This is a genomic window from Streptomyces sp. MMG1121 (assembly GCF_001280015.1).
Classification (GTDB): Bacteria; Actinomycetota; Actinomycetes; order Streptomycetales; family Streptomycetaceae; genus Streptomyces.
Genome location: NZ_LGDV01000201.1, coordinates 170,791 through 385,349, shown reverse-complemented (window position 1 = coordinate 385,349; position 214,559 = coordinate 170,791). Strand labels below are relative to the sequence as shown.

The 214,559-nt window shown below is 71.7% G+C and carries 185 protein-coding genes and 4 pseudogenes (1 of these 189 running past the window's edge); 107 read left to right on the top strand and 82 right to left on the bottom strand.

The window, feature by feature from the left end; all coding sequences use genetic code 11:
* Positions 1-2 precede the first annotated feature (2 nt).
* From ADK64_RS26785 to ADK64_RS26765, 5 genes and pseudogenes are all read right to left on the bottom strand, one after another.
* Positions 3-599 (bottom strand): hypothetical protein, encoded by a 597-nt coding sequence (locus ADK64_RS26785; protein ID WP_063789951.1) that lies wholly within the window; start codon positions 597-599, stop codon positions 3-5.
* Positions 600-1,842: 1,243 nt separating this feature from the next.
* On the bottom strand, positions 1,843-5,697 hold the full coding sequence (locus tag ADK64_RS26775; protein WP_053662778.1) for an AAA family ATPase: 3,855 nt from the start codon (positions 5,695-5,697) through the stop codon (positions 1,843-1,845).
* Positions 5,694-6,113 (bottom strand): hypothetical protein, encoded by a 420-nt coding sequence (locus ADK64_RS46130; protein ID WP_053662775.1) that lies wholly within the window; start codon positions 6,111-6,113, stop codon positions 5,694-5,696. Before ADK64_RS46130 ends, ADK64_RS26775 begins: the two co-directional genes overlap by 4 nt.
* 215 nt (positions 6,114-6,328) lie before the next feature.
* Positions 6,329-6,567, bottom strand: a pseudogene (locus ADK64_RS47540) (GntR family transcriptional regulator); the annotation flags it as partial.
* A 120-nt stretch (positions 6,568-6,687) separates the two neighbouring features.
* The gene (locus tag ADK64_RS26765) at positions 6,688-7,713 is read right to left on the bottom strand and encodes a L,D-transpeptidase (protein ID WP_234384709.1); all 1,026 of its coding nucleotides are present in this window, start codon (positions 7,711-7,713) and stop codon (positions 6,688-6,690) included.
* 529 nt (positions 7,714-8,242) lie between these two features.
* Here ADK64_RS26765 and ADK64_RS26760 point away from each other — a divergent pair.
* On the top strand, positions 8,243-9,502 hold the full coding sequence (locus tag ADK64_RS26760) for a protein kinase domain-containing protein (RefSeq protein ID WP_107093087.1): 1,260 nt from the start codon (positions 8,243-8,245) through the stop codon (positions 9,500-9,502).
* A 164-nt stretch (positions 9,503-9,666) separates the two neighbouring features.
* On the opposite strand, the gene ADK64_RS26755 is transcribed toward ADK64_RS26760, so the two are convergent.
* Complete coding sequence (locus ADK64_RS26755) at positions 9,667-10,722, bottom strand: ScbA/BarX family gamma-butyrolactone biosynthesis protein (protein WP_078992845.1); 1,056 nt, start codon at positions 10,720-10,722, stop codon at positions 9,667-9,669.
* Between the two features lie 92 nt (positions 10,723-10,814).
* Here ADK64_RS26755 and ADK64_RS26750 point away from each other — a divergent pair, with 92 nt between their 5' ends.
* From ADK64_RS26750 to ADK64_RS26735, 4 genes are all read left to right on the top strand, one after another.
* On the top strand, positions 10,815-11,444 hold the full coding sequence (locus ADK64_RS26750; RefSeq protein WP_053662770.1) for a ScbR family autoregulator-binding transcription factor: 630 nt from the start codon (positions 10,815-10,817) through the stop codon (positions 11,442-11,444).
* Entirely contained in the window at positions 11,441-12,304 is an 864-nt protein-coding gene (locus tag ADK64_RS26745) for an NAD(P)H-binding protein (RefSeq protein WP_053662768.1), read from the top strand. Before ADK64_RS26750 ends, ADK64_RS26745 begins: the two co-directional genes overlap by 4 nt.
* Positions 12,305-12,463: 159 nt before the next feature.
* Entirely contained in the window at positions 12,464-13,231 is a 768-nt protein-coding gene (locus tag ADK64_RS26740; RefSeq protein WP_053662766.1) for an SDR family NAD(P)-dependent oxidoreductase, read from the top strand.
* A 178-nt stretch (positions 13,232-13,409) separates the two neighbouring features.
* Positions 13,410-13,988, top strand: a complete 579-nt coding sequence (locus ADK64_RS26735; RefSeq protein ID WP_078992843.1) for a TetR/AcrR family transcriptional regulator — start codon at positions 13,410-13,412, stop codon at positions 13,986-13,988.
* A 77-nt stretch (positions 13,989-14,065) separates the two neighbouring features.
* Here the strand turns inward: ADK64_RS26735 and ADK64_RS26730 are convergent, their stop codons facing one another.
* Entirely contained in the window at positions 14,066-15,190 is a 1,125-nt protein-coding gene (locus ADK64_RS26730; protein ID WP_053662764.1) for a transposase, read from the bottom strand.
* 937 nt (positions 15,191-16,127) lie between these two features.
* On the opposite strand from ADK64_RS26730, the gene ADK64_RS26725 reads away from it, so the two are divergent.
* Positions 16,128-16,655 (top strand): MarR family winged helix-turn-helix transcriptional regulator, encoded by a 528-nt coding sequence (locus ADK64_RS26725; RefSeq protein WP_053662762.1) that lies wholly within the window; start codon positions 16,128-16,130, stop codon positions 16,653-16,655.
* 66 nt (positions 16,656-16,721) lie between these two features.
* On the opposite strand, the gene ADK64_RS26720 is transcribed toward ADK64_RS26725, so the two are convergent.
* From ADK64_RS26720 to ADK64_RS26700, 5 genes are all read right to left on the bottom strand, one after another.
* A complete protein-coding gene (locus tag ADK64_RS26720; protein ID WP_063789950.1) occupies positions 16,722-18,254 on the bottom strand; it encodes an FAD-dependent monooxygenase in 1,533 nt (510 codons plus the stop codon).
* A complete protein-coding gene (locus tag ADK64_RS26715) occupies positions 18,251-19,819 on the bottom strand; it encodes an FAD-binding oxidoreductase (protein WP_053662759.1) in 1,569 nt (522 codons plus the stop codon). Before ADK64_RS26715 ends, ADK64_RS26720 begins: the two co-directional genes overlap by 4 nt.
* Before the next feature lie 37 nt (positions 19,820-19,856).
* Complete coding sequence (locus tag ADK64_RS26710) at positions 19,857-20,042, bottom strand: tautomerase family protein (RefSeq protein WP_053662757.1); 186 nt, start codon at positions 20,040-20,042, stop codon at positions 19,857-19,859.
* A 46-nt stretch (positions 20,043-20,088) separates the two neighbouring features.
* Complete coding sequence (locus tag ADK64_RS26705; protein WP_053662755.1) at positions 20,089-21,297, bottom strand: Cmx/CmrA family chloramphenicol efflux MFS transporter; 1,209 nt, start codon at positions 21,295-21,297, stop codon at positions 20,089-20,091.
* 118 nt (positions 21,298-21,415) lie between these two features.
* Entirely contained in the window at positions 21,416-21,838 is a 423-nt protein-coding gene (locus ADK64_RS26700; protein ID WP_053662753.1) for a GlcG/HbpS family heme-binding protein, read from the bottom strand.
* A gap of 235 nt (positions 21,839-22,073) precedes the next feature.
* Here ADK64_RS26700 and ADK64_RS26695 point away from each other — a divergent pair, with 235 nt between their 5' ends.
* The 7 genes from ADK64_RS26695 to ADK64_RS26665 all read left to right on the top strand — a co-directional run bounded on the left by ADK64_RS26695 (position 22,074) and on the right by ADK64_RS26665 (position 29,602).
* Positions 22,074-22,658 (top strand): TetR/AcrR family transcriptional regulator, encoded by a 585-nt coding sequence (locus ADK64_RS26695; RefSeq protein WP_063789949.1) that lies wholly within the window; start codon positions 22,074-22,076, stop codon positions 22,656-22,658.
* Positions 22,659-22,909: 251 nt separating this feature from the next.
* Complete coding sequence (locus ADK64_RS26690; RefSeq protein WP_053662749.1) at positions 22,910-23,701, top strand: cupin domain-containing protein; 792 nt, start codon at positions 22,910-22,912, stop codon at positions 23,699-23,701.
* 14 nt (positions 23,702-23,715) lie between these two features.
* Entirely contained in the window at positions 23,716-25,530 is a 1,815-nt protein-coding gene (asnB, locus tag ADK64_RS26685) for an asparagine synthase (glutamine-hydrolyzing) (RefSeq protein ID WP_053662748.1), read from the top strand.
* Positions 25,527-26,576 (top strand): PrpF domain-containing protein, encoded by a 1,050-nt coding sequence (locus ADK64_RS26680; RefSeq protein ID WP_199829714.1) that lies wholly within the window; start codon positions 25,527-25,529, stop codon positions 26,574-26,576. Before asnB ends, ADK64_RS26680 begins: the two co-directional genes overlap by 4 nt.
* The gene (locus tag ADK64_RS26675; protein WP_053662746.1) at positions 26,563-27,687 is read left to right on the top strand and encodes an acyl-CoA dehydrogenase family protein; all 1,125 of its coding nucleotides are present in this window, start codon (positions 26,563-26,565) and stop codon (positions 27,685-27,687) included. The genes ADK64_RS26680 and ADK64_RS26675 overlap by 14 nt, the downstream gene beginning before the upstream one ends.
* Positions 27,675-29,090, top strand: coding sequence for a dihydroorotase (locus ADK64_RS26670; RefSeq protein WP_053662745.1), 1,416 nt, complete (start codon positions 27,675-27,677; stop codon positions 29,088-29,090). The genes ADK64_RS26675 and ADK64_RS26670 overlap by 13 nt, the downstream gene beginning before the upstream one ends.
* On the top strand, positions 29,087-29,602 hold the full coding sequence (locus ADK64_RS26665) for a flavin reductase family protein (protein WP_053662743.1): 516 nt from the start codon (positions 29,087-29,089) through the stop codon (positions 29,600-29,602). The genes ADK64_RS26670 and ADK64_RS26665 overlap by 4 nt, the downstream gene beginning before the upstream one ends.
* Here ADK64_RS26665 and ADK64_RS26660 read toward each other — a convergent pair.
* Positions 29,586-30,068, bottom strand: a complete 483-nt coding sequence (locus ADK64_RS26660) for a MarR family winged helix-turn-helix transcriptional regulator (RefSeq protein WP_053662741.1) — start codon at positions 30,066-30,068, stop codon at positions 29,586-29,588. The two genes, ADK64_RS26665 and ADK64_RS26660, sit on opposite strands and share 17 nt — an antisense overlap.
* Positions 30,069-30,120: 52 nt before the next feature.
* On the opposite strand from ADK64_RS26660, the gene ADK64_RS26655 reads away from it, so the two are divergent.
* The 5 genes from ADK64_RS26655 to ADK64_RS46120 all read left to right on the top strand — a co-directional run bounded on the left by ADK64_RS26655 (position 30,121) and on the right by ADK64_RS46120 (position 35,975).
* On the top strand, positions 30,121-30,579 hold the full coding sequence (locus ADK64_RS26655) for a luciferase family protein (protein ID WP_053662738.1): 459 nt from the start codon (positions 30,121-30,123) through the stop codon (positions 30,577-30,579).
* A 106-nt stretch (positions 30,580-30,685) separates the two neighbouring features.
* On the top strand, positions 30,686-30,829 hold the full coding sequence (locus ADK64_RS46125; protein WP_159046336.1) for a hypothetical protein: 144 nt from the start codon (positions 30,686-30,688) through the stop codon (positions 30,827-30,829).
* A 115-nt stretch (positions 30,830-30,944) separates the two neighbouring features.
* Positions 30,945-34,034, top strand: coding sequence for a lantibiotic dehydratase (locus ADK64_RS43450; RefSeq protein WP_159046335.1), 3,090 nt, complete (start codon positions 30,945-30,947; stop codon positions 34,032-34,034).
* Positions 34,031-35,326, top strand: coding sequence for a lanthionine synthetase C family protein (locus ADK64_RS43445; RefSeq protein WP_078992841.1), 1,296 nt, complete (start codon positions 34,031-34,033; stop codon positions 35,324-35,326). Before ADK64_RS43450 ends, ADK64_RS43445 begins: the two co-directional genes overlap by 4 nt.
* Positions 35,327-35,741: 415 nt before the next feature.
* Positions 35,742-35,975 (top strand): hypothetical protein, encoded by a 234-nt coding sequence (locus ADK64_RS46120; protein WP_159046334.1) that lies wholly within the window; start codon positions 35,742-35,744, stop codon positions 35,973-35,975.
* 218 nt (positions 35,976-36,193) lie between these two features.
* Here ADK64_RS46120 and ADK64_RS26630 read toward each other — a convergent pair whose 3' ends face one another.
* Complete coding sequence (locus tag ADK64_RS26630) at positions 36,194-37,351, bottom strand: hypothetical protein (RefSeq protein WP_053662728.1); 1,158 nt, start codon at positions 37,349-37,351, stop codon at positions 36,194-36,196.
* 21 nt (positions 37,352-37,372) lie between these two features.
* Positions 37,373-38,437, bottom strand: coding sequence for a hypothetical protein (locus ADK64_RS26625; RefSeq protein WP_053662725.1), 1,065 nt, complete (start codon positions 38,435-38,437; stop codon positions 37,373-37,375).
* 558 nt (positions 38,438-38,995) lie between these two features.
* Here ADK64_RS26625 and ADK64_RS26620 point away from each other — a divergent pair.
* Positions 38,996-40,474 (top strand): protein kinase domain-containing protein, encoded by a 1,479-nt coding sequence (locus ADK64_RS26620; protein WP_053662723.1) that lies wholly within the window; start codon positions 38,996-38,998, stop codon positions 40,472-40,474.
* Between the two features lie 126 nt (positions 40,475-40,600).
* Here ADK64_RS26620 and ADK64_RS26615 read toward each other — a convergent pair whose 3' ends face one another.
* Together ADK64_RS26615 and ADK64_RS26610 are read right to left on the bottom strand one after the other, a co-directional pair.
* A complete protein-coding gene (locus ADK64_RS26615; protein WP_053662721.1) occupies positions 40,601-41,518 on the bottom strand; it encodes an alpha/beta fold hydrolase in 918 nt (305 codons plus the stop codon).
* A gap of 211 nt (positions 41,519-41,729) precedes the next feature.
* Positions 41,730-42,041: a hypothetical protein gene (locus ADK64_RS26610; protein ID WP_159046333.1), complete on the bottom strand. Its 312-nt coding sequence runs from the start codon at positions 42,039-42,041 to the stop codon at positions 41,730-41,732.
* Between the two features lie 221 nt (positions 42,042-42,262).
* On the opposite strand from ADK64_RS26610, the gene ADK64_RS26605 reads away from it, so the two are divergent.
* The 12 genes and pseudogenes from ADK64_RS26605 to ADK64_RS26550 all read left to right on the top strand — a co-directional run bounded on the left by ADK64_RS26605 (position 42,263) and on the right by ADK64_RS26550 (position 57,544).
* The gene (locus ADK64_RS26605; protein ID WP_234384708.1) at positions 42,263-43,948 is read left to right on the top strand and encodes an immunity 49 family protein; all 1,686 of its coding nucleotides are present in this window, start codon (positions 42,263-42,265) and stop codon (positions 43,946-43,948) included.
* Positions 43,949-44,055: 107 nt separating this feature from the next.
* Positions 44,056-45,012: a hypothetical protein gene (locus ADK64_RS45235; RefSeq protein WP_063789948.1), complete on the top strand. Its 957-nt coding sequence runs from the start codon at positions 44,056-44,058 to the stop codon at positions 45,010-45,012.
* 772 nt (positions 45,013-45,784) lie between these two features.
* On the top strand, positions 45,785-47,872 hold the full coding sequence (gene fusA, locus ADK64_RS26595) for an elongation factor G (RefSeq protein WP_053662714.1): 2,088 nt from the start codon (positions 45,785-45,787) through the stop codon (positions 47,870-47,872).
* Positions 47,873-47,995: 123 nt separating this feature from the next.
* Positions 47,996-48,592 carry a TetR/AcrR family transcriptional regulator gene (locus ADK64_RS26590; protein WP_053662712.1) on the top strand — a complete coding sequence of 199 codons (597 nt, stop codon included), beginning with the start codon at positions 47,996-47,998 and terminating at the stop codon, positions 48,590-48,592.
* 126 nt (positions 48,593-48,718) lie between these two features.
* On the top strand, positions 48,719-49,942 hold the full coding sequence (locus ADK64_RS26585) for an MFS transporter (protein ID WP_078992836.1): 1,224 nt from the start codon (positions 48,719-48,721) through the stop codon (positions 49,940-49,942).
* Between the two features lie 256 nt (positions 49,943-50,198).
* A complete protein-coding gene (locus ADK64_RS26580; RefSeq protein WP_053662709.1) occupies positions 50,199-51,515 on the top strand; it encodes an ABC transporter substrate-binding protein in 1,317 nt (438 codons plus the stop codon).
* Between the two features lie 8 nt (positions 51,516-51,523).
* Positions 51,524-52,513, top strand: coding sequence for a carbohydrate ABC transporter permease (locus ADK64_RS26575; RefSeq protein ID WP_053662840.1), 990 nt, complete (start codon positions 51,524-51,526; stop codon positions 52,511-52,513).
* A gap of 13 nt (positions 52,514-52,526) precedes the next feature.
* Complete coding sequence (locus ADK64_RS26570; protein ID WP_053662699.1) at positions 52,527-53,366, top strand: carbohydrate ABC transporter permease; 840 nt, start codon at positions 52,527-52,529, stop codon at positions 53,364-53,366.
* A gap of 38 nt (positions 53,367-53,404) precedes the next feature.
* Positions 53,405-54,769 (top strand): GH1 family beta-glucosidase, encoded by a 1,365-nt coding sequence (locus tag ADK64_RS26565; RefSeq protein WP_053662696.1) that lies wholly within the window; start codon positions 53,405-53,407, stop codon positions 54,767-54,769.
* A 423-nt stretch (positions 54,770-55,192) separates the two neighbouring features.
* Positions 55,193-56,041 (top strand): annotated as a pseudogene (locus ADK64_RS43425) (ABC transporter permease subunit); the annotation flags it as partial.
* A gap of 122 nt (positions 56,042-56,163) precedes the next feature.
* Positions 56,164-56,793 (top strand): hypothetical protein, encoded by a 630-nt coding sequence (locus ADK64_RS26555; RefSeq protein ID WP_234384707.1) that lies wholly within the window; start codon positions 56,164-56,166, stop codon positions 56,791-56,793.
* 40 nt (positions 56,794-56,833) lie between these two features.
* Positions 56,834-57,544: a YcnI family protein gene (locus ADK64_RS26550; RefSeq protein WP_053662692.1), complete on the top strand. Its 711-nt coding sequence runs from the start codon at positions 56,834-56,836 to the stop codon at positions 57,542-57,544.
* A gap of 69 nt (positions 57,545-57,613) precedes the next feature.
* Here ADK64_RS26550 and ADK64_RS26545 read toward each other — a convergent pair whose 3' ends face one another.
* Positions 57,614-58,381, bottom strand: a complete 768-nt coding sequence (locus ADK64_RS26545; protein WP_053662689.1) for a CDP-alcohol phosphatidyltransferase family protein — start codon at positions 58,379-58,381, stop codon at positions 57,614-57,616.
* Positions 58,382-58,488: 107 nt separating this feature from the next.
* Between ADK64_RS26545 and ADK64_RS26540 the strand changes: the two genes are divergently transcribed.
* From ADK64_RS26540 to ADK64_RS47535, 5 genes are all read left to right on the top strand, one after another.
* Entirely contained in the window at positions 58,489-59,478 is a 990-nt protein-coding gene (locus tag ADK64_RS26540) for a zinc-dependent alcohol dehydrogenase (protein ID WP_053662687.1), read from the top strand.
* 113 nt (positions 59,479-59,591) lie between these two features.
* Positions 59,592-59,990: a 6-pyruvoyl trahydropterin synthase family protein gene (locus tag ADK64_RS26535; RefSeq protein WP_053662685.1), complete on the top strand. Its 399-nt coding sequence runs from the start codon at positions 59,592-59,594 to the stop codon at positions 59,988-59,990.
* The gene (locus ADK64_RS26530; protein ID WP_053662683.1) at positions 59,987-61,168 is read left to right on the top strand and encodes a glycosyltransferase family 4 protein; all 1,182 of its coding nucleotides are present in this window, start codon (positions 59,987-59,989) and stop codon (positions 61,166-61,168) included. Before ADK64_RS26535 ends, ADK64_RS26530 begins: the two co-directional genes overlap by 4 nt.
* Positions 61,165-62,190, top strand: a complete 1,026-nt coding sequence (locus tag ADK64_RS26525; RefSeq protein WP_053662681.1) for a class I SAM-dependent methyltransferase — start codon at positions 61,165-61,167, stop codon at positions 62,188-62,190. The genes ADK64_RS26530 and ADK64_RS26525 overlap by 4 nt, the downstream gene beginning before the upstream one ends.
* Before the next feature lie 458 nt (positions 62,191-62,648).
* On the top strand, positions 62,649-63,821 hold the full coding sequence (locus tag ADK64_RS47535) for a lysylphosphatidylglycerol synthase transmembrane domain-containing protein (RefSeq protein WP_159046332.1): 1,173 nt from the start codon (positions 62,649-62,651) through the stop codon (positions 63,819-63,821).
* On the opposite strand, the pseudogene ADK64_RS43420 reads toward ADK64_RS47535, so the two are convergent.
* Positions 63,707-64,453: pseudogene (locus tag ADK64_RS43420) on the bottom strand (creatininase family protein); the annotation flags it as partial. The gene ADK64_RS47535 and the pseudogene ADK64_RS43420 overlap by 115 nt on opposite strands.
* Before the next feature lie 38 nt (positions 64,454-64,491).
* Here ADK64_RS43420 and ribA point away from each other — a divergent pair.
* Complete coding sequence (ribA, locus tag ADK64_RS26515; protein WP_053662679.1) at positions 64,492-65,163, top strand: GTP cyclohydrolase II; 672 nt, start codon at positions 64,492-64,494, stop codon at positions 65,161-65,163.
* Positions 65,164-65,189: 26 nt separating this feature from the next.
* Here the strand turns inward: ribA and ADK64_RS26510 are convergent, their stop codons facing one another.
* From ADK64_RS26510 to ADK64_RS26500, 3 genes are all read right to left on the bottom strand, one after another.
* On the bottom strand, positions 65,190-66,413 hold the full coding sequence (locus ADK64_RS26510) for a serine hydrolase domain-containing protein (RefSeq protein WP_053662677.1): 1,224 nt from the start codon (positions 66,411-66,413) through the stop codon (positions 65,190-65,192).
* Positions 66,414-66,480: 67 nt separating this feature from the next.
* Positions 66,481-67,812 (bottom strand): MFS transporter, encoded by a 1,332-nt coding sequence (locus tag ADK64_RS26505; RefSeq protein WP_199829713.1) that lies wholly within the window; start codon positions 67,810-67,812, stop codon positions 66,481-66,483.
* A 14-nt stretch (positions 67,813-67,826) separates the two neighbouring features.
* Positions 67,827-68,405 carry a TetR/AcrR family transcriptional regulator gene (locus tag ADK64_RS26500; protein ID WP_053662674.1) on the bottom strand — a complete coding sequence of 193 codons (579 nt, stop codon included), beginning with the start codon at positions 68,403-68,405 and terminating at the stop codon, positions 67,827-67,829.
* An 89-nt stretch (positions 68,406-68,494) separates the two neighbouring features.
* Between ADK64_RS26500 and ADK64_RS26495 the strand changes: the two genes are divergently transcribed.
* The gene (locus ADK64_RS26495) at positions 68,495-68,932 is read left to right on the top strand and encodes a PPOX class F420-dependent oxidoreductase (protein WP_053662672.1); all 438 of its coding nucleotides are present in this window, start codon (positions 68,495-68,497) and stop codon (positions 68,930-68,932) included.
* Position 68,933: 1 nt separating this feature from the next.
* Here the strand turns inward: ADK64_RS26495 and ADK64_RS26490 are convergent, their stop codons facing one another.
* Entirely contained in the window at positions 68,934-69,848 is a 915-nt protein-coding gene (locus ADK64_RS26490; protein WP_324614441.1) for an NAD(P)-dependent oxidoreductase, read from the bottom strand.
* Positions 69,849-69,926: 78 nt separating this feature from the next.
* Here ADK64_RS26490 and ADK64_RS26485 point away from each other — a divergent pair, with 78 nt between their 5' ends.
* Together ADK64_RS26485 and ADK64_RS26480 are read left to right on the top strand one after the other, a co-directional pair.
* Positions 69,927-70,523 carry a TetR/AcrR family transcriptional regulator gene (locus ADK64_RS26485; protein WP_053662668.1) on the top strand — a complete coding sequence of 199 codons (597 nt, stop codon included), beginning with the start codon at positions 69,927-69,929 and terminating at the stop codon, positions 70,521-70,523.
* Between the two features lie 71 nt (positions 70,524-70,594).
* A complete protein-coding gene (locus ADK64_RS26480; RefSeq protein ID WP_053662666.1) occupies positions 70,595-70,936 on the top strand; it encodes a VOC family protein in 342 nt (113 codons plus the stop codon).
* A 25-nt stretch (positions 70,937-70,961) separates the two neighbouring features.
* Here the strand turns inward: ADK64_RS26480 and ADK64_RS26475 are convergent, their stop codons facing one another.
* Positions 70,962-72,320 (bottom strand): MFS transporter, encoded by a 1,359-nt coding sequence (locus tag ADK64_RS26475; RefSeq protein ID WP_053662664.1) that lies wholly within the window; start codon positions 72,318-72,320, stop codon positions 70,962-70,964.
* Positions 72,321-72,453: 133 nt separating this feature from the next.
* The gene (locus ADK64_RS26470; protein ID WP_053662662.1) at positions 72,454-73,119 is read right to left on the bottom strand and encodes a TetR family transcriptional regulator; all 666 of its coding nucleotides are present in this window, start codon (positions 73,117-73,119) and stop codon (positions 72,454-72,456) included.
* A gap of 163 nt (positions 73,120-73,282) precedes the next feature.
* On the opposite strand from ADK64_RS26470, the gene ADK64_RS26465 reads away from it, so the two are divergent.
* From ADK64_RS26465 to ADK64_RS26455, 3 genes are all read left to right on the top strand, one after another.
* Positions 73,283-74,173 (top strand): shikimate dehydrogenase, encoded by an 891-nt coding sequence (locus ADK64_RS26465; RefSeq protein ID WP_053662661.1) that lies wholly within the window; start codon positions 73,283-73,285, stop codon positions 74,171-74,173.
* A 26-nt stretch (positions 74,174-74,199) separates the two neighbouring features.
* Positions 74,200-75,990 (top strand): bifunctional sugar phosphate isomerase/epimerase/4-hydroxyphenylpyruvate dioxygenase family protein, encoded by a 1,791-nt coding sequence (locus ADK64_RS26460; protein ID WP_053662836.1) that lies wholly within the window; start codon positions 74,200-74,202, stop codon positions 75,988-75,990.
* 170 nt (positions 75,991-76,160) lie between these two features.
* Positions 76,161-78,047, top strand: a complete 1,887-nt coding sequence (locus ADK64_RS26455; RefSeq protein WP_053662659.1) for an ArnT family glycosyltransferase — start codon at positions 76,161-76,163, stop codon at positions 78,045-78,047.
* A gap of 22 nt (positions 78,048-78,069) precedes the next feature.
* Here the strand turns inward: ADK64_RS26455 and ADK64_RS26450 are convergent, their stop codons facing one another.
* From ADK64_RS26450 to ADK64_RS26420, 7 genes are all read right to left on the bottom strand, one after another.
* The gene (locus ADK64_RS26450) at positions 78,070-78,663 is read right to left on the bottom strand and encodes a histidine phosphatase family protein (protein WP_053662657.1); all 594 of its coding nucleotides are present in this window, start codon (positions 78,661-78,663) and stop codon (positions 78,070-78,072) included.
* A 6-nt stretch (positions 78,664-78,669) separates the two neighbouring features.
* Positions 78,670-79,548, bottom strand: coding sequence for a phosphogluconate dehydrogenase (NAD(+)-dependent, decarboxylating) (gene gnd, locus ADK64_RS26445; protein WP_053662655.1), 879 nt, complete (start codon positions 79,546-79,548; stop codon positions 78,670-78,672).
* A 2-nt stretch (positions 79,549-79,550) separates the two neighbouring features.
* Positions 79,551-81,209 (bottom strand): glucose-6-phosphate isomerase, encoded by a 1,659-nt coding sequence (gene pgi, locus ADK64_RS26440; protein WP_053662653.1) that lies wholly within the window; start codon positions 81,207-81,209, stop codon positions 79,551-79,553.
* Position 81,210: 1 nt separating this feature from the next.
* A complete protein-coding gene (gene opcA / locus ADK64_RS26435) occupies positions 81,211-82,137 on the bottom strand; it encodes a glucose-6-phosphate dehydrogenase assembly protein OpcA (protein ID WP_053662651.1) in 927 nt (308 codons plus the stop codon).
* A complete protein-coding gene (zwf, locus tag ADK64_RS26430) occupies positions 82,134-83,732 on the bottom strand; it encodes a glucose-6-phosphate dehydrogenase (RefSeq protein WP_053662649.1) in 1,599 nt (532 codons plus the stop codon). The genes opcA and zwf overlap by 4 nt, the downstream gene beginning before the upstream one ends.
* Positions 83,729-84,874 (bottom strand): transaldolase, encoded by a 1,146-nt coding sequence (tal, locus tag ADK64_RS26425; RefSeq protein ID WP_053662647.1) that lies wholly within the window; start codon positions 84,872-84,874, stop codon positions 83,729-83,731. The genes zwf and tal overlap by 4 nt, the downstream gene beginning before the upstream one ends.
* A gap of 66 nt (positions 84,875-84,940) precedes the next feature.
* Entirely contained in the window at positions 84,941-86,932 is a 1,992-nt protein-coding gene (locus tag ADK64_RS26420; RefSeq protein ID WP_053662645.1) for a transketolase family protein, read from the bottom strand.
* A 146-nt stretch (positions 86,933-87,078) separates the two neighbouring features.
* Between ADK64_RS26420 and ADK64_RS26415 the strand changes: the two genes are divergently transcribed.
* Together ADK64_RS26415 and ADK64_RS26410 are read left to right on the top strand one after the other, a co-directional pair.
* Complete coding sequence (locus ADK64_RS26415) at positions 87,079-88,002, top strand: helix-turn-helix domain-containing protein (RefSeq protein ID WP_053662643.1); 924 nt, start codon at positions 87,079-87,081, stop codon at positions 88,000-88,002.
* 111 nt (positions 88,003-88,113) lie between these two features.
* Entirely contained in the window at positions 88,114-88,668 is a 555-nt protein-coding gene (locus ADK64_RS26410; protein WP_053662641.1) for an EF-Tu/IF-2/RF-3 family GTPase, read from the top strand.
* Between the two features lie 67 nt (positions 88,669-88,735).
* On the opposite strand, the gene ADK64_RS26405 is transcribed toward ADK64_RS26410, so the two are convergent.
* The 3 genes from ADK64_RS26405 to ADK64_RS26400 form a co-directional block, all read right to left on the bottom strand.
* Positions 88,736-90,148: a glycoside hydrolase family 16 protein gene (locus ADK64_RS26405; RefSeq protein WP_053662639.1), complete on the bottom strand. Its 1,413-nt coding sequence runs from the start codon at positions 90,146-90,148 to the stop codon at positions 88,736-88,738.
* Positions 90,149-90,327: 179 nt separating this feature from the next.
* Positions 90,328-90,504 carry a hypothetical protein gene (locus ADK64_RS46115; protein WP_159046331.1) on the bottom strand — a complete coding sequence of 59 codons (177 nt, stop codon included), beginning with the start codon at positions 90,502-90,504 and terminating at the stop codon, positions 90,328-90,330.
* 300 nt (positions 90,505-90,804) lie between these two features.
* Complete coding sequence (locus ADK64_RS26400) at positions 90,805-91,614, bottom strand: maleylpyruvate isomerase N-terminal domain-containing protein (RefSeq protein WP_107093084.1); 810 nt, start codon at positions 91,612-91,614, stop codon at positions 90,805-90,807.
* 174 nt (positions 91,615-91,788) lie between these two features.
* Here ADK64_RS26400 and ADK64_RS46710 point away from each other — a divergent pair, with 174 nt between their 5' ends.
* A complete protein-coding gene (locus ADK64_RS46710; RefSeq protein WP_053662635.1) occupies positions 91,789-92,070 on the top strand; it encodes a hypothetical protein in 282 nt (93 codons plus the stop codon).
* A gap of 76 nt (positions 92,071-92,146) precedes the next feature.
* Here the strand turns inward: ADK64_RS46710 and ADK64_RS26390 are convergent, their stop codons facing one another.
* From ADK64_RS26390 to ADK64_RS26375, 4 genes and pseudogenes are all read right to left on the bottom strand, one after another.
* A complete protein-coding gene (locus ADK64_RS26390) occupies positions 92,147-92,905 on the bottom strand; it encodes an IclR family transcriptional regulator (protein WP_053662835.1) in 759 nt (252 codons plus the stop codon).
* A gap of 122 nt (positions 92,906-93,027) precedes the next feature.
* Entirely contained in the window at positions 93,028-94,701 is a 1,674-nt protein-coding gene (locus ADK64_RS26385; protein ID WP_053662633.1) for a PHP domain-containing protein, read from the bottom strand.
* A 35-nt stretch (positions 94,702-94,736) separates the two neighbouring features.
* Positions 94,737-96,566 carry a LamG-like jellyroll fold domain-containing protein gene (locus tag ADK64_RS26380; protein ID WP_053662631.1) on the bottom strand — a complete coding sequence of 610 codons (1,830 nt, stop codon included), beginning with the start codon at positions 96,564-96,566 and terminating at the stop codon, positions 94,737-94,739.
* A 164-nt stretch (positions 96,567-96,730) separates the two neighbouring features.
* Positions 96,731-97,210: pseudogene (locus ADK64_RS26375) on the bottom strand (DUF4981 domain-containing protein); the annotation flags it as partial.
* 213 nt (positions 97,211-97,423) lie between these two features.
* Between ADK64_RS26375 and ADK64_RS26370 the strand changes: the two are divergent.
* Both ADK64_RS26370 and ADK64_RS26365 read left to right on the top strand, forming a co-directional pair.
* Positions 97,424-98,761 (top strand): 6-phospho-beta-glucosidase, encoded by a 1,338-nt coding sequence (locus ADK64_RS26370; protein ID WP_053662833.1) that lies wholly within the window; start codon positions 97,424-97,426, stop codon positions 98,759-98,761.
* A gap of 57 nt (positions 98,762-98,818) precedes the next feature.
* Positions 98,819-101,863: an alpha-mannosidase gene (locus ADK64_RS26365; RefSeq protein WP_053662626.1), complete on the top strand. Its 3,045-nt coding sequence runs from the start codon at positions 98,819-98,821 to the stop codon at positions 101,861-101,863.
* A gap of 42 nt (positions 101,864-101,905) precedes the next feature.
* Here the strand turns inward: ADK64_RS26365 and ADK64_RS26360 are convergent, their stop codons facing one another.
* Positions 101,906-103,021 carry an ATP-grasp domain-containing protein gene (locus ADK64_RS26360; protein WP_053662624.1) on the bottom strand — a complete coding sequence of 372 codons (1,116 nt, stop codon included), beginning with the start codon at positions 103,019-103,021 and terminating at the stop codon, positions 101,906-101,908.
* 293 nt (positions 103,022-103,314) lie between these two features.
* Here ADK64_RS26360 and ADK64_RS26355 point away from each other — a divergent pair, with 293 nt between their 5' ends.
* On the top strand, positions 103,315-104,220 hold the full coding sequence (locus ADK64_RS26355; protein ID WP_053662831.1) for a metallophosphoesterase family protein: 906 nt from the start codon (positions 103,315-103,317) through the stop codon (positions 104,218-104,220).
* Positions 104,168-104,848: a 4'-phosphopantetheinyl transferase family protein gene (locus tag ADK64_RS26350; protein WP_053662623.1), complete on the top strand. Its 681-nt coding sequence runs from the start codon at positions 104,168-104,170 to the stop codon at positions 104,846-104,848. The genes ADK64_RS26355 and ADK64_RS26350 overlap by 53 nt, the downstream gene beginning before the upstream one ends.
* A gap of 36 nt (positions 104,849-104,884) precedes the next feature.
* Here the strand turns inward: ADK64_RS26350 and ADK64_RS26345 are convergent, their stop codons facing one another.
* The 3 genes from ADK64_RS26345 to ADK64_RS26335 form a co-directional block, all read right to left on the bottom strand.
* The gene (locus tag ADK64_RS26345) at positions 104,885-105,112 is read right to left on the bottom strand and encodes a hypothetical protein (protein WP_053662620.1); all 228 of its coding nucleotides are present in this window, start codon (positions 105,110-105,112) and stop codon (positions 104,885-104,887) included.
* Positions 105,113-105,286: 174 nt separating this feature from the next.
* A complete protein-coding gene (locus ADK64_RS26340) occupies positions 105,287-105,826 on the bottom strand; it encodes a hypothetical protein (protein WP_053662829.1) in 540 nt (179 codons plus the stop codon).
* Positions 105,827-105,858: 32 nt separating this feature from the next.
* Complete coding sequence (locus tag ADK64_RS26335; protein ID WP_053662619.1) at positions 105,859-106,515, bottom strand: helix-turn-helix domain-containing protein; 657 nt, start codon at positions 106,513-106,515, stop codon at positions 105,859-105,861.
* Positions 106,516-106,756: 241 nt separating this feature from the next.
* On the opposite strand from ADK64_RS26335, the gene ADK64_RS26330 reads away from it, so the two are divergent.
* The 7 genes from ADK64_RS26330 to ADK64_RS26300 all read left to right on the top strand — a co-directional run bounded on the left by ADK64_RS26330 (position 106,757) and on the right by ADK64_RS26300 (position 115,745).
* Entirely contained in the window at positions 106,757-107,428 is a 672-nt protein-coding gene (locus ADK64_RS26330; RefSeq protein WP_053662617.1) for a hypothetical protein, read from the top strand.
* A 123-nt stretch (positions 107,429-107,551) separates the two neighbouring features.
* A complete protein-coding gene (locus tag ADK64_RS26325) occupies positions 107,552-108,550 on the top strand; it encodes a LacI family DNA-binding transcriptional regulator (RefSeq protein ID WP_199829712.1) in 999 nt (332 codons plus the stop codon).
* A 128-nt stretch (positions 108,551-108,678) separates the two neighbouring features.
* On the top strand, positions 108,679-110,031 hold the full coding sequence (locus tag ADK64_RS26320) for an ABC transporter substrate-binding protein (protein ID WP_053662613.1): 1,353 nt from the start codon (positions 108,679-108,681) through the stop codon (positions 110,029-110,031).
* Positions 110,032-110,036: 5 nt separating this feature from the next.
* The gene (locus tag ADK64_RS26315; protein WP_053662611.1) at positions 110,037-110,993 is read left to right on the top strand and encodes a carbohydrate ABC transporter permease; all 957 of its coding nucleotides are present in this window, start codon (positions 110,037-110,039) and stop codon (positions 110,991-110,993) included.
* Positions 110,990-111,865, top strand: a complete 876-nt coding sequence (locus tag ADK64_RS26310; RefSeq protein WP_053662609.1) for a carbohydrate ABC transporter permease — start codon at positions 110,990-110,992, stop codon at positions 111,863-111,865. Before ADK64_RS26315 ends, ADK64_RS26310 begins: the two co-directional genes overlap by 4 nt.
* A gap of 34 nt (positions 111,866-111,899) precedes the next feature.
* Positions 111,900-113,516: a glycoside hydrolase family 13 protein gene (locus ADK64_RS26305; protein ID WP_053662607.1), complete on the top strand. Its 1,617-nt coding sequence runs from the start codon at positions 111,900-111,902 to the stop codon at positions 113,514-113,516.
* A 51-nt stretch (positions 113,517-113,567) separates the two neighbouring features.
* Positions 113,568-115,745: a glycosyl hydrolase family 28-related protein gene (locus ADK64_RS26300; protein ID WP_053662605.1), complete on the top strand. Its 2,178-nt coding sequence runs from the start codon at positions 113,568-113,570 to the stop codon at positions 115,743-115,745.
* 49 nt (positions 115,746-115,794) lie between these two features.
* Here ADK64_RS26300 and ADK64_RS26295 read toward each other — a convergent pair whose 3' ends face one another.
* From ADK64_RS26295 to ADK64_RS26285, 3 genes are read right to left on the bottom strand one after another with little or no spacing between them, the layout of a single operon-like run.
* Positions 115,795-116,730, bottom strand: a complete 936-nt coding sequence (locus ADK64_RS26295) for a PDR/VanB family oxidoreductase (RefSeq protein WP_053662603.1) — start codon at positions 116,728-116,730, stop codon at positions 115,795-115,797.
* Positions 116,727-116,906: a hypothetical protein gene (locus tag ADK64_RS26290; protein WP_053662602.1), complete on the bottom strand. Its 180-nt coding sequence runs from the start codon at positions 116,904-116,906 to the stop codon at positions 116,727-116,729. Before ADK64_RS26290 ends, ADK64_RS26295 begins: the two co-directional genes overlap by 4 nt.
* Entirely contained in the window at positions 116,903-117,967 is a 1,065-nt protein-coding gene (locus ADK64_RS26285) for an aromatic ring-hydroxylating dioxygenase subunit alpha (protein WP_053662600.1), read from the bottom strand. Before ADK64_RS26285 ends, ADK64_RS26290 begins: the two co-directional genes overlap by 4 nt.
* A gap of 189 nt (positions 117,968-118,156) precedes the next feature.
* Between ADK64_RS26285 and ADK64_RS26280 the strand changes: the two genes are divergently transcribed.
* From ADK64_RS26280 to ADK64_RS26265, 4 genes are all read left to right on the top strand, one after another.
* Entirely contained in the window at positions 118,157-118,594 is a 438-nt protein-coding gene (locus tag ADK64_RS26280; RefSeq protein WP_053662598.1) for a cold-shock protein, read from the top strand.
* Between the two features lie 55 nt (positions 118,595-118,649).
* Positions 118,650-120,497 (top strand): molecular chaperone HtpG, encoded by a 1,848-nt coding sequence (gene htpG / locus ADK64_RS26275; protein WP_053662596.1) that lies wholly within the window; start codon positions 118,650-118,652, stop codon positions 120,495-120,497.
* Between the two features lie 204 nt (positions 120,498-120,701).
* Entirely contained in the window at positions 120,702-122,750 is a 2,049-nt protein-coding gene (locus ADK64_RS26270) for a phosphocholine-specific phospholipase C (protein WP_053662594.1), read from the top strand.
* Positions 122,751-122,816: 66 nt separating this feature from the next.
* A complete protein-coding gene (locus ADK64_RS26265) occupies positions 122,817-123,668 on the top strand; it encodes a phospholipid scramblase-related protein (protein ID WP_053662592.1) in 852 nt (283 codons plus the stop codon).
* Between the two features lie 105 nt (positions 123,669-123,773).
* Here ADK64_RS26265 and ADK64_RS26260 read toward each other — a convergent pair whose 3' ends face one another.
* The gene (locus tag ADK64_RS26260) at positions 123,774-124,763 is read right to left on the bottom strand and encodes a hypothetical protein (protein ID WP_053662590.1); all 990 of its coding nucleotides are present in this window, start codon (positions 124,761-124,763) and stop codon (positions 123,774-123,776) included.
* Positions 124,760-125,560, bottom strand: coding sequence for a phosphatase PAP2 family protein (locus ADK64_RS26255; protein ID WP_053662588.1), 801 nt, complete (start codon positions 125,558-125,560; stop codon positions 124,760-124,762). Before ADK64_RS26255 ends, ADK64_RS26260 begins: the two co-directional genes overlap by 4 nt.
* Before the next feature lie 271 nt (positions 125,561-125,831).
* On the opposite strand from ADK64_RS26255, the gene ADK64_RS26250 reads away from it, so the two are divergent.
* Positions 125,832-126,446, top strand: a complete 615-nt coding sequence (locus ADK64_RS26250) for a TetR/AcrR family transcriptional regulator (RefSeq protein ID WP_053662586.1) — start codon at positions 125,832-125,834, stop codon at positions 126,444-126,446.
* A 159-nt stretch (positions 126,447-126,605) separates the two neighbouring features.
* Here ADK64_RS26250 and ADK64_RS26245 read toward each other — a convergent pair whose 3' ends face one another.
* Positions 126,606-127,811 (bottom strand): DUF2510 domain-containing protein, encoded by a 1,206-nt coding sequence (locus tag ADK64_RS26245; RefSeq protein WP_053662584.1) that lies wholly within the window; start codon positions 127,809-127,811, stop codon positions 126,606-126,608.
* Between the two features lie 296 nt (positions 127,812-128,107).
* Here ADK64_RS26245 and ADK64_RS26240 point away from each other — a divergent pair, with 296 nt between their 5' ends.
* Complete coding sequence (locus tag ADK64_RS26240) at positions 128,108-130,792, top strand: ATP-binding protein (protein ID WP_053662583.1); 2,685 nt, start codon at positions 128,108-128,110, stop codon at positions 130,790-130,792.
* A 177-nt stretch (positions 130,793-130,969) separates the two neighbouring features.
* On the opposite strand, the gene pcaD is transcribed toward ADK64_RS26240, so the two are convergent.
* The 7 genes from pcaD to ADK64_RS26205 are packed head-to-tail and all read right to left on the bottom strand — an operon-like array spanning position 130,970 to position 137,412.
* Positions 130,970-132,094 (bottom strand): 3-oxoadipate enol-lactonase, encoded by a 1,125-nt coding sequence (pcaD, locus tag ADK64_RS26235; protein ID WP_053662581.1) that lies wholly within the window; start codon positions 132,092-132,094, stop codon positions 130,970-130,972.
* The gene (gene pcaB / locus ADK64_RS26230) at positions 132,091-133,422 is read right to left on the bottom strand and encodes a 3-carboxy-cis,cis-muconate cycloisomerase (RefSeq protein WP_053662579.1); all 1,332 of its coding nucleotides are present in this window, start codon (positions 133,420-133,422) and stop codon (positions 132,091-132,093) included. The genes pcaD and pcaB overlap by 4 nt, the downstream gene beginning before the upstream one ends.
* Positions 133,419-134,021 (bottom strand): protocatechuate 3,4-dioxygenase subunit alpha, encoded by a 603-nt coding sequence (gene pcaG / locus ADK64_RS26225; RefSeq protein WP_053662577.1) that lies wholly within the window; start codon positions 134,019-134,021, stop codon positions 133,419-133,421. Before pcaG ends, pcaB begins: the two co-directional genes overlap by 4 nt.
* 5 nt (positions 134,022-134,026) lie before the next feature.
* Positions 134,027-134,800, bottom strand: a complete 774-nt coding sequence (pcaH, locus tag ADK64_RS26220) for a protocatechuate 3,4-dioxygenase subunit beta (RefSeq protein WP_053662575.1) — start codon at positions 134,798-134,800, stop codon at positions 134,027-134,029.
* A 13-nt stretch (positions 134,801-134,813) separates the two neighbouring features.
* Complete coding sequence (locus tag ADK64_RS26215; RefSeq protein WP_053662573.1) at positions 134,814-136,016, bottom strand: thiolase family protein; 1,203 nt, start codon at positions 136,014-136,016, stop codon at positions 134,814-134,816.
* Positions 136,013-136,657: a CoA transferase subunit B gene (locus tag ADK64_RS26210; RefSeq protein ID WP_053662571.1), complete on the bottom strand. Its 645-nt coding sequence runs from the start codon at positions 136,655-136,657 to the stop codon at positions 136,013-136,015. The genes ADK64_RS26215 and ADK64_RS26210 overlap by 4 nt, the downstream gene beginning before the upstream one ends.
* Complete coding sequence (locus tag ADK64_RS26205) at positions 136,657-137,412, bottom strand: CoA transferase subunit A (protein ID WP_053662569.1); 756 nt, start codon at positions 137,410-137,412, stop codon at positions 136,657-136,659. Before ADK64_RS26205 ends, ADK64_RS26210 begins: the two co-directional genes overlap by 1 nt.
* 181 nt (positions 137,413-137,593) lie before the next feature.
* Here ADK64_RS26205 and ADK64_RS26200 point away from each other — a divergent pair, with 181 nt between their 5' ends.
* On the top strand, positions 137,594-138,058 hold the full coding sequence (locus tag ADK64_RS26200) for a MarR family winged helix-turn-helix transcriptional regulator (RefSeq protein WP_053662567.1): 465 nt from the start codon (positions 137,594-137,596) through the stop codon (positions 138,056-138,058).
* 100 nt (positions 138,059-138,158) lie between these two features.
* On the opposite strand, the gene ADK64_RS26195 is transcribed toward ADK64_RS26200, so the two are convergent.
* Both ADK64_RS26195 and ADK64_RS26190 read right to left on the bottom strand, forming a co-directional pair.
* Positions 138,159-139,202, bottom strand: a complete 1,044-nt coding sequence (locus ADK64_RS26195) for a DUF3048 domain-containing protein (protein WP_234384705.1) — start codon at positions 139,200-139,202, stop codon at positions 138,159-138,161.
* 135 nt (positions 139,203-139,337) lie between these two features.
* Positions 139,338-140,399 carry an ATP-dependent DNA ligase gene (locus ADK64_RS26190; protein ID WP_053662565.1) on the bottom strand — a complete coding sequence of 354 codons (1,062 nt, stop codon included), beginning with the start codon at positions 140,397-140,399 and terminating at the stop codon, positions 139,338-139,340.
* An 84-nt stretch (positions 140,400-140,483) separates the two neighbouring features.
* On the opposite strand from ADK64_RS26190, the gene ligD reads away from it, so the two are divergent.
* Positions 140,484-141,503 carry a non-homologous end-joining DNA ligase gene (ligD, locus tag ADK64_RS26185; RefSeq protein ID WP_199829711.1) on the top strand — a complete coding sequence of 340 codons (1,020 nt, stop codon included), beginning with the start codon at positions 140,484-140,486 and terminating at the stop codon, positions 141,501-141,503.
* A gap of 262 nt (positions 141,504-141,765) precedes the next feature.
* Positions 141,766-142,839 (top strand): LacI family DNA-binding transcriptional regulator, encoded by a 1,074-nt coding sequence (locus ADK64_RS26180; protein WP_053662563.1) that lies wholly within the window; start codon positions 141,766-141,768, stop codon positions 142,837-142,839.
* 35 nt (positions 142,840-142,874) lie between these two features.
* Here the strand turns inward: ADK64_RS26180 and ADK64_RS26175 are convergent, their stop codons facing one another.
* Complete coding sequence (locus ADK64_RS26175; protein ID WP_053662561.1) at positions 142,875-143,666, bottom strand: VOC family protein; 792 nt, start codon at positions 143,664-143,666, stop codon at positions 142,875-142,877.
* Between the two features lie 273 nt (positions 143,667-143,939).
* On the opposite strand from ADK64_RS26175, the gene ADK64_RS26170 reads away from it, so the two are divergent.
* Positions 143,940-144,185 carry a WhiB family transcriptional regulator gene (locus ADK64_RS26170; RefSeq protein ID WP_053662822.1) on the top strand — a complete coding sequence of 82 codons (246 nt, stop codon included), beginning with the start codon at positions 143,940-143,942 and terminating at the stop codon, positions 144,183-144,185.
* Positions 144,186-144,246: 61 nt separating this feature from the next.
* Here ADK64_RS26170 and ADK64_RS26165 read toward each other — a convergent pair whose 3' ends face one another.
* The 5 genes from ADK64_RS26165 to ADK64_RS26145 form a co-directional block, all read right to left on the bottom strand.
* Positions 144,247-145,221, bottom strand: coding sequence for an acyl-ACP desaturase (locus ADK64_RS26165; RefSeq protein WP_053662559.1), 975 nt, complete (start codon positions 145,219-145,221; stop codon positions 144,247-144,249).
* Between the two features lie 249 nt (positions 145,222-145,470).
* Positions 145,471-146,247: a dimethylargininase gene (gene ddaH / locus ADK64_RS26160; RefSeq protein ID WP_053662557.1), complete on the bottom strand. Its 777-nt coding sequence runs from the start codon at positions 146,245-146,247 to the stop codon at positions 145,471-145,473.
* A gap of 169 nt (positions 146,248-146,416) precedes the next feature.
* Entirely contained in the window at positions 146,417-146,653 is a 237-nt protein-coding gene (locus tag ADK64_RS26155) for a hypothetical protein (protein WP_053662555.1), read from the bottom strand.
* Positions 146,654-146,806: 153 nt separating this feature from the next.
* Positions 146,807-148,423, bottom strand: a complete 1,617-nt coding sequence (locus ADK64_RS26150) for an ABC-F family ATP-binding cassette domain-containing protein (RefSeq protein WP_053662553.1) — start codon at positions 148,421-148,423, stop codon at positions 146,807-146,809.
* Positions 148,424-148,751: 328 nt separating this feature from the next.
* A complete protein-coding gene (locus tag ADK64_RS26145; RefSeq protein WP_053662551.1) occupies positions 148,752-149,168 on the bottom strand; it encodes an SsgA family sporulation/cell division regulator in 417 nt (138 codons plus the stop codon).
* A 209-nt stretch (positions 149,169-149,377) separates the two neighbouring features.
* On the opposite strand from ADK64_RS26145, the gene ADK64_RS26140 reads away from it, so the two are divergent.
* Entirely contained in the window at positions 149,378-150,529 is a 1,152-nt protein-coding gene (locus ADK64_RS26140; protein ID WP_199829710.1) for a WD40/YVTN/BNR-like repeat-containing protein, read from the top strand.
* Positions 150,530-150,542: 13 nt separating this feature from the next.
* Here ADK64_RS26140 and ADK64_RS26135 read toward each other — a convergent pair whose 3' ends face one another.
* Complete coding sequence (locus ADK64_RS26135) at positions 150,543-150,839, bottom strand: YciI family protein (RefSeq protein ID WP_107093094.1); 297 nt, start codon at positions 150,837-150,839, stop codon at positions 150,543-150,545.
* A 60-nt stretch (positions 150,840-150,899) separates the two neighbouring features.
* Here ADK64_RS26135 and ADK64_RS26130 point away from each other — a divergent pair, with 60 nt between their 5' ends.
* The gene (locus tag ADK64_RS26130) at positions 150,900-151,607 is read left to right on the top strand and encodes an endonuclease V (RefSeq protein WP_053662544.1); all 708 of its coding nucleotides are present in this window, start codon (positions 150,900-150,902) and stop codon (positions 151,605-151,607) included.
* On the opposite strand, the gene ADK64_RS26125 is transcribed toward ADK64_RS26130, so the two are convergent.
* Together ADK64_RS26125 and ADK64_RS26120 are read right to left on the bottom strand one after the other, a co-directional pair.
* Positions 151,571-151,759 (bottom strand): hypothetical protein, encoded by a 189-nt coding sequence (locus tag ADK64_RS26125; protein WP_053662541.1) that lies wholly within the window; start codon positions 151,757-151,759, stop codon positions 151,571-151,573. The genes ADK64_RS26130 and ADK64_RS26125 overlap by 37 nt on opposite strands.
* A gap of 147 nt (positions 151,760-151,906) precedes the next feature.
* Positions 151,907-153,085, bottom strand: a complete 1,179-nt coding sequence (locus tag ADK64_RS26120; RefSeq protein ID WP_053662539.1) for a saccharopine dehydrogenase family protein — start codon at positions 153,083-153,085, stop codon at positions 151,907-151,909.
* Positions 153,086-153,175: 90 nt separating this feature from the next.
* Between ADK64_RS26120 and ADK64_RS26115 the strand changes: the two genes are divergently transcribed.
* The 4 genes from ADK64_RS26115 to ADK64_RS26100 all read left to right on the top strand — a co-directional run bounded on the left by ADK64_RS26115 (position 153,176) and on the right by ADK64_RS26100 (position 158,346).
* Positions 153,176-153,562: an MmcQ/YjbR family DNA-binding protein gene (locus ADK64_RS26115; RefSeq protein ID WP_053662537.1), complete on the top strand. Its 387-nt coding sequence runs from the start codon at positions 153,176-153,178 to the stop codon at positions 153,560-153,562.
* Between the two features lie 160 nt (positions 153,563-153,722).
* Positions 153,723-154,883 carry a CaiB/BaiF CoA transferase family protein gene (locus ADK64_RS26110; RefSeq protein WP_053662535.1) on the top strand — a complete coding sequence of 387 codons (1,161 nt, stop codon included), beginning with the start codon at positions 153,723-153,725 and terminating at the stop codon, positions 154,881-154,883.
* A gap of 35 nt (positions 154,884-154,918) precedes the next feature.
* The gene (locus ADK64_RS26105; protein ID WP_053662533.1) at positions 154,919-156,133 is read left to right on the top strand and encodes an acetyl-CoA C-acetyltransferase; all 1,215 of its coding nucleotides are present in this window, start codon (positions 154,919-154,921) and stop codon (positions 156,131-156,133) included.
* 41 nt (positions 156,134-156,174) lie between these two features.
* Complete coding sequence (locus ADK64_RS26100) at positions 156,175-158,346, top strand: 3-hydroxyacyl-CoA dehydrogenase NAD-binding domain-containing protein (RefSeq protein WP_053662531.1); 2,172 nt, start codon at positions 156,175-156,177, stop codon at positions 158,344-158,346.
* Here the strand turns inward: ADK64_RS26100 and ADK64_RS26095 are convergent.
* A complete protein-coding gene (locus ADK64_RS26095) occupies positions 158,336-159,094 on the bottom strand; it encodes a MerR family transcriptional regulator (RefSeq protein ID WP_053662815.1) in 759 nt (252 codons plus the stop codon). The two genes, ADK64_RS26100 and ADK64_RS26095, sit on opposite strands and share 11 nt — an antisense overlap.
* A 237-nt stretch (positions 159,095-159,331) precedes the next feature.
* Here ADK64_RS26095 and ADK64_RS26090 point away from each other — a divergent pair, with 237 nt between their 5' ends.
* From ADK64_RS26090 to ADK64_RS26080, 3 genes are read left to right on the top strand one after another with little or no spacing between them, the layout of a single operon-like run.
* Positions 159,332-160,798 carry an amino acid permease gene (locus tag ADK64_RS26090; RefSeq protein WP_053662529.1) on the top strand — a complete coding sequence of 489 codons (1,467 nt, stop codon included), beginning with the start codon at positions 159,332-159,334 and terminating at the stop codon, positions 160,796-160,798.
* 42 nt (positions 160,799-160,840) lie between these two features.
* On the top strand, positions 160,841-161,329 hold the full coding sequence (locus tag ADK64_RS26085) for a macro domain-containing protein (protein ID WP_053662527.1): 489 nt from the start codon (positions 160,841-160,843) through the stop codon (positions 161,327-161,329).
* Complete coding sequence (locus ADK64_RS26080; protein WP_053662525.1) at positions 161,326-162,258, top strand: adenosine kinase; 933 nt, start codon at positions 161,326-161,328, stop codon at positions 162,256-162,258. Before ADK64_RS26085 ends, ADK64_RS26080 begins: the two co-directional genes overlap by 4 nt.
* A gap of 12 nt (positions 162,259-162,270) precedes the next feature.
* Here the strand turns inward: ADK64_RS26080 and ADK64_RS26075 are convergent, their stop codons facing one another.
* The gene (locus ADK64_RS26075; protein ID WP_053662521.1) at positions 162,271-163,764 is read right to left on the bottom strand and encodes a M1 family metallopeptidase; all 1,494 of its coding nucleotides are present in this window, start codon (positions 163,762-163,764) and stop codon (positions 162,271-162,273) included.
* A 211-nt stretch (positions 163,765-163,975) separates the two neighbouring features.
* Between ADK64_RS26075 and ADK64_RS26070 the strand changes: the two genes are divergently transcribed.
* Positions 163,976-165,943: a Xaa-Pro dipeptidyl-peptidase gene (locus ADK64_RS26070; protein ID WP_053662813.1), complete on the top strand. Its 1,968-nt coding sequence runs from the start codon at positions 163,976-163,978 to the stop codon at positions 165,941-165,943.
* Positions 165,944-166,446: 503 nt separating this feature from the next.
* Here ADK64_RS26070 and ADK64_RS26065 read toward each other — a convergent pair.
* A complete protein-coding gene (locus ADK64_RS26065) occupies positions 166,447-167,361 on the bottom strand; it encodes an FAD-dependent oxidoreductase (RefSeq protein ID WP_053662810.1) in 915 nt (304 codons plus the stop codon).
* 101 nt (positions 167,362-167,462) lie between these two features.
* Between ADK64_RS26065 and ADK64_RS26060 the strand changes: the two genes are divergently transcribed.
* Together ADK64_RS26060 and ADK64_RS26055 are read left to right on the top strand one after the other, a co-directional pair.
* A complete protein-coding gene (locus ADK64_RS26060) occupies positions 167,463-168,488 on the top strand; it encodes a hypothetical protein (protein WP_053662519.1) in 1,026 nt (341 codons plus the stop codon).
* 36 nt (positions 168,489-168,524) lie between these two features.
* Positions 168,525-170,165 (top strand): ABC-F family ATP-binding cassette domain-containing protein, encoded by a 1,641-nt coding sequence (locus ADK64_RS26055; protein WP_053662517.1) that lies wholly within the window; start codon positions 168,525-168,527, stop codon positions 170,163-170,165.
* Positions 170,166-170,349: 184 nt separating this feature from the next.
* Here the strand turns inward: ADK64_RS26055 and ADK64_RS26050 are convergent, their stop codons facing one another.
* The gene (locus ADK64_RS26050; RefSeq protein WP_053662509.1) at positions 170,350-172,764 is read right to left on the bottom strand and encodes a Tex family protein; all 2,415 of its coding nucleotides are present in this window, start codon (positions 172,762-172,764) and stop codon (positions 170,350-170,352) included.
* A gap of 189 nt (positions 172,765-172,953) precedes the next feature.
* Here ADK64_RS26050 and ADK64_RS26045 point away from each other — a divergent pair, with 189 nt between their 5' ends.
* On the top strand, positions 172,954-173,913 hold the full coding sequence (locus ADK64_RS26045) for a GlxA family transcriptional regulator (protein ID WP_053662507.1): 960 nt from the start codon (positions 172,954-172,956) through the stop codon (positions 173,911-173,913).
* Between the two features lie 22 nt (positions 173,914-173,935).
* Positions 173,936-174,571 carry a DJ-1/PfpI family protein gene (locus ADK64_RS26040; RefSeq protein ID WP_053662505.1) on the top strand — a complete coding sequence of 212 codons (636 nt, stop codon included), beginning with the start codon at positions 173,936-173,938 and terminating at the stop codon, positions 174,569-174,571.
* On the opposite strand, the gene ADK64_RS26035 is transcribed toward ADK64_RS26040, so the two are convergent.
* On the bottom strand, positions 174,558-175,331 hold the full coding sequence (locus ADK64_RS26035) for an enoyl-CoA hydratase/isomerase family protein (RefSeq protein ID WP_053662503.1): 774 nt from the start codon (positions 175,329-175,331) through the stop codon (positions 174,558-174,560). The two genes, ADK64_RS26040 and ADK64_RS26035, sit on opposite strands and share 14 nt — an antisense overlap.
* A gap of 98 nt (positions 175,332-175,429) precedes the next feature.
* Between ADK64_RS26035 and ADK64_RS26030 the strand changes: the two genes are divergently transcribed.
* The gene (locus ADK64_RS26030) at positions 175,430-176,029 is read left to right on the top strand and encodes an HdeD family acid-resistance protein (protein WP_053662501.1); all 600 of its coding nucleotides are present in this window, start codon (positions 175,430-175,432) and stop codon (positions 176,027-176,029) included.
* 175 nt (positions 176,030-176,204) lie between these two features.
* Positions 176,205-176,693, top strand: a complete 489-nt coding sequence (locus ADK64_RS26025; protein WP_053662808.1) for an ATP-binding protein — start codon at positions 176,205-176,207, stop codon at positions 176,691-176,693.
* A 23-nt stretch (positions 176,694-176,716) separates the two neighbouring features.
* Here ADK64_RS26025 and idi read toward each other — a convergent pair whose 3' ends face one another.
* The 3 genes from idi to galE form a co-directional block, all read right to left on the bottom strand.
* A complete protein-coding gene (gene idi, locus ADK64_RS26020) occupies positions 176,717-177,310 on the bottom strand; it encodes an isopentenyl-diphosphate Delta-isomerase (protein WP_053662499.1) in 594 nt (197 codons plus the stop codon).
* 175 nt (positions 177,311-177,485) lie between these two features.
* Complete coding sequence (locus ADK64_RS26015; protein WP_053662497.1) at positions 177,486-178,427, bottom strand: cation diffusion facilitator family transporter; 942 nt, start codon at positions 178,425-178,427, stop codon at positions 177,486-177,488.
* Between the two features lie 287 nt (positions 178,428-178,714).
* Positions 178,715-179,686, bottom strand: a complete 972-nt coding sequence (gene galE / locus ADK64_RS26010) for a UDP-glucose 4-epimerase GalE (protein ID WP_053662495.1) — start codon at positions 179,684-179,686, stop codon at positions 178,715-178,717.
* Positions 179,687-180,084: 398 nt separating this feature from the next.
* Between galE and ADK64_RS26005 the strand changes: the two genes are divergently transcribed.
* The 18 genes from ADK64_RS26005 (at position 180,085) to ADK64_RS25925 (ending at position 200,333) form a co-directional block, all read left to right on the top strand.
* Positions 180,085-181,884: a DUF5941 domain-containing protein gene (locus ADK64_RS26005; RefSeq protein WP_053662492.1), complete on the top strand. Its 1,800-nt coding sequence runs from the start codon at positions 180,085-180,087 to the stop codon at positions 181,882-181,884.
* A complete protein-coding gene (locus ADK64_RS26000) occupies positions 181,881-182,633 on the top strand; it encodes a sugar phosphate nucleotidyltransferase (RefSeq protein ID WP_053662491.1) in 753 nt (250 codons plus the stop codon). The genes ADK64_RS26005 and ADK64_RS26000 overlap by 4 nt, the downstream gene beginning before the upstream one ends.
* Positions 182,621-183,682: an iron-containing alcohol dehydrogenase family protein gene (locus ADK64_RS25995; RefSeq protein ID WP_053662489.1), complete on the top strand. Its 1,062-nt coding sequence runs from the start codon at positions 182,621-182,623 to the stop codon at positions 183,680-183,682. The genes ADK64_RS26000 and ADK64_RS25995 overlap by 13 nt, the downstream gene beginning before the upstream one ends.
* Positions 183,660-184,439 carry a CDP-alcohol phosphatidyltransferase family protein gene (locus ADK64_RS25990; RefSeq protein WP_078992832.1) on the top strand — a complete coding sequence of 260 codons (780 nt, stop codon included), beginning with the start codon at positions 183,660-183,662 and terminating at the stop codon, positions 184,437-184,439. The genes ADK64_RS25995 and ADK64_RS25990 overlap by 23 nt, the downstream gene beginning before the upstream one ends.
* A 32-nt stretch (positions 184,440-184,471) precedes the next feature.
* Positions 184,472-185,317, top strand: a complete 846-nt coding sequence (locus ADK64_RS25985) for a glycosyltransferase family 2 protein (protein WP_053662806.1) — start codon at positions 184,472-184,474, stop codon at positions 185,315-185,317.
* A gap of 91 nt (positions 185,318-185,408) precedes the next feature.
* Complete coding sequence (locus ADK64_RS25980; RefSeq protein WP_053662484.1) at positions 185,409-186,338, top strand: ABC transporter permease; 930 nt, start codon at positions 185,409-185,411, stop codon at positions 186,336-186,338.
* Positions 186,331-187,122: an ABC transporter ATP-binding protein gene (locus tag ADK64_RS25975; RefSeq protein WP_234384704.1), complete on the top strand. Its 792-nt coding sequence runs from the start codon at positions 186,331-186,333 to the stop codon at positions 187,120-187,122. Before ADK64_RS25980 ends, ADK64_RS25975 begins: the two co-directional genes overlap by 8 nt.
* A 361-nt stretch (positions 187,123-187,483) precedes the next feature.
* A complete protein-coding gene (hpnC, locus tag ADK64_RS25970; protein ID WP_053662482.1) occupies positions 187,484-188,380 on the top strand; it encodes a squalene synthase HpnC in 897 nt (298 codons plus the stop codon).
* The gene (gene hpnD / locus ADK64_RS25965; protein ID WP_053662480.1) at positions 188,377-189,339 is read left to right on the top strand and encodes a presqualene diphosphate synthase HpnD; all 963 of its coding nucleotides are present in this window, start codon (positions 188,377-188,379) and stop codon (positions 189,337-189,339) included. Before hpnC ends, hpnD begins: the two co-directional genes overlap by 4 nt.
* A complete protein-coding gene (locus ADK64_RS49110) occupies positions 189,339-189,509 on the top strand; it encodes a DUF6380 family protein (RefSeq protein WP_420713038.1) in 171 nt (56 codons plus the stop codon). The genes hpnD and ADK64_RS49110 overlap by 1 nt, the downstream gene beginning before the upstream one ends.
* The gene (gene hpnE, locus ADK64_RS25960) at positions 189,506-190,942 is read left to right on the top strand and encodes a hydroxysqualene dehydroxylase HpnE (protein ID WP_053662474.1); all 1,437 of its coding nucleotides are present in this window, start codon (positions 189,506-189,508) and stop codon (positions 190,940-190,942) included. The genes ADK64_RS49110 and hpnE overlap by 4 nt, the downstream gene beginning before the upstream one ends.
* 65 nt (positions 190,943-191,007) lie before the next feature.
* Positions 191,008-192,072 carry a polyprenyl synthetase family protein gene (locus ADK64_RS25955; protein ID WP_053662472.1) on the top strand — a complete coding sequence of 355 codons (1,065 nt, stop codon included), beginning with the start codon at positions 191,008-191,010 and terminating at the stop codon, positions 192,070-192,072.
* 116 nt (positions 192,073-192,188) lie between these two features.
* Positions 192,189-194,210, top strand: coding sequence for a squalene--hopene cyclase (shc, locus tag ADK64_RS25950; RefSeq protein WP_053662470.1), 2,022 nt, complete (start codon positions 192,189-192,191; stop codon positions 194,208-194,210).
* Between the two features lies 1 nt (position 194,211).
* Entirely contained in the window at positions 194,212-194,853 is a 642-nt protein-coding gene (locus ADK64_RS25945; RefSeq protein WP_053662468.1) for a 1-hydroxy-2-methyl-2-butenyl 4-diphosphate reductase, read from the top strand.
* A gap of 5 nt (positions 194,854-194,858) precedes the next feature.
* Positions 194,859-195,884: an adenosyl-hopene transferase HpnH gene (gene hpnH, locus ADK64_RS25940; protein ID WP_053662466.1), complete on the top strand. Its 1,026-nt coding sequence runs from the start codon at positions 194,859-194,861 to the stop codon at positions 195,882-195,884.
* Positions 195,885-195,888: 4 nt separating this feature from the next.
* The gene (gene ispG / locus ADK64_RS25935) at positions 195,889-197,022 is read left to right on the top strand and encodes a flavodoxin-dependent (E)-4-hydroxy-3-methylbut-2-enyl-diphosphate synthase (protein ID WP_053662461.1); all 1,134 of its coding nucleotides are present in this window, start codon (positions 195,889-195,891) and stop codon (positions 197,020-197,022) included.
* A gap of 30 nt (positions 197,023-197,052) precedes the next feature.
* Positions 197,053-198,951, top strand: coding sequence for a 1-deoxy-D-xylulose-5-phosphate synthase (gene dxs / locus ADK64_RS25930; RefSeq protein ID WP_053662459.1), 1,899 nt, complete (start codon positions 197,053-197,055; stop codon positions 198,949-198,951).
* Complete coding sequence (locus ADK64_RS25925; RefSeq protein WP_053662457.1) at positions 198,948-200,333, top strand: aspartate aminotransferase family protein; 1,386 nt, start codon at positions 198,948-198,950, stop codon at positions 200,331-200,333. Before dxs ends, ADK64_RS25925 begins: the two co-directional genes overlap by 4 nt.
* 12 nt (positions 200,334-200,345) lie before the next feature.
* Here the strand turns inward: ADK64_RS25925 and ADK64_RS25920 are convergent, their stop codons facing one another.
* Complete coding sequence (locus tag ADK64_RS25920; protein WP_234384703.1) at positions 200,346-200,630, bottom strand: hypothetical protein; 285 nt, start codon at positions 200,628-200,630, stop codon at positions 200,346-200,348.
* 151 nt (positions 200,631-200,781) lie between these two features.
* Here ADK64_RS25920 and ADK64_RS25915 point away from each other — a divergent pair, with 151 nt between their 5' ends.
* Both ADK64_RS25915 and ADK64_RS25910 read left to right on the top strand, forming a co-directional pair.
* The gene (locus ADK64_RS25915; RefSeq protein WP_053662453.1) at positions 200,782-201,405 is read left to right on the top strand and encodes a helix-turn-helix domain-containing protein; all 624 of its coding nucleotides are present in this window, start codon (positions 200,782-200,784) and stop codon (positions 201,403-201,405) included.
* Positions 201,402-201,524, top strand: coding sequence for a DUF6126 family protein (locus tag ADK64_RS25910; RefSeq protein WP_053662451.1), 123 nt, complete (start codon positions 201,402-201,404; stop codon positions 201,522-201,524). The genes ADK64_RS25915 and ADK64_RS25910 overlap by 4 nt, the downstream gene beginning before the upstream one ends.
* A 208-nt stretch (positions 201,525-201,732) precedes the next feature.
* Here the strand turns inward: ADK64_RS25910 and ADK64_RS25905 are convergent, their stop codons facing one another.
* Positions 201,733-202,530 (bottom strand): tyrosine-protein phosphatase, encoded by a 798-nt coding sequence (locus ADK64_RS25905; RefSeq protein ID WP_053662449.1) that lies wholly within the window; start codon positions 202,528-202,530, stop codon positions 201,733-201,735.
* 196 nt (positions 202,531-202,726) lie between these two features.
* On the opposite strand from ADK64_RS25905, the gene ADK64_RS25900 reads away from it, so the two are divergent.
* Together ADK64_RS25900 and ADK64_RS25895 are read left to right on the top strand one after the other, a co-directional pair.
* Positions 202,727-204,805 (top strand): alpha-galactosidase, encoded by a 2,079-nt coding sequence (locus tag ADK64_RS25900; protein WP_053662447.1) that lies wholly within the window; start codon positions 202,727-202,729, stop codon positions 204,803-204,805.
* Positions 204,806-205,001: 196 nt separating this feature from the next.
* On the top strand, positions 205,002-205,787 hold the full coding sequence (locus tag ADK64_RS25895; protein WP_053662445.1) for an SGNH/GDSL hydrolase family protein: 786 nt from the start codon (positions 205,002-205,004) through the stop codon (positions 205,785-205,787).
* Between the two features lie 165 nt (positions 205,788-205,952).
* Here ADK64_RS25895 and ADK64_RS25890 read toward each other — a convergent pair whose 3' ends face one another.
* The 5 genes from ADK64_RS25890 to ADK64_RS25870 all read right to left on the bottom strand — a co-directional run bounded on the left by ADK64_RS25890 (position 205,953) and on the right by ADK64_RS25870 (position 211,548).
* Positions 205,953-206,567 carry a TetR/AcrR family transcriptional regulator gene (locus tag ADK64_RS25890; protein WP_234384702.1) on the bottom strand — a complete coding sequence of 205 codons (615 nt, stop codon included), beginning with the start codon at positions 206,565-206,567 and terminating at the stop codon, positions 205,953-205,955.
* Between the two features lie 190 nt (positions 206,568-206,757).
* Complete coding sequence (locus ADK64_RS25885) at positions 206,758-207,585, bottom strand: CoA-binding protein (RefSeq protein ID WP_053662441.1); 828 nt, start codon at positions 207,583-207,585, stop codon at positions 206,758-206,760.
* Positions 207,582-208,766: a glutamate dehydrogenase gene (locus ADK64_RS25880; RefSeq protein WP_053662439.1), complete on the bottom strand. Its 1,185-nt coding sequence runs from the start codon at positions 208,764-208,766 to the stop codon at positions 207,582-207,584. Before ADK64_RS25880 ends, ADK64_RS25885 begins: the two co-directional genes overlap by 4 nt.
* Positions 208,763-210,391 (bottom strand): 5-guanidino-2-oxopentanoate decarboxylase, encoded by a 1,629-nt coding sequence (locus tag ADK64_RS25875; RefSeq protein ID WP_053662437.1) that lies wholly within the window; start codon positions 210,389-210,391, stop codon positions 208,763-208,765. The genes ADK64_RS25880 and ADK64_RS25875 overlap by 4 nt, the downstream gene beginning before the upstream one ends.
* Positions 210,391-211,548 carry an acyl-CoA dehydrogenase family protein gene (locus ADK64_RS25870; RefSeq protein ID WP_053662435.1) on the bottom strand — a complete coding sequence of 386 codons (1,158 nt, stop codon included), beginning with the start codon at positions 211,546-211,548 and terminating at the stop codon, positions 210,391-210,393. The genes ADK64_RS25875 and ADK64_RS25870 overlap by 1 nt, the downstream gene beginning before the upstream one ends.
* 263 nt (positions 211,549-211,811) lie before the next feature.
* On the opposite strand from ADK64_RS25870, the gene ADK64_RS25865 reads away from it, so the two are divergent.
* Positions 211,812-212,981, top strand: coding sequence for an MBL fold metallo-hydrolase (locus ADK64_RS25865; RefSeq protein WP_078992831.1), 1,170 nt, complete (start codon positions 211,812-211,814; stop codon positions 212,979-212,981).
* 512 nt (positions 212,982-213,493) lie between these two features.
* Positions 213,494-214,559, top strand: partial view of a sensor histidine kinase gene (locus ADK64_RS25860; RefSeq protein ID WP_107093081.1) — the 5' portion only. 1,118 nt of this gene lie beyond the right edge of the window; 1,066 of the gene's 2,184 nt are visible here — the first part of the coding sequence; it begins with the start codon at positions 213,494-213,496; the stop codon falls past the right edge of the window.

The following is a 214,559-nucleotide window of genomic DNA, read 5'->3' as shown; positions in this document are numbered from 1 at the left end:
GATCAGTCGTCCCAGCCGCCGTCGCCGCCACCGTCGCCTCGGCCTCCCTCGCCTCGGCCGCCGCCGTCATGGTCGCAGTCCACGCGGAAGCTGGCCACGCTGCCGTCCTTGATGTGGATGCCCTTGGTGCGGAGGTGGTCGACGCCGAAGCTGTCGCTGTGGGGGCCGACGGTGGCGATGGGGGCACCGTTGTCGCAGACGGCTCCGCGGAAGACCTCCACACGCTTGTGGCTGTCATTGCGGACGTTGAGGGTCCTGGCGCCCAGGCCGCTGACGACGGTGATGCAGTCGCCGGGGTGGGCGGAGTAGGACCGCTCGTTGATCAGGATCCGGCCTTCCTCCCTGTGGCCTCGGCCCTCCTCGCGACGGCCTTCGTTGCCCTTGCCTTCGTTGCCCTTGCCCTGCCCTTCGTTGTTGTTGTTGCCCTGTCCGGAGTTGCCGCCGAGGGGTGCCTGCGGGGCGGTGGCCGGGGCGACGGCCGCCGGGGCCGCCTGGGGCGCCGGGGCGGAGGCCGCCGAGGCGTAGGTGATGCCGGTGACGGCGAGTGCCGCGGCGGCTCCGGCGGAGGCGGTGACCATGGTGGAACGAGCGAGCTTCATGTCGCTTCTCCCGTCTTGTATCTCGAAGATGCCGGCTCGTCAGCCGACTGCGATCAAACGTACTCACAGCTGTCATATCGGTCATATCGAAGATTCGAGACGGGGAGCCGATCGGGGTATATGTGGCGCTGTCTTCCTCTCGGCCGGGATGTGAAGTGCCCAGAGAAAAAAGGCAGATTGAATGACTATTAGGCCTTCCGGATGATCTACTGACGCCTGCTCACCCCATGGCCACCGCGTGTCGCTGCGAAATCCCCGCGCCGATCCGTGTTACGGGGTCGGCTGTTCCGAAGGCGTCCTGGCGTGAGGTCGCCCGGTGGCGATGAGGCGGATGTCCCGGGGGCCGGTGCGCCGCTGCGCTGGATCTGTGCCATGACGCACGCCCTGACCTGGGTCTTTGCCGGGCGGCCTCGAAGAGTTCCTTGGTGATGAGGCGGGTCGTGCGCGGGTTCGTTGGACCCGATCCACTGGTCGCCGGGGTTGTGGGGGTTGAGGAGGCGGGCGACGGCCTCCTCGCGCATGGCGGCGACGTACGGGGTGCGGTGTCGGGTTCCCAAGCTCCGGATGTGCGCTGACCTGGGCGTTCGCTACGTGACGCGAGCTTCGGGGTGGGCGTTCGTCTTCGGCGCCTGGGGCGCGCTCTTGAGGAGCTCGATGCCGTCGGCGGTGAAACCGCGTCGAACGCTTCGGTGCAGCGGCGGTCGCGGTCGCGTAGCGGTAGCGCAAGCCTGAGGCCCGGTCGCACGGGAACTCGCGCCATGCGGCGGCTGCGTTGGGGCTCCGGCGGGGTGCCGGGCCGAGGCCGGCGCTGCGCAGGACGCTGCGGACGGAGGATGCGCCGACGCGGTGGCCGAGGCGGCGCGGCTCACCTTGAGCGCGGGGGTGGCCCCAGGTGGGGTGCTCGCGGGCCAGGCGGTGACCGGACGGTGTCTGCGCTGGTGGGACGGCAGGTGCCGGCCGAGGGCCGCGCGCATGGCGGGGTCCGGCCGGGGAAGGCGCGGCCGTACGCCGGGCCGTCGGCGCAGCACCGCGTTCTCGTGGCGCGAGCAGTTCGCCTTCCTCGCCTGATCAGAGCCTGGATGTGACCTCTGGCGTTCCACGGTCTGCGCCGATCCCCCGTGACGTTGCCGGGCAGGGCTTTTCGGACGGTGCACGTGCTGTGTGTCGCGGTCGTCCCCATCTGACGTATGCACAGGTCATCGGTGGTCTGGTCAGGGTCTTCGACCGTCCCGGCAGGGGAGCGTCACGGGCACGGTGGGGCGTAGGGGAGCTGGGGGATGTACTTGTGCCACTGCCGGGGTGTGAGGACGTTGCGGGTGGTGGAGCAGATCCACTGGGCGGCGTGCTCGGCGTTCAGGTCCCACAGCCTGATCACACCGTCGTCCCCGGCGCTGACCAGGCGGCCGTCGCGGTTGAACGCTACCGACTCGACGGCGCTGTAGGCCCCGGTCAGGGGTTGGCCCAGGGCCTGCGCGCGGGCCGGGTCGGTGACGTCCCACAGCCGGACCGTGCTGTCGCCGCCGCCACTGGCCAGGCGGCGGCCGTCACGGCTGAAGGCCACCGACAGGACGGAGCTGGTGTGGCCGGTCAGGGGCTGGCCGAGCCGTTCCGCGTGGGCCGGGTCGGTGACGTTCCACAGCCGGATCGTGCTGTCGTAGCCGGCGCCGGCGAGGATGCGGCCGTCGGGGCTGAACGCCACCGCGAGGACGAGGCCGGTGTGGCCGGTCAGAGGGCTACCGAGTGGCACGGGGCTCGCCGGGTCGGTGACGTTCCACAGCCGGATGGTCTTGTCCGAGCTGCCACTGGCCAGGGTGTGGCCGTCGGGGCTGAACCGCACCGAGGTCACGGCGCCGGTGTGACCGCTCAGGGGCTGACCGAACGGGACCGGGTCCGCCGGGTCGGTCAGGTTCCAGAGCTGTATCAGTCCGTCCAGGCCCGCAACGGCCAGGGTGCGGCCGTCCGGGCTGAACGTCACGGACATGACCCGGCCCATGCCCGTGAGCAGTTGCCGGCCCAGGACTGTGGTGCGGGCCGGGTCGGTCGTGTTCCACAGCTTCACCGTGCCGTCGGCGCTGCCGCCCGCGAGGATGTGGCCGTCGGGGCTGAACGCCAACGACGAGATCGTCGCGGGGGCGTCGACGGTCAGGGGGCGGCCGAGCGTGGAAGGACGGGCCGGGTCGGTGACGTTCCACAGCCTGAGCTTCCGGTCGGCGCTGCCGCTGGCCAGCGTGTGCCCGTCCGGGCTGAACGCGAGGGACGCGATCGAGCGGCTGTAGGAGGTGATCAGCCGGGGAGGGAAGGACCACACCCGCACCGTGTTGTCGGCACTGCCGCTGACCAGGGTGTGGCCGTTGTGGCTGAAGCCCAGCGCGAGAACCGCTCCCGTGTGGCCGACCAGCTCCCCACCGCGCGCCACGGGGTCGTCCGGGAAGGCCACGTTCCACAGCTTGATCGAGCCGTCGTAGCCGGCGCTGGCCAGCGTCTGCCCGCTCTGGCTGAAGGTCACCGACGTGATGCCTCCGGTGTGTCCGAGGAGTTGGCCCAGCATGACGGTGTGCGCGGGATCGACCACGTTCCACAGCCGGACCCGGTTGTCGCCACCGCCACTGGCCAGGGTGTGTCCGTCGGGGCTGAAGGCCACCGTCGCGATCAGGCTGGCGCCGTGGCCGTACAGCGGACGGCCCAGAGCCGACGCGTGGGCCGGGTCGGCCACGTTCCACAGCCGCACCGAGTGATCGAAGCTGCCGCTGGCCAGCACCCGCCCGTCGGCGCGGAAGGCCACCGACGTGACCAGGTCGGTGTGGCCGACGAGAGGGCGTCCCAGGAGCACCGGGCGCGCGGGATCGGCCATGCTCCACAGCCTGATCGTCTTGTCGGCGCTGCCGCTGGCCAGCACCCGTCCGTCCGGGCTGAACGCCACCGCCCCGACCGTGTTGGTGTGGCCGGTCAGAGGCTGTCCCAGGGCCACGGGGCGGGCGGGATCGGTGACGTTCCACAGTCGGATGGTCGCGTCGTTGCCGCCCGCCGCCAAGATGCGGCCGTCCGGACTGAACGCCACGGATTCGGTGATGTCGGCGTGCACGGGCAGCGGTTGGCCCAGGGCCACCGGGTGGGTGGGGTCGGTGATGTTCCAGAGCCTGACCGCGTTGCCGTTGCCGCCGGTGGCCATGGTGCGCCCGTCGGCCGTGATCGCCACCGAGACGACGGCCCCGATGCCCGAGGACACGGGCGTGGACAGCGTCGTCGAGGCGTTGGTGATGAGATGTGCGTAAAGATCCGGTTTCGGGTGCATCCGGTAGGCGACCAGGTCGAGTTGGGCAGCGAGCGATGAATCGGTGCCCCGCAGCCGGTCCGCTTCCGCGGTGATCTGGCTGAAGATCGCGGTGTCCCGCTCGGTCAGCGCCTCGCCGCGTTGCTGAAAGGCGAACACGGCGGCCGTGGAGGCCAGGAGAAAGAGGGTGACCAGGACGGCGGTGATCCCGCGGCGGATCCGGGTGGCGCGCTTGGCGCGGCCGGTCGAGGCGGTGAGGAACGCCCGCGTCACCTGGTCCACGTCCCCCGAATTCGTGATGCTCGCCGCCGCGGTCTCCAACCGGCCTCCCCGGTACAGGAGATCGTTGTCGTGTCCGGCCCGCTCCCAGGAGAAGGCGGCATCGCGCAGTTCCTGACGTACGACGTTGCCGATCCGGTCGTCGTTGATCCATCCCTTGAGCCGCGGCCACACGCGCAGCAGCACCTCGTGCGTGATGGCGACGGTGTCCCGGTCCTGGGTGAGGAGCCGGGCCCCGGTGAATGCGTCGAGGACCGTCCGCGCCGCCTGCGGATCGGCCTCCGAACGCAGCAGGTCGGCCCGCAGCACCCGTCGTCTGGAGTGTTCGGAGCCCTCGGTGACCGTCACCAGACGCAGGAAGACACTCTTCGTGGCCTCCTCGGCCGGCCCCAGCTGCGCGAAGGCCCGCTCGGCAGTGTCCGCCACCGCGTGTTCGATCCCCTGGGTCGCCTGGTACCCGCGGATGGTCAGCCGGCCGTCGTCGCGCTGCATCCATGTGGCGCGCAGCGCGTGAGCCAGCAGCGGCAACCGCCCGGCCTCGTAGTCCTCGGGGTACTCGGCGCTCCCGTCCCGGCCGCCGGTCTCGGTGCCTGATACGCCGAGGTCCCGTAACAGCACCTCAACCAAGCCCGGTTCGACCTCAAGACCGACCTGGTGCGCGGGGAGCTCGATCGCGTCCCGCAGTTCGGACCGTGACATCGGGCCCAGGAAGACCTGGTTGCGCTCCACCGCGGTGCGCAGCCACGGATGGTCGGCACAGGGCCCGTAGAAATCGGCCCGCAGCCCCAGGACGACCAGACCGACCGGCTCATGCCCGTCCCCCGGATCAGCCAGCCACGCCAGCTCCTCGACGAAGGCCCGCCGCTCCTCCTCGTCCTCGCACTGGGTGAAGATCTCCTCGAGCTGGTCCACGATCACGACGACCCGCGAGTCGGGGGCGGCCGCGTTCCGGCCGAGGGACCGCCGGAGCGCCGACCGGCGGACGTCCCTGTCCGCCGCACGCCAGTCCAACGGCTCGGCGGCGTCCCCCCGGGGGCCGCTCAGCATGGCGAAGTGCGCGGTCAGGGCCCTCATCGGGCTGTGGGTGGGGGTGAACACCAGACGCTGCCAGTGCCGCGAACCCGCGGCGGGCAGGTCGCCACGCTCGATCGCGGGCAGCAGGCCGGCCCGCAGGAGCGAGGACTTGCCCGCGCCCGAGGGCGCGACGACCACCAGCGGGGTGCGGTCGGCGACGCTGCCGTCCAGGCGCGTGGTCAGGTCGGCGATCAGCTCTTCCCTGCCGAAGTACCAGTCGGCCTGTTCGAGGCCGAACGGCTCCAGGCCGGGATAGGGGCAGTCCTCGTCCGCCGTCGGTCTGCCGACCCGGTGGATGTGGCCCTGATCCATGACGAAGGTGGCACGGAGATCACGGACTTCCACGATGTACTGGTCGCCGGCCGCCTGGAAGACACGTGCCTCGTCCGACGCCTCGGCATACAGGAAGGCCTGCCCGTCAGGCCCGTCACCTGCCGGATCCCGACGGGGTGCCGGCCCGTCCCCGACGCTCAACGTTCGGTGATGTGCTGGTCGCGGCCGGCCTGGTAGACACGGCTGCTGTCCGTCGCGTGGGCCTCCAGATGGAGGTTTCCGCCCACGGCCTGAGCGCCGGACGCGGCCTCCCAGTCGGCGAGGACCGCTCGGAGTGCTGGTTCGGCGTCCTGGTGCGACGCCAGTAACTCGCCGACCCGGCGTCCCCATTCCACACGCAGTGCTTCTTCGTCGATCCGTATCCCGGACCGCCTGGCGGCCACGACGGCGACGCGCGCCGCATCGAGCTCGTCCGCCATGGCGACGGCGTTCGCGGGGCGGAACTGCTGCCACAGCCGTACGGCCTTGTCCCGGGCCTGCTGCCAGCCGTCCGTGACCATGAGCGTCACCAGGGTGCTTCCGGCGGTACTCGACAGAGCGACGAGCTGCGGATCCATATCTGCCCCGTTGTCCGGTCTTCGTGGAGCACGTCGTGTGCAGACGCCAGAATGCGAACGTACGGCCTCTCGACTGTAATTCAAGTGGCCCCTGATGACGCGTGGCCGGCGGCGCGAACACCGCATCTCCTTCTTGTGAAGGCATCAGGCTCGCCATCCGGTCCACCACACCTGCCCGGCCTGGGGCCCTCTCCCCGGCGCCGGCGCCGATGCCGAGCCGCCGCGGGCACCTTGGCCTCGGTCCCGCTCTCCCGGTCCCCTTGCCTGCCCACGGCCTTCGTGTCCGCCCGGAACGGCGACCCGTCGGGCCGCTCACGCGCGGACGGACGGACCGCCCGTACCCGGTGCCGGGCTCGGCGACGTACGTGCCCGAACCGGCGCGCCCTTCCAGCACATGAGCGCGTGCGAGGCCGCCATCGCCGGTGAGAAGGGCGGCGGCCCGATGCACGCACAGCCGCCGGGAGCGACGGTCACCTGGTTCCCGTCAGACAACGACGACGGTGAGACGGTCCGGGCACGGCTGCTCCCGGGAGAGGTGCCGCCGTGCCCCGCCCTCATGCAGGGACCCGCGGGATCAGGAGGCGTGGGTCGTCGTCTGACCGGTGCCGCTGTTCTGGAGCCACTGGGACCAGGACAGGTTGAAGTCCGCGTAGCCGTTGTCGCCCGCCGCCTTGCCGCGGGGCGAGCCGGTGATGGTTATCGGGTCGCCCTGCTTGATGAAGTCGTAGAACCACTTGGCGTCGGACAGCGAAAGGTGTACGCAGCCGTGCGAGCCTTCGCCGTGGCCGGGTTGCGGGTCGCCGCTGGAGTAGTGGACGTAGGTGCCGGAGGTAGTGAGGTGAACGTCCCAGGGGAGAGTCAGGTCGTAGTAGTTCGGGTCGCCCTTGGTGCAGCTGATGCCGACGCTGCAGGAGGTCATGCGGACCTTGGCCTCCTTGTCGATGACCGCCATGGTGCCGTCCCAGGAGGGGAAGACCGTGCTGCCCGCGTCGATGGGGAGGGTCTTCACGACCGTGCCGTCGTGCGTGACCTGCATGGTGTGGCCCGTCACCGACACCTTGGCCTCGTTGTCGTCACTGATGGTGAAGGCGTGACGGTAACCGTGCGTTCCGTACCGGCCGTTGCCGTCGGTGACGCCGGTCAGCTCGGCGTCGACGGTGACCTTGGTGCCCGGCTTCCAGTAGGTCTCCGGACGGAAGTCGACGCGTGTACCGCTGAACCAGTGCCACGCGCCGGTGGTCGGAACCGACGTCGTGATCTTGAGGGCTTTCTCGATCGTGGCGCGTGCGGAGGCGGCGACCGGCCGGCTGAAGACCACCGACACCGGCATAGCCACACCGACGGTGGTGCCGCTCTGCGGGGTGATGGACTCCAGGAGCATCGGCGGCCCTGCCGGCCTGCTCGGCTTGGGGCTGGCGCCGGCCTTCGCCGCGGCCGCTGAGGCCGCCTTGCCGTTGGACGTGCCCGCCGAATGGGCAGTGGTGCCGCACGCGCTCGTCGTCGCGAGCACCGCGCCGGACACCAGCGCGATCCCGATGCCGGTCCTGACCCGGCTCGTGGTCGTGTGCCTCTTCCCCCACAGCTGTGCGTGCCTGCGCAAAACATCGCTCCTTGCGTTGTCGCCGGAGCGCCGCGACGCAAAGGCCGCGCGCTCCCCCCATTACCTTCTTCGTGGCCCCATCACCGGGTCCCCTCACGTGTCAAACATCTGATCACACAGTCCAGACCGATCCATCACCGGTTCGTCCTGACTGTGTAACCGTGATGCCGGGACGAGCACGCCGCACGCCGGTGCAGCCCCCGTTCCGGCCCGCCGAGCACCTGCTTCGCTGACGGGTCGGCGCGGCGCCGCACAGAACCCGGAACCATGGGCTCCGGCATCCGGTTCACCACCGGCCGGGGCAGCGCGACCTCCCGCACGGCCCCGCACCCGCCCCGAGGCCCGAGCCGCCACCCGCACATCCACGCTGAACTGCGCAAGCACGGACGTGGGTTTCGGCTCGGGTCGCGTCGACGGCTGACCCCGACCACTGCCGGGACGCCCCACAGGGCCGGCCCCGGATCACAGAGTTCCCACAAGAACCGCCCCTACGGTGCCTCGGCGGAAGTCGGCAACGAGGGGGAGCACCGTGGATCGTTCACGTCATCTGGGCGGACGCTACCGGCTGGAACAGGTCCTGGGCCGAGGGGGGATGGCCGAGGTATGGCTGGCTTACGACGTGTTGCTGTTCCGCCCGGTCGCCGTGAAGACGCTCCGGCCGGAACTGGCGGCTGATGCCGAACACTGGGCGCGTTTCCGCCGTGAGGTCGTCTCGGCGGCCCTGTTGGGCCACCCGTCCGTCGTCGCCGTCTACGACGCGGGCGAGGACACGGTCGACGGCCATCTGGTCCCGTACCTCGTGATGGAGTACGTCCAGGGCGCCACGCTGCTCCAATTCGTGCGCGAGGCACGGATCACCGGACCCGAGCACGCCCTGGAGCTCACGGCCGGCGTACTGGAGGCGCTCGATCACGCGCACCGCCACGGCATCGTCCACCGGGACATCAAACCGGCGAACGTCATGCTCTCCCGCGAGGGCACCGTGAAGGTGACGGATTTCGGCATCGCCCGCTCGGTGGACCGGGCCGGTACGACCCTCACCCGCACCTCGGTGGTGGTGGGCACGCCCGAGTACCTCTCGCCGGAACAGGCCCGGGGCGAGCAGGTGGACTTCCGCACCGACCTGTACTCGACCGGCTGTCTGCTGTACGAACTGCTCACCCGCCGGCCCCCGTTCACCGGTGACACCCCGCTCGCCGTGGCCATGAAGCACCTCTCGGAACCACCGGTGCCCCCCTCCGCCCACACCCCGCAGCTGCCTGCCGCCTACGACACCCTGGTGCTGCGCGCGCTGGCCAAGGACCGTGCGGACCGGTACCAGACCGCCGAAGAGATGCGCGACGCCATCGGGAAGGTACTGGCAGGCCGTGCCACGGCGGTCACCTCGGCGCCGGCGGCTCCGCCTGCGACGGTGCGGCACACCCAGCCAACGCCGTCCGGGGATCCCGGGAAAGAACGCCCCGTGCGCCGACGGCGCATCCGCCGGCCACTCCAGGCGATGGCGCTGCTGCTGGTGGCCGCCGCGGGCACCTACGTGATCACCGAATGCGACACCCCTGCGCGTCCCCGGGTCGCGGCACCCTCGCTGATCGGCGAGTCGATGACCGAAGCCCGATCGAGCGCCCAGGCGGTCGGCGTACGCGTCCAGCCCGTCCGACACCGAGCGTGCCCTCGTCCCGGCACGCCCGTCGGCCGAGTATGTGAGCAGACACCCTCGCCCGGCAGCCAGGTGTCACGTCACGCCATCCTGCGGGTCACCCTGTCTCCCGGCACGCCTCAGCAGGGGTAGCGCTTCCCTTGCGCCGCCACGACCGTGGCGTCAGTGGTCAGCACACCCCTCGGACACTCGTGGCAACGATGCGCAAGCGAGGGTCTCGACCCGACGGTCGCGGTCCTCGTCGCGTTGTCGCAGGTGATCGTGGCGCCCAGGGCCTCCTGCCCTCGGCATGTCGATCAGCCGACCCCGCAACCGGCCGCAGCCGCGTAACCGACGAGACCTACGGCTTCCCGGCCGGCGTCGGACGAGGAGTGGGGCGCGTCGGTCCCGTGCGGAGGTTCAAGCGGTCCGAGCGGGCGGGGGGATCCGGCCGTCCGGGCCGGGACGGCCTCGATCGTGACCTCACCGCTCAGGCCGGTCCCGTGTTCCTGTTCTATGACGGCCCGCAGCACGTTGTGGCGCAGGGGCTTGACCGAGATCCAGGCTGCGGCGTCCAGTTCCACCCAGTTCTCGAAGGACACGGACATCCCCGTCACCATGCTGTTCGTGGCGGAGCAAGTCGCGTGGGCGGCCTGGCGCAGGGCTTCCAGGAGAAGCATGCCGGGCGCGTGGTCGACAGGGTGGTCGAACAGGACGGCGTGGTCCGTGTCGGCGCGCAGCTGCCATCGGTCGGAGCGTTCGGTGCTCGCAAGTACCACGTTCTCGGGCAGGCAGTGTCCGACAGTGGCGGGCAGCACGGCCGGCGGGAGCGGAGAAGCCCCGTGGTGCTTTTCGGCGAGATCCCGTCTGCCGCGTAGCCGCCGGTAGACGGCGGGGGAGTGGTTGGTGAAGCGGGTGCGGGCGTTCCCGATGCGGCGTCCGTTCAGGCTGGCGGCCGCGTCCATGGTCATCGAGACCAGGCAGCCCTTTCGGGTCCGGACGTCCGTGCACGTGATCTCCAGGACGACGTCGGCCGGGGCGCGCGGGACCAGCATGGCCCATGGCGCGACCTCGAAACTGAAGTCGTCCCAGACTAAATGGCTACCGAAGGGCACGCCGTAGGCGACGTGAGAGAGCAGCGGGAACGTCTGGCGAACCGTTTCGACGAAGAGCAGAGGGTCGAAGCGTCGGTTGCGAGGCCAGTAGAAGGTGTGGAAGCCGGGCCACCGGGCGTGGACGGTGTGCCGGTCGTCGTCGTGAGTGGTCCAGCCGGTGAGCAGCACCTCTTCGGACGCAAGCTTGTGGACGAGTTCCTGAGGAACCCTTTCGGTCAGTCGCGGTCCGTCGTGTCCGAGACCGCAAGAGTTCGACATGCCGGCCCTTTCCCCCTGATCGGATGGCCTGCTTGGCAGCGGTACCGCTAACATAAAGTACGTTATCTATGTCTGTCGAGGAGTGGTTGAGAGTGCCAACTGTCAAGGCGGAGAGAGCCGCTCGGACGAGACAGAGGATCCTGCTGGCGGCGGCTGAGGTCTTCGACGAGGCCGGCTACGAGAGGGCGGCGGTGACCCAGATCGTGGAACGGGCGGGGCTCACCCTTGGCGCGCTCTACTTCCACTTCGGCTCGAAGCAGGGCCTGGCCGAAGCGTTGATGAACGCCCAGCCGGCGACGATAGAACCCCACCTCGAGTCCACGGGGTTGCAGCGTGTGGTCGACATCACTCTGGTGTGGGCGGACCGTATGAAACGGGATCCGATCCTGCGGGCCGGAGTCCGCCTCGCCGTCGAACAGGGCAGCCACGGCATGAACGACGCCACCTCCTTCGAGGAATGGCGGGCGCTCATGCGCAGCCACCTCGACGTGGCCCGAGCGGGCGGTGAACTCCGTGCGTCCGTCAGTCCCGACCGGGTGGCCCGTTTCGTCGTCGGCGCCTGTACCGGCATGCAGGTCTACGCGCACCTCGCCACCAAGCGAGCCGACCTCATGGAACGCGTCAGCGACATGTGGGAACTACTGTTGCCCGGTGTCGCTGCCGATTCGATGCTGCACGACATCCAGATCGATCCCGAGCGCATCCCCGACACAGGACCGTGAACGCAACCACATCCCGGCACATCGTCCTCACCGGAGCCACCGGCCAGATCGCCCCGCTGGTGGTTCGGCATCTCGCGGCCCACCACCGCGTCACCCTTACGAGTCGCACGCCTCGCGCCACCACGCAGCGTCCCGGCGTCACCCACGTCGCCTGTGACTACGACGCTCCCGAGAGCCTCGTCGCCGCATTTCGCGGCGCCGACGCCCTCTTCGTCGTGACGAACGAACCCACCCGCCCCGAACACGACCGGAACATAGTGCGGGCGGCCGTCGACGCCTCGGTGGGGCACATCGTCAAACTCTCCGCGGCGGCGGTGCACGACAGCGCGGCGCACGACCTCGTCACCACGTGGCAGCGGAGCAACGAGGAGCGGATCAAGAAAAGCGGCATCCCGTGGACCATGATCCAGCCACGTTCGTTCATGTCACATGCCCTGGCCTGGGCGTCGAGCATCCGAAGCCGCGGTGCCACCTACGCGTTGCACCCTCACAGCCGTAACGCGTGCATCGCACCGGAGGACGTCGCGCAGGCGGCTGCCCGGGTCCTGGGCGATGCCGAGCACCATTTCCAGTCCTACCAGCTCACGGGCCCTCAGCCGCTCTCGGCCCACGAACAGTCCGCCGTCCTGGCCGAACTGCTGGAGCGGCCCCTCGTCTGCCGGGCGCTGTCCCGTGCGGAGGCGCACGCGCGCTACTCGCGCCGGTACTCGCCGACGATGGCGGACGCTCTGCTCGCAAGCGCCGAGCGGCAGTTGGCCGGTGCCAAGGCTCGGACCACGGACACGGTCGAGCGACTCACGGGGAGGCCCACGACCACCTTCGCCGCGTGGGCGGCCGACCATATGGACCGCTTCGCATGAGACCGGTGAGACGAGCAGGAGGAATGAGATCCAGCCACGGCTCGGCTTGCCAGCCGAAGCCCTTCGCGTGACGATCTTCGTTCCAGGTACGCCAGACACACCGAAGCGCTGCACTCTCCCCCGGGCAGGGGAGGAGCGGTGCCTGCATGAAGGAGACCCATGTCCGTACGAGGCCTGCTGCACGGCAAGACGGTACTGATCACCGGAGCGAGCAGTGGCATCGGTGCGGCGGCGGCACAGCTCTTCGCCCAGGAGGAGGCCCGCGTGGTGCTGACCGCCCGCCGTGCGGACCGGCTGCTCGAGATCGTGGACAAGATCGGCGCAGCAGGTGGTCAGGCCACCGCCGTGGTGGCCGACGTCACCCGCGCCGAGGACATGCGTGCGGCCGTGCGGACGGCACTGGAGACGTTCGGCAGCCTCGACGCCGCCTTCAACAACGCGGGGTGGACCTCCACCGGAACCCCGATGCACCTGATGGGCGACGACGAGTACGAGCGCATCATGGACGTCAATGCCCGCGGCGTGTGGAACGCGATGCGGGCCCAGATAGCCGTGATGCTCGAACACGGCGGCGGCTCCATCGTGAACACCTCGAGCGTCGCCGGAGTCCGCGCGACCGGCGCCTCTGCCCCCTACATAGCCGCCAAGCATGCCGTCATCGGCCTGAGCCGGGCCGCGGCCGACGAGTACGTGAAGCAGCACATCCGCGTCAACGCGCTGGTCGTCGGCAGCACCCGGACCGAGCTGATGGACGAGGTACTCTCCCACACCCCCTCGCTCTTCAAGCCTTTCACCGAGCGCGCCATCCAACAGCGTCTGGCGGACCCCGTCGAGATCGCTCAGACGGCCGCCTGGCTCTGCTCCGACCGAGCGTCGTTCACCACGGGCGCCGTCATCCCGGTCGACGGAGGATGGACCGCCCGGTAGCGGCTCGCCCTGCGCCAGTGGCCCGCGCTCAGCCGGTGGACTTGCCCAGAAAGTTGCCAACTCCCGCTGTTCTCATGCTCGTTGACCTGCGTTCGCCGTAGGGTCATACCGCCCGTCGAGCTACTGCCACGGGCCCGCGCCGCCCGCGGCCGGTCGTCGTGATCATCGAGGCCCCACCATGAAGAACAGAGAGAAAGCCGCCAGAACCCGCGCGAACCTCGTCCTGGCAGCTGCACACCACTTCGACCGGTACGGCTACGTCGGCACGGTGCTCAACTCCGTCTGCGCCGAAGCAGGCGTCACGCTGGGGGCCCTCACGTTCCATTTCCACTCCAAGGCGGAACTGGCGTCGGCCGTGGTGGAGGAAGGCGTCGGTGAACTGCAACGCATCCGCGCGGCACGCTCCGACACCGGTCACCCCCTCCATGACCTCTCCGTCCTCGTGCTCCAGGTGGCGACAGCACTGCGGAACAACGTGCTCACCCGGGCCGCTACGCGCCTGGTCGAGGAGGGCCACGTCGACTCCGGCTGGCCCAGCACCTGGCGCGCGGAGGTCCTGCGGCTGCTGGAGCGGGCCTCCGACAACGGTGAACTGGCCGACGACGTACGGCCGACCACCGCCGTGTATCTCATCCTGCACGCGGTGGAGGGGGCCACGAGAGAAGCCAGGAGCGCAGCCGAGGGCGTCCCGGTGGCTCCTGACTTCGCCGAGGTCTGGCGCGCCGTACTGCGCGGCCTGGCCGCGGACGTGCGCTGAGTACGCCGGGCCGGCGGGCGTCGCTGGGCATACGGCCGTTGGCGGGCCGGCCGGGCGCCGCCCTCGTGTCTGCGCTGTCAGGAGTGGTCGGCGCGGACCTGGGCGTAGGTGTAGGCGGCGGACACCAAGGTGGTGTGGCGATGCCAGCCGGGGAACGACCGGCCCTCGAAGTCCTGCAGCCCGAAGTCCGCGCTCAGGGTGTCGACCACGCTCTCCGCGAGCCGCGACTGTCGCATCAGCGGCAGCAAATCGGGCAGCGGTCGGTCGACCAGGTTCGTCAGCCACGTCCGTGCCGGACCGTTCGGCCTTCGCTGAGCCAGCAACCGCAGCCGGACACGTTCCGTCGCGGGACCGGGAAGGGTCACCGGGAGGCCGAGGACGTGCTGCCGCTCTCCTTCGTCCGCGGTCCCGTGCTCCGTGAGCAGCTCCCGTACGGTGAGTGCCGGTGAGTTGGCCGGCTGGGATGTCACACGCTGGACGTGCACGGTGTCGGGGACTTCGACCACGAAGGGCTGCTCGCTCCGCTCCAGGTGAGCGAGGAAGGACTCGCGGTCCGGCAGCCAGGACAGTTCGGCCGTGACGGGGACCTGTCGGTCAGGAGACCACGAGGCGACGCGTCGCAGGAGTTCGGTGGCCTGCGACCACAGGGGCCCGCAGACCTCCTCCGGCACCCGCACCTTGGACCGCAGTGGGGAGTCCGCCGCCCACTCGTGAGGGATGTACAGGTTCCAGTCGAGCGGCAGCGGGCCGTGTTCGCCCGTGGCCAGCACGACCATCCCGAGCTGGCAGTTCGACACCCGACGGAGCAGGGGGTTGAACCTTCGGTGGACTCCGGCGGAGTGCTCGCCCCGCTTGGGGATGAAAGCGGGGACCAGCGTCCAGGCCGTCACCGTCGGGCTGGTCCGCTGCACCCAGCGCAGCAGACCCTGACGTACCGCCAGCCAGTCCCAGGGGCTGGCGTTCACGAATTGGTGCATGGCCTGCGAGGCCGTGGGGGAGTCGCTGACGGATTCCGCCAGCCGCCGCACCGACTTCTTGCCCGGTGTCTGCAGCAGTGCCCTGATGTACTGCTGCGCCCACTTGCGCTGGTCCGCCCGTGGCAGACAGTCGAAGACCGTCTCGACGAAGGGCGGGAGCCGGGTGAGCCGGGGTTCCCCGCCTTCGGCGAACGGTCTTGGCGTCGACTCGTACAGCAGTGTCATCGGAACCCGTCCCTCCCACATGACTCTTGGCCGCTGTCCCCGATGCGCGCGCGGACGACCTCGCCACCGGAGACGGGGGATTTCCGGTGGCGAGGTCCCCCAAGCATAAATAGCGCTATTTATGTTTGTCCACACAGAGGGAAACGTGAGGCGACTTGGCCAAGTCCAGCGGTGCGAATCGACTCAAAGGCCGCAAGTGGCAGGTGGCGGCCGTGTCATGACGCCCCATGGCCTCCCCGGTGGGGCTCCTGGCTGGAGTGGGCGGGCGGTGTCGCTGGTCCGTCGCCCGGGACCTGCCCCCTATGGCGTTTGGGGTGATTCGCACCTCCGGACTTGGTCAAGTCGCATCACGTCTCCCTCGACATCAGACATAAATAGCGCTATTTATGCTTGGCTCGGTCCTGGAATCCGCCATCCACGTGCAGAGCACGCGCTCGGTGCCTTCGGACCTCGCGGCCGGGCGCGACCACCCGACCGCACGCCACCACACCGAGTGCGCGAGGAGAAGGGTCTGCCCCTCCGGTTCATCTGTGTGTATGCGGTCTGAACAAGAGGGGAGAACGGCAGTGGCGTTGACCGGACGAAGAGAGACGACAGCACTTCGCCTCGCATGAGTGAATGACATACGAAACGGGGGTTTTCAGTGACGGCTTCGATCAGCACCGCCGATTCACCGCGCGGCGAGGGTGAGGATGCCGCGCACATCCGCGCGTCGGCCGAGGCAGAGACCGAGGTGCGGTTCTTCGATGGCACTGAGCGGGACGTCTTCGTCCATGCCGGCCAAGTGAACATCGAGCACCGTCGGCAATCGGCCAAGAACCATCGCTCAGCCACCGCTGAGCGCATCATGACCGGCCATCCACACGATGCTGGCCGGGCTTCTCACCGCCGTCCTGGACACCGGTAGACCACCAGCAGAGGACTGACGGGAACACTCATGAACGCACCGGTAGACCGCTCAGGCCGGCACCGAACCCTCCCCACCACCTCCTCGCCGTCCGCCCAGACCGTCGCGCCCGGCGGCATCTTCGGACGGCTGATGTCCATCACACAGGCCCACCAGGACGTGCTGATCAGCCTGTGCGCGCAGTACGGACTGCGCAGCTACGACGTGGAAGTGCTCGCCCTGCTGCGCCACTGCGCCGAGGGCGAGGGCATGTCGGCCAGCAGACTGGCCCGCGGGGTGAACCTCACCTCCGGCGGCATCACCGCACGCATCGACCGCCTGGAGCGGGCCGGGCTCGTGGTGCGCTGTCAGGAGCCGCGGGACCGGCGAGCCCTGCGCGTCCTGCTCACCGAGGAGGGCCGGGCCATGGCCGACCGCCTCGCGGCCGAGACCGCACGCGTCCAGCGCGCCGCCCTCCAGTACGTCCCGCACCAGCGGCTGAGCGTCCTGGAAGACCTGCTCGGCGACCTGGAGCGGGGCATCCAGGCGTCCCAGGCCAAGATGGGGCGCAGGGCCTGAGACACGACTGTTCGCCGTTGCGGCACTCCGCGTGCCGCAACGGCGAACCCTTGTCCGCGAGCCTGTTCAGACCTCGACGCGGTCGCGTACGGGCCCGAACCAGCCCTCCAGCGCCCCCTGGAGCCCCTTCTCGTCGACGGCCCCGGCCGCCCGCCAGGCGATATAGCCGTCGGGGCGGCACACGAGGACGTTCCACGGCACCGGCGCGCCCATGTCCAGACGCAGCTCGGCCGAGTCGGGCTCAGGGTCGACGCGCAGCGTCGACACCCGCTCGCCCCAGCGGGCCGTCACCGGCTCCAGCGCGTCGGCGACCTCGGGCCGCAGCAGGACCAGAGGCCGCCCCGGCGTGAGGAGTTCGGCCACCGTCCGTACGCCCTCGGGCGTGCGCAGCGCCAGATTCGGCAGGAACCGCCCCACCACCCGGTCCGTCGTGCCCTCGGGCGTATACGAGACGCCCTGGCCGCTGATGACGTCGGCGGCCTCGCGGTTGACGCCCGTGTGCCGGAACATGCGGGCGGTGAACTCGCGCAGATGGTCGTTCTCGGGCCCCGGCCGCATCACGGCCGCCTGGACCCGGGTGTTGGCGACGACGGCCTCGGCGACGGGCCTGCGTTCGGCGTCGTAGGTGTCCAGCAGCCGCGCGTCCGCGTTCCCGCGGGCGACCAGGGCCAGCTTCCAGCCGAGGTTGTAGGCGTCCTGGAGACCGGTGTTGAGGCCCTGGCCGCCGAGCGGGGCGTGCACATGCGCGGCGTCGCCCGCCAACAGCACCCGGCCCGTGCGGTAGTGGTCGGCGACGCGCGTGAAGTCGCTGAAGCGGTCCAGATAGGCCGGGTCGTCGAGGGCGGCGGGCCGACCGAGGATGTGCGAGAGGGTGCTCTGGAGCTCCTCCGGCGTGGCGGGGGAGCCGCGCTCGGGCAGCGGCAGCCGGAAGTCGTGCGTGATGATGCGGCTGTGGCCCACGGGGTTCACATTGGCGAGCAGCCAGCCCTCGGCGGTACGCGTCCAGCCGGGCGGCACGGCGTACGGGTCGCGCAGCCGCACCAGGCCCACGATCGCGGCGAACGTCGCCTCGTGGGTCGTGCACGTGAACCCGGTCGCGCGCCGCACGTCGCTGCGCGCGCCGTCGCAGCCCACCAGATGGCCGGCGGTCAGCTCGTACGGGCCCTCGGGCCCCTCGATGCTCGCCGTCACCCCGTCCGGGTCCTGCCGCAGGCCGGTGAAACGGTGGCCGCGCCGGATCTCGGCGCCCAGCTCCCGGGCGCGCATCTCGAAGACCTGCTCCAGGGCGGCCTGCGGCTGCCCGTGAATGGGCGGACCCTCGGCGGTCGGCGCGGCGATCCGCAGGATCGGCTCGCCGCCGAAGTGGAACGACGTCTCCTGCTCCGTCTCCAGGCTGCCGCGGTCGCGCAGCCGCAGATAGCCGCGGCGCAGCAGCGACTGGACGCTGCGCGCGTGCAGGGTGCCCGCGCGGGGCGTGTCCTGGGTGTGCGGGTGGGGCTCGACGACCACGACGTCGACGCCCCATCCGCCGAGTTCGGCGGCGAGCAGCATCCCGACAGGGCCGCCGCCCGCGATGAGCACAGGGGTTCGCTGGGTCATGAGGGGAGTCCGATCGACTGGGCGTGCCGGAACCGGTCGCCCGGGTCCCACTGCGCTTTGGCTGCCTGGAGCCGCGGGTAGTTGTCCTTGAAGTAGAGCGTGGTCCACGGGACGCCCGAGGCGTTGTGCCCGGGGTCGCTCAGGTCGGCGTCCGGGTAGTTGATGTACGCGCCGTCCGAGCGCGGCCCCGGCACGGGCACCCCGCCGGTGTCCGCGTACACGCCGCGGTACAGCTCCCGTACCCGGGCCACGTTGGCCGCGTCGTCCTCGGGATCGGTCCAGAATGCCTGGTAGAGCAGCTTGTACGCGGAGTCGCGCTGGGCGACCGCCGTGCTGCCGGGGGCGGTGGCGGCGATCTCGCCGCCGTAGGACATGGCCACGAGCATGAGCTGCGGATTGGGGCTCTCGCCGGGGGAGACGCGGGTGAGGTGCGTGTGCACCGTGTGCAGCTGCTCCTCGGTCAGGGCGGTGCGCGCGTACGCGGACTTGTGCTTGCCGCGCAGCGTCGGGTCGTTGAGGACCGGGGTGTTGGTGCCGATGTAGCGGGCGGCGGTGAGCCACGGCAGCCGCTTGGGGCGCACCAGTTCGGGCATCGGGCCGAACTCTCCGACGGGGTGGTGGACAGGCTGCGGCCGCACGCCCGCGGAGTCGGCGATCCGGTCGAGATAGCCGTCGAGGAGCTTCTCGGCGCCGGGCACGGTGGCGTCGACCTGGGTGAGCATGCCGACCGTGCCGCCTGCGCGGTGGTTGAGCATCAGCAGGCTGCCCAGGGCGGATTCGGGGGAGCCCGGGGCGGCGTGCTCCTCGTGCCAGGCCCCGTACGCGCCGAGGAGTCCGGCGAAGCCCTTCGGGGTCAGCTGGTCCCAGGGCAGTGCCACCGCGCTCACCAGCACCTCGGCGGGGGGCTCGGGCAGCGCGTCGGCGGGTGCCGGCCCCCGGGCCGTACGGCTGCGGAAGAGATAGCGTGTCACGATGCCGAGGCTGCCGCCGCCCCCGCCCGTGTGCGCCCACCACAGGTCGCCGAGCGCCCCGGTGTCCTCGCGGGTCGCCACGACCGCGCGGGCCCGGCCCGCCGCGTCCACGACGACGACCTCGACGCCGTAGAGGTGGTCGACGACCAGGCCGAGAGAGCGGGACAGCAGGCCGTAGCCGCCGCCCGCCACATGCCCGCCCGCGCCGACCGTGGCGCACACCCCGCCCGGCACGGTCACGCCCCAGCCCAGGAAGAGGGCCTCGTAGACATCGAGCAGCCGGGCCCCGGGGCCGACCGAGAAGGCGCGGTGCTCCTCGTCGTACACGACGGCGTTCATCGCGGACATGTCGAGCAGCGCCTCGACGCCGGGGTGGAAGACGAAGTCCTCGAAGCAGTGTCCGCCGCTGCGCACCGACAGGCGGGCGTCCGCGTCCACCGCGTCCTGGACCGCCGCGACGGTCTCGGCGGTGGTGCGGGGGAGCCGGATCCGGTCGGGGGCGGCCCGCCAGCGCTGGTTGACGCCGCTGGTGAGCACCGCGTAGCGGGGGTCGTCCGGCCGTACGGTCGGCGCTGCTTGTCTGCCTTGCTCCATCGTCGTCTGCTCCTTGGTCGGCCGGTCGCTGGTGTGCCTACAGCTCGCTCGCGAGCCGGCCGCCCTTGCCCCAGTGGTCCCTCTCGACCTCGGTGAGGATGACGGTGACGGCTTCTTTGGGGCAGTCGGCGATGCGGGCGACGGAGTCGGTCAGCTCGGTGACGAGCTCGCGGCGCTGGTCGGTGCTGTTGCCCTTCCAGAGGGCGACGTTGACGACGGGCACGGCAATTCCCTTCGGTGGCTGGAGCGTTGTCAGGCGGGTGAGGGGGTCACCGCTGGGCTGCCGCGGGGGCGGTGACGGCCTCGGCCGGGGCGGGCGCGCCGGCGGTGCGGCGGGCGGAGGCGTCGCGGGCGGTGGAGGCCAGCGCGGTGATCAGGGCGGCGGCCGCGAAGGCCGTGCCGACCCAGGCGGGGGAGAGGTAGCCGTGGCCGCCGGAGATGGCCAGGCCGGCGGTCCACGGGCCCACCGCGTTGCCGATGTTGAAGGCCGAGATGTTGCCGGCGCTGGCCAGTGAGGGGGCGTCGCCCGCCTCGTTCATCACCCGGGTCTGCAGGCCCGGGTTGATGAGGAAGCTGGCGACGCCGAAGGCCGCGAGGGTGACGACCATGGCCGCCTTGTTGTGCGCGGTGACCTGGAAGAGCAGCAGCATTCCGCCGAGCAGGATCATGCCGATCCACAGGGTGCGCATCAGGTTGCGGTCGGCGAACTTGCCGCCGAGCCAGCTGCCGCAGAACGTGCCGACGCCGAAGAGGGTCAGCAGGAGCGGCACGGCGCTCTCGCGGAAGCCGGTGATGTCGGTGAGCAGCGGGGTGACGTAGGTGTACGCGGCGTACAGCGAGGCCTGGCTGAGCAGGGTGGTGGCCAGCGCCAGCCACACGTTGACGCGACGGAAGGCGGTCAGCTCGCCGCGCAGGCTCGCGCCCTCCTCGCGGGGCTGGTGCGGGATCAGGGAGATGACGCCGACGAGGCCGACGGCGCCGATGGCGAAGACGGCCCAGAAGGGGGCGCGCCAGCCGAAGTGCTGGCCGAGGAACGCGCCGAGCGGGGCGCCCGCGATGGTGGCGATGGTCAGGCCGCCGAACATGATGGAGATGGCCCGGGCGCGCTTGGCCGGCTCCACCAGCGAGGCGGCGACCACGGCGCCGATGCCGAAGAACGAGCCGTGTGCGACGGCGGTGATGAGGCGGGCGGCCATGAGCACGCCGTAGCTCTGCGCGGTCGCGGCGACCAGCTCACCGGCGAGGAAGATCACCAACAGGGTGATCAGGGTGGCCTTGCGGGGAACACGCGAGGCCAGCACGGTGATCAGCGGGGCGCCGACGGTCACGCCGACGGCGAAGAGCGAGATGAGATGGCCCGCCTGGGGGACCGTCACATCGAAGGCGTCGGCCAGCTCGGGGAGCAGGCCCGCGATCATGAACTCGGTGGTGCCGAGGCCGAAGATGGTGAGGCCCAGGACGAACAGGGCGATGGGCATGGCGACTTCTCCCGAAGGAATGGCGCGAGGGCGGGAAGGGGGCCCGGCCGAAGGCGGGGCGGGGGCCTCTCCCCGACAGGGGGCGGGGAGAGGCCGGCGCAGGGGGTCGGTCGAGGGGTCAGCTCACCACGGTGAGGCCCGCCTCGGCGATCTTGACGTCGTCGGTCCAGTGGCCGCCGGAGACACCGATCGCGCCGACGACCTCGCCGTCGATCACGATGGGCAGCCCGCCGCCGAGGGCGACCAGACGGGCGATGCCGGTGGGCGCGCCGTTGCCGATGACCTCGTCCTTCTTGAGGTTCTCCGACCACTGCTCGGTGGAGAGCTGGGAGGCGGCGGCGGTGTAGGCCTTGTCCTGCGAGACCTGGAGGGTGATGAGCTTCGCGCCGTCCTGGCGCAGGAAGGCCTTCAGGTGGCCGCTCTCGTCCACGACGGAGATGCCGAAGCGCTTGTCGGTGGCGAGCGCGGCGGCGTCGGCAGCCTCGATGATCTTCTGGGCCAGCTCGCTGCTGATGGAGGCTCGGCGGACGGTGTTGGGCATGGTGGCGCTCCTCGCAAGGGTCGGGGGTGGTCCAGCGAACAGACAGAGTTCGTTGACGAACTGTTCGATGTGGGAATGTACGTTATCGCGGTGTCGTCGCTCGCTGTCAAGGCGTCCCTGAAGTGGACCGAGCGGTAAAGAAAGTTGGCGCGATCCAGTCGCCTGGTTCCGAAATGTCCGCCATGCAGCGGGACTTGGTTGACCGAGCGGTCCACAACTGCCTACAGTCGTCGCCATGGCACGACCCCGAGGCTTCGACGTGGACGAGGTGCTGAGCGCCGTCATGGAGCTCTTCTGGCGCCAGGGCTACGAGGCCACCTCCGTCCAGGACCTGTGCGCCGCCACGGGTCTCGGGAAGGGCTCGCTCTACGCCGCGTTCGGCAGCAAGCAGGAGCTGTACGCGCAGGCCCTGCGGCACTACGTGAAGCTCACGACGCACGACCTCCAGGCCCAGCTGCTGCGCAGCGTCCCGCTCCGGCAGGCCGTACGGGACCTGCTGCTCGACCGGATCGACCAGTCGCTCAGCACCCCCGAGCGCCCCGGTTGTCTGCTGGTGAGCGCCGTGGTCGAGCGGGTCCCGCACGACCACGGCGCCGCCCGTATAGCCCGGGACGCGATCGAAGCGCTCAAGGGCGCCTTCGCCGCCGCGCTCCACGCCGCCAGGGCGGCCGGCGAGATCTCCGCCGACGCTGATGTCGATTCGCTCGCCGGATTTCTCACGGCAATGGTTCAGGCGCTGCGCGTCATGAGTATTTCCGTGCCGGATGAGAAGCAGCTCACATCAATCGTCGACACCGCTCTTTCGGTTATCCCCGAATAATCGCTTGCAATTTCCGTCAGGGCCACCCGCGCAACGCGGGGATGGCCCTTTTCGCATGTCCGCGTGTTCGCTGTCCGTTCGCTTGGCCATACTGCCGGCCAACGAAATTTAATGGCCCCTTCACATGCGCGGATAAATCTTAATCGCATGCGATTTCCCTTGGTGTTCGACCGGTTCTCCTCCTAGATTCTCAAGGGCCAGCCCGAGTCAAGGGCAGCTCAAGCACCAGTCAAGTACAAGGGAGGCTCGGCGTGGGTGCCGACACCGTCAAGGGCGCGATAGTCCGCCGTGCAGAATTCGCATTCTCGACGTTCGACTGGGGCCGGGTCGCCGAGCCCGTCGGGCCGGCCATCGGCGCGCAGAAGGTCAAGCTCAACGTCGTCGAGGTCGCCCCGAACGCCGTCTGGCGGCAGGGCTGGTCCTTCGAGGAGGAGAACGTCGTCGTCGTGTTCGCCGGATCCGGCCACGGTGACATCGGCAGCGCGCGCACCGAGCTGCGCCGCACCTCCGCCCTCTACTCGCCCACCGGCCGCACGCTCGAACTCACCGCGGGCGACGAGGGGCTGACCGCCTACGTCTGGCGCTCCCAGCTCATCGGCGGCGAGAGCGCGGGCGCGTCCCCGAAGACCACCGGCGCCCTCACCGACAGCGAGACCCAGCTGCGCGGATTCTCCGGAATCGGCGAGGCACCCACCGAGGGCGAGGGGGCCGTCATGAACTTCGTGTTCTGGCCGGGCACCGGCTCCTCGCGACTGTGTCTGCACTGCGGCGTCCAGCAGCCGGGCCAGACCTTCAATGTGCACGTCCACCCCGAGAGCGAAGAGGCGTTCATCGCCTTCGAGGGCATCGGCCAGCTCTATATGCACGACCAGTGGAACGACGTCCGCCCCGGCGACGTCCTGTACGCGCCCCCCGGCATTCCGCACGGCGCCCGCAACCCGCACACGGGCCCCGAGGCCGAGCCGTTCACCACCTGCGGCGGGCCTACCCCCTTCGACCCGGCGCTCTACCAGGCCGCCGGCGTCTCCCCTGACGTGAAGTGAGGTAACGCACAGCCATGTGCCGGATCTACGGACACTTCGGCGGAGAGCACTCCGCGAACCACCTGCGCGCGGTCGCGCTGCTCCAGCGGCACGGCGGCCCCGACGCGCAGTACCAGGCCGCGGGCGACGGCTGGGCGCTCGGCAACAACCGGCTGGCCATCATGGACCTCGACCACGGCGACCAGCCCTACACTCTGGGCGAGCGCGTCAAGGTCGTCTTCAACGGCGAGATCTACAACCACGACGAACTCCGCACCCGGCTGCGGTCGTTCGGCTACACCTTCGACGACCACTGCGACGGCAGCATCCTCCCGGCGCTCTACGACCACTACGGCGTGGGCTTCGCCGAGCACCTCGACGGCATGTTCGCCATCGCCGTCCTCGACCTGCGCCGCGAGCCCACCCTCGTGCTGGCCACCGACCAGGCCGGCATGAAGCCCCTCTACTACCGCTGGGACCGGCAGCGCGGCGCGCTGTACTTCTCCTCCGAGCTGCCCGCCCTGCTCTCGCTGCCGGGCATCGGCTGGGACCCCTGGCTGCCGGGCCTCGACGCCTACCTCGCCAGCAAGACCCCCTTCGGCGAGCAGACGATGGTCGACTCGGTGCAGGTCCTGCCCCGCGCCACCACCGCCTCGTTCACCGCCGCCGGCGGGCTGCGCACCGTCCGCCGCGACGACATCGCCTCCGACGAGCAGTTCACCGACCTGGAGAGCGCCGGAGCCCGGCTCCAGGAGGTGCTGCGCGAGCAGACCCGGCTGCTGGCCCTGGCCGACGTCCCCATCTCCGCGATCACCAGCGGCGGCCTCGACTCCAGCCTGGTCACCGCGCTCCTCGCGGAGACCGTGCCCGACCTCACCAGCTTCAACATCGCCTACCAGGGCGACTGGCCCTTCGACGAGCGGCACTTCGCCCGCGAGGTCGCCCAGCGCCACGGCACCCGCTACCACCAGGTCGAGGCCGACCCCGCCCGATTCCCCGAGCTGCTGCGCGACGTCGTCTGGCACCTCGGCCAGCCCAACGCCGACCCCATCTCGATCAGCACCTACCTGCTCTTCCAGGCCGTGCGCGACGCCGGCTTCAAGGTCGCGGTCACCGGCGACGCCGCCGACGAGATCTTCGGCGGGTACGGGCGCATCAAGCAGGCCCTCCTCGACGGCGAGGGCGACTGGGCCCACAACTACCTCGAAGCCCTCGCCGCGGTCCCGGGCGAGCTGCGCCAGTCGCTCTACACCGACGACTACCGCGCCTACCTCAAGCAGCACGGCGGCGCGTACGAGACCCTGCGCGACACCCTCGGCAAGAAGTTCGGCGACACCGGCGACCGGCTGGCGGCCATCACCTCCTTCGAGGTCGACGAGCGGCTGCCCGCCTACCACCTGCGCCGTGTCGACCACCTGAGCATGGCCAGCTCCGTGGAGGTCCGGCTGCCGTTCTGCCAGCCCGCCGTGACCCGGCTCGCCCTCGGCCTGCGCGAGGAGTTCCGCGTCCGCGGCCACGAGGGCAAGCGCGCCCTGTACCAGGCGGCCCGCGGACTGCTGCCCGACTCCGTCCTCAACCGGCCCAAGCAGCCCTTCACCCTGCCCATCACCGCGATGCTGCGGCCCGGCGAGGCGCTGCTGGAGCACGCCCAGGAGACCCTGTCGCCCGCCGCGTTGCGCGCCGGGGGACAGCTCGATGCCGCGGCCGTGCAGAACCTCATCAGCAGCCAGATCGAGCGGCCCAGCGACACCAGCGCGCTGGCCATCTGGTCGCTGATGGTCCACCAGATCTGGCGGGAGCAGCTCGGCGCCCTGCGCACCACCGCGCTCCCGACGAGGGAGGCGGCGTGATACAAGCCCATATCGCCTACGCAAAGGGCAGTCCCAGCCCCACCCTGACCCTGCCCGCCGACGCGCTGCCCGAGCGCGAGGAGGAGCTGGAGCCCGCACTGCGCGAGGCCGTGCGCCACCTCGCCGAGCACGGCGGCGGCCTGGAGAAGATCACCAAGATCGCGCTCATCGCGCCCTCCAGGCACCCCCTGTTCGACATCGACTACCGCTTCGTGCAGGTCATGCCGGGGACCGAGCCGCGCTTCGACTTCCACGGCAGCTGCGGCCACTCGGTGCTCTCCTCGGTGATGGTCGCCAGTCGCCTCGGCTGGGTGCACCGACTCGCCCCCGACCACCGGGTGCGGGTCAACGTTCTCAACAACGGCGACCACGTGGTGTGCGAGGTCGACGACTGCGAGCGCGACCGCGCCACCTTCACCGCCCACTTCATGCACCACCCGGCCGTGTGCCTGGACGCCCTCACCTACGGCGGCGGGCCCACCACCTCGCTCGTCTACGAGGACGGCAGCATCACTGCGAGCTGCGTGTCGGTGAGCAACCCCTACGTCTTCGTCAACGCCGCCGACCTCGGCGTGCGCGACGCCGACCAGCTCTTCACCGACGACCCGCGGCTCTTCGAGGTGCTCCAGCAGATCCGCAGCGCAGCCGCCGACGTCTACGGGCTGCCCCGCGGCGGGGCCTTCCCGAAGATCGCGGCCCTGCTGCCCGACGGCGACGGCACCATCGCCGTCCGCGCCATCTCCGTGCCGACCTGGCACCCCACCATCGCCCTCACCGGGGCGGTCTGCGTCGGCGCGGCGAGCAAGATGGTCGGCACGGTTCCGTACGCGCTGGCCGGCAGCGCCGCCGTCCCCGGCGCCCCGCTCACCATCCGCACCGCGGGCGGCACCACCGCCGTGCGCGCCGCGGTCACCGGGAACACGCCCGCGGACACCCTCGCCTGGGTGAGCGTCGCGCAGAAGTCCGTGGAGTTCACCGGCTCGCTCACCCTCGAACGGCTCCAGCCGTACGCGCAGAAGGAGGCGCTCCCCTATGCCCACCGCTGAACTCAGCGACACCCCGGCGACCGGCCGCGAGACCCTGCTCACCGCCCTCGCCGAGCACGCGGCGGCGGCCGACCGGGAGGGCAGGCCGTCCCCCGAGGTGCTGGCGGCCGTCCGTGCCTCGGACGTCACCGGCCTCGTGGCGCCCACCCACCTCGGCGGGGCAGGGGCCGAGCAGTTGGCGGTCAACCGGCGCATCGCCGAGATAGCCCGCCACGACCCGTCCACGGCCATCATCGTCTTCCAGCACCTGGCTGTCTCCAGCCGCATCGTCGAGTGGGGCACCGCCGAGCAGCAGCGCGACCTGCTGCCCAAGCTCGCCTCCGGCGAGTGGCTCGCCGCCTCCGCCTGGAGCGAGTCGGGCGCGGGTGCCGCCAAGCGCAACCTCGCCACCATCGCCGAGGAACTGCCCGACGGCAGCTGGTCGATCAGCGGCGGCAAGGCCTTCACCACCGGCGCGGGCCTCGCCGACGTCTACCTCGTGCTCGCCCAGACCACCCAGGTCGAGGACGACGGCGAGGTCTACGGCTCCACCGGCCAGAGCTTCTTCCTCATCCCCGCCGACACCCCCGGCATCACCCCGGACACCAGCCTCGACCTGGTCGGCATGCGCGCCTCGGCGACCGGCTTCATCGAACTGGAGAACTGCGTGGTGCCCGCCGACGCCATGCTGGGCCCGCGCGACGGCGCCAACCGCGTCATCGCCGGCGTCCGCCAGTCCGGCGCGACGCTGGGCGCGGTCGCCGTCGGCATCGCCGAGGCCGCCTGGGACCACGCCTTCGAGGCCGCCCGCAAGCGCGGCTTCCTCGACCACCAGGGCCTGCGCTTCCGCCTCACCGAGGTCCGCACCCGCATCGAGGCCGCGCGCGCCCTCGTCGAGCGGGCCGGGCGGTGCGACGCCCCCGACCCCGGCGCGGTCACGCTCCACAGCAAGATCTTCGCCGGCGAGGTCGCCGAGGAGGTCGTACAGACCCTCGCCCGGCTGCTCGGCAGCGCCGGCTATGTGATCTCCAACCCCATCAACCGCATGGCCCGCGACGCCCGCGCCGTGGCGCTCATGGGACCGACGAACGACCTCGCAAGGGAGCTGGTGAGCACCGCGTGGACCCTGTGAACCACACCCCGGCCTACGACCTCCTCGTCCGCGGCGGCCGGCTCGTCGACGGCCATCAGGTCACCCGTGCCGACCTCGCCGTGCGCGACGGGCGCATCGCAGCCGTCCTGGAGCCCGGCGCGCGCGCCGAGGCACGCGAGACGGTCGACGCCTCCGGCCTGTACGTCCTGCCCGGCCTCATCGACTCCCATGTGCACTTCCGCACCCCCGGCCTCACCGAAAAGGAAGAGTGGGCCAACGGGTCGCGGGCGGCCGTCGCGGGTGCTGTCACCACCGTCATCGACATGCCCAACACCCGCCCCGCCACCTTCACCCCCGCCGACGCGCACGCCAAGCACGCGCTGATCGAGGGCAACAGCCTGGTCGACTACCGCTTCCACGCGGGAGTAAACCCGGACGACGTCACGCTCCTCGACGAGTTCACCCCGCGCGAGGCGACCTCGGCCAAGGCCTTCCTCACCGGCCACCACACCGCCCCGCACGTGCTGCGCGACCCCGCCCGGCTCGACGGCCTCTTCCGGCTCGCCGCCGCCAAGAACCTGCGGCTGCTCTTCCATGCCGAGGACGACGACGTCTTCACGCTCCTCGACCAGTGGCAGGGCGAACCCCGGTCCTACCGCTCGTACGAGGCCCACCGGCCGCGCAGCGGCGGCATCGTCGCCGTCGCCAAGCTCATCGAACTCGCCCGCAGGCACGGCACCGACGTGCACGTCCTGCACGTGTCCAGCAAGGAGGAGGCCGACCTGCTCGCCGCAGCGGGCGCGGCCGGGATCCCCATCACCTTCGAGGTCACAGGGCACCACCTCTCCTTCACCACCGACGACACGCTGCGGCTGGGCCCGCGCATCCGGCTCAGCCCCGCCATCCGGGAGCAGACCGACCAGGACCGGCTGTGGCAGGCCGTCATCCGTGGCGAGGTCGCCAGTGTGGGCAGCGACCACGCCCCGCACGCCCTCACCGACAAGGCGCTGCCCGCCCCCGACGCCCCACCCGGCCTGCCCGGGGTGCAGGAACTCTTCCCCGCGCTGCTCACCGGACTGCGCCGACGGCTGCCCGGCGGCGACGCCGAGGAGGCCCTGAAGATCGCCGTGCGGGTCATGGCGGAGGGCCCGGCCCGCCTCTTCGGCCTCGAAGGCCGCAAGGGCGCCCTGGCCGAGGGCCACGACGCGGACCTCGTCCTCGTCTCCGCCGACACCAACTGGTGGCTGCGCGCCGACGAGGCGCACGCCAAGGTCGGCTGGTCCGCCTACGAGGGCTGGACCTTCACCGGCCGCGTGGAACAGACCCTGCGGCAGGGCCGCAGCGTCTACGCCCGCCGCGCGGACGGCACCGCCGTCTTCGGCCGTCCCGACGGCCGCTGGCTCGAGGCGCAGGTGCCCGTCCCGGCAGGAGCCGAGCGATGAGCCGGGGATCGCTGCTCGCGCCGTCCGACGACCTGGAGGCGCACTTCAAGGACGCGATGGCCGCGCTGGCCGGCGGCGTGTGCGTGGTGACCACCACGGGGCCCGACGGAGTGCCGTACGGCTTCGCCGCCACGTCCGTCACGTCCGTTTCGCTGGACCCGCCGATGATGCTGGTCTGCCAGGCCAAGTCCTCGCGCTCGTACGAGCTCTTCGCCGGGGCCGGGCCGGTAGCGGTCAACATGCTGGCGGCCCGGCAGCGGCCGGTGGCCGAGCGGTTCGCGGCGCCCGTCGACGACAAGTTCGCCGGCACGGGCTTCGAGTGCGCCGACGGCCTGGCCCCGGTGCTGCCGGGCGCGCTGGCCGCCGTCCAGTGCCGACGCGTGCGCACGATCGACGCGGGCGACCACAGCGTCCTGCTGCTCGACGTCCGTGCGGTGCGCACCGCGCCCGGTGAGCCGCTGATCTACCACGGCAGGCGCTACGAGCGCCTGGAACTCACGAATCGTGGCTGACGAGCGCCGTGTCGAGCTTGCCGAGGAGCGCGGACAGCTGGCTCGACTCCTCCTCGGAGAGCCCGCGGCCGAGCACCTCGCGCTCGGTCTGCTTCCGGGCGGCGATCACCTGGTCGACGACCTCGCGGCCCTTGTCGGTGAGCCGGACGATCACGATGCGCCGGTTCTCCGGACTCAGCCGGCGCTCGACCAGACCGGCCTTCTCCAGCCGGTTGACACGATTGGTCATGGTGCTGTTCGAGACGAGCAGCCGGTCGGCGATGGTCCCCGGGCACATCTCGTGGAGCGGCGACTGGGTGCGCAGCGTGGTGAGCACGTCGAACTCCCAGGCCTGCAGCCCGAAGCGGGAGCACGTGCGGCCGAAGCGCAGCTCTGCCTGGCGTGAGACGTGCAGCAGCCGGTCGATGACCGGCAGGGCGACAGCACCTTCCACCAGCGCGGGAGCGTTCGAGAGCTTCTCCTCCATGCTCCGAGCCTAGCCGAGAACCGTTCGATGTCGTAATGATGAAAGGAAAGCGATGTCCCTCCTGAACCTTCCCGACCGTCCCGGCCCGGCCCCCCGCACCCGCGGCCCGGTGCCCCACGGCCAGCTGGACCAGATCGCCCCTACGCCGCTCCAGGAGGAGTTCTGGCAGCGCATGCGGTCGCTCAGCGGCGTCTACCTCGCCCCCACCCATGTGCCCTACCCCGAGGCCCGCGCCATCCACCTGGCCCCCGAGTTCGGCACCGGACCCGACGACGCCTTCATCCGGCACAGCCGCGAGTTCGCCCACCAGCACCCGCCGCAGGACGGCAGCGTGCACCTCACCCTGCCTCCGGCGGCCAAGAAGCACGTCACCGACCTGGGCTGGGGGATCCCGCACCCCATACAGAACACCCTGCTGCTCTTCGGCCCGCGCGACCGGGACGAGATCGAGGTGGCCTGGCAGATCCTGCTCGCCTCGTACACATACGCCCGCGGCCGCGCCCACGAGTGAGCGCGCGCGGCGGGGCCCGGCGCCCCAGAACGGCATTGCCGACAGTCGCGGGGCGCTGAATTCATTTCACGAAAACAGAAACACCAGAGAGGAAATCATGCACCAGATGGAGACCATCGTGACGACCGTGGACACCAACCAGTTCGACCTGGACATCCGCACGGAGACGTACCCGAAGGCCGAGGAGGCCGCTGCCCAGAAGACCCCGGGCATCACCGGCCCGTGCTCGCCGACCGTGTTCGGCTGCTAGCAGCACTGGAACAGTCTGACTCCGCACGGAGCCCTGAGGGTCGGGGACAAGAGGTTCCCCGGCCCTCTTGGGGGCGCGGCGCGGATCACCGATCGAGCCACAAAAGGGTACTGGATTGACGCGGACCGAAAAATCAATTCCGGCGACAACCAACTACGTTGCGGCATCCACGGCGATGGTCCGCGCCCCGCTCCTGTCCGTCCGGTCCTACTCTGCGGCCTTCGCTCCGCAGACCGAGACGACGAAAGGGTTGCGAACCGCCTTTGAAGATCCGGCGTTCAGGGAGGCGGTGTGGTTTGCCAGTCCGTCCCTCGCGCAAGATGCGGAGAAGTTCTTCCAGAGCCCCAGCGCGTTTTCGACCAAACAGCAGCGGCGCATCGTAACGGCATTGGCTCGCTACGTGGTGCGGTCGACGACACGTCCCACACCGTTCGGCATGTTCAGCGGAGTCGCCCCCGTCGGCTGGGGGCCAGAACTCGATATCGAGCTGGGCAACCCCACGGAACATCACCGCCCGGTCCGACTGGACTACGGCGAAGTGCTGAAACTCGTCCATGGCCTGGAGCGCGACCCTGGCGCGCAGTCGTACCTCTGGGTCTACCGGAATTCTGCCCTGCTGCTACGGGGAGAGCGTGTCCATCTCATGCACGGCGACGCTCGCGGGGACCAGGACGGCGGAAAGCGAGTATCGATCCGCTGCACCGACCCCGTCAAGAAGGTTCTGGCATGGGCCCAGGAAGCCATTCAGTTCTCAGCTCTTCGTGACAGATTGGAAAGGGCCTACCCACAGGTCACCGAGGACGCCCTGACGCGTTTTCTCTCCACGCTTCTCGAGAACAATCTCCTGTTGAGCACGCTGCGACCTCCCATGGATGGATCCGACCCGCTGTCCTACCTGCTCGCGGAAGCACCGAAGACCCGAATTCCCACACTTCGGCAGAGTCGGTACCTGGCAGAGTCCATCGACACGTATGCGAACCAGAAGGTGGGGGACGGAATCGGTGAACTGCGCTCACTACTGGGTCGACTCAATGTTACGGGGCCTGGCCGGTCTCAAAATCACCTGCAGGCGGACATGCGGATATCGCTCTCCGGGACACTGCCCGCAGAGTTGAAAGCGGAAACGGAATCCGCGCTGGACTGCTTGTTCCGACTCAGTCCCATGCCAGCCCGCTCCCCTGCACTTCAGGCATATTCCGGCGAATTCGTCAGCCGATACGGTGAGCGGGAGGTTCCACTTCTTGAAGTGCTCGACGAACAAGTCGGGATCGGCCCTCCAGCCGACTTCCGCAACCCATCGCCGAGGCGAAACTGGCCGGTTGCCCAGCAAGCTACAAGGCAGCGGGACGCCCTGCTCCACGATCTCGTCGGATCAGCTCTCAAGGATGGCGTTCACGAGGTGGAAATAGTCTCGGAACATCTCCTCGATCTTGGATTTCCGGAGGGCGAGCCGCCACCGTCAGTGGACGCTTTTCTCATGGTCGCCGCACAACCAGACGGAGATTGGCAGGCCGTCCTCGGCCCCGGGGGCGGGGCAGTCTTCCCTGGCGGCCGGGCTTTCGGGCGTTTCGCCTATCTTGACCAGCGATTCAACGACCATGTCGTGGAACTGGCCTGTCACGAGCAGGCGGCCAACCCTGACGTCGTCTTCGCGGACCTCAGCTACGTACATCCCGACGGGCACGTGAACAATGTGGCCCTGGCCCCCCGGGTCCACGAATACGAGCTGGCGGTATCGACAACGGCGAGCGGTCCCCGTGATCGGCGTGTAGAACTCGCTGACCTGGTGGTCGGCGTTGCAGAGGGACGGCTGTATCTGCGTTCACAAAAGCTTGGACGACGCATTGTGGTGCGGGCGGCACACATGCTGACTCCGACTTATTCTCCCAATCCGATCCGGTTTGTGCTCGAGGTCTCCGAGGATGGCTATTGGCGCCCTGTCTGGGGCTGGGGAGGAATGGAACGACTTCCGTTCCTGCCCCGGATCCGCAGAGGGCGCGTCGTGCTTGCACCGGCGCGCTGGCGCATTCCCGAAGGTGTCGGCAGCGAATCTGCGTCCCGGGCGGAGCTGGAACGTTGGCGCCGCGAATGGAACGTTTCCCGCCATGTATATACCGGACAGCTCGACAATCGGCTGTTACTCGACCTCGATCACCCGCTGCACGTGGAACTGCTCCGGCACCAGATGCGTCAGGGAGTGACCGCGGTGGAAGAGGCGCTGCCCGGCCTCGGGCATGCCGCAGCTCGCGATGCTCACGGTGACGGGTACCTCCTCGAGGCGGTGGTATCGCTGCGTGCGGTCGATCCGGAGCCCGTTCCTCGACCCCGGAAGCGCACCAGTGTCGATGCCGGTCGCCGGGAGCGCTTGAGCCTTCCGGGGGAGGGATGGTGGTTCTTCAAACTCTATGGCTCGCCCGACTTTTCTCAGGACACTCTCACTACCCTGCGCAACGTACTGGCCGACCAGGAATGGTTTTTCGTCCGTTACGCCGACCCACTGCCGCACCTTCGGCTGCGAGTCCGAGGCGACAGCGCACTCCCGGATGGTGTGCTGGATGCGTTGACCCAGCTGGTGGACAGCGATGCCATCAACCGTTTCGAGATAACCGGCTACGAGCGTGAAATCGAACGCTACGGAGGGCTCGCCGGCCTGGCGCTGTGCGAGCGGGTGTTCTGTGCGGAGAGCCCGGAGGCGGTAGATCTCCTCCATGTGACCCCGGAGCTGCTGAATACTGTGCCGGACGTCGATCAGTATGACATTGCGGCCTTCAGCACCGACGTGCTGCTGAAGTCTCTGGGCCTCGACATCGACACTCGCAACGACGTCTACAACACTATGCAGCTGTCCTACGCCCGCGAGTTCTCGGACGATCCGACAGTCTCGCGAAAGACCCTCAACCGGGAACTTCATATTCGTCGACCACTGTTGCGAACGCTATTGTCCGACAGTCATGCCGCACTGTGTCAGGGATCATTCCTCGATTCCTGGCGGCTGCGGCTGTATACCGCACTCGACCCTATCGGCCAGGAGCTGAACGCCCTTGACCGAGCAGGCGGCCTGACTTCCACAGTCGCGGAAATCGCCACCAGTCTCGTGCATATGCACGCGAATCGACTGGGGCTTGACCGCAGGGAAGAATACGGCGTAGTGCACCGTCTGCATCACGTGACCAAGGATCTCAGCATTCAGGGAACAGCCCCATGACCTTGCCTGATGAGCTTCGGACAACAGCCGCACAGATCGGTCGGTCGGTGTTCCTCCGGATGTGCGATCCAGAACAGCTGGCAGATATTGAGCAACCACGTCCGACGGCAGGTTTTCCCGCGCTGCAGTGGTCTGCTCTTGACGCAGCCTTTGGTGACGTCGGTCTGGCTGTGGCATTTGGGTATATGCTCCGTGTCGAGCCGGACTCCGGCTGGGACGAGGTTGCCCATTCCTATATCTCCCGGTCTGCGGCTGCCCTGGAGACCCGAGTAGGGTTAGGCCTATATCGTGGAATTTCCGGTCTTGCGTTTGCCATGCGCTATCTCTCGCTAGGCGGACAGCGTTACGCGCGGGCGCTGGGCCGTGTCGGTTCTCTTTTGGTCGGTCGATCGACTGCCGCCCTCGACCGCCTTCCCGAAGCGGGCTGCACGGCGCTGGAACAGTACGACCTGATCTCGGGTGTGGTGGGTGTCGGTGCCTCTCTGTCAACCATGACGGACGACCCCTCCGCAGCCTCCCTGCTGCACCGCCTGCTGGGCCGCCTCGTTGACTGGAGCGGCCGACCGGCCCCCGACGGTTTTTGGACTTCAGCCGGACCGGCGGCCGGTCCCGGCCGGCCACCGGAAGACAGCACGGCCAGATGTCTGGATCTGGGCGTCGCGCACGGAATCGCCGGCGTACTCGCCCTGCTGGCCGTCTGTGCCCGCCACGGTGCCGAGGTGCAGGGAATGCACGGCGCGGCTGACAGACTCGTCACCGCCATACGTGACGGTTCGACACAGACCCGGTGGGGACCAGACGTCGCCTACCGGCGCCACCACTCTCACTCGCACCACGCAACGAGCACGCCAAGCCGGGTCGCGTGGTGTTATGGAAATCTTGGAGTCGCTCGTTCTCTTCAACTCGCCGGTCTCGCCTTCGGCGAACCCGCATGGGGGAAACTCGCGCACCAGCTCATGAGATCTGCGATCTGTCGGCCGCTGGACGTCACTCGCGTCTCTTCCCCGACGTTCTGTCATGGTGAGGCCGGTGTCCTCCATCTGCTGACGAGATTTCAGGACGACTTGCCTTTTCACGACCCGGTGCTGGCCGAATACACCGAATCCTGCCTCCGGTCGATCATGGGGCAGTACGATCCCCGGAAACCATTCGGCTTCAGCGACTTTCATCCACTCACCGGCCCCGTCGACAGTCCTGGACTGCTCGAAGGCGCAGCCGGCGTCGCACTCGTACTCGCCTCTCTCACCCGAGACGTTTCGCCCGACTGGGAACGCATCTTCCTCACCGGATGAACCGAACGACGCTGTCAAGTTGCCGCTGGGGCAGGCGAGTCGGGTGCGTCGGCTCATCCTGGCTCCGGTTCCGACCGGCGGCCTCTCCGCCCCGGCCGAGGCTCCGGAGCGGATGGTGCGACACCGGACGCGGCCCCGGGCACCGTCCCGCGCGATCGTCTCGTCGCCCTGCCCGGTGTGCTCGGCGGCGATCCGCTCGACGGCCCTGTGGAGATCCCCGGGTGCGGTGTCCCCGCCGTCGCGGATTCGCTGCGGGCAGAGAGGTCCGGCTCCTCCATGGCGGCCAAGGCCCGCCCCGCTCGGACCTCCCCAGCGGTGGGTGCCCGGTGACGGTCCGGTCCCGCTCGGTGGGGCGGCTCACCCGCTCGGATGCGCTCGGCGAGCAACTGTCCACGAGGGTGTGCATGGTGAGTTCATGATCACTACACGACACCCCAAGAAGACCGTTTCCCGGATTCCGCGAGCATGCGCGGTGAGCGTCGCCGTGGGCATCGCATGTGCGGCGGGGGTGGCGACTGCCACGTCCGCCGTGGCGGCGACACCCGCCACGCACGTCGCCGCCAAGGCCACCCCGGCCTACGGCCACGGCGGCTGGGACGAGAACAAGTGCGGCAACGGCATCCTCGACCTCCTCAACTTCTGCAACTGAGGTGCAGCCGCTGGCAGTTCCTGCCTGCCATCCGCACAACTGCACGTCGAAGTAGTCCAACCATCCCCAGGGCGGTCAGGAACAGGGCAGAGATTTTTCTTCCTGACCGCCCTGCCGATCATGCCGCGGGGGCGGAGACCGCAACGGCGTCGGCGGGCTCACCTTCGCCGACTTCACCCGAGCACCGCTGGCTTCGCAAGGGAAGGCGCCTACTGGGGCTAGGGCACGACCTTGCCCACGCCACCCAGGGCCTGGGCGGCACGCTGGTTGATCTGCCACAGCTGGCCCTCACGGTTGCTGACGTAGATCCAGCCGTTGACGGTGTCCAGCGCGAGACCCTCGCACGTCCCCAGACCGGTGGCCACCACGCGTTGCGCGCCGTCCGCGAGAGTGATCTCGTACAGGCGCCCGTTCACGTGGTCGATGGTGTACGCCCGGCCGGTGCCGTCGAGGGCCACACGGATGGTGCTCGACCCCGACAGGGTGGTCACGACGCGGTGGGTGCCGTCAGTCAGGTCGACCTCGTGGAGTTTGCCGCCGCCGTCCTTCCGGCCGACGTACGCCTTGCCCCGCCCGTCCAGCACCACTCCGGCGATGCCCTGCACCAGGCCGGTGGCGATGGTGCGCTTCTGTCCGCCCGGCAGGTCGACGGCGATCAGCTGACCGTCGAGCCAGCTGGCGACACAGGCCTTGCCCGCTGCGTCGAGCGCGACGCCGTAGGCGCCCGACACATCGGCGATCTTGCGGGAGGAGCCGCTCGACAGGTCCACCGCGAGCAGGCGTCCGCCGCCGTAGTCGGTGGAGTAGGCCGTGCCCTGGCCGTCCACCCGCACATCGCCGATATCGCCGAGGCCGCTCGCGGCCACGCGCTGGGCGCCGGTGTCGACCTTCACCGCGAACAGCTGCTGCCCGCTCCGATCGGCGACATAGGCCGTGCTCAGCGACGGGTCGACCGCCAGGCCTTCGGAGGCCCCCAGTCCCGTCGCGACGAGGGTGTAGCTCCTCCTGTTGCCGATGAGCTTCGACAGGTCTTCGAGCTTCGGCATGTCCTCGTCGCTGATGCTCACCTCCGGCGGGCCGAACGCCTTCGTGGTCGCCGAGGCCATGCCGGACGCCGAACCGGGGTCTTCGGAGACCTGGCGCTGTGCGGCGGCCGCGCCCTGGGTGTTCTGGAACAGCGGGCCGAGGAAACCCATGACGTCGAACGCCCCGTGCGCTGTCTGGCGTACGAGCCACGGGTCGCGCTCGCTCTCCAGCTTGCGCACGGCCTCCGATTCGTCACCGGCTCCCGGAGTGTCTTTGCCCAGCGCCTGAGCGGACTTGTCGGCGGAACCGGCTTCGTCTCCGCCGTTGTCGAAGATGTTCTTGAAGGACACGGGCTTCCCTCCTGACCCCTGCTAGAGGGGCTGCTTCTGGTTCTGGTAGTCGAGTACTTCCGGCTGGAAAACGCGGTGTTCGCCGGTACGGACAGCGACGATTTCGGCCGTCCCCTTCTGCATGAACCGCTTCCCTTCGTCGGCCAGGTCGAAATGGCTGGAATCGAAGGAGGCCTCGCCGAGCTTCCACGCGATGACCCGGGAGTACTTCGGCTCGGCGGCCTGTGGCGGAGTCTCCTTGACCGCCACCGGCTCGGGATAGTACAAGGCGACCCAGCCGCCGAAGGTGACGGGGAATTCGTAGTCGAACTGGCGGATCTGACGCCGCGTCGTGGCCATGACGTCCGCCCGGCTGCTGATTTCCAGGCTGACCGACGACTGGTGCTTCCATTCGGTGGTCAGCGAACCACTGACGGATCCGGTGATCCCGAGCAGGAGCTCTCCCCACAACTCCCCGGTGCCGGTGACGGAGCTCGTGGCCGTGGTGTTGCTCGTCGCCTCCGTCTGGGACTCCGTGTTGACGCCCTGGTTGTCCTTGCTGTTGAGCAGGGTGGTCTTCTGGTACTGCTTCATCTCCATGCTCTTCTGGAGCTGCTGCTGGAGCGATGCGATGGACTTCGCCCCGAAGGTGAGCTTCACCTCGCCCTGGAGCGACCAGCTGATCGTGTTCGAAATCGAGAACTCGACCGTGTCCGTCACGGTGATTTTGATCGGGTCCGTGCCATTCACGTACGTCTGCTTGGAGATCATGTCGGGAGGGGGCTGCTGGATGTCGCTCCGTTCCTCGACGACCGGTACGCCGACATTCATGTAGGCACGCCAGCCGCGCTCGTGCGCGGTCTCCTCCTCCGGTGGGAAGCCGCCGTAGCGCACCTTGTTCAGGGAGAACCCGATCGGGTCGATCTGCTCACCCCCTTCCTGGGGGGTCCGCTTGAATGCGTTCCGCAGTTGGTTCCGCCGCAGGATGCCGACGGCCCTGGCGGCGATTTCGAGTTCCTCTTGATTCCGCGTGGTCAGCGGGTGACGCATGAATACGTCGTTGATGTAGGCCGTTCCCACATCGTTGCGTGCGCTGCTGTTTCCCATGCTCCTCAGACCTCCCTGCGTCGCAGGCCGGTGACGCTACGCATCCGGTGGCGGACGAGCACCGAGCCGAACTCGCCACCTGGTGAGAACCGGACAGAAGCCGCTGACCAGGCGTTTGATCACATGAGGGTGGGCGCGGCCCCGGGTCTGTCCGCCGCCCCCGCGGACGCTGCTCCTTGATCCTCGGGGCCAAGATCCGCCGGTGCGGTGCCGCGGCGGTCGGCACCGCCGGGCGCGCGAGGTGTCCGGATCCGCGGTCCCGTGGCTGCCGGCGGTGCCGGACCCGCCCCTTCCGCCTCGTTTTGGCCTCAGCCACATGTTCGACTCCGCCGCGCAGGGGCATTCCGGCAGGCGCGGCCGCCCGTACGGCGACGCAGGGGTGTGCGCGTATGCCGGCCGGAGCCAGGGTGAGTACCCGATGCGTCCGGCCGTGCCCGTCCTCAGGTCGCCGGCCTGGTAGGGAGACCGGCCGCCTGGGCCGCGACCCTGGTCGCGGGTCTGCGGATGTGTGCGGGCGTCGTAAGCTTCGTCGGGTTGCTGATGCACGGGGAGGCGCGAGTGGGGCGGGAGAAGGTTCTCAGCGACCGGTACGAGCTGGTCGAGAGGCTTGGGCAGGGCGGCATGGGAACGGTCCATCGGGGAGTGGACCGGCAGCTGCGCCGCACCGTCGCAGTCAAGCTGCTCTCCTCGGCGTTGGCCCACGATCCGCAGTCACGGGCCCGCTTCCGACGCGAGGCACACGCGGCGGCCGCACTGAACCATCCCGCCGTGGCCACCATCCACGACGTGGGCGAGGAGGCCGACCCGGACGGCCCACGGCCCTATCTGGTGATGGAGTACGTACAGGGCACGACCCTCGCCGATGCCATGTGCGACGGCCCCCTGCCCGTCGCCGAGGCGATCACCATGGCATGTGCCGTGCTGGACGCGCTGCAGCACAGCCACGAACACGGAATCGTGCACAGGGACATCAAACCCTCGAACATCATGCGCACCGGCCCCGGCACCGTGAAGGTCCTCGACTTCGGCATCGCCAAAGCCTTCACCGAGACCGCCACCCGCATCACCGGCAGCGGCGCCGCCATAGGCACCCCCGCCTACCTTTCGCCTGAGCAGATCAGCGGGGCGGAGATCGACCACCGGGCCGATCTGTACGCCATGGGGTGTCTGCTGCACGAACTGCTGACGGGGCAGCCCCCGTTCCGCGGGGAGTCGTCGTTCGCCGTCATGCATCAGCACCTGTTCGCCGAACCCGAGCCGGTCTCCCGGCTCCGCTCGCAGGTGCCGCCGACGGTGGAGGCGGTGATTCAGCGGGCCCTGCGCAAGGATCCGAGGGAACGATTCGCCGACGCGAGGCAGATGGGCGCCGCCCTCGCCGACGCCCTGGCCCACTCCGCCATGGAGACGGCTCGGGCCCCCGCGCCCCTTCCCTCGACGACGCGCTCCGGAAGCCGACCCGCGCTTCGCCACAGGTTCGTCTCGCGCGCCGGGGCCGACGGTGCCTTGGCCCTGCTGGGATGCCTGCTGTCGCTGCTGTGCGCACGCGGTCAAGTGGTGGACACAGCGCACTTCGGCTGGGTCGCCACCGGGGCCGGCCTGTTGGGCCTGGTGGCACTGCCGTGGTCAACACGCCTGTCGTGCGCGGTCGGCTGGGGGCCCGTGGCCGAGGCCGTGGCGGTCAACTCCGAACTGCGGCGCGCCAATGACGGATGGGCCCACTCGTACATCGGGATCGCCGCACTGCTGGGTCTGACCGCCGCCTGTTGCCTCGTCAGCGTGGCACGCACCAAGGAGGGCGGCGCCGGCTCACTGGTCGCTTTCTGGTTCTGTGCCACCGCGTCGGTCTGGTACGTCCTCGACGACCTGCACAAGCTCTACGTGTTCTACCTGCTGCTGTCCCTGACGGTCTTCGCCGCCATGTCCTGGGAGGCCGCGGTACTTGTGCGGCGCCGGGGTGGTGCGAGGCGGGCGGGGCTGCCGGGACCGTCCGCCGGCGCGACGCCGCGGGGACGTCCACTCGCGCGTCGGTCCGGCTGAACCGCTGAGTCCCCGGCTCGTGAGGCGCAACGGTGCTCGACAGGGAGGCACTCCTGAGGCCGCGGTCGATGGGCCTACGAGCCCGGGACGGTAGTGCCCAGCTTGTCGGCCGGGGCAGCGGTGGGGTCACCGAGATGCCGCGATCGATGCCGCCGTGAGTCTGTCCACGGCCGTCGCGACCGCCTCGGGGCTGGAGATCATCGTCAGATGCCGGGCACCCGGGACGAGCGTCGCGGGTGGTGCGCCGATGCGCCGGGCGGTCTCCCGCGGAGTCTGCCGGGTGAACACGTCGTCCTGGGCGCCGAACACCACCGACTTGGGCAGGCGCACCCCGGCGAGCCGCGCCACCTGGTCCGCGGGCAGGCCCGGCACGCCCGCGGCCAGCATGCTCCAGAGTGCGCCCTCCGCGCCCGGCACCCGGAGCGGGCGCCGCCACTGATCCAGACCGGCGGCGTCCAGGCGCGGACAGGCAGGTCCGCACTGTGCGTCGTACAGGCTGCGGATCACGGCGTCGATGCCGAGCCCGAGCCGCAGCAGGCTGGTGCGGTACGGGTCGATCAGCACGTACTTGAAGGCCGGCGGCGGCCCGGCACCCGTGTCGAGGGCGTCGCCGTCGAGGAGCATCACACCCCCCAGCCGGCCGGGGGCCCGCAAGGCCGCCTCGGTGACCACGGCGGCTCCGCTGGAGTGCCCCACCAGCAGCGGGCGCTCGCCCGGACCGCCGAGGTGCATGGCGTCCAGGAAGCCCAGGAGCTGCTGGGTGAAATGGTCGACGGTGTACGGGCCGTGGTGGTCGCTGTAGCCGTCGCCCGTCAGGTCGAGCGCGTACACCCGGTGGTCGCGGGCGAGCAGCGGGGCGAGGCGCGACCAGGTGTCCACGGACTCGAAGGCGCCGTGCACCAGGACGACCGGCGGGCCCGCCGTACCCCAGGTCTGGTAGCGCGTACGGATGTCGGCCGCCTGCACGTACCGGAGCCCCCGCGGCGGCGCGGCGCGCCCGGCCGTGACGCCGTTGTAGATGAACGAGGCCGCTGTGACGGCCACGAGTACGACGGCACAGACCAGCGCGGTGCGCCGCAGCCACCGCCGCGGCCGGGAGCGGCGTGGCCGCTGCGTGCGCTCGACGGGGAGCGGGGACGGAGCGGATGCCGGAAAGGCGTTCCCGTCCCCGTCTCCGGTCCCGTCCCCGTCTCCGGTCCCGGCTCGGCGAAGATCAGCTGTCACGGCTTCAGCATCGCCCATGACACACCCGCGGTCATCCTGCGGTGGGAGCCACCGTGACTACTCCGCCGGGAGTAGGGGAGTACCCGTCGTCGTGGGTGATGGTCCGGTCCAGGGTCTCGTGGTCATCCCGCCGTGTGCCCGGCGCGTGTGTGTGCGACGTACCGGCGCAGGGCGCCGGCGCTGCGGAAGACGCGCTAGTCGGGCCGTGCGACCAGTAGGCGGCGGCGACGGTGAGCACGTCGCCGGTGCGTGGGTCCATCACCTCGCTGTCCGGGTCCGGGGCCACGCATCCCGCGTCCCGGATGTCACACAGCGGCGCCGCCAGGCCGGGAACCTCGTCCACCGCGGCCACAGGAACGGGAGGTGACGTCCACCCACAAGGGGTCGTCCGTCATCTGCGCGAAAGCGCAGATCCCGAACGACCCGGAGTCCAGACGGAAGTGAAGGTACGTCAGCATTACCGGATTCCCCTCGTGGAAGCGGGCCTCGCCGACGGACCGACCCCGGTGGTGTGCACCGGACCGCGGCCTCACAGTGTCATATGTGCCTCATAGACTCGCGGGGGTGAAACAAGAGAACACTCCTGACCCCGTTCTGCCGATGCTGACGGCCGCTCAGGCGGCACGACTGCGGGCACTCGCCGCCCCGTACGCGCGGGACGGCCATGACCATCCCCTCACCAACCTGGCCCACGCGTGCCGCGATGTGCCGGAGGACCGCTGGCCCGAGCTGGTCGCCGCTCACTTCGCCCGCTTGCGGCAGGCCAGCACAGGAGGCGAGAGCGCCGAGGAGTTGCTGCGGGACGTACATGCCCGGCTGCTGCCCGTCGAGTCGCTCACGCCCGAACTCGCCGGAGCCATGCGGTACGCACGTGTGGTGGCCGACGGACTCGTCTTCGTCCACGCCCTCGACGGGCCCACCAGTGTGCGGATCCTCACCGACGACGACGTGGAGCGTGCGGGGCTCGAAGAGCTGGGCCAGGCGGCGTACGCGAACCTGATGCGCGTACCCGTCGAGCACGAGGAAGTGTCCATCGAGGGACGGGCGAGGCTGCACTCGCTGTACGGCGACTCCCCGTTCGTCGCGAGCAAGGCGCTGTTCCTGTCCGCAGCGGCCCGGCAGATCACCGGCGAGCCGCTCCCGGACACCGGTGCCCTCGTCGTCGTACCGAACCGGCACCTGCTGGCGTACCACCCGATCACCGACGGCTCCGTGGTCGACGCCGTCAACGGCCTCGCCTCCTACGCGTTGGGCGCCCACGAGGACGGTCCGGGCGCGCTGTCCCCGCGGGTCTACTGGTGGCACCGCGGCGGCCTGACGTCGCTCACGGTCATCGACCCCGACACACGAACCTTCTCCCTTCAGCCGCCGCCGCATCTGCTCGGTCTGATGAAGGGCCTGGTCCGCCTCGACCGCGCCGGCCGTCTCGCCGCCGCCAGCACGGCCGAGGCTTCGCAGGTCACGGAACTCACGCACACCACGGCCGAGTCGATAGCCCGCCTCGCCGGTTCCCCGGCGGGACTGGGCGAGGCGTTCGCCTCCGCCGTCGTACTCGCTCACGCGCACTGCGCCGCCGATCCCGGCGCCGCACACATCGACACATGGGACGCGTGGGCCACCGCCGTACAACTCGGCTCTGCGCTGTTCACCGGTGGGCAGCCGCAGGAATGCCACCTGGGCGAGGACCTCGTGCGGCAGCTTCCCGCCACATCCGCCGAACCACCCGCGGACGCCCGCGCCTGGCTCGACGCCCTCTACCTCGCGATCGTGTGCCGCCAGAAGGACCGGATCGGCCGGCTGTGCCAGGTGCCACTGGCGACCCTGAGCCGGGACGACACCGTCGACGAGTACGTCGTGCACTGGATCGACACCCTGCAGAGCTACTTCTGCGAGCGCCCCATGGACGACGTCGTGGAGAAGCTGCTCGCCACGATGAACACATCCATGCCCGAGGCCCTGACCCATGCGCCGAAGGACTTCGTGAACCGCGTCGACTACCAGCCGGTCGCCCTGTTCCACCGCCTGATCGCACGCGACCACGACGCCTTCGCCAAGACGCTGACCGAAGCCCTCGCCGACCACGGCGCTTACTGGGGCACATCGACGGCACCGCGCGCCCGAGTGGCCCTCGGACCGCTCGCGATGGCGAGCATCGCCTACGACCACGGGTTCCCCGTCGCCACGGATCTCCCGTATGCGCCCGCGTACCTCCTCAACCGCGAACGGATCGAGGTGATCCCCCCGGCCTGAACCAGGAACGCGCCGCGGCAGGCGCCAGTGGCCCAGGTGAAACGAGTAATCCATAACGATCTTGGCTGAGGTCTTGTGTGATTCCTCGTCCCCCTTAGCCTCCCCGCATGGCATTTCTTTCGAATCGCCGCAGAAGACCCCGCCTTGCCCCGGAACTCGACGACGAGGATCTGGGCAAGCTGATGAAGAACCTGCTGGCGACCACGAGGACGAGCGCGATCGCTATGACGGACATGTGCGTGGCACAGATGTCCCGTCTCCTGGAGCAGGACGCGGACGACTGGGACCGTCGAGCGCACCGCATGGGCGTCCTGGCGGAGTTCCTGGCCGGATCGAGGCTGCCCCGCTCCTGGGCCACGCGCGAGCCGCGCAACGCGAACGCACTCGTGCTGTACGCGTGGAGCGAGGTGGTACGCGCGGGCTCCCGGGGGAGTCTGGAAGACGCGGCCGGTGTGATCGACAACTGTTTCCGGGCCGCCGAACTCACCCCCGAGGACCCCACCCCCTGGGTGGTCGTCCTGAGGGCGGCGCGCCTGGAGCGCCGGGAGCAGCCGCAGGTGTTCGGTGTCTGGAACGAGGTGCTCGCGCGCGACCGCTGGAACCGTGAGGCCTACCTCACCATGCTGAGCTATCTCACCCCGGAGGAGGCGGGGTCGCGGATGCAGGTTCTGGAGTTCGTGGACGCCCTGCGCGCTCGTATGCCCGCGAACGCGCCCTGCGCGGCGACGGAACTCACCGCCCAGGTCTTCCAGTACCACGCCGTCCTCGACCGGGGCGGTTTCGAAGCGCTGGTGGCGCGCAATCACTGGTCCCAGACGAATGGTGCCCAGGCCCTGGACCGTGTGGCCCACACCTGGGTGCAGCCGGGATTCCTGCGTCACGCGCGGGCACGTGCCGACCTCAACATCCTCGCCTACGCGCTGATGGCCGCCGACCGGCGCGACGAGGCCCGGGCGGCCTTCGAGATGCTCGGCGGCATCGTCACCCCTTGGCCCTGGCAGGCCGGCGGCGACCCTCTGACCGCGTTCGAGCAGGCACAGCGGAGAGTCACCCGAGGGGGCTGATCCGCCTTGTGGCGGGCGGCTCACCCCGCCGGCACGGGGTCCGCCGTCGGGTCGCCGGTGGTGATCCGGCCCGACTCCAGCAGGTGCGCGGTGTCGGTGCAGCGGGCGATCAGGCGGTGTTCGCGGGAGACCAGGACGAGGGTCGTGCCGGGTTCCGTGCGCGGCCGGGCTCCCGCGCGGACCCCACGACACCGGGAGCGGTTTCCGTGTCACCGTCATCGGCCACTGGATCGTCGGACTCCCCGCGGCCTGGCTCCTCGCCCACGCCCTCGACCTGCGGGCCGTCGGCATCCGGCTCGGCCTGTTCACCGGTCTCGCGGCGACGGCCGTCCTCCTGCCGCGCCGCTGGTCCGCCGCCCTCACCGGCGTGGCACAGCCCCTGACGACGGCAACTGCCGGAACCGGCGACCGGATCGGCCGACCGGGCGCGCCGGGAAAATGGCGTGCCCCGGCCGGCTCCGTCTCGTACCGTCGTGGCGTACAGGGCGCCGCGACCGTACGACGGCGCCCGTCATCACCTGACACCGAGGGGAGCCCGACCGTGCGCACACGCACCGCTGTCGTCGCTCCCCGTTCCCGGTACGAGGTGATCCTGGTGTCCTCGTCCGGCCGGTGCCCGCTGCGCGGCCGGCACCGGACCCCGTGACGCCCCGCTGACCTGCCCTGCTCTGCCGTACCGGCCCACGCCGACGGCCGGGGCCGTCGGTGCTTTCGCGGACGCACGGGTGAATCGCGCTGCCCTTTTCCCCGAACCGCAGAAAGGCCCAGGGCCGTGCGCACGCACACCACCACCCTCGCCGCCGTCCGCAACCTCGGCATCCTCGCCCACGTCGACGCGGGCAAGACCACCGTCACCGAACGGATCCTGTACGCGACGGGCACCACCCACAAGCGGGGCGAGGTGCACGACGGCACCACCGTCACCGACTTCGACCCGCAGGAACGCGACCGCGGCATCACCATCTTCGCCGCCGCGGTCAGTTGTACGTGGGACGGTCACCGCGTCAACCTCATCGACACCCCCGGCCACGTCGACTTCGCCGACGAGGTCGAGCGCTCGTTGCGCGTCCTCGACGGGGCCATCGCCGTGTTCGACGCCGTCGCCGGGGTCGAGCCGCAGAGCGAGTCGGTGTGGCGGCAGGCCGACCGGCACGGCGTGCCGCGCATCGCGTTCGTCAACAAGCTGGACCGTGCGGGCGCCGACCTCGACCGGGCCGTCGCCTCGATCCGGGAGCGACTGCACCCCGCACCGCTGGTCGTCCAGTTGCCGATCGGCGCCGAGGAGGCGTTCACCGGTGTCGTCGATCTGGTACGGATGCGGGCGCTGTCCTGGAGCGACGGTGCGGGTACGGCCGTGTCGGCGCCCGTGCCCGAGCCGCTGCGGGAGGAGGCGGTACGACGCCGCCGGGCGCTGGAGGAGACGGTGGCCGGGCTGCATCCGGGCGCGCTGGAGGAGTTCTGCGCCCGGGACACGCTGTCCGCCACCACGCTCACCGCCGCCCTGCGCGACCTCACCCGCACCGGGGAGGGCGTGGTCGTCCTCGCCGGCTCCGCCTACCGCAACCGCGGCATCGAACCGCTGCTGGACGCGGTCGTCGCCTTTCTGCCCTCACCGCTGGACGTGCCCGCCGTACGCGGCGAGCACGAAGGCGCCGTGGAGCGCCGGGCCGCCGACCCCCAAGCCCCGTTCGCGGGGCTGGTGTTCAAGGTGAACGCGAGCGCCACCGGGCGGCTCGCCCATGTGCGCGTCTACTCGGGCACCCTCGAGAAAGGAGACACCGTGCGGGAGCAGGGCAGCGGACGCACCGAGCGCGTGGCGCGCATCCTGCGGGTCATGGCGGACCGGCACGTCCAGCTCGACCGGGCGGTCGCCGGGGACATCGTGGCGCTCGCCGGCGTGAAGTCGGCGCGGGCCGGCTCCACCCTGTGCGACCCCGGCGCGCCGCTGCTGCTGGAGCCGCCCGTCGCCGCCGAGCCCGTGGTGTCCGTCGCGGTCGAGGCCCGGCGGGCCACCGACACCGGCCGGCTGGCGGCGGCGCTGGCCCGGCTGGCGGAGGAGGACCCCTCGCTGGTGGTGCGCACCGACACCGAGACCGGGCAGACCGTGCTGTCCGGGATGGGCGAACTCCATCTGGAGGTCGCGGTGGAGAAGATCCGCCGTGCCGGGGGACCGGAGGTCGGCGTGGGCCGGCCGCGGGTCGCGTACCGCGAGACGGTCGTCGGGGGAGTGAGCGGGTTCGTGTTCCGGCACGTCAAACAGGACGGCGGGGCCGGGCAGTTCGCGCATGTCGTGCTCGACGTGGAGCCGCTCGGGCCCGAAGCCGGCGGCACCGGCTTCGTGTTCCGCTCCGCCGTGGTCGGCGGTCGGGTGCCGCAGGAGTTCGTGCGCGCGGTGGAGGCCGGATGCCGGGACGCCCTCGCCGAGGGCCCGGTCGAGGGGCACCCGGTGACCGGGCTGCGGGTCACGCTCACCGACGGCTCCACCCATGTGAAGGACTCCTCCGACATGGCGTTCCGCACCGCCGGCCGGCTCGGGCTCCGCGCGGCCCTGCGCGCCTGCGCGACGGCCCTGCTGGAACCGGTCGCCGAGGTCACGGTCACCGTGCCCGAGGACGCGGTCGGCGCGGTCCTCGGGGACCTGGCCGCCCGGCGCGGCCGGGTGGGCGGCTCCGAGACGCGTGGCGGCGCGGCCGCGGTGACCGCGACCGTGCCGCTGGCCGAACTGTTCGGCTACGCCACGCGGTTGCGCAGCCGCACCCAGGGCCGGGGCACCTTCACGACCCGGCCCGCCGGGTACGCCCCGGCACCGCGACCGGCATCGGTACCGGCACCCGACACGGTGACCGCTCCGGCCCGGTAGCCGCCGCCCGGCTCCCTCCGGCGGGGGCCGCGTCACGAGCCACCGGGCCCGTGACGCGGCCCCACGCCGACATCACCACACGAGATATTGCATCGTACGGTCCAAAACGCTTAAGGTCGGATCATGGCCCGACCGAGGATGTTCGACGAGGACCGGGCCCTGGACGCGGCGATGCGCACCTTCTGGGAGAGGGGCTACGAGGCCACCTCCACCCAGGATCTGTGTGCCGCCACCGGACTGGGCCGCAGCAGCATCTACAACACCTTCAAGAGCAAGCACGACCTCTTCCAGCGGGCGCTGCACCGCTACATGACCACCATGAACGCCGTCCAGCTCGCCGTCCTGGAGGATCCCGGGCGCAGCGGCGCCGACCGGATCCGCGACCTGTTCGCCCTCGTGCTCGACGGCGACGCGCGCAACCGGCCACACGGCCGCAGCCTGGGCTGCCTCTCGGTCAACAGCACGGTGGAACTGGCCGCCCACGACGCCACCGCGGCCGGCATGCTCGAGCGCGACACGGCCCGTCGGCTGGACGGTCTGCGGACCGCCGTGGAGGCGGGCCGGCGCGACGGATCCATCACCTCCACGCGGGACGCCGGCGACCTGGCCCGGTTCCTCAACGCCACCGTGGCGGGCCTGCGCGTCTGCGCCCAGGGCGGCGCCGACCGCACGTCGCTCGATGCCATCGCGGCGATCGCCCTGGACGCGCTGACCGTGTGACCCGTGCCCGTCTGGCGCGTACCCGTCTGACCCGTGCCCGTCTGTGAGCCGGTCCTTTGCGCCCAAGTTTTGAACTGATTGATTCAAAACAGTACCCCGCATACGCCCCCTTGAAAGGAGTCCCTCGTGCCCCGTGCCGTCCACGTCCTGGCTCTCGGCATCTTCGCCATGGTGACCAGCGAGTTCGCGGTCGCCGGACTGATGCCGCAGATGGCCGACGGCCTGCACACCACCGTCCCCCGGATCGGCTACCTCATCACCGCCTTCGCCGCCGCGATGGCCGCCGGCGGCCCCGTGCTGACCGTCCTGCTGCGCCGACTCCCGCCCCGCACCGCCCTGTTGGCACTCCTGGGTCTGTTCCTCGCCGGCAACGTCCTGGCCGCCACCGCGACCGGCTACGGCACCATGCTCGCCGCCCGGATCGTCACCGGCGCCGCCTCCCAGGCCTTCTTCGGTGTCGCCCTGTCGCTGTGCGCGCGGCTCACCCGCCCCGAGATCCGCGGCCGGGCCGTCGCCGTGGCCATGAACGGCCTGATGCTCGGTACCCTGCTCGGTCTCCCGCTGTGCACGCTGGTCGGTGAACGGTTCGGCTGGCGGGCGGCGTTCTGGGCCGCCTCGGCGCTCGCCCTGGCCGCCGCCGCGGCCACCCGGGCCGGGGTGCCGGGCCTGCCGGCCGTACCCGCGGCCGGACTGCGCGAAGAGGCCGCGGTGTTCGCCCGCCCCCGGCTGTGGCCGGCGCTGGGCACCAGCACGCTGATCATCGGGGCCACCTTCTCGGCCTTCAGCTACCTCAATCCCATCCTCACCGGGCTCACCGGCTTCGCCGCCGGCACCGTGCCGGTGCTGCTCATCGCGTACGGCGCCGCCACCGTCGTCGGCAACACGGTCGTCGGACGCCTCGCCGACCGGCACACCGTGCCCGTGCTTGCCGTGGGGCTGCTGCTCAACCTGCTCTTCCTCGTGGGCTTCGCCCTCTTCGCGGACGCTCCCGTGCCCGCCGTGGTGTGCATGCTCGGCATCGGCCTGGTCGGCGTCACCATGAACCCGGCGATGGCCACCCGGGTCCAGCGCGCCGGCAACGCGGGGCCCCTCGTGAACACCGTGCACACGTCCTTCATCACCCTCGGAGTCATCATCGGCTCCTGCCTCGGCGCGCTCGCCATCGACGCCTGGAGTCTGCGCGGCCCCCTCTGGCTCGGCGCCGGCCTGGCCGCCCTCGGCCTCCTCACGGTCCTGCCCGACCTGCGTCGCGGCGGCGGCGGGCCGGAGGGGCGGGGGACGACTGTCGCGCGCGGCGGTGAGCCGCTTCGGCCGCGCGAGCCGGCCGACCCGACCGGGCGGCGGTCCTAGCCGTCGTGGCCGAACCGCCGCGCCGGGCCGTGCGGGCGCAGTGGCCGTGTGACCTCAATGAGCCGTCCCCGCGCACGAGTTCATCACGACTGCCCTCACCTGGAGTCAAAACCCTTGACGGGCGAGGTTCACGCCGTTTAACTCACGTCCTAAATTAAGCCATGAGGAGCTTTCGGGAGTCGGACGCGATGTCGTGCGATGTCGGCTTCCGTCGGCGGCCTCGGGGTTCGACTCCCGGAAAGGGACACCAGGAGCCATGCGCAGAATCCGAGCCGCGGCCACCGGCGCCGTCGCCCTGTCTCTCGCCCTCGCGGCCACGGCCTGCGGCGGTGGTTCCGCGAACGGGGGCGGGTCGAACGACTCACCGAAGACGCTGACCTACTGGGCCTCCAACCAGGGCGCCAGCGTCGCCGTCGACCAGCAGGTGCTCAAGCCCGAACTCGCCACGTTCCAGAAGCAGACCGGCATCAAGGTGAACCTGGAGGTCGTGCCCTGGTCCGATCTGCTCAACCGGATCCTCACCGCCACCACCTCCGGCCAGGGCCCGGACGTGCTCAACATCGGCAACACCTGGAGCGCCTCGCTCCAGGCGACCGGCGCGCTGCTGCCGTGGGACGCGCGGAACTTCGCGAAGATCGGCGGCAAGAACCGGTTCGTCGACTCCGCGCTCGCCTCGACCGGCGCCCAGGGCAAGGACCCGGCCGCGGTCCCGCTCTACTCGATGGCCTACGCCCTCTACTACAACAAGCGGATCTTCGCCGACGCCGGCATCGCGAGGCCCCCGGCCACCTGGGACGAGTTGGTCGCCGACGGCAAGAAGATCAAGGCGAAGGGCACGTCCGTGCTCGGCGCCGAGGGCTCGAACGTGTCGGAGAACGTCCACCACGTCTTCGTCTTCGCCAAGCAGCACGGCGCGGACTTCTTCACCGCCGACGGCAAACCGGACTTCACCGCCCCCGGTGTGGTCGACGCCGTCAAGTCGTACGTCGACCTGATGGCCAAGGACCAGGTCATCCCGGTCGGCGACGCCGAGTACGCGCAGAACCAGTCGGTCAGCGACTTCGCCAAGGGCAAGCAGGCGATGCTGCTGTGGCAGTCCGCCTCCGCCAACCTCACGTCCCAGGGCATGAGCGAGGACGCCTACGGCACCGCGCCCGTACCGGTGCGCTCCGGCACCCCGGGCGCCGGCACCCAGATCAACTCGATGGCCGGGGGCATCAACATCGCCGTCTTCAAGAACACCCACAACCTCGACGGCGCGACCCGGTTCGTCAAGTTCATGACCTCCGACACCGAGCAGAAGATCCTCAACAAGGCCTACAGCTGCATCCCGCCGGTCAAGTCCGCCCAGTCGGACACCGCGTTCGGCAGCCCGGCCGACGCCGTGCTGAAGAACACCCTCGCCACGTCCGCCGCCGCCCTGCCGCAGGTGGCCGCCGAGTCGCAGTTCGAGACGGCGGTCGGTACGGCCGTCAAGGACCTGTTCGCCGACGCCGCCGCCGGGCGCGCGGTGACCACCGATTCGGTCAAGGCGGCCCTGGAGAAGGCCCAGCAGCAGATGCCGGCGGCGTGAGCGAGAAGATGACGACCACCGCCTTCGAGGAGCCGGTGCGCGAAGCGTCCACCGGTGCGCCGGCGCGTGAACCCCGCCGCCGCGCCGGGCGGATCCGCCGCGTCGGACTGCCCTATCTGCTGCTCCTGCCCGCGCTCGTCCTCGAACTCCTCGTCCACCTGGTGCCGATGGTCATCGGTGTCGTGATGAGCTTCAAGGAACTCACCCAGTTCTACATCCGCGACTGGAGCAGCGCCCCCTGGTCCGGACTCGGCAACTACAAGGTGTCGGTGGACTTCGACGCGCCCGTCGGCCAGGCGCTGTTGCACTCCTTCCTCGTCACCGTCGGCTTCACCCTGCTGTCGGTCGGCCTGTGCTGGCTGATCGGCACCGCCGCCGCGGTCTTCATGCAGGACACCTTCCGCGGCCGTGGACTGCTCAGAGCGCTGTTCCTGGTGCCGTACGCGCTGCCCGTCTACGCGGCCGTCATCACCTGGGTGTTCATGTTCCAGCACGACAACGGCCTGGTGAACCACGTCCTGCACGACCAACTGCACCTCAGCGACAAGCCCTCCTTCTGGCTCCTCGGCGACAACAGCTTCTACGCCCTGCTGACCGTGTCGGTGTGGAAGGGCTGGCCGTTCGCCTTCCTCATCGTGATGGCCGGACTGCAGAACATCCCGAAGGAGCTGTACGAGGCCGCCGCGCTGGACGGCGCCGGGATGTGGCAGCGGATCCGCCGCATCACCCTGCCCTCGCTGCGCCCGGTGAACCAGGTGCTGGTCCTGGTGCTGTTCCTGTGGACGTTCAACGACTTCAACACGCCGTACGTCCTGTTCGGCAGGGCCGCCCCGGAGGCCGCGGACATCGTCTCGGTCCACATCTACCAGGCCTCCTTCGTCACCTGGAACTTCGGCACCGGCTCCGCGATGTCCGTCCTGCTGCTGCTCTTCCTGCTCGTCGTCACGGGCGGATACCTGTGGCTCACCTCGCGCGGACGGAGGACCACCCGTGGCTAGGGCCAACTCACCCATGGCACCCCCGCGTTCGTTCCTGTGGTCCCGGCGGATCTTCCTCACCCTGCTGACCGGCTTCGTGCTGATCCCGGTGTACGTGATGGTCTCCAGCTCGCTGAAGCCGCTCGCGGACGTCACCGGCACATTCCGCTGGCTGCCCAGCGGGCTGACGATCCGGCCGTACATCGACATGTGGTCGACCGTCCCGCTCGCCCGCTACTTCGTGAACTCGCTGATCGTGGCGGGCGCCGCGACCGTCTGCTCGGTGGTCGTCGCGGTGTTCGCCGCCTACGCCGTCAGCCGCTACGAGTTCCGCGGCAAGCGGGTGTTCACGGTGACCGTGCTGTCGACGCAGATGCTTCCGGGCATCCTCTTCCTGCTCCCGCTGTTCCTGCTCTACGTCAACATCGGCAACGCCACCGGCATCGCCCTGTTCGGCTCCCGCGGCGGCCTGATCCTCACCTACCTCACCTTCTCCCTCCCGTTCTCGATCTGGATGCTGACCGGCTACTTCGACTCGGTGCCGCGCGATCTGGACGAGGCCGCGCTGGTGGACGGCTGCGGCCCGCTCGGCGCGCTGTTCAGGATCGTCGTACCGGCCGCGGTTCCCGGCATCGTCGCCGTCGCCGTCTACGCCTTCATGACCGCGTGGGGCGAGGTGCTCTTCGCGTCCGTCATGACCAACGACACCACCCGCACCCTCGCGGTCGGCCTCCAGCAGTACTCCACCCTCAACAACATCTACTGGAACCAGATCATGGCCGCCTCGCTGGTCGTCAGCGTGCCCGTGGTCGCCGGGTTCCTGCTGCTCCAGCGCTATCTCGTCGCCGGTCTGACGGCGGGTGCCGTCAAGTGACCCGAGTGACCGACACCCCGTATTCCGAAGGGACTTCCGTGTCCGAACGCATCGACCTCGCCGCCCTCCCGCCCGACTTCCTGTGGGGCACGGCCACCGCGGCGTACCAGATCGAGGGGGCCGTCGCCGAGGACGGCCGTACGCCCTCGATCTGGGACACCTTCTCCCACACCCCGGGGATGACCGCGAACGGCGACACCGGCGACGTCGCCTGCGACCACTACCACCGCTGGCGCGAGGACATCGCGCTCATGCGCCGACTCGGCGTCAACGCCTACCGCCTGTCCGTCTCCTGGCCGCGTGTGCTGCCCGCGGGCACCGGACCGGTCAACCCCAAGGGCCTCGCTTTCTATGACGAGTTGGTGGACGCCCTGCTGGAAGCGGGCATCACCCCGTCCGTCACGCTCTACCACTGGGACCTGCCGCAGACGCTCCAGGACCGCGGCGGCTGGCCCGAGCGGGACACGGCCTTCGCGCTCGCCGAGTACGCCTCGGCCGTCGCCGCCCGCCTCGGCGACCGCGTGGGGCTCTGGGCGACCCTCAACGAGCCCTCCTGCTCGGCCTGGATCGGCCATCTGGAGGGCAGGATGGCCCCCGGCCGGACCGACCTGACCGCCGCCGTACGGGCCTCGTACCACCTGCTCCTCGGCCACGGCCTCGCCGCGCAGGCGATCCGCGCCGCCGCACCCGGCGCGCGGGTCGGCATCGTCAACAACCTCTCCACCGTGCACCCGGCCACCGACCGCCCCGAGGACGTCGCGGCCGCCCGCCGCCAGGACGGGCACGTCAACCGCTGGTGGCTCGACCCGGTGCACGGCCGCGGTTTCCCGGCCGACATGGTCGACACCTACGGCGTCGAACTGCCCGCCCAGGAAGGTGACTTGGCGACCATCGCCGCCCCGCTGGACTGGCTCGGCCTGAACTACTACTTCCCCGCGTACGTCGCCGCCGCCCCGCACGGCCCGGCGCCGTACGTCCGCGCGGTCCGCCGGGAGGGCGTGCCGCGCACCGGCATGGACTGGGAGATCGACGCGAGCGGCATCGAGACGCTGCTGCTGCGGCTCACCGAGGAGTACGGCGCGCGGAAGATCTACGTCACCGAGAACGGCTCCGCCTTCGAGGACACGGTCCGCCCCGACGGCAGCGTCGACGACCCCGAGCGCCAGGACTATCTGGAGAACCATCTCGCCGCCTGTGCCGCGGCCGCCCGCAGGGGAGCCCCGCTCGCCGGCTACTTCGCCTGGTCACTGCTGGACAACTTCGAGTGGGCGTACGGCTACGCCAAGCGCTTCGGCCTGGTCCACGTCGACTACCGCACCCAGGTGCGCACGATCAAGGGCAGCGGGCACCGGTACGCGGGCATCGTCCGTGCCCACCGCGGCCGGGCCCGCCGGGCCGCCTGAGCCGGTCCGGGGCGACAGGGGACCAACGGCAGGCCGGCGGGCGGGTACAAGGTCGGCACGAAGAGCTGACCAACGGCCCCTGACCTGCCCTTTCCCAACCGAGGACGCTGAAGAAGAAAGGTTCAGACCTCACACCACCAGGAACAGCCATGCCTGCCGTACAGGAAGCGACGACCAAGGTCGCCGGGCGGTCGTACGACTACGACCTCGCCCAGTACCGGCCCGGCCGGGACCTCACCGACTGGGAGCCCGAGAACGAGCTCTTCTGGAAGTCCGTCGGCAGGAAGGTGGCGCGGCGCAACCTGTGGATCGCCGTCCCGGCGCTCCTGCGTGGTGATCACGTGGTGGTTCTACGCACGGAAGGGGGCGGAGGCACCCAGCTGAGGACACGGACGGACAGCGAGGGCCGGGCGGCAGACAGCCGCCCGGCGCACCACGCCCCTCGTCCTCGCCGGCGTACTCGTGGCCGTCCTCGCCGCGGGCCTGCCCCGCGACCCGCTCGCCCTCGACACCGGACGCCGCGTGCGGCCCCCGTCCGCCGCCCACCCGTTCGGCACCGACGCGCTCGGCCGTGACCTGCTCGCCCGCACCGCCCAGGGCGCCCCCGACACCCTGCTGCCCGCCCTCGCCCTCAGCGCGGGCACCCTGCCGGCCGGGCTGCTGCCCCGGCTGTCCGGTCAGCTCGTCGACACCGTCAGCGCCGTACCGCCCGTACTCGCCGCGCTCCTCGCCGCCATCGCGGGCGGCGGTCCGGCCACCCCCGCGCTCGCCGTCGCCGCGGTGGCTGGGCCCCGCTGGCCGCCCACACCTCCGCCTTCCTACGGCAGGAACGTGCCGCCCAGCACCTCACCGCCACCCGAGCCCTCGGCGCCGGCCGCTGGTACCTGCTGCGCCACGAACTGCCGCCCGCCGTCGTGCCGACCGTCGCCCGGCACGCCCTGCTCCGGCTCCCCGGCACCGCGCTCGCCCTCGCCTCGCCCGGATTCCTCGACCTCGGCGCCCAGCCGCCGTCCCCCGAACGGGGCCACCTCCTCGCCGAGAACCAGCCCCTACGCCGAGCGCGCCCCCCGGACGGTCCTCGCCCCGGCCGCCGTTCTCGCCGTGCTGGGTGCGCCGGCGGTGACGACGGCGGGCGCGACGCGGAGCCCGGTGCGCCGTCCTCCGCGTCCGGCCCTCTCGTCCTCGTGGGCAGTACGACGGGCGCCCCGCCGACGGCGGACCCGCCGTCGGCGGGGCCGTGACCGTGGCCGGTACTGGCGGCCGGACCGGTGAGGGCGGTGCCGGTACTGCCCGTGGGGCCCCGGAGGGGCGCGCGGTCCGGCAACGGCGACTCGCCCCTCACCCCGGACTCCGTCACCTGAACGGGACATCCCCGCCCCGCGTATCCCCCCACCATGGGAGACTCCCTCATCATGAGCGCGTCCCCGGCGGTGAGAGGTCTGCGCGCCGCGGTGTTCGCCGCGGTGTGCGTACTGCTCGCTGCCGCCGGACACGGTCTCGCCATGGGCGCCATGCCACCCCTGTGGGCGGACGCGGGCGGCTTCCTGGGCGTGTTCGCGCTCGGCTGGGCACTCGGCAGGAAGGAGCGCTCGCTGGCCGGCATCGGCGCGGCCACGCTGCTGACCCAGGCCGCACTGCACGTCGGCTTCGACGCCGCCCACCGTGTCACCGAGCGCACGGCCCTCCCACACATGGCCCCCATGCCGGGCCACGGCATGGCCGCCATGCACGCCCACGCGACGGCTCACCCGCACGCCACCGTCCACGCCACCGCCGCCCACTTCCTCGCCGCCCTGGCCGCCTCCTGGTGGCTGCGGCGGGGCGAGGCCGCCCTGTGGACGCTGCTGCGCCGTACCGTCACCCTCGTACCCGGCCTCGTCGCCTGGTGGCGCGCCGCCCCGCTGCCCGCCGCCGCCCCGCACCTCCCGCGTGTCCCGGCCGACCCCGAGCCGCCCCGCCGGACCCCGCTGCGGCACGCGGTCAGCCGGCGCGGACCCCCCGTACCGGTCCCGTACTCACCCTGACCCCAGTTCACACGTCACCCGTACGGAGACCGACTCACCCATGTCCGCAACACGTCCGGCCCTGCGCCGCACCGCGACCGTCACCGCCGGCGCCGCCGCCCTCGTCCTGCTCGCCGCCGGTGCCGCCTCCGCGCACGTCACCGTCCACCCCGACAGCTACGCCAAGGGCGCCACCGACGGCGTCCTGACCTTCCGCGTCCCCAACGAGGAGGACAACGCCTCCACCACCAAGGTCCAGGTCTTCCTGCCCACCGACCACCCCGTCCTCGGCGTCCTGGTCCACCCGCAGGACGGCTGGACCGCCAAGGTGACCACGAGCAAGCTCAAGACGCCGGTCAAGACCGACGACGGCACCATCACCGACGCGGCCTCCGAGATCACCTTCAGCGGAGGGAAGATCGGCGCCGGGCAGTACGAGGACTTCAACGTCGCCTTCGGTCAACTGCCCGAGGACACCGGACAGTTGGTCTTCAAGGCGCTGCAGACCTACTCCGACGGCAAGGTCGTCCGCTGGATCGAGGAGCCCACCGGCGGCGACGAACCGGACAACCCCGCCCCGGTGCTGAAGCTGACGGCCGGTGACGCCACTGCCGCCCCGGCGCCCGCCAAGAGCGCCGCCGGCACCGCCCAGGCGGCCGACTCCAGCGACTCCACCGCCCGCGGGCTCGGCATCGCCGGTCTCGTCGCGGGCGTCCTCGGCCTCGCGGCCGCCGGCTTCGCGATCGTACGGAGCCGGGCCTCGCGGTCGTAACGACACCGCCGTACCCACGGCGAAGGGCCCGGACCGGCACCCGGTCCGGGCCCTTCCCGTTCTCGCCGCTCAGCGCGTCGCCAGCTCCAGCTCCAGCACCTGCGGCTCGGCCGGCACCCGCACCTCCCTGCGCGAGGTGTGCCACAGCCACAGCACGTCCCGGCCGAAGGACCACACCAGGGAGCCCAGCGCCAGCAGGACGATCGCGAGGTTGACCGGGCCGGGCAGCAGCTCGGCGCCCGCCAGGAGCAGGGCGACGCCCTGCACCGCGGCGACGGTCTTGCGGGCGAACGACGGCGGCAGCGGGGCGTTCAGCCAGGGGGCGAGGCGGGCGGCCGCGACGAACGCGTACCGCATCCCGCCGATCAGCAGCACCCACGGACCCAGCTGTGTCGCCACATAGACACTCAGCACCAGGATCAGGAACGCGTCGACCTCCATGTCGAAACGCGCGCCGAGCGCCGTCGAGGTGCCGGTGCGGCGGGCCACCTTGCCGTCGACGCCGTCCAGGAGCAGGGCGACGGCGGTCAGGGCGACCAGCAGGGTGACCGGCGGGGCGCTCTCGAAGGAGTCCGCGACCAGCGCGGTCACCCCGCCCACCAGGGCCGCCCGGCCGAGCGTGACCCGGTTCGCGGGCCCGAGGGAACGCAGGCAGGAGCGATGCAGGGCACGGGCGAGCACCGCCCAGGTGGCGAACGCGAAGGCCAGCCCCGTCAGCCAGCCGGCCGGCCCCATGCCTATCGCCGTCCCGAGCAGGGCAAGCAGCAGGAGCTGTATGCCCGCTCCCACAGCGGTCTCCTGCTGGGGCCTCGCGTCATATGTGTTGTTCAGGGCCACCGCACACCCTCCGGCCGAGTGACAGAGTCGATCAACGCCGCGTACTGTGCGCGGCCTGTGCACTTCTCGGTACGTGAGCAACTTGCCTACTGTTCAGGAGGATGCCGATGAACCGCTCGGCCCGCGCGTTCTGGCTGGGCTCACCCGGCCACGGAGAGCTGCGCGACGTCACCCTCGCGGAGCCGGCCGAGGGCGAGGTCCTGGTGCGCGCGCTGTACTCCGGAGTGAGCCGGGGCACGGAGACCCTCGTCTTCCGCGGCCGGGTCCCCGAGAGCCAACACGCCGTGATGCGGGCGCCGTTCCAGGAGGGAGACTTCCCGGGCCCGGTGAAGTACGGCTACCTCAGCGTCGGCGTCGTGGAGCAGGGCCCGGCCGCGCTGACCGGCCGTACGGTCTTCTGCCTGTATCCGCACCAGAGCCGTTACGTCGTTCCGGTGAGCGCCGTGACCGTCGTGCCCGACTCGGTGCCCGCCGGGCGGGCCGTGCTCGCCGGCACCGTGGAGACCGCTGTGAACGCCCTGTGGGACGCGGCGCCGCTGATCGGCGACCGGATCGCGGTCGTCGGCGGCGGCATGGTCGGCTGCTCGGTGGCCGCCCTGCTCGCCCGCTTCCCCGGCGTCCGGCTCCAGCTCGTCGACGCCGACCCGGCCCGCGCCGCCACCGCCCGCGCCCTCGGCGTCGGCTTCGCCGCGCCCGCCGACGCCCTCGGCGACTGCGACCTCGTCGTCCACGCCAGCGCCACCGAAGCGGGCCTGACCCACGCCCTGCAACTCCTCGCCCCCGAGGGCACGGTCGTCGAACTGAGCTGGTACGGCGACCGGCGCGTGGCCCTGCCGCTCGGCGAGGCCTTCCACTCCCGTCGGCTCACCGTGCGCGGCAGCCAGGTCGGCACCGTCTCCCCGGCCGCGCGCGCCGGCCGCGGTTACGCCGAGCGGATGGCGCTCGCACTCGACCTGCTCGCCGACCCGGCTCTGGACGCGCTCATCACCGGGGAGAGCGCTTTCGAGCAACTCCCGGACGTCATGCCGCAGCTCGCCGCGGGCGCGATCCCGGCGCTGTGCCACCGCATCCGGTACCCGGAGGCGGGTCTGACCTGAGAAAAGAGTGAGAGAGGGCTGAACACGGGGAAGCGAAGAGCCGTACTACACGTCGTCCCCGGGCAGGTATGGGCCGGGGGAAGCCAGAGGCGCCGCACCTGGAGGGTCGTCCGTTGTTCAGCATCACCGTCCGCGATCACATCATGATCGCCCACAGCTTCCGCGGCGAGGTGTTCGGACCCGCGCAGCGACTGCACGGCGCCACGTTCCTGGTGGACGCCACCTTCCGCCGCGAACAGCTGGACGAGGACAACATCGTGGTCGACATCGGCCTGGCCACGCAGGAACTGGGGGCCGTCACCGCCGAGTTGAACTACCGAAACCTCGACGACGAACCCGGGTTCGCCGGCGTCAACACCTCCACCGAGTTCCTCGCCAAGGTCATCGCCGACCGGCTCGCCGAGCGCATCCACCAGGGCGCCCTCGGCGAAGGCGCCAAGGGCCTCGCCGGGATAACCGTCACGCTGCACGAGTCGCACATCGCCTGGGCGAGTTACGAGCGTGGCCTGTGACCGATGTGACCGTTCAGAGGGCGCGGCTCTCCTGCGTGCCCGCGCAGCCCACCGCCGACCAGCACGCCGGAACCGTTCCCATGTCCCTGCGCACCGTGCACTTCGTCCTGCCGGGCGGCGTCGACGACCCGGCCGCGCCCAGCGGCGGCAACGCCTACGACCGCCGGGTCTGCCTGGACCTGCCCGGCTTCGGCTGGCAGGTCGCCCGGCACGGCGCGCCGGGCAGCTGGCCGTGCCCCGACCGGGCCGCCCGCGACGAACTCGCCCGTACCCTGCGGGAGCTGCCGGACGACGCGGTCGTCCTGCTCGACGGGCTCGTCGCCTGCGGTGTCCCGGAGATCATCGCCCCGGAGGCCGACCGCCTGCGCCTGGCCGTGCTCGTCCATCTGCCGCTCGGCGACGAGACCGGCCTCGCCCCGAACGTCGCCGCCGACCTCGACGCCCGCGAACGCGCGGTGCTGCGGGCCGTGCCCGCCGTGATCGCGACCAGCGACTGGGCCGTACGCCGGCTCGTCTCCCACCACGGCCTGGCCCCCGACCGGGTGCACGTCGCCGCGCCCGGCGCCGACATCGCGCCCCTCGCACCCGGCACCGACGGCGTCTCCCGGCTGCTGTGCGTGGCCGCGGTGACCCCGCGCAAGGGCCAGCACCGGCTCGTGGAGGCGCTCGCGGCGGTACGGGACCTGCCGTGGACCTGCGAGTGCGTCGGCGGGCTCGGCCACGACCCCGAGTACGTCGCCGGACTGCGCACCCTCATCGCCCGCCATGGCCTGGCCGACCGCCTGCACCTGACCGGCCCGCGCTCCGGCGCCGGCCTCGACGCCACCTACGCCGCGGCCGACCTGATGGTCCTCACCTCCTACGCGGAGACCTACGGCATGGCGGTGACCGAGGCGCTGGCCCGCGGCATCCCCGTCCTCGCCACCGACGTCGGCGGTCTGCCGGAGGCGGTCGGCCGCGCCCCCGACGGCGGGATGCCCGGCATCCTCGTCCCGCCGGAGGACTCCGGCGCGCTCGCCGCCGAACTGCGCGGCTGGTTCGGCGAACCCGACGTACGCCGCAGGCTCAAGGCCGCGGCCCGTGCCCGGCGCGCCGCCCTCGACGGCTGGGCCACCACCGCCCGCAGTCTGGCCGCGGTCCTCGCCCGTCTCCCCGAAGCCCCCAGGAGGGCGGCATGACCACGCGCGACACCGTGACCGACGCGGCCGCCACGATTCCGGCCCAACCGGGGCCGGGGGAGAAGGAGGGGGTCGTGGTGGAGGCCGCCGACAGTGACGACACGGCGCTCTCGGCCGTGCCCGGTGCCGGGCCCGTGGGCCGTTCGGGGGAGCGGGCCACCGTACGGCTGCGGGAGGGCGGGCCCGACGAAGCGCCCCGGTACGCGCCCGAGTGGCTCCAGTTGCGGGAGAGGGCCGACGCCGCCGCCCGCGCGCAGGACCTGCTGGACCCCCTGCGGATCCGGCTGGCGAACCGGCCCGGCCGCACGGGCGGACTGGTCGTGCACGACCTGGGCTGCGGCACCGGCTCCATGGGCCGCTGGCTCGCGCCCCGCCTCGACGGCGCCCAGCACTGGGTCCTGCACGACCACGACCCCTATCTGCTGCACTTCGCCGCCGTGGCCTCGCCGCGCTCCGCCGCCGACGGCAGCCGCGTCAGCGTCGAGACCCGGCGCGGCGACGTGGCCCGGCTGACCCCGGACGCGCTGAGCGGCGCCTCGCTGGTGACCGCCTCCGCGCTGCTCGACGTACTGACCCGTGAGGAGGCCGGCACCCTCGTGGACGCATGCACCGGGGCCGGCTGTCCCGCGCTGCTCACGCTGTCCGTCGCCGGACGCGTCGAACTCACCCCGGCCGACCCGCTGGACGCCGAGATCACCGAGGCGTTTAACGCCCACCAGCGGCGCGACGGCCTGCTCGGCCCGGACGCGGTCACCGTGACCTGCGAGGCGTTCGCGGCGCGCGGGGCGACGGTGCGCGTGCACGCGAGCCCGTGGCGGCTCGGCCCCGAGGAGGCCGCGCTGACCGAACAGTGGCTGCGCGGCTGGGTGGGCGCGGCCGTGGAGCAGCGGCCGGAACTGCGCGCACGCGCCGCACGCTATCTGCGCGACCGGCTCGCGGCCTGCGCGGCCGGTGAGCTGCGGGCGGTGGTCCACCACAGCGACCTGCTGGCCCTGCCCCGGCCGACGGGCGGAGCCTCATGACGGCGCGCGCGTCGGCGACGGAGCCGAACTCCCGGACCAAGGCGGCGGACGGACGCACACGCACCACACCGACCGGCCCGGCGCACGCGCGCGTGCGCAGCGGGGGTGGAGGGCGGAAGAGCGGCGAGGCCGAAGCCGTGCACGCACGCGTGCACGGCGCGGCCGCGGCGAAGCCGGCCGACGGGCCCGGGCCCGGCCCCGTGCCGCCCGAACCGACCGCGACCGAGGCAGCGCCGGCGCCCGCGCAGGCGCCGTCGTCCGAACCAGGGCCGGAGCCTGCGTCCGCGCCGACGTCGGCGTCCGCGCCAGCTTCAGTGTCGGCGTCGGCGGCCGCGTCAGCTTCAGTGCCTGCGTCAGCTCCAGTGCCTGCGTCTACGCCAGCGCCTACGTCTGCGCCCGCGGCCCCGCCCGCGCCTACGTCTGCGCCCACACCAGCGCTCGTGTCCACGCTCGCGCCCGTGTCCACGCCGGCACCAGAACCCGCTCTCACCCCCACTGTCACCTCGGCTGCTCCGCCCCCGCCCCCGCCCCCGCCGGAATCCCCGGCGCCCCCCACCCGCCGCCGTCCCGACTCCCGTGCCCTGCGTACCCATGTCGGAACCGTCGTCGGTGTCGTCATCCTCGCCGTCCTGCTGTGGCGGCTGGGTACCGGTGTGCTGCTCGACGGGCTGCGTCGGATCGACACCGTGACCGTTCTGGGCGCGCTGGGCATCGGCGCGGTGACCACGGTGGTCAGCGCCTGGCGCTGGCAGTTGGTGGCCCGGGCGCTGCGGATCCGGCTGCCGTTCGGGTCCGCCGTCGCCGACTACTACCGCGCGCTGTTCCTGAACGCGGCGCTGCCCGGCGGCGTCCTGGGCGATGTGCACCGGGCGGTCCGGCACGGGCAGGGCGCCGGTGACCTGCGGCGCGGGGTGAAGGCGGTGGTGCTGGAGCGGGTCGCGGGGCAGATCGCGCTGGCCGTGTTCGGTGCGGTGGCGCTGCTGGTCCTGCCGTCGCCCGTCCGGGACGAGGCACGCGACTTCGCCCCGCTGGCCGCCCTGGCTGTCGTGGGAGCGCTCGCCGTCGCCCTCGCCGTCCGTATGAACCGGGCCTCCGCCCGGCGCCGGGGCGCGCTGCGCACCACTCTCGGCGAGGCGCGGCAGGGGCTGCTGTCCCGGCAGGCCGGGCCCGGTGTCGCACTGGCCTCGGCCGTCGTCCTGGCCGGACACCTGGCGATGTTCGTCGTCGCGGCCAGGGTCACCGGCTCCGCCGCCTCCGTGGCGGTGCTGGTCCCGCTCGCGGTGCTCGCCCTGGTCGCCATGGGCCTGCCGCTGAACGTCGGCGGTTTCGGCCCCCGCGAGGGCGTCACCGCCTGGGCGTTCGCCGCCGCGGGACTCGGCGCGAGCAGCGGGGTCGCCGTCGCCGTGGTGTACGGCGTGCTCAGCTTCGTGGCGAGCCTGCCCGGGGCCGTCGTCCTCGTCGCCCGCTGGTACACCGGGCTGCGCGGCTACCCCCGTACGTCCCCGGCGTCGTCGGACGCGGTCAGCAACGCGAACACCGCCGAGAAGGATTCCACCAGGCCGGCCAGCAGCTCCTTGCCCTTTTCCGCCGATCCCAGGGAAGGACGGCCGATGACGCCCGATTCGGTATAGGCGGACATTCCCAGGCTGAGCAGATGACGACGGTCGTCGGCGACGAAATCGGCGGACTCGTAACCAGGGCGGACGAATTCGGGGTGAGCGTGCAGAAGAATCGAGGTCTCGATTTCCCCGGCGTGCATGTCGGTGAGCAACGAGGTGCGCACACCCGCCCGTTCCCGCGCCCCCTCCCAGTCCTCGACGGCCGGGAACAGCGCCATCCGCTCACCGCGCGCCGACGCCTCCTGGACGACGTTGCCGAGGACGTAGTTGCCGCCGTGCCCGTTGACCACGACGAGCGCGTCGACCCCGCCGCGGCGCAGCGACGCCGCGATGTCCCGGACCACCGCGTGGAGGGTCACCGAGGAGATGCTGACGGTCCCCGGCCAGCCGGCGTGCTCGTGCGAGCAGGCGACCGTCACCGGAGGAAGGAGATGCACCGGGTAGGCGGCGGCGATCTCCCCCGCCACGGCACAGGCGATCAGCGTGTCGGTCGCCAGCGGAAGGAAGGGCCCGTGCTGTTCGAAGCTGCCGACGGGAAGGACGGCGACCTGTGCTGACACGCCCGCCCCCCGCGCCCGTACGTCCTCCGTGGTGTCCGTCGGAACCACCCCGTGTGCTGCCGCACGCACGCCCGAACCACTCATCTTTTCACGGCCTTTCGTCTCTGCTTAGGAATCAGATCATGACAGAAAACACCGACGACACCATCGGCGTGCTCGGCACGAAGTCCCCGCGGCGTTCGGGCGCGGAACGCGTCGTGAATGCGCCGCTGCCCACCGTGTACGGGAAATTCCAGGCGATCGGCTACCTGGACCACGACCGCGGTGACGAGCAAGTGGCTCTCGTGTACGGCGAGATCGGCACCGAGAACGTGCTGACCCGGCTGCACTCCGAATGCCTGACCGGGGACGCCTTCGGCTCCCGGCACTGCGAATGCGGCGACCAGCTGGCGTCCGCCCTGCGCGCCGTCGTCGCCGAGGGCAGTGGCATCGTCGTCTACTTGAGGGGCCACGAGGGCCGCGGCATCGGACTGCTCGCCAAGCTGCGCGCGATGGCCCTGCAGGCCGAGGGCCTGGACACCGTGGAGGCCAACCTCGCGCTCGGCCTGCCCGTCGACGCCCGCGACTACCGCGTCGCCGCCGAGATCCTGCGCGACCTCGGCGTGCGCTCGGTACGGCTGATGTCCAACAACCCGCGCAAGCGGGAAGCCCTCGTCCGGCACGGCGTCCAGGTCGCCGAGCGGGTGCCGCTGCTCATCGAGCCGTGCGAGAGCAACATCACCTATCTGCGCACCAAGCGGGAGCGGCTGGACCACATCCTGCCCCACCTGGACGCCGTCGCCCACGGCTCCTGACGGCCGGCGTCCTGGCGATCCTGCGGTCAGTCCACGAGCGTCTCGTGCACCAGCCGCCGCAGCTGCGGGAACACCTTCAGCGTCCTCGGGCGCACCTGGGTCATGAACTGCACCGTCAGGTCGTGGGCCGGGTCCGACCAGAACGCGGTCGTGGCGGCGCCCGTCCAGCCGTACGTACCGAGGCTGGACGGGGCCAGGGTGCGGGACGGGTCGACCACCACGGAGACGTTGAAGCCGAAGCCGAGGCCGTCGTTGCCGGGCTCCCGGTGGACGGGGGCACCGAAGGCGCGCAGCACGGCGTCGCCGGGCAGCTGGTTGCGGGTCATCAGCGCGACGCCGGCCGCCGACAGCAGCCGTACGCCGTCCAGTTCGCCGCCCCGGCGCAGCATCTCCATGAACCGGTGGAAGTCGTACGCGCTGGAGACCAGGCCGCCGCTGCCGGACAGGAACCGCGGCCGGCCGTGCACCGGCAGCCCCGGCACCGGTTGGATCCCGCCCCCGTCCGTCTCCCGGTACAACTCCGCCAGCCGGGGCGCCTGTTCGGGGGAGATGTGGAAGCCGGTGTCGGTCATGCCGAGCGGGTCGAGGATCCGCTCGGCGAAGAACACGTCCAGCGGCCGCCCGGACACCACCTCGACGACCCGGCCCAGTACGTTCGAGGCGACCGAGTAGTTCCACTGCGTGCCCGGCTCGAACTGCAGCGGCATCTGCGCGTACACCTCGACCGTCTCGGCCAGATCGGCACCCGGCGGCACCGAGTACTCCAGACCCGCCGCGCGGTACAGGGCGTCGACCGGATGGCGGTGGTAGAAGCCGAACGTGAACCCCGCGGTGTGGGTGAGCAGATGCCGAAGCAGGATCGGCCCGGCGGCCGGACGGGTGCGCACCCCGGCATCCGAACCACCTTCGTACACCAGGGGGTCGGCGAATTCCGGCAGATGGCGGTGGAGCGGGTCGTCCAGGCCCATCCTGCCCTCCTCCACGAGCAGGAGCACGGCCACGGCGGTGACCGGCTTGGTCATCGAGTAGATCCGCCACAGCGTGTCCGGTTCGACCGGCAGCCCGGCCGCGACATCCCGTCGTCCGTACGTGGTCAGGTGCGCGACGCGGCCGCCGCGGGCCACGGACAGCAGACAGCCGGGCAGCCGCCCCTCGTCGACGAGGCGGGCGAAGTGCCGGTCCAGGCGGTCCAGCGCCTTGCCGTCCAACCCCGCCTCGTCCGGGTCGACTTCCTGTCGCAGCCGAGCCATCGCTCTCCTTCGGTCGCCTTCGCACGCGACGCCCGTCCGGCCGTCCGGCCGGTCCGGCATCCCGTGTTCATCGTCCCGCAGGAACACCGTCCCGTACCCGGTCTTCGCCGGTGCGTGTGACCGATGCGACGCCGTGCGCCCCGGACAGCGCACGGGCGAGCGGCACCCCGAGCCCGGCCACGGCCGCCAGGACGAGCAGCGCGGGCCCGGTACCGGCGCCCAGCAGCGTGCTCGCCGCCGCCACGCCCAGGGCGGGGCCCACGTTCAGCGCGGTCTGCTGCAACCCTCCGGCCACCCCGGCCACCGCGACGTCGGCCTCGCGTACGACGACATGGGTGGCCGCCACCATCACCGTCCCGAACCCGGCCCCCAGCAGCCCGAACCCGCAGCCGAACACCGGCGCGGACGCGGCCCGGGACAGCACGAGCACACCGAGCGCGAGCAGCGCCGTCGCCACCGCCGTCGTACCGCGCGCCCCGAACCGGCGCAGCAGCACCGGGCACAGCGCGGCCGACGCCACCATCAGCACCGCCAGCGGCAGGCTGCGCACCGCACTGCTGAACGGGTCCAGACCGAGACCGCGTTGAAGCACGTAGGTAGCCACGAAGAGCGTCCCGAACAGGGACGCCGACGCGGCGACCAGGATGCCGAGCGCCGCCCCGACCGCCCGCGGGCCGAGCACGCCCGGCGGCAGCAGCGGACACGCCGTACGCCGCTCGTGCCGGACGAGGAGGACGGCGGCGACCCCGGCGAGGGCGAGCCCCGCCCAGGAGACGGGCCGGGCGGTGAGCGAGTGCACCAGGCCGGCCAGGGCGACGGCGAGCAGCACCGCGCCCGGCACGTCCAGCGCGGTCCGGGCGCCCGCCGGAGGCCGCTCCGGGCGCAGCAGGGCCGGCAGGCCGAAGGCGAACGCGGGCAGCACGTTCACGAAGAACACCGCCCGCCAGCCCAGCGAGGTCACCAGCGCCCCGCCCGCCAGCGGCCCCGCTGCCGCCGCCAGCCCGATCGCCGCCGTACGCGCGGCGAGCGGCGCCGCCAGCCGGTCCGGCGGGAACGCGGCCCGCAGCATGCCCAGCGTGGCCGGCTGCAACAGCGCCCCGAACACCCCCTGCGCCACGCGCAGTCCGATCACCCACCCGACCCCGGGCGCGAGACCGATGCCCGCCGACGCCGCCCCGAACCCCAGCATGCCGAGCGCGAACACCCGCCGGTGCCCGTACCGGTCACCGAGCCGTCCCGCGAACACCAGCAGGCTCGCCACCGCGATCAGATACGCCGTACTGGTCCACTGCACCTCGGCGAAGGTCGCGCCCAACTCCCTTTGCAGACGGGGCTGCGCGACCGTGAGGACCGTACCGTCCAGTGCGACGACCACCGCGCCCGCCACGCTGCTCACCATTGTCCACCGCCGGTTCACCGGCCGTTCTCCGCGCCCAGGTGCGCCGTCAGTGCCGCATCGAGCAGCGGCGCGAAGTCCTCGTCCCCGACGGCCAGTTGGAGACTGCGCCAGCGCCACAACTGGGCGATCCCGTGCAGGTTCGCCCACAACGCCCCCGCCGTCCGCCGGGCATCGGCCTCCGGCCGCACCTCGCCGACCAGTCCGGCGAACAGGGCGAAAAGCGGCAGGCTCGTCTCCCGCAGCCCCAGATGTCCGCTCTCCAGCAGATCATGACGGAACATCAGCTCGTACATGCCGGGGTCGTCCAGCGCGAACTCCAGATACGTCCGCGCCAGTGCGGCCACCCGCGCCCGCGGTCCGGCGTCCTCGTCGGGCGTCCTGCCCACGCGGTCGGCCAGATCGGCGAAGCCCCGGCGCGCGATGGCCGACAGCAGCTCCAGATGAGTGGGGAAGTAGCGGCGCGGCGCCCCGTGCGAGACGCCGGCGCGCCGGGCGATCTCCCGCAGGGTGAGGGCCGGGAGCCCCTCGGAGGCCAGCAGTTCCACGCCCACGTCGACCAGACGCTCCCGCAACCCGGTGTCGGATTCAGTCACAGACACTGTCTACCAGTCTGAGTAGACACTGTCTACCACCCGTCTGGCGTGCGGGAATGTACGGCCCGCTCCGGCGAGTTGACGCTGCTATGACTCACGACACCCAGCAGGACGCGCTCCTCGAACTGCTCTCCGCGGGCCACGGCGGCATCCTGGTCACCCTCAGGCAGGACGGCCGCCCCCAGCTGTCCAACGTCAGCCACGCCTACCACCCCGACGAGCGGATCATCCGGATCTCCGTCACCGACGACCGCGCCAAGACCCGCAACCTGCGCCGCGACCCCCGCGCCTCGTACCACGTCACCAGCGCCGACCGCTGGGCGTACACCGTCGCCGAGGGCACGGCCGAGCTGACCCCGGTCGCGAAGGACCCGCACGACGACACGGTCGAGGAGCTGATCCGCCTCTACCGTGACGTCCTCGGCGAGCACCCGGACTGGGACGACTACCGGGCGGCGATGGTCCGCGACCGCCGCCTGGTGGTACGGCTGCGCGTCGAGAGGGCGTACGGCATCCCCAAGGGGTGACCTACGCCCCCTGGTCGGTCCGCGTCTCGATCGCGTGCAGGACGGCGACCATGTCCTCGCCGCCGTGTCCCTGCGCCACGGCCTCCTCGAACAGCGTGTGGCACACGTCGAGGAGCGGAGAGGCCAGGTGGGCCTCGCGGGCGGACTCGGCGATCAGGCGGTTGTTCTTCAGGACGTCCAGCGCGGCCGCCTGGACCGCGAAGTCCCGCTCGCGCAGCTTGGGCGCCTTCATCCGGGAGACCCCGCTGGCCATGGGGCCGGCGTCGAGGACGTCCAGGAACAGCCGCCGGTCCAGGCCCTGCCGTTCGGCGAAGTGGAAGGCCTCGGTCAGCCCGGTGACCAGGGTGATCAGAAACAGGTTGACCGAGAGCTTCATCAGCAGCGCACCGGGTACCGGGCCGCACGCGAAGGTCTCCCGGCACAGGGGAGCGAGCAGCGGCCGTACGGCGTCCACGGCGTCCTGGTCCCCGGCGAGCATGCCCACCAGCCGGCCCTGCTCGGCCGGGACCCGGGAGCCGGAGACGGGTGCCTCGACGTAGCGACCGCCGGCGGCGCGGACGTCGGTCTCCAGGGCGCGGGAGTACTCGGGGGAGGTCGTGCCCATGTGGACGACGGTGTGTCCGGCGACGCGGGCGGCGAGGGCGGGTGTGCCACGGCCGAGGACGGTGTCGACGGCGGCTTCGTCGGCGAGCATCAGCACCACCACCTCCGCTCGCGCGAACACCTCGTCGGCCTCCGCCGCGACCTCGGCCCCGGCGGCGCGCAGGGGTGCGGCGCGTTCCGGGGTCCGGTTCCAGACCACCAGCGCGGTGCCGGCGGACGCCAGGCGCAGCGCCATGGGCCGGCCCATCACTCCGAGTCCGATGAAACCGAGGTTCACGGGAGCCGCCCTTCCCTCCGGTTGCCGACCCGACATCGACCATGACCGCTGTCATAGTAGCCGTCGTTATGACGCTGGTCATAGGGTGAGGTCCGTGACGAACGGAGGTCGGCGATGAGTGAGGCGCGGCGAGGGCCGAGGGAGCGGATGGTCTTCAGCGCGGCCCAGCTCATCCGGCGCGACGGAGTCGCCGCGACCGGTATGCGCGCGGTCGCCACCCACGCGGGCGCACCGCGCGGCTCCCTCCAGCACTACTTCCCGGGCGGCAAGGAACAGCTGGTCAACGAGGCGGTCGGCTGGGCCGGACGGTACGCGGGCAACCGGATCGCCCACTTCGTCGCGAGTCTGGACGAGCCGCGTCCGAGCGGTCTGTTCGCGGCGATGGTCGCGCAGTGGACCGACGAGTACGAGGCGGACGGCTTCGCGGGGGGCTGCCCGGTCGCCGCCGCCACGGTCGAGTGCGCGTCCGCCGGCGGCTCGACCCACGAGGCCGTGGCCGCCGCGTTCACCACCTGGCGCAGCCCGCTCGCCGAGGCCCTCACCGGCATGGGGGTCCCCGCGCCCCGCGCCGAGGCCCTGGCCACACTGATGATCAGCACCCTGGAGGGCGCGCTCCTCCTGGCCCGCGCCGAGAAGGACGTACGTCCGCTGCGGACGGTCCTGGCGGAACTCGGCCCCCTGCTCGACGCGGCGGTGCCCCCGGTGTCGTGAGTGCGGCCGTTCGGCGGGTCGCGGGCCGCCGGTACTTGTCCGGCCCCGCCCGGGCCCACTAGCCTCCGCGCGTGATCAACGGTGCACATGTGGTGCTCTACAGCCAGGACGCGGAGGCCGACCGGGCCTTTCTGCGCGACACCCTCGGCTGGGCGCACGTCGACGCCGGCCACGGCTGGCTCGTCTTCCGGATGCCGCCCACCGAGGTGGCCTGCCACCCCACCGACGGCGCGCCCTCGCACGAGCTGATGCTGATGTGCGACGACCTCGACGCGACCCGGAGTCAACTCGCCGATCGGGGAGTGGAGTTCAGCCGGCCGGTGGAGGAGGCCCGCTGGGGCCGGGTGACCGCCCTCCGACTGCCGGGCGGCGGCGAGGTCGCCCTGTACGAGCCGCGCCACCCGACCCCGTAGCCCCCCGGGCCCGGCTCGCCCCGCCTCAGGCCGTGACCCGCTCCGCCCGCCCGGCCGGCTGTCCCGTCCGCTCCCCGAGCAGTTCCGTCGGGACGGTGTACGTCTCACGGGCCGAGAGCGCGGCGACGACCGGCGGCACGCACAGCGCGGCCGTGAACAGGGCCACCGCCGCCCAGTCGGCGCCGTCCGGGCCGGCGATCTCGGCGGCGAAGGTGACCGCGAACCCGGCCGCCGCGAAGCCGATCTGCGTGCCGATCGCCATGCCGGACAGCCGGACCCGGGTCGCGAACATCTCGCCGTAGAAGGCGGGCCACACCCCGTTCGCCGCGCTGTAGAACAGGCCGAAGGCGACGATGCCCAGGGCCAGGGTCAGCGGGTAGGAGCCGGTGGAGATCGCCCACAGATAACCGGCCATCGCCACCGGGCTGCCGACGGCGCCGATCAGGAACACCGGCCGGCGTCCGATCCGGTCCGACAGCGTCGCCCACAACGGGATCGCGCCCAGCGCGACCAGGTTGGCCAGGGCCCCGGCCCACAGCATCGAGGTACGGGACATGCCGACCGTGTCGCTGGTGGCGTACGCCAGCGCCCACACCGTGAAGATCGTGCTGACCGAGGCGATGAGCGCGCCCGCGATCACCCGCAGCACGTCCGCCCAGTGCTCGCGCAGCAGTACCGCGATCGGCAGCCGGACCACACCCTCGCCGGCCGCCTGTCGCGCGAAGGCCGGGGTCTCGCGCAGCCGGCGCCGGATGACGTAACCGGCGACGGCGACCGCCACGCTCAGCCAGAACGGCAACCGCCATCCCCACGCGAGCAGTTGGTCCTCGGGCAGCCGGGCGACGGGGATGAAGACGAGGGTCGCGATGAGCTGGCCGCCCTGGGTGCCGCTGAGCGTGAAGCTGGTGAAGAACCCGCGCCGGCCCGGTGGCGCGTGCTCCAGGCTCATCGAACTGGCGCAGGCCTGTTCGCCGGCCGCCGATATGCCTTGCAGGACCCGGCAGAACACGAGCAGCGCGGGCGCGAGCGAGCCGGCCTGGGCGCGGGTGGGCAGGCAGCCGATCAGGAACGTCGACAGACCCATGAGGATCAGCGTGAACACCATGATCTTCTTGCGGCCGAGCCGGTCGCCGACGTGCCCGAGAACCAGGGCGCCGAGCGGCCGGGCCGCGTAGGCGACGCCGAAGGTGGCCAGGGAGAGCAGGGTGGCCGTCGCCGGGTCGGAGGTGTCGAAGAACACCTTCGGGAAGATCAGCGCGGCGGCGCTGCCGTAGGCGAAGAAGTCGTAGTACTCCAGGGCGCTGCCGATCCAGGCGGCCGTCGCCGCCTTCCAGGGCTGGCCGGGCGGGGAGTCGCAGGAGGGCGCGGGGACGGGCACGGACACGGCGGTGCTCCTTCGGGGAACTTCACCCACGAGGGGAGTATTAACTCACTGGATAGTTAGTTGCAGTGGGTGGGATGTTGCGCCCGCGTTTCCCCGGTGTCAAGAGTCCGTGCGTCGGTTCGTGTGTGCCCCGTCAGCCGTCGGCCCGCTCCGCCGTCAGGTAGGCGATGACCATGTCACCGAGCATGGCGCGGTAGTGCTCCCGCCGCCCGGGGTCCACCAGGTCGCGGCCGAACAGGGCGCCGAAGGTGTGCCGGTTGGCCACCCGGAAGAAGCAGAACGAGCTGATCATCGCGTGCAGGTCGACCGCGTCCACGCCGGCCGTGAACAGCCCGGACTCCTGTCCGGCGGCGAGGATGCGGCGGATCACGTCCAGGGCCGGGGAGCCCATCCTGCCGAGCTTCTCGGAGGCCGCGATGTGCTCGGCGCCGTGGATGTTCTCGATGCTGACCAGGCGGATGAAGTCCGGGTGCTGCTCGTGGTGGTCGAGGGTCAGCTCGGCCAGCCGCCGGATCGCCGCCACCGGGTCCAGGTGCTCGACGTCCAGCCCCTGCTCGGCCTCGCGGATCACGCCGTACGCCCGCTCCAGCACGGACGTGAACAGCTGCTCCTTGCCGCCGAAGTAGTAGTAGATCATCCGCTTGGTGGTGCGGGTGCGGGCCGCGATCTCGTCGACCCGGGCGCCGTCGTAGCCGGCCCGCGCGAACTCCTGCGTGGCCACGTCGAGGATCTCGGCCTTGGTGCGGGCGGCGTCGCGCACCCGCCCGCCGGGTTGCAGGGATTCTTCGACGCTGGTCATCGGTTTCCTTCGGGCCGGGGGCACCTGGGCGGAGCGCCCGTCGGTGGTGCCGGTGATTGTAGAAGCAGGGCCCGGTGCGCCGCCGGGGGCTTCCTCGGGAACCTCCGCTGCTGATATAGCTAACGTACTGGTTCGTACATTAGCTCTGTCTCGGGAGGTCCGCGTGGCCAAGGACTCGTATCTCGTCGGGCTGATCGGCGCGGGCATAGGCCCCTCGCTCAGCCCGGCCCTGCACCAGCGGGAGGCGGACCGGCAGGGCCTGCGCTACGTGTACCGGCTCCTCGACACCGACGTCCTCGGCGTGGCCCCGGAATCGGCCGGCCGGCTGGTCCGCGCCGCCCGCGACCTCGGCTTCGACGGGCTGAACATCACCCACCCCTGCAAGCAGCTCGTCATCGACCACCTGGACGCGCTCGATCCCCGGGCCGAGGCGCTCGGCGCGGTCAACACCGTCGTCTTCGACGGCGGCCGGGCCGTCGGCCACAACACGGACGTCACCGGCTTCGCCGCGTCCTTCGCCCGCGGTCTGCCGGACGCCCCGCTGGAACGGGTCGTCCAGCTCGGCGCGGGCGGCGCGGGCGCGGCCGTCGCACACGCCGTGCTCACCCTGGGAGCCGGGCGGGTCACCGTCGTGGACGCCCTGCCCGACCGGGCCGCCGGCCTCGCGGACTCCCTCGTACGGCACTTCGGCCCTGGCCGGGCGGCAGCCGCGTCCCCCGACCAGGTGCCCGCGCTGCTCGCCGGGACCGAAGGGGCCGGAGGGCTTGTGCACGCCACCCCCACGGGCATGGCCGCGCATCCGGGGCTTCCCCTGCCCGCCGAGTCGTTGCGGCCCGGGGTGTGGGTCGCGGAGGTGGTGTACCGGCCGCTGGAGACGGAGCTGGTGCGGGTCGCGCGGGACCGTGGGTGCGCCGTCCTGGCCGGGGGTGGGATGGCTGTGTTCCAGGCCGCAGACGCGTTTCGGCTGTTCACGGGGGTGGAGCCGGACAGCGGCCGGATGCTGGCCGACTTCGAGGAGCTGGCCGGGGCGGAGCGGTCGGGGAGCCCTGCCTGATGACCGGCACCTTCGAGGGGTTTCCCCTGCGCACTTCCATAGCCACCGTCTCCCTCAGCGGCTCCCTCACCGAGAAGCTCGCCGCCGCGTCCCGGGCCGGGTTCGGCGGGGTGGAGATCTTCGAGAACGACCTTCTCGCCAGCCCCCTCGCCCCCGAGGAGATACGCGCCCGGTGTGCCGATCTCGGGCTGCGGATCGATCTGTACCAGCCGATGCGGGACATCGAGGCCGTACCCGAGGAGGTCTTCGCCCGAAACCTTCGGCGCGCCCGGCACAAGTTCGAGCTGATGCGGCGGCTCGGGGCCGACACCGTTCTCGTGTGCTCCAGCGTCTCCCCGCTCGCCCTGGACGACGACGCCCTCGCCGCCGGGCAGCTGGCCCGACTGGCGCGACTCGCCGCGGAGTTCGGCATCCGGGTGGCGTACGAGGCGCTGGCCTGGGGTCGGCATGTGCACACGTACGACCATGCCTGGCGCATCGTCGACGCCGCCGGGCACCCGGCGCTCGGCACCTGCCTGGACAGCTTCCACATCCTCTCCCGGGGCTCCGACCCGAAGGGCATCGAGGCCATCCCCGGCGAGAAGATCTTCTTCCTCCAGCTCGCCGACGCCCCGCTGCCCGCGATGGACGTCCTGCAGTGGAGCCGCCATCACCGCTGCTTCCCGGGCCAGGGCGGCTTCGACGTCGCGGGGCTGCTGCGGCATGTGCTCAAGGCCGGCTACCGGGGGCCGCTGTCTCTGGAGGTGTTCAACGACGTCTTCCGGCAGGCCGACGCCGGCTCGACCGCCGTGGACGCCCACCGTTCCCTGCTGCTGCTCCAAGAGGCGGTCGGCGCAGCCGAGTTGCCGCCGCCGGTCGTCCCCGCCGGGGTCGCCTTCGCCGAACTCCTCACCCCGGACGCCGAACCCGTCGGTGCGCTGCTGACCGCCCTGGGCTTCACCCGTACCGCCCGGCACCGCGGCAAACCCGTCGACCTGTGGCAGCGCGGCGAGGCCCGGATCCTGGTCAACACCGCCGCCACCGCCCGCCGCGACGGCACCCGGCTCGCCGCGATCGGGCTCGCGTGCCCGGACCCCGCCGGGGCCGCCCGCCGAGCGGAGGCCCTCCACGCCCCCGTACTGCCCCGCCGCCGCGCCCCCGAGGACGCCCCGCTCGACGCCGTCGCCGCGCCCGACGGCACGGAGCTGTTCTTCTGCGCCACCGATGACCCCGAACTCCCGGACTGGCGGGCCGACTTCGCCGACCTGCCGGACGCGCCGGCGCCCTGCTCCGGCACGCGTGTCGACCACCTCGCCCTGACCCACCCCTGGCACCACTTCGACGAGGCGACGCTCTTCCACCGCAGCGTCCTCGGGCTCGGCGCCCGGGAGAGCGTCGACCTCGCCGACCCCTACGGACTGCGGCGCAGCCGGGCCGTGGCCAACGCCGACGGCAGCGTCCGTATCGCCCTCACCGTCGGCGCGGCGCCCGCCGACGAGACCGTGCACGCCGCGCACATCGCGCTGGCCACCGACGACGTGGTGGCCGCGGCCCGCGCCTTCCGCGCGGCCGGCGGCCGGCTGCTGACGGTACCGGCCAACTACTACGACGACCTCGCCGCCCGGTACGACTTCGCGGACGGCGAGCTGGAGACCTACCGGGACCTCGGCATCCTCTACGACCGGGACACGGGTGGCGCCTTCCGGCACTGCTACACCGAGACCGTCGGCCGCGTCTTCTTCGAACTCGTCCAGCGCGACCCCGGCCACCACGGGTACGGCGCCGCGAACGCGCCGGTACGGCTCGCGGCCCAGCACGCCGGGCGGCTCCCCGGCTGAACCGGCCGGCCTCTTACCGGATGCCCCGCAGGGGTGAGAGGCCGGTGAGACCTTCATCGGGTTCAGCTCCGGTTCAGGCTCCGTACATGTCCGGCGGCAGATACTCCGCCAGATCCGCTAGGCGCACTGCGCCCGGATCACTCCGTGTACGGGAGCCCGAAAGGCCGTTCATGCTGAGCACCTCCACCGAGTCGGCCGTCCGGGACGGCGGTCCGCCGCAGGCGGCCGAGCCCCGCCCAGACACCGCCCGGTACGAGCGGCCGCTGCTCGCGGGCATCTGCCTGCTCGCCGCCCTGCTGTGCCTGTGGGGGCTCCAGCACAGCGCGTACCACGCCTTCTACGCGAGTGCGGTCCGCAGCATGACCGACAGCCCGACCGACTTCTTCTACGGCGCCTTCGACCCGGCCGGCTCCATCACGCTGGACAAACTGCCCGGCTTCCTGTGGCCGCAGGCCCTGTCCGCGCTCGTGTTCGGCTTCCATCCGTGGGCGCTGGTGCTGCCCCAGGCCCTGGAGATGGTGGGCTGCGTCCTGCTGCTGCACGTGCTGGTGCGCCGCTGGGCCGGGGCGGTCGCCGGGCTGCTGGCCGCCGCCTTCCTCACCCTGACCCCGGTGACCGTGGGCCTCGGCCGCTCGGTCACCGAGGACGCGCCGTTCGTGCTGCTCCTGCTGCTGGCCGCCGAGGCCACCTGGCGGGCCGCCGGGAAGGGCCGCCCGCGCACCCTGCTGCTCGCGGGCCTGTGGGTGGGCCTCGCCTTCCAGTGCAAGATGCTGGAGGCCTGGGCGGTGCTGCCCGCGCTCGCCGCCACCTATCTCGTCGCCGCACCCCTCGCACCGCGCCGCCGGATCGCGCACGTGGTGCTGGCCGGCGCGGTCACCGTGTCGGTGTCGCTGTCGTGGATGCTGGCGACCGCCCTCGCCCCGGCCGGATCCCGCCCCTATCTCGACGGCACCACGAACGACTCGCCGTTCGCGCTGGTCGTCGGCTACAACTTCCTGACCCGCTTCCACGCCGTCGGCGTTGACGCGGCCGGCACCGGCAGCATAGTGGCGAGCCGGGCCGCCCACGCCGGGCAGCACGCGGCTCCCGGAATGGGTGACAGCATAGGGAAGATGGTCGCCCCGGGCCTGGCCACCCAGACCGGCTGGCTGTACCCGCTGGCCGTACTCGGCCTGGCCGCCGGGCTGCTGATGCTGCGACGGCGCCGCCCGGCGCGCACCGACCGGCAGGTGGCCGGGTACGTGCTGTGGGGTGTGTGGGGCGCGACCTTCTTCGCCGTCTTCAGCTTCGGCAGCGTGACCGGCCACACCTACTACATGGGCGTCGTCGCGGTGGCCGTGGCCGCGCTGGCGGCGGTCGGCGTCGTCCGGGCCCGGCGCTCCCGTGTGCTGCTGCCGGCCGTCCTGGCGGTGAACGTCGTGTGGTGTGCGGGTCTGACCCTGTGGTACCGGGACTTCGAGGCCTGGGCGGCGCCCTGCGCGGCGGCCCTCGGCCTGCTCGCGCTGCTGCTCGCCGCGTTCCGCCGGCCGGCCGCGCTCGCCACGGGTCTCGCCGCCGTGCTGCTGATACCGGCCGGCTGGTCGGCGTCCGCGCTCTCGCCGCGCTACAACCAGCCCGGCAGCCTCGGCCGGGTCGGCCCCACCAGCACCCGGACCGGTGACACGCTGTCCACACTGGGCCCCGAACACCGGCGGCTGCTCGCCTACCTCACCGCGCACCGGGGCACCGCCCGCTATCTGGCCGCCGTCCCCGGCTGGGAGAGCGCCGCACCGTACGTCATAGCCGCCGACGCGTCCGTACTGCCGATGGGCGGCTTCACCGGCCGCGTCCCGTTCCCGCGGCCGACCGCCTTCCGCGCACTGCTGGACAGCGGGCGGCTGCGCTACGTCGTCGTCACGCGCGCGGACCTGCGCCACGGCGCCCGTGACGACGAGCGTCCCGTCGGCGCGCTGCTGCGCTGGACCGCCGCCCACTGCACGCGCGTCCCGCGCTCCGCCTACGACCCCGCCGACCACACCCGGCTGCTGTACGACTGCGGCCCGGCCCACCAGAGGTGAACCGGGCTGCGGGGAAAGGCCGTTACGCCCGTCCGTTCCACTCGGCGATCACGGGCCGCCCGTGCTCGGTGGACAGCCGGCTGACGGTGCCGGTGGCCAGCTGGAACAGCCGGCCCTCGGCGGGCGCGAGGCCCAGCCGGCGGGCGGTGAGCACCCGCAGGAAGTGGGCGTGGGCGACGAGGACCACGTCGCCGGCGTCCTCGGCGAGCGCCTCGTCGACGCGGGCCAGCACCCGGTCGGCGCGGGCGCCGATCACCTGCGGCGACTCGCCCGGGTGCCCCTCCGGGCCGGGTGGTACGCCGTCGGTCCACAGGTCCCAGCCCGGACGCGCCCGGTGGATGTCGACCGTGGTGATGCCCTCGTAGCCGCCGTAGTCCCACTCGTGCAGATCGGGGTCGGGTACGACCCCGGTCAGGCCCGCCAGTTCGGCGGTGCGTATCGCGCGGCCCAGTGGGCTGGCCAGCGCGAGGGCGTACGTCCGCCCGGTGAGGAGCGGGGCGAGGGACTTGGCCTGTTCCTCGCCGTGCTCGGTCAGGGGCAGGTCGGTCCAGCTGGTGTGCTGTCCCGACCGGCTCCACTCCGTCTCACCGTGGCGGACCAGCAGGAGGTCCCCCACGGTGGTTCAGTCCTTCTTCTCTACGGCGTGGCCGCCGAACTGGTTGCGCAGCGCGGCGATCATCTTCATCTGCGGGGAGTCGTCCTGGCGGGAGGCGAACCGCGCGAACAGGGAGGCGGTGATCGCGGGCAACGGCACCGCGTTGTCGATGGCCGCCTCGACCGTCCAGCGGCCCTCGCCGGAGTCCTCCGCGTAGCCACGCAGCTTGTCCAGGTGCTCGTCCTCGTCCAGGGCGTTGACCGCGAGGTCGAGCAGCCAGGAGCGGATGACGGTGCCCTCCTGCCAGGAGCGGAACACCTCGCGCACGTTCTCCACGGAGTGGACCTTCTCCAGCAGCTCCCAGCCCTCGGCGTAGGCCTGCATCATCGCGTACTCGATGCCGTTGTGGACCATCTTCGAGAAGTGTCCGGCGCCCACCCGGCCGGCGTGGACGTAGCCGTAGGGGCCGTCCGGCTTGAGCGCCTCGAAGATCGGCTTCAGGGCGTCGACGTGCTCCTTGTCACCACCGACCATGAGCGCGTAGCCGTTCTGCAGGCCCCACACACCACCGGAGACGCCGGCGTCGACGAAGCCGATGCCCTTGATGCCGAGCTGGGCGGCGTGCCTCTCGTCGTCCGTCCAGCGGGAGTTGCCGCCGTCGATGACCGTGTCGCCGGGCTCCAGCAGGTCGCCGAGTTCGTCGACGACGGTCTGGGTGGCGGTACCGGCCGGGACCATCACCCACACATGGCGCGGCGCGTCGAGACTCTCGACGAGTTCGGCGAGGGACTTGACGTCGGAGACGTCGGGGTTGCGGTCGTAGCCGATGACGGTGTGGCCGGCGCGGCGGATCCGCTCGCGCATGTTGCCGCCCATCTTGCCGAGACCGATGAGACCGAGCTGCATGATCAGTTCTCCGATGCGTTCTTGAGAGTGCGGTAGGCGGCGACGAGGGCCTTGGAGGAGGGGTCGAGACCGGGGACGTCCGCGCCCTCGGTCAGGGCGGGCTCGACCCGCTTGGCGAGGACCTTGCCCAGCTCGACGCCCCACTGGTCGAAGGAGTCGATGTTCCACACGGCGCCCTGCACGAACACCTTGTGCTCGTAGAGCGCGATCAGCTGGCCGAGCACGGACGGGGTCAGCTCGCCGGCCAGGATCGTGGTGGTGGGGTGGTCGCCGTGGAAGGTGCGGTGCGCCACCTGCTCCTCGGCCACGCCTTCCGCGCGGACTTCCTCCTCCGTCTTGCCGAAGGCGAGCGCCTGGGTCTGGGCGAAGAAGTTGGCCATCAACAGGTCGTGCTGCGCCTTGAGTTCAGCGCTCAGCTCGCCGATCGGGCGGGCGAAGCCGATGAAGTCCGCCGGGATCAGCTTGGTGCCCTGGTGGATCAACTGGTAGTAGGCGTGCTGCCCGTTGGTGCCCGGGGTGCCCCACACGACCGGACCGGTCTGCCACTCCACCGGCTCGCCGTCGCGCTGCACCGACTTGCCGTTGGACTCCATGTCCAGCTGCTGGAGGTACGCGGTGAACTTCGACAGGTAGTGGCTGTAGGGCAGCACCGCGTGCGACTGGGCGTCGAAGAAGTCGCCGTACCAGATGCCCAGCAGGCCCAGCAGCAGCGGGGCGTTGGCCTCGGCGGGCGCGGTGCGGAAGTGGTCGTCCATCAGCCGGAAGCCGTCGAGCATCTCGCGGAACCGGTCGGGTCCGACGGCGATCATCAGGGACAGGCCGATCGCGGAGTCGAACGAGTAGCGGCCGCCGACCCAGTCCCAGAAAGCGAACATGTTGTCCGGGTCGATGCCGAACTCGGTGACCTTCCCGGCGTTCGTCGACAGTGCCACGAAGTGCTTGGCGACGGCCTTGGTGTCCCCGTCCAGCCCGTCGAGCAGCCACTTCCGTGCGGACGTCGCGTTGGTGATCGTCTCGATTGTGGTGAACGTCTTGGATGCGACGATGAACAGCGTCTCCGCCGGATCCAGGTCGCGGGTGGCCTCGTGCAGGTCGGCGCCGTCCACGTTCGACACGAACCGGAACGTCAACTCCCGGGCGGTGTACGGGCGCAGCGCCTCGTAGGCCATGGCGGGGCCGAGGTCCGAGCCGCCGATGCCGATGTTCACGACGTTCTTGATGCGCTGGCCGGTGTGGCCGGTCCACTCGCCGGAGCGGACCCGGTCGGCGAAGCCGGCCATCTGGTCGAGGACGGCGTGCACCTTCGGCACCACGTTCTCGCCGTCGACCTCGACCACCGCGTCCCGCGCGGCGCGCAGCGCGGTGTGCAGCACGGCCCGGTCCTCGGTGACGTTGATCTTCGCACCGCGGAACATGGCGTCCCGCAGGCCGAACACGTCCGTGGCGGTGGCGAGTTCCTGGAGCAGGGCCAGGGTCTCGTCGGTGATCAGGTGCTTGCTGTAGTCGATGTACAGGTCGCCGACCCGCACGACGTACCGCTCGGCGCGGGCGGGGTCCGTCGCGAACAGTTCGCGCAGCCGCGGCCGGTCCTCGGCGCGGTGGTCGGCGAGGGCCGCCCACTCGGGCCGATTGGTGAGCTTCGGAAAATCGGACGGTGCCATGTCAGGCGTTCTCCTTGGTGGCCTCGCCCTTGAGGGCGATGGCGTACATCTCGTCGGCGTCGAGGCGGCGCAGTTCCTCGGCGATGAGTTCGGAGGTGGGGCGGACCTTCAGCGCGAGGGTGCGCGGCGGCTGGCCCGGCAGGGTCAGTGTCGCGAGCGGCCCCTCGGGCCGGTCGATGACGATCTCGCCGTTCGCGGTGCCCAGCCGTACGGCCGTGACGAACGGGCCGGCGGTCACCACCCGGTCCACCCGGACGCCCAGGCGGGCCTCCAGCCAGCGCGAGAGCAGCTCGGCGCTGGGGTTGTCGGCCTCGGCCTCCACCGCCGCCGACGTCACCTTCACCCGGGCCTGGTCCAGGGCCGCGGCCAGCATGGACCGCCACAGGGTCAGCCGGGTCCAGGCGAGGTCGGTGTCGCCGGGCGCGTAGTTGCGGGCGCGGGTCTCCAGGACCTCCAGCGGCCGCTCGACCGCGTACAGGTCCGTGATCCGGCGCTGGGCGAGCGCCCCGAGCGGGTCCTTGGACGGGGTGTCGGGGGCCTCCACCGGCCACCACACGACGACGGGCGCGTCCGGCAGCAGCAGCGGCAGGACGACCGAGTCGGCGTGGTCGGACACCTCTCCGTAGGTGCGCAGCACGACCGTCTCGCCGGTGCCGGCCTCGGAGCCGACGCGGACCTCGGCGTCGAGCCGCGAGTGGGTGCGGTCGCGCAGGGTGCGGGCGTGCCGCTTGATGACGACCAGGGTCCGCGAGGGGTGCTCGTGCGAGGCCTCCTCGGCGGCCTTGATCGAGTCGTAGGCGTTCTCCTCGTCCGTGACGATGACCATCGTCAGGACCATGCCCACGGCCGGTGTGCCGATGGCGCGGCGGCCCTGCACCAACGCCTTGTTGATCTTGCTTGCCGTGGTGTCGGTCAGGTCGATCTTCATGGCCTGCGCCAGCTCCGTCCGTCTCGTGCGAGCATCTCGTCGGCTTCCCTCGGTCCCCAGCTGCCCGACGCGTACTGCGCCGGCCTGCCGTGCGCCGCCCAGTACTCCTCGATCGGGTCGAGGATCTTCCAGGACTCTTCCACTTCCTGGTGACGGGGGAACAAATTCGCGTCGCCGAGCAGCACGTCCAGGATGAGCCGCTCGTACGCCTCCGGGCTCGACTCGGTGAACGACTCGCCGTAGGCGAAGTCCATCGACACGTCCCGGATCTCCATCGACGTGCCGGGCACCTTGGAGCCGAACCGGACCGTCATGCCCTCGTCGGGCTGGACGCGGATGACGATCGCGTTCTGGCCCAGCTCCTCCGTCGCCGTGGAGTCGAACGGCGAGTGCGGGGCCCGCTTGAAGACCACGGCGATCTCGGTGACCCGGCGGCCCAGTCGCTTGCCGGTGCGCAGGTAGAACGGCACGCCCGCCCAGCGGCGGTTGTCGATGCCCAGCTTGATCGCGGCGAAGGTGTCGGTCTTCGACTTGGGGTCGATGCCGTCCTCCTGGAGGTAACCGACGACCTTCTCGCCGCCCTGCCAGCCGGCCGCGTACTGGCCGCGCACGGTGTGCTCGCCGAGCTCCGCCGGCAGCCGCACCGACTTCAGCACCTTCAGCTTCTCGGTGAGCAGCGCCTCCGCGTCGAACGCGATCGGCTCCTCCATCGCGGTGAGGGCCATGAGCTGGAGCAGGTGGTTCTGGATGACGTCACGGGCGGCGCCGATGCCGTCGTAGTAACCGGCCCGGCCGCCGATGCCGATGTCCTCGGCCATGGTGATCTGTACGTGGTCGACGTACGACCGGTTCCAGATCGGCTCGTACATCTGGTTGGCGAAGCGCAGCGCCAGGATGTTCTGGACGGTCTCCTTGCCGAGGTAGTGGTCGATGCGGAACACCTGGTCCGGCTCGAACACCTCGTGCACGATCTTGTTCAGCTCGATGGCGCTGGCCAGGTCGTGGCCGAACGGCTTCTCGATGACCGCGCGCCGCCAGGCACCCTCGGGCGGGTTCGCCAGGCCGTGCTTCTTGAGCTGCTGCACGACCTTGGGGAAGAACTTCGGCGGCACCGAGAGATAGAAGGCGAAGTTGCCGCCGGTGCCGCGGGAGGCGTCCAGCTCGTCCACGGCGTCCTTCAGCTGCTTGAACGCGGTGTCGTCGTCGAAGTCACCCGGGATGAACCGCATGCCCTCGGCGAGCTGCTGCCACACCTCCTCGCGGAACGGGGTGCGGGAGTGCTCGCGCACCGCGTCGTGCACGACCTGCGCGAAGTCCTGGTCCTCCCAGTCCCGGCGGGCGAAGCCGACCAGCGAGAAGCCCGGCGGCAGCAGGCCACGGTTGGCCAGGTCGTACACGGCCGGCATCAGCTTCTTGCGGGACAGGTCACCGGTCACACCGAAGATCACCAGACCGGACGGTCCGGCGATGCGGGGGAGCCGGCGGTCCCGGGCGTCCCGCAGCGGGTTGTCCCAGTCGGCGGCCGGGGCCACCGGCACGGTCACCTCCGCCGGCGCCTTCGCGGGTGCCGGGGCGGCGGGTGCGTTGTCGGTCATCGGGCGTCAACTCCCTTGCTCTTCAGGGACTTCGCTACGGCGTCCAGCAGCTCCTGCCAGGCCGCCTCGAACTTGCCGACGCCCTCGTCCTCCAGCTGCTGGACGATCTCGTCGTAGGAGATACCGAGCCCTTCCACGGCGGCCAGGTCGGCGCGGGCCCGGTCGTAGCCGCCGGTCACCGTGTCGCCGGTGATCTCGCCGTGGTCGGCGACGGCGTTCAGGGTGGCCTCCGGCATGGTGTTGACGGTGCCCGGCGCGACCAGCTCGTCCACGTACAGGGTGTCCTTGTAGGCGGGATCCTTCACCCCGGTGGACGCCCACAGCGGACGCTGCCTGTTCGCCTTCTCGCCGGCGAGGGCCAGCCAGCGCTCGGAGGCGAAGACCTCCTCGTACGCCTCGTAGGCGAGCCGGGCGTTGGCGAGGGCCGCGCGGCCCTTGAGCGCGAGGGCCTCGTCGGTGCCCAGGGCGGTCAGCCGCTTGTCGATCTCGGAGTCCACACGGGAGACGAAGAAGGACGCCACCGAGTGAATGGCGGAGAGGTCGATGCCGCGCTCGCGGGCCTTCTCCAGGCCGGCCAGGTAGGCGGCCATGACCTCGCGGTAGCGCTCCAGCGAGAAGATCAGGGTCACGTTGACGCTGATGCCGAGGCCGATGACCTCGGTGATCGCCGGCAGGCCCGCCTTCGTCGCCGGGATCTTGATCATCACGTTGGGCCGGTCGACCAGCCAGGCGAGCTGCTTGGCCTCGGCGATCGTCGGCCCGGTGCGGTGGGCGAGACGCGGGTCGACCTCGATGGAGACCCGCCCGTCGCGCCCCTCGGAGGCGGCGTACACGGGATCCAGGATGTCGGCGGCCGCCCGCACGTCGGCGGTCGTCATCATGCGCACCGCCTCGTCCACCGTCACACCGCGTACGGCGAGGTCGGTGAGCTGCTCCTCGTAGCCCTCGCCGGAGCCGATGGCGGCCTGGAAGATCGACGGGTTGGTGGTGACGCCGACGACGTTCTTGTTCTCGATCAGGTCGGCCAGGTTGCCCGAGGCGATCCGCCCCCGCGACAGGTCGTCCAGCCAGACGGAGACTCCCTCGTCGGCGAGGCGCTTGAGGGCTCCGGCGGTGGCGATTGCTTCGGTCACGTCACTCATCTTTCTTGATTTCTCGCCGCGTTGTCTTGTCGCGGACGCAGGTCGCGGATTGTTGTCGCGTTCAGGTCAGGCGCGCGCGGCGGCGAGGGACTCGCGGGCCGCGGCGGCGACGTTCTCGGGGGTGAAGCCGAACTCGGCGAACAGGGTCGTGGCGTCGGCGGAGGCGCCGAAGTGCTCCAGGGAAACGATGCGGCCGGCGTCCCCGACGTAGCGGTACCAGGTCAGCCCGATGCCCGCCTCCACGGCGACCCGGGCCTTCACGGCCGGCGGCAGCACCCGCTCGCGGTACTCGCGCGGCTGCTCCTCGAACCACTCCACGGACGGCATCGACACCACGCGCGTGCCGATCCCCTCCGCCTCCAGCCGCTCCCGCGCGGCCACGGCCAGCTGCACCTCGGAACCCGTCGCGATGACGATCACCTCCGGGACCTCGGTCGAGGACTCGCGCAGCACATAGCCGCCCTTGGCCGCGTCCTCGTTCCAGGCGATCGCGGTCTCGTTGGCGTCGGCCGGGCGGACGACGTTCAGGCCCGGGATCGCCCGCAGCGAGGCCAGGTGCTCGACCGGCTGGTGGGTCGGGCCGTCCTCGCCGAGCCCGATGGAGTCGTGCGTCCACACGTACGTCACCGGCAGCTGCATCAGCGCCGCCATGCGGACGGCGTTGCGCATGTAGTCGGAGAACACCAGGAAGGTGCCGCCGTAGATCCGGGTGTTGCCGTGCAGGGCGATGCCGTTCATCTCGGCGCCCATGGAGAACTCGCGGATGCCGAAGTGGACGGTACGGCCGTACGGGTCGGCCTCGGGCAGCGGGTTGCCCTTCGGCAGGAAGGAGCTGGCCTTGTCGATGGTGGTGTTGTTGGACCCGGCGAGGTCGGCGGAGCCGCCCCACAGCTCGGGGATCACCGGGCCGAGCGCCTGGAGCACCTTGCCGGAGGCGGCGCGGGTGGCGACGGCCTTGCCCTCCTCGAACACCGGCAGCGCGTCCTGCCAGCCCTCGGGCAGCTCGCCCTTGCCGACCCGCTCGAACAGGGCGGCCCGCTCCGGCCGGCCGGAGCGCCACTCGGCGATCCGCTTGTCCCAGGCCGCGTGTGCCTCCGCGCCCCGGTCCAGGGCCCGGCGGGTGTGCTTGAGGACCTCGTCGGCGACCTCGAAGGTCTGCTCGGGGTCGAAGCCGAGCAGGCGCTTGGTGGCCGCGATCTCGTCCTCGCCGAGCGCGGAGCCGTGGGAGGCCTCGGTGTTCCGCGCGTTCGGGGCGGGCCAGGCGATGATCGTGCGCATCGCGATGATCGACGGCCGTTCGGTCTCGGCCCGGGCCGCCGTCAGCGCCGCGTACAGGGCGGGGACGTCGACGTCGCCGTCGGCGGTGGGCTCGATGCGCTGGGTGTGCCAGCCGTAGGCCGCGTACCGGCCGAGGACGTCCTCCGAGAAGGCGGTGGCCGTGTCGCCCTCGATGGAGATGTGGTTGTCGTCATAGAGGAAGACCAGGTTGCCGAGCTTCTGGTGGCCGGCCAGCGAGGAGGCCTCGGCGGAGACGCCTTCCTCCAGGTCGCCGTCGGAGACGATCGCCCAGATGGTGTGGTCGAAGGGGGAGGAGCCCTCGGCGGCCTCCGGGTCGAACAGACCGCGCTCGTAGCGGGCGGCCATCGCCATGCCGACGGCGTTGGCGACGCCCTGGCCCAGCGGACCGGTGGTGGTCTCGACGCCGGCGGTGTGCCCGTACTCGGGGTGGCCGGGGGTCTTCGAACCCTGGGTGCGGAACGCCTTCAGGTCGTCCAGCTCCAGCTCGTACCCGGCGAGGAAGAGCTGCGTGTACAGGGTCAGCGAGGTGTGCCCGGGGGAGAGGACGAAACGATCCCGGCCGGTCCACTCGGGGTCGGCGGGGTCATGACGCATCACCTTCTGAAAGATCGTGTACGCGGCAGGCGCCAGGCTCATCGCCGTGCCCGGGTGGCCGTTGCCGACCTTCTGCACCGCATCGGCCGCCAGCAGACGGGCTGTGTCCACGGCGCGCCGGTCGAGGTCGGTCCACTCGAAGCTGTCGGAAGTCTGCGTGGTCATCTTCAAGAAGTCCTCGTTCAGTGCGGAATGGCTGGCCGGACGCGTTCAAACTTAAAAGTCTGACTTTTTCGAGGAAAGGTCGGGGTGTGTCAGCCTGTGGTGAATCTGGGACAGTGATCGCGCGACAGGGATGGCACGAAAAGGACATGGTTGACACAACGGTGCAAGCCGGTAGAGGCGGCGCGGACGGCGAGGGGACCGGCGGCGGTGACGCCATCCGTACCTTCCCCTTCCCGACCGAGCTGGCCGTCGGCCGCGTCGGCATGCAGATCGGCCCCATGGGGACCGACCGCACCTGGCACGCCGACGCCCCCCTGGAGCGCGTCCACCGCATCGACTTCCACGTCGTGATGCTCTTCACCGACGGCCCCGTACGACACATGATCGACTTCGCCGAGTACGAGGCCGCGGCCGGCGACCTGCTGTGGATCCGCCCCGGACAGGTCCACCGCTTCTCCCGGGAGTCCGGGTACCACGGAACGGTCCTGACCATGCAGCCCGGCTTCCTGCCGCGGGCCACCGTCGAGGCGACCGGCCTGTACCGCTACGACCTCCCGCCCCTGCTCCACCCCGACCCGGCCCAGCTCGCCGCCCTCCACAGTGCCCTGGACCAACTGCAGCGCGAGTACGAGGACACCGCAACGCTCCCGCTCAGCCTGCACACGGCCGTCCTCAGGCACGCCCTCACCGCGTTCCTGCTGCGCCTCGCCCACCTCGCGGCCAGTTCCGCCGAGGCCTCCCGGCAGCGCACGGACAGCACCTTCACCCGCTTCCGCGACGCCGTCGAGCAGGGCTTCGCCACCAACCACAGCGTCAGCGCCTACGCCGACGCCCTCGGCTACTCCCGCCGCACCCTGGTCCGCGCCGTCCGGGCGGCGACCGGCGAGACCCCGAAGGGCTTCATCGACAAACGCGTGATCCTGGAGGCCAAACGCCTCCTCGCCCACACGGATCTGACGATCGGCCGGGTCGGCGTGGCCGTCGGCTTCCCCGACGCGGCGAACTTCTCCAAGTTCTTCCAGCTGCACACCGGCCGGACACCGGTGGCGTTCCGGGCCGAGCTGCGCTAGAAACTGTCCTTCCGTGCGCGGTGCCGCGTGCGGTCACACAGGGGGCACGGGTTGCGCGTGGGTGGATCGGCAGGTCGGCCGGCGGCGCACGCCGCGGGGGCGGCGTTCCTCATGCCCGTCGAAGACGTCTTCCGGCTGCGGCAGGGCAGAGCGGTCATGGTGGCGGGGCGGATCGAGCGCGGCCCGGTGCGTACGGGCGACGCGGTGGAGGTCGTCGGTTCGGCCGGCGGTGCGACCGCCCTCGTCGCGGACATCGAGCAGGGCGGGGTGCGCGTCCGGGAGGCGTGTGCGCACATGAACGTGGGGGTGCTGCTGCGCGGCGTCGCCACGGACGCCGTCGAGCGGGGCCAGGTGCTCGCCGCGCCGGGTTCGATCGGCGCACATGCAGGCTTCACCGCCGAGATCACCCTGCTGTCCGAGGGGCGGGGTGGTGCGGACGTGGTCCCGGGCGCCCGCCTCCGCTTCCACCTCCGCACCGCCGCGGTGTGGGGGACGGTCGTGCCGCTCGACGGCGCCGACGTGGTCCGGCCGCTGCACGGAGCCCGGGTGACCGTGGAACTCGACGAGCCCGTCGCCCTGGAAGAAGGCCAGCCCTTCGCGTTCCGCCACCACGGTCGTGCCGCCGGTTCCGGCACCGTGCTGCGGCTCCCCTGCCGGACCCCGTGAGCGGCGCCGGGGGTTGACGCGTGCGTGATCGTCAACTCCCCGGCGCCAACTGCCCGTTCGGCCCGGTTCAGTGCCCGAAGTCGAACCAGTTGACGTTCACGAAGTCGGCCGGCTGGCCGCTGGTGAAGGTCAGATAGACATCGTGCGTGCCGGTCACCGCGCCGATGTTGGCCGGGATCGTCCGCCAGGACTGCCAGCCCCCGGTGTTGCCGACCGCGAAGCTGCCGATCGGTGCGTTGCCCGGACTGTCCAGCCGTACCTCGACCAGGCCGCTCACCCCGGACGCGGCCCCGCTCGCCACCCGGGCGTAGAACTGGGTGGCCGCCGTGGAACCGAAGTTCACCCCCTTGTACAGCGCCCAGTCACCGCCCGCGAGGGAGCCGATGTCCTGGCCGCCCCCGGTGTCGGTGGTGGTCTCGGTGCTGGTGCCGGACTGGCTGTCGTACGACTCGGCCTGGATGGCGCTGTAGGCGTCCCGGTTGCCGGTCGGCGGGGGAGTGGTGCCGCCGCCCCCACCGGACTGGAGCACCTGGACGTAGTCCACGGCCATCGGGTGGCCCGGGTCGGTGGCGCCGGTCGGGCCGCCGCCGAACGCCGCGGGGAAGCCTCCGCCCATCGCCACGTTCAGGATGACGAAGAAGCCGTGGTTCGTGGCGTTGGCCCAGGTCGTCGCGTCCACCTGATTCGCGGTGACCGTCTGGTAGTTGACGCCGTCGACGTAGAAGCGGATCGCCTCCGGGCTCACGGAGCGGTCCCACTCCATCGTGTAGGTGTGGAAGCCGGACTGGCAGGTGGTGTTCGGGCAGGCGGTGGAGTTGCCGAGGCCCGTGGTCTCGTTGCACGGTCCGCCGGGGCTCGTGCCGCAGTGCATCGTGGCCCACGTCTTGTTCAGGCCGTTGACGTTCTCCATGACGTCCAGCTCGCCGACGCCCGGCCAGTTCTGGTAGTTGCCGCGGAAGGGGGCGCCCAGCATCCAGAAGGCGGGCCAGTAGCCGACGGCCGCGTCCCCGGTCACGTTCGGCATCTGGATCCGGGCCTCCACGCGCAGCTTGCCGCCGGCCGGCGGCTGGAAGTCGGTGCGGGTGGTCTCGATCCGGCCGGAGGTCCAGTTGCCGGAGGCGTCGCGGCGCGGGGTGATGAGCAGGTTGCCGTTGCCGTCCAGGGCGACGTTGTTCGTGCTCGACGTCATCGTCTCGACCTCGCCGGTGCCCCAGTTCGCGGCGCCGCCCGGGTACGAGGTTCCGGTGTCGTACTGCCAGTTGGAGGTGTTGACGCCGGATCCGGCCGCCCCGTCGAAGTCGTCGACGAAGACCTGTGACCAGCCCGACGGGGGCGCGGGTGCGGAGGCGTCCGCGGGGGCGGTGGCGGCCGTGGCGAGGGCCGCGGCCAGGCCGAGCGTGGCGACGGCGGCGACGAGCGCGCGCCGCAGTGGACGGCGGTGCGCGGGGCGGGGTCTGGGTATGCCGGAGGATGCACTCATGGGGGCCTCTCGGGTACGGGGGTGCGGGAGCGGTGTGAGAGCGCTCCCACGTCTGATCGGCTGAGAGCGCTCTCAGAGTGTCGCCAATGTGCTCCCCGCCTCTGCGGCCGTCAAGCCTTGAAGCAAGGAAAGTCCTTGATTCGCAGGGGAGTTCACCGGGTGAAGTCACCCGTACCGGCTCAGACCGCGCTGCCGGCCCTCCAGCCGGCCCACGACAGGTTCCAGCCGTTGAGACCGTTGGCCGGATCGACCGTCCGCTCGCCGGAGTCCGTCACGATCACCACGTCACCGACCATCGAGCTGTCGTAGAACTCGTAGCCGTCCACCGAGGTGTCGCCGGCGCCCTCGGCGCTCAACCACCGCGACCTCAAGGTGCTCGGCCGCTACGGCTTCACCGCCTCCACCCTGGCCACCGCGCCCTGCGCCCGCTGCGCGGCCCGGACGCGGCCGGACTCGACGACGAGGACGGCGCGGAGAACTGACGGCGTCAGGTGCCGACCAGGCGCGCCGATCAGCTTGTGGGCCGCCGCCCTTGGTCAGCCGCTTCGCGGCCGTGGCGGTCTGCTCCCCCAGCGGCCCCGAGGCCACCGCGGCGTGGCTGTACCCGTTGAGGGGAGGCACGCCTCGGGGCGTACGCGGGGGCCCATCGTCACGTCTTACTCGTCCGGGTCCCAGGCGCTGAGCTGGTCGAAGAGACGTGGGTCGCCGTCGAGCTCCAGGGAGTTGAACGGGATACGGTCGTGCAGGATGAGGACCAGCTCGTCGGCCGTGCCCCGGGCGGAGGCGTTGGCCGCGGCCGCGTCCGCGTCCGGGTCCTGGTCGGCAGCGGTGGCCGATATGGTGCCGGGCCCGGGGAGACGGGCGGTCCGTGCGCCGTCGGCGGAGAGCGAGAGGCGCCAGGAGCGGCCCTCGGAGGCGTGGAAGTCGACGACAGCGGGCTTGTGTGGCCAGGCACTCGTCGTTGCGACGCAGGTGGACAGGAACTCGTCGACACCGTCGAGTGCCACCTCGGTCGGCAGCGGCTGCGGGGCACCCAGGGTGATCTGGGCGTCGTAGGTGTGCACCGCCATCTGCTGGAGCTGGTGCCGAGCTACGGCACCGGAGGTCTGCGGCGACTGCGACGTCTCCCACCACGTCCAGCAACCACGATCCGGGCCGGCGTTCCGCAATGCGTCCAGCAGTTGCTCCGTGGACTCCGCCAACCAGGCCAGCAGGGCCTCGCGCTCCCGAGGCGCAGCCGGGGCGCCCTCCGCTGCTGACTTGGCCGGAGCAGGCCCTGCGGCGACGGTGGCGGCCCAGTCGCGGCGCCCCTCGCCGATGTGCTGCGCCAGATCGAACAGCGTCCACTCGGGGCAGGTCGGCACCTGTACGTCGAGGCTGGGCGCGGAGGCGATCGCGGCGCGGAAGGCAGTCGACCGTTCGTCGATCAGTCGCAGCAGAACGGGGAACTCGAGTGTCATTGTCACCCCGAATCCCTATCACCGCGTTCCGGCGACCGGACAGCGATTTTCACAGCCGCCACCGACCGTGCGTCACACACGGTCATTCTCAGCCCCCGGAGTGATCGCGTTTCCGCAGGTCGCCGTTCGCGAAAGTCCCAGGGCAACCACGGCGGACGCCCGAAGGTCATCGACGACGACATGCTCGCCTTCGCCGTCGCGCGGAAGGACAAGGGCGTCCCCGTCCCCGGGATCGCCAAGAAGCTCACCCTCAAGACCGGCAAGGACGCGGGGAAGTCGCCTTCGGTCGCCTCGCTCTACCGGGCACTCGCGGAAGCCGGGGCCGCCGCGGTGGACGACGGCCTGCCCCTGCGGCCCATGCCCGTACGCATCCGCCGTCCCGGAGAGGCGCTCACCGCCGAGGAGATCGGGCTGCGCAACCGGCTCCAGGCCCGGCCCCACCCGAACGCCGAGCTTTGGTAGGCACGCTCCCGACCTGCACCGAGCCCATGATCATCGGCCTGGCGTCAACCGAGGCCGTGAACCGGGCCTGCCCGGGTCACGGCTCGCCGCGCTCCGGCCGCCAGCCGAGCGCCCGGGAGATCCCGCGCCCCGCCAGCCGGACCGCCGGCGCCAGCGCCGGCACCCGGGCGGCCGCCCGGGGCACCACCACCGACACCGCCGCGACCACCTGCCCGCCGGGCCCGTGTACGGCCGCGGCCACCGACAGCGCGTCCTCGGTCACCTGGCGCTCGCTCACCGCCACACCCGAGCGCCGTACTTCGGCGAGCGTGCGCCGCAGCCGTAGCGGATCGGTGATCGTGTACGGCGTGAAGGGGGCGAGCGGTCCGGCGCAGTACTCCTCCTGAAGACCCGGATCGGCGTGCGCGAGCAGGGCGAGCCCGACCCCGGTGGCGTGCAGCGGCCAGCGCGCGCCGACGCGGATGTGCACGCCCACCGCCGAACGGCCCGAGAGCCACTCGACGTACACGACCTCCGTACCGTCCCGCACGGCCAACTGCACGTTCTCGTGCGTCGCCTCGTACAGATCCTCCAGATACGGCAGTGCCAGCTGCCGCAGCCCCAGGCCGCGCGGAGCGAGCGCGGCCACCTCCCACAGCCGCAGCCCCACGTGGTAGACCCCGGACGCGTCGCGCTCCAGCGCACCCCACGCGGTCAGCGCGCCCGCCAGCCGGTGCGCGGTGGTCAGGCTCAGCCCGGCCCGACGGCTGATGTCCGTCAGCGACAGGGCCGGGTGGGCGTGGTCGAACGCGGCGAGCACGCCCAGCAGCCGGTCGGCCGCGGACCGCTCGCTCACCGGCACCCACCGCCTCACCTGCCACCGTGCGACCCCGCCGGCCTGCTCCGGCGGGGCTGTCACCGCTGACAGTATGCGTACGGAGGGGCCGGATCAGCAGCCGCGGGTGCGTGGGCAGTCGATCACCGGGCTCCGGTCACGTCGACGAAGACGGGGTTGGAGTAGAACCAGGTGTCGGCCCACGGGTCGCCGTTTCCGGGCTCGTGCGGGATCGGGCCGTGCGGGTCGACGGCCGCGCCGAGGTAACCCGTTCCGTGCCGGTTGCCGTCGCTGCCGCGCAGCCGGACGTAGAAGGACTCGTCGCCGGCGGTGAGCGGGACGCGCAGGGTGTAGGTGCCCGCACGGCCGCTGACGTCCGTGGTGTGCACGACCCTGGTGTCCGGTGCCCGCCAGGTGTCCCGGTCGGCGACCGGGCCGCGTACGGCACCCCGGACGACGTCCACCTGGGCCAACTGCGGGAGAATCCCCTGCGGGTTGGGGCGCGATGCCGTCGTGACCGTCACGGACAGCGTGATCCGCTCGCCCGCGCGGACCCGCAGCCGGCCGCCGAGCGTGACGCCCGGACCGGCGTCGCAGTCCCGCTTCACCCGCACGTCGAGCCCGTCGAGCAGATGCCCGTGGTCGACCCACACCCGGCCCGCGCGCAGGCCCGCCATCACCGAGCGGTAGCCGTAGCCGGTGACACCGACGTGGGTGCGGCTGAACTCGCCCGGCCAGAAGTCGCTGCCCGGCTGCGCGGTGTCCGTGTCCACCGGGTCGGGCAGCTTTCCGGTGTTGTCGAAGTTCCGGCCGGGCGCCCAGTCGCCGTTCTTCCAGGTGTCGAAGACCGTACGGTGGTTGTCGGAGTTGCTGGTGATCGAGAACAGCCTGCCCTCGGCCAGCATCGAGTCCCACAGGCCGCCGACGGTCGCGGTCGCCCAGTCGAAACCGCCGTAGGTCACATAGGCGTCCGCCGGGTAACCGGACCACGACTGTGCGGACGGCCTGTTCTCGTACTCGCCGCGGATCGAGGCCGAACCGCGCAGCGCCGGGATGGCCGCCCCCTGGGCGCCGGGCGCGCCCTCCATACCGATCACGATCTCCGGGGCCGCGTCCCGCCAGGCACGCAGCTCGTGCGGGGAGTCGATGCCGAGGCGCAGCGGGTGGTTGGCGAGGACGAGCACGTCGTCGACGTACCCGTTGCGTCGCTGCTCGGCCAGCCACTTGATCGCCTTGACCGCGTGGGCCTCGTTGCGGGCGGTGTCCGCGTCGGCGGCGCCGCCCTTGTCGTAGCCGAGCAGCTTCCCGTCGTGGGCCAGCTCGAACCGCGTGAGCAGGTCCACCTCGTGCGGGCCGGGCGCGGCGAAGACCGTGCAGTGCTCGGCGGCCGGGATGTACCACTCCAGGCCCTGGAAGATCAGCCGGCGCGGGTTCTCGGCCCGGGCCCTGAGGATCTCCCGGTGCTCCATCGCGGCGCCGTAGTACGCGTGCCCGAAATTGGAGTGCTCGTTGAACACCATCCAGTCCAGGCCGTAGCGAGCGGCGGCGGTGGCCTGCTGGGAGAACGTGTACTTGGCGTCGTGGCTGTAGACGGAGTGCACGTGGTGGTCGCCGACGAGATAGGCGAGGCGCGGGTCGTGGCCGCCGAGGCGCCGGCCGTCGGCCGCCAGGGCGGGTGCCGCCGCCGGTCCGAGGGCGAAGGCGGCACCGAACAGGCCCGCACGGCACAGGAGTTGGCGCCGGGACAGGCCCTGGGCGTCGAGGTGGGCGGGGGCGACGGCCGGGTCCGCCCACTCGGGCAGCTGCTGTTCGGTCATGGTGATCCTCGGGAGCCTCGGGAAGGGGGGCGGCGTCAGTGGGTCATGAAGGCGGAGACGGGCAGCGCCCGCGCGACGATCCGCACGTCGCCGAGGCGGCCGTGCAGGATCTGGTCGATCTTCCCGGCGTACTCGTAGCCGCCGAGCAGCCAGGGCAGTCCGGCCGAGGCGATGCCGACGGCCGCGGCGTGCGGGTTGCGGGCCACCGGGCAGCCCTGGACGTACAGGGTCGTGTGCCGTCCGTCGTTGACCACGGCGAGATGCCACCAGGTCTCGCGGGCCGTCTCGTCTCCCCAGTTGGTGGCGAGCCGGCGCTGGTCGAGCGGGCGGACCGCCCACTGCGGGCCCGGCCCGTCGGTGATCGACAAGGTGGCGAGCGGCTCGTCCGGATCGTCCGTGACCGGGCCGGCGAAGCCGTTGCGGCCGGTGCGGCTGACCAGACCGGACCAGGCGTGGTGCGAGGCGTCCCAGTCGGCGGGGAGCCGGTAGAAGGCCTCGATGGTGTAACCGTCCTCGAATTCCGCCGAGTTGAGGGGAGCCCCCTCGACGGTCCGCAGATACGCGCCCTTCAGCGGCGACTTGTACCCCTGGAACTCCAGGCTGCCGTGGCCGGGCTGGTCGGGGTGATGGTCGGCCGACCAGCCGAGCGTGCCGCCGCCCACCGAGACCACGGTGAGGTCGTTGCCCCGGCCGGACCGGTCGCGGACGGTGCCGGTGCCGGAGACGGCCGACTCGAAGCGCCAGTAGGCGGCCGTGCCGGGGATCACCATCGTCGACGCGGGCCGCGCCGGGCGGGCCGGCACCGGATCGAAGCCGGCGAAGCGGTCCGCGAAGTCGACCGCGACCGAGAACCGGTCCGCGTCACCGCTCAGCTCGATCTCCTGCCGCTCCAGCTCATTGAGGCCCTGCCCGGCCCGGCCGAGGATCCAGGGCGAGACCGTCTCCACGTCGATGACGTTCCGGTCCAGGTCGAACCGGTAGAGCCGGATCATCGCGGCGCCGCCGAAGTAGCGGTTCTGGTAGTTCGTGAGGTGCAGATGGACGTCGTTGCCGGCCGCGTTCCTGCGGGTCGCCCGGCCCGCCGGCCAGTAGTGGCCGTTCAGGGTCAGGAAGATCTGGTCGTGGTCCTCGATCAGCTGGTCCCACAGCTGCTGTCCGTAGTCCGACAACGTGTCGTCCGCGACGACCAGTTCGTGCGTGGTGAGGACGACCGCCGTCTTCGGGTGTGCGCCGAGCACCTCCTTCGCCCACACGTATCCCTTCGCCGACAGCCGCCAGTCCAGCGCGAGCACCATCCACTCCCGCCCGGCGGCCCGGAACAGGTGGAAGGTGTTGTAGCCGTCGTCGGACGCGCCCCCGAAGGTCCGCGCACCCCGGAAACGCCGCGGCCCGAACGTGTCGAGATACGGGGTCGGGCCACGCTGGTCGTCGGTCGAGGACCGGACGTCGTGGTTGCCGGCCAGCACGCTGTAACCGGCGCCCCGCCGGTCCAGGATGCCGAACGCCTTCCCGATCGCGGCGAACTCGGGCGCCGCGCCGTTCTGGGTGAGATCGCCCAGGTGCGCGAGGAAGACGATGTTCTCGTCCCGGCCGTGCTCCAGCAGATAGCGCAAGGAGGCCTCGAAGGGCCGCGGGTCGATGCTGGGCCCGTCGAAGAGGTACTGGGTGTCCGGCATGACGGCGAGCGTGAAGCGGCGGCTGTCCGGGTCGGGCCGCCGGGCGGCCGGGGCCGCGTCGGCGCTGCCCGGCAGGGCCACCCCGGCCGTGGCGGCGGCCCCCAGCAGGGCGGTGGCCCGCAGGAAACCGCGCCGGCCGGCACCGGCCTGCGGGGCCTCACCCTGGGTGTGATCAGGCGACGTACACACGTGTGCTCCGTAACGTTCGTGGGACGAGCGGGAGTCGGGGGCAAGGAGGTCCGGGGTCAGACGGCACGCAGGGTCCGGCTCCGGCGGTGGATCCCGGGCGGGACCGGAGGGGCGGCTGTGGTGTGGGGGCCGTACGAGACCGACGCCGGAACGGACCCGGATACGGCCGTCGCCCGCAGCCGGACCCGGGGCGCGCACAGCTGCGTACCGCGCGGCGCCCACGGCTCGTCCGCCGCCGTCACCACCCGCAGCGTCAGCCACGCCTCCCCGCCGTCCCGCGGCAGCCGCAACGGCAGGGGTACGGCCGCCGTCTCGCCGAGCCGCAGATCGGGCAGCTCGGCGGGAGCGGTCAGGGTCCGGCCGTCGGCCAGGAGCAGCTCCCAGGTCGCCGCCAGCCGCCCCAGACCCCGGACGAACCGGTGGTTGGCGAGGACGACTCCCTCGTGCCGGTAGCACCGGATGCGGAGCGCAGCCGCGCTGTCCTGGTGCTCGTGCGGCCCGGGGTGCGCGCGCCCGGCCGGTCTTCCGTCGCTCACGCGCCGCACACTTCCGTGGTCCCAGGACTCCCGGATGAAGCCGCCCTGAAGACCCGGCGTGGACTCGATGGCGGGCCAGTGGCCCGCGAGGACGCCGGTGCCGGTGCCGGCCCGTGCACGCGAGCGTGTCCGGACCCCGGCCCGTCACCGGACCGCCCCCTCGGCGAGGTCCCCGGTCAGCTGGCGGGCGCCGATCGCGAGCTGCCGGTCGAGCGGGCCATGATGGCGTCGAGCGACCGGGGCGTCCTGCTCGCGGACGCCGGCCCCGCCGGAATCCGGAGCCGAGGTGCTCGTGGCGGAAGACTGGGGAAGGGTGCAGACGTGAAGCTGACGATTCTGGGCGGCGGCGGGTTCCGCGTGCCGCTCGTGTACGGTGCCCTGCTGGCCGACCACGGGGAAGGGCGGGTCACCGAGGTCGTCCTCCACGACCTGGACGACCGCCGACTGCATGCGGTGTCCCGTGTACTGGATGGACAGGCCGCCAAGATCCCCGACGCACCGGGGGTGAGCGCCACCACCGACCTCGACGAGGCCCTCACCGGCGCCGACTTCGTCTTCTCCGCGATCCGCGTCGGCGGCCTGGAAGGCCGGGCGAACGACGAGCGGGTGGCGCTCGCCGAGGGCGTCCTCGGTCAGGAGACCGTCGGCGCGGGCGGCATCGCCTACGGTCTGCGCACCGTCCCCGTCGCCGTCGACATCGCCCGGCGTGTGGCGCGCCTCGCCCCGGACGCCTGGGTCATCAACTTCACCAACCCGGCCGGCCTGGTCACCGAGGCCATGTCCCGGCACCTCGGCGACCGCGTCATCGGCATCTGCGACTCACCCGTCGGCCTCGGCCGCCGTATCGCCCGCGTCCTCGGCGCCGACCCGAAGCGGACCTTCATCGACTACGTGGGCCTCAACCACCTCGGCTGGGTGCGCGGGCTGCGCGTCGCCGGGCGCGACGAACTCCCGCGCCTGCTCGCCGACCCCGCCCTGCTCGGCTCCTTCGAGGAGGGCAGGCTCTTCGGCGCCGACTGGCTGCGCTCGCTCGGCGCGATCCCCAACGAGTACCTGCACTACTACTACTTCAACCGGGAAGCCGTACGCGCCTACCAGGAGGCCGAGCAGACCCGGGGTGCCTTTCTGCGCGACCAGCAGGCCCGGTTCTACGACGAGGCCCTGCACACCGACCGGTCCGCGCTGGACGCGTGGGACCGCACCAGGGCCGAGCGCGAGGCCACCTACATGGCCGAGAACCGGGAGAGCGCCGGTGCGGGCGAGCGCGAGGCCGACGATCTGTCCGGCGGCTACGAGAAGGTCGCCCTCGCCCTGATGCGGGCCATCGCCCGCGACGAGCGGACCACCCTCATCCTCAACGTGCGCAACCGGAACACCCTCGCGGCCCTCGACGCGGACGCCGTCATCGAGGTTCCCTGCCTGGTCGACGCCAACGGCGCCCATCCCGTCGCGGTCGATCCGCTGCCCGGCCACGCCACCGGACTGGTCAGTTCGGTCAAGGCCGTCGAGCGGGAGGTGCTCGCCGCCGCCGAGTCCGGCTCCCGCGCCACCGCTGTGAAGGCCTTCGCCCTGCATCCGCTGGTCGACTCGGTCAACGTGGCCCGCAGGCTGGTCGAGGGCTATGCCGAGGTCCATCCTGGCCTCGCGTACCTTGGGTGAGCAGTTCTAGCAAGCGCTTTCCGTCCCTTTGCTCGTCTCTCCCTCCTGGAGACCGCCATGCACGACGAACGCCGCCGCATCGAGGAGCGCGTCGCGCGCCTCCACGACCAGCGCATCAAGCCCGCGATCTACGCGGCCAGCGTCCCCTTCGAGGTGGCGGCCTGGCAGGCGCCCGGGGAACCGGTCCCCTTCGAGGAGGCCGCGGCCGCCCCGTACACGCCGTTCGCCCCGCACACCCCGTGGGGTCCGCCGTGGGGCACGACCTGGTTCCGGATGCGCGGCCGGGTGCCCGCCGCATGGGCCGGCGAGCGCGTCGAGTCCGTCATCGACCTCGGTTTCGTGGGCGACTGGCCCGGCAACCAGGCCGAGGCCCTCGTCCACCGCACCGACGGCACCCCGCTGAAGGCGGTCAACCCGCTCAACCAGTACGTGCCGGTCGCCCGCCCGGCGGCCGGCGGTGAGACGGTCGAGTACCTGGTGGAGGCGGCCTCCAATCCGGACGTCCTCGCGAACGGCTTCGCCGCACCGACCCCGCTCGGCGACGTACGGACAGCGGGCGACCGTCCCCTGTACACCTTCCGCCGCGCCGATCTCGCCGTCCTCGACGAGCAGGTCTTCCATCTCGACCTGGACGTGCAGGTGCTGCGCGAACTGATGCGGGAACTCGGCGAGCACGACCCGCGCCGGCACGAGATCACACACGCCCTCGACCGGGTCATGGACCTGCTCGACCTGGACGACGTCTCCGGCTCGGCGCCCGCCGTACGGGAGTGTCTGCGCCCGGTGCTCGCCAAGCCCGCCCACGCCAGCGCGCACGTCCTCTCCGGCGTCGGACACGCCCACATCGACTCCGCCTGGCTGTGGCCGATCCGCGAGACCAAGCGCAAGACGTCCAGGACCTTCTCCAACGTCACCGCGCTCGCCGACGAGTACGAGGAGTTCGTCTTCGCCTGCTCCCAGGCCCAGCAGTACGAGTGGGTCCGCGACAACTACCCGCACGTGTGGGAGCGGATCGAGAAGTCGGTGCAGAAGGGGCAGTGGGCGCCGGTCGGCGGCATGTGGGTGGAGGCCGACGGCAATCTGCCCGGCGGCGAGGCCCTCGCCCGCCAACTGGTCCACGGCAAGCGGTTCTTCATGGACCACTTCGGCATCGAGACCAAGGGCGTCTGGCTGCCGGACTCCTTCGGTTACACCGCCGCCTACCCACAGCTGGCCAAACTCGCCGGCAACGACTGGTTCCTCACCCAGAAGATCTCCTGGAACCAGACCAACACCTTCCCCCACCACACCTTCTGGTGGGAGGGCATCGACGGCACCCGGATCTTCACCCACTTCCCGCCCATCGACACCTACAACGCCCGGTTCAGCGGCGAGGAGATGTCCCGCGCCGTGCGCAACTACGCCGAGAAGGGCGGCGCCACCCGCTCCCTGGCCCCCTTCGGCTGGGGCGACGGCGGCGGCGGGCCCACGCGCGAGATCATGGAACGCGCCCGTCGGCTCAAGGACCTGGAGGGCTCGGCGAAGGTCGAGATCGAGCACCCGGACGCGTTCTTCGCCAAGGCCCGCGCCGAGTACCCGAACGCCCCCGTCTGGGTGGGCGAGCTGTACCTGGAGCTGCACCGCGCCACCTACACCACCCAGGCCCGCACCAAGCAGGGCAACCGCCGCAGCGAACACCTGCTGCGCGAGGCCGAGTTGTGGGCCACCACGGCCGCCCTGCACGCGCCGGGCTACGCCTACCCGCACGAGAAGCTGGACCGCCTGTGGAAGACGGTCCTGCTGCACCAGTTCCACGACATCCTGCCCGGATCCTCCATCGCCTGGGTGCACCGCGAGGCCGAGGCCGAATACGCCCGTGTGGCAGCGGAGCTGACCGCGCTCACCGGCGAGGCGATCACCGCCCTGGGCGCCGGAGCGCCCCGCGTGTTCAACACCGGCCCCCGCGACCGCGCCGAGGTGGTCCGCACCCCCGAGGGCGCACCGGTGTACGTGCGGGTGCCCGCGAACGGCTCCGCGCCCCTCACCCCGGCCGAGCCCCCGCAAGCGGTGACGGTCGGCGGACACACCCTGGAGAACGGGATCGTCCGGGTACGGATGGCAGAGGACGGAACGCTGTCGTCCGTATTCGATCTGCGGTCGGCGCGCGAAGTCCTCGCCGGCCCCGGCAACCTGCTCCGTCTCCACACCGACCTGCCCAACTGCTGGGACGCCTGGGACATCGACAAGCACTACCGCAACCGCTACACCGACCTGCTGGAGCCCGACTCGGTCACCGTGGTCGAGGAGGGCCCCCTCGTCGGCGCGATCCGGGTGGTCCGCTCCTTCGGCAAGGGCTCCCGGATCACCCAGACGATCACCGTCCGCGCCGGCAGCGCCCGCGTCGACTTCGAGACGGACATCGACTGGCACGAGACGGAGAAGATCCTCAAGGCGGGCTTCCCGGTCGACCTGCGCGCCCCGCACTCCTGCGCCGAGATCCAGTTCGGCCACGTCCAGCGGCCCACCCACACCAACACCACCTGGGAGGCGGCCCGTTTCGAGGTCTCCGGCCACCGCTGGGTGCACATCGCCGAACCCGGATACGGCGTCGCCGTCATCAACGACTCCACCTACGGTCACGACGTCACCCGCACGGTCCGCGAGGACGGGGGTACGACGACCAGGGTCGGCCTCAGCCTGGTCCGCGCCCCGCGCGTCCCCGACCCCGAGGCCGACCAGGGCCGCCACCGCTTCACCTACGCCCTGCTGCCCGGCGCGAGCATCGAGGACGCGGTCGCCGAGGGCTACGCCCTCAACCTCCCGCTCCGGGTGGCGGATTCGGCGGGCGAGCCCGAGCCCGTCGTCTCCACCGAGGGCGCGGGCGTCACCGTGGAGGCGATCAAGCTCGCCGACGACGGCTCCGGGGACGTGGTGGTGAGGCTGTACGAGTCCCGGGGCGGCCGCGCCGGCGGCGTCCTGCGCACCGGGTTCCCGCTGGCCGGCGCCGAGGTCACGGACCTGCTGGAACGCCCGCTGGCCCCGGCGCAGACGGACGGGAACGCCGTACCGGTGACCCTGCGGCCGTTCGAGGTGCGGACACTGCGGCTGGCCGTGGGGCGCTGAGCGACCCCCGCGCCCCGGAAGGGGCGCGGGGCTGTACCTGGCCTAGAGAGGCAGTGCCTGCGCCGCCGGAGCCGCCTGTACGGGCAAGAGCGCCACCGGCAGCACGACCTCCTCCTCCCGCTGTCGGGGAAGAGTCACGGGCAACAACGGCCGGGGCCCCGACACCACCGCGTAGTCCTGCCCGAGGAACGGCGGCTTCACCACCCCGGGGTCCTCGCCGAGCGCCAACTGCACAGCCGCCCAAGGAGCGTTCACCCCGCAGAGCGACAGCTGGTGCAGCCCCCCGGCGGGCCGCGTGTTGACGTCCAGAAGCACCGGCCGGTCGCCGTACATGCGGAACTGGATGTTGGACAGGTAGTGCAGCCCGAAGCCCTCCGCGATCAGCCGGGCCGGGGCAAGCCACCGCTCGTCCAGGGTGAAGCCCCGCCGGCGGCCGTTCTTCGTGCGGCCCACCGCGAGCCGCACCCGGTTGTCCGGACCGGCCAGGACGTCGACGGACACCTCGGGCTGTTCCAGGCGCGGCATCACCAGCCAGTCCACCGGTTCCGCCGCCTGCCGCAGCGCCTCCAGGACCAGGTCCAGCTGTACGTACGGGCCCGGGAAGCCCGCGAGATGGGCCAGCGAGAACGGGGCGCGGGTGATCACCCGGAAGCCGACCCCGCCCGCACCGGCGGCCGGCTTGAAGCACGCCTTGTGACCGGCGGACTCCAACTCCTCCACAGCGGCGACGAGTTCGTCCGCCGAGCGCACCCGCCACCACGGCGGCACCGGGACCCCCACCGAGCGGACCGCCTCGTACGCGGTCGCCTTGTCCTCGAACACCGCCACCGCCTGCGGCGTCGGCGCCAGCAGCGCCGTACCGGCCGCCGCGAACTCGGCGCGGTGCGCGACGACCGCCGCCTGGTGCAGCCGGGGCACGAAGACGTCGATGCCGCGCCGGGCGCACTGGTCGAGGGCGTACTCGACGTAGGCGGCCGGGGACAGGCCCTCCGGCTCCAGGTCGGCGGTGTCGGCGGCGGCCAGCACGGGGGAGTCGGGGTCCCCGTGCGTCGCATGGATCTCCACGGCACGGTCGCTGGGATTTCTCCGCAGCTGTTCCATGAAGAAGACGTTCTCCGCGTACGTGCGGTTGAGCCAGACGCGTACGCGAGAAAGCATGCAGGCCGCCTTTCGGGGGTTTTCGGGCAGGGCGGAGCGGCCCGTGCCCGGGCAGAAGGGAGGAAGGGTCACCGAACAGCCCCCGTGAAAAGGGAGGTTGGGGAGCCGGTGTCGGGGCGATCATACGGCTTTCAAGAGCCCCCGCGTGCAACGCGGGTGTTACGGAATACCGGCACCTTCCCGACCTTCTCGTGCCCCCGCCGTGCCCGCCACGCGGCCGGGGACCCCCTTGTCCCGGATCCGGGAATGTGTTCTTGTGGTGCGGGCTGAGGATGATCGGAAAGGGGTACGGGGTGGAGTCGACGGCCGGGGCCGGACAGCTGCTGGCCATCAGCGACCTGCACATCACCTATGCGGAGAACCGCGCTCTGGTCGAGGGCATGCGTCCCACGAGCGACGACGACTGGCTGATCGTGGCCGGTGACATCGCCGAGACCGTCGCCGACATCCGCTGGACCCTCGCCACGCTCGCGGGCCGCTTCCGCAAGGTGCTGTGGGCACCGGGCAACCACGACCTGTGGACCCACCCGAAGGACACCGTCACCCTGAGGGGCGTCGCTCGCTACGAGCACCTGGTCGAGATGTGCCGCGAGCTGGGAGTGGTCACCCCCGAGGACCCCTACCCGGTGTGGGAGGGCCCGGGCGGCCCGGTCGCCGTCGCCCCGCTCTTCCTCGGGTACGACTACTCCTTCCTGCCGGCCGGCTGCGCCACCAAGGCCGAGGGCCTGGCCTACGCGGAGAGCACGGGCATCATCTGCAACGACGAGTACCTGTTGCATCCCGATCCCTACCCGACCCGGGACGCCTGGTGCCGGGCCCGGGTCGCCGAGACCGAGCGCCGGCTCGCCGCGCTCCCGGACGGGCTGCCCGTCATCCCGGCCAACCACTACCCGCTGCACCGGCACCCCACCGAGATCCTGTGGCACCCCGAGTTCGCCATGTGGTGCGGCACCACGCTGACCGCCGACTGGCACCGCCGGTTCCCCATCGCGACCATGGTCTACGGCCATCTGCACATCCCCCGCACCACCTTTCACGACGGAGTCCGCTTCGTGGAGGTGTCCGTGGGCTACCCCCGAGAGTGGCGCAAGCGTCCGGAGCCCCCGGGCCGGCTGCGCCGTATCCTGCCGTTGGAGGTCGAAGCCGGTGATCGAGGAGCTGCTCCCGGAGTCGGTCGTGGTCGTGGAGGCACACCGTGACGATCCGCTGTGGGACGCCCCGCTCTTCCCCGAGGAGGAGGCGCTCGTCGCGCGCGCGGTGACCAAGCGCCGTCGTGAGTTCGCCGCCGTACGCGGGTGCGCCCGGCGCGCCATGGAGAAGCTCGGCGTGCCGCCGCAGCCCGTCGTCAGCGGTGAGCGGGGCGCCCCGGTCTGGCCGGCGGGCCTGATCGGCAGCATGACCCACTGCGACGGCTACGGCGCCGCCGTGCTCACCCGCGTCGGCGACCTGGCCTCTCTCGGTATCGACGCCGAGCCGCACGGGCCGCTGCCGGAGGGGGTCGGCGAGTCCGTCTTCCTGCCCGCCGAGGCCGAACGGCTCGCCCGGCTCGCCGCGCGGCGGCCCGACGTGCACGGGGACCGGATCCTGTTCAGCGCCAAGGAGTCCGTCTACAAGGCGTGGTTCCCGCTCACCCGCAAGTGGCTGGACTTCTCCGAGGCCGACATCACCCTGCACCCGGACCCGGACGGCCGGCCGCACGGCACCCTGCGCGCCGACCTCCTCGTCCCCGGACCACTGGTCGCAGGCCGCAGGCTCCAGGCCTTCGAGGGCCGGTGGGTTGTGCGCGACGGGCTGGTGGCCACCTCCGTGGTCGTCCCGCACTTCTGAACCTCCGGCCGCGGCGGCCCGTACCGTCCGGCCCGGTCAGGTCGGCGGGCACCAGTGGCGCAGCAGGCGGAAGAACTGCTCCTCGTTGCCCGCGAGTCCCGCCCGGGCCAGGGCCTGCTCGGCCTCGGCCAGCACGGCGGGCGGCACCAGGGCGGGCCGGCCGTCGTCCGGCGGCCCGTCGAAGGCGGCGCGCACCGTGTGCAGCAGCCGCAGGTAGGCCTGTACGGCGGTGCGCTCACGGTCGGTCAGTACGGCGGTGGGCATCGGTCGGCTCTCCCCGGGTAGGCGTCACGGTCGCGCGCTCTGCTGCGCACCTCACCAGCTTGCCGTCCGCCACTGACAACGCCGTCCGGCTGCGCCCAGGATCCCCCGCTCGGCGCAGGCCGGACCCGGTATGTCCCCTGGAAGCGGCACCGTGTACGACGCGGCGCCTGACGTTCAGCCCTGCAGCCCCGGATAGCCCAGGGACGCCTCGATACGGCCGGCCACGTCGTCGCGCCGGCCCGGGCCGCGCAGGGCCGAATCGCCCAGCCAGGTGCGGCACTTGCTGGCCAGGAGCAGACCGAAGGTCTCGGCCTGCCGCTCCTCGGCGAGGTCGAAGCGGGTCCGGGCCGCGACCCGGAGCACCGCGGCCTGCAACGCGGCCTGGTCGGTGTCGTCCTCCAGCAGCCGCGTGGCGACCCCGACCCCGTCGACGTGGTGCCCGCAGTGGTCGGCGTGCATGTGCCACAGCTCGTGGCCGAGGATCACCAACTGGTGCCCGGGGGCGGTGCGTTCCTCCACGACGACGACGTCGCGGTCGGTCAGATCCAGCCACAGTCCGCTCGCCGTGCCGGACGGGAAGGCGGCCGTACGGAAGTTCACCGGGCGGCCCCGGCGGCGGCTCATCGCCGCGCACAGCGCGCGGTACAGCTCCTCGGGCGGTGCCGGCACGGGCAGGGTCAGCCCGCCCACCAGCTCGCCGCACAGCCGGCGCATGTCCCTGCCGATGCCCACTGTCCTCCCCCGGTTCACGACTCGGGCCGCTTGACGCTCTCCAAGAGCATGTCCAGCCACTCCGCGACCTTGTCCCGGTGCTGGTCGGTCGGCAACTGCGCGGCCCGCCAGGCGATCCCGCGCACCCCGTGGTCCTGCAGCAGCCGTTCCAGCGGATCCTCGGCGGCCGAGGCGGCGGCCCGCTCCCGGTCGGCGAGCTTCTGCAGCAGTTCCTGCTCGGTGCGCTGCAGTGCGCCCGCCAGTGCCTCGGGGTCCTCCGCGGTCAGGAAACCGGCGTGCACCCGGAAGAAGCGCTGGAGCGCGTCGCAGTGCTCCATCGTGGGCCGCCGGTCGCCGTTGATGAGAGCGCCGGCCTGCTGCCGGGACATGGCCGCCCCGTCGGCGATCTCCTGCTGCGTGTACTTGCGGCCGTTGGGCTTCAGCCGGGTGCGGCGCAGCAGGCCCAGACGCTGCAGAAAACGTGCCTGGACGTCCGGCTCGCCCGCCGGCCGGCCGCTGAGCAGGGCTCTGACCACCGGCTCCGGGACGCCGCAGGCCACGGAGATCCGTCCGACGTCGAAGATCTCGGCGTGCGCCACACCGAGCCGGTCGGCGAGCGCGGTGACGCGGGCGACGACGGCCGGCAGCTGGGCGGTCGCCGCGGCGCCCGGATCCTCGTAGCCATCCGTCACCGACAGAACTCCTACGTCTCTTGAGGGTTTCCGATGCGTCCGTGCGTCTCGCGAGCGGCCGCCGTGAACTTCCCGGAGATTAGCCGGTGCCTCGAACTCACATCCAGGTGTCGCCACAACTGTGGCGAATTTCAGCCGTCAACAGGCAAGAAATGCCACGATAGTTGACATCCCACTTGCCGAAGTCGCAGGATCGCAGGGGCCGCGTCAAGGCCGCAGAGGCAAGAGGGGTGACCTCCCGATGGCACATCAGGCAGGAGGGCGGCGGCCCGCACCGCGGCCCGTCCCCGAGACGTGCGAAACCCAGGCGTATCTCCAGGACTACGCCGCGCTCCTGGAGTCCCTCGCCCTGCCCTCCCTGGTCGTGGACCACCGCTGGGACGTGGTCATGGCCAACTCCGCGTACGCGACGCTCTTCCGCGGCGTGCGCCCGCACCCGACGGCCATGCCCGGGGACAACTTCCTCAGGTTCGTGCTCTTCCACCCGGACGCGTGCGAGGTCCTCGGCGAGCACGAGCCGGGCTGGTGCCTGCCGATGCTGGCCCACCTCAGGGCCGCGCTGGAGACGTACGGCCACGATCACGAACTCCAGGCGGTCCGCCGGGACATCGCCCTGGACCCGATCATGGAGGCCGCCTACCGGCAGGGCCTGCCGCACTGGATGCGGGCCGTCGGCGAGGCCGGGACCCGGATCGACGGCGCCGTCCGGCTGCTGCTCCACCCCGACCCGCGCCGGGGTCCCACCGAGTGCCGGATCGTCGACGAGACGCCGCAGACCCTGCGGGAGCTCGGCTACCGGCGCCTCACGATGGTCCTGCGCGACACCCGCCGGGCCGCCGCGCCCGTACGCCGCCCGCGCCGGCAGCGGAGCACGGCGCCGCACCTCACGGTCGTACCGGCAGCCCAGGACTGACCCGGCACCGCCGGCGTTCAGGTCGCCGGCGGCGCCGGGCCGGGACACACCTCCCCGCGCCTTCCCGTGGCCCCCGGGACGATTCCGCAAATGACTTGCGTAACTTGCGCTAGCCTTGCGTATATGACGCGACGACTTGCGGAAGTGGCGAAGAAGGTCGGGGTCAGCGAGGCCACGGTCAGTCGGGTGCTCAACGGCAAGCCCGGGGTCTCCGAAGCCACCCGACAGGCGGTGCTGACGGCTCTCGACGTCCTCGGCTACGAGCGCCCCACCCAGCTGCGCGGCGAACGCGCCCGGCTCGTCGGCCTGGTCCTGCCCGAGCTGCAGAACCCCATCTTCCCCGCGTTCGCCGAGGTCATCGGCGGCGCGCTCGCCCAGCTCGGGCTGACGCCGGTGCTGTGCACACAGACCAAGGGCGGCGTCTCGGAGGCGGACTACGTCGACCTGCTGCTGCACCAGCAGGTCTCCGGCGTCGTCTTCGCCGGCGGCCTGTACGCGCAGGCGGACGCCCCGCACGACCACTACCGCCTGCTCGCCGAGCGCAACATCCCCGTCGTCCTGGTCAACGCGGCCATCGAACGCCTCGGCTTCCCAGGCGTGTCCTGCGACGACACCGTCGCCGTCGAGCAGGCCTGGCGGCACCTCGCCTCCCTCGGCCACGAACGCATCGGCCTGGTTCTCGGCCCCGCCGACCACATGCCCTCGGCGCGCAAACTGGCCGCCGCGCGCGCGCTCGCCGGTGACCTGCCCGAGGAGTTCGTGGCGCGGGCGATCTTCTCCATCGAGGGCGGTCACGCGGCCGCGTCCCGGCTGATCGACCGCGGGGTCACCGGCATCATCTGCGCCAGCGACCCCCTGGCGCTCGGCGCGATCAGGGCCGCGCGCCGCAAGGGGTACGCCGTCCCGGAGCGGATCTCGGTCGTCGGCTACGACGACTCGGCCTTCATGAACTGCACCGAACCCCCGCTGACCACCGTCCGCCAGCCCATCGAGGCCATGGGCCGCGCGGCCGTCGAGCTGCTCAACGCGCGGATCGGCGGCACCACCGTACCTGCCGAGGAGCTGCTGTTCGAGCCCGAGCTGGTGGTCCGCGGCTCGACCGCGCAAGCCCCGCGCGACTGAGTCCGGCGAGATCCAACTGGCTGTTCAATAATTACAGAGTTCGCGCGACATCTTGCGTATGAATGTCGGCGGTGCTTGAGTGTGCGGCGCCCACCGCTCCTGCCATGAGTGCCACATGGGGGTCCACGATGAGAAGTACCGGGTTCCGTCGTACCGTCGTCGCGATCGGCGTCTGTTCCTCCCTCGCCCTCACCGCCACCGCCTGCGGGTCCGGTGGCGACGGGTCGGCGAGCGGCAGGACCCGCATCACCGTCAACTGCGAGCCGCCCAAGAGCGCCGAGGTCGACCGCGGCTTCTTCGAGGCGGACATCGCCTCCTTCGGGAAGCAGAACCCGGACATCGACGTCGTCGCGCACGACGCCTTCCCCTGCCAGGACCCGAAGACCTTCGACGCCAAGCTCGCCGGCGGCCAGATGGAGGACGTGTTCTACACGTACTTCACCGACGCCAAGCACGTCGTGGACATCAACCAGGCGGCCGATCTCACGCCGTACCTCAGGGAGTTGAAGTCCTACGACACCATCCAGAAGCAGCTGCGGGACATCTACACCGTCGACGGGAAGGTCTACGGCATACCGCGTACCGGATACAGCATGGGGTTGATCTACAACCGCAAGCTCTTCCAGAAGGCCGGCCTCGACCCCGACAAGCCCCCGGCCAGCTGGGACGAGGTCCGCGCCGACGCGAAGAGGATCGCCGCCCTCGGAGGCGGCACCGTCGGGTACGCCGACTACAGCGCGCAGAACCAGGGCGGCTGGCACTTCACCGCCGAGCTGTACGCGCAGGGCGGCGACGTCGTCAGCGCCGACGGCAGGAAGGCCACCGTCGACACCCCCGAGGGCCACGCCGTCCTGCAGAACCTGCACGACATGCGGTGGACCGACGACTCCATGGGCAGCAAGCAGCTCCTGATCATCAACGACGTCCAGCAGATGATGGGTTCGGGCAAACTCGGCATGTACCTCGCCGCCCCCGACAACATCCCGATCCTGGTCAAGGAGAAGGGCGCGAACTACGACGACATCGCCATCGGCCCCATGCCCGGCGGCAAGGGCACGCTCATCGGCGGCGACGGCTACATGTTCAACAAGCACGACACGCCCGCCCAGATCCGCGCCGGCCTGAAGTGGCTGGACCACATGTTCCTCACCCCCGGATCGGGATTCCTCGGCGACTACGCCCGCGCCAGACAGCACAACGCCCCCGTCGGCCTGCCCGAACCGCGCCTGTTCACCGGCGCCGCCGACGCCAAGGACCAACAGGCCAAGAAGGCCAACGCCAACGTCCCGGTGGGCAACTACCAGGCCTTCCTCGACGGCAACCAGCACCTGCAGATGAAGATCGAGCCGCCGGACGCCCAGCAGATCTACTCCGTCCTCGACGCCGCCGTCTCCGCCGTCCTCACCAAGAAGGACGCCGACATCGACCAGCTCCTCAAGGACGCGTCCGGCAAGATCGACAGCATCCTGGCCCGGAGCTGACCGCCATGCCGAAGACGGCCGAGCGGCGGCCCGCGGCGCAGGCCGCACTCCGACCGGTCCCGCCGCCGCTCCCGGCAGGGGGCCGGAGACGGCGTCGGCTGATCGACCAGGCCCGCGCCTACGCCTTCCTCCTCGGCGGCCTCGTCTGCTTCGCCCTGTTCTCCTGGTACCCGGCGATCCGCGCGGTCGTCATCGCCTTCCAGAAGTACACCCCCGGCTCGAAGCCCCAGTGGGTCGGCACCGCCAACTTCACCCGCGTCCTGGCGGACCCCGAGTTCGGCGCGGCCTGGCGCAACACCCTCACCTTCACCCTGCTCGCCCTGCTCATCGGCTTCGCCATCCCCTTCGTACTCGCCCTCGTGCTCAACGAGTTGCGGCACGCCAAGGCCTTCTTCCGGGTCGTGGTCTATCTGCCGGTGATGATCCCGCCGGTGGTCAGCGCCCTGCTGTGGAAGTGGTTCTACGACCCCGGAGCCGGCCTCGCCAACGAGGCGCTGCGCTTCGTCCACCTGCCGACCTCGAACTGGTCCAACGGCACCGACACCGCGCTCGTCTCCCTGGTGATCGTGGCGACCTGGGCCAACCTGGGCGGCACCGTCCTCATCTACCTCGCCGCCCTCCAGTCCATCCCGGGCGAGCTGTACGAGGCCGCCGAACTGGACGGCGCGAACCTCCTCCAACGCATCCGGCACGTCACCGTCCCGCAGACCCGGTTCGTGATCCTGATGCTGATGCTCCTTCAGATCATCGCCACCATGCAGGTGTTCACCGAACCGTTCGTCATCACCGGAGGCGGCCCGGAGAGCGCTACGGTGACCGTCCTCTACCTCATCTACAAATACGCGTTCCTCTACGACGACTTCGGCGGCGCCTGCGCCCTCAGCGTCATGCTGCTCATCCTGCTGGGCGCCTTCTCCGCGCTCTACCTGCGACTCACCCGCACCGAGGGGGACAGCGCATGAGCACCCGCACTCTCATCTCCCCGGCCACCCTCGCCCGCCCGCGCGGCAAGGCGATCTACTGGACGGTGTTCACGGCTGTCGTCGTCCTCTTCGCGCTCGCCTTCCTCTTCCCGGTCTACTGGATGGTCACCGGCGCGATGAAGTCCCCCGACGAGGTCGCGCAGACCCCGCCGTCGATCGTCCCGCACCACTGGCACCTCGTCGGCTACACCGACGCCTGGGACCTGATGCAGCTCCCGGAGCACCTGTGGAACACCGTCGTACAGGCCGCCGGCGCCTGGGCGTTCCAGCTGGTGTTCTGCACGGCCGCCGCCTACGCCCTGTCCAGGCTGAGGCCCGCCTTCGGCAAGGTGATCCTCGGCGGCATCCTCGCCACCCTCATGGTCCCGGCGCAGGCCCTGGTCGTACCGAAGTACCTGACGGCCGCCGACCTGCCACTGATCCACACCAGCCTGCTCAACGACCCCCTCGCCATCTGGCTGCCGGCCGTCGCCAACGCCTTCAACCTCTATCTGCTCAAGCGTTTCTTCGACCAACTGCCGCGCGACGTCCTGGAGGCCGCCGAGATCGACGGCGCCGGCAGGCTGCGCATCCTGTGGTCGGTCGTGCTGCCCATGTCCCGGCCCGTGCTCGGCGTGGTGTCGATCTTCGCGCTGGTCGCCGTGTGGCAGGACTTCCTGTGGCCGCTGATGGTCTTCTCCGACACCGACAAGCAGCCGATCAGCGTGGCTCTGGTCCAGTTGTCGCAGAACATCCAACTCACCGTGCTCATCGCCGCGATGGTGATCGCCAGCATCCCGATGGTGGCGCTGTTCCTCGTCTTCCAGCGGCACATCATCGCCGGGATCAGCGCGGGCAGCACCAAGGGCTGACGCCGCCGCACCGCCTACAGAAAGGTGAAGCCCCGTGGGACAGCCCACCCATGCCCCGGAAGACCGCGACCGGGACCGCGACTGGTGGCGCACCGCCGTCATCTACCAGGTCTACGTCCGCAGCTTCGCGGACGGCGACGGCGACGGCACCGGCGACCTCGCGGGCGTCCGCGCCCGGCTGCCGTATCTCGCCGAACTCGGCGTGGACGCCCTGTGGTTCAGCCCCTGGTACCTGTCACCGATGAAGGACGGCGGCTACGACGTCGCCGACTACCGAGTCATCGACCCGGCCTTCGGCACCCTCGCCGAGGCGGAGAAACTCATCGCCGAAGCACGCGAGCTGGGCATCCGCACGATCGTCGACATCGTGCCCAACCACCTCTCCGACCAGCACCCCTGGTTCCGGGCCGCGCTCGCCGCCGGCCCCGGCAGCCCGGAGCGCGAGCTGTTCCACTTCCGGCCCGGGCGCGGCGCCCGCGGTGAACTCCCGCCCAACGACTGGCCGTCCCAGTTCGTCGGTTCCACCGAACCGGTGTGGACCCGGCTGCCGGACGGCGACTGGTACCTCCACCTGTTCACCCCCCAGCAGCCGGACCTCAACTGGGCCCATCCGGCGGTCCGGCGGGAGCACGAGGACATCCTGCGCTTCTGGTTCGAGCGCGGTGTCGCCGGCGTCCGCATCGACTCGGCGGCGCTGCTCGCCAAGGACCCGGACCTGCCCGACCTGGGCACGGATCCGGACCCGCACCCCTTCGTCGACCGCGACGAACTCCACGGCATCTACCGCTCCTGGCGCGCTGTCGCCGACCCCTACGGCGGCGTGTTCGTCGGCGAGGTCTGGCTCCCCGACCCCGAGCGCTTCGCCCGTTATCTGCGCCCCGACGAACTCCACACCGCCTTCAACTTCTCCTTCCTGTCCTGCCCCTGGGAGGCCGCCCGGCTGCGCGCCGCCATCGACACCACCCTCGCCGAACACGCCCCCGTCGGCGCCCCCGCCACCTGGGTGCTGTGCAACCACGACGTCACCCGCACGGTCACCCGGTACGGCCGCGAGGACACCGCCTTCGACTTCGCCGCCAAGGCCTTCGGCACCCCGACCGACCTGGCCCTCGGCACCCGGCGGGCCCGTGCCGCCGCCCTGCTGTCGCTGGCGCTGCCGGGGTCGGTGTACCTGTACCAGGGGGAGGAGCTGGGGCTGCCGGAGGCGGAGGTCCCGGGCGACCGCGTACAGGATCCGATGTACTTCCGATCGGAGGGTGCCGCCCCCGGACGGGACGGCTGCCGGGTGCCGCTGCCGTGGGCCGGCGGCATGCCGTACGCGGGGTTCAGTACGCAGGAGCCCTGGCTGCCGCAGCCGGCCGGCTGGTCATCGTACGCAGTCGACCGTCAACAGCAGGACCCCGACTCCATGCTCTCCCTCCACCGCGCGGCCATCGCCACCCGCCCGCTCCTCGGCGACGGCCCCCTGACCTGGCTGCCCGCCCCCGACGGCGTGCTCGCCTTCGCCCGCGCCGGGGGAGCGACGTGCGTGGTGAACCTCGCGTCCACGCCCGCCGTGCTCCCGGCACACTCCCGACTCCTGCTGAGCAGCGGCCCGCTGGACGAGGCGGGCCGGCTCCCGCAGGACACGGCGGCCTGGCTGCGCGTCTGAGCCGACCGCGTACGAGCTGTCCCCGCACCCCCACCCCGAAGGGATCAGCACATGCACACCAGCACCGTCAGATATGTCAGGCGCATGCCAATCGTCGGGGCGGTCGTCGCCCTGGCCGCCGGCATGCTCACCGCCGTTGCTCCCGCCGCGCACGCGGCCTCGGGCGCCACCCTGCCCTTCACCTCCGTCGAGGCCGAGTCGGCGACCACCACCGGCACGAAGATCGGCCCCGACTACACCCAGGGCACCCTCGCCTCGGAGGCCTCCGGGCGGCAGGCCGTCCGGCTGTCGGCCGGGCAGCGCGTGGAGTTCACCGTGCCGCGTGCGTCCGACGCGGTGAACCTCGCCTACAGTGTCCCGGACGGCCAGTCCGGCTCCCTCGACGTGTACGTCAACGGCACCAGGCTCGCCCAGACCCTCCCGGTGACGTCGAAGTACTCCTACATCGACACCGGCTGGATCGCCGGCGCCAAGACGCACCACTTCTTCGACAACGCCCGGATGCTGCTGGGCCGGAACGTCCAGCCCGGCGACAAGGTCGCCTTCGAGGCCACCAGCACGCAGGTCACGGTCGACGTCGCCGACTTCGAGCAGGTCGCGGCGGCTGCCACGCAGCCCGCCGGCTCGGTGTCCGTCGTGTCCAAGGGCGCCGACCCCACCGGCGCGGGCGACTCCACCCAGGCCTTCCGGGACGCCATCGCCGCCGCCCAGGGCGGAACCGTGTGGATCCCGCCCGGCGACTACCGCATCACGTCCGCCCTGAGCGGCGTGCAGAACGTCACCCTCCAGGGCGCCGGCAGCTGGTACTCGGTCGTGCACACGTCCCGCTTCGTCGACCAGTCCAGCTCCTCCGGGAACGTCCACATCAAGGACTTCGCGGTCATCGGAGAGGTCACCGAACGCGTCGACTCCAGTCCCGACAACTTCGTCAACGGCTCCCTCGGCCCGGACTCCTCCGTCTCCGGCATGTGGATCCAGCACATGAAGTGCGGCATGTGGCTGACGGGCGACAACGACAACCTCGTGGTGGAGAACAACCGCATCCTCGACACCACGGCCGACGGCATCAACCTCAACGGCACCGCCAAGGGCGTCGTCGTCCGCGACAACTTCCTGCGCAACCAGGGCGACGACGCGCTCGCCATGTGGTCGCTCTACTCCCCGGACACGGACTCCAGCTTCGAGAACAACACGATCTCCCAGCCCAACCTCGCCAACGGCATCGCGATCTACGGCGGTACCGACCTCTCCGTGAAGAACAACCTGATCTCCGACACCAACGCCCTCGGCAGCGGTATCGCCATCTCCAACCAGAAGTTCCTCGATCCCTTCTCCCCGCTCTCCGGCACCATCACCGTCGACGGCAACACCCTGGTCCGTGCCGGTGCGATGAACCCCAACTGGAGCCATCCGATGGGCGCCCTGCGCGTCGACTCCTACGACAGCGCCGTCAACGCCACCGTGAACATCACCGACACGACGATCACCGACAGCCCGTACAGCGCCTTCGAGTTCGTCTCCGGCGGCGGGCACGGGTACGCGGTGAACAACGTGAACGTGGCCGGCGCGACCGTGCGGAACACCGGTACGGTCGTCGTCCAGGCCGAGGCGCAGGGTACGGCGGCCTTCCAGAACGTCACCGCCACCCAGGTCGGTGCCGCAGGCCTCTACAACTGCCCCTATCCGGCGGGCTCGGGTTCCTTCACCCTCACCGACGGCGGCGGCAACTCCGGCTGGAGCAGCACCTGGTCGGACTGTTCCAGCTGGCCGCAGCCGGGCCAGGGCAACCCCGACCCCGACCCGAACCGCGATCTCGCCAAGGGCCGCCCGGCCACCGCGACCGGCTCCCAGGACGTCTACACGCCCGGCAAGGCGGTCGACGGCGACGCGAACTCGTACTGGGAGTCCGCCAACAACGCCTTCCCGCAGTCCTGGACGGTCGACCTCGGCTCCGCCTACGCGGCACGCCGGCTGGTGCTGAAGCTGCCGCCGTCCTCGGCCTGGGGGGCCCGCACCCAGACCATCGCCGTGCTCGGCAGCACCGACGGCTCCGCCTACTCCACCGTCGTCGGCTCGCAGGACTACCGCTTCGACCCGGCCACCGGCAACACCGCGACCGTGCCCCTGCCGAGCGGGACGAACCTGCGCTACCTCAGGCTGACCGTCAGCGCCAACAGCGGCTGGCCGGCGGGGCAGTTCAGTGAGGTGGAGGCGTATCTGACCCCCTGATCCACTGCCCCATGGTCCCCGGAGCCGACCCCGCGATCCGGCGGACGGCTCACAGATCCAGCACCAGACGGGCGCCCCGGCACCGGGACACGCAGATCATCATCGTGTCACCCGCCGCCCTCTCCTCCTCGGAGAGGACCGAGTCCCGGTGATCCGGGGAACCCTCCAGCACCTCCGTCTCACAGGTCCCGCACGTCCCCTCGGTGCAGGAGTACAGCACCTCGACCCCGGCGGCACGCACCGCGTCCAGCACCGACACCTCCGGCGCCACCGTGAGCGCACGGCCGCTGCGTGCGAGCACCACCTCGAACTGCTCGTCCGGACCCGCCCGTTGAGGCATGGGCTGAAAGCGTTCCACCCGCAGCCGCCCCGCCGGGCAGCGCTCCTCGACGGCGTCCAGCAGCGGCCCCGGACCGCAGCAGTACACGAGGGTGCCGTCGGGGACGTCGTCCAGCACCGGGGCCAGGTCGAGCAGACCCGTCTCGTCCTGCGGGGCGAGGGTCACCCGGTCGCCGTAGCGGGCCAGTTCCCCGGCGAACGCCATCGAGGCGCGGGACCGGCCGCCGTACAGCAGCGACCATGCCGCGCCCGCCGCCTCGGCCGCCGCGAGCATCGGCAGTAGCGGGGTGACGCCGATGCCGCCCGCGACGAACCGGTAGCGGGGCGCCGGCTCCAGCGGAAAGCGGTTGCGCGGACCCCGCACCCGCACCTTGCCGCCTTCCCCCAACTCCTCGTGCACATGGGCCGATCCGCCCCGGCCGGTCCGCTCCCGCAGCACCGCGATCCGCCACGCGGAGCGGTCCGCCGGGTCCGAGCACAGCGAGTACTGCCGTGCCAGCGCCGGTCCGAGCAGCAGGTCCACATGCGCGCCGGGCTCCCACGCGGGCAGTTGCCGTCCGAGCGGATGGCGCAGGGTGAGGGAGAGAGTCCCCTCGGCGACGAACTCCCGTCGCGCGACGACCAGTTCGGTCTCGTAGGTGCTCACCGGGAGTCCTCCCCGGGCCGATGGCCCTCCGGGTGCCCGAGCATCCACTCCCACATCGCGACCGGATCCTGCGCGGTGTGCCCTGCCCCGCAGTGACATATGCCGCGCAGCAGATCGGTGCCGGGCTGCCAGTCGACGCGGTAGACCTCGCCGGTCGCCGGGCCGGCCGCGCTCACTGGACCCTCTCCACCGGCTTGTCGCCCTCCTCGGCCAGCCGGGCCAGGATGCGGCGGGCGGCCAGGCCGCCGGTGTCGATGTTGATGCTCAGTTCCTGGTAGCCGGTGCGCTCGGTGCCGAGGGTGCGCTGGAGCAGGTTGAGCGCGTCGACGTCCTGCATCACCACGGCGTGGTTGTTGCCGCGCAGGAACTCGGTGACCTCGGCGTCGTCCGTCGCCCAGTTCCGGGAGACCGCCCAGAAGTCGTACACCCTGCCCTGCGACGACGGTGTGATGGCGTAGGTGATCTCGGTGTGGAAACCGTGCGGGTCGCTGCCGTCCGCCTCGGGCCCGACCCCGGCGGGCGCGATACGGCTGTGCAGCAGATACAGACAGGGCGCGTGGTACTCGATGTCCTGGCGACGGGTGATCCGGCCCGTGATGCCGGTGGAACGGGCGTAGAACGGCGGGCACTCGGCGTCCTCCATGTGCCGGCCCACCCGGACGACGCCCGTGCCCTCGTCCACCTCGGTGGTGATGGGCGTCCCGGCGACCTCGGGGGTGCCGATGTGGCCGCCGTGCAGATAGGTCTCGTGCGAGAGGTCGAGGAGGTTGTCGACGAGCAGGCCGTAGTCGGCGTCGATCGGCTCCATGCCCCGGACCGTGACCCAGCCGGGGGAGTCGAGATGCCGGGCCCGCGGGATGTTCCCCGCGTCCGCGAGGGCCGGGTCGCCGATCCACACCCACACCAGGGAGTCCTGCTCCACCACCGGGTAGGAGGCGAGGCGCGCGGTGCGCGGGACGCGCTTCTGGCCCGGCACGTACACACAGGCGCCGGTCCGGTCGTAGGTGAAACCGTGGTACCCGCAGACGATCCGGTCGCCGTCCAGACCGCTCTCGGACAGCGGATAGCGGCGGTGGACGCACCGGTCGTGCAGGGCGACCGGGGTGCCGTCCTCCTCGGCGCGGTAGAACACGAGCGGCTCGCCCAGGATCGTCCGGCCGAGCAGTTCGCGCCCGACCTCCCGGCCGTAGGCGGCGACGTACCACTGATTCCTTGCGAACGCGGTGGTGTGGGGCATGGGGTCGGCTCCCGTCTGTCGTGGTGGTCGCATCGTCCGGGAGCGTGCCGAAAGGTCGCAACGCTCCTTCCGCCCCACGGAAGCGACACCGCACGGCCGCACCGGGGTGCCGCGGACGAGCAGGCCAGAGTGGCGCTCCGTCGCGTACGCTGAGCGGCGATATCGAGGCGTTGAGTGTGGGGGTTGAGGATGGCTGCTGGTCGGGTGATCCGGTTCGACGGGATGCGTGGGTACGGCTTCATCGCTCCGGACCAGGGTGGAGAAGACGTCTTCCTGCATGTGAACGACTTGCTGATTCCCGAGTCGTCCGTGCGTTCTGGCCTGGCGGTGGAGTTCGAGATCGAGGACGGCGGACGCGGGCTGAAGGCCTCTTCCGTCCGGTTCGCGCAGGAGGCGGGAGGTCCGCCGGACCGGGCGGCCGAATCCGCCACCGTCACTCCGGCGGCACCCGCGGCCGCCGCGGAGGGCCAGGAACCGATGTGCGACGTGCTCGGCTCCGCCGAGTGCACCCGTGAGGTGACGGAGCTCCTGCTGACCTCCGTTCCGGATCTGACGGGTCAACAGATCCAGGCCGTGCGGAAACAGTTCGTCCTGTTCGCCCGGCGGCACGGCTGGATCGAGGACTGACGGAACGACAAGGGTGGGGCACGGGTGTGCACACCACGTGAGGAGAAAGGACGCAATGAGTACTGAGACGCTGGAGTTCCAGGCCGAGGCGCGACAGCTCCTGCAGCTGATGGTCCATTCGATCTACTCGAACAAGGACATCTTCCTGCGGGAACTCATCTCCAACGCCTCCGACGCCCTGGACAAGCGGCGCCTCGCCGGTCTCAAGGACGACCGTCTGAGGACCGACGACCCGCACATCGCCGTCGAGGCCGACAAGGACGCCCGCACGCTGACCGTCCGTGACAACGGCATCGGCATGACGCGCGACGACGTCGTGGGACTCGTCGGCACCATCGCCCGTTCCGGCACGGCCGAGACCCTGCGGCGGATGAAGGAGAGCAGGGCGAAGGGGGAGAGCACCGAATCGGCCGAACTGATCGGCCAGTTCGGCGTCGGCTTCTACTCCGTCTTCATGGTCGCCGACAAGGTCACCCTGCTCACCCGCAAGGCCGGCGAGGAGACCGGCGTGCGTTGGGAGTCGGACGGCGGCGGCACCTACACCATCGAGACCGTCGAGGACGCCCCGGAGGGCACGGCGGTCACCGTGCACCTGCGTCCCGCGGACGAGGAGGACGCCCTCCACGACTACGTCGACGAGTGGAAGATCCGGGAGATCGTCAAGCAGTACTCGGACTTCATCGCGTTCCCGATCCGGATGGGGGACGACACCCTCAACTCGATGAAGGCCCTGTGGGCCCGCCCGCGCTCCGAGGTCGCGGACGAGGAGTACCGGGAGTTCTACCGGCACATCAGCCATGACTGGACCGACCCGCTGGAGACCATCCGGATGCGGGCGGAGGGCACCTTCGAGTACGAGGCGCTGCTCTTCCTGCCCGCACGTGCCCCGCACGACCTGTTCCAGCGCGACGCACGCCACGGCATCCAGCTGTACGTCAAGCGCGTGTTCATCATGGACGACAGCCGCGAACTGCTGCCCTCCCACCTCCGCTTCGTCAAGGGCGTGGTGGACGCGGCCGACCTGTCGCTGAACATCTCCCGCGAGATCCTCCAGAAGGACCGGCACATCCAGCTGATCCGGCGCCGTCTCGCGAAGAAGGTCCTGTCCACCGTCAAGGACCTCATGACGAACGACACCGACAAGTACCGCACCTTCTGGCGCGAGTTCGGCCCCGCGGTCAAGGAGGGCCTGCTCGACGCGAGCGAGGACCACAAGGCGATCCTGGACATCGCGTCGTTCGCCACCACCGCCGGTGACGAGCCCACCACCCTCGCCGAGTACCTCGCCCGGATGAAGGACGGCCAGGACAAGATCTACTTCATGACCGGCGAGAGCCGCGCACAGGTCGAGAACTCCCCGCACCTGGAAGCCTTCAGGGCCAAGGAGTACGAGGTCCTGCTGCTGACCGACCCGGTCGACGAGATCTGGGTCGAGGCGGTGCGCGCATTCGACGGCAGGGAGTTCCAGTCCGTCGCGCGGGGCACGGTCGACCTGCCCGCCGAGGAGGAGCTGTCGGAGGAGAAGTCCGGCGCCTACGCCCCGCTGCTGACCTGGCTGGGCGAGACACTCGACGACGTGCGGGACGTACGGCTGACCACCCGCCTGACCAGTTCGCCGGCCTGCCTCGTCAGTGACGCCGACGGCGTCTCGCCGGCGCTGGAGAAGATGTACAAGGCGATGGGCCAGGAGCTCCCGCCGGTCAAGCGGATCCTCGAACTGAACCCCGGGCACCCGCTGGTCAGCGGGCTCCGGGAGGCGCACGAGCAGCGCGCCGCGGACCCGGAGCTGACCGAGACGGCCGAGCTGCTGTACGGCACCGCCCTGCTCGCGGAAGGCGGCGACCTGGCCGACCCGGCACGCTTCGCCAAGCTGCTCGCCGACCGCCTCGCCCGGACGATCTGACCGATACGTCCCGTTCTTGCGGTTTCGCCCGCCGGCCACGGTCCCTGTCGACCGTGGCCGGCGGAGCACCTCTCGGACCGCCGACTTTCACATGGATGCCATCAGGCCCTTCCCTGACGTTTGTTGCTCTTGGAACACTCGCTCCGCGCAGATTCCGTCATGCGACGGCATCACGTACGTCAGGACGAGAGGACCCGAACACCCATGCCCGAAGTAAACCGGCGCCGCTTCCTTCAACTCGCGGGCGCCACCACGGCGTTCACAGCGCTGTCCAGCAGCATCCAGCGCGCGGCCGCCCTGCCCGCCCACCATCGCACGGGGACCGTCCAGGACGTCGAGCACATCGTTGTCCTCATGCAGGAGAATCGATCCTTCGACCACTACTTCGGCTCGCTGCGCGGAGTCCGGGGCTTCGGCGACCCCCGCTCCGCCTCGCAGAACGGCAGGTCCGTCTGGAACCAGTCCGACGGCACGAAGGACGTCCTGCCCTTCCACCCCGACGCGGACGATCTGGGCCTGGCCTTCATCCAGGACCTGCCGCACGGCTGGAACGACACGCACGCGGCCTTCAACGGGGGCAAGTACGACAAGTGGGTGCCGGCCAAGGGCACCACGAGCATGGCGTACCTGACCCGTGAGGACATCCCGTTCCACTACGCGCTCGCCGACACCTTCACCCTCTGTGACGCCTACCACTGCTCGTTCATGGGCTCGACCGACCCCAACCGCTATTACATGTGGACGGGGTACGTCGGCAACGACGGCAAGGGCGGCGGCCCGGTCCTCGGCAACGACGAGAAGGGCTACGGCTGGACGACGTACCCCGAGCGCCTGGAGCAGGCCGGGGTCTCCTGGAAGATCTACCAGGACATAGGCGACGGCCTCGACGCGAACGGCAGCTGGGGCTGGATCAACGACGCCTACCGCGGCAACTACGGCGACAACTCGCTGCTGTACTTCAACCAGTACCGCAACGCCCAGCCCGGCGCCCCGCTCTACGACAAGGCCCGCACCGGCACCGACGCCAAGAAGGGCGAGGGCTTCTTCGACCAGCTGAAGGCCGACGTCAAGGCCGGCAAGCTGCCGCAGGTGTCCTGGGTCGTCGCTCCCGAGGCCTTCACCGAGCACCCCAACTGGCCCGCCAACTACGGCGCCTGGTACGTCTCCCAGGTCCTCGACGCGCTCACCTCCAACCCCGAGGTGTGGGGCAAGACGGCCCTGTTCATCACCTACGACGAGAACGACGGCTTCTTCGACCACGTGGTCCCGCCGTTCCCGCCGGCCTCCGCCGCCCAGGGCCTGTCGACCGTGGACCCCGCGCTCGACCTGTTCAAGGGCGACGCCGGCCATGTCGCCGGTGCCTACGGCCTCGGCCAGCGGGTGCCGATGCTCGTCGTATCGCCGTGGAGCAAGGGCGGTTACACCTGCTCCGAGACGCTTGACCACACCTCGATCATCCGGTTCATGGAGAACCGGTTCGGTGTGCACGAGCCGAACATCTCGCCCTGGCGGCGGGCCGTCTGCGGCGACCTGACCGCCGCCTTCGACTTCTCGCGCAAGGACGCCGAGCCGGTCACGCTGCCGTCGACGGCCGGCTACCAGCCGCCGGACCACGACCGGCACCCCGACTATGTGCCCAAGCCGCCCGCCGACCCCGCCCTGCCCAAGCAGGAGCGCGGCCACCGTCCGACCCGCCCGCTGAAGTACGTCCCGGTGGTGGACGGTGCCGCGGACACCGGGACCGGCAAGTTCACGCTCACGTTCGCCTCGGGGGCGCACGCGGGCGCCGCCTTCCTCGTGACCTCCGGCAACCGCGCCGACGGACCCTGGACCTACACCACCGAGGCCGGCAAGACCCTCACCGACACCTGGAACTCGGTCTACTCCGGCGGCTCGCACGACCTCTCCGTGCACGGCCCGAACGGCTTCCTGCGCGTCTTCAAGGGCAAGGGCAAGACCGCCGGACCGGAGGTGACCGCCCGCCACGCCGGCGAGCACCTGGAACTCACCTGCACCAACAAGGGATCCGGCACGGTGCGGCTGAAGCTGGTCAACGGATACGGCGGCCACCCGGCCACCGTGATCGTACGGCCCGGCGCGACGGTCAAGCACACGGTCGACCTCGGGGCGAGCAAGCGCTGGTACGACGTGACGGTCACCTGCGACGCCGACCCGGCCTTCCTGCGCGGCTTCGCCGGCCACGTCGAGAACGGCCGTCCCGGCGTCAGCGACCCGGCGATCGCCACGGTGTGACCGGGCGATGAACACCGCTCCGTGCGGACTGGTCAGGTACCGGTCATATCAGGGTAGTGTGCCCCGGTGACCACGCAATCCAACACTCCCGCAGGCTGGTACCCGGATCCGCACGGAGCGCCCCAGACGCTCCGCTACTGGGACGGCACGCAGTGGACCCAGCACACCAACCCGGCGCAGGCACCCGCCGGTCAGGTCCCGCAGCAGCAGGCCGCCCCCCAGCAGTACGGCGGCGTCCCGCAGCAGCAGGCCGTCGACCCCAAGGTGCAGCGCCAGGTGCAGCAGCAGGCCGGGGTCGCGGCCGGCGGTCCCGGCGGCGGCACCCTGTTCACCGAGCCGGTCCTGGTCGTGAACCAGAAGGCCAAGCTGATCGAGGTGACCAACGAGTACAAGGTCATGGATCAGAGCGGCCGTGAGATCGGCGCGGTGACCGAGGTCGGGCAGGGCGTGCTGCGGAAGATCTTCCGCTTCATCTCCAGCTGGGACCAGTTCCTGACCCACAAGCTGGAGATCCGCGACGCCTACGGCCAGCCGCAGCTGCTGCTGACGCGGCCGGCGAAGATCTTCAAGTCCCGGGTGATCGTGACCCGCCCGGACGGCTCGCCGGTCGGTGAGATCGTCCAGCAGAACATGATCGGCAAGATCAACTTCGCGATGAACGCGAACGGCCAGCAGGTCGGCGCGATCAAGGCGGAGAACTGGCGCGCGTGGAACTTCGCGATCGTCGACCATGCGGACAACGAGGTCGCCCGGATCACCAAGACCTGGGAAGGCCTCGCCAAGACGCTGTTCACGAGCGCGGACAACTATGTCCTGCAGATCCACTACCAGCTTCCCGAGCCGCTGCTGAGCCTCGTGGTGGCGACGGCCCTGACCGTCGACACCGCCCTCAAGCAGGACTCGCGGGGCTGGAACTGAGCAGGCCCCGACGGGGGAGAACGCAGCGGCAGAGTACTGCTGCGACGGCGGCCGGTGGCGCAGAGGGCGTGCGCACCGGCCGCCGTCGTGTTCTCTGCCCCGAGGTCAGAGTGCGGTGAGGTGTCCCGGCTGTTCCGGCCGGCGTTTCACCAGGGCCGGTTCGGCGGTCGCCGTGCCCGGCTCCAGGGCCAGGACGGCGGCCACGGGATGGTCCTCGACCTCGGCCTCGACCGCGATCTCGACAGCGACTGCAACCGCGGCCCCGGGCGCCGGCCGGGGTGTGGCCCGGGTGAGCAGGACCACACCCCACGAGGCCAGGGCCGCCCCGGCGAGAGCCAGCAGCACACCGCTCGCGCCGCCCTGGAGGCCCTGGCCGAGCAGGGTGAGCCCGATCACCGCGGCCGCCACCGGGTTGGCGAGAGTGACCACGGCCAGCGGGGCGCCGAGGCCACCGCGGTAGGCGGTCTGGGACAGGAACAGCCCGCCGACGGCGAACGCGGCGACGAGGACGGCGACCACGATCTCCTCGGTGCTCAGCGCCGGGCCCGTACGCTCCGTGGCCGCCACGGTCACGGTCTGGGTGAGCGCCGAGGCGACACCGGAGGCGAAGCCGGACGCCGTCGCGTGCCTGAGGCCCGGTCGGGCGCCGGGCCAGGACAGCATGCCGATCGCGGCGGCGGTCGTACCGGCGACCGCCAGCGCCTCGGTCAGTGACAGCACCCGCTCGGGCGCCGGTCCCGAGGCGGTGACGAGCAGCGCGGCCAGCCCGAGCAGCGTCAGCGCCGTGCCGCGCCACTCCACGGAGCTGACCCGGCGCCCGGCCGCCCGCGCCCCGAGCGGCACGGCCGCTACCAGGGTGAGCGCTCCCAGCGGCTGGACGAGGGTCAGCGGACCGTACTTGAGGGCGACGACGTGCAACAGCGCGGCACCCGCGTTCAGGCCGACCGCCGACCACCAGGCGCCCGTGCCCAGCAGCCGCAGCAGGCCGGTGCCTGCACTGCGGGAGGCGAGCCGTTCCTGGGCGACGGCGGCGAGCGCGTAGGCGACGGCCGAGACCAGGGAGAGGGCTACGGCGACCAGGGCGGCGGCGCTCATCGGCCCGCCCCCACCAGGACGGACGGTTCCGGGGCGAGCCGGCCCGTGTGGCGCCCGGCCGTGGAGGCCGTGCGCTGCGGCGGATGGATCACGGCGAGGGTGACGCCGAGCATGGCCGTGGCGACGATCGCGTCGAGCCAGTAGTGGTTCGCCGTGCCCACGATCACCACCAGGGTGATCAGCGGGTGCAGCAGCCACAGCCAGCGCCACCGGGACCGGGTGGCGACGATGAGGCCGATCGCCACCATCAGCGCCCAGCCGAAGTGCAGCGACGGCATCGCCGCGAACTGGTTGGACAGATGGTCGCTGGACGGCGGGCCGTACACCGACGGGCCGTAGATCTTCGCGGTGTCCACGAGGCCGGTCCCGGTCAGCATCCGCGGCGGGGCCAACGGGAACGTGAACGGCAGCACCAGGGCGGCCGTGGTGACCACCGCGAGGACCCGGCGGGCCCACACGTAGTGCGCGGGCCGCCGCAGATACAGCCAGACCAGGAAGGCCAGCGTCGCCGGGAAGTGGACGGTGGCGTAGTAGGTGTTGGCGATGTGGACGAGGCCGTCGCCGTGCAGCAGTGCGGACTGCACGGCGTTCTCGTGCGGGAGGTACAGCGCCCGCTCCAGGTCCCACACGCGGTGGGCGTTGTGGAAGGCGTTGCCGGTGTGGCCCGTGGCCAGCTGCCGGCCGAGCTTGTACACGAGGAAGAGCCCCGCGACGAGCAGAAGCTCACGTATGAGTGCCGGGCGCGCCGGTGCGTCCGGCTCCGTTTCTGCCTCTGCAGGCTCGGTTCGGGCTGTCATCCCCCGGCCCCCTCGCTGACGGTGGTGCGTGTGGTGGTGCGTGCGGATCCCGGCGCTGGACCGGAACCCATCGATACGTCATCGTACCGAAACGACGATGTACCGATACGCCAGTGTACCGATACGCTTCAGTACCGGTACACTGGCGTATCGATTGATGTGCGCCACACTGGAGACAGAATCGGCGGCTCCGGTCGAGCCGGACTCGAGCCGGACTTCGCCGGGGCCGTACATCGACCACCCGTCGGACACGAGTGAGGGGAAGCACCACATGACGTCGCAGGCCGCGGACGGACCGGACACGGTCGTCGCCTCGCGCCGCTCCAAGATCACGCCGGAGCGTGAGCGGGAGTTCTTCGACGCCGTGCTGGAGCAGATCCGTGAGTGCGGCTACGAGTCCGTCACCATGGAGGGCGTGGCCGCCACCACCCGGTGCAGCAAGTCCACGCTCTACCGGCAGTGGAAGACCAAGCCCCAGTTCGTCGCGGCGGCCCTGCGCGCCAGCCGCCGGGTGCGCTTCGCCGGCATCGACACCGGATCGCTCGCCGAGGACCTGCGTCAGGCCGCGCGGGCCGCGGGCGACTGGTCCGGCAAGGACACCAAGCTGCTCCAGGCGCTGGGGCACGCGTGGACGGCCGACGAGGAACTGGCCCAGGCGCTGCGCGAGGCGCTGGTGTACCCGGAGATCGCCGCGCTGCAGGGGGTGCTCGCCCGGGGCGTGGCCAGGGGCGAGGTCCCGGCGGGCCATCCCGCGCTGGAGTACGTCCCCGCGATGATGTTCGGGGTCCTGCGCGTGCGGCCCGTGCTCAGCGGTCAGTACGCGGACGCCGACTACCTGGCCCGGTTCGTGGAGGCCATCGTGCTGCCCGCGCTCGGGTTGACCTGAGACCCAGGCCGCCGTTCACGGGATGACTGAACGGCGACCTGCCCGCGCCGCACCGTGGGGACGGGGGCGGCGCGCACCCCCCGGCCGGGTGGGGCTCCTCTTTGAGCGGAGGGGCGCCCCACCCGGCCGGTCTCACCTCCGCGTCCGGACGGTCCCGGCTCAGACGTTCTGGCCGTCGCCCCCGCCGGACGACACCTTGATCCCCTTGAGGATCTCGTCGATGACGGACGTCGTGCCGCCGACGTCCACGCCGAAGCGGACCACCACCATCTGCTTGGCGTCGTTGGGCGAGGGGAAGGCGACCGACTCGACGTAGCCGTCGGCACCCTTGCTGGTGACCGCCTTCCAGCGCACCAGATAGCCCTTCTGCCCGGCCACCGTCACCGCCTGCGAAGCCAGCATCTGGTGCGAGGTGATGCTGCCGTAGGTGGTGCCGCCGTAGGACTCCTTGGCGTTGGCCGCGATGTCAGCCTTGGCGACCTCCTCGGCCGTGGTGCCCCGGATGCCCAGTGCCACCGCCGGAGCCGTGTAGGCGCCGCCCGCGGTGCAGGTCTGGCTGGAGTCGCCCGGGCACTTGTAGGAGTCGTCGGAGGTCACCTGCGCGCCGACGTCGATCGCCTGCCCGGTCCAGCCCTTCGGCACCGGCAGGCTGATCCCGTTGACCGCGTCCGCCACCGTGCCGCCGCCCTTGACCTTGGGCGCCTCGGACTGCCCCGGCGACGGCGCCCCACCACCGGAACCACCGGAACCACCGGACCCGTCGGAACCACCGGACCCGTCGGAGCCGCCCGACTCACCGGACCCGCCCGAGCCGCCGCCGAACGGCCCGCCCTGGCCACCGCTCTGACTTCCGCCCTGGCCACCGTCCTGCCCGCCCGGCGCTCCCTGCCCCGAGGCGGCGCGGTCGCCGCTGCCGCTGCCGTCGTCCCTGGTCAGGGCGTAGATGCCGCCCCCGATGCTCGCCAGCACCAGGACCGCCACCGTGACGGCTATGCCATTGCGCAGCCTGCGCCGGGATCCGGCCGGCGGCTCGGTGGGGTACGCCGGATACGCCGCGTACCCCGGCTGCGCGCCGTAATCGGCGGGAGCGGGGGACCCCGGCTGCGCACCGAACCCGGCAGGCCCGGCAGGCGCCGGGGGAGCGGGCTGCTGCGGACCGGACCCCGCGGGGGGCGCGGGCGCCGGGGGCGTGGGCTGCGGGCTCGGATCCGTCGGCGACTGTGTCGGGGGACCCCACGCGGCGGCCGTCCCGGCGGGGCGGGTCCGGTCCGTCCAGGCCTTGCCGTCCCACCAGCGCTCGGTGGGCGGACCGTCGTTCGTCTGCCCGGGGTCGGGGTACCACCCGGGGGGAGTCACCTGCGTCATGCCCCCACCGTATGAGGCGACCGTGAAAGTGTGATGAGAGGATCCGCCCCGAACGGAACGGACCGGAATTTTTCGTCCCCGGATCTTCTCCGCACCTGCCGGGCGGCGCACCCCGCCACGACGGTGTTGACGCTCCGTCGGCTGCTGACCGGCGGTTCGGGCCGGGTGCGCGTCGCCTGAGCGCACCCACTTTCACCCGGCGGGGCAACAGCTGCCCGGACCGCCCACCCAAGGCCCCACCGGACGGCTACGCTCGTGCCCTGTACGTCGTTCGGGCGACCTGGGGAGGTAACGGGATGACGGAGGGACGGCCGCCGACGGCCGCCTCGGCTTCCCTGTGGGAGCGGGACGCGGAGATCGCCACCGTCGCAGAGGCACTCGACGTCCTGTGCGCCGACCGGTCCTCCTCGGGCAGCCTGCTGGTCTTCCGCGGTGTGGCCGGACTCGGCAAGACCGCGCTGCTCGCCGAGACGCGCCGCGTCGCCGAGCGCCGCGGCTGCACCGTCTGGACGGCGCGCGGCGCGGAGACCCTGAAGTCCGTGCCGTTCAACGTGGTGCGGCAGCTGCTCCAGCCCGCCCTGCTGTCCCTGCTGCCGGAAGAGGCCCGCGAGTACCTCGGCGACTGGTACGACATCGCCGGCCCCGCCCTCGGCATAGTCGACCCGCAGGAGGGCAGCGCCGACCCGCAGTACGTGTGCGACGGACTCGTCGCCGCGGTACGTCGGCTCGCCCGCCGGGAATGGCCCCTCGTGCTGCTGATCGACGACGCGCACTGGGCCGACCAGGAGACCCTGCGCTGGCTCGCCGCGTTCGCCGAGCGCCTGGACGACGTGTCCGTGCTGGTCGTCGTCGCCCGCCGCCCCGGCGAGGTCAGCGGGGACAGCGCCCGCCATCTCGACGCGGTGGCATCCGCCGCGGGCAGCCCCGTCAACAGCCTCAGCGCCCTCACCCCGGACGCCACCGCCGGGCTCACCCGCGCCACCCTCGGCCGGTACGCCGACGACGCGTTCTGCCGCGAGGTGTGGGCCGTCACCGACGGCAACCCCTACGACACCGTCGAGCTTCTCGCCAAGGTGCAGGACAGCGAACTCCAGCCGGTCGAGGCCCGCGCCGGAGAACTGCGCGCTCTCAACCGCTCCGCCCGCGGCGGCGGACTGGTCGACCGGCTCAAGGGCCTCGGCCTGGAGGCCACCCGGTTCGCCTGGGCCGCCGCCATCCTCGGCACCTCCATCACCGTCGACATGGTCGCCCGCCTCGCCACCATGAACGACGACCTCGCCCGGCACAGCGCCGAACTCCTCTGCAACGCCCGCATCCTCACCACACCCGACCCGGCGGCCGGCACCGAACGCGAGGAAGGCGAGCTGGAGTTCGTCCACCCGCTGATCGCCACCGCCGTCTACAACTCCATCCCGCCCGCCGTGTGCACCGCCATGCACGGCGTCGCCGCCCAGATCATCGCCGAGCTGGGCCGCGGCGCCGCCGAGGCCGCCCGGCACCTGCTCAAGGTGCACCCGGACGACGACGAGGAACTCGTCGCCCAGCTGCGCGAGGCCGCCCGCGAGAACCTCGCCGTCGGCGCGCCCGACGCGGCCCGCCGCTGTCTCGAACGGGCTCTTGAGGAGCCGCCGCGCCCCGACGTCCACGCCCACGTCCTGTACGAACTGGGCTGCGCCACCCTGCTGACCGCGCCCGCCGTCACCATCGACCACCTCCAGTTCGCGCTCGGCATGCCCGGCCTCGCGGGCGAGCGGCGGGTCGACGCGGTGGTCCGCCTCTCCCAGGCGCTGCTCCACAACGACCAGTTGGAGGAGGCCGTCCGCACGGTCGAGGCCGAGGCCGCCCGGCACGAACCGGGCCCCGCCCGGATGCGGCTGCAGGCCGTGCAGTTCATGTGGGAGGGCATCCACGGCGAGACCGTCTCCCCGGCCCGTTCCCGGCGCCTGGCCGAACTCGCGAAGACCTGCACCGGCCGCGACAACGCCGAACGCGCGCTGCTCATCCTGCGCGGCTTCGACGCCATGACCCACGGCGAGAGCGCCGACGAGGTCCTCGAACTGTGCGACCGCGCCCTCGTCAACGGCCGTCTCGCACCGGGCCTCGGCTGGACCGACCCCGAGTGGGGCATCGAGCTGCTGATGATGCTCGGCAGCTCCTACGCCTATGCCGACCGGCTCGACCGTGCGGAGAGCCTGTTCGCCGAGGCCCTGCGGGTCTACACCGGCGCCGGCTGGCGCGGCGGCCATCTCTCCCTCGCCAACGCCTTCCTCGGTCTCGCCTACCGCAGACAGGGCCGCCTGCGGGACGCCGAGTCCACACTGCGCGAGGCACTGGTCCTCGCCGAACGGGTGGGGCGCGGGCTGCCGTTGTACTGGTCGGCCACCTGCGGGCTGGTCGACACCCTGCTGGCCCGCGGCCGGGTCCAGGAGGCCTGGGCGATCGCCGACCAGTACGGCTTCGCACCGCCGTACCCGTCCACGATCGTGCTGCCCGACATCCGCTCCGTGCGCGGCAGGCTGCTGCTCGCCGTCGGCCGGATCGAGGACGGCATCAACGAGCTGGAGGCCGCCGAGAAGACGGCCGCCTCGCGCGGCGGCCACAACCCGGTGCTCGCGCCCTGGTCGATCGACCTGGCCAAGGCACTCGCCGTGCAGGACCCGGCCCGTGCCGCCCGGCTCGCGGCGGACGCCCGCCTGCAGGCCGAGCGCTTCGGCACGGACACCGCGATCGGCGAGGCCCTGCGCTGTGCCGCCGCGCTGGAGACGGGCGGCCGCGCGGTCCAGCTCGCCGCCCAGGCCGTCACGTATCTGGAGGCCTCACCCTGCCAGTACGAACACGCGGCGGCCCGCGTCGAGTACGGCATCGCCGCCCGCTCCGTCGCGGAACTGGGCCGGGGCCTTGACCTCGCCCGGGCGTGCGGGGCGGAGGGCCTGGTGGCACAGGCGAGGGAGGTGCTGGAGACGGGGCGCGGGTTGCGCTGAGGGCCCACCGCGAGCAGTTGCTCCGGCACCGCGGCCGGCCGCTCGCGGACCTGTGGGTCGTACGTCCCGTCGTGCGCCCGTGTGCCACGGGGGCACGACGCTCTCGCGGACCACCGCCGTGTACAGCACGTCCCGTGCTGGGTGTTCCCCCGCCGGCGACCTGGGCACCCTCGCCCCTCAGCCCGCGCCCTCTTCCTCGGCGAGCACCCGTTGGGCCGTCGCGAAAGCGGAGTTGGCGGCCGGCACCCCGCAGTAGACGGCCGTCTGGAGGAGCACCGCGCCGATCTCCTCGGGGGTCAGTCCATTGCGGCGGGCCGCTCGGACGTGCATGGCCAGCTCGTCGTAGTGGCCGTGCGCGACCAGCGCGGTCAGGGTGATCATGCTGCGCTCGCGGCGGGACAGCGTCGGGTCGGTCCAGACCTCCCCCCAGGCGTAGCGGGAGATGAAGTCCTGGAAGCGAGCGGTGAAAGGGGTCTGCCGGGCCTGTGCCCGGTCCACGTGCGCGTCGCCCAGCACCTCCCGGCGCACCGCCATCCCGCTCACGGGCGGTCCGTCGAGCTGGGTGCGCAGCGCGGTGAGCACGGCCCGGGGGCGTTGCGCGGGTGCCAGATGGGAGGCCCCGGGCAGCTCCACCAGCGTCGAGCCGGGCACCGCGTCGGCGATCTCCCGCAGCTGGGCGGGCGGCGTCGCGGGATCCTCCCGGCCCGCCACGAGGAGCGTCGGTACGGTGATCTCGCCGAGCCGGTCGCGCAGGTCGAACGCGGCGAGCGCGTCGCAGCAGGCGGCGTACGCCTCCGGGTCGGCCTCCCGGTGGTCCCGCACCAGCCGGGGCACGGTGAACCCGGGTGTGAACCAGCGTGCGTCGGCGCTCTCCACGAGCCACTCCAGCCCCTCGCGCCGTACCCGCTGCGCCCGCTCCCGCCAGGGCGTGCTCCCGCCGAAGTGGGCCGAGGAGCACAGGACCGCGAGCGACGTCAGCCGGTCGGGTTGGTGCACGGCCAGGTGGAGGCCCACGGCGCCGCCGAGGGAGACGCCCGCGTAGCCGAACCGGTCGATGCCGAGCGCGTCCGCGAGGCCCAGCACCAGCGCCGCGAGGTCGCCGACGGTCGCACCCGGCCCGATCAGGTCCGCCGCCGAGCCGCCGTGCCCCGGCAGATCCCAGCGCACCACCCGGTGCCCGGCCGACAGCTCGGGCGCCACCGCGTCCCACAGGGCGTACGACGTGCCCAGCGACGGCCCGAGCAGCAGCGGGGGAGCGGAAGCGGGGCCTTCCGCCTGGTGGTTGAGGAGTTTCACGGTCAACGTCGCTCCAGGGCACGGTCGGTGAGGGCACCGGCGAAACCGGTGTAGTGCGTGGGGTCGGACAGCTCGGCCAGGTCGATGTCCTTCAACTCCGGTTCTTCGGCGAGCAGTTCACCGATCGGGCGGTCCTCGCTGCGGGTGCGGCCGGCGAGTTCGGTGAGCAGCTCCTTCGCCCGGGCGCGACCGAGCCGGGTCGCCAGCACGGCGGACAGCCGCTCGGAGACGATCAGGCCCCGGGTGAGGTCCAGGTTCCGGCGCATCGCCTCGGCGTTCACCCGCAGGCCCTCGGCGAGTTCGGCCGCGTCCCTGGCTGCGCCGCCGGCCAGTCGCAGCAGGTCGCGCAGCGGCTCCCACTCGGCGTGCCAGGCCCCGGCCGGCCGCTCGTCCCCGGCGGCGAGCGATCCGTACAGCATGGCCGCGAGCTGCGGGGCGCGGCGGGCGGCGGCCGCGATCAGGGTGGAGCGCACGGGGTTGGCCTTGTGCGGCATGGCGGACGAACCGCCGCCGCTGCCCTCGGTCACCTCGCCGATCTCCGTGCGCGACAGCGTCAGCACGTCCTCGGCCGCTTTGCCCAGGGCGCCCACGGTGAAGGCCAGGCAGCCGGCCAGATCGGCGACGGGGGTGCGCAGCGTGTGCCAGGGCAACGGCGGTGCGGCGAGGCCCAGCTCGCGGGCGTACGCCTCGGTCAGTGCGGTCGCGTCCCGGGCGCCGTACTCCTGGTAGGCGGCCAACGTCCCGGCCGCGCCGCCCAGTTGGACCGGAAGCGTCCGACGCACCCGCGTGATGCGGTCGCGGGCGTCCAGGACGAGCGAGCGCCAGCCGGCCGCTTTCAGGCCGAACGTCGTCGGCACCGCGTGCTGGGTGAGCGTGCGCCCCGGCATCGGGGTGTCCCGGTGCCCGGCGGCGAGCCGGGCCAGCGCGCGCTCGGTGCGGGCGAGGTCGGCGAGGACCGGTTCCAGGGTGCGCGTGGCGACCAGCATGGCGGCGGTGTCCAGGATGTCCTGGCTGGTGGCGCCCCGGTGCACATACGGGCCGTACGGCTCGCCCACCGCGGCGGTGAGGTCGGCGAGCAGAGGGATGACCGGGTTGCCGCCGGCCCGGGCGCGCCCGGCGAGCGAGCGCACGTCGAAGCGGTCGGGGGCGGCCGCCGCCTCGGTCACCGCGTCGGCGGCCTCGGTGGGGGCGAGGCCCAGCGCGGCCTGGGCGCGGGTCAGGGCCGCTTCGGTGTCGAGCAGGGCGCGCAGGAAAGCGGTGTCGCTCGTGGTGGCCGCGGCCGGGGAGCCCGCCCATCCGGGGGCCAGCAGGCCGGTGTCGCCGCCGGCGGTCACCGGTACTCCAGGAAGACCGTCTCGCCTTCGCCCTGAAGGCGGATGTCGAAACGGTAGGTGCCCCCGCCCTCGGCACCGGCGATCAGCGTGCCGCGCCGGTCGCCCACCCGGGTGAGCAGCGGGTCGGTGGCCAGCGCCGTCTCGTCGCCCGGCAGATAGATCCGGGTGAACAGATGCACGAGCAGACCGCGCGCGAAGACACACACGCTGAGGTACGGCGCGCCCGTCCCCCGCGGGCCGGGCCGGAGCGTACGGGCGTACCAGTGGCCGTCGGCGTCCGTCTGGATCCGGCCCCAGCCGGTGAACTCCACGCCGTTGCGGCCCAGGTGGCCGCCGGTCGCCGGATCCCGGCGCATGGAGCCGTCCACCCGCGGGACCGTGCCGTCGGGGCGCGGCCCCCACAGCTCGACGAGCGCGTCCGGCACCGGCCTTCCGGCGCCGTCGAGGACGTACCCGTGCACGGTGACCGTGTCCGGGTGGCCGAGCGGTGCGATCTCCTCGCCGCCGCGGAAGGGCAGCGCATAGCCGTAGAAGGGGCCGACGGTGTGGGACGGGGTGGGCGGCGCGTGCTCCGGGCCGCTGGTGTCGATCTTCGTCATGGCGGTCAGCGTCCTTCCTCGATCCAGGTGGCGGCCGGGCCGTCGAGCACGATGTCCCACCGGTAGCCGAGCGAGAACTCCGGCACCGACAGACCGTGGTCGTAGGAGGCGACCAGCCGCTGCCGGGCCGCGTCGTCCGTCACCGACTGCAGGATCGGGTCGTACGGGAAGAGCGGGTCGTTCGGGAAGTACATCTGCGTCACCAGCCGCTGGGTGAACGCCGAGCCGAACACCGAGAAGTGGATGTGCGCCGGGCGCCAGGCGTTCACGTGGTTGCGCCATGGGTAGGGGCCTGGCTGGATGGTGGTGAAGTGGTAGCGGCCCTCGGCGTCGGTGAGGGTGCGGCCGACGCCGGTGAAGTTCGGGTCGAGCGGCGCGTCGTGCTGTTCGCGCTGATGGGCGTAGCGCCCGGCCGAGTTGGCCTGCCAGATCTCGATCAGCTGGCTGCGCACCGGGCGCCCGGCGCGGTCCAGCAGCCGCCCGGAGACGGTGATCCGCTCACCGACCGGCTCGCCGCGATGGTGCCGGGTGAGGTCGTCGTCGGTCTCCGTGATGTCCCGCTCGCCGAAGGCGGGGGAGTGCAGCTCGACCAGCTCCGGGTCCTTGGCGGTGTCGATGGCGACCAGCGCCTGCCGGGGGTGGCGCAGGACGGAGGAGCGGTACGGGGCGTAGTCGCGGCGGGGGTGGTGCTCGACGGGTGCGCCGTCGGCGACCCGCTTGGCGTACGCGGCGTGCTCGGTGGCGATCTCGACGTCGATGTCGGCTTGTGTGAGGGGCATGGAGGACGCTTCCTTACCGTTCGAGGACGAGGGCGAGGCCCTGGCCCACGCCGATGCAGAGGGTGGCCACGCCGGTGCCGGAGCCGCGGCGGGCGAGCTGGTGGGCGACCGTGCCGGCGAGCCGGGCACCGGAGGCGCCGAGCGGATGGCCGAGCGCGATGGCCCCGCCCTGGGGGTTGAGGACCGCCGGGTCGAACTCGGGCCACCCGGCGAGGCACCCGAGCACCTGGGCGGCGAAGGCCTCGTTCAGTTCGAGGACTGACAGATCGTCAAATCCCTTGCCCGCCTTGGCGAGTGCGCGGTTGACGGCCTCGACCGGGGCGATCCCGAAGTACTGCGGGTCGGTCGCGGACACACCGGTCGCGCGGATCCGGGCGAGCGGCTCGCGGCCCGTGGCCTTCAGCCCCTCCTCATCGGTCAGGAGCAGAGCGGCGGCACCGTCGTTGAGCGGGGAGGCGTTGCCCGCGGTGACTGTACCTCCCTGGCTGCGGAACGACGGCTCGAGCCTGGCCATCGCGGCGAGCGAGGCGTCCGGCCGTACGCACTCGTCCACGGCGACGACCACCGGTTCACCCTTGCGCCGCGGGACGAGCACGGGCGCCGACTCGGCGTCGAACAGGCCCTGTTCCCGGGCGGCGGCCGCCTTGCGATGGGAGGAGAGGGCGAACTCGTCCTGCTGCTCCCGGCCGATCCCGTGCTTGTCGGCGATCAGCTCGGCGCTCTCGCCCAGCGGGACGGTCCACTGCGGGTCCATCCTCGGATTGACCATGCGCCAGCCGAGCGTCGTGGAGTACAGCTCCGCGTGTCCGGCCGGGAAGGGCCGGTCGGACTTGGGCAGGACGTAGGGGGCGCGGGTCATGGATTCGACTCCGCCGGCGAGGGCGATGTGCGCGTCGCCGACGGCGATGGCGCGGGCCGCCTGGACGACCGCCTCCAGCCCGGAGGCGCACAGCCGGTTGACGGTCACGCCCGGCACGGAGGTCGGCAGACCGGCGAGCAGCCCGGCCATCCGGGCCACGTTGCGGTTCTCCTCGCCGGCGCCGTTGGCGTTGCCGAGGTAGACGTCGTCGATCCGGGCCGGGTCCAGGTCCGGGGTGCGGTCGAGGAGCGCACGCAGGGCGTGGGCGGCGAGATCGTCCGGGCGTACGGAGGCCAGGGCGCCGTTGTAGCGGCCGATCGGGGTGCGGACGGCGTCGACGATGTAAACCGTGTTCACAGCAGGTTCTCCGCGATGCTCAGTTCAACGTCGGTCCGGGCGACGACCTCGTCCACACGCACACCGGGCGCCGTCTCCACGAGGGTGAGCCCCTCCTCGGTGATGTCCAGCACCGCGAGATCCGTGATGACTCGGTTCACGCACGCCTTGCCCGTGAGCGGCAGCGTGCACTCCTTCAGGATCTTCGGGGAGCCGTCCTTCGCGGTGTGGGTCATCACCGCGATCACTCGCCGGGCGCCGTGCACCAGGTCCATCGCGCCGCCGATCCCGGTGACCAGCTTGCCGGGCACGGCCCAGTTGGCCAGGTCGCCGGCGGCGGACACCTGCATCGCGCCGAGCACGGCCACGTCGATGTGCCCACCGCGGATCATCGCGAAGGACAGCGCCGAGTCGAAGAAGGACGCGCCCGGCAGCACGGTGACGGTCTCCTTGCCGGCATTGATCAGATCCGGGTCGACCTGGTCGTCGGTCGGGTACGGCCCGGTGCCGAGAATCCCGTTCTCCGACTCCAGGACCACCTCGACGCCCTCGGGCAGATGGTTCGGGATCAGCGTGGGCAGCCCGATGCCGAGGTTGACGTACTGGCCGTCCCGAAGCTCGCGCGCGGCCCGCGCGGCCATCTCCTCGCGTGTCCAGGCCATCAGCTGCTCACCGTCCGCTGCTCGATCCGCTTGTCCGCCGCCTGCTCCGGGGTCAGCGCCACGACGCGCTGCACGAAGATGCCCGGCACGTGCACGGCGTCCGGGTCGATCTCGCCGGGCTCGACCAGCTCCTCGACCTCGGCGATCGTGACCTTGCCGGCCATGGCGGCCAGGGGGTTGAAGTTCCGGGTGGACCGGTTGAAGACCAGGTTTCCGTGCCGGTCGCCCTTCGCGGCCCTGACCAGCGCGAAGTCGGTGCGGATGGCGCGCTCCAGGACGTACTCCACGCCGTCGAACTCCCGCACCTCCTTCGGCGGTGAGGCGAGCGCGACGCCGCCCTGGCCGTCGTAGCGCCAGGGCAGCCCGCCCTCGGCGACCTGGGTGCCGACCCCGGCCGGGGTGTAGAAGGCGGGGATCCCGGCGCCGCCCGCGCGCAGCCGCTCGGCGAGCGTGCCCTGCGGGATCAGCTCCACCTCCAGCTCGCCGGCGAGGTACTGGCGGCCGAACTCCTTGTTCGCGCCGATGTACGAGCCGGTCACCCGCGCGATCCGCCCCGCGGCCAGCAGTACCGCGAGCCCGGTCTCCATCGCCCCGCAGTTGTTCGACACCACGCCCAGCCCGCCGACCCCGCGCTCGTACAGCGCCTGGATCAGCACGTTCGGCACACCGCTCAGCCCGAACCCGCCGACCGCGAGGGACGCGTCGTCCGGTACGTCGGCCACCGCCTCCAGGGCCGTCGCGACCACCTTGTCCATCCGTGAAGCCCCATTTCGTCAATTAATCAGGGCACTGAGTATTTCAGCGAGGTGGCCCTCACGCTGCCACCGGAGGCAGTTGTCGTCAAGACCACTGCATATGACCATTCCGATCGACAGACGCGCAGGCTCATCGCCAGGTATCGTTCAGTACACCAACTAATCGATCAGGGGAGTGGGCATGGCCGCCGTGGACCTCGCCACCCATCCCGGGCATCTGGCCCGGCGGCTCCAGCAGGCCCATTACCTGTTGTGGAACACGATGGTCTCCGAGGAGATCACCTCACCGCAGTTCGCGGTCATGAACGCGCTCGTCGCCGAGCCGGGTCTCGATCAGCGGACCGCGGGGGAGCGGGTGGGCCTGGACCGCTCGACCATCGCCGAGGTCATCAGCCGGCTCGGCCGCCGGGGGCTGCTGACCAAGACGCGCGACCCGGGGGACGGCCGGCGCTTCCTGCTCCGCCTGACCGACGACGGCCTGCGCACCCACCGCAAGCTGACCGTGCGCACCGCCCGGATGAACCAGGTATTCCTCGCGCCCCTGTCGGCCGAGGAGCAGACCGTGTTCTTCGACCTGATCCGCCGGGTGGCCGACGCGGCGGAGGGCCTGCGCAATCCGGCGGAGCCGGTGACGGCACAGGGCTGACCCGCTGACCGCACCGGTCCGCCCGCCGGTCCGCGCCGGTCCGCGCTGCCCCGTGCCGGTCCGCGTTGCCCGTGCCGTTACGCAGCCGTCCGTGCAAGGATCACGGCGCCGGGGCGAACACCACCCACACCTGTCCGGCGGCGAACTTCAGCGGCCTGCCGTCCCGTGCCGTGAACGTCGTACCGCCCGTCGCGACCGGCCGTGACCAGGAGGCGGCGAAGGACCGCCCGTCGCGCAGCACCTCCGCGCTCCCCGAGCCGACCGTCTCGGTGTACGGCGTGTGGTTGCCGAGCGCGTCGTGGTAGCGGGAGCCACGGATCCTGACGTACTGCACGACGACCGTGGCCGGGGCCACCGGCACCCTGTCGGTCGTCACCGTGGGCGTGCCGTCCATCGCGACCAGCCAGCGGCTCCGCTGGGCGGACCAGGTGAAGGTGAAGCGGGCGGCCGGATAGCGGACGGTGCGCGAGGCCGTGCGGGTGCCGCCCGACGACGGGGCCGGGCCGTAACCGAAGCCGGTCGTCAGCGCCCTCTTGCCCGGCGCGGCGGAGAGCAGCCTGGCGGGACGCAGATAGAGGTTGTGCGGGGCGGCCTTGCCGAGGCCCCGGTAGTAGGCGGCGGGGGCCGCGCCGGGTGACTCCGCCCGCAACGGTGCCCTGCCGATCAGCGGCAGCAGCTTGTGCTGGGCGCCCGAGAAGGCGAGGGCGGGCCGCTCGAACTGTCGCAGCAGCTCCAGATCGGACTCGCGGGCGCTGCGCACCGGTCCGACCGCCGTCGGCAGCGTGGTCGCGTACACCGCCAGCAGACGGCTCAGACCGCCCTCCACCGGCTCCGTGTACACCACGTCAGCCGCCGCCAGCCCGGTCTGCGGGCGGGCCGCCGGCGCGTTGTCGATCTTCACGGCGAGCGGTGACCCGGCGGTCGAGTGCGCCGGTGACGCCGGCCTTGTCAGGGGCGATGCCGGTGCCGGGATGTGCTGCGGGGCGCGGTCGTCGTCCCGGCCGCGGTGCGTGCAGCCCGCCGTGAAGGAGACGGTCAGCGAGGTGGCCACCACGGCCGCTGTCAGTACCACGCGCCGCGAGCGCGCTCCGTATCTCATGCCCACCGTTGCCACCCAGTCCACGTTGTCCGATTGTGTGCTCATCAGGTCAACGGTGGCCATACCCGATCACTCACGGTCGTGCGCGTTCAAGGGGCCGATCGGGCGCATGGTGTGACCCGGGTGGGGGCAGCGCCGGAACGGGCGCGGGGCCGTGCTGATCGCTTCCCGGCGCGGCGCTCAGCCGAGGATCTCCGCCAGGTCGTAGCGCACCGGCTCCTCCAACTGCGCGTACGTGCAGCTCTCCGGCGTACGGTCCGGGCGCCAGCGGCGGAAGCGGGCGGTGTGCCGGAAACGCTGCCCGTTCTCCATGTGGTCGTAGGCCACCTCGGCGACCCGCTCCGGTCGGAGCGGCACCCAGGACAGGTCCTTCTTGCCGGACCAGCGGCTCGGCGCGCCCGGCAGCCGGGCCGTCTCGTGGGCGGACTCGTCCGACCAGGCCGCCCAGGGGTGCCCGGTCACGTCGTCCATGCGCAGCGGCGCCAGCTCCTCGACCAGTTCGGCGCGCCGCGTCATGGCGAAGGCGGCCGAGACGCCCACGTGCTGGAGCCTGCCGTGGTCGTCGTACAGCCCGAGCAGCAGCGAGCCGACCACCGGGCCGCTCTTGTGGAAGCGGTACCCGGCCACGACGACGTCGGCCGTCCGCTCGTGCTTGATCTTGAACATGGCCCGCTCGTCCTGGAGATAGCGCAGGGTGAGCGGCTTGGCCACGACCCCGTCCAGACCGGCGCCCTCGAACTGCTCGAACCATCGCCGGGCCACGTCGATGTCCCTCGTCGCGGGGGCCAGATGCACCGGCGGGGTCGACTCGGCGAGCGCCCGGTCCAGCAGGGCGCGACGGTCGGTGAGCGGCACGTCGAGCAGCGAGTCGCGGTCCAGGGCGAGCAGATCGAAGGCGACGAACGAGGCGGGCGTCTTCTCGGCCAGCATCCGCACCCGGGAGTCCGCCGGGTGGATGCGCTCGGTCAGCGCGTCGAAGTCCAGCCGCCCGTTCCGCGCGATCACGATCTCTCCGTCGAGCACGCACCGCTTGGGCACCCGCTCCCGCAGCGCCGCCACCAGCTCGGGAAAATACCTGGTCAGCGGCTTCCCGGTCCGGCTGCCCAGCTCGACGTCGGGCCCGTCACGGAACACGATCGCCCGGAACCCGTCCCACTTCGCCTCGTAGTGCATACCCGGCGGGATCTTCGCCACCGACTTGGCGAGCATGGGTTTAACGGGCGGCATCACCGGCAGATCCATGGGTTCGATTCTGCGGGCATACGACGGTGAACGCCCGCTGTCACCCGGTATGCGTGCTGTGCGGGGTGCGCCTACCGTGGCCGCATGGGTGATGCGGTGGAACTGGACGTGGCCGGCCGGACCGTACGGCTGTCCAGCCCGGACAAGGTCTTCTTCCCCGAGCGCGGTTTCACCAAGCTGGACGTCGCCCGGTACTACGCCTCCGTCGGCCCCGGCATCCTGCGCGCCCTGCGCGAGCGGCCCACCACTCTCCAGCGCTACCCGGACGGCGTCGACGGCGAGTGGTTCTACCAGAAGCGTGCCCCCAAGGGCATGCCCGACTGGATCCCGACCGCCCACATCACCTTCCCCAGCGGCCGCAGCGCCGACGAGATGTGCCCCACCGAGGAGGCCGCCGTGGTGTGGGCCGCCCAGTACGGCACGCTCACCTTCCACCCCTGGCCGGTGCGCCGCACCCACGTCGATCACCCCGACGAACTCCGTATCGACCTCGACCCGCAGCCCGGCACGGACTTTGACGACGCGGTCCGCGCCGCCCATGAGCTGCGCTCCGTCCTCGACGAGTTCGGCGGACTGCGCGGCTGGCCGAAGACCTCCGGCGGGCGTGGCCTGCACGTCTTCGTCCCGATCGAGCCACGCTGGACCTTCACCCAGGTGCGCCGCGCCGCGATCGCGGTCGGCCGGGAGATGGCACGCCGGATGCCCGACCAGGTGACGATCAAATGGTGGAAGGAGGAGCGGGGCCGCCGTATCTTCCTCGACTACAACCAGACGGCCCGCGACCGCACCATCGCCTCCGCCTACTCGGTACGCCCCCGCCCGCAGGCCCCCGTCTCGGCGCCGCTGCGCTGGGAGGAGGTCGGCGCGGCCCACCCCCGCGACTTCGACCTCGCCACCATGCCGGCCCGCTTCGCCGAACTCGGCGACGTACACGCCGACATGGACGATCACGCCTACTCCCTGGACGCCCTCCTGGAACTGGCCCGCCGCGACGAACACGACCACGGCCTGGGCGATCTGCCGTACCCACCGGAATACCCGAAGATGCCCGGCGAACCGAAACGCGTTCAGCCGAGCCGGGCCCGGCGGGAGGAGACGTCCTGAGGGCATCCCGGTCCTGCCCCCCTGTCGCCGGGCCACACCCCTCGATCACCGTCCACCCACTCCTCCGCGCCACCGGCCGTGTACGGCCCGGTCGGGTTGGACCGGCTGGATCTCGCCCTCGCCTGGTGGCTCGATCCGCGCTCGCTTCCGTGCGGCGCCCGGAAGCCGTGCAACCCGCCCCGGCCGAGGCGTTGTTGTGCCACCGACAGGGGCGCCACCTGGCGGTTATCCTGGCCGGCAGCCGCCGATGAGGAGACCCGAAGTGACCGAGGCAGTGTCGCGTCCCACGCTGGAGGCCGTGGCCGCGCGGGCCGGGGTGTCCCGGGCCACCGTGTCGCGGGTCGTCAACGGCGGCGACGGGGTGCGCGAGCCGCTGGCCGAGCGGGTGCGGCGGGCCGTGGCGGAGCTGGGCTACGTGCCCAACCAGGCGGCGCGCAGCCTCGTCACCAGACGCCACGACGCCGTCGCCGTCGTCATCGCCGAGCCCGAGGCCCGGGTCTTCGCCGACCCCTTCTTCGCCCTCCAGCTGCGTGGCATCAGCAAGGAGCTGACCGCCCACGACAACCAGCTCGTGCTCCTGCTCACCGAGGGCCGTGCCGATCACGCGCGCGTGGCCCGGTATCTCGCCGGCGGACACGTCGACGGCGCGCTCGTCTTCTCCCTGCACCTCGACGACCCGCTGCCCGGCCTCATCCACGAGGCCGCCGTGCCCACCGTCTTCGGCGGGCGGCCCGGCTGGGGCGACGACACCCGGACCGGCGACCATACGGACGTGGTGTACGTCGACTGCGACAACAGGGGCGGAGCCCACACGGCCGTACGCCATCTCGTGGACCTCGGCCGCCGGCGTATCGCGCACCTCACCGGTGCCCTGGACCAGACCTCGGCGGTGGACCGGCTCGACGGATACCGGGACGTCATGGAGGACGTGCCCGGCGGGAGCGATCCCCGGCTGGTCGTGGAGAGCGACTTCACCCCGGCCGGCGGGGAACGGGCGATGCGTGAACTCCTCGACCGCTGCCCGGACGTGGACGCTGTGTTCGCCGCCAACGACCTCACCGCGCTCGGCGCGCTGCGCGTGCTGAGGGCGAGCGGCCGACGCGTGCCCGAGGACGTGGCCGTGATCGGCTTCGACGACGTGCTGCCCGTCGCCGAACAGACCGATCCGCCGCTGACGACGGTCCGTCAGGACATCGAGGAGATGGGCCGTCTGATGGCCCGCCTGCTGCTGCGCGGTCTGTCCGGCGGCCGCGACCGCGCCGGAGCCCCGGCGGACCCGCCGCCCGCCGGCGGCGTGATCCTCCCGACGGCCCTGATCCGCCGCGCCTCCGCGTAGCCACGGGCGGCGGTCCGGCCCCGTCCGGCCGGGGCTCAGCCCTGCGGCGACGCGCTCCGGATCACCGCGAAGTGGGCGCCGTGCGAGTCGGTGAGCTGGGCCATGCGGCCCACGCCCGCCATCGTCGTCGCCGGCATGCGCACCGCTCCGCCGAGCTGCTGTGCCTTGTCGGCCGTGGCGTCCGCGTCCTCGACCTCGAAGTACGGCAGCCAGTGGGGGGCGCCGCCCGCCTTGCCGGGGGCGTCGGACAGGGGCATGATCCCGCCGAACATCGATTCCTCGCCGGCACCGTTCGGATTGAAGCAGGTGTAGGTCCCGCCCGGGAACGGCGCCGAGGAGGTCTCCATGCCGAGCACCCGCTGGTAGAAGGCGGCGCCCGCCGCGACGTCCGGGGTGTACAGCTCGACCCAGCACAGCGAGCCCGGCTCGTTCGCCACGTCCACGCCCTTGGTCTGTCCGGGCTGCCAGATCCCGAACGGCGCGCCTGCCTGGTCGGCGAGGACCGCCATGTGTCCCTGGCCCATCACGTCCACAGGCCCGAACAGCACGCTGCCGTGGGCCTGTTCGACCGACTTCGCGGTGGCCTCGGCGTCCGCGCTCTGGAAGTACACCGTCCAGGCCGACGAAGCCTGCTCGGGGCCGCTCGGCCCGCAGCCCGCCACGGTTCTCCCGCCCAGCTGGAAGAAGCCGTAGCCGCCGGCGTCCGGTCCTGCCGACTGGAACTCCCAGCCGAACAGAGCGTCGTAGAAGGACCGGGCGCCTTCGATGTCGGAGGTGGCGACATCGATCCAGTTCGGGGCGCCGTTGGCGAAACGGGTGGTGAGCATCTTCGTACTCCTCGAAAGGGGTCCCGTCCTCTGCACTGCCGAGTCTGGCACCCCCCACTGACAATCGCCGCCGGAGCACCGCGACGTGCCGCAGCGGTCCCCGGCCTCACCCTGCGTGACCGGACGCGCTCTCCGGGTTCTCGCACACGCCCCCGCGCGCCGCCGTGCACTCGCGTGGACCGGGGGCGCATGATCGGGGCTGCCGGAGGCCTTGGCGGCGGCGTTGAGCCCGCGTTGATCGAACGTTTTTCACCGCGCGGCACGATCCTGACCATGCACATCGACACGATCACCCCGGCCGACGACACCTGGCAGGCGCAGGCCCTGTGCGCCCAGACGGGGCCGGACTTCTTCTTCCCCGAGCCCGGCAGCTCGGTGCGCGAGGCGAAGCGCATCTGCGCCATGTGCGAGCTGCGACCGGCCTGCCTGGACTACGCCCTGGCGAACGACGAGCGTTTCGGCGTCTGGGGCGGGCTCTCCGAGAAGGAACGCCTCGCCCTGCGCCGCGCCTCCTCCTGACGCCGGCGGGCCCCCGTTCCCGCGGCCCACCCGCCGTCGGAGACCGTCGCCCCGCCCGCGGTCAGCTCCCGGCCCGCGCCGCCATCCTGGCCTTGCGCGCGGCCAGCTTCTCGTCGAACTTCGTGGCCTCGTCGTTCAGCCCGCCCATGAACAGGCCGAGTTCCTCCTGCGCCTGGCGGCCCTCGGGGCCGAGGCCGTCGATCTCCAGGACCTTCAGGAAGCGCAGCACGGGCTGCAGGACGTCGTCGTGGTGGATGCGCAGGTTGTAGACCTCGCCGATGGCCATCTGCGCGGCGGCCCGCTCGAAGCCGGGGATGCCGTGGCCGGGCATCCGGAAGTTGACCACGACGTCCCGGACCGCCTGCATGGTCAGGTCGGGAGCGAGTTCGAAGGCGGCCTTCAGCAGGTTGCGGTAGAAGACCATGTGCAGGTTCTCGTCGGTCGCGATGCGGGCCAGCATGCGGTCGCAGACCGGGTCGCCGGACTGGTGTCCGGTGTTGCGGTGCGAGATGCGGGTGGCCAGCTCCTGGAAGGCGACGTAGGCGATCGAGTGCAGCATCGAGTGAGCGTTGTCGGACTCGAAGCCCTCGCTCATGTGCGACATGCGGAACTGTTCCAGCTTGTCGGGGTCCACCGCGCGCGAGGCGAGCAGATAGTCGCGCATCACGATGCCGTGCCGGCCCTCCTCGGCCGTCCAGCGGTGCACCCAGGTGCCCCAGGCGCCGTCGCGGCCGAAGAGCGTGGCGATCTCGTGGTGGTAGCTCGGCAGGTTGTCCTCGGTGAGCAGGTTGACCACGAGGGCGATCCGGCCGATCTCGGTCACCTTGGACTGGTCCTTGCCCCAGGCCTCGCCGTCCTCGAAGAGGCCGGGGAAGTTGCGGGCGTCGCTCCACGGCACGTACTCGTGCGGCATCCAGTCCTTGGCGATCTTCAGATGCCGGTTCAGTTCGTTCTCGACCACTTCCTCCAGCGCGTACAGCAGCCGCGCGTCGGTCCAGGCGGACGGGCTGCCGAGGTGAGGGGAGGTGATCGTCACGGGAACTCCAGGGGGACGCCGGGCGAGAGTGGAGAGAAGGGGACGGTCCGGCGAGCGGGGCCGGAAACCTACGAGATCGTAGGCTACGAATCCGTAGGTTACGAAGCCGTAGGTTAAGTTCGCTGTAAAGATCGCTGATCAGCACCCCTGGCACGGGTTTTCGATGCACCCTGCACGGGTTTCGCGGGCAGGCGAAACGGCCCCGGGGCGTCCAGGTCGCGGGGCCGTAGGGGTGCCGGAATCACCCGATCAGGCGTACAGGTCCCGCAGGCGTACCGAGAGGCAGGTCACACAGCCTTCCAGCTTCTCGAACTCGCTGATGTCCACCGTGACCACGTCGTGGCCGAGATCGGTCAGCAGCTCCGCCGTCTTCGGGGCGCTCGCCGCCATCAGCAGCTTGTGGCCGCCGAGCAGCACCACGTGCGAGCCGGACTCCTCCGGAACCGACAGGAAGCCCGGGAAGAGCGAGGGCCGGTCCAGCTTCGGTATGTGCCCGATCACCGTGCCGTCGGGCAGCGCCGTCACCGCCGACTTCAGGTGCAGCACCCGCGTCACCGGGACGGCCACCACGCGGGCGCCGAGCGGCTCGAAGGCGGCCCGCAACTGCTGTACACCGGCCGCGTTGGTCCGCCCGCCCCGGCCGACGTAGACGGTGTCGCCGACCTTCAGGACGTCGCCGCCGTCCAGCGTGCCCGGCTCCCAGATCCAGTTCACCGAGCAGCCGAGGCGGGCCACCGCCTCCTCGACCCCGACGGTCTCGATACGCCGGGACTCGGCGCCGGGCCGGGTGATCAAGGCCACGTTCTTGTACATGACGACGGTGTCCTCGACGAACACCGAGTCCGGGCAGTCGTCCTCCGGGTCGACCTCGATCGTCTCCCAGCCGTGCGTGCGCAGCGCCTCGACGTAGGCCTCCCACTGCTCCGTGGCGAGCTCCACGTCGACCTTCTCCCGCTCGACGTGCGTCACCAGGCCTTCGGCGAGGCGGGGGCTGGGGCGGCGGACGAGGGCCTTCTTGCTGGGCACGAGGGACCTTTCGAATCGATGGTGCGGCGGCCGGCGCCGGTGATGGACGGCACCGGTTCGCCATCATGCAGCCCGCTCCCGCCAGGGCAAAACCCTCGTTGTCAGGCTGTGCCCCTCCTGAGACGTCGGGGCCGCGGCCGCGCCCGGGACATCGGACCGCCGTGGTCCGTCACCGACGCTCCACGGTGGCCGATCCCCGTGCCGTGCGCAGCCGTTTCGGGGGCCCCGTGAAGCGCACCTCGCCGCGGTCCCGGCCGAGTTCGACGATCCGGCGGGCGAGCCGGACGACGCCCGGGTGGTACGCGGCGACCACGTCCCCGGCCCGGGTGAGGAGACCCGGAGCCCGCTCCGGCGCCGTGTCCCGGGCGCCGGCGACCGAGGCGCCCCGCACGGTGAGCCGTAGCACCTAGTCCCCGGCCGACGACATGGCCGGCCGGGGTGATGGGATCGGGGCCGTGCTCCACCACCGGCACCGCACCGCACGGTCTTCGCGCCGGCGCCGTGCGAACCGGTCGGCGAGCCCCTCGTGGTCGATGTCCCGCGAGCCGCCCGTACGTGCCTACCCGACGTCTTGCGGCGCGATCTCCTTCAGTTCTCCTTCCTCCATCAGCAGCCAGCGGGTGATGCCGATCGACTCCAGGAACGGCAGGTCGTGGCTGGCCACGAGCAGTGCGCCCTCGTACGACTCCAGGGCCGAGGTCAGCTGCCGCACGCTCGCCATGTCGAGGTTGTTGGTCGGCTCGTCGAGCAGCAGCAGCTGGGGTGCGGGCTCGGCGAGCATCAGCGCGGCCAGCGTCGCCCGGAACCGCTCGCCGCCCGACAGCGTGGCCGCCTTCTGGTCGGCTCGCGCGCCCCGGAAAAGGAAGCGGGCGAGGCGCGCCCGGATCCGGTTGTTGGTGGCGCCCGGCGCGAACCGGGCCACGTTCTCGGCGACCGTCCGGTCGTCGTCCAGCACGTCCAGCCGCTGGGGCAGAAAACGCAGCGGTACGTGCGCGTGTGCCTCACCGGAGACCGGCGCCAGTTCCCCGGCGACGGTCCGCAGCAGCGTCGTCTTGCCGGCGCCGTTGCGCCCGACCAGCGCGATCCGCTCCGGGCCGCGCAGGTCGAGGATGCCCTCGACCCGCGACCCGTAGGCCAGCCCCAGGTTCTCCAGGGTGAGCACCTGCCGGCCGGGCGGCACGGCCGTGTACGGCAGCTCGACGCGGATCTCGTCGTCGTCCCGTACGGCCTCCACCGCCTCGTCCAGCCGTTCCCTGGCCTCGGCGAGCTTCTCCTCGTGCATGATCCGGTGCTTGCCCGCGGACTCCTGGGCGGCGCGTTTGCGCGCCCCCATGACGATCTTCGGCTCGCGCTTCTGCTCGTACATCTTCTGGCCGTACCGTTTGCGGCGGGCCAGTTTGACCTGGGCGTCGGCCAGTTCACGCTTCTGCTTGCGCAGATCGGCCTCGGCCACGCGCACCATCCGCTCGGCGGCGTCCTGCTCGACGGCGAGGGCCTGCTCGTAGGCCGAGAAGTTGCCGCCGTACCAGACGACCTCCCCGGAGCGCAGATCCGCGATCTGGTCGACCTGGTCGAGCAGTTCCCGGTCGTGGCTGACCACGATCAGGACTCCGGGCCATGCGGCGACGGCCTGGTAGAGCCGCCGGCGCGCGTACAGGTCGAGGTTGTTGGTCGGTTCGTCCAGCAGCAGTGCGTCCGGGCGGCGCAGCAACAGCGCGGCCAGTCGCAGCAGCACGGACTCGCCGCCGGAGACCTCGCCGACGGTGCGGTCCAGGCCGATGTGGCCGAGTCCGAGCTCGCCGAGGGTGACCAGGGCGCGCTCCTCGACGTCCCAGTCGTCGCCGACGGTCTCGAAGTGCTCCTCGGCGACGTCGCCCGCCTCGATGGCGTGCAGCGCGGCGCGCTGTGCGGCGATGCCGAGGGCCTGGTCGACGCGGAGTGCGGTGTCGAGGGTGACGTTCTGCGGGAGGTAGCCGATATCGCCGGCCGCCTTGACCGTGCCGTCGGCCGGGGTGAGTTCCCCGGCCAGCAGCTTCAACAGGGTCGACTTCCCTGATCCGTTGACGCCGACGAGCCCGGTCCGGCCGGGGCCGAAGGCGATGTCGAGCCCGTCGAAGACGGCGGTGCCGTCGGGCCAGGCGAAGGTCAGGGACGTACAGGTGAGGGAGGATGACATGGAGGCCTCGCATAAGGGTGCGTGCGGTCGGGTGAGCGCATGTCGAGACACCGCGAGGCGGGAACCGAAGGTCTGGGGGCACGAGGAGCCCAGAAAAAAAGGGCCTGTGCCGGGGGACGGCTCGGACGCCGAGGTCGTACGCCGCGCACACCTCACCGGTGCGACGCGATGCCTCAGGACCTCAGACGAGCAACGTCCTTCTCCAATCGACGGCAACAGGACCGATGTAAACGGTAGGAGGGACTCTTTGGGCTGTCAACGCAATTAAGTGCGGCCGGTCGCCGCCGGTCGTGCCGGGGCCGGACGCGCTGTCACGCGCGCGTAGCGGTCAGCAGGCGTCGCGCATCAGCTCGGCCAGGTCGTGGTCCAGGTCGAGCTGGAGGTGTTCGAGGCCGACGGGCACGAGGTCGTCGGCCGCCACCAGGAAGCTCCGGATCTCGCCCGAGCGCACGTGCACGACCGCGGTGCCCTCGGGGGCGTGGAACTCCAGCACCGTGCGGTCGTAGCCGTAGGGCCGCACCCGGACGTCGCCGTAGCCCTCCGGGCCCTCCAGCCCGGCGAGCAGCAGCTCGCGGGAGAAGGTCCAGCACACCTCGACGCCTTCCAGGGTGGCCGGGGCCGGGAAGGTCATGACGACGGCGAACGGGTCGCGCCGGTCGTAGCGCAGCGTGGCGGGAATGCTCGGCATGCGCGGTGCGGCGGCGACGAGGCGGGCTTCTACCGGCTGCTCGATGACGGTGGACAACGCCTTGCTCCCTCGTGACGGCTGGACTACGCCCGGGTGTGCGGCACCCGGCACTGGAAGAGACGTCGGATCCGGCCGAAGCGTGCACACGAAGCACGAGTGACCTCGGTCACCGTGTTCCCGCGCGGCGGGCGCGGGCCGTCGGGCCCGCGACGACGGGCAGTTGGGCCCCTGGACGGCGCCGGTCCGGTGGGCTAGCTTCGCCCGCCATGAGGCGCTTGGGGAGCACGCGACGCAGGGCACGGACGGGCCGGCTGGTGGCGGCGGGGGTGGCGTGCGGGGCGGCGCTGGCCGCGCTGACCGTACCGGCGGCCCAGGCGCGGTCCCTCGGGCCGGACAGCGGGACACTCGGACAGGCCGGCGGGACCCTCGGACACGACGGCGGCACAGTGCACTGGGCGGCGAAGGACCCCGGCACCCCGCAGGTCCGCTTCCGGGGGCTCGCGGCCGTCGACCGGCACACCGCCTGGCTGGCCGGTACCGGCGGCACGGTGCTGCGCACCACGGACGGCGGTTCGAGCTGGCGGAACGTCTCTCCGCCGGGCGGGGGCGACCTGGAGTTCCGGGACGTGCAGGCGTTCGACGCGCGGCGCGCGGTGGTGCTGGCCATCGGCGAGGGCGAGGCCTCCCGTGTTTACCGCACCGACGACGGCGGGGCGACCTGGACCGAGTCCTTCCGCAACACCGATCCGCACGCCTTCTACGACTGCCTGGCCTTCTTCGACCGCCGCCACGGCCTCGCCCTGGGCGATCCGGTGGACGGCAGGTTCCGCATCCTGTCCACCAGTGACGGCGGCCGCTCCTGGCGGGTGCTGCCGGCACAGGGCATGCCGCCCGCCCTGGACGGCGAGGCCGGCTTCGCCGCGAGCGGCCAGTGCCTGGTCACCTCCGGCCCCAAGGACGTCTGGCTGGCCACCGGGGGCGGTGCCCGCGCGCGCGTGCTGCACTCCGCCGACCGCGGACTGACCTGGACGGCGGCCGACACACCCGTCCCGGCCGGCGATCCGGCCAAGGGCGTCTTCGCGCTCGCCTTCCGCGACCGCGCCCACGGCCTCGCCGTCGGCGGCGACTACCGCCCCGACCGTTCCTCGCCCGACGCCGCCGCCGTCACCGCCGACGGCGGCCGCACCTGGACCCCGGCCGCGACACCCCCGCCCGCCTACCGCTCCGGCGCCTCCTGGCTGCCGCACAGCCGCACCGCCGCGCTCGCCGTCGGCCCCACCGGCACCGACCTGACCACCGACGGCGGCCGCACCTGGCGCACGATCGACACCGGCTCCTACGACACCGTGACCTGCACACCCGACCTGAGCTGCTGGGCGGCCGGCGAGCAGGGCAGGGTGGCCAGGCTGGAACGCTGAGCGAGGGGCCGGCTCAGCTCGGCGTCTGCCGGTACCGGTCCAGCCCGGGAGCCGTCTTCGTGGCGACGAACTCGGTGACGCGGTACGTGCACACCCCGGCGACGGCGAACGGGTCACGCGCGATGATCTCGTCGATCCGGGCGCGGTCCTCCGCGACGGCCAGGATCACCCCGCCGTCCCGGAGTGTCTTGCGCCCGGAGGCCAGGAAGACGCCCTGCGTGTACTGCTCGTCCAGCCAGGCCAGGTGGTCGGGGAGCAGGGCGTCGACGGCGTCGAGCGGCGCGGTGTAGGTCAGCTCCAGCACGAACACGATCACGAGGCTACCCCCGGACTCCGGCAGCCGCCTGCGGCCCGTACAGTTCTCGTCACCATGACGACCGTAGGTGTGCCCGCGGGCTGGCCCGCGACCGAGGAAGAGGCCCGCGCCGTACAGGACGAACTGCGCGGGCGGGTGGTGCTGGACGAGCCCGGACCGCCGCCGGGGGAGGGGCATGTCACCGGGGTGGACGTCGCCTACGACGACGACCTCGACCTCGTCGCCGCGGCGGCCGTCGTGCTGGACGCCGCCACCCTGGACGTGGTGGCCGAGGCGACCGCGGTCGGCCGGGTGTCCTTCCCGTACGTGCCCGGTCTGCTCGCCTTCCGGGAGATCCCCACCGTCCGGGCGGTCCTGGACCGGCTGCCGTGCCCGCCCGGCCTGGTGGTGTGCGACGGCTACGGCCTCGCCCACCCGCGCCGCTTCGGTCTCGCCAGCCATCTGGGCGTGCTCACCGGCCTGCCGGTCATCGGCGTCGCCAAGAACCCGTTCACCTTCACGTACGACGACCCGGCCCCCGCGCGGGGCGCCTGCGCCGCGCTGCTCGCGGGGACCGAGGAGGTCGGGCGCGCCCTGCGCACCCAGGACGGCGTCAAGCCGGTCTTCGTCTCGGTCGGCCACCGGGTGAGCCTGGACAACGCCCTGGCGCACACCCTGGCCCTGACCCCGCGCTACCGGCTGCCGGAGACCACGCGCCGGGCGGACGCCCTGTGCCGCCGGGCGCTTCAGGAGGCGACGACGCGCCAGGCGCCGACCTCCTGATACGCCGAGTCGTGGACGGCCGCGCCGTCGCCCGGTTCGAGGGCGTAGTGGTGGAGATTGCCGCCCCAGTAGCGCAGGATCCGGCCGAGCTCACTCGCCCGGTCCCGCGCCGACGCGCCCTCGTCCATGGTCACTTCGAGCACGAACTTCACGCTCTCCTCGCCTTCTTGCGTCTGCTCCGGTCTGGGCCTCAATCGTGTCATTGAAAGACCCGGTGAGACTTTTCAGCGCCAGGCCGCGGAGGGATTGCGGGGGCGCGTCCGCAAACTCTCAAACGACAGGGAAGGCGGGGGCGTCGGCTACCCGCCGGCCGCCACCCGGAAGGTGATGCCGGCGGCGCTCAGCCGTCCGGTCAGGGCGTCGCCCATCGCCTGTGCCGTGGTGACCTGCCCGGCCGTCGGCGGGAGGTCGTCGAAGGCCAGGCACAGTGCCGCCTCGGCGAACATCTTCGCCGTCTCGTCGTAGCCGGGGTCGCCGCCCGCGACCTCCGTGTACACGCGCCGGCCGCCGCCCTCGCCCACGAAGCGCACCGAGAACCAGCTCCTGGACCGCTTCTCGGCGCTCGGCCCGCCCCCCGGCTCCAGCCGGTCCGACAACCAGCGCCGCGCGGGCGGCAGTTGGGCGGCGGTCAGCGCCGCGCCGACGGCGGCGAGCCCGCCGAGGGCGACCGGCAGATGCCGCACCGCCGCGTAGTGCCGGTAGCGGAAGTCCGGACCGTACCGCTCCAGTGCCCGTGCCGAACGCCGCACGGTCTGCGGGTCGAGGGTCGGCAGCGGCAGCGCCCACGCGCCGACCTCCGAGGCGAACCGTGGCGCGCCCGTCGGCGCCGTGACCCGGCGTCCCATCAGGCGTGGCTCGTGCCGCCCCCGTTCGCGCGCGGCGGCCAGCATCCGGCGGCCGCGGGCGACCTGGTTCAGCGCCGAGGCCAGGGTCCCGCCGGAGAAGGCCGCGTCGGCGGTGACGTAACCGTCCACGGTCAGCGGCACCCCCTGCGGCAAGTGCCGGACCGTGAAGTACACACCCAGGTCGTGGGGCACGGAGTCGAAGCCGCAGGCGTGCACCAGGCGCGCGCCCGTCTCCCGCGCGCGTGCGTCGTGCCGGACGTACATCAGGTCCACGAACTCCGGCTCACCGGTCAGGTCCAGGTAGTCGGCCCCGGTGTCCGCGCAGGCGGCGACCAGCTCCTCGCCGTACAGCACGTACGGCCCGACGGCCGAGGCCACTACGCGCGCGTGCTCGGCGAGGGAGCGCACCCCGGCCGGTTCGGTCACGTCGGCCCGCAGCACCCCGATGTCGGCGCCGCCGGGGAGCCGTTCGCGCAGCCGCTCCAGCTTCCGTGCGTCGCGGCCGGCCACCGCCCAGCGCAGACCCTCGGGCGCGTGCGCGGCGAGGTACTCCGCCGTGAGGGTGCCGACGAAGCCCGTGGCCCCGAAGAGCACGAGGTCGTAGGGACGATCCGTCCTTTTCAGCCTGCTCATGACACCCCTTGATCGTGCAGCCCGCGCCGCTGTCGGTGGCTGAGGCTAGCGTGAGGAGAGCGAGCGTCGACGACCAGCCCGGAGGCAGAGGTGGCCCCAGCCAGGAACGCGCTGAAGAAGCGGGAGCACGTACGCGAGTTCGCGCTGCGGCTGCCCGGCGCGGCCGAGGAGTACCCGTGGGGCGAGACCGTCGCGAAGGCCGACAGGAAGGTGTTCGTCTTCCTCGGCGTGGACGACGGCACTCACCCGCTGGGCCTCACCGTCAAACTCCGGGACGAGGCGGCCCACGCCCACGCGCTGACCGCCCCCCGCGCCGAGCCCGCGGGCTACGGTCTCGGCCGGGCCGGCTGGGTGCACATCCCGCTGGTGGGGGCGGGCGCCCCGGCGGCGGAGCTGCTGTGCGAGTGGGTCGAGGAGAGCTACCGGTCGATCGCGCCGAAACGCCTCATAGCGGAACTCGACGCGCGCGTCGAGTGACGCCTCCGGCCCCCGTCCGACGTTCACTCTCCCGGGTGATCGGCGCCTCGCCGGGCACTTGGCTAAGCGCTTGCTCGTTAGGTCTTGTGTCCGATGGAACGTGTTCTTAGCATCGCTGGTGTTACATCAGTTGTGTCACACAGGCTTGGGGGCTGGACGCATGACGACGGCACAGACGCCGACGACGCCGGGCAGCGGTCCGCTCTCCGGCGTGCGCGTGGTCGAGCTGGCCGGCATCGGGCCGGGCCCGTTCGCCGCCATGCTCCTCGCCGACCTGGGCGCGGACGTGGTCCGGGTGGACCGGCCGGGCGGCGCCGGCCTCGCGATCGACCCGGCGTACGACGTCACCAACCGCAACAAGCGCTCGGTCGTGGTCGACCTGAAGGCCCCGGACGGCCCCGCGCGCGTGCTGGACCTCGCCGAGCGGGCGGACATCCTCGTCGAGGGATACCGCCCGGGCGTCGCCGAGCGCCTCGGCGTGGGCCCCGAGGAGTGCCACGCCCGCAACCCCCGCCTGGTCTACGGCCGGATGACCGGCTGGGGCCAGGAGGGCCCCCTCGCCCACCGCGCGGGCCACGACGTGGCCTACATCGCGCTCACCGGAACCCTCGGCATGATCGGCCGCCCGGACGAACCCCCGGCCGTCCCCGCCAACCTGCTCGGGGACTACGCGGGCGGCTCGCTCTACCTGGTCGTCGGCGTCCTCGCCGCCCTGCACCACGCGCGCGCGACCGGCACGGGACAGGTCGTGGACGCCGCCATCGTCGACGGCACGGCCCATCTGTCGGCGATGATCCACGGCATGCTCGCGGCCGGCGGCTGGCAGGACCGCCGCTCCGCCAACCTGCTCGACGGCGGCTGCCCCTACTACGGCACGTACGAGACGGCCGACGGCAAGTACATGGCGGTCGGTGCCCTGGAGAGCCGCTTCTACGAGGAGTTCCTGCACCTGCTCGGGCTGGACGACCTGGCCCCCGCCCGCAAGGACTGGACCCGCTGGGGCGAGCTGCGTGAGCGCGTCGCCGCCCGCTTCAGGTCCCGCACCCGCGACGAGTGGACGGCTGTCTTCGAGGGCACCGACGCCTGCGTGGCCCCCGTGCTGTCCCTGCGCGAGGCCCCGCACCACCCGCATCTCGCCGCCCGCGGCACCTTCACCGACCACGGCGGCATCACCCAGCCCGCGCCCGCCCCCCGCTTCTCCGCGACCCCCACCGCCGTCCGCACCGGCCCGGCCCGCCCGGGCGCGGACACGGAGGCGGTGGCGCGGGACTGGGCGATACCCGCACGTGCGGACGACGCCCCGGTCACAGGCAGCGACTGACCCCGCTCGGCACACCCATCCCGAAAGGCACTCCAGTGAGCACCGAAGCGTACGTGTACGACGCGATCCGCACCCCGCGCGGCCGCGGCAAGGCGAACGGCGCCCTGCACGGCACGAAGCCCATCGACCTGGTCGTCGGCCTCATCCACGAGATCCGCGACCGCTTCCCCGGTCTCGACCCGGCCGCGATCGACGACATCGTCCTCGGTGTCGTCGGACCGGTCGGCGACCAGGGCTCCGACATCGCCCGGATCGCCGCCATCGCCGCGGGACTGCCGGACACGGTCGCGGGCGTGCAGGAGAACCGCTTCTGTGCCTCGGGCCTGGAGGCCGTCAACATGGCCGCTGCCAAGGTCCGTTCGGGCTTCGAGGACCTGGTCCTCGCCGGCGGTGTGGAGTCGATGTCCCGGGTGCCGATGGCCTCCGACGGCGGCGCCTGGTTCAACGACCCCATGACCAACCTCGCCGTCAACTTCGTGCCGCAGGGCATCGGCGCCGACCTGATCGCCACCATCGAGGGTTTCTCGCGCCGGGACGTCGACGAGTACGCGGCGCTGTCCCAGGAGCGCGCGGTGACTGCCTGGAAGGAAGGCCGCTTCGACCGTTCCGTGGTCCCCGTGAAGGACCGCAGCGGCCTGGTCGTGCTCGACCACGACGAGCACCCGCGCCCCGGCACCACCGCCGACTCGCTGGCGGGGCTCAAGCCGTCGTTCGCCGACATCGGCGAGCTGGGCGGCTTCGACGCCGTCGCGCTGCAGAAGTACCACTGGGTGGAGAAGATCGACCACGTCCACCACGCGGGCAACTCCTCCGGCATCGTGGACGGTGCCTCGCTCGTCGCGATCGGCTCCAAGGAGGTCGGCGAGCGTTACGGCCTCACCCCGCGCGCGCGGATCGTCTCCGCCGCCGTCTCCGGCTCCGAGCCCACCATCATGCTCACCGGTCCCGCCCCCGCCACCCGCAAGGCGCTCGCCAAGGCCGGCCTCACCATCGACGACATCGACCTGGTCGAGATCAACGAGGCGTTCGCCGCGGTCGTGCTGCGCTTCGTCAAGGACATGGGCCTGTCCCTGGACAAGGTCAACGTCAACGGCGGCGCCATCGCGCTGGGCCATCCGCTCGGCGCGACCGGCGCGATGATCCTCGGCACCCTCGTGGACGAACTGGAGCGCCAGGACAAGCGCTACGGCCTCGCCACCCTGTGCGTCGGCGGCGGCATGGGCATCGCCACCGTCGTCGAGCGCATCTGACCTCCCCGCGGAATCACCAGACTTCAACGGAGACCACTGTCATGACCGAAAGCACGACCATCCGCTGGGAGCAGGACGACACCGGTGTCGTCACCCTCGTCCTCGACGACCCGAACCAGTCCGCGAACACCATGAACGAGGCGTTCCGCGCCTCCGTCACGGCGATCGCCGCGCGTGCGGAGGCCGAGAGGGACTCCATCCGCGGCATCATCTACACCTCCGCCAAGAAGACCTTCTTCGCGGGCGGCGACCTCAAGGACATGATCAAGGCCGGCCCCGAGGACGCCCAGCGGGTCTTCGACACCGCGACCGAGATCAAGAACGCCCTGCGCCGCATCGAGACCCTCGGCAAGCCGGTCGTCGCCGCCATCAACGGCGCGGCCCTGGGCGGCGGTTACGAGATCGCGCTCGCCTCCCACCACCGCATCGCGCTCGACGCCCCCGGCTCCAAGATCGGCCTGCCCGAGGTCACGCTGGGCCTGCTGCCCGCGGGCGGCGGCGTCACCCGCACCGTGCGCCTGATGGGCATCACGGACGCCCTGCTGAAGGTGCTGCTCCAGGGCACGCAGTACAACCCGCGCCGCGCCCAGGAGAACGGCCTGGTCCACGAGGTGGCCGCCACCCCGGAGGAGATGCTGGCCAAGGCCCGCGCCTTCATCGACGCACACCCCGAGTCGCGCCAGCCCTGGGACGTCCCCGGCCACAAGATCCCCGGCGGCACCCCCGCGAACCCGAAGTTCGCCGCCAACCTGCCCGCCTTCCCGGCCAACCTGCGCAAGCAGACGGCCGGCGCCCCCTACCCGGCCCCGCGCAACATCATGGCCGCGGCCGTCGAGGGCTCCCAGGTCGACTTCGAGACCGCGATCACCATCGAGACCCGCTACTTCACCGAGCTGGTCACCGGGCAGATCTCGAAGAACATGATCCAGGCGTTCTTCTTCGACCTCCAGGCCGTCAACTCCGGCGCCAACCGCCCGAAGGGCATCGAGCCCCGCCCGGTCCGCAAGGCCGCCGTCCTCGGCGCCGGCATGATGGGCGCCGGCATCGCCTACTCCTGTGCCCGCGCGGGCATCGACGTCGTCCTGAAGGACGTCTCCGCCGAGGCCGCAGCCAAGGGCAAGGGCTACGCCGAGAAGCTGTGCGCCAAGGCCGTCGCCAAGGGCCGTACCAGCCAGGAGAAGGCGGACGCACTGCTCGCCCGGATCACCCCGACCGCCGAGGCGGCCGACCTCGCGGGCTGCGACGCGGTGATCGAGGCCGTATTCGAGGACACCGCGCTCAAGCACAAGGTGTTCCAGGAGATCGAGTCCGTCGTCGCGCCGGACGCGCTGCTCTGCTCCAACACCTCCACCCTGCCCATCACCACCCTCGCCGAGGGTGTGGAGCGCCAGGGCGACTTCATCGGGCTGCACTTCTTCTCGCCGGTCGACAAGATGCCGCTGGTCGAGATCATCAAGGGCGAGCGCACCGGCGACGAGGCCCTGGCCCGGGCCTTCGACCTGGTCCGGCAGATCAACAAGACGCCGATCGTGGTGAACGACTCGCGCGGCTTCTTCACCTCCCGGGTGATCGGCCACTTCATCAACGAGGGCGTCGCCATGGTCGGCGAGGGCATTGAGCCCGCCTCCGTGGAGCAGGCCGCCGCCCAGGCCGGCTACCCGGCCAAGGTGCTCTCCCTGATGGACGAGCTGACCCTCACCCTGCCGCGCAAGATCCGCAAGGAGACGAAGCGGGCCGTGGAGGAGGCCGGCGGCACCTGGACCGCCCACCCGGCCGAGTCGGTCATCGACCGCATGGTCGACGAGTTCGGCCGTCCCGGCCGCAGCGGCGGCGGCGGCTTCTACGACTACACCGAGGACGGCAAGAGGGCCGGACTCTGGCCGGGCCTGCGCGAGCACTTCACCAGGCCGGGGTACGAGATCCCGTTCCGGGACATGCAGGAGCGGATGCTCTTCTCCGAGGCGCTCGACACCGTGCGGCTCCTCGAAGAGGGCGTCCTGACCTCGGTCGCCGACGCCAACATCGGTTCGATCTTCGGCATCGGCTTCCCCGGCTGGACCGGCGGCGTGCTGCAGTACGTCAACGGCTACGAAGGGGGCCTGCGCGGCTTCGTGGCCCGCGCGCGGGAGCTGGCCGCGACCTACGGCGAGCGGTTCACTCCGCCCGCGCTGCTCGTGGAGAAGGCGGAGAAGGGGGAGCGCTTCAGCGACTGAAGTCCGGATCCGGTCCGCCCGCCGCGGATCCGTCCGATCCGCCGACCCACTCGCTCAGCTCTTCCCGCAGCGACCGCTGGAACGTCGTCAGCAGCGCCTGCACGACCAACGGGTGCATGTGCGCCGACAGGGACTTCACGTCCCGGGCGGCACGCTCGGCCACCTCGCCGCGGAAGAGCCGGGCCAGCTCGTGGGCCGCGGCGCGCGAGTGCTCGATGAGCACCTTGCGCGCCGCGAGGATCACCTCCTGCGACAGCGGTACGTCGAGCAGCTGCACGCCGAGCCTGAGCAGCCCGGAGTCGACGCGGTAGGGGCCGTGGTCCCCGTCGCCCGCCACGACGACGTTCATCGCCGCCAGCCGCTCCACGTCCTCGGCGGAGAGCGGCCGCCCGGCCCGCCGCTCCAGTTCGCGCCGTGACACCGTGTCCACCGCGTCCGGTGCCCAGGACGCCACCACCGCGCGGTGAATGGCCAGGTCGTGCGGGCTGAGGTCGGGCGGCAGCTGCCGCAGGTACCGCTCGATCGCCGCCAGCGTCATGCCCTGCTGCTGCAACTGCTCGATGAGGGCCAGCCGTGCCACATGCCCGGGGCCGTAGCGGCCCACCCGGCGCGGACCGATCTCCGGGGGCGGGAGCAGCCCCTTGCTGCCGTAGAAGCGGACGGTGCGGACCGTGACGCCCGCGCGCGCGGCCAGCTCGTCGATGGTGAGGGTCTGCTCCCCGGTGTCGCTCGTCGCGTCGGTCGTCATGTGCAGCAGTATCACTGTCTCACCAGAAGTGTGAAACCCATGGTGAACGTCCGGTGACCCTCGCGTTGATCGTGTGAGAAGTAACGCTGTGTGACGTGGACCACCGCGTACCGGCGGATCTTTCTGGGAAGCTGCTGATCTGGTCTGTGCCGCGACTCGACAGGGTGGCGGCCGGGCCGGCCCTGCACGACCCCCGGGCCCACGAGGCCCGGGCAATCAGGAAGTGGTACGACCCCCGTGAGCAAGGACGTCGTGGAATCGGCACAGGCCGCCTCCCGCCCCCAAGTGACCCAGACGCCCGCCGACGCGGGCGACGCCGGTTACAGCAAGGACCTCAAGGCCCGCCACGTCAACATGATCGCCATCGGCGGTGCCATCGGCACCGGCCTCTTCCTCGGCGCCGGTGGCCGTCTGCACAACGCGGGCCCCGCCCTCGCGCTGGCCTACCTGGTCTGCGGCGTCTTCGCGTTCTTCGTCGTGCGCGCCCTGGGCGAGCTGGTCCTGTACCGCCCGTCCTCCGGCTCCTTCGTGTCGTACGCGCGCGAGTTCCTCGGCGAGAAGGGCGCCTACGTCGCCGGCTGGATGTACTTCCTGAACTGGTCGACCACCGGTATCGCCGACATCACCGCGATCGCGCTCTACACGCACTACTGGAGCATGTTCACCTCGATCCCGCAGTGGGTCCTGGCGCTGATCGCCCTCGCGGTGGTCCTCGCCGTGAACCTGATCTCGGTGAAGATCTTCGGCGAGATGGAGTTCTGGTTCGCGATCATCAAGGTCGCCACCCTGGTGAGCTTCATGCTGATCGGCATCTTCCTGCTGGCGACCCAGCACGACGTCGACGGCACCAAGCCGGGCCTGAGCGTCATCACCGACCACGGCGGCGTCTTCCCGCACGGACTGATGCCGGTCGTCCTGGTCATGCAGGGTGTGATCTTCGCCTACGCCGCCCTGGAGCTGGTCGGTGTGGCCGCCGGCGAGACCGCCGAGCCGGAGAAGATCGTCCCGCGCGCGGTGAACTCGATCATGTGGCGCGTCGGACTGTTCTACGTCGGCTCGGTCATCCTGCTCGCCCTGCTGCTGCCCGGCTCGGTGTACTCGGCCGACCAGAGCCCGTTCGTGACGGTCCTGTCCAAGATCGGCATCCCGGCGGCCGGCGACGTGATGAACCTCGTCGTGCTGACCGCCGCCATGTCCTCGCTGAACTCCGGCCTGTACTCCACCGGCCGCATCCTGCGCTCCATGGCCATGTCCGGCTCCGCGCCGAAGTTCACGCGCGTGATGAGCCGCAGCCAGGTGCCCTACGGCGGCATCCTGCTGACCTGCGCGGTCTGCGTGCTCGGCGTCGGCCTGAACTACCTGGTGCCCAGCCAGGCCTTCGAGATCGTGCTGAACGTCGCCTCCCTCGGCATCATCAGCACCTGGGTGATCATCATGCTCTGCCACATGATCTTCGTCCGCCGCGCCCGCGCGGGCCTGGTGACCCGGCCGCACTTCCAGCTGAAGTTCAGCCCGTTCACGGAGATCGCCACGATCGTCTTCCTGCTGGTCTGCCTCGGCATGATGTGGAACGACGCCGAGGTCGGCCGCAAGACCCTGCTCCTCATCCCGGTGATCGCCGTGATGCTGGTCGCCGGCTGGTTCGGCCTGCGCCGCTGGGGGTCCAAGAACACCGGCGAGGAGCCGGCGCAGCTGACGAAGTAGCAGCTCAGAGCCACTGTCAGTGGCATCGCCTACGGTGGCGTCATGTCGGGGATCACATACATCCGAGGTGACGCCACCGTTCCGTCGGTCAAGGGCGCGAAGGTGATCGCCCACGTCTGCAACGACATCGGCGGCTGGGGGAAGGGCTTCGTCCTGGCGCTCTCGCGGCGCTGGCCGGAGCCGGAGAAGGCGTACCGCGCCTGGCACCGCGACCGCGCGCACAACGACTTCGGGCTGGGCGCCGTCCAGCTGGTGCGGGTCGAGCCGTATGTGTGGGTGGCCAACATGATCGGCCAGCGCGGGATCAGGACGGGCAGCAAGGGGGTCCCCGTCCGCTACGAGGCGATCGACACCGCGCTCACCCGCCTCGCCGGCGAAGTGATCGAGCGGGGCGCGTCCGTGCACTTGCCCCGCATAGGCTGCGGCCTCGCGGGCGGGAAGTGGTCCCGCGTGGAGCCGCTCATCGCCGAGCGCCTGGTGAAGCGGGGGATCGTTGTGACGGTCTACGACCGCGGGGAGGGTGGGGGATGACCTCACGGGCGGGTGGGACAGGGACGGGTGCGACGGACGTCCTGGTGCTGGGAGGGGCCGGCGTGGACACGATCATCCACGTCCCCGAACTGCCCCTGCCGTACGCCGACAGCTACATGATCGACACCGGGATCCGCACCCGGGCCGGGCAGACCGGCGACTTCGTCGCGGTCGGTCTCGCCGCCCTCGGCCTGCGCGCCCACCACCTCGACCTGCTCGGCGACGACTCCGAGGGCGACCTCGTGCGCGCCCTGCACCGCGAGCACGGCATCGCGCTCACCGCGCTCCCGCAGCCCGCCGGGACCAGGCGCGCGGTCAACCTCGTCGGCCCCGACGGCCGCCGGCTGTCCCTGTACGACACGACCCGCGCCCGCCCCGGCGACCGCTTCCCGGAGGACACGCTGCGCGCGCTCGCCGCAGGCAGCCGGCATGTCCACGTGACCATCACCCAGCCCTGCGCCGAGGCCCTGCCGGTGCTGGCCGCGACCGGCGTCCCCTTCTCCACGGATCTGCACGACTGGGACGGCGAGAATCCCTACCACGAGCCGTTCGCGCTCGCCGCGGACCTCGTCTTCCTGTCGGCCGCCGCCCTGACCGATCCCGGGCGGACCCTGCGGCGCATCGCCGAGCGGGGCCGGGCCCGGACCGTGGTCGCCACCGCCGGCGCCGAGGGCGCGTATCTGCTGGCCGACGGCGAGCTGACCCGCGTGCCCGCCGAGACCCCGCCCGCGCCGGTGGTCGACTCCAACGGCGCGGGCGACGCCTTCGCCGCCGCGTTCCTCTACGGCCGTCTCGCTGGCGAGCCGCCCGCGACCTGTGCGCGCTACGGCGCGATCGCGGGGGCCCACGCCTGCACGGTCCCGGCCTCCCGCGCGGACGCGATAGACCGGGACCAGCTGCTGAAGCGGGCGGCCGGGCCGAGACCCTGACGCGGGCCCGGGTCAGCGCCCGTGGCCGCCGTGCGCCGCCTCGATCTTCTTCCACGACCTCGGCTGGGCCACCGTCGCGCCCGCCTCGGCCAGGGACACGGCGCGGGCCGCGGACAGGGCCGGCTTCGACGGCTGGAACAGCCAGGTGTGGAACAGCGCGGCGAGGGGCTTGCCGGACACCTGCTCGGCGTACCGCTGGAAGTCGGCCACCGAGGCGTTGCCGTACGCGTGCTCCTTCGGCCAGCCCTTCAGGATGGCGAAGAACGCGTGGTCGCCGACCTCGTTGCGCAGCGCCTGGATCGCGGCCGCTCCCCGGTCGTAGACGGCGTCGTCGAACTGCTTGTCCGCGCCCGGGTCACCGGGCTTGACCGTCCAGAACGGGTCGTCGGCCGGGTGCGAGGCGTACACGTAGTCGGCGAGTTGCTGCGCGGTGCCCTCGCCCTCGTGCTCGGACCACAGCCACTGCGCGTACGTCGCGAAGCCCTCGTTGATCCAGATGTCCTTCCAGTCCTTCAGCGACACGTCGTCGCCGTACCACTGGTGGGCCAGCTCGTGCACGACCACCGAGGCGTTGGCGCCCTTCGCGAACTGCTTCGGGCTGTAGTAGACGCGGGTCTGGGTCTCCAGCGCGTATCCGGTCGTGGTGTTCGGCACATAACCGCCGGCCGAGCTGAACGGATACGGCCCGAAGTAGCCGCTCAGCCAGTCGACCAGCTCCCCGGTGCGCTCCACGCTCGCCCGCGCGGCCCCGTCGTTGTCGCCGAGGTCCTTGCTGTAGGCGTTGATGACGGGCACCCCGCCGTCGGAGGTGCTGGTGGTGATGTCGAACTTGCCGATGGCGAGCGTGGCCAGATAGGTCGCCTGCGGCTTGTTCTGCCGCCAGCTGTAGCGGGTCCAGCCGAGCTGCGAACTGGTCGCCTGGAGCGTGCCGTTGGAGATGGCCTGGGTGCCGTCCGGCACGGCCACCGACACGTCGTAGGTGGCCTTGTCGCTCGGGTGGTCGTTGCTCGGGAACCACCACCAGGCGGCCTCGGGCTCGTCCGCGGCCACCGCGCCGTCGGGCGTGCGGTGCCAGGTGTTGAAGCCGTAGGCGGTCTTCGTCGACGGGACCCCGCTGTAGCGGACGGTGACCGTGATCGGCGTGCCCTTGGCCAGCGGCGTCTTCGGCGTGATCACCAGTTCGTGCTGCTGGGAGTGCGCGAAGGCGGCCTTGGCGCCGTTGACCCGCACCTCGCTGACGTCCAGGAGAAAGTCCAGGTCGAAGCTGGACAGATCCTGCGTGGTCTTGGCCAGGATCGTGGCCGTGCCCTGCAACTCGTCCGTCTTCGGCTGGTACTTCAGCCGCAGGTCGTAGTGCGAGACGTCGTAGCCGCCGTTGCCGTAGTACGGGTAGTAGGGGTCGCCGATGCCCGGCGCGCCGGGGGTGTAGCTCGCGGCCGATGCCGGGATCGCCAGCAGGAGGGAGGCCGCCGCGAGTGCGCCCGGCGCGATGATTCTGCGGTGCACGTCAGCTCCAAGTCGTCAGGAGTGCAAGTCCGTTCGGTGGATCTGTTCGGTGGATCTGTTTGGTGGATCTTTCCGGAGCCTATTCATTCCCTGTGACCCCTGGCTTGTCCACAGCCCCTGCTGTCACACGATCGCCATTCAGCCGCCAGGCGTCACCCCGACGCCGTGAAGCCCTCTTCTGCCGGGGAGTTGACCGATGTACCGTCCGCGCATGCCGATACGCACGCGCTTCACGATCTGGAGACGGCTCGCGACAGCGGTCGCCGTCATCCTCACGGCCGCCTTCCTCACCCCGGCCGCCGCACAGGCCGCCGGCCACGGGAGCGGGACCACCCGCGAGAGCCGGCCCGTCTACTCCTACGCCCACGCCATCCGCGAATCCGTATGGGTGGACACAGGTCTGGACGGAGACGGTGACGGCAGGACCGACCGGGTCGCCGCCGACATCGTCCGGCCCGCAGAACCCGCCCGGCAGGGCCGCAAGGTGCCCGTCATCATGGACGCGAGCCCCTACTTCTCCTGTTGCGGGCGCGGCAACGAGAACCAGGTCAAGACGTACGACGCGCAGGGGCACGTCGTCCAGATGCCGCTGTTCTACGACAACTACTTCGTGCCCCGCGGCTATGCCTTCGTCGGCGTCGACCTCGCCGGTACCGACCGCTCCGACGGCTGCGTCGACGTCGGCGGCCGCTCCGACGTCCAGTCCGCGAAGGCGGTCGTCGACTGGCTCAACGGCCGCGCCAGGGCGTACACCAGCCGCACCGGGACGAAGACCGTCAAGGCGAACTGGACCAACGGCAAGACGGGCATGATCGGCAAGAGCTGGGACGCCACGATCGCCAACGGCGTCGCCGCCACCGGCGTCAAGGGCCTGAAGACCATCGTCCCGATCAGCGGCATCTCCTCCTGGTACGACTACTACTTCGCGCAGGGCGCCCCGCTCTACGACGGCGGCCCCGCCGACCTGGCCGGTGTCGTCGAGAGCGACGCGGCCAAGGCCCACTGCGCGGCCGTACAGAAGAAGCTGGTCGACGGCAGCCCGCGCAGCGGCGACTGGACGTCGCTGTGGACCGAGCGGGACTATGTCAAGGACGCGGCCAAGGTGCGCGCGAGCGTGTTCCTGGTGCACGGGATGCAGGACCTCAACGTCCGCACCAAGCACTTCGGCCAGTGGTGGGACGCCCTGGCCGCGCACGGCGTCGAGCGCAAGATCTGGCTCTCCCAGACCGGGCACGTCGACCCCTTCGACTACCGGCGCGGCGCCTGGGTCGACACGCTGCACCGCTGGTTCGACCACGAACTCCTCGGCTACGACAACGGGATCGACCGGGAGCCGATGGCCGACATCGAACGCCATCCCGACCAGTGGGTGACCTCCCGGACCTGGCCCCCGCAGACCACCAGCCCCACCACCGTGCACCCGGCCTCCGGCACCACGGCCGGCGTCGGCACGCTCGGGCTGCGCCCGGCCACCGGCACCGCCACCTTCACCGACGACCCGAAGCTGAGCGAGACCGACTGGGCCGCGCACCTCACCACGCCCACCCCCGACAAGGACGGCTTCCTCACCGCGCCGCTCACCCATGACCTGCGGCTGTCCGGCTCGTCCGAGGTGACGGTGACCGCGACCTCGACCACCACCTCGGCGCACCTGTCCGCCGTCCTGGTCGACCTCGGCCCGGACACCATCCGCGACTACGCCGACAGCAACGAGGGCATCACCACCCTCACCAACCGCACCTGCTGGGGCGAGAGCACGGCCGGGGACAGCGCCTGCTTCAAGGAGACCAAGGCCAAGACCGTCAAGGTCGACTACACCGTGTTCAGCCGGGGCTGGGCCGATCTCGGCCACTACGCCTCGCTCGGCAAGGGCGTTGCGCTCACCCCGGGCAAGGCGTACACGATGACCCTCGACCTCGCGGCCACCGACCACGTCGTGCCCAAGGGACACCGGCTGGCCCTGATCATCGCCGGCACGGACAAGGACCTCATCGACCCGCCGTCCACCAAGCCCACGCTGACCGTCGACCTGTCCGGCACGACGGCCCGGCTCCCGCTGGTGGGCGGCGCGGCGGCCTTCGCCCGTGCCACGTCGGGCGGTGCGGTCACACGGCCCACGCCCGGCCCCCTGGCCGGTGTCCGTACCCCGGCCGCCCTCCAGCACATTCCCGCGAACTGACAACGCAGGCGGCCGGGAGCACGGTTCCCGGCCGCCTGCCACAACGACGACCGCGAGCAGGGGTGCCCGCCCAAGGAACGTGGCCCAAGCGGAGAAGCCCGTCGGCCGAAGCGCGGTCCGCTCCCACGCACTGCTCCGCCGCGACGCACGGCCACGAGGCGAGCAGGGCCCCACGCCGGGCCGACTGCCTCTGCGGCCCCACCAGCACGACGCGAACGCCCGGGCGAACGAGTGCACCACTCACCCGTTTTGTCGGACCTCGCCCGCCTTCGCCCGCCCGGAACCGGCTGCCGCAGGGCCGGCACCCGAGTCGCCCGAGATCGCGTCCCGCCCGTCAGCCGAGCCGTCCGCGCCCGCCGCTGCCCTGCCGGTCCCCGGCCCCCGGTCCCCGGTCCCCGGTCCCCAGTTCCTGGTCCTCAGTTCCTGGTCCCCGGTCCCCAGCCGCCCGGCAACGCGCCCCGCCCTTCCCTTCCACCGAGCCGCCCGCACGGCCCCGGCGCTGGTCAGGCACTCGGGAAGGCCAACCCCGCTGCCTCCCGTGCGCATCCCCACGCCACCGTCACCCCGGCCCCGCCGTGGCCGTAGCTGTGGACCAGGACACGGCCGTCCGGTAGGGGGCGGCGTTCCAGTCGTACCGAGTTCCGGGCCGGGCGCAGGCCCACGCGGTGGGTCAGGATCCGGGACCCGGCGATCTCCGGGCGGATCTCCGCGCAGCGGGCGACGATCGCTGTGGCGGTGGCCGGGTCGGGTTGCAGGGACCAGTCGTCCTCCTCCGCCGTACCGCCCAGGAGCAGCCCGCCCGGCTGTGGGATGAAGTACGTGGAGGCGGCCGAGGAGTGGTCGACAGAGGTGAGCCACGTCGTGATCCCGGGGTTCTCCACGACGACCAGCTGCCCGCGCACCGGGCGCACCGCAGGGTCCCGTGCCAGCGAACGGGCACCCAGGCCGGTGCAGTTGACGACGACCCCGGCGGGGACGGCGGCCAGGTCGGTCACCTCGCGGAGCTCCACCGCGCTGCCCGCTTTCGCCAACCGCTCGCGCAGCCACGCCAGATGCACCGGCATGTCGATCACCGGCAGGCGCGCCGTCAGTCCGTCGGCCGTCTGACGCAGTCCCGGCACCCGGGCCACCCAGTCGCCCAGCTCGTCCAGCCGGGTCCCTCGGTGTACGCCGTCGACCAGGCGTACGCCCGTCTCCTCCGGCCGCCGCGCCTGCTCCTCGTACACGGCGAGGGACTCCAGCGCCCACGCACCGACCAGCGGCTCGGGTTCGATGCGGTACGGCCACCACAGGCCGCCGGCGACCGCCGAGGTCGTACGCTCGGCGGGCTCCCGCGCCCACACCCGCACCCGCCGCCCGGACTCGGCCAGCAGCACGGCCGTCGTCAGCCCGACGATCCCGCCTCCGACCACGATCACTTCGTCGTTCGGCTCGCTGTCCACGACCGGACCATAGGCCCTGCCCGGACGAATATGTCATGCTGCGCTCACACCCGTGCCGGTGTGGGGATACTCACAGCATGTCTGCCGCATACGCGACCTTCGGCCTGGCACCGGCGACCCGCGTCGGCGCGGTCCTCGCCGACGGGGGCTACCAGGTCCACCGCGACTTCGTGGACTTCGTCGTGGACGGACGTCCGCTGCTGTTCCAGCTCTCCGACCTCGATGCCGTCTCCCCGCTCGCCTCGGACATCCCGCCCACCATCTTCACCGAGCAGGTACGCGCGCTGCTCCTGGAGGCCGAACCGCCGCTCCCGGACGGCCGGTTCGTCATCTACGGCTGCCCCGAGTGCGAGGACCTGGGATGCGGCGCGGTCACCGCCGTCATCGAGCGCGACGGCGAGGACTACGTCTGGCGGGACTTCGCCTGGCAGACGGACGAGCACGCAGACCTGGAACTCAACGGCTACCACGGCATAGGGCCGTTCCGCTTCCACGGCCCCGAGTACCGCGCCGCCCTGACCGCCCTGAGCGAGGGTCCGCCCCGCCGCCGCGTGCTGCTGATCGGCGCCCGCGTCGCCGTCCTCGCCCGGCTGGCCGCCGCGCTGCGCACCATCGGCATCGGCGCCGACATCACCCAGGACGCCCGGGCCGTTTCCGCCGGGGAACTGAGCGACTACGGCGCGGTCGCCTTCGGCCGCGCGGTCGGCGAGGCCGAACGGGCCGCCGTACTACGGGCCTTCGAGCACGCCGGGATCGAAGTCGCGGCGGTGGACGGGCTCGCCCCGATCGTGCCGCTGCTCGTCGCCCAGATCGAGCACGCCCTGGACCGCGGCCCGCTCGCCCGGCGGCTGCTGACCGGGCTGACCGCCGCCGGATGCGCCGCGGACGTGGACGTGAGCGCGCGGTGCCGGGTGCGGATCACCGCGTACCGCCTCGGCCGGTTCCACCGCATCCGCGCCCAGGAGGTGTACGACGGCGTCCTGGAACCCGGCCGGCACCGCCTCGCCCTGGATCCGCGGGCGGTCAAGGGGGAGGCGTACGTCGTCGCCCGGACGGCGGGAGGTGTGCTCGCGGCGCCGGTGAGCGGCGGGAAACGGAGCTGAGAGCAGGGCGCCGGGCCCATTAGGATCGGCATCCTGATGACTGCCACCCTCGTCGCCAAGAACCTCGCCGCCGGGCACGGCGACCGCTCCCTCTTCTCCGGGCTGGACCTCGTCGTCGCGCCCGGCGATGTGATCGGACTGGTCGGTGCCAACGGCGCGGGCAAGTCCACCCTGCTGAAACTGCTCGCCGGGCTCACCCCGCCCGAGCAGGGCGAGCTGCGGCTGTCCCCGCCCGCCGCGACCGTCGGCCACCTCCCGCAGGAGCCGGAGCGCAGGCAGGGGGAGACCGTCCGGGAGTTCCTGGCCCGCCGCACCGGCGTCGCCGAGGCGCAGCGGGTGATGGACGAGGCCACCCAGGCCCTGGTCGACGGCGCACCCGGCGCCGACGACGCCTACGCGGTGAGCCTGGAGCGCTGGCTCGACCTGGGCGGCGCCGACCTGGAGGAGCGCGCGGAGGAGGTCGCCGACTCCCTCGGCCTGGCCGTCGACCTGGATCTGCCGATGACCTCCCTCTCGGGCGGACAGGCGGCCCGCGCCGGCCTCGCCTCGCTCCTCCTGTCCCGCTACGACGTCTTCCTGCTGGACGAGCCCACCAACGACCTCGACCTCGACGGCCTGGAACGCCTGGAGCGCTTCGTCACCGGCCTGCGCGCGGGCACGGTCGTCGTCAGCCACGACCGCGAGTTCCTGACCCGCACGGTCACCAAGGTCCTCGAGCTCGACCTCGCCCAGGGGCAGATCAACCTCTTCGGCGGCGGCTACGAGGCCTATCTGGAGGAACGCGAGGTGGCCCGTCGGCACGCCCGTGACGACTACGAGGAGTACGCCGACAAGAAGGCCGCCCTCCAGGACCGGGCCCAGACGCAGCGGGCATGGATGGACAAGGGCGTGAAGAACGCCCGGCGCAAGGCCGGCAACGACAACGACAAGATCGGCCGCAAGTTCCGCAGCGAGGCCAGCGAGAAGCAGGCCGCCAAGGCCCGGCAGACCCAGCGCATGATCGAGCGCCTGGAGACGGTCGAGGAGCCGCGCAAGGAGTGGGAGCTGCGCATGGAGATCGCCTCAGCCCCACGCTCCGGTGCGGTCGTGGCGACCCTGCGGGACGCCGAGGTCCGGCGCGGTGACTTCACCTTCGGCCCGGTGTCCCTGCAGATCGACTGGGCGGACCGGGTCGCGATCACCGGGGCCAACGGCGCCGGCAAGTCCACCCTGCTCGGCGCGCTGCTCGGCCGTGTCCCGCTCGACTCGGGCCACGCCGCCCTCGGCTCCGGCGTCCTGGTCGGCGAGGTCGACCAGGCCAGAGCGCTGTTCCACGGTCCCGAGGCGCTGCTCGACGCCTTCTGCGCGGCCGTACCGGACACCGAGCCGGTCGAGGTGCGCACGCTGCTCGCCAAGTTCGGCCTGAAGTCCGACCATGTGCTGCGCCCGGCCGCGACCCTCTCCCCGGGCGAGCGCACCCGCGCCGCCCTCGCGCTGCTCCAGGGCCGGGGAGTGAATCTGCTGGTCCTGGACGAGCCGACGAACCACCTCGACCTGCCCGCCATCGAACAGCTGGAGTCGGCCCTCGACGCCTACGAGGGCACCCTGCTCCTGGTCACGCACGACCGCCGCATGCTGGACGCGGTCCGGGTGACCCGCCGGCTGGAGGTGGCCGACGGCAAGATGACCGAGCGCTAGCCCGGCGGACTTCGTCAGAGCGCGCGACGGCCGCCTGACGGACCTCAGGAGAAGCGGTCCGCGGCTCCTTCGTCGCCCGCCCCCCCGTGACCGGTGCCGACGTCCCAGGTCGTGACGCGTGTCGTCGGGACACGGTCACCGTACGGCAGGAGGCCGGGGCCGCCCTGGCCCCGGCCCCGCCCGGTCAGCGCTTCTTCGGGTCCAGCAGACCCGCGCGGCGCAAGGCGTCGGCCATCGCGCTGTTGGCCGGGGCCGGCGCCTGCCGTCCGCCCCGGTCGCCGCCGCCACGGCCCTGCCGCTGGCCACCCTGACCCTGGCCGCCCTGACCCTGGCCCTGCCCGCCCTGCCGCTGCTGGGGCGGCCGGCCGCCGCCGCGCTGCTGCCGGGGGCCGCCCTGGCCCTGCGGTGCCGCCTCGTCGTCCAGGCGCAGGGTCAGCGCGACGCGCTTGCGCGGGATGTCCACGTCCAGGACCTTCACCTTGACGATGTCCCCGGGCTTCACGACGTCGCGCGGGTCCTTGACGAACGTCTTCGACATCGCCGAGACGTGCACCAGGCCGTCCTGGTGGACGCCGATGTCGACGAACGCGCCGAAAGCCGCCACGTTGGTCACCACGCCCTCCAGCACCATCCCGGCGGACAGGTCGGAGATCTTCTCCACGCCCTCCTTGAAGGTGGCCGTCTTGAAGGCGGGACGCGGGTCGCGGCCGGGCTTCTCCAGCTCCTTGAGGATGTCGGTGACCGTCGGCAGACCGAAGGTGTCGTCCACGAAGTCGGCGGGCCGCAGCGAGCGCAGCGCCCCCGTGTTGCCGACGAGGGAGGCCACCTCCTGGCCGCTGGTCTTCACCATGCGGCGCACTACCGGATACGCCTCCGGGTGCACGCTGGAGGCGTCCAGCGGGTCGGCGCCACCCCGGATGCGCAGGAAGCCCGCGCACTGCTCGTACGCCTTCGGGCCGAGGCGCGCCACCTTCTTCAGCTCCGCACGCGAGGTGAAGGGGCCGTTGGTGTCCCGGTGCGCCACGATGTTCTCGGCGAGGCCGGAGGAGATGCCGGACACCCGGGAAAGCAGCGGCACGGACGCGGTGTTGACGTCCACCCCGACGCCGTTCACACAGTCCTCGACCACCGCGTCCAGCGAGCGGGACAGCTTCACCTCGGACAGGTCGTGCTGGTACTGGCCGACGCCGATCGACTTCGGGTCGATCTTCACCAGCTCTGCCAGCGGATCCTGCAGGCGCCGGGCGATCGAGACCGCGCCGCGCAGCGACACGTCCATGTCGGGCAGCTCCCGCGAGGCGTACGGCGAGGCCGAGTACACGGACGCGCCCGCCTCGGACACCATCACCTTGGTGAGCTTCAACTCCGGGTGCTTGGTGATGAGTTCACCGGCGAGCTTGTCGGTCTCGCGGGACGCCGTGCCGTTGCCGATGGCGACCAGGTCGACCGCGTGCTCCTGGGCGAGCCGGGCCAGTTTGGCCAGGGCCTCGTCCCACTTGTTGGCCGGGACGTGCGGGTAGATCACGTCCGTGGCGACGACCTTGCCGGTCGCGTCGACCACGGCGACCTTCACGCCCGTACGGAAGCCCGGGTCCAGGCCCAGCGTCGCACGCGTGCCGGCCGGGGCGGCCAGCAGCAGGTCGCGCAGGTTCGCCGCGAAGACGTTCACCGCCTCGTCCTCGGCTGCCGTCCGCAGCCTGAGGCGCAGGTCGATGCCGAGGTGGACCAGGATGCGGGTGCGCCAGGCCCAGCGGACCGTGTCGGTCAGCCACTTGTCGCCGGGGCGGCCCCGGTCGCCGATCCCGAACTTCGAGGCGACGATCCCCTCGTAGGAGGAGGGACCCTCGGTTGCCTCCTCCGGCTCCAGGACGAGGTCGAGGACCTCCTCCTTCTCGCCGCGCAGCATCGCCAGGATGCGGTGCGAGGGCAGCTCGGTGAACGGCTCGGTGAAGTCGAAGTAGTCGGCGAACTTGGCGCCCGCCTCCTCCTTGCCGTCCCGCACCTTGGCGGCCAGCCGGCCTCGCCCCCACATGCGCTCGCGCAGCTCGCCGATCAGGTCGGCGTCCTCGGAGAAGCGCTCGGCGAGGATCGCGCGTGCGCCGTCGAGGGCGGCCTGCGGGTCGGCGACGCCCTTGTCCGCGTTCACGAACGCGGCGGCGGCCGCCAGCGGCTCCACCGTCGGGTCGCCCAGCAGGCCATCGGCCAGCGGCTCCAGACCCGCCTCGCGCGCGATCTGCGCCTTGGTGCGCCGCTTGGGCTTGTACGGGAGGTAGATGTCCTCCAGCCGCGCCTTGGTCTCGGCGCCGCGGATGCGGGCCTCCAGCTCGTCGGTGAGCTTGCCCTGCTCCCGCACCGACTCCAGGATCGCGGCCCGCCGCTCCTCCAGCTCCCGCAGATAGCGCAGCCGCTCCTCGAGCGTGCGCAGCTGCGCGTCGTCGAGCATCTCGGTCGCTTCCTTGCGGTAGCGGGCGATGAAGGGCACCGTCGAACCGCCGTCGAGCAGCTCCACCGCGGCCTTCACCTGCCGCTCCCGTACGCCGAGCTCCTCGGCGATCCTGCCTTCGATGGACCCTACTTCGATGGACCCGGGTGTCGTCACGATCCCGTACCGCCTTCTCCACTGAGGTTGCGCGGCAATTGTGGCAGGTGACACCGACAACCGGTGATCAGGGCGGCCCACCGGCGGGCCGTCGTTGCGCACGCAGGACCCGTCCGCCGATCGGGTCGTGGCAGAAAAGGTGGGAAAGTTGTCATTGCAGCCATGACCCGGGCGGCGAAGAATCGAGGCATGCCGCAGCGCACGCTCCTCTTCGTCCTCTTCGACGGCGTCCAGAGCCTCGACGTCACCGGCCCGCTCGAGGTGTTCGCCGGCGCCGAGAACCACACGCCCGGGACGTACCGGATCCACACGGCCTCCCTGGACGGCGGACCGGTCCGCACCTCCAGCGGACTGACCCTCGTACCCGACGAGGCGCTCCCCGCGGCACCCGACCCGCACACCCTGCTGGTCCCCGGCGGCCAGGGCACCCGGGCCCCCGACCCGCGGCTGATCGAGTGGCTGCGTGCCCACGGCCCGCGGGCCCGGCGGCTGCTCTCCGTGTGCACCGGAGCGGCCCTGCTCGCCGCGGCCGGGCTGCTCGACGGCCGCCGGGCGACGACGCACTGGGCCTACTGCGACAAGCTCGCCCGGGACCACCCGGCCGTCACCGTGGAACCCGAGCCCATCTACGTCCGTGACGGAGACGTCGCCACCTCGGCCGGGGTGACCTCCGGCATCGACCTGGCTCTCGCGCTGGTCGAGGAGGACCTGGACCGGGACGTCGCGCTCGACGTCGCCCGGCATCTGGTGGTCTTCCTGCGCCGGCCCGGCAACCAGGCGCAGTTCAGCGCCCAGCTGGCGGCGCAGACCGCGCAGCGCGCGCCCCTGCGGGAGGTCCAGCGGTGGATCGCCGAGCACCCGGCCGGCGATCTGACCGTCGAATCGCTCGCCGACCGGGCCCGGCTGTCACCGCGCCACTTCGCGCGCGCCTTCCGCGAGGAGACCGGTGTGACCCCCGGCCGCTACGTCGACCGGGTCCGGCTCGAACACGCCCGCCGCCTGCTGGAGGACACCGCCGACGGCATCGAGGAGGTCTCCCGCGCCAGCGGCTACGGCACGCCCGAGGCCATGCGCCGCGCCTTCCTCCGCGCGCTCGGCGCAGCCCCCGCGGAATACCGCAGACGCTTCCACCCGGCCTCCGCCCACTGAACGCCTCCCCGAGGAGACCCGCATGCAGATCGCCCTGGTCGTCTACGACCGCTTCACCGCCCTGGACGTCGTGGGGCCCTACGAGATCCTCAGCCGGCTGCCGGACGCACGGCTCACCTTCGTCGCCGAGCGGCCCGGCCCCGTGCGCGCCGACACCGGCTTCCTCGCCCTCACCGCCGACCGGGCCCTCGACGAGATGCCGAGCCCCGACCTCCTGGTGGTCCCCGGCGGCCCCGGTACGACGGACCAGCTGGAGAACCCGGTCCTGCTGGACTGGCTGCGCGCGGCCGACGCGACGAGCACCTGGACCACCTCGGTCTGCACGGGCTCGCTGCTGCTCGCCGCCGCGGGTCTGCTGCGCGGCCGGCGTGCGACCAGCCACTGGATCGCCCTCGACGTGTTGAAGCGGTACGGCGCCGAACCGACGGGGGAGCGGGTCGTGACCGACGGCAAGTACGTCACCGCCGCCGGGGTCTCCTCCGGCATCGACATGGCGCTCGCCCTGACCGGCCGGATCGCGGGCGACGAACACGCCCAGGCCGTCCAGCTGTTGACCGAGTACGACCCCCAGCCGCCCTACGACGCCGGTTCCCCGGACAAGGCGCCCGCGCACCTGGTCGAGGAGTTCCGGGCGGGCAGCCGGTTCAGCCGGACGTAGCCACCCGCTGCGGCGCGGCCACGCTCCAGGTGAAGCAGGGCCGCCGGCGCTCCAGGAACGCGGCGACCCCTTCCGCGGTGTCGGGGTTGTCGCGGGCCTGCTCCGCCCAGTGGGCGTCCCGGTCCGTCCGGCCGCCCGTGAACTCCTTCGCGGCGGCCTGGGTGAGCTGTGAGCGGGAGACCAGGACGCCGGTCAACTCCGCGATCCGCTCGTCCAGTCCGCCGTCCGGCAGCACCTCGTCCACGAGCCCGGTGCGCAGCGCCCGCCCGGAGTCGATCAACGCGGCCGTGAACAGCAGGTACTTGGCGGCGGACGGGCCCACCAGCGACATCAGCCGGCGGGTCGAGGACGCGGGGTAGACGATGCCGAGCCGCGCCGGCGTCACCCCGAACAGCGCGCCCTCCTCGGCCAGTCGCAGATCACAGGCCGCGGCGAGCTGCACCCCACCGCCCACACAGTGCCCGCGCACCGCGGCGACGGTCGGCTTGGGAAACGCGGCCAGCGCCTCCTCGGCCGCCACCGCGAGCCCCTTCGCCTCCTCCGGCGACCCCTGGAGCGTGCTGATGTCCGCACCCGCGCAGAAGGTCCCGCCCTCCCCGGTCAGCACCACCGCCCGCACCTCGGGGTCGCACGCGAACGCGTCCAGGAGCGGCGGCAGCGCCCGCCACATCGCGGCGGTCATGGCGTTGCGCTTGGCCGGGTGACTGATGACGACGGTGGCGACAGCGCCTTCGACGCGGTGCGACAGCTGGGGCTCCATGGCCGGGATGGTATGCGCCCGCACCGGCGTTACCGAACCCCACCCTGAGGGAAAAATAGGAAGAAGCTCAGTAAAAGGGGGCCGCGAGGGAGGCTGTGATGGCCAGAGCCGGCAAGCGGAAGGACAAGGCGAGGTCAGTACGCCGCGGCTTCGGCTGGCTCGCGGGGCTCGGTGTGGTCCTCGTCCTCGCCGGGCTCGTCGGACTCGTCTACACCGGGGTCGCCACGCTGACGTCGATGCTGCTGTTCGGCTGGCTGCTGCTGATCGGCGGGGTCGTCGGCCTGCTGCACGCGATCCAGGCCCGCGGCACCAGCTTCTTCTGGCTGGGCGTCGTGGTCGCCGCCCTGAACATCGCGGCCGGTGTCGTCGTCATCCGGCTGCCCCACGCGGCGGCCGCCGCCCTCACCATGTTCGCCGCCCTGCTGTTCCTCTCCGCGGGCCTGTTCCGGCTGGTCGGCAGTATCGTCGTGCGCGGCCCCCAGTTCGGCTGGACGCTGCTCCTCGGCGCCTTCGACCTGCTGCTCGGGATCCTGGTCCTCGGCCACTGGCCGAGCAGCAGCCAGTACGTCATCGGCGCCTTCTTCTCCCTCGCCCTGCTCTTCGACGGCCTCGGCCTCGTGGCCACCGGCTACGGCGGGCGCCGTGTCGTCGGGCTCGTCTCGGGGGAGGGCGGGCCCAAACCCGTACAACCCGAATAGTTCGCGAACCGGCGTCCGGGGGACAGGAAACAGTCCTACACGTGACCGTGTCATACGCACTCGGTCACGAAGCGCTCGATACTCGCTGACTTGTGTTCAGACATGCGGACCGGAGCGCATCGTTACCAACACTCGACGTGTGGTGACAATCGAGCGCGAGGGTGGCGACCGGACGATGGACAACCACGGGCGCGGAGACGATCTGCGCCCAGCGGGAGGCGCCGAGCGGCCGCCTGATCCACTTCCGTACGAGGGCGTCTGGCGGTTCACCGCCGCCGCGGTGGACGCCTCGGTCCCGCAGGCCCGGCACGCCGTCCGGGACCTGCTGCTGCGTCAGGGCGTACCGGTCTCCGACGACCTGGCCTACGGCCTGCTGCTGATCGTCTCCGAACTGGTCACCAACGCGGTCCGGCACGCGGCGCTGCTGTCGCCGATGCTGGCCGTGGAGGTCGCCGTCGGAGCCGAGTGGGTGCGGGTGTCCGTGGAGGACAACCATCCCTACCGGCCGACCGCTCTGGAGGCCGACCACGGCCAGACCGGCGGCCGGGGCCTGCTGCTGGTCCGTGAGGTGGCCCAGGAGGCGGGCGGCGCGGTCGACGTGGAGCACACCGCGAGCGGCGGCAAGGTGATCTGGGCCGCCCTGCCGCTCAAGCCCACGCGATGAGCCGCGTCACGTCGTAGAACCGCTCACCAGCCCGCGGAGGGGCCGGTCAGCTCCCTGATCGCCGGGCGGGCGGCGTCCAGTACGGTCATGAACCAGGCCGAGAACGGGTCACGGGCATGCCGCTCCGCCAGCTCGGCCGCCGTCACGAAGGCCGCTTGGGCGACCTCCTCCTCGTCCGGCGCGAGCGGCGCCTGCACGAGGCCGACGAACAGATGGTTGAACTCCTGCTCGACCAGGCCCGAGGCCGGGTCCGGGTGGTTGTAGCGGACCGTGCCCGCCTCGGCGAGCAGCGAGGGGGACACACCCAGCTCCTCGTACGTCCGCCGGGCCGCCGCCGCGAACGGCGCCTCGCCGGGGTAGGGGTGGCCGCAGCAGGTGTTGGACCATACACCGGGGGAGTGGTACTTGCCGAGCGCCCGCTGCTGGAGCAGCAGCCGGCCCTGCTCGTCGAAGAGGAAGACCGAGAACGCGCGGTGCAGCCGGCCCGGCGGCTGGTGGGCGGCGAGCTTCTCCGCCGTACCGATCGTCACACCTTTCTCGTCGACCAGTTCCAGCAAAATCGCCTCTGCGGTGCCGTTCGACGAGCTGTGCGTCGCGGTGGCAGGTGTGATCGGCATACCCATCCTTCGCCTCGTTCTTCGCACCCCAAGTCTGCCGTACCAATCCGGCACTCCCGGCACTTCCCCGCACGTCCGCGCGCGGCGCCGTACCGGGACGGGGACCCGGTAGATCATCGTGCCCTGCGCCCGTCACCGGGAACCGCCCGCAGGGGGCGAACACCTGTGCGTGCCGTCAGTGGCACAGCCGTGCCTCGTGCTCCGCGTGCCCGCCCGGTTCCAACTGGAAGGTGCAGTGCTCCACGTCGAAGTGATCACCGAGACAGCCCTGCAGCTCGTGCAGCATCTTCTCGTGGCCGATGGCGCTCAGCACCTCCGAGCTGACCACCACGTGCGCCGACAGCACCGGCATGCCGGAGGTGATCGTCCAGGCGTGCAGATCGTGGACGCCCTCCACGCCGTCGAGCGCCAGGATGTGCGACCGCACCTGGGTCATGTCGACGTTCTTCGGGGCCGCCTCCAGCAGCACGTCCAGCGTCTCGCGCAGCAGCTTCACCGTCCTCGGCACGATCATCAGCCCGATGACCAGCGAGGCGACCGGGTCGGCGGCCTGCCAGCCGGTGGTCAGGATCACCGTCGCCGAGATCAGGACCGCGACCGAGCCCAGTGCGTCGGCGGCGACCTCCAGGAAGGCGCCGCGCACGTTCAGGCTCTCCTTCTGCCCGCGCATCAGCAGGGTCAGCGAGACCGAGTTCGCGACCAGGCCGATCAGACCGAACACGATCATCAGGCCGCCGCGCGTCTCCGCGGGCGCGACGAACCGCTGGACCGCCTCGTACAGCACGTAGCCGCCGACGCCGAGCAGCAGCAGACAGTTGGCCAGGGCGGCGAGGATCTCCGCGCGGGCGTAGCCGAAGGTGCGGGTGGTGCTCGGCGGGCGGTTCGCGAAGTGGATCGCGAGCAGGGCCATGCCGAGGCCCACCGCGTCCGTCGCCATGTGCGCCGCGTCCGCGATCAGCGCGAGCGAGTCCGCGAGCAGGCCTCCGGCGATCTCGACGACCATGATCGTCAAAGTGATGCCCAGCGCGATCCGCAGCCGCCCGCGGTACGCCGCCGCGGCCGTACCCGTGGCCGGCGCGTGGCTGTGCGCGTGCCCGTGGTCGTGCCCTGCCCCCATGAAGAACCGCCCTTCCAGTGCCCTCGCCGGTCCGTCCGGCACGCCCAGTGAACTACGGGTGGGGGGTATGGGGCAACGCGGCACTGAACACCGTTGTCATGTGCTCTGACCTGCGGAAACGTTCCGCAGGTCAGGGCGTTGCGGGTTCTCGGCGGGCGGCGCAGGGAGGGGGCGCGGGGGTTGCTCGTGGGCCAGGCCGCCGGGCGTGTTCGGGACCGGGCCGTCAGGGGGCTCGCCGGGTCGGCCGTCGGGAGGCTTGTCGGATGGGCGGCCGGGCGCCTTCGGGGTCAGTCGGCGTGGTGCGACCGCCAGCCTTCCCAGGCCGAGGTGACCATCTCGTGCACTCCGCGGCGGGCCCGCCAGTCCAGTTCCTTCGCGGCCCGCTCGGCCGAGGCGACCGCGCGTGGCGCGTCGCCGGGCCGGCGTTCCTCCACCACCGGGTCACGGCGGTCCCCGGTGACCTCGCCGATGACCGTGATCAGCTCCCGCACCGAGACGCCCTCGCCGCGCCCGATGTTCAGCGTCAGGTCCCCGGACGGGCTCGCGTCGGCGAGCCGCCGTGCCGCCGCGAGGTGGGCCTCGGCGAGATCGGCCACGTGGATGTAGTCCCGCACACAGGTGCCGTCCGGTGTCGGATAGTCGGCGCCGAAGATCCGCGGAGCCTCGTTGCGGGTGAGCCGGTCGAAGACCATCGGCACGATGTTGAACACCCCCGTGTCCGCCAGCTCCGGCGCCGCCGCGCCCGCCACGTTGAAGTAGCGCAGGCACACCGTGGAGATCCCGTGCGCCCGGCCCGCCGCCCGTACCAGCCACTCTCCGGCCAGCTTGGTCTCGCCGTAGGGGTTCACCGGCGCACACGGGGTGTCCTCGGTGATCAGGTCCACGTCCGGGTTGCCGTACACGGCCGCCGACGAGGAGAACAGCAGCCGTCGGATCCCGGCCCCGGCGACCGCGTCCAGCAGCGTGGCGAGGCCGCCCACGTTCTCCCGGTAGTAGCGGGTGGGCTCGGCCACCGACTCGGCGACCTGTTTGCGTGCCGCGAGATGGACGACACCTGTGACGTCGTGCTCCGCGAAGACCCGCCCCAGCAGCTCGCCGTCCAGCGTCGAGCCCCGGACGAGCGGCACCTGCGCCGGGAGCCGTTCGGGCACCGCCGCCGACAGGTCGTCCAGCGCCACGACGCTCTCCCCGGCGCCGGCCATGGCCCGTGCCACATGCGCCCCGATGTATCCGGCTCCGCCGGTGATCAGCCACGTCATGGTCGCCCAGCCTAAGCCGACCTGCCGACCTGCCGACCTGCCGACCTGCCGACCTGCCGACCTGCCGACCTGCCGACCTGCCGACCTGCCGACCCGGCCGTCGCCGGATGCGGCCGGGTGCCGTGTGCGCACGCCGGGGCCCAGGGGTGAGGCCCGGGCGACCCGCGGGTGTCCCGGTTGCCCGGGTCTGCGCCGACGGTTTGTGGGGCGGGCCCCGGATCCCCGATGATGATCGCGGCGAAGGCCGGGGCAGCCGCCGTGGGCCGTGCCGTGAACGGCCGGTGAACACGGGCTCCGAACCATCGGATAGCCTCTGCCGACACCCGGGTGCCGCAGGCAGGCGCCCCACCACGCAAGCGAACGGCGCCCGTGCGCCGGCACCCAGGGAGTGAGTTCGGTTGTCGACCGCCATCGTCACCGGTCAGCCGGTCCCCGGATCGACGCTAGAGAACGATCTGCGGTCCCTCGGCTACGACATCCAGGTGGCGGCGGACGCCTCCGCGGCCGAGACCCTGCTCGCCGCCGTGCCCGCCGGTGAGCGCGTGGCCCTGGTCGACGCCCGCTTCGTCGGCCACCCGCACGCCCTGCGCCTCGGCCTCACCGACCCGCGCTTTCCGGTCTCCGCCGTCCCCGGCGCCGTCACCGCCCAGCCGGCCGCCCGGCAGGCACTGACCCGGGCCGTGGCCCGCGAGACCTCCGCGGGCGGGGGTACGGCGGTCGCGGTAGACAGCCTCGCCGACCGCATCGTCGCCTCTCTCGACGCCGACGGCAGCGCGGTGCACCGGCCCGAGCTGGGCAGCCTGGTCGCCGCCGTCCCCGCCGACCCGCAGGCCCGCAACGAGGCCCGGCAGGCCGTCGCCGCCGTCGACGACGAGGCCGTACGCCTGAAGTCGGCCGTGAAGTCCCGCGACGGCTTCTTCACCACGTTCTTCATCAGCCCCTACTCGCGCTACCTCGCCCGCTGGTGCGCCCGCCGCGGCCTGACCCCGAACCAGGTCACCACCGCCTCGCTGCTCACCGCCCTGATCGCGGCGGGCTGCGCGGCGACCGGCACCCGGGCCGGCTTCGTCGCGGCCGGCGTGCTGCTGATCGCGTCCTTCGTGCTGGACTGCACCGACGGCCAGCTCGCCCGTTACGCCCTGAAGTACTCCACGCTCGGCGCCTGGCTGGACGCCACCTTCGACCGGGCCAAGGAGTACGCCTACTACGCCGGCCTCGCGCTCGGAGCGGCCCGGGGCGGCGACGACGTATGGGCGCTGGCGCTCGGCGCGATGATCCTGCAGACCTGCCGGCACGTGGTCGACTTCTCCTTCAACGAGGCCAACCACGACGCCACCGCCAACACCAGCCCCACCGCCGCGCTCTCCGACAAGCTCGACAGCGTCGGCTGGACGGTGTGGGTGCGGCGGATGATCGTGCTGCCCATCGGCGAGCGCTGGGCGATGATCGCGGTCCTCACCGCGGTCACGACCCCGCGGATCACCTTCTACGTGCTGCTCATCGGCTGCGCCTTCGCGGCGACGTACACCACCGCCGGCCGGGTGCTGCGCTCCCTGACCCGCAAGGCGCGCCGCACCGACCGGGCCGCCCGGGCGCTCGCGGACCTCGCCGACTCCGGCCCGCTCAGCGAGGCCGTGCGGCGCGTGGCGAAGCGGGGCCTGCCCGGCCTGGCCGTACCCGCCGTCGCCTTCCTCGGCGGCGCCGCGGTCGTCGCCTGCTCCGCCCTCACCGGATTCGGCTCGGTACTGCCGGTGATCGGCGCCCTGATCTACGTCCTGACCTCGGCACTCGCCGTCGCCCGCCCGCTCAAGGGCGCCCTCGACTGGCTGCTCCCGCCCTTCTTCCGGGCCGCCGAGTACGGCACGGTCCTGGCGCTCGCAGGCAAGGCGGGGGTGAACGGAGCACTTCCGGCGGCTTTCGGCCTGGTGGCCGCCGTCGCCTACCATCACTACGACACGGTGTACCGCATCCGCGGTGACGCCGGAGCACCGCCGGCCTGGCTGGTGCGCGTCATCGGGGGACACGAGGGGCGGACACTGCTCGTCGCCGTCCTGGCCGCGGTGCTCACCGCCTCGCAGTTCACCGTCGCGCTCACGGTCCTCGCCGTGGCCGTCGCCCTCGTGGTGCTCGCCGAGAGCATCCGCTTCTGGGTGTCCGCAGGGGCGCCCGCCGTACACGATGAAGGAGAACCCGCATGATCGGCCTCGTGCTGGCGGCCGGCGCCGGACGCCGTCTGCGCCCCTACACCGACACCCTGCCCAAGGCGCTGGTGCCGGTGGGGCCCGAGGGCGTAGAGGGCGAACCGACGGTCCTGGACCTGACCCTCGGCAACTTCGCCGAGATCGGCCTGACCGAGGTCGCGGTCATCGTCGGCTACCGCAAGGAGGCCGTGTACGAGCGCCAGGCGGCGCTGGAGGCGAAGTACGGCCTCAAGCTCACCCTCATCGACAACGACAAGGCCGAGGAGTGGAACAACGCCTACTCCCTGTGGTGCGGCCGTGACGCCCTCAAGGACGGCGTGATCCTCGCCAACGGCGACACCGTGCACCCGGTCTCCGTCGAGAAGACCCTGCTCGCCGCGCGCGGCGAGGGCAAGAAGATCATCCTCGCCCTCGACACCGTGAAGTCCCTCGCGGACGAGGAGATGAAGGTCGTCGTCGACGCCGGGAAGGGCATGACGAAGATCACCAAGCTGATGGACCCCGCCGAGGCCACCGGCGAGTACATCGGCGTCACCCTGATCGAGGGCGACGCCGCCGCCGAGCTGGGCGACGCGCTGAAGACGGTCTGGGAGACCGACCCGCAGCAGTTCTACGAGCACGGCTACCAGGAGCTGGTCGACCGCGGCTTCCGGATCGACGTGGCGCCGATCGGCGACGTCCAGTGGGTCGAGATCGACAACCACGACGACCTCGCCAAGGGACGGGAGATCGCGTGCCGCTACTGACCAGGCTGATTCCGTCGCCGGTCGTCGTGGACATCCGCCCGGGTGCCCTGGACGACCTGGCCGGGGTACTCGCCGACGAGCGCATCGCGCAGTCCGGCCGCCTCGCCATCGCCGTCAGCGGCGGCTCCGGCGCGAAGCTGCGCGAGCGCATCGCCCCCTCGCTGCCGGGCGCCACCTGGTACGAGGTCGGCGGCGGCACCCTCGACGACGCCATCCGGCTGGCCGGAGAGATGAAATCCGGCCACTACGACGCCGTGGTCGGGCTCGGCGGCGGCAAGATCATCGACTGTGCCAAGTTCGCCTCGGCCCGCGTCGGCCTCCCCCTGGTCGCCGTACCGACGAACCTCGCGCACGACGGTCTGTGCTCGCCGGTCGCCACCCTCGACAACGACGCCGGGCGCGGCTCCTACGGCGTGCCGAACCCGATCGCGGTCGTCATCGACCTGGACGTGATCCGCGAGGCCCCGGCCCGTTTCGTCCGGGCCGGCATCGGCGACGCGATCTCCAACGTCAACGCGGTCGCGGACTGGGAGCTGTCGAACCGGGTCACCGGCGAGAAGATCGACGGTCTCGCGGCGGCCATGGCCCGCCAGGCCGGCGAGGCGGTCCTGCGCCACCCCGGCGGCATCGGCGACAACGACTTCCTCCAGGTCCTCGCCGAGGCGCTGGTCCTCACCGGTATCTCGATGTCGATCTCCGGCGACTCCCGGCCCGCCTCGGGCTCCTGCCACGAGATCAACCACGCCTTCGACCTGCTGTTCCCCAAGCGGGCGGCCGCCCACGGCGAACAGTGCGGACTCGGCGCGGCCTTCGCGATGTATCTGCGCGGGGCCCACGAGGAGGCGGTCCACACGGCCGAGGTGCTGCGCCGGCACGGGCTTCCGGTGCTGCCGGAGGAGATCGGTTTCACGGTGGACGAGTTCGTCCGTGCCGTGGAGTTCGCTCCCGAGACCAGGCCCGGTCGCTACACGATCATCGAACACCTCGCCCTCAAGCCGAACCAGATCAAGGACATCTACGTCGACTATGTCAAGGCCATCGGTAGCTGAACTCCGTCCGGTCGTCCACCCCGCCGGGGTGAAGGACCGGCGCAGCGGTGAGCACTGGGCGGGACGCCTCTACATGCGCGAGGTGTCCCTGCGCATCGACCGCTATCTGGTCAACACCAGGGTCACGCCCAACCAGCTCACGTACCTGATGACCGTCTGCGGTGTGCTCGCTGCCCCGGCCCTGCTGGTGCCGGGGATCTGGGGCGCCGTGCTCGGCGTGGTGGCCACCCAGCTGTATCTGCTGCTGGACTGCGTCGACGGCGAGATCGCCCGCTGGAAGAAGCAGTACTCGCTCGGCGGGGTCTATCTGGACCGGGTCGGCGCCTATCTGACCGACGCGGCCGTCCTGGTGGGCCTCGGCCTGCGCGCCGCCGACCTGTGGGGCAGCGGCCGTATCGACTGGCTGTGGGCCTTCCTCGGCACCCTGGCCGCGCTCGGCGCGATCCTGATCAAGGCCGAGACGGACCTGGTCGGCGTCGCCCGCCACCAGACCGGCAAGCCGCCGGTCCAGGAGGCCGCCTCCGAGCCGCGCTCCTCCGGCATGGCGCTGGCCCGCCGGGCCGCCTCCGCGCTGAAGTTCCACCGGCTGATCCTCGGTATCGAGGCCTCGCTGCTGATCGTCGTTCTCGCGATCGCCGACCAGATCCGCGGCGACCTGTTCTTCACCCGGCTCGGTACGGCCGTCCTCGCCGGTATCGCGCTGCTGCAGACCCTGCTGCACCTGGTCTCCATCCTCGCCTCCAGCAGGCTGAAGTGAGTGCCGTGAAGGTCGGCGCCGTCATCATCACCATGGGCAACCGGCCAGACGAGCTGCGGGCCCTGCTCGACTCGGTCGCCAAGCAGGACGGCGACCGGGTCGAGGTGGTCGTCGTCGGCAACGGCTCGCCCGTCCCGGACGTCCCCGAGGGCGTCCGGACCATAGAACTGCCCGAGAACCTGGGCATCCCCGGCGGCCGCAACGTCGGCATAGAGGCCTTCGGGCCCAGCGGCCGCGATGTCGACATAGTGCTCTTCCTCGACGACGACGGTCTGCTCGCCCGCCACGACACCGCCCAGCTGTGCCGCGAGGCGTTCGAGGCCGACCCGGAGCTCGGCATCATCAGCTTCCGCATCGCCGACCCCGAGACCGGCGAGACCCAGCGCCGCCACGTGCCGCGGCTGCGCGCCTCCGACCCGATGCGCTCCTCGCGGGTCACCACCTTCCTGGGCGGCGCCAACGCCGTGCGCACCCGCGTCTTCGCCGAGGTCGGCGGGCTGCCGGACGAGTTCTTCTACGCCCACGAGGAGACCGATCTGGCCTGGCGGGCCCTGGACGCCGGCTGGATGATCGACTACCGGTCGGACATGGTCCTGTACCACCCGACGACCGCGCCCTCGCGGCACGCGGTCTACCACCGCATGGTCGCCCGCAACCGTGTCTGGCTGGCCCGCCGCAACCTCCCCGCGCTCCTGGTCCCCGTCTACCTCGGGGTCTGGCTGCTGCTGACCCTGCTGCGCCGCCCGTCCGCACCCGCCCTCAAGGCCTGGTTCGGCGGCTTCCGGGAGGGCTGGGCGACCTCGTGCGGCCCGCGCCGCCCGATGCGCTGGCGCACGGTGTGGCGGCTGACCCGGCTGGGCCGTCCCCCGGTGATCTGACGACCCGGCTGGGCCGACTCCGGGTGATCTGAGAAGCTTCTCTTACCCGAAGAGAGCAAGCTTCTTACCAAGAGAGTCCGGATTTCCACTCGTGAGTCACACAACGCATGACGCCGGTGTCGCGGTGAACGCGATACCGGCGCCCGACGAGGGACTGCCGGCCGCGCAGCTGGCCGCCAAGTACGGGCTCGCCGTGAGCGGCGCCCGTCCCTCGCTCGCCGAGTACGTCCGTCAGCTGTGGGGCAGGCGCCACTTCGTCCTCGCCTTCTCGCAGGCGAAGCTGACGGCGCAGTACAGCCAGGCCAAGCTCGGCCAGCTGTGGCAGGTGGCGACGCCGCTGCTGAACGCGGGCGTGTACTACTTCATCTTCGGCGTCATCCTGCACGCGAGCCGCGGTCTGTCCCAGGACGTGTACATCCCGTTCCTGGTCACGGGCGTCTTCGTCTTCACCTTCACGCAGAGCTCGGTCATGTCGGGCGTCCGTGCCATCTCCGGCAACCTGGGCCTGGTGCGCGCCCTGCACTTCCCGCGCGCCTCGCTGCCCATCTCCTTCTCGCTCCAGCAGCTCCAGCAACTGCTCTTCTCGATGATCGTGATGTTCGTCGTGGCGATCGGGTTCGGCAGCTATCCGAGCCCTGCCTGGCTGCTGATCGTGCCTGTCCTGGTGCTGCAGTTCCTGTTCAACACCGGGCTCGCGCTGATCGTGGCCCGCCTGGGCGCGAAGACGCCGGACCTCGCCCAGCTGATGCCGTTCGTCCTGCGCACCTGGATGTACACCTCCGGCGTGATGTTCTCCATCAGCAAGATCATGGAGGGCCGCTCCGAGCTGGCGGTCCGGCTGCTCCAGGTCAACCCGGCCGCGGTCTACATGGACCTGATGCGCTACGCGCTGATCGACGGCTACGGCGCATCGAACCTGCCGCCGCACGTGTGGGCGATCGCGCTGTTCTGGGCCGTCGTCGTCTTCGTCGGCGGTTTCGTGTTCTTCTGGAAGGCGGAGGAGAGGTACGGCCGTGGCTGAGCAGCTGGGTACACAGGGCACGGGCGAGCGCCGCCCCACCGTCATCGCGGACGACCTGCACATCGTCTACCGCGTCAACGGCGCCAAGACCGGCAAGGGCAGCGCGACGGCGGCACTGAGCCGGATCGTCAAGCGTGGCGCGGAGCGGGGCGTGCGCAAGGTGCACGCCGTGCGTGGGGTGTCCTTCGTCGCCTACCGCGGCGAGGCCGTCGGCCTGATCGGCTCCAACGGCTCCGGCAAGTCGACCCTGCTGCGTGCCATCGCCGGCCTGCTGCCCGCGGAACGGGGCAAGGTCTACACCGACGGCCAGCCCTCGCTGCTGGGGGTCAACGCGGCCCTGATGAACGACCTCACCGGCGAGCGCAACGTCATCCTGGGTGGTCTCGCCATGGGTATGTCCCGGGAGCAGATCAAGGAGCGCTACCAGGAGATCGTCGACTTCTCGGGCATCAACGAGAAGGGCGACTTCATCACCCTGCCGATGCGGACGTACTCCTCCGGTATGGCCGCCCGGCTGCGCTTCTCCATCGCGGCCGCCAAGGACCACGACGTCCTCATGATCGACGAGGCCCTCGCCACCGGTGACCGCAAGTTCCAGATGCGCTCGGAGGAGCGCATCCGGGAGCTGCGCAAGGACGCCGGAACGGTCTTTCTGGTCAGCCACAACAACAAGTCCATCCGTGACACCTGCGACCGCGTCCTGTGGCTGGAGCGCGGCGAGCTGCGGATGGACGGGCCGACCGAAGAGGTGCTCAGGGAGTACGAGAAGTTCACGGGGAAGTAGCCTGTTTTCGGCCAGGGTCCGGCCGGCGTCCCTCCGGCCGGACTCCGCTCCCGCAAAGGAAATGTCAACTCCGGCTTGCGCAAGGAATCTTGACGCCAATCGGTGTGTTGTTGTGATGTGCAGGACACCCCGACGAACCTCGCTGCGTTGTACAACGTAAGCTGTACCGGTGCCGGAAAGCGGCAAGTGGGGCGATAATGCGCGACACCCTGCGCCGGGGCGACCCTGTGAATTACCGGGCGGCGTGTCCGAAATAGTGTGTATTGGATCGGCAGTGTAGAACGGGAGATGTGACGGCAATGGCTACGGAAACTCCCCAGCTCAACGCAGCATGTGCCGTCTCCGCCCCGGGCAGCGAGCGATGACGGCCACCGACACGGCGCCCGACCTGGAACGCGCCACCCTGGACAAGGCCGCGAGCGAGAACTTCCCCGTGGCCCCCTTCTTCCTGCCCCGGGCCTGGCGCGACGACCTCATGGCCGTCTACGGCTTCGCCCGCCTCGTGGACGACATCGGTGACGGCGACCTCACCCCCGGCGGCGCCGACGCCCGCCAGCTCGGCGTGTCGCCGGCCGACGCGGAGGACCGCCTGGTCCTCCTCGACGCCTTCGAGGCCGACCTGCGCCGCGTCTTCGACGGCACTCCCGGCCACCCGCTGCTGCGCCGCCTCCAGCCCACCGTCCGCCGCCGCGCCCTGACCCCCGAGCCCTTCCTCGGCCTGATCGCCGCCAACCGCCAGGACCAGCTCGTCTCCCGGTACGAGACCTACGACGACCTCCTCGCCTACTGCGAACTGTCGGCCAATCCCGTCGGCCGCCTCGTCCTCGGCGTCACCGGCACCTCGACCCCCGAGCGGATCCGTCTCTCCGACGCGATCTGCACCGCCCTGCAGATCGTCGAACACCTCCAGGACGTCGCCGAGGACCTCGGCCGTGACCGGATCTACCTCCCGGCCGAGGACATGAAGCGCTTTCACGTCCAGGAAGCGGATCTTGGCGTGAAATCCGCGGGCGCATCGGTGCGCGCCCTGGTTGCATACGAAGCACAACGCGCCCGCGATCTGCTGAATGAAGGCGCCCCCCTGGTGGGTAGCGTCCACGGCAGGTTGAAGCTGTTGCTCGCAGGGTTCGTGGCGGGGGGAAGGGCGGCGATCCGCGCGATCGCCGCCGCCGAATACGACGTACTTCCCGGCCCGCCCAGACCCGGCAAGGTCCAGTTGCTGCGCGAGGCGGGCGTGATCCTGCGAGGAGAGGGGTGATCCGGACCGTGGAGTCTCCGTCGCACGTGTCCGCGCCGGTGCTCGCCGCCTACAGCTACTGTGAGGCCGTCACCGGACAGCAGGCCCGTAACTTCGCGTACGGTATCCGGCTGCTGCCCACGCCCAAGCGCCGCGCCATGTCGGCGCTGTACGCCTTTTCCCGGCGCGTGGACGACATCGGCGACGGCGAGCTGCCCGGCGAGACCAAGCTGACCCGCCTGGAGGACACCAGGGCGCTGCTCGCCCGGGTCCACGCGGGCGAGGTCGAGGAGGACGACACCGACCCGGTGGCCGTCGCCCTCGCCCACGCCGCGCGCGCCTTCCCGATCCCGCTCGACGGCCTGGACGAGCTGATCGACGGCGTCCAGATGGACGTACGCGGGGAGACCTACGAGACCTGGGACGACCTGAAGGTCTACTGCCGGTGTGTCGCCGGTGCCATCGGCCGTCTCTCGCTCGGCGTGTTCGGCACCGAACCGGGCGCGCGCGGCGCCGAGCGCGCCCCCGAGTACGCCGACACCCTCGGTCTCGCCCTGCAGCTCACCAACATCCTCAGAGACGTCCGCGAGGACGCCCAGGGCGGCCGTACGTATCTGCCGGCCGACGATCTGGCCAAGTTCGGCTGTTCGGCCGGGTTCAACGGGCCGACGCCACCGGAGGGCTCCGACTTCGCGGGCCTCGTGCACTTCGAGGTACGACGGGCCCGCGCCCTTTTCGCCGAGGGCTACCGGCTGCTCCCCATGCTCGACCGGCGCAGCGGCGCGTGCGTGGCCGCCATGGCCGGTATCTACCGCCGGCTGCTGGACCGCATCGAGCGCGATCCCGAGGCGGTGCTGCGCGGCCGGGTCTCGCTGCCCGGACGCGAGAAGGCCTACGTCGCCGTGCGCGGTCTGTCCGGGCTCGACACCCGGAATGCGACCCGCCATGTCGCGCCGCGATCCGTCAGGAGGCGCGCCTGATGGATCTCACCGAACCAGGAGCCGAGCCGGGAGACATCCGACAGGCAACCCTTTGCTCCGGCGTGGCGTCCCTGACTGGGACGGCTCACCGTGGACCGTTCAACCAGCACGCTGAGCAGGCCTGTCACGGTACTGCCCGCCCAGCGCTCGCACGGAAGGACGCACGATGAGCGACGGCTCGCGCCCCGCACAGGCGCACGCTGACCTCGCGGGGGCCGAGGGCGCGGCCGACCGCAGCGCCGTCGTGGTCGGCGGCGGGCTCGCCGGCGTCACCGCCGCGCTCGCGCTCGCGGACGCGGGTGTGCGCGTCACCCTGCTCGAAGGCAGGCCGAGGCTGGGCGGCCTGGCCTTCTCCTTCCAGCGAGGCGAGCTGACCGTCGACAACGGCCAGCACGTGTACCTGCGATGCTGCACCGCCTACCGCTGGTTCCTCGACCGGATCGAGGGCGCGGCACTGGCCCCGCTGCAGGACCGCCTCGACGTGCCCGTCGTCGACGTCGCCAGACCCGAAGGACGACGGCTCGGCAGACTGCGGCGCGACGCACTGCCCGTCCCCCTCCATCTGGGGCGCAGCCTGGCCACGTATCCGCATCTCTCGCTCGCCGAGCGTGCTGCCGTCGGACGGGCCGCGCTCGCGCTCAAGGGGCTCGACCTCGCCGATCCGACCCTGGACACGCAGGACTTCGGCAGCTGGCTGGCCGCACACGGCCAGTCGGCGCGTGCCATCGAGGCCCTGTGGGACCTGGTCGGGGTCGCCACCCTCAACGCGGTCGCGGGCGACGCCTCGCTGGGGCTCGCCGCGATGGTGTTCAAGACCGGTCTGCTGTCCGACCCGGGCGCGGCCGACATCGGCTGGGCCCATGTCCCGCTGGGCGAACTGCACGACCGGCTGGCCCGCAAGGCGCTCGACTCCGCGGGCGTGCGTACCGAGGTCCGTACACGCGTCACCTCCGTCTCTACCAACGAGAACGGGACCTGGAGCGTTCAGGTTCCCGGTGAGACGCTGCAAACCGACGCGGTCGTCCTCGCCGTACCCCAGCGCGAGGCGCACGACCTGCTGCCGTCCGGCGCCCTCGACGCCCCCGAGCAGCTGCTCCGTATCGGCACCGCGCCGATCCTCAACGTGCACGTCGTCTACGACCGCAAGGTGCTGGCGCGTCCCTTCTTCGCGGCCCTCGGCACCCCCGTGCAGTGGGTCTTCGACCGCACGGACGCCTCGGGGCTCGCCGAGGGGCAGTACCTGGCGCTTTCGCAGTCGGCCGCGCAGGACGAGATCGACGCCCCGGTCGCCACGCTCCGCGAGCGCTATCTGCCCGAGCTTCGGCGTCTGGTCCCGGGCACCCGCGGCGCGGTGGTACGGGACTTCTTCGTGACCCGGGAGCGCACGGCGACGTTCGCCCCCACCCCCGGCGTCGGGCGGCTGCGGCCCGGCGCCCGCACCAAGGCCCCCGGCCTGTACCTGGCCGGAGCGTGGACCGCCACAGGGTGGCCCGCGACCATGGAGAGTGCGGTCCGCAGTGGAGTGAGCGCGGCCGACGCCGCGCTGAGCGCCCTGGGCCGGCCCCGCCCCCACCGTCTCTTCGCGTTCGAGGAGGCGGCGTGATGCTCGGCCACAGGGCAGGCCCCCGCACCCCCGGTACCGCAACAAGAGGAGAGACTGTGCCCACTGTGCCCCCGGCTTCGACACCCGCTCGGAGGACCGCGGTGGACGTGACCGCGCTGCTGGAGCGCGGCCGGACCCTGGCCACACCGGTCCTGCGCACGGCTGTCGACCGGCTGGCGCCTCCCATGGACACCGTCGCCGCCTACCACTTCGGCTGGATCGACGCGGCCGGCAACCCCGCCGACGGGGACGGCGGCAAGGCCGTCAGGCCCGCCCTCGCCGTGCTCTCCGCCGAGGTCACCGGCGCCGCCCCCGAGGTGGGCATCCCGGGGGCTGTCGCCGTCGAACTCGTGCACAACTTCTCGCTGTTGCACGACGACCTGATGGACGGCGACGAGCAGCGCCGGCACCGCGACACCGTCTGGAAGGTGCACGGTCCCGCCCAGGCCATCCTGGTCGGCGACGCCCTCTTCGCCCTCGCCAACGAGGTCCTGCTGGAGCTGGGCACCGTCGAGGCCGGGCGTGCCACGCGCCGGCTGACCGCCGCCACCCGCGCCCTGATCGACGGTCAGGCGCAGGACATCTCCTACGAGCACCGCGACCGCGTCAGCGTCGAGGAGTGCCTGGAGATGGAGGGCAACAAGACCGGCGCGCTGCTCGCCTGCGCCTCCTCCATCGGCGCGCTCCTCGGCGGCGCGGACGACAGGACCGCCGACACGCTGGAGAAGTACGGCTACCACCTCGGCCTCGCCTTCCAGGCCGTCGACGACCTGCTCGGCATCTGGGGCGACCCGGAGGCCACCGGCAAGCAGACCTGGAGCGACCTGCGCCAGCGCAAGAAGTCCCTGCCGGTCGTCGCCGCGCTCGCGGCCGGCGGCGCCGCCTCCGAGAAGCTCGGCGAGATGCTCGCCGCGGACGCCAAGAGCAGCGAGTTCGAGAACTTCTCCGAGGAGGAGTTCGCGGCCCGCGCGGCCCTGATCGAGGAAGCCGGCGGCCGCGAGTGGACGGCCGACGAAGCGCGCCGTCAGCACGCCATCGCCATCGAGGCCCTCGACTCCGTCGACATGCCCGGCCGGGTACGGGACGCCTTCGCGGCGCTCGCCGACTTCGTCGTCGTACGAAAGAGATGATCATTATCGGCTCGATAAACCTCGCGTAGCTGCCGGCCGGTGTCGCAAGACGCAGGACACCGGCCGACGGCGGACCCACAGCAGCACGACTCGCACGACTGCACGAAGGGGAAGCCATGACAGCGACGACCGACGGAAGCACCGGGGCGACCTTGCCGTCCCATGCGGCCGCGGCCAGCGACACCACGCTCACCACCCCCGAAGCGGCCGGGGTACAAGAAGCCGCCGCACGCGCCGCCCGGCGCGCCACCGACTTCCTGCTGTCGCGGCAGGACGCGCAGGGCTGGTGGAAGGGCGACCTGGAGACCAACGTCACCATGGACGCCGAAGATCTGCTGCTCCGTCAGTTCCTGGGCATCCGCGACGACAAGACCACGCAGGCCGCCGCGAAGTTCATCCGCGGCGAGCAGCGTGAGGACGGCACCTGGGCCACCTACTTCGGCGGCCCCGGTGAACTGTCCGCCACCATCGAGGCGTACGTCGCCCTGCGGCTGGCCGGCGACGCGCCCGAGGCCCCGCACATGGAGAAAGCATCCGCCTGGATCCGCGAGCGCGGCGGGATCGCCGCCTCCCGGGTGTTCACCCGGATCTGGCTCGCCCTGTTCGGCTGGTGGAAGTGGGAGGACCTGCCCGAACTCCCGCCGGAGCTCATCTACTTCCCCACCTGGTTCCCGCTCAACATCTACAACTTCGGGTGCTGGGCACGGCAGACCATCGTGCCGCTCACCATCGTCTCCGCGAAGCGCCCGGTGCGTCCGGCGCCCTTCGCCCTGGACGAGCTGCACACCGACCCGGCCGTCCCCAACCCGGCGCAGCCGCTCGCCCCGGTGGCGAGCTGGGACGGCCTCTTCCAGCGGCTCGACAAGGTGGTCCGCGGCTACCGCTCGGTCGCCGTGCGCAGGCTGCGCAACGCCGCGATGAACTCGGCGGCCCGCTGGATCATCGAGCGGCAGGAGAACGACGGCTGCTGGGGCGGCATCCAGCCCCCGGCCGTGTACTCGGTCATCGCGCTGCACCTGCTCGGCTACGACCTGGAGCATCCGGTGCTGCGCGAGGGCCTCGCCTCGCTGGACCGTTTCGCCGTGTGGCGCGAGGACGGCGCCCGCATGATCGAGGCCTGCCAGTCCCCGGTGTGGGACACCTGCCTCGCCGCGATCGCGCTCGTCGACGCCGGACTGCCCGCCGACCATCCGCAACTGGTCAAGGCGGCCGACTGGATGCTGGGCGAGGAGATCGTCCGGCCCGGCGACTGGGCCGTGAAGCGGCCCCAGCTGCCGCCGGGAGGCTGGGCGTTCGAGTACCACAACGACAACTACCCCGACATCGACGACACCGCCGAGGTGGTGCTCGCGCTGCGCCGGGTGGGACACCACGACCCGGAGCGGGTGGACCGGGCCGTCGGGCGCGCGGTGCGCTGGAACCTCGGGATGCAGTCGAAGAACGGGGCCTGGGGCGCCTTCGACGTCGACAACACGAGCCCGTTCCCCAACCGGCTGCCGTTCTGCGACTTCGGCGAGGTGATCGACCCGCCGTCGGCGGACGTCACCGCGCACGTCGTGGAGATGCTCGCGGCCGAGGGCCTCGCCCACGACCCGCGCACCCGGCGCGGCATCGACTGGCTGCTCGCCGAACAGGAGCCGAACGGCTCGTGGTTCGGCCGCTGGGGCGTCAACTACGTCTACGGCACCGGCTCGGTGGTGCCCGCCCTGACCGCCGCCGGACTGCCCGGCTCGCACCCGGCGATCCGGCGGGCCGTGACCTGGCTGGAGAGCGTCCAGAACGACGACGGCGGCTGGGGCGAGGACCTGCGCTCCTACAAGTACGCCAAGGAGTGGAGCGGCCGCGGTGCCTCCACCGCCTCCCAGACAGCGTGGGCCCTGATGGCGCTGCTCGCGGCGGGGGAGCAGGGCTCCAAGGCCGTCGAGCGCGGCGTCCAGTGGCTGGCCGACACCCAGCGCGAGGACGGCAGCTGGGACGAGCCGTACTTCACCGGCACCGGCTTCCCCTGGGACTTCTCCATCAACTACCACCTGTACCGGCAGGTCTTCCCGCTCACCGCCCTCGGCCGGTACGTGCACGGCGACCCCTTCGAGCGCCGGCTCCTCGCCAAGCCCCGTCCCGAGGCCAAGGTGAGGTGAGGTGAGCACCCAGCCCGCCCCGGCCCCGCTGCTGATCGCCTGCGCGCTCGGCATCGAGCACCTCGCCCTGCGCACCGGCGACTCCAGCGGTGCGGGCGGGCCGTACTCCGTCGTCCGTACGGGCATGGGCCCGAAGGCGGCGGAACGCTCCGTCACCCGGCAGCTCGCCGTCCCGGCGCTCGTCGACGCGGCCGTGCTGGCCACCGGGTTCTGTGCCGGGCTCGCCCCCGGCATGCACCCCGGCGACCTGGTGGTCGCCGAGGAGACCCGGGACCCGCGCTCCACCGTCGCCTGCGTGGAGACAGAGCTGCTGGTCAAGGAACTCGTGCGCCTGCTACCCGGACGCACGGTCCACACCGGACCGGTCATCGGCTCCGACCACGTCGTACGCGGCCCCGAGCGGTCCCAGCTGCTCGCTACCGGTGCGATCGCGGTCGACATGGAGTCGGCGGCCACGCTCCTCGCGGCCGTCCGGACCGGCGAACGCCCGGTCGCGGCCGTCCGCGTGGTCGTGGACGCTCCCGAACACGAACTCGTCCGGATCGGCACGGTACGCGGTGGGATATCAGCCTTCCGTGTTCTTCGTTCCGTACTTCCCGCATTTTTCGAATGGCACCGTTCTTTGTTGCTCCCCCGGAGGTGAGCCAGATGGCCATGCCGCTGCGTCAGTCCATCAAGGTCGCTACGTACCTGCTCGAACAGAAGCTCAGGAAGCGGGACAAGTTCGCCCTGCTGGTGGAGTTGGAGCCGCTGTTCGCGTGCAACCTCAAGTGCGAGGGCTGCGGCAAGATCCAGCACCCGGCCGGGGTGCTGAAGCAGCGCATGCCCGTCGCGCAGGCCGTGGGCGCGGTGCTGGAATCCGGTGCGCCGATGGTGTCCATCGCCGGCGGTGAGCCACTGATGCACCCTCAGATCGACGAGATCGTGCGGCAGTTGGTGGCCAGGAAGAAGTTCGTGTTCCTGTGCACGAACGCCCTTCTCATGCGCAAGAAAATGGACAAGTTCAAGCCTTCGCCGTACTTCGCGTGGGCCGTGCACATCGACGGGCTGCGCGAGCGGCACGACGCGTCGGTGGCGAAGGAGGGAACCTTCGACGAGGCGGTGGAGGCCATCAAGGAGGCCAAGCGGCGCGGCTTCCGGGTGACCACCAACTCCACCTTCTTCAACACCGACACCGCGCAGACCGTCGTCGAGGTGCTGAACTTCCTCAACGACGACCTGCAGGTGGACGAGATGATGCTCTCGCCCGCCTACGCCTACGAGAAGGCGCCCGACCAGGAGCACTTCCTCGGTGCGCAGCAGACCCGCGAGCTGTTCAAGAAGGCCTTCTCGGGCGGCAACCGCGCGAAGTGGCGGCTCAACCAGAGCCCGCTCTTCCTGGACTTCCTCGAGGGCAAGGTCGACTTCCCGTGCACGGCGTGGGCGATCCCGAGCTACTCCCTGTTCGGCTGGCAGAAGCCCTGCTACCTGATGAGCGACGGGTATGTGCCGACGTACCGTGAACTCCTCGAGAAGACCGACTGGGACAAGTACGGCCGCGGCAAGGACCCGCGCTGCGCCAACTGCATGGCGCACTGCGGCTACGAGCCGACCGCCGTGCTCGCCACGATGGGCTCCCTGAAGGAGTCGCTGCGGGCAGCGCGCGAGACGATGACGAGCGGAAAGCAGAGCTGACGTCATGTCCGCCGTTCCCTTGGGCGTTCCCGGGGTACCGGCCCGGCCGGTCGCGCCGCGGCGGCAGTCGCGGCAGATCCAGGTCGGGCCGGTGGCGGTCGGGGGCGGAGCCCCGGTGTCGGTGCAGTCGATGACGACGACCCGTACGTCGGACATCGGCGCCACCCTCCAGCAGATCGCGGAACTCACCGCGTCCGGCTGCCAGATCGTCCGCGTCGCCTGCCCCACGCAGGACGACGCGGACGCCCTCGCCACCATCGCCCGCAAGTCGCGGATCCCGGTGATCGCGGACATCCACTTCCAGCCGAAGTACGTGTTCGCCGCGATCGAGGCGGGCTGCGCCGCGGTCCGTGTCAACCCGGGCAACATCAAGAAGTTCGACGGCCAGGTACGGGAGATCGCCAAGGCCGCCGAGGAACACGGCACGCCGATCCGGATCGGGGTCAACGCCGGGTCCCTGGACCGGCGCCTGCTCCAGAAGTACGGCAGGGCCACCCCCGAGGCGCTGGTCGAGTCGGCCCTGTGGGAGGCGTCGCTGTTCGAGGAGCACGGCTTCAGGGACATCAAGATCTCCGTCAAGCACAACGACCCGGTCGTGATGATCGAGGCCTACCGGCAGCTCGCCGAACAGTGCGACTACCCGCTGCACCTGGGCGTCACCGAGGCCGGACCGGCGTTCCAGGGCACGATCAAGTCGGCCGTGGCGTTCGGGGCACTCCTGTCCCGGGGCATCGGCGACACGATCAGGGTGTCGCTGAGCGCGCCGCCGGCCGAGGAGGTCAAGGTCGGGATCCAGATCCTGCAGTCCCTGGGGCTCAGACAGCGGCGCCTGGAGATCGTCTCCTGTCCGTCCTGCGGGCGGGCCCAGGTCGATGTGTACAAGCTCGCCGAGGAGGTCACGGCGGGACTGGACGGCATGGAGGTGCCGCTCCGGGTCGCGGTGATGGGGTGTGTGGTCAACGGTCCGGGCGAGGCCCGTGAAGCGGACCTCGGGGTTGCCTCGGGCAACGGAAAGGGGCAGATCTTCGTGAAGGGCGAGGTCGTCAAGACCGTGCCCGAGTCGAAGATCGTGGAGACCCTCATCGAGGAGGCCGTGAAGCTCGCCGAGCGGACGAGCCCCGAAGAGCAGTCGTTGTGAGGCAAGGCACGGACCGAGAGGGGGCCGAGCGTGAGCGTTCTGGAGACCATCCGGGGACCACGCGACCTGAGGGCGCTGTCCGAGGCGGAAATCGGTGAACTGTCGTGCGAGATCCGCGAGTTCCTGGTGCAGGCGGTATCGCGGACCGGCGGTCATCTCGGACCCAATCTGGGGGTGGTGGAACTGGCCATCGCACTCCACCGGGTCTTCGAGTCACCGGTCGACCGCATCCTGTGGGACACCGGCCACCAGAGCTATGTGCACAAGCTGCTGACGGGACGCCAGGACTTTTCCAAGCTGCGCGGCAAGGGCGGCCTGTCCGGCTATCCCTCGCGTGAGGAGTCCGAGCACGACGTCATCGAGAACAGCCACGCCTCCACCGCGCTCGGCTGGGCCGACGGCCTCGCCAAGGCCCGCCAGGTGCAGGGGGAGAAGGGCCATGTGGTCGCGGTCATCGGCGACGGCGCGCTGACCGGCGGTATGGCCTGGGAGGCGCTGAACAACATCGCGGCCGCCAAGGACCGGCCGCTGATCATCGTCGTCAACGACAACGAGCGCTCCTACGGCCCCACCATCGGCGGCCTCGCCAACCATCTGGCCACCCTGCGTACGACGGACGGCTACGAGAAGGTCCTGGCGTGGGGCAAGGGCGTGCTCCTGAGGACCCCGGTCGTCGGGAACACCGTCTACGAATCCCTGCACGGCGCGAAGAAGGGCTTCAAGGACGCCTTCGCCCCACAGGGCATGTTCGAGGATCTGGGCCTGAAGTACGTCGGCCCGATCGACGGCCACGACATCAAGGCCGTCGAGTCGGCGCTGCGCCGTGCGAAACGCTTCCACGGCCCGGTCCTGGTCCACTGCCTCACGGAGAAGGGCCGCGGCTACGAGCCCGCCCTCGCCCACGAGGAGGATCACTTCCACACCGTCGGCGTGATGGACCCGCTCACCTGCGAACCGCTCTCGCCGTCGGGCGGCCCGTCCTGGACCTCGGTGTTCGGCGACGAGATCGTGCGGATCGGCGAGGAGCGGGACGACGTCGTCGCCATCACCGCCGCGATGCTGCATCCGGTCGGGCTCACCAAGTTCGCCGAGCGCTTCCCCGACCGGGTGTGGGACGTGGGCATCGCCGAGCAGCACGCGGCCGTGTCCGCGGCGGGCCTCGCCACCGGCGGCCTGCACCCGGTGTTCGCCGTCTACGCCACCTTCCTCAACCGGGCCTTCGACCAGCTGCTGATGGACGTCGCCCTGCACCGCTGCGGGGTCACCTTCGTCCTGGACCGGGCCGGTGTCACCGGCGTCGACGGCGCCTCGCACAACGGCATGTGGGACATGTCGATCCTCCAGGTCGTGCCCGGCCTCAGGATCGCCGCCCCGCGCGACGCCGGGCAGTTGCGCGCCCAGTTGCGCGAGGCGGTCGCCGTGGACGACGCGCCCACCCTGGTCCGCTACCCGAAGGAGTCGGTCGGCCCGGACATCCCGGCGCTCGACCGCGTCGGCGGCATGGACGTGCTGCACCGCGGCGAACGGCCCGAGGTGCTGCTGGTCGCCGTGGGCGTGCTGGCGTCGGTATGCCTCCAGGCCGCCGACCTGCTGACAGCACGCGGCATCGACTGCACGGTCGTGGACCCCCGGTGGGTCAAACCCGTCGACACCGCCCTGCCCGGCCTCGCCGCCGAGCACCGGCTGGTGGCCGTCGTGGAGGACAACAGCCGCTCCGCGGGCGTCGGTTCGGCGGTCGCCCTGGCACTCGGCGACGCCGACGTGGACGTGCCGGTACGGCGCTTCGGCATCCCGGAGCAGTTCCTCGCGCACGCCAAGCGCGGCGAGGTACTGGCCGACATCGGTCTCACGCCCGTCGAGATCGCCGGGCGGATCAGCGCGAGCCTGGCCGTCAGGGACGCGGACGGCCCAGCCAAGGAGAAGGAATGAGCACGGAGTTCGACCTCGGCGCGCTGCTCGCCGAGCGCGGAGCCGAACGCTACGAGCTGCACACGCGGTACCTCAACGCGCAGCTCCCGCGCATGCTGCACACCATCGGCTTCGACAGGGTCTACGAGCGCGCCGAGGGTGCCCATTTCTGGGACGCGGACGGCAACGACTACCTGGACATGCTCGCCGGGTTCGGTGTGATGGGCCTCGGCCGTCACCACCCGGTCGTCCGCAAGGCGCTGCACGACGTCCTCGACCTCGACCTCGCCGACCTCACCCGCTTCGACTGCCAGCCGCTGCCCGGCCTGCTCGCCGAACGGCTGCTCGTGCACAGTCCGCACCTGGACCGGGTGTTCTTCGGCAACAGCGGCACCGAAGCGGTCGAGACGGCCCTGAAGTTCGCCCGCTACGCCACCGGAAAGCCGCGCGTGCTGTACTGCGCCCACGCATTCCACGGTCTGACCACCGGCTCGCTGTCGGTCAACGGCGAGGACGGCTTCCGCGACGGCTTCGCCCCGCTGCTGCCCGACACCGCCGTACCCCTCGGCGATCTCGACGCCCTGGCACGGGAGTTGAAGAGGGGCGATGTCGCCGCGCTGATCGTGGAGCCGATCCAGGGCAAGGGCGTGCACGAGGCGCCGCCCGGCTATCTGCGCGCCGCCCAGGAACTGCTGCACCGGCACAAGGCGCTGCTGATCGCCGACGAGGTGCAGACCGGCCTCGGCCGCACCGGAGACTTCTACGCCTACCAGCACGAGGACGGCGTGGAACCGGACCTGGTGTGTGTGGCCAAGGCGCTGTCCGGCGGCTACGTTCCGGTCGGCGCCACCCTCGGCAAGGACTGGATCTTCAAGAAGGTCTACTCGTCCATGGACCGGGTCCTGGTCCACTCGGCGAGCTTCGGCTCCAACGCCCAGGCGATGGCGTGCGGCCTCGCCGTGCTGTCGGTGATGGAGAACGAGCAGATCGTCGCCGGGGTGCGCACCACCGGCGAGCTGCTGAAGTCCCGGCTGGCCGCGCTGACCGACACCTACGAGCTGCTCGCCGACGTCCGCGGCCGGGGCCTGATGATCGGCATCGAGTTCGGCAAGCCGTCCTCGCTGAAGCTGCGCAGCCGCTGGACCATGCTCCAGGCGGCCCGCAAGGGCCTGTTCGCGCAGATGGTCGTCGTACCGCTGCTGCAGCGGCACCGAATCCTCACCCAGGTCTCCGGCGACCACCTGGAGGTGATCAAGCTGATCCCGCCGCTGGTCCTGGACACGGCGGACGTGGACCGGTTCGTGGATGCCTTCACCGCCGTCATGGACGACGCGCACAGCGGCGGCGGCCTGATGTGGGACTTCGGCAAGACCCTGATCAAGCAGGCGGTGGCCAACCGCTGACCGGCACGGTGGCTAGTACAGCATCGCGAAGAAGACGATGAAGCCGACGAGCCCGATCGCGCCCAGGACGGTTCCCGTCACCGCGGTCCACAGCCGGCCGTGACCGCGGCCGGCGTAGTGGATGCCCATGGCGCCGAAGGTGACGGCGAAACCGCCGGCGAGGAATGACCAGGGGAACAGGCTGAAGGTGAGCGTGGGCCAGGCGCCCGCGGCGGCGACGGCTCCGAGGACGAGGGCGAGCGGGCCGAGGGCGCCTGCGGGCGAGTCGGTCGGGCGGGGCGTGCTCGATGCGGACATGATGCGATCCCCCATTTTTGAACGTGTTCAAGTCCTGGGGGAAGCGTAGCAGCAGTCCGATCCCGCGGCGGGGGAGATCGCGGCGGGCACGTCACCTTGCCTCAGAGGCAAGAAATTTGCCGCTCGGGCAAAACCGGTGCTGAATGGAGGCATGAACGCCTCAGACGCCGCACCGCCGGCGGGGCCGGGCGACGGGCTGCCCGTGGTCGCACCGCAGTTGCGAGCACTGCGCCGGCGCACCGGCCTCACCCTGGAGGCCGCGGCCCGCGCCGCCGGGCTCTCACCCGCCCATCTGTCGCGGCTGGAGACCGGGCAGCGCCAGCCGTCACTGCCGATGCTGCTCGCCCTCGCGCGTATCTACGGTACGACGGTTTCCGACCTGTTGGGCGAGACGGTGGCCGACCGTGACGCGATCGTGCGGGCCGGTGACATGGAGCCCACGCGGGCGGGGGGCTGGACCTACTTCCAGGCCGGGGCTTCCGGTCGCGGCATGCAGGCCCTGCGTGTCCACGTGCCGCACGGCTCTCAGGGCGACATCGTGCGCGTCCACCCCGGCGAGGAGTGGCTCTACGTCCTCAAGGGACGCCTGCGGCTCCGGCTCGGCGACACCGCACATCTGCTCGGCCCCGGCGACAGCGCCCACTTCGATTCGCTCACCCCGCACCGCCTCGCCGCCGAGGACCACGACGGCATCGAGCTGCTGTTCGTCCACACCCTGCTGCAGAGCCCCACGGCCGCACTGTGCCTGGGGCCGTTGACCGGAGAGCTGCCATGAGCAACTTCGAGACCAAGTTCCCGCGTGCCCTGTGGATCCGCCTGATCATCTACATCGCCGTCGGCCATGTCCTGGCCGCGTTCCTCTACCTGCTGTTCGCGCTGGGAGGCAAGGGCTGACCGGGGCGGACGTGGCACCTTGGGCGGATGTCGCAGGCCTCCGCCCAGGTGACCGCGGCAGGCGGCCGCCGGCCGCGCTGTCCGTCGCCGACCGGCTGCGTGAGCGGAAGGCGACCGGTACCGGGGCCGGCCGGGTCAAGGGGACCGAGGCATCGCCTGGCCCAGCCGTCGCCGAGCGCCTCGCGGGAGGCCTGCCGCCGCCCGCCCGTCAGTCCAGCAGGCGCTCGCGCAGCCGGTCCCGGTCCCCGGGCGTGAGGCCGAGGCCCTGTTCCAGGTAGGTGTCGACCTCGCCCCAGGTCTCCTCGATGCTCGCGAAGGCCGCCTGGAGGTACTCGGCACGGGCGTCGAAGAGCGGGCTGAGCAGCTCCATCACCTCGGGGGTGTACGCGGTCTCCGCGCTGCCGCTGCGGCTGACCTTGTAGCGGCGGTGCTTGGCGTTGGACTCCAGGTAGTCGGCGATGATCGCCTCGCGCTCCACGCCGAGGGCGAGGAGCGTCACGGCTATGGATATGCCCGCGCGGTCCTTGCCGGCCGCGCAGTGCATCAGGGCGGGCACGCTGTCCTCGGTGAGCGCGCGCAGGACCCGGGAGTGCTCGGCGGTGCGTTCCTTGACGATCTTCCGGTAGGAGTTGATCATCCGGGTCGCGCCCTTGCCGTCGGCGAGGATCCCGCGCAACTGGTCGAGGTCGCCGTCGCGGACCATCTTCCAGAACTCGGCGCCGTCCGCCGGGTCGCTCAGCGGCAGGTTCACATTCCGCACGCCCGGCAGAGCGACGTCGGGGCCCTCCAGTTTCTGGTCGGCCGCGTTGCGGAAGTCGAAGATCGTGTGCAGGCCCAGGGAGGCGAGGAAGGCCGCGTCGTCCTCGGTCGCGTGCGCGAGGTGCCCGCTGCGGAACAGCACTCCGTGGCGCACCCGGCGCCCGTCCACGGCCGGCAGTCCGCCCACGTCACGGAAATTGCGCACGCCTGCCAGCTCCGGCTCGGTCGACGGGACCTGCTGCGTCACGGGGGGCTCCTCCCGGTCGGGCCCCGCCGTCGCTGCTCGTCGGCGGGCACTCCGTCGACCATACGACATCGGTTTCCTCGGGCAAGGAGTTGTCCACAGGCATGGAATCCCGTTGTCCACAGGCATTGAAACCAGAGGCCGGGGAGCCTGATGATGTTGGCACTTGAGCGGATCTGTTGGCACCTGTGAGGTCTCTGTGGTGGACATCGCCGAAGACGGTCGTACCTGGCTCCTCTCGGGGCCCACCAGCGGATACGCCCTGCATCTCACCGATGCGGACGAACTGCTCCACCTCCACTGGGGGCCACGGATCGCCCTCGAGGACGCCGAGGCCCTGGCGAAGGACCCGCTGCCCGGCTACTGGCCCTTCGAGTCCCCGCTGGACGGCCGCGAGGAGTACCCGGTCGAGGGCGGCCCCCGCTTCGTCCGCCCCGCGCTGTCCGTGCGAACCGAGGAGCGGCGCGGCACCGAGTGGCGCTTCCGGACGTACGAGACGGCGGGCGACGAGCTGCGGCTGCGCTTCGACGACGACGGCCTCGCCATCACCCTGCACTACCGGATGCGCGGCGACGTCGTCGAGCGCCGGGTCACCGTGCACAACGGCGGGCACGCGCGCGTGGAGCTGCTGCGGGCCGACGCGGCCACCTGGACCCTGCCCGACCGCGAGGGCTGGCGGCTGTCCCAGCTGCACGGCCGCTGGGCCGCCGAGTCCCGGCTCGCCACCGCCCCCCTCACCTACGGTGAGAAGGTCATCGGCAGCCGCCGCGGCCACACCGGCCACCAGCACCTGCCCTGGGTGGCCCTCGACACCGACGCCACCGAGGAGCGCGGCGAGGTCTACGGCTGCGCGCTCGGCTGGTCCGGCTCCTGGCGGATCGCGGTCGCCCAACTCCCGGACGCGCGCGTGCAGATCACGGGCGGCGCCGGCCACGACGACTCGGGCCTGCTGCTCCTTCAGCCGGGCCAGTCGTACACCACGCCCGTCTTCGCAGGGCTGTGGAGCGACGGCGGCTTCGGCGGCGCGAGCCGCACCTGGCACGCGTACCAGCGCGCGTACGTCATCCCGGACGCGGAGCGGGACCGGCCGGTGCTGTTCAACTCCTGGGAGGCGACCACCTTCGACATCTCCGAGCAGCAGCAACTCGCGCTCGCCCGCCGGGCCGCCGAGGTCGGCGTGGAGCTGTTCGTGGTGGACGACGGTTGGTTCGGCGCCCGCACCAGCGACCGCGCCGGGCTCGGCGACTGGACGCCCAACCCCGACCGCTTCCCGCAGGGCCTCAAGCCCCTCGCCGACCAGGTGCACGGCCTCGGCATGCGGTTCGGCATCTGGGTCGAGCCCGAGATGGTCAACCCGGACAGCGAGCTGTACCGCGCACACCCCGACTGGGTGCAGTACCAAGCGGGACGCAAGCGGACAGAACTGCGCCATCAACTCGTCCTCAACCTCGCCCGCGAGGACGTCCAGGACTACCTGTGGGACCAGCTGGACACGCTCCTGTCCAGCGCCCCGATCGACTACGTGAAGTGGGACTTCAACCGCTGTTTCACCGATGCGGGCTGGCCCGGTGACGTGTACCCGCAGCGCCTCTGGGCGGACCACGTGAGCGCCCTGTACGCCCTGCTGGACCGGCTGCGCGCCGCCCACCCCGGTGTCGCTTTCGAGTCCTGCTCGGGCGGCGGCGGCCGTATCGACCTCGGGGTGCTCAGCCGCACCGACCAGGTGTGGACCTCCGACAACACCGACCCGCTCGACCGGCTCGCCATCCAGCACGGCTTCAGTCAGATCCACCCCGCGCGGGTCATGGCCGCCTGGGTCACCGACAGCCCGAACACCCAGCTCAACGGCCGGGCCAGCACCCTGTGCTTCCGGTTCGTCAGCGCCATGGCGGGCGTGCTCGGCATCGGCGGCGACCTCACGGAGTGGAGCGCCGAGGAGTTGGCCGAGGCCCGGCGTTGGGTGGAGCTGTACAAGGAGATCCGTCCGGTCGTCCAGCACGGCGAGCTGTACCGGCTGCGCCCCCCGGCCGGCGGACTGAGTGCCGTGCAGTACGTCCGGGGCGAGGAGACGGTGGTCCTCGCCTGGCTCCAGGCGCAGAGCTACGGCGAGCCGGTGCCGGCGCTGCGCCTGCGCGGACTCGACCCGACGGCGTTGTACGAGTGCCATGAAACCGGCGAAGCGCACCGCGGTGCCGTCCTGCTGCACCACGGACTGCGCACCGGGCTCAAGGGCGACCTGGATGCGACGGTCGTGCGGCTGCGGCTGCGGCGCATCTAGCGGCTGCCACCTGCCGGTGGAGGTGTGGCGATCGCACAGTCAACGCGCCTGATGGCTGGTGTATTCCTCGATGGCAAATTCTTTTCGAGTGGTTCATCTCACCGTTCGTCAACCCCTGCCTACGGTCGCGTAGGTCACATCCGAAGGTGAATCATGGTCCGATGTGGCAGACGATTCGAAGAATGACAACAGATCAGTGATCGGGTCGTACGTAGCGGTGGGGGACAGCTTCACCGAGGGCGTCGGCGACCCCGGGCCCGACGGGGCGTTCGTGGGCTGGGCCGACCGGTTCGCGGTACTGCTCGCCGACCGGCGACCCGAGGGCGATTTCCAGTACACCAATCTCGCGGTCCGCGGGAAGCTGCTCGACCAGATCGTGGAGGACCAGCTTCCGCAGGCCGCCGAACTGGCCCCGGACATGGTCTCCTTCTGTGCGGGCGGCAACGACATCATCCGCCCGGGCACCGACCCGGACGAGGTGGCGGAGCGCTTCGAGCGGGCCGTGGCCCGGCTGGCCGAGGCCGTGGGCACGGTCATGGTGACGACCGGCTTCGACACCCGGGGCGTCCCCTTGCTCAAGCATCTGCGCGGCAAGATCGCCACGTACAACGGGCATGTGCGCGCCATCGCCGACCGGTACGGCTGTCCGGTGCTCGACCTGTGGTCCCTGAAGTCCGTTCAGGACCGCAGGGCGTGGGACGACGACCGGCTGCACCTCTCACCCGAGGGGCACACGCGCGTGGCGCTGCGGGCCGGCCAGGCTCTCGGGCTCGAGATCCCGGCCGACCCGGAGCAGCCGTGGCCCGCGCTGCCGCCCCGGGGCACCCTGGAGATCCGCCGCGACGACGTCCACTGGGCCCGCGAGTACCTCGTCCCGTGGATCGGCCGCAGGCTGCGCGGTGAGTCCTCCGGCGACCATGTGACGGCGAAGGGCACCCTGTCCCCGGACGACATCAAGCTGCGCATCGCCTCGGTGGCCTGACGTCACCACCCGTGCCCCGCACCCGTCTTTCCGGCGGGGCGGGGCACGGGTGCGTCGTACGGCCCCGCGCACGCCGTCGCGGGTTCGCCGCGGGGGGGCGTCGCGCGGGAGTACGGGCTTCGGCGGCTCGCTGTCCGGCCGTCCTCCGTCAGGCGCGCGCCCCGCTCACCGCTCGGTCAAGGCCTTCCGGTCCAGGCCCAGTTCCCGGGCGAGTGCGTCGTCCACCCATTCCTGTGCCCGGCTGCGTGGCACCGCGCCCGGGTAGGACGTCAGCTGCACCGCCAGCCCGTCCAGCAGCGCGGTCAGCCGCAGTGCGGAAGCGGCCGCGTCGGGGCACGTGAACTCGCCCGCCGCCACGCCCTCGGCGATCACCTCGGTGATCGCCGCCTTCCACTGTCTGTCCAGGTCCCGGGTGACCTCCCGCAGCGGCGGCTCGCGCAGGGCCACGGCCCAGCCCTCGATCCACAGTCGCCAGCCCTTGGCCTGACCGGTCGGCGCGTACCAGCGCACCGCCGCCCGCAGCCGGCGCAGCGCGGACGTACGCCGTCCCAGCAGCTTGCGCAGATGCGCGAGATCGTCCTCGGCCGCATAGGCGAACGCGGCGGCGACCAGCTTCTCCTTCGTCGAGAAGTGGTACAGCACCAGCGCGTTGCTCACCCCGAGCGCCGCGGCCACGTCGGCGATCCTGACCGCCGCCACTCCCCGCGCCTCGATCTGCCCGATGGCGGCCCGCAGCAGTTCCTCCCGCCGCTCGGCCACGCTCAACCGCACTCTCGCCACGCGGTCACCCTACACAGCCGCCCGGCCGCGCGCCGACGACCTCTTGACACCCCTGTGCGGCCGGGGCCACAGTACCGCACTACTGACTGCTCGTTCAGTCAGTAACTCGGTCAGCAAGTCCATGGGCGGCCAGTCGGCGAGCGGTTCGTCCGCGCGGCGGCCACCCTGCCACCCCCCACCGTCGTAGGAGTCAGCACGCGACCGTAGGAGTCCGCCCGTGACCCACGCCTCGACCACCTCCGCGCAACGATCCGGCCCCGACACGCCCGACCTCTCCGCCGGCTGGGGTGAACAGCGCACCCGGCTCCGCAAGGATCTGCGCCGGCTGGACGTCCTGGCCGTCGCGGAAGTCCTCCACGTAGGCGGCGATGACCCGGGTCGGGGGGTGGCCGACGAGTGCCTCCAAGGCCTCCGCCGCGTCTATGTCCCGCTGGTTGCCGAGGGAGACGAACCGGGAGAATCCCTGCCCCGCGCGTGCGAGCAGCCGGCCGATCTCCAGGGCGAGGTTCCCGCTCTGCGACACCAGTCCCACCGCGCCCGCCGGGAACTCGCCCCAGCTGAGCCGGAGTTCGCTGCCGGTGTCCACCAGGCCCATGCAGTTGGGCCCGAGCAGCCGGGCGCCGTGGGCGGTCACCTCACGGGCCAGCGCGTGTTCCTCCGCCGGATCCCCGCCGGAGGTGATCACGGTGAAACAGCGGGCGCCGGCCGCGAGTCCCTCGGTGACCACGGGCCGTACCTGCGCGGGCGGCACGGCCACCACGACGTGCTCGCACGCGAGCCCCGCGAGCCCGGCCCGGAAGGGCACCCCGTCCAGGCTGCCGCCCCGCCGGTTCACCAGGTGCACCTCCCGCCGCCCCCGCCCGGCCAGCGCACCCTTGGCGAGCCAGTAGCCCCACTTCCCGGGCCGCGCGGAGGCACCGACGACGGCGACGGAGGCCGGGTCGAACAGGCTGGAGTGGTCGGAGAGGCCGGAGCGGCCGGAGTGCGGGTCGGCCGGTGGCTCGGCGGGGGCCGTCACCGATACCACCCGAAGCGTTCCGCGATCACCGGCAGCCGGTCGGTCACCAGGGCATGGGCGGCCGCGCGCGGGGTCGTACCGTCGTCGTCCGCGCGGTCCAGCATCAGGGCGGTCAGGGCACGCATGGAGCGCCGGATGTACGCGAAGGCCTCGTCGGCGTCCGCGCCGATGTCGCCGAACAGGGTCCACCACCACCAGGCGTTCGTCGCGGAGTTGACGACCACGTCCGGCAGCACGGTCACCCCGCGCGCGGCCAGCGACGCCTCCGCCTCCGGCAGGACCGGCATGTTGGCGGCCTCCACGATCCAGCGGGCGCCGATCCGCTCCTGGTTGCCGGTGTCGATCGCGTACGACACGGCCGCCGGCACCAGTACCTCCGCGTCGGCGGACAGCCAGGCGTCGCCCGGCAGTTCGCGGTCGCCGGGGCACAGCACCCGGCGGTCGACGGTGCCGTAACCGTCCCGCGCGGCCAGCAGCGCCTCGACGTCGAGCCCCGCCGGATTGGCGATCGTGCCCTTGATGTCGGCGACCGCCACCACCGTCAGCCCCGCGCGCGCGAGGAACCGCGCGGTGGCCCCGCCCATCGTGCCGACCCCCTGGACGGCCACCCGCGTACCCGCGTACGGCACCGACGCCCGCTCCAGGGCCGCGAGCACCGACTCGGCGACCCCGCAGCCGCCCGCCAGTTCGTCCAGGCCGATGCCGTCCACCTCGACGGCGAACGCGTCCGCGAGCCGCGCGCGGGCCGCCGTCTCGTCGTCCAGCAGCGGATACACCGCCTGGATGGAGGAGACCAGGCCGGCCTCGGCCGCCGCGCGGTCGACCAGGTCCTGGGTGAGTCCGAGATCCTCGCCCGTGGTCCAGAAGCCCTCGATGTACGGCCGCATGGCACGCAGGTACCGCACGAGCAGCCCGTACGCCTCCGGGGCCTGGGGATCGCAGTCGATGCCGCCCTTGGCGCCGCCGAGGGGGATATAGCGGCCGTCGGGGTTGTAGTGCAGGGCCTCCTTCATCGTCATCCCGCGGGCGAGCCCCGTCACCTCCTGCAGGGTGCAGCCGGGGCGCATCCGCAGCCCGCCGCTGGCCACGCCGCGCACCAGGCGGTCCACGACCAGGAAGCCCTGACGGCCGGTGACATGGTCGGTCCAGACGAGCGACATCAGGGGAGCGGGGGCGGTCATGGGGTCTCCTCGGGGACGGTGATGAGAGTGGGGCCGGGCCGTTCCAGGGCCTCGGCGAGGGCGCGCGCCAGGGCGGCGGGGTCGCACGCGCGCGTGCCGTGACCTCCGTAGGCGCGGGCCAGGGCGGGCAGGTCGACCGGCGTGAGGTCCACCGCGGCCGGAACGTCGCCGCGCGCCCGCATCTCGTCGCGGATCTCGCCGTAGCCGCCGTTGTCGAACACCACTATGGGCAACGGCAGCCGCAGCTGTACGGCGGTGGCCAGTTCCTGCACCGTGAACTGGAGGCCGCCGTCCCCGCTGAGCGCGAGCACCTGCCGATGCGGCTCGGCCACCTTGACGCCGAGGGCGGCGGGCAGCGCGTAGCCGAGGGTGCCGAAGCCGGCGGGGTGCAGATACCGGCCCTCCGGTCCGACGGAGAGGTGGGGGAGGGCGCCGTAGTAGCAGCACTGGGCGCTGTCGGACGTGATGACGGCATCGGCCGCCAGCACCTCGCGCACGGCCCGCAGATACGGGATCCAGCGGGCGTCACGCACGGCACTCTCGGCGTCACGCGCGGCCCGCAGAGCGGCGACCTCGTCGGCCACGCGCGCGTGCCGACCCTCCGGCAACGCTGCGAGCAGAGCCTCCAGCGCGAGCCCTGCGTCCGCCACGACCGGGACGTCCACTGCCGGGCCCGCGTACATCTGGTGCGGGTCGAGGTCGACGCGTACGAGCCGGCCGTCCAGTGGCGGCGGGTCGGTCCAGAAGTCGGACCCGGACAGCTCCGTGCCGACCGCGAGGACGACGTCGCGCGTGGCGAGCCACTTCTGTAGGGCGGGGCTGTGCAGGGACACGCCGAGCGACAGCGGATGGGTCTCCGCGACCGTGCCCTTGCCGGCCGCCGTGGTCACCACGGGGGCGCCCAGGCGCTCGGCGAGGGCGCGGCACCAGGGCCGCGCGCCTACGGCCCCGCCCCCGAGCACCAGCGCCGGGCGGCGGGCCCCGGAGAGGGTCGCGGCGGCCTCCCGCACGGCCTGCGGGTCCGGCGCGGGCTTCGGGACCGACGGCGCGCGGCGGACGGGGCCCAGCGTCCGAGCGGCCGTCAGCAGGTCCAGCGGCACCTCGACGTGCGCAGGGCGCGGGCGCCGCGAACGGAAGAGGGTGAACGCCCGGGCCACGGCCGCGTCGATCTCCGCGACCGACGAGACCCGGTGGCTGAACGCGGCGACCCCGCGCAGGGCCTCCGTCTGGCTGCGCATCTCGTGCAGCGCGCCGGTGGACAGCCGCGGATGGCCGAGCGGCATGCCGGGCGAGACGACGAGCAGCGGCACGCTGTCCGCGTACGCTTCGCCGACGGCGGCCGCCGCGTTCAGCAGGGCGGGGCCGGTCGTGGTGAGCACGACACCGGGGCGGCCGGTCACGCGCGCGTACCCGTCGGCCGCGTACCCGGCTCCCTGCTCGTGGCAGGGTGTCACAGGGGCGATGCCGTACGCCGGAAGGTGCCGGTAGACCTCCAGGTTGTGGGTGCCCGGGATGCCGAAGACGCGGGTCACCCCGTGCGCGTGCAGGGCCCGTACGAGCGCCTCCCCGCCGGTCAGGAGGGACTCGGCGGCGCTGTGGGGCACCGGATCCGTCCGTCCGCCCATCACAGGCTCCGCGAGATGACGAGCCGCATGATGTCGGAGGTGCCCTCCTCGATCTCCTCCAGCTTGGCGTCCCGCATCCACTGTTCGACCGGGAACTCCCGCGAGTAGCCCCAGCCCCCCAGGGTCTGCACGGCCGCCCAGGTGCAGTACGCGGCCGTCTCCGACGCCGTCAGCTTGGCCATCGCGGCCTCGGCCGTCGCTTCCAGGCCCGCGTCCAGGCGGCGGGCCGCGCGCCAGGTCATCAGCCGGGCCTGCTCCACGCGCGTGCGCATGTCGGCGAGACGGAAGGCGACCGCCTGATGCTCGATGACCGGCTTGCCGAACTGCCGTCGCTCACGGGCGTAGTCGCGCGCGTACTCGTAGGCGGCCCGCGCCACCCCCGTCGCCGCCGCGCCCAGGACCGTACGGGAGATGTCGAAGGTCCGCATCAGGCCCGTGAAGCCCTCGCCCTCCGCGCCGAGCCGGTGCCCCTCGGGTACGAACGCGTCGGCGAAGAAGATCTCCCGGCAGACGATCGCCCGCTGCCCCATCTTGCGCATCGGCTCACCGAAGGACACGCCCTCGGTGCCCTTGCGCAGCAGGAACGCGCTCATCCCGCGCGAGCGCCGGGTGGGGTCGGTCTTGGCGAAGACCACGTACTGCTCGGCCTCGCCCGCGTTCGAGATCCACGCCTTCTGCCCGCTCAGCCGGTAGCCGTCGGCCGTGCGGTGCGCGGCGGTGACGATCGACGCGGCGTCGGAACCCGCGCCGGGCTCGGTCGTCGCCAGCGCCGTCATCGGGGTGTCGGGGCCGGTGAGAGGCGTCAGCCACTCCTGTCGCTGCTCCTTCGTGCCGAGTGCGAGCACCGGGTCGGCGAAGAAGCCGTTGGAGCACAGCAGATTGCCGATGCCCAGGTCGCCCACGCACAGCTCCTCCTGGACGAGGCACTGGGTGAAGACGTCCGTGAAGCCGCCCCCGCCGTACTCCTGCGGCAGCATGAAGCCGGTGATGCCGACCGCGGCGGCCTTGCGCCACAGGTCCCAGGGCGTCTCGACGCCGGCCTCGTCCACGGCACGCGCGCGTGGCCGTATCTCCTCGCGGGCGAAGGCACGCGCGAGGTCGACGACGTCGTGCTGTTCGGGACGGAGCGGGACCAGTTCGGTGGGGAGGTCGGACATGGTGCCTCCAAGGACTGCCGCGGATGGTCGCCGGAGCGGGCCGGACGAGGGGTACGCACGAGCGCGCCGGACGGGCGGTACGGACGAGCCGTACCGGCCGAACCGTGGGCCAGGGTGACGGTTACTGAATCACGAGTCAGTATCCGGAGCCGCTCCGTGCCCTGTCAACGTGCTGAACGGAGGTTCAGTAGCACCCTGCGGATCCGGGCTGTCGGAGGGGCCGACCATAATGGGGAGCCTCACCCACTTCACCGGGAGGTACCGTGACCGGATTGCGTTCTTCGAGCTCCGGGCTCCGCATGCCGCGGCCGGCTGCCTTCGGCGCGGACCCGGGCGGTGAGCGCATGGCACGTATCCGCCGCTCCCCCCACTTCAAGGACGGCGTCTTCCAGAACCCCGGCGGTACTGCGCGCACCCGGCCCTCCGGCTCCACGCTGGACTTCGCGAAGGTGTTCTTCGACAAGGACACCCGGCCCCTGCGCGCTCCGAAGGGCACTGTTCCGGTGCACCCCACGACCTTCGCCGACCTGGCCAAGCCGCCCGCCACGGGCCTGCGGCTGACCTGGATGGGCCACTCCAGCGTGCTGGCGGAGATCGACGGCCACCGGGTCCTGTTCGACCCGGTCTGGGGCGAGCGCTGCTCCCCGTTCCCGTTCGCCGGGCCCAGGCGGCTGCACCCCGTGCCGCTGCCGCTGGCCGCGCTCGGCCCGGTCGACGTGGTGGTCATCTCGCACGACCACTACGACCATCTGGACCTGCCCACGATCAAGGCGCTGGCCGGCACGGACACCCTGTTCGCCGTGCCGCTCGGCGTCGGCGCCCACCTCGAACACTGGGGCGTCTCGCCCGACCGGCTGCGCGAGCTGGACTGGCACGAGTCCACCAGAGTCGGCGCCCTCACCCTCACCGCCACCCCGGCCCGTCACTTCTGCGGCCGTGGCCTGCGCAACACCCAGCACACCCTGTGGGCGTCCTGGGTCGTCGCCGGCGAGGAGCACCGGATCTACCACAGTGGCGACACCGGCTATTTCGAGGGCTTCAAGGACATCGGCGCCGCCCACGGCCCGTTCGACGCCACGATGATCCAAATCGGGGCATACAGCGAGTTCTGGCCCGACATCCATATGCGACCGGACGAGGGTCTGCGCGCCCACCTCGACCTCCAGGGCGGCGCACCGCACGGCGCGCTGCTGCCGATCCACTGGGGCACCTTCAACCTCGCCCCGCACCCGTGGGCCGAGCCCGGGGAATGGACGAAGGAGGCGGCCGAGGAGGCCGGCCAGGCGGTGGCCCTGCCCCGGCCCGGCGAGCCCTTCGAGCCGGCGGGCAAGCTCCCGGCGGAGGCCTGGTGGCGGGGCGTGGCGGGCACGGAACGCCGGACCTGGCGCTCGGTAGGGGCGCTCGTGGCCGAGCCGCCCAAGAAGCGGGGCTGAGCGACCTCGACGACCATCGGCAGCCCAGGAGGAGTCCGTCGTGCGCCTCCTGAGCGCTGACGTGCACCCCGCGCGCACGCGACACACGAACGGGGCCGAGTGAAGCCCCCGGACCACCCGGCGGACATTCCGTGACCCGGCAGCCTGTGCCGGCCGACCCACCCGACACAGGGATCCGGACCCGCCCCGGACCGCACGCGCCCGGTTCCCCGCCCCTCAACCCAAGGCCAAACCCGACACTCTCCGTAATCAAGCGGAGAGTGTCTTCTGTTTCCGTAGGGCCGGTCCAGTCGGTTATCGGTCTGTCGTACGAGGCTTCATACCAGAGCGGGACGCTCCCCGGGTGACTTTGTCAACTGCCCACCGCACATGATGCTCAGGCAACTACTGTGAGTGTCCGTCGGCGACGGTGTGGCTGGATTCCCCGGTTCCGCCGACCGACGCCGCGATGACACATGCCCGCCTTGCGCACCCCGCGAGGGCAGGCCCGACGGACCAGTACGAGGACGCAGATGTCTGACCTCCGAGCACCGGCCACACGTGCCGACCGCCGGGAGGGCGGCCGGCACGGGCGACCGGTCGCCCGAACCGCTCCCGCACTGCCCGAGACGCAGATACGGCCCCAGCTCATGCGGCTCGCCGTGCTGCCGCCCCTCGCGGTCGCGCTCAGCGCCACCGCCGCGGTCCTGTTCAGCATCCGCTCCACCGGCGCCCGCACCGGCCCCGTCCTGTGGGCGGTGCTCGCGGGAGCGGTCACCGTGACCGTCGCCGGCATCCTCATCGCCGCCGTGGCCGCCGACCGTGCCGCCCGCTCGGTCGCCGACCGCGTCGACGCGCTGCGCCGTACCGCCGCGCGCGGTGAGGCCGACCTGCACTCCCTGGTGGACGCGCTGCGCCAGGGCGCTACCCCGCCGCAGCGCACCCCGCCGCGCCGCCCGCCCGCGGACGCCGACGAACTCGAACTGCTCGCCGCCGACCTCGCCCGCGCACACGACGGCGCCGTCACCGCCGTCGTGCGCGCCGCCCAGCTCTCCAGCCACGCGGGCAACGAGCAGAAGCTGGAAGTCTTCGTCAACCTCGCGCGCCGGCTGCAGTCCCTCGTGCACCGGGAGATCTCGATCCTCGACGAGCTGGAGAACGAGATCGAGGACCCCGACCTGCTCAAGGGCCTGTTCCACGTGGACCACCTGGCCACCCGCATCCGGCGGCACGCCGAGAACCTCGCCGTGCTCGGCGGCGCCGTCTCCCGGCGGCAGTGGAGCAATCCGGTGAGCATGACCGAGGTGCTGCGCTCCGCCATCGCCGAGGTCGAGCAGTACTCCCGGGTCAAGCTGGTGCCGCCGATCGACGGCGAACTGCGCGGCCACGCCGTCGCCGACGTCATCCACCTGCTCGCCGAACTCATCGAGAACGCCTCGGTGTTCTCCGCCCCGCACACCCAGGTGCTGCTCCGCGCCAACCTCGTCACCTCCGGGCTCGCCGTGGAGGTCGAGGACCGCGGACTCGGCATGCCCGTCGGCGAACAGAACCGGATGAACGCCCTGCTCGCCGACCCCGACCAGGTCAACGTCGCCAGCC

Coding starts and splice junctions, on each gene's coding strand:
- ADK64_RS26785 (WP_063789951.1), bottom strand. CDS start 599: ATGAAGCTCGCTCGTTCCACCATGGTCACCGCCTCCGCCGGAGCCGCC.
- ADK64_RS46130 (WP_053662775.1), bottom strand. CDS start 6,113: ATGGATCCGCAGCTCGTCGCTCTGTCGAGTACCGCCGGAAGCACCCTG.
- ADK64_RS26755 (WP_078992845.1), bottom strand. CDS start 10,722: ATGTCGAACTCTTGCGGTCTCGGACACGACGGACCGCGACTGACCGAA.
- ADK64_RS26740 (WP_053662766.1), top strand. CDS start 12,464: ATGTCCGTACGAGGCCTGCTGCACGGCAAGACGGTACTGATCACCGGA.
- ADK64_RS26735 (WP_078992843.1), top strand. CDS start 13,410: ATGAAGAACAGAGAGAAAGCCGCCAGAACCCGCGCGAACCTCGTCCTG.
- ADK64_RS26730 (WP_053662764.1), bottom strand. CDS start 15,190: ATGACACTGCTGTACGAGTCGACGCCAAGACCGTTCGCCGAAGGCGGG.
- ADK64_RS26725 (WP_053662762.1), top strand. CDS start 16,128: ATGAACGCACCGGTAGACCGCTCAGGCCGGCACCGAACCCTCCCCACC.
- ADK64_RS26720 (WP_063789950.1), bottom strand. CDS start 18,254: ATGACCCAGCGAACCCCTGTGCTCATCGCGGGCGGCGGCCCTGTCGGG.
- ADK64_RS26715 (WP_053662759.1), bottom strand. CDS start 19,819: ATGGAGCAAGGCAGACAAGCAGCGCCGACCGTACGGCCGGACGACCCC.
- ADK64_RS26705 (WP_053662755.1), bottom strand. CDS start 21,297: ATGCCCATCGCCCTGTTCGTCCTGGGCCTCACCATCTTCGGCCTCGGC.
- ADK64_RS26700 (WP_053662753.1), bottom strand. CDS start 21,838: ATGCCCAACACCGTCCGCCGAGCCTCCATCAGCAGCGAGCTGGCCCAG.
- ADK64_RS26695 (WP_063789949.1), top strand. CDS start 22,074: ATGGCACGACCCCGAGGCTTCGACGTGGACGAGGTGCTGAGCGCCGTC.
- asnB (WP_053662748.1), top strand. CDS start 23,716: ATGTGCCGGATCTACGGACACTTCGGCGGAGAGCACTCCGCGAACCAC.
- ADK64_RS26675 (WP_053662746.1), top strand. CDS start 26,563: ATGCCCACCGCTGAACTCAGCGACACCCCGGCGACCGGCCGCGAGACC.
- ADK64_RS26665 (WP_053662743.1), top strand. CDS start 29,087: ATGAGCCGGGGATCGCTGCTCGCGCCGTCCGACGACCTGGAGGCGCAC.
- ADK64_RS26660 (WP_053662741.1), bottom strand. CDS start 30,068: ATGGAGGAGAAGCTCTCGAACGCTCCCGCGCTGGTGGAAGGTGCTGTC.
- ADK64_RS26655 (WP_053662738.1), top strand. CDS start 30,121: ATGTCCCTCCTGAACCTTCCCGACCGTCCCGGCCCGGCCCCCCGCACC.
- ADK64_RS46125 (WP_159046336.1), top strand. CDS start 30,686: ATGGAGACCATCGTGACGACCGTGGACACCAACCAGTTCGACCTGGAC.
- ADK64_RS43445 (WP_078992841.1), top strand. CDS start 34,031: ATGACCTTGCCTGATGAGCTTCGGACAACAGCCGCACAGATCGGTCGG.
- ADK64_RS46120 (WP_159046334.1), top strand. CDS start 35,742: ATGATCACTACACGACACCCCAAGAAGACCGTTTCCCGGATTCCGCGA.
- ADK64_RS26625 (WP_053662725.1), bottom strand. CDS start 38,437: ATGGGAAACAGCAGCGCACGCAACGATGTGGGAACGGCCTACATCAAC.
- ADK64_RS45235 (WP_063789948.1), top strand. CDS start 44,056: ATGGCATTTCTTTCGAATCGCCGCAGAAGACCCCGCCTTGCCCCGGAA.
- ADK64_RS26590 (WP_053662712.1), top strand. CDS start 47,996: ATGGCCCGACCGAGGATGTTCGACGAGGACCGGGCCCTGGACGCGGCG.
- ADK64_RS26580 (WP_053662709.1), top strand. CDS start 50,199: ATGCGCAGAATCCGAGCCGCGGCCACCGGCGCCGTCGCCCTGTCTCTC.
- ADK64_RS26575 (WP_053662840.1), top strand. CDS start 51,524: ATGACGACCACCGCCTTCGAGGAGCCGGTGCGCGAAGCGTCCACCGGT.
- ADK64_RS26570 (WP_053662699.1), top strand. CDS start 52,527: ATGGCACCCCCGCGTTCGTTCCTGTGGTCCCGGCGGATCTTCCTCACC.
- ADK64_RS26555 (WP_234384707.1), top strand. CDS start 56,164: ATGGGAGACTCCCTCATCATGAGCGCGTCCCCGGCGGTGAGAGGTCTG.
- ADK64_RS26550 (WP_053662692.1), top strand. CDS start 56,834: ATGTCCGCAACACGTCCGGCCCTGCGCCGCACCGCGACCGTCACCGCC.
- ADK64_RS26540 (WP_053662687.1), top strand. CDS start 58,489: ATGAACCGCTCGGCCCGCGCGTTCTGGCTGGGCTCACCCGGCCACGGA.
- ADK64_RS26525 (WP_053662681.1), top strand. CDS start 61,165: ATGACCACGCGCGACACCGTGACCGACGCGGCCGCCACGATTCCGGCC.
- ribA (WP_053662679.1), top strand. CDS start 64,492: ATGACAGAAAACACCGACGACACCATCGGCGTGCTCGGCACGAAGTCC.
- ADK64_RS26510 (WP_053662677.1), bottom strand. CDS start 66,413: ATGGCTCGGCTGCGACAGGAAGTCGACCCGGACGAGGCGGGGTTGGAC.
- ADK64_RS26505 (WP_199829713.1), bottom strand. CDS start 67,812: ATGGTGAGCAGCGTGGCGGGCGCGGTGGTCGTCGCACTGGACGGTACG.
- ADK64_RS26495 (WP_053662672.1), top strand. CDS start 68,495: ATGACTCACGACACCCAGCAGGACGCGCTCCTCGAACTGCTCTCCGCG.
- ADK64_RS26490 (WP_324614441.1), bottom strand. CDS start 69,848: ATGTCGGGTCGGCAACCGGAGGGAAGGGCGGCTCCCGTGAACCTCGGT.
- ADK64_RS26485 (WP_053662668.1), top strand. CDS start 69,927: ATGAGTGAGGCGCGGCGAGGGCCGAGGGAGCGGATGGTCTTCAGCGCG.
- ADK64_RS26470 (WP_053662662.1), bottom strand. CDS start 73,119: ATGACCAGCGTCGAAGAATCCCTGCAACCCGGCGGGCGGGTGCGCGAC.
- ADK64_RS26455 (WP_053662659.1), top strand. CDS start 76,161: ATGCTGAGCACCTCCACCGAGTCGGCCGTCCGGGACGGCGGTCCGCCG.
- gnd (WP_053662655.1), bottom strand. CDS start 79,548: ATGCAGCTCGGTCTCATCGGTCTCGGCAAGATGGGCGGCAACATGCGC.
- pgi (WP_053662653.1), bottom strand. CDS start 81,209: ATGGCACCGTCCGATTTTCCGAAGCTCACCAATCGGCCCGAGTGGGCG.
- opcA (WP_053662651.1), bottom strand. CDS start 82,137: ATGAAGATCGACCTGACCGACACCACGGCAAGCAAGATCAACAAGGCG.
- zwf (WP_053662649.1), bottom strand. CDS start 83,732: ATGACCGACAACGCACCCGCCGCCCCGGCACCCGCGAAGGCGCCGGCG.
- tal (WP_053662647.1), bottom strand. CDS start 84,874: ATGAGTGACGTGACCGAAGCAATCGCCACCGCCGGAGCCCTCAAGCGC.
- ADK64_RS26420 (WP_053662645.1), bottom strand. CDS start 86,932: ATGACCACGCAGACTTCCGACAGCTTCGAGTGGACCGACCTCGACCGG.
- ADK64_RS26415 (WP_053662643.1), top strand. CDS start 87,079: ATGGTTGACACAACGGTGCAAGCCGGTAGAGGCGGCGCGGACGGCGAG.
- ADK64_RS26410 (WP_053662641.1), top strand. CDS start 88,114: ATGCCCGTCGAAGACGTCTTCCGGCTGCGGCAGGGCAGAGCGGTCATG.
- ADK64_RS26405 (WP_053662639.1), bottom strand. CDS start 90,148: ATGAGTGCATCCTCCGGCATACCCAGACCCCGCCCCGCGCACCGCCGT.
- ADK64_RS46710 (WP_053662635.1), top strand. CDS start 91,789: ATGCTCGCCTTCGCCGTCGCGCGGAAGGACAAGGGCGTCCCCGTCCCC.
- ADK64_RS26385 (WP_053662633.1), bottom strand. CDS start 94,701: ATGACCGAACAGCAGCTGCCCGAGTGGGCGGACCCGGCCGTCGCCCCC.
- ADK64_RS26365 (WP_053662626.1), top strand. CDS start 98,819: ATGCACGACGAACGCCGCCGCATCGAGGAGCGCGTCGCGCGCCTCCAC.
- ADK64_RS26360 (WP_053662624.1), bottom strand. CDS start 103,021: ATGCTTTCTCGCGTACGCGTCTGGCTCAACCGCACGTACGCGGAGAAC.
- ADK64_RS26345 (WP_053662620.1), bottom strand. CDS start 105,112: ATGCCCACCGCCGTACTGACCGACCGTGAGCGCACCGCCGTACAGGCC.
- ADK64_RS26340 (WP_053662829.1), bottom strand. CDS start 105,826: ATGCGCCGGCTGTGCGGCGAGCTGGTGGGCGGGCTGACCCTGCCCGTG.
- ADK64_RS26330 (WP_053662617.1), top strand. CDS start 106,757: ATGGCACATCAGGCAGGAGGGCGGCGGCCCGCACCGCGGCCCGTCCCC.
- ADK64_RS26325 (WP_199829712.1), top strand. CDS start 107,552: ATGACGCGACGACTTGCGGAAGTGGCGAAGAAGGTCGGGGTCAGCGAG.
- ADK64_RS26320 (WP_053662613.1), top strand. CDS start 108,679: ATGAGAAGTACCGGGTTCCGTCGTACCGTCGTCGCGATCGGCGTCTGT.
- ADK64_RS26315 (WP_053662611.1), top strand. CDS start 110,037: ATGCCGAAGACGGCCGAGCGGCGGCCCGCGGCGCAGGCCGCACTCCGA.
- ADK64_RS26310 (WP_053662609.1), top strand. CDS start 110,990: ATGAGCACCCGCACTCTCATCTCCCCGGCCACCCTCGCCCGCCCGCGC.
- ADK64_RS26300 (WP_053662605.1), top strand. CDS start 113,568: ATGCACACCAGCACCGTCAGATATGTCAGGCGCATGCCAATCGTCGGG.
- ADK64_RS26285 (WP_053662600.1), bottom strand. CDS start 117,967: ATGCCCCACACCACCGCGTTCGCAAGGAATCAGTGGTACGTCGCCGCC.
- ADK64_RS26280 (WP_053662598.1), top strand. CDS start 118,157: ATGGCTGCTGGTCGGGTGATCCGGTTCGACGGGATGCGTGGGTACGGC.
- htpG (WP_053662596.1), top strand. CDS start 118,650: ATGAGTACTGAGACGCTGGAGTTCCAGGCCGAGGCGCGACAGCTCCTG.
- ADK64_RS26270 (WP_053662594.1), top strand. CDS start 120,702: ATGCCCGAAGTAAACCGGCGCCGCTTCCTTCAACTCGCGGGCGCCACC.
- ADK64_RS26260 (WP_053662590.1), bottom strand. CDS start 124,763: ATGAGCGCCGCCGCCCTGGTCGCCGTAGCCCTCTCCCTGGTCTCGGCC.
- ADK64_RS26255 (WP_053662588.1), bottom strand. CDS start 125,560: ATGACAGCCCGAACCGAGCCTGCAGAGGCAGAAACGGAGCCGGACGCA.
- ADK64_RS26250 (WP_053662586.1), top strand. CDS start 125,832: ATGACGTCGCAGGCCGCGGACGGACCGGACACGGTCGTCGCCTCGCGC.
- ADK64_RS26245 (WP_053662584.1), bottom strand. CDS start 127,811: ATGACGCAGGTGACTCCCCCCGGGTGGTACCCCGACCCCGGGCAGACG.
- ADK64_RS26240 (WP_053662583.1), top strand. CDS start 128,108: ATGACGGAGGGACGGCCGCCGACGGCCGCCTCGGCTTCCCTGTGGGAG.
- pcaG (WP_053662577.1), bottom strand. CDS start 134,021: ATGACGAAGATCGACACCAGCGGCCCGGAGCACGCGCCGCCCACCCCG.
- pcaH (WP_053662575.1), bottom strand. CDS start 134,800: ATGCCCCTCACACAAGCCGACATCGACGTCGAGATCGCCACCGAGCAC.
- ADK64_RS26210 (WP_053662571.1), bottom strand. CDS start 136,657: ATGGCCTGGACACGCGAGGAGATGGCCGCGCGGGCCGCGCGCGAGCTT.
- ADK64_RS26205 (WP_053662569.1), bottom strand. CDS start 137,412: ATGGACAAGGTGGTCGCGACGGCCCTGGAGGCGGTGGCCGACGTACCG.
- ADK64_RS26200 (WP_053662567.1), top strand. CDS start 137,594: ATGGCCGCCGTGGACCTCGCCACCCATCCCGGGCATCTGGCCCGGCGG.
- ADK64_RS26195 (WP_234384705.1), bottom strand. CDS start 139,202: ATGAGCACACAATCGGACAACGTGGACTGGGTGGCAACGGTGGGCATG.
- ADK64_RS26190 (WP_053662565.1), bottom strand. CDS start 140,399: ATGGATCTGCCGGTGATGCCGCCCGTTAAACCCATGCTCGCCAAGTCG.
- ligD (WP_199829711.1), top strand. CDS start 140,484: ATGGGTGATGCGGTGGAACTGGACGTGGCCGGCCGGACCGTACGGCTG.
- ADK64_RS26175 (WP_053662561.1), bottom strand. CDS start 143,666: ATGCTCACCACCCGTTTCGCCAACGGCGCCCCGAACTGGATCGATGTC.
- ADK64_RS26170 (WP_053662822.1), top strand. CDS start 143,940: ATGCACATCGACACGATCACCCCGGCCGACGACACCTGGCAGGCGCAG.
- ADK64_RS26150 (WP_053662553.1), bottom strand. CDS start 148,423: ATGTCATCCTCCCTCACCTGTACGTCCCTGACCTTCGCCTGGCCCGAC.
- ADK64_RS26140 (WP_199829710.1), top strand. CDS start 149,378: ATGAGGCGCTTGGGGAGCACGCGACGCAGGGCACGGACGGGCCGGCTG.
- ADK64_RS26130 (WP_053662544.1), top strand. CDS start 150,900: ATGACGACCGTAGGTGTGCCCGCGGGCTGGCCCGCGACCGAGGAAGAG.
- ADK64_RS26120 (WP_053662539.1), bottom strand. CDS start 153,085: ATGAGCAGGCTGAAAAGGACGGATCGTCCCTACGACCTCGTGCTCTTC.
- ADK64_RS26110 (WP_053662535.1), top strand. CDS start 153,723: ATGACGACGGCACAGACGCCGACGACGCCGGGCAGCGGTCCGCTCTCC.
- ADK64_RS26100 (WP_053662531.1), top strand. CDS start 156,175: ATGACCGAAAGCACGACCATCCGCTGGGAGCAGGACGACACCGGTGTC.
- ADK64_RS26095 (WP_053662815.1), bottom strand. CDS start 159,094: ATGACGACCGACGCGACGAGCGACACCGGGGAGCAGACCCTCACCATC.
- ADK64_RS26085 (WP_053662527.1), top strand. CDS start 160,841: ATGTCGGGGATCACATACATCCGAGGTGACGCCACCGTTCCGTCGGTC.
- ADK64_RS26080 (WP_053662525.1), top strand. CDS start 161,326: ATGACCTCACGGGCGGGTGGGACAGGGACGGGTGCGACGGACGTCCTG.
- ADK64_RS26070 (WP_053662813.1), top strand. CDS start 163,976: ATGCCGATACGCACGCGCTTCACGATCTGGAGACGGCTCGCGACAGCG.
- ADK64_RS26060 (WP_053662519.1), top strand. CDS start 167,463: ATGTCTGCCGCATACGCGACCTTCGGCCTGGCACCGGCGACCCGCGTC.
- ADK64_RS26055 (WP_053662517.1), top strand. CDS start 168,525: ATGACTGCCACCCTCGTCGCCAAGAACCTCGCCGCCGGGCACGGCGAC.
- ADK64_RS26045 (WP_053662507.1), top strand. CDS start 172,954: ATGCCGCAGCGCACGCTCCTCTTCGTCCTCTTCGACGGCGTCCAGAGC.
- ADK64_RS26040 (WP_053662505.1), top strand. CDS start 173,936: ATGCAGATCGCCCTGGTCGTCTACGACCGCTTCACCGCCCTGGACGTC.
- ADK64_RS26035 (WP_053662503.1), bottom strand. CDS start 175,331: ATGGAGCCCCAGCTGTCGCACCGCGTCGAAGGCGCTGTCGCCACCGTC.
- ADK64_RS26030 (WP_053662501.1), top strand. CDS start 175,430: ATGGCCAGAGCCGGCAAGCGGAAGGACAAGGCGAGGTCAGTACGCCGC.
- ADK64_RS26025 (WP_053662808.1), top strand. CDS start 176,205: ATGGACAACCACGGGCGCGGAGACGATCTGCGCCCAGCGGGAGGCGCC.
- idi (WP_053662499.1), bottom strand. CDS start 177,310: ATGCCGATCACACCTGCCACCGCGACGCACAGCTCGTCGAACGGCACC.
- ADK64_RS26015 (WP_053662497.1), bottom strand. CDS start 178,427: ATGGGGGCAGGGCACGACCACGGGCACGCGCACAGCCACGCGCCGGCC.
- galE (WP_053662495.1), bottom strand. CDS start 179,686: ATGACGTGGCTGATCACCGGCGGAGCCGGATACATCGGGGCGCATGTG.
- ADK64_RS26000 (WP_053662491.1), top strand. CDS start 181,881: ATGATCGGCCTCGTGCTGGCGGCCGGCGCCGGACGCCGTCTGCGCCCC.
- ADK64_RS25990 (WP_078992832.1), top strand. CDS start 183,660: ATGTCAAGGCCATCGGTAGCTGAACTCCGTCCGGTCGTCCACCCCGCC.
- ADK64_RS25985 (WP_053662806.1), top strand. CDS start 184,472: ATGGGCAACCGGCCAGACGAGCTGCGGGCCCTGCTCGACTCGGTCGCC.
- hpnC (WP_053662482.1), top strand. CDS start 187,484: ATGACGGCCACCGACACGGCGCCCGACCTGGAACGCGCCACCCTGGAC.
- ADK64_RS49110 (WP_420713038.1), top strand. CDS start 189,339: ATGGATCTCACCGAACCAGGAGCCGAGCCGGGAGACATCCGACAGGCA.
- hpnE (WP_053662474.1), top strand. CDS start 189,506: ATGAGCGACGGCTCGCGCCCCGCACAGGCGCACGCTGACCTCGCGGGG.
- shc (WP_053662470.1), top strand. CDS start 192,189: ATGACAGCGACGACCGACGGAAGCACCGGGGCGACCTTGCCGTCCCAT.
- hpnH (WP_053662466.1), top strand. CDS start 194,859: ATGGCCATGCCGCTGCGTCAGTCCATCAAGGTCGCTACGTACCTGCTC.
- ispG (WP_053662461.1), top strand. CDS start 195,889: ATGTCCGCCGTTCCCTTGGGCGTTCCCGGGGTACCGGCCCGGCCGGTC.
- ADK64_RS25925 (WP_053662457.1), top strand. CDS start 198,948: ATGAGCACGGAGTTCGACCTCGGCGCGCTGCTCGCCGAGCGCGGAGCC.
- ADK64_RS25920 (WP_234384703.1), bottom strand. CDS start 200,630: ATGTCCGCATCGAGCACGCCCCGCCCGACCGACTCGCCCGCAGGCGCC.
- ADK64_RS25915 (WP_053662453.1), top strand. CDS start 200,782: ATGAACGCCTCAGACGCCGCACCGCCGGCGGGGCCGGGCGACGGGCTG.
- ADK64_RS25910 (WP_053662451.1), top strand. CDS start 201,402: ATGAGCAACTTCGAGACCAAGTTCCCGCGTGCCCTGTGGATCCGCCTG.
- ADK64_RS25880 (WP_053662439.1), bottom strand. CDS start 208,766: ATGACCGCCCCCGCTCCCCTGATGTCGCTCGTCTGGACCGACCATGTC.
- ADK64_RS25875 (WP_053662437.1), bottom strand. CDS start 210,391: ATGGGCGGACGGACGGATCCGGTGCCCCACAGCGCCGCCGAGTCCCTC.
- ADK64_RS25870 (WP_053662435.1), bottom strand. CDS start 211,548: ATGTCCGACCTCCCCACCGAACTGGTCCCGCTCCGTCCCGAACAGCAC.